Here is a 230686-nt window from a genome sequence, read left to right as displayed (position 1 = left end):
GATATCGGCGTCTATTCTTCAGCTTCTTTTGAAGACTCCTTTACAATCACGGGGGGGGAAAGCGGCACTACCGGAACAATGTCGCTCTTCTATTCATTGGATGGTTCTATAGAAAATACTGGGTTATTTTATGATGGTTGGTCTGTTGAAGGCGCCGCAAACGGCACCGCTGCTCTGCGATTAATAGAAACAGACAGCTACACAAATGAATCGGGAACCACATTTACTAGTACGGTTGAATCGGACACAGTAACACTTTTATCTGAAGGTGATTATGATGGTCTGTATGAACTCACACTAGATTTTATTTTCGGAGAAGAATTTGATCTCACACTATTCTTAACTTCTACAACATATATTGATTTGGCCGAATATGGCTTACCAACTGAAATGGAATTCGACTCCTACCAGATAATTTCCGATTTCTTCAATACTGCTACCTTCGAAGAAATACTAATTGTCGACAGTAACGGCTTAGTCGTCAATAACTATGGACTTGAATCATCTTCTGACTTTGAAGTTTTCGAGCAAGACCTAGACAGCTCACCAGGTTCAAGTGTCGATGTTCCAGAACCTTCACTAGGTATTTTTATGATCATTTTGTTTGCCACCTTACTGCTTAGACGCAAAAAAATATAGTTAATGGGGTTCCCCGGTGATCCAGCCGGGGACACATCAATTTCAGCAGCTATTAGAATCTTACCGAAACAATAAATTTAAAATCCCAATATCAACGGCTCTATCTGTAGGTGGTTGTTGTTGCCTAATACATTGCCTTTTAACTTCCATCCATTTCGCAGCAACAAACTCAAACGTGTTTTCGAGCTCGGCTTTTTCAGACATGATGGTTTCGGCTCTGTGCTCCTGGGGATCAATACCTTTGGCGAGTAACTCACGTGCTTCTGCTGCTTCTTTTCTTGCAGTAGCGAGTGTTACGTCGGGATAGCTACCTAAGCTCAGGTTTGCGCGCTTTTTTGTGTAAGGGCGAGAATAGTTAAATAACCAGAGTTTAGCGCCGTTGGGGCGTACTCGTAACTGTAAACCACCGCCGTCTGCAAGGTTGTACTCTTTGTCTTTAGGACGCGCTTTTTTTATTTCTGTATCACTTAAGGGGCGGGTGGTTCTGGCCATTGTAACACTGTCTCCGTACACATGATTTTGTGTTACTAATAGTGTTACTAAAAAGCGTGGATTTTACAATATGTCCTCGGACTTCCTGGGACTAAAGTGGGGATAAGTTGCTGAATTTAGATAATAAAAAAGACGTCCTAGGACGTCTTTGTATTTGAAAGTGGTGGAGCTGGCGGGATTTGAACCCGCGTCCAGAAAATGTCTACCTTTGGTACTACATGCTTAGTTTGTCTTTTATTTAACTACTTTGGACCCCGACAAACAGGGTTCCTGGTAGCTGTCCTGATACTATTTCGCGGTTCAACCTCAGGAGAGTTTCCCTCGCTAGTTTGCTTTAATGACCTTCCAAAATCCTGGCTAGCAGACAAAGCTTAGGGGGAAGGGCCTATGCCGGTTATTAAGCGGCTAGTGCGTAGTTTTCGTCGTTTGCGACTATTTAAATGCGGCTTTTTAAGAGGCAAACCGCTCCTCTGCATGCACCTCCAGCTTCCTAGATCCTGTCGAATCCTAATCAGCCCCGGCGATCGCCTGTTTCCAGGTCATTCAATAACCTTAAAACAATATGTTACTGAATATTGGGTGGAGTCTAGCTTATTCAAGTGTACGCCACAAATTAATTCAACATTAGTACGTCTGTTTGCTCAAAAAGTTTACGATATAGCAGAAAACGGCCGGCATGCTGCCGGCCATATCCTGAGTATTACCTGTAAGTACTTACCACAAATATTCTGGCAGTACGGCTACTGATTCAGGGGCTGTGAATGAAACGCTGTAATCCGGTGCCATGTCACCGCTTGCGGCATTCATAATGTCATCGAATCGCAGGATCATACCGTTGGATTTTTCTGCCACGTATACATTGCCGTTGCTGAGCATAATATCTACCGGATTACCCAGCATGCTTGAGGGGCCGGCAATATTAACAGTCATATCTGTGAGGCCTTCTGCCATGCCGGCATCAGGAATGACATACAATTTACCGTCTGTGGCACTGTCGGCACTGCCCACATCAGAAATGACCAGCGCATCACTTTGAGCATCATAGTCAATGCCGTGAATATTGGTGGGTGCAGCAATCGCCTCACCATTCATGGCCGGTATGAGCAGGCGGTCTTCACCCGTAATTTCGCTGGTGCCGCTCATCATCTTGCGGGTAACTTCATCAAACACTGCAACAGTGCCATTGGTCAGGGCGAGGAAAGCGCGGTCAGTTTCAGCGTCGTAATCCACATCCCACGGGCGCGCACCGTCAGAAGCTGTCAGTGTCATCACAGGCATTACATTGCCTGCGGCGCAGCCCGAAAACACGCGGACGGCGGGTGTAGCTTCATTGACATCTGCTACGAACACCAGAGCGTGCTCACTGTTTACGTCCAGTCCTTTTGGCGCAACCAGACCTGTCATGTCCCCCATGATTTCGCGGTCCTGAGACAGGCTGAACATGCCGTCATCGCGCATGGATGCCATCCGGTTCACTACCAATAATCCGCCCATGGCTGTTTCCGGGTCATCATACGTAACGAAGCCGTCACCATTGACTGAGTAAGCAACGCTTTCGATACTCATGCCAGTATCGAACATAGCAGTCTGACTACCGAGAGAGGCATCAAACTGCACTACCATGCCTGTTGTATCGCCGGCAGTAGCAGGGTTACTGCTGGCACTGACACCGCCGATGGTCACATCTGCAAGGGCCTGGTCAGAAAAATCTGCCATTTCAGGCATATCTGTCATTTCTGCGAGGGATTCGGGTTTTACTGAAGACGAGGAAAGGGTCGGGGCAATATCGCCACTGTCACCACTAAATATATTTGTATAAACAAGAATCGCGTCGTTGGATTTTTCCGCGACACGCAGTGTGGTGCCCGACAGAATAATGTCTACAGGGTTACCCAGCATCGTTGACGGGCCTGCGATGGTGCGCGCCGGTTCCACGGCACCGTCAGCGGTGGAAGCATTGTCGATCACAAAGATCTGCCCGTCATCGGCAACACTTGCATCACCCACATCGGAAACCACCAGACGGTCCGAGTCTGCGTCGTAGACAATGCCGTGACTGTTTTCGGAAATCTGTGTGCCACTGGCATCTGACGGTACAATAATACGCATCACTGACGGCGCGAAATCCGAAGCCATGACATTGTCATACACCGCGATGGTGCCGTCGGTAAGTGCCACGTACATCCGGTCAGCGTTTTCATCTACGGCCACATCCCAGGGCTGTGCCGGCAACATGATCTCAGCAACCGGCGCTACATCACCTGCTGCAGCACTGCCAAATACAGCAATTCGCATTGCATTAAAGTCGGCCACATAAATCATACCGCTGTCATCAGCCAGTGCTATACCTTTAGGATTGGTGAGACCGGTGTTTGCTCCCATAATCTGAGAATCGACAGACGACATCATCATTCCGTCTTCCCGGCCTGCAATATGGCAAAATGCGCCGAGCATGGGTTCTCCGCTGTCTCCTGCCTGATAAAGTGTGCCTGAAGAGGACAACACAATACCTTCATTGGCACCGGTTTCGAAACTGCTCAGTATGCCCCCGTCCTGATCAATCCAGTCCACCGTGCCCCGGTTTTCGTCGCCATTGTTTGCCCGCAGAAACGTTCCAGTGGTCAGGGCCGGCGTACCATCCTGGCCGTCAGCACCATCCATACCATCCATACCATCCATACCGTCGTCGCCATCACTGCCGCTGCAGCCAGCCAGTGAAACAGCCAGTAACGTTGCGAGAAGAGAATATTTGAATGGTGCATTTTTCGTCTGTGTATTCAGCATTGTTGTCTCCGTATATGACATGCATTTTCAAAGACGCGCCTGCTTTTCTGCGTCCGTATAACAAGCCAAACGACTCAAAGATGAAACCGGATGCAAAAAAATATATATTTTTTTAAATTTTTTATTTTTCGGGATTTAACGGGATAAATGAAAAGGGATAAAACGGGCGTGGCGCAGTACGTTGTCGTGCTGCGCCAGTAGCCGTGTTATGAGGGCTTTAAACAGAAAATATGTTGGTGTGGTAAAGCACGTCAGTGGGTGAACCGTTTGGCGAGCCCCCGGGTGGCTCCATGCTGACAGCCAGTACCGTAACGTTTTTGTCCAGCAACATGGAGGGCGGAATACGGGTGATATCTCCACTTTTGGGAAGCAGTCCCAGGGAGACTGGTGCACCGCCACCGGCCGGCGCCATCCACAATTGATAGTCCTTGTCAGTTCTGGCAGCAAGTGCGCCGGTAACTCTTACATTCAGGGAGTCACCGGAAATTTCGATGATCCATAAAGGCTGATTATTGGTGTCATTAAATATTGCCACCCGCTCAACAGGGGCGGTGACAGGTTCCGTCATGGAAACGAGTAACACGGCCATCATAAGCGCGGCAGCGGCGGCCACGCCGGAAAACAGACGCCACTGCTTTCGTCGTTTACGTTCGAATGCGATAATGTTACCGGACGCATCTGTCCGTTCTTCAGGATTAATGCGTTTCTGGATGGCCTGCCATACGCGCGGAGGCGGAGTGACCGGCGGCAACCTGTGGTTCAGTCCGTCGAGATATTGTTCCCATAAGGCGGTCGTTTCAGCAATAAGCTGATATTGCATCATCAGCTTCTGATAACGCACTCTGGCTTTTCCCCGCAACGTACCCAGCACATATTCAGCAGCGAGGGCGTTTCTCCGTGCTTCAGTAAGATAATTCATAGTGACAGACACCTCTGCAAACTTTGTAATCCGCGACGGATCCAACTTTTGATAGTGCCCAGCGGAGACGCCATGTGACTTTCCACTTCGTGATGAGATAAACCGTTAATGTAAGCGAGATGGATAGCCTGCCGCTGGGCAGGTTCAAGTTCATCCATACAGGCTTCAAGCTTCTTCTGCTCCGCATCAGACAAATTGGATTCGTCCGGGGAAACAGGTAAATGTGTATCTTCAGACAAGTCCACTTCATTGCGCACTTTATGATAGCGCATCAAATCCAGTGCACGGTAGCGGGCTATACTGAGCATCCAGGTAAACACAGTGCCTTTGCCACGCTGATATTGACCCGCATTGTGCCAGATTTTGACATAAGCATCCTGAATGGCTTCATCCGCCAGTTCAGGCCTTTTCAACATCTTCAGTGCGACTGCATACATTTGACCGCTGGTCAGTTTATACAATTCTGAAAACGCTTCTTTGTTGCCGTTTGCCGTTTCACACAAGAGTGGAAACAATGTTTCGTGTTCCATGAAATCTCAGTTTCCGCTGTCTGCTGTCACTATTTACACATTATTAACGATTATTCCGTTTACTATCAAGTTGAACCTACCTGAACCAAACGACTGAACGCTCAGATCGGATGCAAAGAAATGCATATTAGTGAAAAGGTAATAGTGGCTTGTCAATGTTGACGAAGCCACATCACGCCCCGGAGTCATGTTTTTAGTCATATCAATGATTTAAAGCCGGCAAAGACACGCTTGATAGTGCGGCATGTGATTGTTGATAGTAAAACGTGTTCAGCCGGTTTACGGGCAGTGACAGGGCGCCGGAAAGAAAACGGATAAGGTACGGGTTAATGGATTAACGACAAAAAGTCTCAACATAGAGCGCTTCCACTTTGGCCCTGGCCCAGGGAGTACGGCGCAGAAATTTCAGTGACGACTTCACCGATGGCTCGTTGTAAAAGCAGTTCAGATGAATGCGTTCATCCAGTCCGTCCCACCCATAATGATCATGCAGCTGCACGATTATCTTTTCTAACGTCAGACTGTGTAAGGGATTATTAGGCTGTTGCTGGCTCATGGCAGGGCTTCCGGTAATACAAACCGCCGTAGTGTAACAGATAACCAGTCCGGTGGGTCAGTTCCTGTCTGTCGATCTGTATCATTTACGTAACGGCAAAATAAAAAATAACGCACATGAAGCATGAAAGCGCCGGGCATTTCCTATAAAGTAGTCGCGCTTAAGCTTCAGACACGGAATCATGCAGCAAAATCAAATATCAATGGCGACACCGGTAACGTTGCCATGCGGGCAGGTTGTTAAAAACAGGATTGTTAAAGCCGCGATGGAAGAAAACATGGCGGATAAGCAACTTCAGCCGGATCATGCGCTTTATGCACTTTACCGGTACTGGGCACATGGCGGTGCCGGAATGATCATTACCGGTAATGTGATGATTGATGCAACTGCTATGACCGGCCCTGGCGGTGTGGTTATGCCGCTGGAAGGCGACTTAAAAGCCTTTGAAAAGTGGGCGGCAGTGATCAAATCCGGTGGCGCAAAAGCCATTATGCAACTTAACCATCCGGGCAGACAGATGCCCCGTGAGATTGGTGAAGTGGCATGGGCACCCTCAGACGTTCCACTTTCTCTGGGACGATACACTAAACGTTTTGCTAAACCACAGGCGATGTCCTGTGAGCAAATCCATCAAATCACCCATCAGTTTGCCCAGGCGGCGAGACGTGCAAAAGAAGCCGGTTTCGACGGTGTGCAAATTCATGCTGCCCATGGCTACCTGTTAAGTCAGTTTTTGTCTCCGCTGGCAAACCGCCGGGAAGACGAGTGGGGCGGTTCTCTGAAGAACCGTGCCCGTCTGTTGCTGAACATTGTTTGTCAGGTAAGGGCATATTGCGGTAATCATTTTATTGTGATGGTGAAACTGAATACGGCAGATTTTCAGCGTGGTGGTTTTACTGCGCAGGAGGCAACTGAAGTAGCACAGTGGCTGGCAGGATTGAATGTGGATGTAGTGGAACTGTCCGGCGGAAACTATGAATCTCCGGCTATGCAGGGAACTGCGCAGGAGGTTTTTGCCGTATCCCGTAAAGACGCTTACTTCGCAGATGTGGCAAAGCAGATTTCTGAACAGGCTGACGTACCGCTGATGACCACCGGCGGTATTGTCCGGCAGGAAACTGTGCAACAAGTTTTAGACAACGGATGTACGTTCGCGGGTATGGCAAGCGCCCTGGCATTTACACCGGACCTGATGAAAAAATGGCAGCAAAAGCCAGATTATGCGGGGATTAAACCTGAGTGTGACTGGCAGGATAAAACACTGGCATCACTGGTGAAAATGGCAAAAGTACGCCGGCAGCTGAGACGTTTAGGCAACGATCTGACCACAATGCATAACCCGACGGGTTTCTGGAGCTTGTTTCTGGATATTCTGCACCGCAGAAAGATGACGATGGTATACAAAGCGTATATCAGCGCAAAGATCAAAGAGACCATTGCGCCGATGCAACCTGAGGTTACACGCTGTGTTTCATCACCCGTTGTTTCTGACGTTCCCAGTCGCGATCTTTAACGGCATCACGCTTATCGTGTTCCTGTTTACCTTTCGCCAGGTAAATCTCGAGCTTCACCCAGCACTTTTTCCAGTACATGGCTGTGGCAACTATGGAGTATCCCTGACGCTCGCGGCCGCCGATAAGCCGGTCGATTTCTTTTTTATTCAGCAGTAATTTGCGGGCCCGTTCGGGTTCGCAAATCACGTGGGTAGAGGCCTGATTCAGCGGCGTAATGCGCGCACCTACCAGCCAGGCTTCGCCATTTTGTAAAATAACGTACGTGTCAGTAATGTTCACTTTACCTTCACGGATACTCTTTAATTCCCAGCCTTGCAGCGACACGCCTGCTTCGAATTTGTCCTGCAGATGATAGTCGTGACGCGCCTTCTTGTTCAGCGCGATGGTGCCGGTTGAGTTTTGATTGGATTTGTTCTTTTTCATGCCCGCCATTATACCGATTGCAAACAGAATGTCTTTTCATTTCCATGGTATATGGGGGCGATAGCGCGCGCTTAAAGGGTAGGTGACAATAAACAGTCGTGGTAGACTTACCAGATTATCAGAAATAAAAAAGTGAGTTTATGCCAAGTATCCAACGCAGTGCGTTAGTGGCATACAGTGCCGGGGCCATGTTTGATTTGGTCAATGATGTAGCTGCCTATCCACAATTTTTACCGGGCTGTGCCGACAGTCAGGTTCTGGACCACAGTGAAAGCCACATGAAGGCGTCGTTACTGGTATCGAAAGCCGGTATTAAGCAATGGTTCACAACACTCAATACTCTGGAGCCGGCAAGGCGTATAGATATGCGTCTGGTCGATGGTCCGTTTAAGCAGTTATCTGGCGGGTGGACGTTTTCCCCGTTATCTGATGACGCCTGTAAAATTGCGCTTAATCTGGATTTTGAATTCAGTAACCGTTTAACTGAAATGGCTTTCGGTAAGGTATTCAGCGGGCTGGCCACCAGCATGGTGAATGCATTTACGGAACGGGCACGGAGCGTGTACTGATGAGTGACGAAATAACGGTAGAAGTTGCCTACGCACTGCCACAAAAGCAATCGCTGGTGGAAATTTCGGTGCCGGCAGACAGCACTATCGAAAGCATTATTGTTGCTTCCGGTTTATGTGAACTTCATCCTGAAATCGATTTGAAGAAAACGAAAGTGGGCGTATGGAGCCGTGTGGCCAAAATGCGCGACACGGTTAATGATGGTGACCGGATTGAAATATACCGTCCGTTGATTGCCGATCCGAAAGAGATCCGTAAACGCCGTGCTGAAAAAGCCGTTGAAGAAGGTCGGGCAGATAAAGTGACCGGTGGCCGTCCGAATCCGCTGAAAGCAAAAGAATGACAAGTGAAGGTTAAGTGACATCCGGCGGGTTAATACCGGAAACAGACCCCCTTAAAGAGAAGCCACGGCAAACACCGTGGCTTTTTTTATTTGTCCCGCAGTGAACCCACTTCCAGAAACGGTGAGGCATCAATATCTTCAGCGTCCATCATGGAAGCTATACGTTGCATCGTTGCAACCATCTGGCTTTGTTCCCAGTCCTTCATATTATTGAACCGGTCGATGAAGTGTTCCTGTAAAGGGCGGGGCGCGTTTTCCAGCGACGCTTCACCTTTGTCCGTCAGATACACGCCTACTTTTCGCTTATCGGTGGTGCTGCGGATGCGGGTAACCAGTTCACGGGCTTCAATGCGATCAAGAATATTGGTAATGGTAGCAGGACTCAGATTAATGCTTTCCGCAATTTCCCGCACCATGATGCCGGGGCGTTCCTGAATATTTTGCATTACCAGCAACTGCGGGCCGGTCAGACCCACATCTTTACTCAGTTGCTTACTGCGTAAATCAACCGCGCGGATGACCTTACGCAGGGCAACCAATAATTCTTCTTCTTTTCTCATAAATAAGCCCGTCCTGTGAACTGCTGATTTCACACTAACCGGTGTAAAAAGTGCTGGTGTTTGTGGTACTGATCGATGACATCGTTGATAACAGCAAGTGTCGACCAGCCCATAATATCGTATCCCTGTCCACCTTCACTCAGGTGAACTTCGGCGCGATAGTACGTGTCATCACTATCTATGTCCAGCGTACCGTTTAAATCCGGTTGTACTGTGGATGTAGGATAAACCGCATAGATAAAATCAGGCTGCTCGTTGAGTTTCACCGTCAGCATCATGAACTCATCTGTCTGCTCAATTTCCACATCAAAATTCAGTTTACCAAATTCCTCTTTTACATCATTAAATGCCGGCAGTACCGTTTTATCCAGAAAGCGATTTACGGCTTTTTTGTTCGGGAAAGACACGATGTTTTCCAGCCTCGAACGCCAGTTTTTGTCACTGTCACCGGTACTGGTCTGAAAACCACTTATTTGCATACTTTCCCGCTTGTAATCTTCCACCCGCAGGGCCTTCATCAGGCCGAAGAGTGCAACAAGCAATATCACCGAAAAAGGCAGTGCTGCGACTATCGTCATGGTTTGCAACGCGCCCAGCCCGCCGGCGTAGAGCAGGATGGCAGCCACCACACCCACGCTGACAGCCCAGTAAATGCGTTGCCATAAAGGCGTATCGTTACGACCGTTAGAGCACAGCATGTCGACAACCATGGCGCCTGAGTCACAGGAGGTCACAAAGAAAATCACTACCATCAGTACTGCCAGTAAAGTCAGTACACTGCTGAACGGGAAGTTTTCTAAAAAGACAAACAGGGCGACTGAGGTATCTTCGTTTACCATTGAAGCCAGCGCGTCTTTGCCCTGTACAAGTACCATATCGATAGCGGTATTGCCGAACACGGTCATCCACAACAAGGTAAATGCAGTCGGGATAAGCAGTACACCCATGACGAATTCACGGATGGTGCGGCCATAAGAGATACGAGCGATGAACAATCCGACAAAAGGTGCCCAGGCTAACCACCATCCCCAATAGAAAATTGTCCAGCCGCCAATCCAGTCTGTTTTGGCGTAGGCAAACAGGTTGAGGGTATTCCGCACGATGTCGGAAGCATACGCTCCCATGTTTTGCAGGTAAGCCTGCAGCAGAAATACCGTGGGGCCAAGCACCAGTACGAAAACCAGTAATGCCACTGCAAGTAACATATTTGCTTCGGATAAGCGGCGGATCCCTTTATCAAGACCGGTGGTCACGGAAATGATGGCAATACCCACAACACCTGCCATCAGGCCAATTTGTACACCTGTTGTGCTTGGAATACCGAACACGTAAGACAAACCGGCATTAATTTGTGCTGCACCGAAACCCAGTGACGTGGACACACCGAAGATAGTGGACGTAACAGCAAATATATCCACCAGGTGGCCGGGCCAGCCGTAGATACGCTCACCAATTAAAGGATAGAGTGCCGAACGTAATGTCAGCGGCAGCTGGTGACGGTAAGCAAAGTAGCCCAGCACCAGCGCAACCGCGGCATAAATTGCCCACGGATGCACGCCCCAGTGGAAAAAGGTGGTTTTCATGGCTTCTTTCACTGCGGCAATACTGTTCGGGTCGGCAGTGGGTGGCGCGAGGAAGTGCATGACCGGCTCGGCAACACCGAAGAACATCAATCCTATCCCCATACCGGCGGCAAATAACATAGATAACCATGTCAGCTTGCTGAACTCAGGCGTGGCGTGATCAGGCCCGAGACGGATATCGCCATACCGGGAAAATCCGAGGATCACCACGCTAAGAAGAATAATGGCTACCGTGAGGATGTAAAACCACCCGCCATTTTGCGCCACTGTGTCCTGCAGTGACTGGAAGAATGCATTGGCCTGGTCAGGGTTGCTGGCTGCATAAATCAGCAAAACAAGAATGGCCAGAGAAGAGGTAAAAAATACCGGTTTATTTAACATTGCACCCGGTTTACTGGTTTCTGTCACTACGGCTTCCTTTGTCTTAATAGATATTAATTATGAATGAATACGATAATTTTGGCGTTTCGTTTAAGGCTCATTCATATTTGCCATAAGTATAATAATTAGTGTTCAACTTGATTTTGTTGTCTCCAAAAGGGATCATAGACAATTTTTTTGACTTATCTGCTATAATTAGAGGGTTTATAACGCTATCACCGCGATTACGTATGAACTAAATTGTTAGCGAATAAGTATATCTGCTTGCGATTGCTAAATAAATGATAAGCAAATAGCGCGACATAAAATATTTACTCATCTAAGTAAAACGAAGAACCAGAGGAACACACATGCACAAAACACGTCTAAGCTGTGCCATCGTTGCAGCGCTGGCGGCATCTCCGGTGCACGCCCAGGAAACACAAAGCAAAGCGAAGATCGAAACCATTGAGGTAACGGCAACCAAACGTAGTGAATCTATACAGGACGTACCGGTCGCGGTCAGTGCGCTTGATGGAAAAGCATTGGAAAACCTTGGCATTGACAGCTTCCAGGATTACGTTGAATTCTTACCTAATGTGGTATTCCAGGGTACAGGCCCGGGTCAGAATGAAATTTATATCCGTGGTGCTGCAACCACACAATCAAATATCATGTTGTCATCTGTTCAGGCACTGCAACCTTCAGTTGCTTTTTACCTGGACGAACAGCCGGTATCTATGGCCGGCCGTAACCTCGACATTTACGCAACTGACATCCAGCGCGTAGAAGTACTGCCCGGTCCTCAGGGAACACTGTTCGGCGCAAGCTCGCAGGCAGGTACGGTGAGAATGATCACCGCGAAACCTGATCACTCAGGTTTTTCTGCCGGTGTTGATACGAATATCGGTTTCACCAAGGGCGGTGAGATGAGCAATGCGGTTGAAGCTTACTTCAACATGCCTCTGACTGATGACCTGGCTGTTCGTGTTGCTGCATATAACGACAGACAGGGCGGTTGGATTGACAACGTGCTGAATGATCCGGGTAACGGTGGCTACATCGGCAGTGCACAGGTAATCAGCCGTATTTCCGGTGGTGTATTAACCAACCCCGCAGGCATGGATGCAAACCGCATTACTAATCCTGAGATCACGTCTCCGGTAGATGCTGACGTAGTGTCACCGCGAAATGATTCGCTGGTTGAAGACGATTTCAACGATGCAGTTTATGCCGGTGCCCGTTTTGGTCTGTCATACCACATCAATGATGACTGGGATCTGCTGGTGCAGCACACACAGCAAACGTTAGAAACAGAAGGTGTGTTTGCATACGATCCGAATCTGGAAGGTGAAAGCTCCACTAACCGTTTCCAGCCTGAAGAAAACCAGGATGAATTCGGCCTGACGACGTGGACACTGGAAGGCCGTCTGCAAAAACTGGATGTGGTTTATACCGGTGGTTACCTCGACCGTGAAATCGATACCCTTGCAGACTACACCGGTTACACTAATGGCGGTTTATTCTCAGCGTACTATGTATGTAGTTATGACAGCTCTGATGCAAACAGCGAAGACCGCTGCCTTGACCCTACCAAGTTCTACCGTGAAGACACCACTTCAACCCGTATGACCCATGAGCTGCGTTTCAATACCACCATGGATGAGCCATGGCGTGTGACTGCCGGTCTGTTCTATGACGATCAGGAAGTGGCGACTGTTGGTCAGTTTAACATTGCCAGTACTGAGTTATTCCCGGATATGGCAAGGAATCTGGTAGGTAATGAAGGCATTAACAGTGATGGCGGCCCGTTCCCGGCTGATATCAGCTTCGTTAACGACATCACTCATACCATTGAGCAGGTAGCAGTGTTCGGTCAGTTTGAATACGATATTACTGATACCCTGACCGCCAGTGTGGGCGCCCGCTGGTACCAGATTGACGACGAGTACAAAGGCTCTACAACCACCGTAGATGTTTCACGCCGTATCCGTGCATTCGGCACAATGGACGATGCTGAATTAGCCGCAGTGGGACTGGATCCTGCTTTGGTTAATGAAGCTATTCAAAGCGGTCAGCTGGAAGTGGATCTGCTGGATTCTGACGGCGTACTTACCGTTGATGACACTATCTGGAAATTCTCACTGGACTGGAAAGTGACAGACGGCATCTTACTGTTTGCTAACTATTCAGAAGGTTTCCGTCCGCCGGTAACTAACCGTGTTGGTGGTGGTCTGGCATCTAATCAGTCCGGTAAGTTCGAGAACTTCCGTATTCCTGTTTACTCTACAACGGATACGCTGGATAACTATGAACTTGGTCTGAAAGGGGATTTCTTTGACGGACTGGTACGTGTGAATGCAACTGCGTACTATTCTGAAATCACCGATCTGCAAACTTCACGTTTCGATCCGACCAATATCTCGTTCCTGGTATTCACCGACAACGTGGGTGATGCTGAGATCCGTGGTCTTGATGCCGATATTACCTGGCTTGCCGGTGATGACCTGATCATCAGCAGTGCATTCAGCTTACTGGATACTGAGCTGACCCGCGTAAACTCTGAACTTGTAGGTATTTCTGCCGGTGTCGGTTCTGAACTGCCTTACTCTGCGAAGTTCTCAGGAAACGTGAACGCCCGTTATTTCTTTGAATTACAGGGTGACAAGCGCGGTTACGTGAATGCTTCTGTGAGCTACACCGGTGACAGACTTGCCGGTATGGTGATGGATGCTTACGTAATGGAAGATGCCACGCAACTTATTTACGGCACGGGCTCAGGTCTCAAAATCGAAGATGAAGCCGCAGTGTATGAAGGTGTAACCTATGCAGACAGCAACGGCGGGACGTTCCGTGGCGGCCGTTATGTACAGGAAGCCTATGTACTGACAAATCTTGCGGTGGGTGTGACTAATGATGAGTGGAAAGCTGAATTGTATATAGACAATGTATTTGATGAGAATGCTATTTTGAACATTGATACTCAGCAATTCACGCCGAAAGTGGTAACTAACCGTCCGCGTACCATTGGCGTGCGTTTGTCATATGATTACTATTAAGTTATCCGTTGCGTAATTAATTACGTTAATATTGAAACGGCAAGCCTTTGCGGGCTTGCCGTTTTTTCGTTGTTTAATGCAGGATTAACATGACCCGTTCCGTTCAGTCTCGTCTAAATGAAGCTAAAAAAGCCCTGATGCAGTCTCAGTCCGCGCAGGCAGTGTCGTTATGCAAAGAATGTTTGTCGGGAAATGACAATACCCTGACAGACCGTGAATGCCTGTATCTGATGGCTGTGGCTTTACGAATGGCAAAAGAGCCGGCGCAGGCCCTTCCTGTACTGGACAGATTACTGAAAGCTTTTCCGGATTATGGCCGGGGATATCAGGAGCAGGGGTATTGTTTTAAAGCGCTGCAGAAAGGCCGGGAGATGGCCGCTGCGTTTTACCGTGCTACACGATTTAATCCGGCTCTGCTGACTGCCTGGCGGGAGCTGGAACAGGTATACCGCCAGACCGGTAACACAGACGCACTGATGCTGGCAGGACAACACATTCAGTCTTTGTCGTCACTGCCAAAACCACTGCTGGGGGCCATGGATTTACTCCATGAAGGGCAGTTACAAAAAGCAGAACAAATTTGCAGGGACTTTCTGAAACAACATAAACATCATCCCGATGCCATGATGTTACTTGCGGAAGCCGGCATGCAACTGAAGGTCTATCATGATGCAGAATTCCTGCTGGAAAGTTGTGCAGAACTGTATCCGGATAATGAAGCTGCAGCAACTGCGTATCAAAGTGTACTGGGTAAGCTGGGTAAGTTTCCCCGTGCGGCTGAATTTGCCCGCGGGCGTCTGGCACGTCAGCCGGATAATTTTCAGGCAGCCGTCGCCCTTGCCCATGCTTTCACCGGCACCGGGGAGGTAGATGAGGCACTGACTTTATACCGCACACTGCTTGATAAAAACAGCAGGCGACCGGCGTTATGGGTACAGTATGGCCATGCGCTGAAGGCCGCAGGCGACGCCGCTGCTGCTGTGGCCGCCTACGAAAAAGCAGCAGAGATAGCGCCTGATTTTGGTGATGCTTACTGGAGCTTGGCGAATACCAAAACGTATAGCTTTCCAGCTTCGCTGACTGACGGGATGAAAACGGCAGCAGAGAATGAAAATACTGCGCTGGAAGATAAAATTCATCTGTATTTTGCGCTGGGTAAAGCCAGTGAAGACGATAAAGCGTTTGATGATGCTTTCCGTTACTACGACAACGGTAACCGGCTGAAGCGCCAGACACTCCGTTTCGATATTTCCCGTACTGAACAGGCGATGGCGTCACAGCAGTCCGCCTGCAATGCGGCTTTGTTTGAGCACGCAAAAGGCTGTGATGCTCCCGATCCGATTTTCATCGTGGGTTTACCCCGTGCCGGTTCTACACTACTGGAACAAATTCTGGCCTCTCACTCTATGGTCGACGGTACGATGGAACTGCATGATATTCTGGGGATCGCATCAGGGCTCAGCCATCAGGCGGTGCCTTATCCGCAAAACTTGTCATCCCTCACAGATGAGCAATGCAAAAAGCTGGGAGAGCAGTATATTGCTCAAACCCGTGCATACCGCCGTGGTGCCCCATTTTTTATTGATAAAATGCCCAACAATTTTATTCATACCGGACTTATCAAACGCATTCTGCCCAATGCCAAAATCATTGATGCCAGACGGGATGCTGTGGCTTGCTGTTTCAGCGGGTTTAAGCAGCTTTTCGGCGAAGGACAGGAGTTCAGTTATTCACTGAATGACATCGGACGCTATTACAATGCTTACCGGAAGCTGATGGACCACTGGCATGAAGTGTTGCCTGGACAAATCCTGACGGTGCAGCACGAAGATGTGATTGACGATCTTGAAGGGCAGGTCAGACGCATGCTGGACTTTTGCGGATTACCTTTTGAAGAAGCCTGTTTGAACTTCCATGAAACGAAGCGGGTGATTAAAACGCCCAGCTCAGAGCAGGTAAGACAACCGATTTACCGTTCCGGCATGACGCAATGGAAAGGCTTTGAACCTTACCTTGCGCCACTGTTTTCGGTACTGGACGGGGAGCCTGAAGCTTAGTATTTCTTCCGTTGCAGGCCGGTTTCAGCAAGAATTTTCGCGGAAATTTCTTCTACGGAATAGCGGGTTGAATTCAAAAACGGAATGCGCTCGCGACGATAAAGGTTTTCTACTTCCCGAAGTTCCATACGACACTGCTGCAGTGACGCGTAGCGGCTGTTAGCCCTGCGCTCAGAACGGATCTGACTGAGCCTTTCTGGATGGATAGTAAGGCCGAACAGCTTCTGTTTATAACGGCGCAGTGCGGGGGGCATTTTCAGCATGTCCCCCATGTCTTCCTCAGTGAAGGGATAATTGGCCGCTTTAATGCCGTATTGAAGCGCCAGATACAGGCTGGTGGGTGTTTTACCGGAACGGGAAACACCCACTAATATAATGTCTGCTTCTTCGTAGTTTTTGATGTTGGAACCATCATCATTGGCCAGTGCATAGTTCACTGCTTCAATGCGAATATCGTAGGTTTTTTCGTGAATACTGTGGGTACGGTGTTTTTCCGGTTTTGACGGTACACCGAGCACTTTTTCGACAGGCGCAACGAATTGATCGAGAAAATTATAATTAATACCCACTGAACGGGAGATAATTTTACGCACATCGACATTCACAATTGTATAAAAAACGAGCGGCCTTTCTCCCGTATCTTGAAAACTTTCAGAAATTTTCTCCAGTACCTTGTAGGCCTGTTCCTCGGTTTCAACGAAGGGAATCGTGGTGTGATTAAACTGTATAGGGAACAGAGACAGTAAGGCGTGGCCGAAGACCTCAGCAGTGATGGCTGTACCATCTGAAATGTAGTATGCGGTACGCAAAACAAATCCTTAACATTGTTGTAATTTTATTACGGAATACAGAAAGATTTTACTTTCGATTTTTCACCATTCTAAGATGAAACCGTCGAAAAGCCAGCATGCTATGAACAGGTTGGCACTAACCTCGGCGAATATCGCAAAGTTTCGTGATAAACATTTCGTAACACAGGTTGCGTAAATTAGCGGAACTGACAAGTTTAATAAAGCTGGAGGCTTTGGCCGTGCAAGAATACGTACTTTGGTACCAGGAATTGGGGATGCATGATGTAGGTCGCGTTGGCGGCAAGAATGCATCTTTAGGTGAAATGATTTCTAATTTGGCAAATGCAGGTGTGCAGGTGCCGGGCGGTTTTGCTACAACTGCAGATGCATTTAACGAGTTTCTTGAGCAAAGTGGTCTTGAAGCACGGATCCATGATGTACTGGATACCCTAGATGTTGACGATGTAACAGCACTGGCTGAAGCAGGTAAAAACATCCGTCAGTGGATCATCGACACGCCGTTCCAGCCCGCGCTGGAAACTGCGATTCAGGAAGCATTTGCAACGTTACAGGGCGATGCCGGTGATGAGGCGTCGTTCGCAGTCCGCTCTTCCGCAACAGCAGAAGATATGCCTGATGCGTCTTTCGCAGGGCAGCAGGAAACTTTCCTTAACGTGAAAGGTTACGATGCGGTGCTGGTGGCTATCAAGCACGTATTTGCCTCACTGTTTAACGACCGTGCCATTTCCTATCGTGTTCACCAGGGTTACGACCATAAAGGGGTTGCACTCTCTGCCGGTGTACAACGCATGGTACGAAGCGACATCGCGTCTTCCGGTGTTATGTTCACCATTGACACAGAATCAGGCTTCGATGATGTGGTATTTGTGACCAGTTCATTTGGTCTGGGTGAGATGGTGGTGCAGGGTGCTGTTAACCCTGACGAATTCTATGTACACAAGCCTACGCTGGCCAATGGCAATCCCGCTATCCTGCGCCGTAATCTGGGCAGCAAGCTGACAAAAATGATTTATTCTGCTGATGAGTCTCATGGCAAGCAGGTATCTATTGTTGATATCGACAAAGCCGACAGTCTGCGCTTCTCTCTGACTGACGATGAAGTACAGGAACTGGCTAAGCAGGCTGTAATCATTGAAAAGCACTATCAGCGTCCTATGGACATTGAATGGGCTAAAGACGGTACAGACGGCAAGTTGTACATTGTTCAGGCCCGTCCTGAAACGGTGCGCAGCCGCGAAGACAGTCAGACAATTGAACGTTTCCACCTCAAAGACAAGAGCAGCATCGTTTGTGAAGGCCGTGCTATCGGTCACAAGATTGGTGCCGGTGAAGCGAAAGTGCTTGGCTCAATTGAAGAGATGGACAAGATTCAGCCTGGTGATGTGCTGGTTACTGACATGACGGATCCTGACTGGGAACCCATCATGAAAAAAGCCTCTGCCATTGTGACTAACCGTGGTGGCCGTACTTGTCACGCCGCAATCATTGCCCGTGAATTAGGTATTCCGGCAGTGGTAGGGTGTGGTAATGCCACAGATTCTATCGCCACCGGCGACAAAATCACGGTTTCCTGTGCGGAAGGTGATACAGGTTATATCTACAATTCTGAGCTGGAATTTGATGTGGTGACTTCCCGCATTGATGCCATGCCGGATTTGTCACTGAAAGTGATGATGAACGTAGGTAACCCTGACCGTGCATTTGATTTCGCCCGCCTGCCAAGTGCCGGTGTGGGTCTGGCCCGTCTTGAATTCATTATCAACCGCATGATCGGGGTTCACCCTAAAGCCTTGCTGAATTTTGACAGCCAGCCTGAAGAGCTGAAAGAAGAAATCAGTGAAATGATTGCCGGTTACGAGTCACCCCGTGAATTCTACATCCAGAAACTGGTAGAAGGCATTGCCAGCATTGGTGCTGCATTCTCGCCGAAGAAAGTAATTGTTCGTATGTCTGACTTCAAGTCGAACGAATACTTCAACCTGGTCGGTGGTTACCAGTACGAGCCGGATGAAGAAAACCCGATGCTGGGCTTCCGGGGTGCCAGCCGTTACATCTCAGACGATTTCCGTGACTGCTTTGCGCTGGAGTGTGAAGCCATCAAGCGCGTTCGTAATGTAATGGGACTGACCAACGTTGAAATCATGATCCCCTTCGTCCGTACACTGGAAGAAGGCCGTCAGGTTATCGAAATTCTGGCTGAAAATGGTCTTAAGCAGGGCGACAATGGTCTGCGGGTTATCATGATGTGTGAACTGCCGTCCAACGCATTGCTGGCTGACCAGTTCCTGGATATCTTCGACGGTTTCTCCATCGGTTCCAACGACATGACACAGCTTGCGCTGGGTCTTGACCGCGACTCAGGCCTGATTGCTCACCTGTTCGACGAGCGTGACCCTGCCGTGAAGGCGTTGCTCTCTATGGCAATCCGTGCCGCAAAAGCCCGTGGCAAATACGTTGGTATTTGTGGTCAGGGACCATCGGATCATGACGATTTCGCTGCATGGCTGGTGGAAGAAGGTATCGATTCTGTGTCACTGAACCCGGATACTGTGGTAGAAACCTGGTTATACCTGGCAGAAAATCACGGATAAGCTATAGTTAGCTTGTAGTTTAAGGAAAGCGGGCCCATCCCAACCAGCCCGCTCAGACTCAAAAGCCGCTTAAAGCGGCTTTTTTATTGGCTGTTCTTCAGCGTGATTTACGGGCCAGCTTGCGGGAAAGCAGGAATGTATCGAGTTTACGGGCACCCCGCTGCATGCTGCCCTGAACCACCTTAAGCCACACACGGGCCTTTGGTATGTCGTAACTGAGTACAACCAGACCGGCCAGGATCAGCAGTGTTGAACCGGGAATAATGGTCAGTACAACGCCGGCAACGGCGAGCAGGGCACCAAGTGTAATTCGGATTGCTTTTATCATCATAAGTCCGGTTTTTCTCCAATGCTGACAGACTACTTTATTTATAGCAAAAACCAAGAGAATTGATGTAAGTAAGTGTAAACGCCCCTGCTGATAGCGATAGTGATAACTATCAAGCCGGGAATAATGACGAAAAATGGCGTTTGTGGTAGTTTACGAAACAGGAAAGCATTAAAAACACCATTAAAAAAGAAGTGAAGTATGACAGAGCAAACAACGCCGCAAATCACAGAACAACAACGTCAGCAGTGGCTGAATGAGCAATTTAAAAAAGCAACGAAATATCTGGCAGAAAACGGAGTTGTGGTATCCACCGTTGATGATGCAGCCAGCCGGTATCTTTATCCGTTATGGGCAGTTCTGAAAGTGAAAGCGATGGACGGTGCAGCATTCTGGGTACTGAGTGGTGACTTACCGGTAGATTTTATTTCTGCAGATAATGCAGCGAACGGTCGTGATGCATTACGCCACTTTGTTATGAGCTGGCAGCTAAAAGCAGAAAACATTCAGCGCTCGGGGATCACAGATCAGACTCAGCTACAGTTTGCAGCCATTATGCAAAACCGTGCAGAGCAACTGTATAAGTTTGTTGAGAAAGATGAAATTTGGGGTTCTGTCTGAGCTGCCGGGTATTGAGTAAGACGGAGACTTTTAAGGTTTAAAGTCTCCGCTCAATGGCATTCCTGCACGTCCGGTAGCCTGAAACGGTTGATCGGGCAAAACATACGTTGACGGGGAATGCCCGCTTCCATGAATACCGGGCCTTCCGGTGTGTAACCTCTGGCTTTATGCTCATCCACACTGGCCAGATTACAAACCACTTTCACCTGATCCACTCTGGCTGTTTTGCCCAGTTTAATTAAAGAACGGAACAAAATTTTATACACATCCAGCGTGCGGTAAGCATGCAGCACGGCGATCCGGCCAATTTCACCGTCTCTGGTAATTCTGCCGGTGGCAACCGGCTGATGATTTTCGTCTGAAACAAGGATGTGCAGGGCATCAGGGTCCCTGTCGTCGAATTCTGCCTGTCGCGGAATACGCCACTCCACAACAAATACCTGTTCGCGAAGTTCTGTAAGTCGATTTTTACCGCTCATCCAATCAACATTTTCGATTTGAAAACGCATGATTCAAACTCTGAGTTCCCTGTACGCTGCGGGACTTTCTTCATGAAAAACGCAGCGAGCCAAAAGGACTAGTTCCTTAGTTCCCAGTAACCTTTATTGATCAGTATAGACAAAAGTTGAATCATCGCAATGTCATCTGCGTCAGCAACAGGGTGTTCCGGCGGATACGGCTGGCCTGCGAGAACGGGCAGTAATAACGGTTTTAGTGAGGACGCAGCACTGAATCTTTCACCATTAACATAAAACGCAAACTCTTCATCTGCCTGATTTTCACTGTATACCGGCTTGCATCCGGGCGCACGGAAAACAGCACATCCTGCTTCAACCGCTTCAGTGATTTCAGCAAGGGTATAGGGCTCTCCCGGCACGTTTTCCGGCAGGTGCTGAGCGCTCAAAATACTGAGCAATCCATCCTGACCCTGGTCAGATTGCAGGTAATCAATCATTAGCTGTTGTAAACCTGATAACGCATCATTGCTTACCATGGAGGGATGTTCCTGCGGCAACAGGTGCGGGTCGCTGTATCGTCGTGGTGTAACACCGGCTACTGACGGCGCTGCCGCAAGATGGTCTGCCAGTTGTTGCAGTAAATCGTTCTGGTCAGGTGCACGGAAGCCAATGGAATAAGTGAGGCAGTCTTCCAGTGCAGTACCTTCGTGGGCCCAGCCCGGAGGGATATAAAGAATATCACCGGGCTTTAGTACCACATCGATGTCGGGGTTAAAAGAGGCAACCTGTTGTAAATCTTTGTGCGGGCGGCACACTTCAGCATTGTCAGGAGGCGCAACGCGCCAGCGGCGGGAACCTTTACCCTGAATAAGGAAAACATCGTACTGATCGGTATGTGCACCCACGCCGGCCCCTTCTACGGCGAAACTTATCATTACGTCATCCATTCGCCAGTAGGGGATAAAGCTGAACAACGACATTAATTCGTCCACCTCATCACTGTAACGGTCTGTCGCCTGTACGAGCAACGACCATTTGCCGTTGCATACCTGGTCGAAATCTTTAAACGGGCCGTGGGCAACGTCCCACTTATCACCGGTCCGGCTGACGATGCGGCTGTCGATGTCAGCTTCCATCGCCATGCCGGCGAGGTCATGTTCATCCAGGGGATCATCGAAATCAATAATGCCGCTGCGTATAACTAACGGGGCTTTTTGCCAGTAACTGGCGAGAAACTGATCAGGATGAAAATCAGTATTTAAGGTGTACATAAATAGTTAGTCTTTTTGTAATCGCAATGAATGGGCAACCACGTTATCGCCGACGACAAAGCTGTTAGAAAATTCAAATTGAGAGGCACCGGCATCGACGAGTTGTCCCCGGGTTCGGGCGCACACGGTGATTGTGCCGGGCTGACTGGCCTGTTCAAGCCTAGCTGCGCGGTTTACCGTTTTTCCCCAGATATCAAAATGGGGTTTATGGGCACCGATTATCCCCCCCGTGACAGAGCCGGTTGCGATCCCTATCCGGATATTACAGCCAAGGTCTTTTTCTTTTGCCAGTTCATGAAAGCTATCTAAAATTGCGCTGGCAAAGGTACACAGTGTCACCGCAGTATTTTGCTGAATATATTCAGGTACAGTAATGGTGGAGGGGATACCGGTAGCGGCCATGTATTCATCGCCGTTGGTTTTTACCTTTTCAATGCCCAGGCGCAGGGCGTGGGCATCGAACAGACGATAGAGATCGTCCAGAATCGCAACAATGCCAATGTCATCGTATTTTTCGCTGAGCTTGGTATAACCCTGAAGGTCTGCGAAAAGCACTGAGACATTGGTGATTTTTTCTGTGTGCCCTAAGGGCCAGTGTTTACTTTTATCGTCCGGCGCAGCCGGCAACATGCTTTTCAGCAAGGTTGTGTTGCGGCGTTCCGACAACAATAAGGCTTCTGCCTGTTTTTCAATTTTATCTCTGACCAGCCTGAGCATGACAAGCCCACCGGAAACCAGAATGATGGCATTAGACAGGCGCAATGTGGCCCAGGTATGGGTTTCACTGAATACAATTACGCCTTCCACGATGATGTACAACAGGCCGTAAGTATATTCAGCAAAGCGGCGTTGTTGCTGTTCGCTGCGGGGAAAAATAAAGCCGCTGGTGATCATACCGACCAGCAGGAGCTGTTGTAATCCCGTGTCTTTTTCCCACATCAGTGATAGTAGCGTGATGAGGGTCATACAACTGGTGACAAAAATAAACCGCGCGCGATCTGCGGCATCCGGTTGATTACGGTAAGTCAGCGCAAGGGTGCTGCTGAACAGGAGTGCATGGGTGGCGATAAGCAACAGAATCGACACTGAATAGTCTTCAAGAATAAAAACAACAATCAGTGTATAGGCAGCCAGACCGGCTAAAACCGCAAGTGATAATGTCCGTACCAGTGAAAGCATTGAAACACTGGTTTTGCTAGCATGTGAATTCACAAGTATCCTGAAAAGAAGAAGGGCTGCACAGCAGCCCTAATATTCATACCGGTGACTAAATAGTATACCGTGACATTTATTCCGGCAACTGATCAACAAGGCGAATTGCATCACCGATGTAGTTAGCAGGAGACAAGGTTTTCAGTTCTGCTTTCACTGCGTCAGGCAGAGCCAGCCCGTCGATGAATTCAGCCATCACTTCTGCATTGACTTTCTTACCACGGGTCAGCTCTTTGAGCTTCTCGTAAGGCTTTTCAATGCCGTAACGACGCATAACGGTTTGTACCGGCTCAGCCAGCAGTTCCCAGTTGTTGTCCAGTTCAGCAAGCAGGCTGGCTTCGTTAACTTCCAGTTTGCTGATCCCCTTCAGGGTCGCCTGATAAGCAATAACCGCATATCCCACACCAACACCCAGATTACGCAGAACTGTAGAGTCTGTCAGGTCGCGCTGCCAGCGTGATACAGGCAGTTTGGCGGCCAGGTGGTCGAAAATTGCGTTTGCCAGACCCAGATTACCTTCTGAGTTTTCAAAGTCGATTGGATTGACTTTGTGCGGCATGGTAGAAGAACCGATCTCACCGGCAATGGTTTTTTGCTTGAAGTGACCGAGCGCAATGTAGCCCCAGACGTCACGGTCAAAATCCAGTACGATGGTGTTGAAACGGGCCACTGCATCAAACAGCTCAGCAATGTAATCGTGAGGTTCGATTTGTGTGGTGTACGGGTTCCATGTCAGGCCCAGGCTGGTAACAAATTTTTCTGACAAGGCGTGCCAGTCAGTATCTGCATACGCAGACAGGTGAGCATTATAGTTGCCCACTGCACCGTTGATTTTACCCAGCAGAGTGACCGCAGCAATCTGGTCGCGCTGACGGCGTAAACGCATGGCGACGTTCGCCATTTCTTTACCCATAGTAGTAGGCGATGCAGGCTGGCCGTGAGTACGGGCCATCATCGGAATGGTTTTGTATTCCTTCGCCAGACGGGTAAGTTCACTGATCAGCTTATCGCAATAAGGCAGAAGCACGGTGTCACGGGCTTCAGTCAACATCAGGCCGTGAGACAGGTTGTTGATGTCTTCTGAGGTACACGCAAAGTGAATGAATTCACTGATCGCGTTTAATTCGCTGTTGCCTTCTACCTTTTCTTTTAAGAAGTACTCAACCGCCTTCACATCGTGATTCGTTGTGCGCTCAATCTCTTTAATGCGCATTGCATCATCAACAGAAAAAGAAGCAACAATGTCGTTCAGCAGTGCGTGAGATTCATCGCTAAAAGCAGGGACTTCAGTAATTGAAGCCTGTTCAGACAGCATTTGTAACCATCTTACTTCTACCTGAACACGGTATTTCAATAAGCCGTATTCACTGAAAATGCTGCGCAGCTCTGCACTTTTACTTGCATAGCGGCCATCGACAGGGGAAATTGCGGTTAACTGAGTCAGTTCCACCTTTAGCTCCTAAACTAATTGATTAATCTCAGTGCAAGAGTTGCACTGTGTAAAATTTGTTTGCGGTTAAAGAGTATCTGGCGGCGCCGGCCGCCCATTTGCCGCCACATGACGGCAGCACGCACACCCGCTAACAGCAGGGCACGGACCCGCTGCTGGTTAAGGGGACGGCTCAAATGTTCTGTATTGCCGGCTACCTGAATTTTCGGCGCCAGCGGGCTGATAATATCACTGTAAATACTGGCCAGGGAGGCAATGATCTGACTGTTGTCAAAATCTACATGTGCCAGCTGTCGCTGAACGTGGGAAATACGCTGGCTCAATTCATTCAGGGCTGCCGGTTTGGCGCTGAGTTTTCTTTCCAGGCCAAGCAGGCTGGCAACATAACGGGTGAGTTCGGCATCTTTATGACTGCTGCGGCCGGAGAGCTGGGAGACAATGCTCTGATAACCCATCTTCAAATTGCTTAACTGCCCGAAAACATGTTGTGGTGATTCCGGGTCGGTCACCAGGATACTCGACAGGCTGGCCTCACAGGCTTCTGTATCTACAGTGCCTGCGCGCGCGACTTTTTGTACCAGTGCTGCGGCCTGACAAACGCCTGCCAGCGCAATATGTTGCTCTATTTTAGGATCCAGCATCACCGTATGTAACTCTCAATGATTCCGCCACCCAGACAGACTTCTTCCTTATAAAACACCGCAGACTGGCCAGGCGTCACCGCTTTTTGCGGCTCATCGAAGAGCACTTCTATCAAATCATCATTAAGCGGACGAATAGTGCAGGGGATGTCTGTCTGACGGTAACGGGTTTTAACAACAGCACGCACCGTTTCAGTTACAGGGGTTCTGTCTACCCAGTGCAGTTGCCGGGCGATCAGTCCTTTGGAATACAGACGGGGATGATCAGCACCCTGACCGACGATGAGCACATTACGTTCAACGTCTTTGTCTACCACGTACCACGGATCGTCACCATGGGCCGCGAGGCCTCCAATGTGTAACCCTTTTCTCTGACCCAGCGTGTGATACATCAGGCCTTCGTGTTCGCCGATAACTTCGCCTTCAGCGGTTTCGATAACACCCGGCTGTGCAGGAAGATATTTAGACAGGAAGTCTTTGAATTTACGCTCACCGATAAAACAAATGCCGGTGGAGTCCTTTTTGTCAGCCGTTACCAGTCCCTGTTCTTCAGCGATTTCACGGACACGGGGCTTTTCCAGTTCGCCAACAGGGAACAATGTTTTAGCGACATGTTCTTCGCCCAGCGTATAAAGAAAGTAACTCTGATCTTTATTACCATCCAGGCCACGTAACATTTGCCAGCGACCGTCTTTCTCACGGCGGCGTACATAATGGCCGGTAGCAATGTAATCTGCACCTAAGTCTTCAGCTGCAAATTCCAGGAAGGCTTTAAACTTAATTTCTTTATTACACATGATGTCCGGGTTAGGCGTTCTGCCGGCTTTGTATTCTTCCAGGAAGTATTCAAATACATTATCCCAGTACTCAGCGGCGAAATTGATCGTGTGTAATTCAATGCCCAGTTTATCAGCCACGGCCTGTGCATCAGCTAAATCTTCTGCAGCTGCACAATATTCGTCGTTGTCATCTTCTTCCCAGTTTTTCATGAAAAGCCCTTCTACCTGGTAACCCTGCTGCTGCAAGAGATACGCAGAAACAGAAGAATCTACACCGCCGGACATACCGACAATGACTTTTTGAGATGCAGGTGAAGGTGTTGAATTTGATGACATATTAACTCTTAGTGGATTTCCAATTTATCTGGCTGACTCAGGGTCGCGGATTCTACCAGAATTATCTGGCTATGGCACGGCAGTAACCCGGCAATTCAGCTATAACTTGTGCCTTTTTGTAAAAAGTATAGAAGCCTGCTGCCATTGCACAATTGCCGGTACGGATTTTCCTCAGGCTCTGTCAGGGAAAATTACTGGATTTGCAGGTATTCGCCGTTAGCAATGCCATCAATGGTCCAGTTGCCGATACGGTACCGGATCAGTCTGAGCGTCGGGAATCCCACGTGGGCTGTCATCCTTCTGACCTGACGGTTTTTGCCTTCGGTAAGGGTCACCGATAACCAGCTGGTGGGAATGTGCTGCCGGAACCTCACTGGCGGATTGCGCGGCCACAGTGCCGGTTCATCCATGCGGTGTACTTTTGCCGGCCGCGTAAGGCCGTCTTTCAGTTCCACACCATCACACAGCTGTTGTATGGCCTCATCTGTGGGCTCTCCCTCGACCTGCACCCAGTAGGTTTTACTGGTTTTGGCTTTAGGATTTGCCAGACGGTGCTGCAGTTTGCCATCGTCTGTGAGTACCAGTAACCCTTCGGAATCTCTGTCGAGCCTGCCGGCTGCATACACGCCGGGAACGGGAATGAAGTCTTTCAGGGTTTGTCTGCCTTCCTGATCGGTAAACTGTGTCAGTACGTTGAATGGCTTATTGAACAGCAGAATTTTGCCCGCCGGCATTTGTCACTCCCGGAAAATAGTCAGAACCGGTGCGCATGCTACCGCAAAAATGCCGGCGGGGCGGACTGTCTGTGTCACTTTTTTGAAGAAAAAAAACGAAATTGCAAAAAAAGATCAGGAAATTGACAAAAATTAGATTGATCTTCACGCTTAAGACAATGGTATGACTTGTAACTCCTACGTTCGACCCTATACTATTGAGCGCGGTAATTTCGGCAGGACAGGGTGCGTCTGCAAGGCGGGCCCGCAAAAATGACGAATTGGGTGTAGTGTTCGTGGGCGAGAGGACATTACACAGTGATCTGTAAACTACAGATATAGACCAGACTGAAAGGTTATTTCAGTAATCGTGATCAGAATCTTACGATATTACCGGAATGCCCTGCATATTATAGCGATTCCACGCGGGGTTAATGGAATAAATCAGGTAGCTCTTTACCGACAACTTTGAGGTATATAATGACCAAAGCTAAGTCGACTATCATCTACACAAAAACAGATGAAGCGCCAATGCTGGCGACTTACTCTTTACTGCCAATCATTGAGAAATTTGCTAAATCTGCTGACATCGACATCGAGTTAAGCGATATTTCACTGGCTGCGCGTATTCTCGCCAACTTCCCGGATTACCTGAACGACGATCAAAAAGTGCCTGACGCACTGACTGACCTGGGTGAAAAAACGCAGGATCCAGAAGCAAACATCATTAAACTGCCTAACATCAGTGCATCTATTCCCCAATTGCGTGCAGCAATCAAAGAATTAAACGCCAAAGGCTATAGCGTTCCTCCGTTCCCTGAAGATCCTAAAACGGACGAAGAAAAAGACATCCGTGAACGTTACGGAAAAGTACTGGGTTCTGCTGTTAACCCGGTTCTGCGTGAAGGTAACTCAGACCGCCGTGCACCTACAGCGGTTAAAAACTTCGCGAAGAAACACCCGCATTCAATGGGTGAGTGGAGCCAGGCTTCACGCTCTCACGTTGCGCACATGCGCGGCGGCGATTTCTACTCAAGTGAGAAGTCCACTACTGTTGAGAAAGATGGCTACGTAAGCATCGAATTTACCGGTAAAGACGGTAGCAAGAAAACCCTGAAGCCACGTGTAGATCTGCTGGCGGGTGAAGTTATCGACGGTATGTTCATGAGCAAGAAAGCCCTGTGCAAATTCTTCGAAGAACAAATCGAAGATGCGAAGCAAACCGGCATTCTGTTCTCACTACACGTGAAAGCGACCATGATGAAGGTGTCTCACCCCATCGTATTCGGTCACTGCGTAAAAGTGTTTTATAAAGAACTGTTCGACAAGCACGGCGATCTGTTTAAAGAACTGGGTGTTAACCCTAACAATGGTTTAGGCAGCGTTTACGACAAAATCGCTTCTCTGCCGGAATCACAGCGTTCTGAAATCGAAAAAGACATCAACGCCTGTTACGCTGACCGTCCGCCTATGGCAATGGTTAACTCAGACAAAGGTATTTCTAACCTGCACGTACCTTCAGACGTTATCGTTGATGCGTCTATGCCTGCAATGATCCGTAACAGCGGTCAGATGTGGGGACCGGATGGTAAGGCGCACGATACTAAAGCGGTTATCCCCGAGTCTACTTATGCGACTATCTATCAGGAAGTGATTAACTTCTGTAAGACCCACGGTGCATTTGATCCTACTACCATGGGTACAGTGCCTAACGTTGGTCTGATGGCGCAGAAAGCGGAAGAGTACGGTTCACACGATAAGACATTTGAACTGGAAGCTGACGGTACTGTACAAATCATCGATCAGGACGGAAATGTGCTGATTGAGCACAATGTTGAAGAAGGCGATATCTGGCGTATGTGTCAGGCGAAAGACGCGCCGATTCAGGATTGGGTTAAACTGGCCGTTACCCGTGCACGTAACTCTGGTATGCCGGCAGTATTCTGGCTGGACGATGAGCGTGCCCACGATGCACAGCTTATCAAGAAAGTTGAGAAGTACCTGAAAGACCACGACACGAATGGTCTGGAAATCCACATCATGTCACCTGTACGTGCGATTCGTTTCTCTATGGAACGTGCAATCCGCGGCCTGGATACTATCTCCGTAACAGGTAACGTTCTGCGTGACTATCTGACTGACCTGTTCCCGATTCTGGAACTGGGTACCAGTGCGAAGATGCTGTCTATCGTGCCTCTGATGGCCGGTGGTGGTCTGTACGAGACTGGTGCGGGTGGTTCTGCACCTAAGCACATTCAGCAGTTCGTTGAAGAAGGTCACTTACGCTGGGATTCACTGGGTGAATTCCTGGCACTGGCAGTGTCTCTTGAAGAGTTGGCTATCAAGCACAGCAACTCTAAAGCGAAAGCACTGGCGGTTGCCCTTGATAAGGCGACTGAGAAGCTGCTGAACACCGGTAAGTCACCTGAGCGTAAAGTGGGTCAGCTGGATAACCGCGGCAGCCATGTATGGCTGGCGCTGTACTGGGCTGAAGCACTCACTGAGCAGACTGAAGATAAAGAGCTGGCTGAACTGTTCAAGCCAACTCTGGAAGCGATGACTGCGAACATCGACAAAATCATCGAAGAAATCGATGCGTCTCAGGGGCAGCCACAGGATATCGGCGGTTACTACTTCCCTGACGAAGACAAGCTGTATGCAGCGATGTCTCCAAGCAAAACGCTGCAGGAGTCCCTGTCTAAGTAAGCGTTTAAGCAAGAACCAAAAAACCCGGCTTTCGCCGGGTTTTTTATTTGGTAGCGGTAAATTTGAAGACACCGCTGAAAATGGCGCATAAAAAAGGCCTTCTACCGACTGCCGAATCGCAGTAAAAAGCCCTTTGAGATGCTTTTTTGAATTTTAACGTTCAGGTTCTTCGACAACACCAATGTTTTCTGCGTGAAGGCCCTTAGGACCCTGCTGTACATCAAACGTTACTTCCTGGCCTGCCTTGAGAGAACGGTATCCATCCATCTGAATGGTGGAGTAGTGGGCAAAAATGTCCTCTCCGCCGTCCTCAGGAACGATAAATCCAAATCCTTTAGCATTGTTAAACCATTTAACTTTACCAACCGCCATACATCGACTTCCTCTTAATCCTTGAACTCATAATACTATGCCCCCACAATAGAAATATGAGGAGCACGATGGCTATGCGCGTCACTCGCATGGCCATAGTTAAAACTGTAGATATTTTAACCATTGAATGTCAAGCGTAAATTAAAGATTATTTATTTACAAAAAAATCGGCTAATCTGCGCTAAGGCACTATTATTGTACTATGAGTAAAGACAACGCGATCAGTATAGACAGAGAAAAAGAGAGGCTTGCGGAGCGACAGAAGACGCAGCCGCCGCCAATGTATAAAGTGTTGTTGAACAACGACGATTACACGCCGATGGACTTCGTGGTCGAAGTACTCATGCATTTTTTTAATATGGATGCTGAGAAGGCCAATCAGACTATGCTCACCGTACATTATCAGGGACGTGCTGTGTGTGGCATATTTACTGCAGAGATTGCAGAAACCAAAGTGATGCAGGTCAATCAGTATGCGCGTAAGCATCAACACCCGCTTATGTGCACCATGGAACAGGCATAGGTCTATTAACAGAGGGCGAGCGATATGTTGAATAAAGAGTTAGAGCAAACGCTGAACGAAGCTTTCGTGTTTGCCAGAGAACATCGTCACGAATTCATGACGGTAGAGCATCTGTTGCTGGCGCTGATGGATAATTCTGCCGCCCGGGACGCACTTAAAGCGTGTGGTGCCAATATCGAGCAAATCAAAAGCGAACTTATCGAGTTTGTTAAAGATACCACGCCACTCATTATGGATGAGCAGGCAAATGACCGTGAGACGCAGCCAACTTTAGGTTTCCAGCGTGTACTTCAGCGCGCGGTTTTTCATGTGCAATCATCAGGCAAAGACGAGGTAACCGGTGCGAACGTGCTGGTGGCTATTTTCTCCGAGCAGGAATCTCAGGCGGTTTATATTCTCAAACGTGCTGACGTCACCCGTCTTGATGTGGTGAATTACATCAGTCACGGTGTCAGTAAAAATGAAGATGAAAGTCCTGCCGGTGCTGAAAGTCAGGAAGAGACAGCAGAGGGCGAAGAGTCCGGTTCTGCACTGAGCAAATATTCTACTGATCTGAACCGTCAGGCGAAGGACGGTAAAATTGACCCGTTAATCGGACGTGATGCGGAAGTAGAGCGTACGATTCAAATTCTGTGTCGTCGCCGTAAAAACAACCCGCTGCTGGTGGGTGAAGCCGGCGTAGGTAAAACGGCTATTGCCGAAGGTTTAGCTTACCGCATCGTTAACGATGACGTGCCGGACGTGATTGCCGACAGTACGGTGTATTCTCTGGACTTAGGCGGCTTGCTGGCCGGTACCAAGTATCGCGGTGACTTTGAAAAACGGTTAAAAGCCATTCTTAAAGAACTCAGCAAAGACGAAAACGCCATTTTATTTATTGATGAAATTCATACGATCATCGGTGCCGGTGCGGCATCCGGTGGTGTGATGGATGCATCTAATTTGCTGAAGCCAAAACTGAGTTCCGGTGAATTGCGTTGCATCGGTTCTACCACCTATCAGGAATACCAGGGCATTTTTGAAAAAGACAGGGCACTTGCCCGTCGCTTCCAGAAAGTCGACGTGGTGGAGCCCTCAGTGAGCGATACGACCAAGATCCTGCTGGGTCTGAAGTCCCGTTACGAAGAGCACCATAGCGTTCGTTTTACCCAGAAAGCACTTCAGGCTGCTGCAGAGCTGTCTGCCAAGTACATCAACGAACGCCATTTGCCGGACAAAGCCATTGACGTCATGGACGAAGCAGGCGCCAGTCAGCGTTTGCTGCCGGTGTCCCGCCGTAAGAAAACCATCAATGTGGCTGATATCGAGCAAATCATCGCTAAGATGGCCCGGATCCCTGAGAAGTCCGTGTCTGCCTCCGACCGTCAGGCGCTGAAACATCTTGGCCGTGACCTGAAAATGGTGGTATTTGGTCAGGACAAAGCCATTGAGACGCTGACAGACGCGATTCACTTATCCCGTGCCGGTCTGGGCAGTGAAGAGAAGCCTATCGGCAGTTTCCTGTTCGCCGGTCCTACCGGTGTAGGTAAGACGGAAGTCACACAGCAACTGGCAAAAATCATGGGTGTGGAGCTTATCCGTTTCGATATGTCGGAATACATGGAGCGCCACGCGGTAAGCCGTTTAATCGGTGCGCCTCCGGGATATGTCGGTTTCGATCAGGGCGGTCTGCTTACCGATGCGGTCATTAAAAACCCGTATTCGGTAGTGCTGCTGGATGAAATCGAAAAAGCCCACAGTGATATTTACAATATTCTGCTGCAGGTCATGGATCACGGTACGCTGACGGATAACAACGGCCGTAAGGTTGACTTCCGTAATGTGGTCCTGGTCATGACCACTAATGCCGGCGTGCAGGAAACCGTTCGTAAATCTATCGGCTTCCAGCAACAGGATCACAGTCATGATGCCATGTCGGAAATCAACAAGGTGTTTACCCCTGAGTTCCGTAACCGTCTTGACGGTATTATCTGGTTCAATCACCTTGGCACCGACGTTATTCTGCAAGTGGTCGATAAGTTCCTGGTGGAACTGGAAGCACAGCTGGATACCAAAGGTGTTACCTTTGAAGTCACGCCGGCTGCAAGGGCGTATCTTGCTGAGAAAGGTTACGATAAATCTATGGGCGCACGGCCTATGTCACGCCTTATAAAAGAGGAAGTGAAGAAAGAGCTGGCTAACGAACTGTTGTTCGGAGAGTTGAGCAAAGGTGGCAGTGTGAAAGTCGATTTGGGTGAAAACAAACTGGAGTTCTCTTTCTCCGGTGCGGAAACTCGGAATGAAGAGGCGGAATCCAACTAAGGATTTCGCGCTCAACCCGACTTAAAAACAAAAAGCCCGGTGATATCACCGGGCTTTTTTTTAAGATTCTACAGACTACTGAGTATTATCTTGCACGATAAACGATGCGACCTTTAGTCAGATCGTACGGCGTCATCTCTACGGTTACCTTGTCACCAGTAAGAATGCGGATATAGTTCTTACGCATTTTGCCGGAGATGTGTGCAGTCACAACGTGACCGTTCTCAAGTTCAACGCGGAATTGTGTGCTTGGAAGTGTGTCAACCACGGTTCCTTCCATTTCGATAGAATCTTCTTTTGCCATGAAAAGCAGTTACCTCAGTAAGTCAAAATTTTGCCGCGCAGACATTAACCAATAAACGCCCGTGTGTAAAGGGTTCAGGCTTTATTTGAGCTGAATTTTTGCCAATTCATGTCAAATAAACGTTCATGGGGCAAAAATTTCGTTTTGTAATTCATTTTATTGCACTCGTCTATCTGATAACCGAGATACAAAAAATTGCGGGCATCGGATTTAGCATGGGCGATTTGCTGTAATATCATCCACGTGCCCATTGACGAGGACGATAACTCAGGCGCAAAAAACGTATACAGCGCTGAGAAAGAAGCTGTACCGTCACAATGACGGATGTCATCGGTAACGGCCACTGCAACCAGCTCATCTCCGTCCCGCGCTTCAATAAATACGGGGGGATTCCAGTTGCAGATAATGAAACTGTTATACTGGTCTCTGTTAGCCGGATACATGCTGCCGTCGGTATGGCGCTCATTAATGTACCGCTCGTAAAGAGGGTAGTATTCGTCTTTCGGTGTTGATGACAGCGTAGTGGTGAGGTGACTGTTGCGCTTCAGCACACGTCGCTGACTTCTTGAGGGCGAAAACTGTGCCACAGGAATACGTACCGACTGGCAGGCTTCGCAGGTAGGGCAGTGGGGCCGGTAAATTTGATCGCCACTGCGACGGAATCCGGCCTGAATCAGCTGTCCGTAACGATAGCGGAGATCCTGTTCAGTTTCTGCAAATACCAGTAACTGTTCATTCTTATCCGGTAAATAACTGCAGGCGAAAGACTGCGTAAGCCCAAACTTCATGGCGTTATATTTCCACCTTGCCAACTACTACGATATGAGGCAGTTATTCTGCCGTTTTCGTCTATTGTAGCATTATGTTGACGTAAGCGGTCAATAAATGTGCTTCTGGGAATGGTTTGCGCCCCGAGGGACTGCAAATGTTCCGTAGGTAACTGGCAGTCAATAAATGCAAGATTATGGTTTTGCATGTGTTTTACCAGCGCCAGCATGGCCAGCTTGGATGTATTCGGTTCTTTGTGGAACATGGATTCACCACAAAAAACACCACCTACTGCCACACCGTACAAGCCGCCGGCCAGTTGATTGTCTTCATTCCATACTTCAACAGAGTGGGCAATGCCGGCTCGGTGTAGTCTTTCGTATGCGGTAATCATGTCACCGGTGATCCAGGTATCCGACGACAGTTCATTACTGTCAGGCCGGTAGCGGGGAATGGATGAGCAAGCACGGATAACCGCGTAGAAATCTTCATTCAGCGTGACGCGGTACTGTTTTCGTTTTGCCAGTTTTTTCAGACTTTTAGATACGTGAAAGCCATCCAGCTCAATGATTGCTCTTGGATCCGGCGACCACCAGAGTACCGGCTCATCATCGCTGAACCAGGGGAAAATGCCGTTGGAGTAAGCCTGAAATAATCGGGGGGCATCCAGTGTTGCGCCGTAAGCCAGCAGGCCGTCAGGTTCTTTCAGTGCAGTTGAAACAGGCGGAAAAGGCGTATCAACATTCAGGTAAGGAAGTTCAATCATGGAATCACGGGGCAGGGAAGCTGCCCCGTACCTCAGTTATCAGCCTTGTTCCGGGCGGAAACCGTCGAGGAATTTTTCTGCATCCAGTGCAGCCATACAACCGGTACCGGCTGAGGTAATTGCCTGACGATAAATATGATCGCTCACATCACCGGCAGCAAAAATACCTTCCACCGAGGTTTGTGTGGCATTACCCTGCAGACCGCTCTGAACAACAATATAGCCGTCTTTCATTTCAAGCTGACCTTCAAAAATATCCGTGTTCGGCTTGTGGCCAATGGCAATAAACAGGCCCATTACATCGATTTCTTCTTTGGCATCGGACTGCGTGTCAGCGATACGGACTTTGGTTACGCCCATTTCATCGCCCAGCACTTCGTCCAGCGTTTTATTCAGGTGCAGAACCACGTTACCGTTTTCTGCTTTGTCCAGCAGACGCTGCTCAAGAATTTTTTCACTGCGGAAAGTGTCACGACGGTGAATAACGTGAACTTCAGACGCGATGTTCGACAGATACAGTGCTTCTTCCACGGCAGTATTACCGCCGCCCACAACCGCTACTTTCTGGTTACGGTAGAAGAATCCGTCACAGGTTGCGCAGGCAGAGACCCCTTTACCTTTGAACGCTTCTTCAGATTCCAGACCCAGGTATTTCGCAGAAGCACCGGTTGCGATGATCAGTGCATCACAGGTATAAGTGCCTGAATCACCGTAAAGGGTGAACGGGCGCTTACTGAAATCAGTTTTGTTGATGTGGTCAAAAATGATTTCTGTATTGAATTTCTCTGCGTGTTTTTGCATGCGTACCATCAGATCAGGACCTGTCAGTCCTTCAGGGTCGCCCGGCCAGTTTTCAACTTCTGTGGTTGTTGTTAACTGTCCACCCTGCTGAATACCTGTTAACAGTACAGGTTCAAGGTTTGCTCTGGCCGCATAGACTGCTGCGGAATATCCTGCCGGGCCAGAGCCGAGAATAAGTAGACGGACGTGTCTGCTTTCTGCCATTTCTATCTCCAATGCTTTCACTCATCGCCGCTGACAACGAGCCTTTAAATGATGGTATCTTTATGTGGGTCAATATCGCATATTCAACCTGAATTGAGTATGACTTTTCATTACAATATATGTCAGTAATGTAACCTGAGCCGTTAACCGGGCTATAATAAACCAAACCGCAGTATATTTAGTATAGAATGCTGAATACATCCGGGATTATTTGTAGTTTAATAAAATAAAATCCAGACGTTGACCGGGGTCAGCACCGGCAGGAGAGCAGGCATGTCACAATCAGTAATTACGCTTCTGCGTGACGGACAAGACTATATGAATACCTGGCCGGTAAAACGGGAGCTTTATGCTTTCTTTCCGGAGTGCCGTGTCGTCAGTGCTACAAAGCTGGCTATCAAAGCCATGCCGCCTCTGGCCATTGTGGCCGCGGGAATGATGTTAAATGTGCTGGGAAGTGCATACCTGCCGCAGGCGATGGCAATTGGGTTGTTCTTCATCAGCCTGCCATTACAGGGCTTACTCTGGTTGGGGCACCGCTCGAATCAGACTCTGCCGCCGCAAATTAAAAGCTGGTATCAGGAAGTTCACCGTAAAATGGCAGCAGAAGGTTGTGAATTGCAGGCAATGCGTTCTCAGCCTAAATATCGTGAACTGGCGGCTACGCTGAAAACAGCATTCAGTGAACTCGACCGCGTTTTCACGCAAAAATGGTTTAACTGAAACCCGTTCCTGCTACCGGTGACGTGTTACTGCGTCACCTGACTGCCAGGTTTTTAAACCTTCTTATCTTTTCAGTCAGCTTACGTTGCTTCGCTGTTCTTAACGAATACCAGATTTTCCCCGCATCGTCTGCAGCGATAAGTCATGCCCTTTTTCACATTATTATGCCTTCTCACCGACAATTCTATAGTCTGGCAGCCACAGCGGTAGTTAAAGGTTGTCAGGCCCAGTACGGATAAGTCGAAGTCATGTGTCGTTGAAGGGGATACGCCGTAAACATGTTGCATGACAGTCTGCCATTCCGGACCGTGAGGTTTCACTCTGCGTCGTTTGCCTGCTGTATGCCACGTTATCAGATGACTGACTTCATGTGGGATCACATCACTGAAAAATGCCGCTTTGTTTGCAGCCAGTAATACAGGATGAAAGTTAACCCTGTTCTGCTGTAAAAAGGCGGTGCCGGCGTTTTTACCGCTGCGCCTGAAAGACACATCGGGCAAAGGGAAAGGGCGGTTAAAATAACGTTCTGCAACAGCAAAGAGGCGGTGAACTTCACGGATCACCGCCTCTTTTTCAGAGTGATTAAGTGTCACCGGGTCTTAGTCCACCTTACACTGAAGGCACAGGGTGTATACACCGCGTGGATCATTCAGGTTGGTTACCGTGCCGGTTTCTGCTAACAGGTTCTTCACCATTTTCATCAGGTGACTGTCGTTATCAGCGAATTGCATTTTTGCACCCCACACCAGCGCCTGGCCGAAAAACTCTTTCCAGAATTGTTCCTGAGGAGACAGGATACGCTCTACGTACTGGGTGTCCCAGGTTTCCAGACCGGCAATTTCAGCAGCGGATGCGACGGCATCATCAAGGTCGCCCAGTTCGTCTACCAAACCCAGTTCCAGTGCCTGACTACCAATCCATACACGGCCCTGGGCAATTTTATCAACCGCTTCAGGGCTCATACCGCGGGATTCACCCACCATGGTGATGAACTGGCGATAAGCACTTTCCACATTGCGCTGGAGGATTTCACCAAAGCGGGGATCCAGCTTGCGCAGTGCTGACATACCGGCAATTTCGGTAGATGCAACACCGTCGGTGTTAATGCCAAGGTATTCCAGTGAATCCTCGAAGGTAAGAAACATACCAAACACACCGATGGAGCCAGTGATAGTGCTGGGAGAAGCAATGATTTTATCTGCCGGTGCAGAAATCCAGTAACCGCCGGACGCTGCATAGGTGCTCATAGACACAACGACAGGTTTACCGGCGCTTTGCAGTTCCAGCACTTCCTGACGGATAATTTCGGATGCAAATGAACTGCCTCCCGGTGAATCGACCTGCAGAACGACAGCTTTCACCGTATCATCCAGACGGGCCTGTCGTAATAAGCGTGCTGTGCTGTCCCCACCGATTGTGCCGGCGGGCTGATTACCGTCGAGGATTTCGCCTTTGGCTACCACAATTGCGACTTTATCCTTCGTGTTACCAATTTTGGGTAACGGCGGATTAACGGCTTTCAGGTAAGTATTAAAAGGGGTAACGTTGACACCCAGTTTGTTTTCATCCGTTCCGACTAAAGCAACCAGTTCCTGACGGACTTCTTCCCGGGTTTTAAGGGCATCCACCCAGCCGTTGTTCAGTGCATATTTAGCGAAATCTGCACCGGCTTCTTCAAACTTGTTCAGCAGAACGTCCAGTTCTTCATCGAAGTTACTGACATCAATACCACGGGCAGCAGCCACATCAGCTTTGTATTGTGACCAGTAAGTGTCGAGCCACAACTTGTTTGCTTCTTTTGCCGCGTCAGACATGTCATTACGGATAAACGGCTCTACGGCAGATTTGTACGTACCAACACGGAAGATATGTGTCGTAATGCGTAATTTCTCCAGCATGTCTTTAAAGTACATGCCAAAGCGGCCGTAACCTTCAAACATCACACCGCCCATTGGATTCAGGTAAATATGATCAGCACGTGCTGCAAGGTAATATTGATTCTGGCTGTAGTAGTCGCCGATAGCGTAGACCGGTTTTTCGGTCTTAAAGTCATCGATGGCAGCGGCTACGGTGCGGAGTTTATCCAGTCCGCCGCCCTGTAACCCGGACAAATCCAGAATGAGCGCTTTTATGCGGGAGTCCTGCCTGGCGTTATTCAGTACCTTAACCACATCACGTACCAGCACTTCCGGGTTATCCGGTTCTTCACCAAACGCTTCCTGCATGAATTGTGAAAACGGGTCGACCTGCTCTTTTTCAATGACCAGGTTACCGTTCAGCTGCAATAATAATGCACTGTCAGGTTTTACCGAGATGGGATCTTCACTGCTACTGATGGCAATAATGACGCCAATAACAAGAACCAGAAAAATAAGATTAAATACGAGTTTTCTGGCGAAATTCAGTACTGTCCATAGTCCTGTGAATAATGCTTTCGTCCAGCTTCCTTTTGCTGCCATATTGCTTTGTACCTCAGACGGATGTTTAGTTCATAGTAACGGAACCACGAAGGATAGCTAACTTAAATTGTAATGAATTGTGATAGCGGTAAACAAGCGCTACAGGCCTGATTTACTGTGAATATACATCATTGAGGGATAAGTTTGGTAAAAGCTGTTTCATCTGCACCACGCCGCTGATACATTGTGCTTTCATCAATGTATTTCCCGATGTGTATAAGGAGAACCGCAATTGGAAGCTCTTGACCTGCTGTTAAACCGTCGTTCCCAACCCAGACTCAAAGCCCCTGCGCCGGAGGGCGATGCCCTGGAAAATATTTTTCAGGCCGCTTTACGTGCGCCGGACCATGCGGCGCTTACGCCATGGCGTTTTATTGTGTGTGAAGGGCAGGGGCTGGTAAAACTCGGTTCTGTGTTTGAGCAGTCTGCTATTGAAAACGACAAATCCGCCAAAGAAATAGAACGTGCCCCGCAGTTGCCACTGCGTGCTCCCATGGTGATTGTGGCCATCACGACATATAAAGAGCATGAAAAAGTGCCCCGCGTGGAGCAGGTCGCGTCCACAGCCTGTGCGGTAATGGCCATGCAAATGGCTGCTCAGGCGCAAGGATTTAACGGAATATGGCGGACTGGCGCATATGCCCATTGTGAGCTGGTGAGAAAGGCACTGTCGTTAAATGAAGAAGATGAAATAGCCGGATTTTTATATTTAGGCACACCGGCAATCGATACGCCGCCGGTAATACGTCCGGACAGCACGCCGTTTTTCACTTACTGGCGCTGATCGTTTCAATCCTGACCGGCGTTGACCGCATCGGTGATAAGCACAAAGCAAAAGGCCGGCAACACTGCCGGCCTTCCTGTATCCGTTGAACGGACATTAAATTGAGTCAGTATTAATCTACCTGAACAATTTTCAGCGCGTTGGTCGCACCGATTTTTTCCATTTCATCGCCGTAAGTCATGATCACACTGTCACCTTCTTTCACCAGACCGATGGCTTTCAGTGCTGCCATGGTGTCGTGTTTCAGCTGACCCGGTTCACTGTCGCGGGAATCAAAGAATACCGGCTTCACACCACGGTAAAGTGCCATTGCATTAAGCGTGGCTTCGTGACGTGACATAGCTATGATAGGTAAACCGGTGGTAATACGTGACATCAGCTTAGGCGTATTACCACTTTCAGTTAATGCAACAATAGCTTTGATGCTTGGCAGGTGGTTAGCAGCATAAACTGCAGACAACGCCACTGTTTCACTGACCGTAGAGAACACTGTATCCATTCTGTGCTTGGACAGTTTAACGCTGGGGTGTGTTTCTGCACCTTCACAAACCCGTGCCATGGCTCTCACTGTTTCAACAGGGTAATTACCGGCAGCAGTTTCCGCCGATAACATCACTGCATCCGTACCGTCCAGTACGGCGTTCGCCACGTCCATCACTTCTGCACGGGTTGGCATCGGGCTGGTGATCATTGATTCCATCATCTGCGTGGCAGTAATGACAACTTTATTCAGTTGACGAGAGCGGGCAATCAGTTTCTTCTGAACACCTACCAGCTCTGCATCACCGATCTCCACACCCAGGTCACCACGGGCAACCATAACGGCGTCAGATGCACTGATAATATCGTCAATGGCTTCATCGGTAGCAACGGCTTCGGCACGTTCTACTTTGGCACAGATTAGTGCTTCACAACCGGCTTCGCGGGCCAGCTCGCGGGCGTAGTTCAGATCTGCACCTGAACGGGGGAAGGACACTGCCAGATAATCAACGCCGATTTTAGCGGCAGTTTTAATATCTTCTTTGTCTTTCGCAGTCAGAGCTTCGGCCGACAGACCACCGCCCTGACGGTTGATGCCTTTATTGTTAGACAGTTTTCCGCCTACGGTTACTTTTGTATGCACTTTACGACCGGCTACTTCAGTAACTTCCAGTTGAATACGGCCATCGTCGAGTAGCAGAATGTCGCCGGTGTTTACGTCGTCAGGCAGCGCTTTATAGTCGATGCCTACTGCATTCACGTCACCGTCATCTTTTGCCATTTCAGCATCAAGGGTAAAAGGTGCGCCTACATCAAGATTTACTGCGCCTTCTTTAAACCGGGCTACACGAATTTTAGGGCCCTGCAAATCACCGAGAATGGCTACATATTTATTTAAGTTCTTTGCTGCCTGACGTACTTTCTTCGCACGCTCAATGTGATCTTCAGCCTGACCGTGAGAGAAGTTCATCCGCACTGTGTTTGCACCTGCTGCGATGATGGCTTCAATGCGTTCGATTGTGTCTGTTGCTGGTCCTAATGTGGCAAGTATCTTTGTTCTTCTGGTCATATGATTCGTCGCTTGTTCTTCGTCGTTAACAGGGAGGCTTCTACACACGTTACTTACATTGACAATAATGTCGAAAAAATGTTCGATTTATGTTGCTGTAATGCTTTTACGTAATTTTATTACAGAATAGTAGAGCAATCTGACAAAAATGTGAATGCAAAGAACTTTTTTCCTCACTGGCCTTACCAGTGAGGTGTGAACTAATCTGAACGCAGGAAGAAGAAAAAATGGTTAAAAAAAGACCGCTGGTAAAAGCGGTCTTCAATAAATCAGCTGGAATGAACTGTTATAAGTCGCGTTTGTCAAAACGGGAACCACGAAGGGTGTCTTTGACCCGCTTGAGATTTTCTCTGAATTTATTGCCACGACGCAGGGTGAAGCCGGTGGCCAGTACATCAATTAAGGTAAGCTGGGCAATACGGCTCGCCATGGGCATGTACATGTCAGTGTCTTCCGGCACTTCCAGAGACAATACGTAACTGCATTCACGTGATAAAGGGCTGTCTGCAGAGGTGATACCAACGACAGTGGCATCGTTACTGCGGGCAATCTGGGCAATCTCGACCAGGCTTTTGGTTCTGCCGGTGTGGGAAATCAATACAACCACATCGCCGTCTGTGCAGTTCATGCAACTCATGCGTTGCATCAGAATATCTTCAAAGTAAACCACGGGCACATTGAAGCGGAAAAACTTATTCAGCGCGTCATGGGCTACAGAGGCCGAAGCGCCGAGGCCAAAAAATGAAATTTTTTGTGCCTGAGTCAACAGATCAACAACACGGTTAACAACATTGACGTCAATGGACTGCCGCGCAACTTCGAGGGATGCCATGGTGCTTTCGAAAATTTTGTTGGTGTATTCACCCGGGCCGTCACTTTCATCTACATGACGGTTAACATATGGCGTGCCATTCGCTAAGCTTTGTGCCAGATGCAATTTAAAATCCGGGAAGCCTTTGGTGTCCAGGCGGCGGCAAAAACGGTTTACTGTCGGCTCACTGACATCAGACATTTTAGCGAGCGTTGCTATACTCGAATGAATTGCCGTTTGCGGGTTGGCCAATATTATTTCGGCAACTTTGCGCTCAGACTTGCTGAAAGCGGCTTTATTTTGCGTAATTTTCTCAAGAATATTCATACGGATATAGCGAAAAGTAAGGTAAAGTTATAGTCATTCCAGCTTTCTATACTACCCAAAGTGACTCGGGTGACAAGAAAAATGTAATTTTTTGACAATCGAAGCAACAGAATGGCGGGTATTCAGCGAATAAATACCTCTTTAACGTGTCATAGATGACTCAAGTTGTAATTTTACTACATTTGGTGTTAACTATGTGCTAACAACGACGAGACAGTTCATCTGCGTTGCCTGACAGTATCGAACTGTTATCTGGATTATCATTAAGAAGGTCGACAAAATATGGTAATGGATAATTCCTTTGAACCCTGTGATTTTGTGCTGTTTGGCACGTTAGGGGATCTCTCACGACGGAAACTATTGCCGTCCTTATATCAGCTGGAAAAAGCTGAGCTCATTCACCCTGATACCAAAATTATTGGTGTAGCGCGTCAGGACCTGAGCACTGAGGACTACAAGAAAGAAGTCCGTAACAACATCGAAAAATTTGGTTCTAAACAAGTTTGCGAAGATACCTGGGCCCGCCTTGAAGCCCGTCTGCAATATGCTTGTGTGGATATGAAGAATACTGAAAGCTACCGCGTTTTTGATTCAGTAGTAGATGCAGACCGCATTATGGTTTGCTATCTGGCGACTCCGCCGGCTATCTACGGTGACATCTGCCGTGGTCTGCACAGCTGCGATATTATCGACAGCTCCGTACGTGTAGTGCTGGAAAAACCAATCGGTCACGATCTTGAATCTTCTAAAGTCATTAATGACCAGGTTTCAGAATACTTTAAAGAATCGCAAATCTACCGCATTGACCACTATCTGGGTAAAGAAACCGTTCTTAACCTGATTGCCCTGCGTTTTGCTAACTCCATATTTGCTACCAACTGGGACCACAACTCCATTGACCACGTACAGATTACTGTTGCTGAGTCGGTAGGGATTGAAGGCCGTTGGGGCTATTTTGATGACGCTGGTCAAATGCGTGACATGGTGCAGAACCACCTGTTGCAAATTCTCAGTCTGATTGCCATGGAACCGCCGGCAAACCTGAATGCCGACAGTATCCGTGATGAAAAACTGAAAGTACTGAAAGCCTTACGTCCGATTAACCTGAGCAATATCAATGAATCAACAGTTCGTGGTCAGTACACGTCTGGTTTCGTTAAGGGTGAAGAAGTACCTGGCTATCTGGAAGAAGAGGGTGCCAACACCCGCAGCCGTACTGAAAGCTTCGTTGCCATTAAAGCCGACATCGACAACTGGCGCTGGGCCGGCGTGCCATTTTATTTAAGAACAGGTAAGCGTTTGCCGACCAAAGTGTCTGAAGTTGTGATTTACTTCAAACGCCAGCCACACAACCTGTTCGGTGACAGCTTCCAAAATCTGCCGCCTAATAAACTGGTTATCCGTCTGCAGCCTGACGAAGGTGTTGAAATCACCGTAATGAACAAGGTACCGGGTCTGACCAGCTCAGGTTCAATGGACCTGCAAAAGTCAAAACTCGACCTGAGTTTCTCGGATGCATTCGGCGACGACCGCATTCCTGATGCTTATGAAAAGCTGTTACTTGAAGTGATGCTGGGCAACCAGGCTCTGTTCGTTCGCCGTGATGAAATTGAACAGGCGTGGAACTGGGTTGATTCAATTCTTGAAGCGTGGAAGCAAACTAATGAGCCACCGGAGCCTTATCAGGCTGGTACGTGGGGACCGGTAGATTCTATCGGGTTATTAGCCCGCGCTAACCGTAGTTGGTATGAAAGCAAAACAACACGGAAGAAGAAATAAGATGGCTTTGACAATTAATGCTTTTGACAATGCAGATGCACTGACCAGTGCATTTGCAGACACGCTTATTTCACTGCTGGAAAAAGGCATTGCTGAACGTGGCCGCGCCAGTCTGGTAGTGAGCGGGGGCAGAACACCTCTGGCTCTGTTCAAACAGCTTAGCCAGACTGACCTTGCCTGGGATAAAGTTGACATTACGCTGGCTGATGAGCGTTGGGTTGATGAAAATGACGACGCCAGCAATACAAAGCTGGTGCGTGAAAACCTGATTCAGAACAAAGCGGCAGCCGCTAATTTTGTCACTTTGAAAACGGATGATGCAGATGCCAATGATGGTATCGCCGAGGCGGAAAACCGCCTGTCCAGTTTCAGCCAGCCTTTCGACGCGCTTATTCTCGGTATGGGCGAAGATGGCCACACAGCATCACTGTTTCCGTGTTCGGAGCAGGTTGCGGATGGTCTGGATCTGGCGAGTGGTAAAATTTGTATCGCTACCCAACCCACCACGGCCCCTCACCAACGTATTTCACTGACACTGCCTGCGCTGTTAAACAGTCGCAATATCTTTATTCACCTCACCGGTGAAAAGAAAAAAGCGGTTTTAGAAGACGCCATTGCTAATGCAACTGAGCTGGAAAAACCCGTTACCGCAGTTGTCAACCGTGCTGATGTCACGCTGATGTGGGCACCCTAGGAGCAGATCATGAATTCTCAAATTGCTGAAGTAACACAGCGAATTATTGAACGCAGTAAAGCAACCCGTAAGGCCTATCTGGAAAAAATTGAGAAGGCCCGTCGTCAGGGACCGCACCGTGGTGTGCTGTCATGTGGTAACCTGGCTCACGGCTTCGCCGCTTGTGGCAGCGATGACAAAGCCGATTTGCGTTCAATGACGAAAGCCAATATCGCAATTATCTCTTCTTACAACGATATGCTATCGGCTCACCAGCCGTACGAAGCATATCCGGCAATCATTAAAGAAGCCATCCGTCAGGTGGGCAGCGTAGCGCAGTTCGCCGGTGGTGTACCGGCCATGTGTGATGGTGTTACTCAGGGTAACCCAGGCATGGATCTGAGCCTGATGAGCCGTGACATTATTGCCCAGGCGACGGCAGTGGGTCTGTCTCACAACATGTTCGACGGCGCTCTGATGCTGGGGATCTGTGACAAAATTGTCCCAGGATTACTGATGGGGTCACTGGCCTTTGGTCACTTACCGACTGTATTCATTCCTGCTGGACCAATGCCTTCAGGTCTGCCAAACAAAGAAAAAGCCCGTGTCCGTCAGGAATTTGCACAGGGTAAAGTCGGGCGCGACAAATTACTTGAAGCAGAATCTCAGTCTTACCACTCTGCCGGTACCTGCACTTTCTACGGTACAGCGAACTCTAACCAGCTGGTTGTTGAGACTATGGGTCTGCATCTGCCGGGTTCATCGTTTGTTAATCCGGGCACGCCACTACGTGATGCACTGACAAAAGCAGCATCCGTTCAGGCAACCCGTATCACTGACCTGGGCGACAACTACACGCCGATTGGTCATATTGTTGACGAGAAAGCCATTGTTAACGGTATCGTTGCATTACTGGCGACCGGTGGTTCAACTAACCACACCATGCACCTTGTGGCGATTGCCCGTGCAGCCGGTATTCTGGTTAACTGGGACGACTTCTCAGATCTGTCTGATGCCACACCGTTAATTACCCGTATCTATCCGAATGGTCACGCTGACATTAACCATTTTGTCGCTGCCGGTGGTATGTCGCTGTTGTTCAAACAGCTGCTGGATGCAGGTCTGCTGCACAATGACGTTAAGACAATTTGTGGTGACGGTCTGGATTTATACACCAAAGAGCCGGTTCTGAAAGACGGTGAACTTGAATGGCGTGACGGTCCGGTTGAATCTCTTGATAAAGAGGTAGTGGCCACTATTGAGAAACCCTTTAAGCCTGACGGTGGTGTTTGCGTACTTCGCGGTAACCTGGGTCGTGGCGTTATCAAAACGTCTGCGCTTAAGTCGCCGGTTTGCCACATTAAAGCACCTGCTGTGGTGTTCGAAGATCAGTTCGAACTGGATGCGGCGTTTAAGTCCGGTGATCTGGACAAAGACTGCATTATCGTTGTGCGCTTCCAGGGCCCGTCAGCGATTGGTATGCCTGAACTGCACCGCTTAACACCACCTCTGGGGGTGTTACAGGACCGCGGATTCAAAGTTGCGCTGGTAACAGACGGACGTATGTCCGGTGCATCAGGTAAAGTACCTGCGGCTATCCATGTTACTCCGGAAGCTTATAAAGGCGGCATGCTGGCGAAAGTGGAATCCGGCGACCTCATCGAACTGAATACAGAAACCGGTGAACTGACATTGCTGGTGGATGACGAAACTCTGGCTGCACGTACCGCAAAAGAAGCGGACCTGGCGCATCATCAGGAAGGTATGGGACGTGAACTGTTCTCCGGTTACAGAAATATTCTGTCCGGTGCTGAAGAAGGTGCGTGTTCATTGTTTGTAACTCAGGAGCAGGCGCTATGACGGCACTTTTTGTTGCAGATGTCGGCGGGACTAACATTCGTCTTGCCCGTGTAACTGATACCGGTGTAGACAATATCATCAAATACCAGTGCAGAGATTTTGCCAGTATTGATTTGGCTATTGGTCAGTATTTCGCAGATTTACCTCAGTTCACCTTTACGTCAGGTTGTATTGCTATTGCCTGTCCGGTACTGGGTGACCAGGTAGAGATGACGAACCACAGCTGGGCATTCTCACAAACTGCATTACGTAGTCAGCTGAAGCTGGACAATCTTTTTGTGATCAATGATTTCACAGCCGTGGCGCATTCATTACCGGTATTAGGTGATGATCAGGTGGTGCAAATCGGAACCGGCACGGCGAAAACCAACGGCAATATCGCTGTATTTGGTCCGGGCACCGGGTTAGGTGTAGAACACATCACCATGACGTCTTCAGGCTGGCAAACTCTGGACGGCGAGGGTGGTCATGTTGATTTCGCCCCTGTTGATGAAACAGATGTGGTGATCTGGCGCTACCTGCAAAATGAACACGGTCGCGCATCTGCCGAAGAGGTGATGTCTGGTCGCGGACTGATGAACATCTACAAGGCGCTGGCATTACACAATAACGTACCGGTAACACACACAGAACCGTCTCAGGTTACTGAACGTGCGTTGTCCGGCGAATGCGATGTGTGCGTACAAACTCTGACTCAGTTCTGCCGTATCATGGGCAGTTTTGCCGGTAACCTGGCACTGAACATGGCTACCACCGGTGGTATTTTCATCGGCGGCGGTATTGCGAACCGTTTTGCAGAATTCTTAAAAGAGAGTGACTTCCGTGCCCGCTTCGAGGCCAAAGGCCAGATGAAGCATTACGTGAAAGACATTCCAACTTATCTGATTGCAGAGCCCGACCACGGATTATTAGGTGCATCTGCATACCTGAAACAACATACAGCGAGTGAACTATGACAACGAACGCTAACTATACACCGGCAGACATTTTTGCTGCTGGCCCGGTAGTCCCGGTACTGGTAATTAAGGACCTGGACAAAGCTGTGCCACTGGCAAAAGCACTGATTGCAGGTGGCATTAAGGTGCTGGAAGTCACACTGCGTACACCTGTTGCTCTGGATGTGATTGAGAAAATCGCAGACGAAGTACCTGAAGCGATTATCGGTGCGGGTACTGTTACCAATGCACAGCAGCTTAAACAGGTTGTTGAAGCAGGAGCGAAATTTGCTATCAGCCCGGGTCTGACTGAAGCACTGCTTGAAGCCGGTAAAGGTTACGATATTCCGTTAATTCCGGGTATTTCTTCAATTTCTGATCTGATGACAGCGAAGGATGCGGGTTATGACCACCTGAAATTCTTCCCTGCTGAAGCATCAGGTGGCGTGAAGGCGCTTAAATCTATCGGCGGTCCTTTCCCTGATGTGACATTCTGTCCTACAGGCGGTATCGGTCCGGCTAACTACAACGACTACCTGGCTCTGTCTAACGTCCGTTGTGTTGGTGGTTCATGGGTTGCACCTGATGATGCCATTGAAAGCGGCGACTGGGACAAGATCACCCAACTGGCAAAAGAAGCCTGTGACGGTGCCAAAGCCTGAGTACAAATTCTCTGATTTTGCTCAGAAACCGGATGTTGTATAACATCCGGTTTTTTTATGTCTGCAGGCATGCTTATGCCTGATGGTGTGTTTTTCCCGCTTGTGACAATAGCTGACTAAAGGGGGGAAACAATTTGCGTGACGCTGCGGCTTTCGCCGGGTGCTAATGTGCATCCATTGGTCACGGCAGTCTCAATACATAACATATGTCTGAAACCAAACGCGTCCATGTCAGCGATAGAAGCAGCCCCTTGCCAGGGATTCCAGACCACCAGAGAATCGTGTCCCATAGATGTTACGCGGGTAAATGGCTTCTCTTCCACATAAACGGTTACGTCAGGAGCAGCATGCTGATGAATGCGGTCTGTTTCACCACTGAAAGTATACGGAGACGGGGCAGGCTTTAATGCCCAGTTTTCCAGTTTGTCTTTGTACTCGCCTTCAATACCTGTAATTTTGGTATGCGCGATATCTGCCACTGAAAAATAGGTGTGCATTGCTGCATTGAATGAAAACGGCACGATACCGGTGTTTTCTGTTTTCAGTGTAATCGACAGGGTTTTACCCACCAGAATTTCGTAGCTGACTTTGCAATCATATTCAAAGCCTTCACCACGGCTGAATGTGGGGGTAAGAACAATGCGTGTGCCGTCTCCGGTGTCTTCAGAAGACTGAATCTGCCAGCTTTGGGTGCGCAAAAAACCATGAGAGGGGAGTTCACCTTTCTCACGGCTATGGTCATCACTGAACCAGGGCCAGCACAGAGGAATTCCACCACGAATCGGGCGCTCACCGTTTAAGAACGCATGAGGACTGAGCCATAAACGGTCACGATCATCAGATTTTGGTATGAATGACAGTACATGCGCGCCAAATAAGCTGATACGGCTGCTGGCAAACTGATTGTCTACGTTTAAAAAGGTGATCCCTGAAGATTCTTCAACAGTTACAGAGTCGGGAATACTCATGTGACATCTCCTTGCCAAAATAAAGTCCGGTTAATATTGTGCATCTAAAAACAAAAAGGTGCGATAGCAAATCGCACCTTTTTTACATTTTTATCTTGCTTATCACCCGGTTAGGGCGTGTTCGCATTATTTTGAAATATGCTGAACTAAATCAAGTACTTTATTTGAGTAACCCCATTCGTTGTCGTACCAGGATACAACTTTAACGAACGTGTCAGTCAGAGCGATACCTGCATCTGCATCGAAGATTGAAGTGCGTGCGTCACCCAGGAAGTCATTAGACACAACAGCATCTTCGGTGTAACCCAGAATGCCTTTCAGTTCACCTTCAGACGCTTCCTTCATTGCTTCACAGATAGCTTCATAAGTGGTTGGCTTTGCCAGATTTACTGTCAGGTCAACAACTGAAACATTCGGAGTAGGCACACGGAATGCCATGCCGGTTAATTTACCGTTCAGTGCTGGGATAACTTTACCAACGGCTTTCGCAGCACCGGTAGAAGATGGAATGATGTTCTGGCTCGCACCACGACCACCGCGCCAGTCTTTGTGAGAAGGACCGTCAACAGTTTTCTGTGTTGCTGTCGTCGCGTGAACAGTCGTCATCAGACCGTCAACAATACCGAATTTGTCGTTCAGTACTTTCGCCAGAGGCGCAAGACAGTTTGTGGTGCACGACGCATTAGAAACGATAGTCTGGCCATCGTATTCACCGTGGTTAACACCCATAACGAACATAGGCGTGTCGTCTTTAGATGGTGCAGACATCACCACTTTCTTTGCGCCGGCTTCAAGGTGAGCTGAAGCAGTATCTATTGTCAGGAACAAACCTGTAGATTCAACAACAACGTCAACGTTTACATCGTTCCATGCCAGGTCAGCAGGGTTTCTTTCTGATGTAACACGGATAGTTTTACCATTTACTATCAGCTGGTTATTGTCTACCTTTATTTCACCATCAAAAACGCCATGGGTTGAATCATATTTCAGCATGTAAGCGATGTAATCTGTGTCCAGCAGATCGTTGATAGCAACAACTTCGATGTCGTCACGCTTTTGTGCAGCGCGCATTACCAAACGACCAATGCGTCCAAAACCATTGATACCGATGCGAATAGTCATGTCATACCTCTAATTGTATTTTGGTACAAGTGAAAAAAAATTACGTAAAGTATGGATCAAAATGGCATAATTGGCAAAGTAAAAAGCAAAAAATGTTGCAAAATTACAACTATGAACTATGCAAACGTATTCAGTTTCGTTGTATCGGGTCTTTAACTGATAATGCTCAAAATAATGTGTTGATGAGAATGCGCGGCCGTTGCCTTAACATTATCAACACGGGAAACAGGAATAGATAAAATGACAAATCCCGTTTTACAACAGCTGGTTGAGATGCGCGGCATAGAGACCCACTATGTTGATGCGTGGGGCAAACCTGCCACGATTTCAGAATCAAGCCAGACCAAATTACTTAATGCACTGGGTTACGACACCAGCAATGAAGCTGCTATAGAACAACAGCTTTCAGAAGAAGCCAGAAAAATCTGGCAGACTCCGCTCAACCCGGTACAGGTTTTACGCCAATCAGACACCGTTCCGTTTTCTGTACGGTTACCGATAGAGCTGGTAACCGATGAGTATACTGTAGCGCTCTCTTTTGAAGATGGACAGACATTCGTCCACACTTTTGCACCGGTTGACGAAACACTGGTAAATGTCGCCCAGCTGGAAGACGTGGAATATCACGAATACGCTGTCACACTGCCGGTTCAGGCGCCCACGGGGTATCATACACTGAGCTTATCGGTGGAAGGGGATGATGAACCGCTTTGCAGTATGCGGGTTATTATTGCACCTTCAGCCTGCTTCATCCCTGAATCCATTGCTGCCGGTAAAAAGATTTGGGGCCTGAGTGTGCAACTCTACTGTGTACGCAGTCAGAAAAACTGGGGTATGGGCGACTTCTCAGATCTGGCTTTATTAACCGAAAAGGCCGCTGCCACCGGAGCAGAGTTTATCGGGTTGAACCCTATTCATGCGCTGTATCCGGCGAACCCTGATGCCTGCAGCCCTTACGGACCGTCTTCACGTCGCTGGCTGAATTATTTATACCTCGATGTGACAGCCATGCCCTGTTTTGACGACGCCAGTGTGCAGACCATTGTGAATGATGCGGCTTTTCAGGAAAAACTTGCAGCAGCAAGAGCGGCTGACCTGGTTGACTATGCTGCCGTTGCGTCACTTAAACTGCCTGCACTCTCCGCATTGTTCGACGTGTACTACAACAAGTACCTGACTAAAAATACAAAACAGAACAAAGCATTTAAAGCGTTCGTGGAAGCCGGTGGTGAAAGCCTTGATATGCTGGCGGTGTACGATACGTTGCAGGAAAAGCTGGCTGAAGAAGGTAAGCCTTCCTGGGGCTGGCCGGTATTTCCTGAGGAATTCCGTGAATACCACAAACCTGATGTAGCGGTATTCAGAGAACAGAATAAAAAGCGGGTTTCTTTTTACCTGTTCCTGCAATGGCAGGCTGCGTTGCAATTACAGGCCGCCAGTGATGTGGCAACTAATGCCGGCATGGCTATCGGTTTATACCGTGATCTCGCCGTAGGTGTCAGTGAAGGCAGTGCAGAAATCTGGGGTAACAAAGACTTGTACTGTACCGGTGCCTCTGTGGGGGCGCCGCCGGATATTTTAGGGCCACTCGGACAAAACTGGGGGCTGCCGCCTATGGACCCTTACAAGCTTTACGAACAGGCCTATCAGCCAATCATAGACTTGTTTGCTTCCAACATGGCCGGTTCCGGTGCTTTGCGAATTGACCATGTTATGGCACTGCTTCGTCTGTGGTGGGTGACTAAAGGTGACCATGCAAAAGACGGTGGCTACGTTTATTATCCTGTCGACGATCTGCTGGCCATTCTGGCGCTGGAAAGCCACCGTAACCAGAGTCTGGTGATCGGTGAAGACTTGGGTACGGTCCCGGAAGAAATCCGTGAAAAACTGGCGGATAACGGTGTCCATTCGTACCGTGTATTCTTCTTTGAGCAGGCTAAAGACGGCGGCTTTTATTCACCGGCCCATTACCCCGTGCAATCTATGTCGACACTGACAACCCACGATATGCCAACTTTGACCGGCTTCTGGCATTGCCTGGATCTTGAGCTGGGTAAAGAGCTTGGTTTGTATCCTACTGATGAAATATTGTCTGTGTTGTATCACGACAGGCATAAGAATAAACAGGCGATACTGGATACCTTGCACGGTCACCATTCCATCAGTGACAACATTAGTCGTGATGTGAATGTGACGGGAATGACTACAGAACTTAACCGCGGTATGCAATTGCATATGGCGGCAGGTTCCAGTGCGTTACTCAGTCTGCAACTTGAAGACTGGTTGGAAATGGATAAGCCTGTTAATGTACCGGGTACGTTTAACGAATATCCTAACTGGCGCAGGAAGTTATCTCAGCCTTTAGAGACTATTTTTGAAAATCAGGACATCACTAACCTGGCTGCTAAGCTGACCGCTGTCAGAAAGCAGGCCAGCACAGATTAGGGATGTTCTGCAGTCTGCCGTATTGTGCGGCAGACTTTGCAGGAGTAACAAATGGTAGTAGAGCAGCAACTGGCACAAGCGCGGTGCAGTCAGCCTTTTTCCGTACTTGGTAATCAGCAAAGCGAAGATGGCGTAACGGTTACCGCCTATATCCCGGAAGCCAAAACAGTGTCAGTCCGCTGTTTAAAAACCCGCAAAGAAATCATCAAACTCAAAAAACAGGGCGACTCAGCTCTGTTTTCTGCATTATCAAAAAAGTTAAAGCCTGCGCAGCGTTACGAACTGCAGGTGACAACGGCAGACAGCGAATACAGCTTCACCGACCCTTACCAGTTCCGTGAAGAAGCATTTCATGCTGTGCACTTTATCGACCATCAGCCTGAAAATCTTTACCGGCAGGGCGGGGCACAACTGCTAACCACAGATGGCATTACCGGAACACGTTTTGCTGTTTATGCCCCTAACGCATCTGCGGTTTCCGTCATCGGTGATTTTAACCGCTGGGATGGCCGTACTCATCCCATGCAACAAACTGACATGGGCTACTGGGTACTCTTCATTCCGGGACTCGTTGCCGGCGAGCGCTATAAATATCAGTTAAAAGATGCCTGGGGTAACGATTTACCTCACAAGGCTGACCCGTTAGGCTTTGCTGCTGAGCAGTATCCATCTCACGCTTCAAAAGTGTTCGATCACAATGCCTATGAGTGGAATGACAGTGCCTGGATGGAGAAGCGGCAGGCAGACAAATACGCAAACCCCATGAGCGTATATGAAGTGCATCCGGGTTCATGGCGCCGGCCTTCTGAAGAGAGCGGGAAACGCTATCTCAGTTATCATGAACTGGCAGATTCGCTGATCCCCTACGTGAAAGAGATGGGGTATACCCATATAGAATTGTTACCCGTATCAGAGTTTCCTTTCGACGGTTCCTGGGGGTATCAGCCGGTGGGGCTTTACGCACCGACAAGCCGCTTCGGTTCACCTGACGATTTTAAATACTTTGTTGATCAGTGCCACCAGGCAGATATCGGCATCATCATTGACTGGGTACCGGCGCACTTCCCGGAAGATGCCCATGGCCTTGCGCGGTTCGATGGCAGTCATGTGTACGAATATGACGATCCCCGCCGTGGCTGGCATCCGGACTGGAATTCATGCATTTACGATTTCGGTAAAGATACTGTTCGCCAGTTTCTGGTTGCCAACGCACTTTTCTGGTTGGATAAATTTCACATTGACGGCTTGCGGGTGGATGCAGTGGCGTCCATGTTGTACCTGGATTATTCCCGTAATGAAGGGGAGTGGATCCCCAACGTGCACGGGGGCAATGAAAACTACGAAGCTATCAGTCTGCTGAAATGGATGAATGAAGAGGTTTACCGGCACTTCCCGGGTGCAATGACTATTGCTGAGGAGTCCACTTCATTCCCGGGTGTATCCAGACCGGTGAGCGAAGGCGGTCTCGGATTCGGCTTTAAGTGGAATATGGGCTGGATGCACGATTCATTGCATTACATCAGTAAAGATCCGGCGTATCGCCGCTATCATCACGGAGAAATCACCTTTTCCATGGTGTATGCCTTCGATGAAAACTTTGTATTGCCGATTTCCCACGATGAAGTCGTACACGGAAAAGGCAGTCTGATTGGTAAAATGCCGGGAGATGAATGGCAGCAGGCGGCAAACCTGCGTTGCTATGCCGGTTTCATGTATGGTCATCCGGGCAAAAAACTGAATTTCATGGGTAATGAAATTGCCCAGTCAAGGGAATGGAATCACGATGGTGAGCTTGACTGGTGGTTGCTGGAGTTCGACAAGCATAAAGGCATGCAGGCACTTTACCGAAAGCTTAACCATCTGTACCGGACTATGCCTGCACTGTATGAGCAGGATCATAATTATGAAGGTTTCAGCTGGATAGACCATAATTATGCTGAATTAAGTATGTTGTCCTTCGTAAGAAAAGCCAAAGACGACAAGCAAAAAGTCTATGTGGTGAATAACTTTACGCCTTCTCCCCGTGAGAAGTTCCGCATTGGCGTGGAAGACCCGGGCACTTACTCACTGGTACTGAATACCGACAGCGGTGAGTTCTGGGGCAGTGATTACCCTGCACCTGAAATTGTTACTGCTGACGCGGTGGAATGGAACAATCAGCCGTATTCTATTGAAATCACTTTACCGCCACTGGCAACACTTTACTGGGTTTATGAATAACAGGAGAACCGGCAAAGGTGAAGCAAGACTCACTTGTAAACTATAACGTTAAGGCTGGCGTGCCGTATCCGCCGGGGGCGACTGTCACCGGCGACGGCTGCAATTTTGCTGTTGAATCGCCGGACGCCAGAGCCGTCGTGCTGTGCCTTTTCCAAAGTGATACAGAGGAACCGGTTGCAGAGATTGTGATGCCGGCCAAAACCGGTTCAGTCTGGCATTGTGAAGTAGAAGGTGCCGGCGAGAATCAGCATTATGCATACAGGGTGGAGCGTGGTGAAGAATCCCTTCATCATGTGCCGACAGACAAGCTGTTAATCGACCCTTATGCCCATAAACTCAGCCGGCCACTGCACTGGAATGCCAGACACTATGAACATGACTCACAGTTTATGGTGCCGAAATGTGTCGTGGTGCGTCATGATAATCATGACCGGCCGCCGAAGCCTGCCTTTCAGCCACATCAGCGGATTATTTACGAAGCCCATGTGAAAGGGCTGACTATGCTGCACCCGGCTGTACCCGACGAAGATAAAGGTAAATATACAGGGGCGGCCCATCCGGATGTCATAAAACATCTGGTTGATCTCGGTGTGACCACTGTGCAGTTTATGCCTTTGTCAGCGTTCATGCCGGAACCTTACATTACTGAAAAGGGCATGACCAACTACTGGGGTTACAATCCGGTAAACTACTTTGCACCAGAGCCCCGGTACGGAAAAGCGGATGCTGTCCGTGAACTGAAAGCCATGGTGGATGCCTATCACGGAGCCGGCCTGGAAGTCATCATTGATGTGGTTTACAACCATACCGCTGAGGGCGGAGATGGCGGACCGGTATTGTCTTTCAAAGGCTTCTTCCCCCACCAGGCTTATTTGTACGAACAGACCAAAACCGGTGAGATTGTTTACAGCAATCACTCAGGATGCGGAAATACAGTAAATACTGCCAGTCCGGTCATGACGACGATGATTATGGATGCCATGCGTTACTGGGTTGAGGTTATCGGTGTAGACGGATTCCGTTTCGATCTCGCCGTATGTCTTGGCAGAGATCCGCAACAGTTTTCGCCTCACTCCGGTTTGCTTAAATCAATATCACAGGACCCGGTGTTGAAACAGGCTGTACTGGTGGCGGAACCCTGGGACATTGGCCCAGGCGGTTATCAGTTAGGCGCTTTTGCGTATCCGTGGCTGGAAGTGAACGACCGTTACCGTGACACCTTAAGAGCATTCTGGCGGGGTGATCACGCTATTACCGCGGAGTTTGCAACACGGCTGATGGGGTCACGGGATATTTTCCATAAGGGATTCCGGCCTGTTTATACATCGGTAAACAATGTGACCTACCATGACGGCTTTACCCTTCACGATTTGGTGAGCTACACCGAACGCCACAATGAGGCGAATGGTGAAAATAACCGCGACGGGCATGGTCACAATTTATCAGCCAATTATGGTGTGGAAGGACCCACTCAGGACGAGAAAATTCTCCAGCTTCGTGAGCGTCAGAAACGAAATATGTTTTTGTCGATGATGCTGTCACAGGGGATCCCTCATGTGCTGGGCGGTGATGAGCTGAGTAAAACCCAGAACGGAAACAACAACGCCTATTGTCAGGACAATGCCCTTAACTGGTATGACTGGGAGCTGAATAAACGGGAGTCTGATTTTCTGCATTTCTGTCAGCACGTGATTCAACTGCGTCGAAGCAGCGAGTTGCTGAGTCATTTACTGCTCGAAGACGATTTATTTCAGCTTGATACGAATGTAGCGGTGATCCGCTGGTATAAACCTGACGGACAGGATAAAGAATCAGAAGACTGGCAGTCACCGGACAGTCAGTCCTTTGGCGTTGAAATCCGCGGTACAACCAAAGATGAAAACGACCCTGAACACTGGTTCCTGTGTTTTAATGCCAGCCTGCAGGACAAGCGTTTTAATCTGCCAGGGATCTCGCCTCAGTGTGCCTGGCAACTGATGGTCGATACCCGGTACGGTTCTTTACCGGAACAACCGGATATTTGTATTCAGAGAGTGTTTTTGCAGGCGGGCAGAAGCGTAGCCGTGTTTAAACAAAGCCAGATAGTGCCGTAAAGGGTTTACTGCTGCACGGCAAGTAAGCAATCAGTCATGATTTGAGCATAATTCGCAGAAAATCAGTCATAAGTTAGTGTTCGCACTATTATCGGGTGGTATGATCCGCAGCCATCTGTAACTTGAGGTGACACCCAATGCAAAAAGAAGATGGAAAGCACACTGAAACTAAGTGTGATATCGGTTTTATTGGTTTAGGCGTAATGGGCGCCAACCTGACGCTTAACCTGGTCGATCATGGTTATCGCGTAGCCTGTTTCGACCTTGATCAAACCAAAGTCGATGCAATTATTGCTAAAGATGCTGAAGAGCGTGGCGACGCGGCTGCCCGTGTAGAAGGCTGCAGCTCATACACCGAATTACTCAGCAAATTGAAGTCACCTCACATGGTTATTCTGTCGGTGCCTGCCGGCGAACCTGTAGACCATGTTTGTTCTCACCTGATTGACGCCGGCATCCAGGCGGATGACATTGTTGTGGATACCGGAAACAGCTTGTGGACGGATTCTGTCGAACGGGAAGAAAAGTACAAAAGTAAGTTTATCTTCTTCTCTACTGCGGTTTCCGGCGGTGAAGTGGGCGCACGTTTCGGCCCTTCTCTGATGCCTTCAGGCAACCCGTATGCGTGGACACGCCTTGAGCCGGTACTGAAAGCTATTGCAGCAAAAGTCGATGCTGAGACAGGTCTGCCGATTGAATCTTTCACCCCGGGTAAGCCGGTGCTGGAAGGGGAAGCCTGTGCCACGTACATTGGTCCTGTGGGTGCCGGTCACTACGTTAAAATGGTGCATAACGGTATTGAGTATGCCGACATGCAACTTATCTGCGAAACCTATCAGGTCATGCGTACCGCTTTACACATGTCTGCTGCTGAGATTGCAGAGGTTTTCCGTCGCTGGAATAAAGGCAAGCTGAACAGTTACCTGATGGAAATCAGTGCAGAAGTGCTGGAGCAGCTGGATCCTGAAACCGGTGTACCACTGGTAGATGTCATTCTTGATAAGGCTGGTCAGAAAGGCACGGGTCTCTGGACCGCCGTCAGCGCGCTGCAAGTGGGAAGTCCTGCCCAGACGATTACTTCTGCGGTATTTGCCCGCAGTCTGTCCAGCCTCAAAGACGAGCGTGTCGCAGCCAGCAAAGTTCTGCAGGGACCGGAAGTCAAAGTCCTTTCTGACGAAGAGAAGTTTGCGGCTATCGACAAGCTGGAATATGCGCTTTATTGCTCAAAGATTTGTGCATACGCGCAGGGTTTCCAGTTGATGGCTGTTGCTTCTAAAGAGCACGGTTGGGAACTGGACTTCGGTGGTATTGCGAAAATCTGGCGTGCCGGCTGTATTATCCGTGCGGTTTTCCTGCAATCTATTTCCAAAGCCTACGAAAACAACGAAGATCTGGCGAACCTGCTGCTTGATCCTTTCTTTGCTGATCAAATCACCCAATATCAGTCTGACTGGCGGGAATCACTGGCACAGGCTGCTCTGGCAGGTATTCCCTGTCCGGCAATGATGTCAGCGTTAAGTTATTACGATTCTTACCGCACCGCAGTACTGCCGGCCAACCTGCTTCAGGGCCAGCGTGACTACTTTGGCGCACACACGTATCAGCGTGTAGATAAACCGTCGGGTAAGAAGTTTCACCTTGACTGGAGTGATCCGGCGCGTCCTCAGATTGCTATCAAAAAGTAATCGTGTAAACGAACACAGGAGCAAACATGGCTGTCGATAAAGACTGGAAAGCAACGCTGTCACCTGACGAATATCGTGTCACCCGTCAGGCTGGTACAGAGCGTCCTTACACGGGTGTATTACTGGACGAGAAGCGTCCGGGAACCTATATATGCAAGTGTTGTGGTGCGCCGCTTTTCAGTTCGGATGCTAAGTTTGATTCCGGTTGTGGCTGGCCTTCATTTGATCAGCAAACAGATGACGGTAATGTGTTGTACCGTGAAGACAATAGTCACGGCATGCGCAGAACGGAAATTATCTGTAAATCCTGTGACGCCCATCTGGGCCATGTTTTCCCTGACGGACCCACAGAGACCGGCCAGCGGTATTGTGTAAATTCGTTATCACTGAATTTGAAAACTGCTGAGGATGAAGTCGTCCGCGGCTGACATGTTCACTTCTGGTTAAAAAATAAACACCGCTTTGTTGTAAAGCGGTGTTTTTGTTTGTGACTTCGTCATAACGGGTGGAAATACTGAAATTTCCTGTGAAAGTGACTTACAGGATCCGTTGAAAAAAGCGACCCCGGTCAATGCTGAAGTCTGACGGTTACAGTTTGGTAAGCCCCAGCGCCTTTGCATCGAATTCACCGTCTTCCAGTGCGCCGGTTATTTCATCTGCTACGTTATTCATCAGTGACGCCGGTAACTGAAACTTTGTTGCCATTGCTTCCAGTTGATGCGTATTGATTGAGTCGGAGTAGTGACTGGCGACTTTTGACCAGATCCAGGCAAGTTTGTATTTCTTCTGTTCCATGCTGATGGTTGTCAGCGTATGAAATACTGAGACATCGACATTTTCATCATCTTTGTAGAGACTCAACGCACGGTACAGGGTGTCACGGGTGCGGTTCATGTCATCTTGCGCCTGTATTGACGCCAGGGCGATCAGTTGTTCCGGCGTGTTAAGGTGACCGGCACTGGCAGCAGACATAAACCGTTTCAATGCGTCTTCATCACCGGAACGGGACCAGTGATACCAGGCGAGAAGGGGCTCACTGCTATTGCGGGTTTTACGGTTGAGACGATCGAGTTCTTTGCGTGCTGTCAGCACACCTTTCATCCGGTCTGCTTCTTTGTCCCGGTATTTTTTGTGGGTCAGGCCGGAGGCGTTAACAATACAACGCTGGTAGTCTTCAAACATCAGCATCAGGCGATAAATGTCTTCACCTTCACCGTCGTCAGGGTGGCGGTAGCGTTGCTTGATAATTTCTGCTTTTTCCCCGCGGCACCATTCATCGCTGTTGAGATCGTTACACATTTGCGGATTATCCTGACAAATTGTGGCGACTTTAGGCGCAAACATATCACCGCAACCGGGCAATACCACTGTCCCAATCAGTAACGGCAGGCACTTCGCCAGTTGTGTTGGAAAATTACTAAAGGATCGGGGTGTTTGTAGCTTAAATGATGAAATACTGAAAATTTTCAACAGTTTGGTCTTCCTTGATGGTTTTCTTAGAATAAGTCCGTTCCACGCAGACAACGACTTTTACACCTTAGTGTACCCTACAATTATGAAGCTTTCTGCGTGGACTGTCCGGTTAATTTCAAATGGTTAAGGCAAAGGCATGAATCAACAGTTTGAACAGGAATTGCAAAGTAGCTGGCAGGAACGTCAGGAATACGCGGAAATGATGATGCCGCTCATCGGTAAGCTCTACAGAAATCATTCAGTAGAAGTGTCTGTGTATGGCCGTTCGTTACTGGGTGCCAGTGTCATCGATATCGTTAAAGCACACCGCAAAGTGCGTTTACATGAAGGCATTAAACTGCGTTTACGGGAGAGCTTTCCTGTACTTGAAGCGTTAACAGCAATGCCCCTCGCACCGGCACAAATTGATATTGGTAAACTGGCTTTTGATTTCCATTATGGTAGTGCCGTCGATCAGACCGATTTGAATGCTTATTTGCAGGAAAAGCTGGCTGATGTAGCCGGTAAAGACGATGAGCAGACGCCTCAGGATGTGGTACTTTACGGCTTTGGCCGTATCGGCCGCTTACTTGCCCGTCTGCTGATAGAAAGACAGGGTAAAGCGAACAAGTTGCGCTTGCGTGCAATTGTTGTGCGCGGCGGCAAAGACGGCGACCTGGAAAAGCGCGCAAGCTTACTTCGTCGTGATTCGGTACATGGTCCGTTCAATGGCAGTATCACAATTGATCACGAGCGCCAGGCCATTAAAGCTAATGGTTCTTTTATTCAAATCATCTATGCAAACAGCCCGGATGAAGTGGACTACACCAAATACGGTATCGATAATGCTATCGTCGTTGACAATACCGGCATGTGGCGCGACCGCGACGGTTTGGGTCTGCATCTTAAAGCCAAAGGTGCTGCGAAGGCATTACTGACTGCTCCGGGTAAAGGTGACATTAAAAACATCGTTCACGGCGTTAATCATGAAGACATTCTGGCAGAAGACACAATCCTGTCAGCCGCCAGTTGTACAACGAATGCAATCACGCCTGTGCTGAAAGCGCTGGATGAAGAGTATGGTATTGATTCCGGTCACGTGGAAACCGTACACAGTTTTACCAACGACCAGAACCTCATTGATAACTACCACAAAGCTGACCGTCGTGGCCGCAGTGCACCGCTTAATATGGTTATCACTGAAACCGGCGCTGCGAAAGCAGTAGCAAAAGCCTATCCTAAACTGGCCGGAAAGCTGACTGGTAACGCGATTCGTGTGCCTACACCAAACGTGTCTATGGCTATTCTGAACCTTAACCTGAAAACTTCCACCGAGAAGCTGGCGGTGAATGAGTTCCTGCGGGATACGGCTCTGTTCTCATCGCTGCAGCATCAGATTGACTATACGGCCAGTAAAGAAATCGTTTCAACTGACCTGGTGGGTTCACGTGCTGCGAGTGTGGTGGATTCACAGGCAACAATCGTCGCTGATAACCGTCTGACGCTGTATGTGTGGTATGACAATGAATTCGGATACAGCTGCCAGGTGATGCGTGTAGTGCGCGACATGGCCGGGATCACTTTCCCAACGTTACCTGCATAATTGTTAGCGCAGGCGTTATTACCGGTATCGCTTCGGCGTTACCGGTTTTTTTTGTCTGCAGAAATGTAAACCTTCATGCTGTTCATTTCCCGGGCATAACCACCGGACGGATGTGTTAAACATGGTATTTACATTCCCGACTATGCTAAATTAGCGGCAAAAATAGAAGGACACGACAGATCCATGCATATCTCAGCACAGTTTGACAGCGGAAATATCCGTGTCATCGAAGCCGCCTCTCCGCAAAAAATCGTTCTTGGCATCAACAAAGACAATCAGTCGGATTTTTATCAGTGGTTCCATTTCCGTTTATTCGGGGAAGTATTCGAAACCCATCACATCACGCTCACTGATTTGGCTAAATCTGCGTATCCCGATGGCTGGAAAGATTACAATGTACTGGCTTCTTATGACCGCCAGAACTGGTTTCGCGTAGACAGCGAATTTGACGGTGATAATCTATCATTCAGCTTCACACCGGAACAGCCAGCCGTCTATTTTGCCTATTTCATCCCTTACAGCTATGAACGGCATCTGGATCTGGTTCACGATGCACAAATGTCTCTGCGCTGTGAACACCGCTTGTTAGGCGAAACGCTGGATGGTCGTGACATTAACCTGTTAGTTATCGGTGACGAAGAGCCGGCTAAAAAGAAAATCTGGATCACAGCCAGACAACACCCCGGCGAAACCATGGCCGAATGGTGTGCAGAAGGACTGCTTTACCGCCTGCTGGATGAACAGGACGGTCTGTCCAGACAATTACTGGACGACGCTGTTTTCTATATTGTGCCGAACATGAATCCGGATGGCGCTGCACGGGGCCATTTGCGTACGAACGCGACGGGTACTAACCTGAACCGTGAGTGGGCAGAGCCCAGCGCAGAGAAAAGCCCGGAAGTCTTGCATGTGTTAAATGCCATGACAGACACCGGTGTAGACATGTATCTTGATATTCACGGTGACGAAGCATTACCGTACAATTTTGTCGCAGGCAGCGAGGGGATCCCTTGTTATTCTGCACGCCTGAAAGATCTGGAGGACACGTTTAAAGCAGCATTACTGTCTGCTACGCCGGAATTTCAGGACGAATATGGCTATCCAAAAGACAAGCCGGGTGAAGCAAACCTGACCGTGGCATCCAATGCTGTTGGTCAGAAATTTGATTGCCTTGCCTACACGCTGGAAATGCCGTTCAAAGATAATAATAATTTACCTGATCCTGTGTATGGATGGTCAGTGCAACGCTGCCGCCAGCTGGGAGAAGACCTTTTGATTGCCGTGCGTGCGGTAGTGTCAAAACTACGATAATAAAAACACGCAAAATAACAACAAAGTATTGAGGGGAACTCGTCTTGGAAGGCTTGTATAATTTTCTTGTGTCAATAGATGGCATGCTCGGGGGAGCACCTTGGTTCCCCTTCGTTCTGCTGGGTGTCGGTTTGTTCTTTACCGTGTACCTTAAATTTCCGCAAATCCGCTTCTTTAAGCATGCCTGGCTGGTCGTCACCGGCAAGTATGATAAAGAAGGCGAGGAAGGGGATACCACTCACTTCCGCGCGTTAACCACTGCACTTTCCGGCACAGTGGGTACAGGTAATATCAGTGGTGTTGCTTTCGCAATCTTTCTTGGCGGTCCTGCGGCGTTATTCTGGATGTGGGCAACAGCCTTTCTGGGTATGACCACTAAATTTGTAGAAGTGACACTTTCCCACAAGTACCGTGTGAAAACGGAAGACGGCACCATGGCCGGTGGTCCCATGTATTACATGGACCGTCGTTTGAACATGAAATGGTTAGCCGTAGCTTTTGCTATTGCGACGGTAATCAGTTCATTCGGTACCGGAAACCTGCCACAAAGTAATGGTATTGCACAGAGTATTGAAGCCACTTTTGGTATTGATCCGGTTATCGTCGGTAGCGTGCTGGGTATCCTGCTGGCACTGGTTATCTTAGGCGGTATTCAACGTATTGCAGCATTTACAGCCAGAATTGTTCCCATTATGGCGATGGTGTATCTGATTGGTGCGCTGGCGGTAATTTTTGCTAACCTGGAAAATATCGGGCCGTCATTCGCTGCTGTTATCGGAGATGCATTTACCGGTTCCGCTGCTGCAGGCGGATTCCTTGGTGCATCACTGGCTTATGCATTTAACCGTGGTGTAAACCGGGGACTGTTCTCTAACGAAGCTGGTCAGGGTTCAGCACCAATTGCTCACGCCGCTGCGAAAACCAGTGAACCGGCATCTGAGGGCATGGTATCTCTGCTTGAACCTTTCATCGACACCATTTTGATTTGTACAGTAACCGGTCTGGTTATCCTGTCTTCAGGTGTATGGAAAGAAAAGCATGAAAACGTGTTTGACCGCGCAGATATGTATTTCGTACAGGGCGTCTATTCTGATGAACAGCCGCAGGATCGTGAAGCACTTTACAAATACTTAAACGGTGTCGACGGCAGTGGCGTTGAGGCTTATACCGGCCCGGTTTCAGTGGTTAACGGTACGGCAGTCAGTGAGGGCTTCACCCTGATTAACTCCCGTTCTATTGCGGAAGACGTAACCTATTCACTGGGTGACGACGACGCTTACACCGGCACGCTGCAAATTAAGAATGGTAAACCGGTTAAAGACAACCTGGAAGTGCAGGGCAAGTCGCTGGTGCATTCTGCCGCACTGACTACCATTGCTTTCACCCGTGGGTATTTCGGTGACTTCGGGCAGTACATTGTATCTATTGGTCTGATGTTATTCGCTTTCTCCACCGCTATTGCCTGGTCGTATTACGGTGACAGGGCAATGACCTATTTGTTAGGTCCCCGTTCTGTTATGCCTTACCGGGTGATTTACGTGGCTGGTTTTATCTGGGCTTCGTTTTCAGATACCACGCTGGTGTGGGCTTTATCGGCGGTCGCAATAGTTGTTATGACACTGCCTAACCTGTTTGGTATTATGATGCTGAGCAAGGAAATGAAGCAGACGGTGAACGAGTACTGGGCCAAAGTCCGGGACGATAAGTAAACCGTCAGCGTATTCCGGCTGACACTTATGTCAGCCGTCGAATTGAAAAGGACACATTGGTGTCCTTTTTTGTATAAGCGGGCCACACGCAGGGTTCCGCAATGAAACTTATTTAAGTACCAGTAAAACAGTCCGGGAGCAATAATGGCATTAACAGATTGTCCGTCATGTAATAAAAAAATATCCGATAAGTCTGAAGAGTGCCCCCATTGCCAGTTCAGAGTGGGTGATGCTTCAGCTGAAGATGTGTTGAGAAAGCAGAGTTTGCAGCGCTACAAGAAAAAACAAAGTATACAAAATCAGTCACTGCTGGCAGTGCTGTTGTTTGTTGCCGGATTCGGCTTTATGTACTGGGGCGGCACAAAGCCCGGTGATATTCAGCATAACCTGGCGATTTTAGCCGCTGTGGCCGGCTTTATGTGGTATGTTGTGAACCGTGTCAGATTAGTCATTATTAAACGTTTTTCCTCATGAATATAGATGCATTACTTGCCGCTATGACGCCCGATGTGTACGCACGTCTGCGTCAGGCAGTTGAAACCGGCAAATGGCCTGATGGCACTGTACTGTCTGAAGAGCAGCGGGACAGTTGCATGCAGGCGGTATTGTTGTACCAGTCAAAAATCGAAAAATCCTCCGAGCACATGACAATAAATGCGCAGGGAGAGATCGTGCAAAAAAGTAAAAGAGAATTCCGTGATGCGTTGCAGGCGGAACAGGATGAAAACACCATAGCGCGGTTCAAACAGGATGATATTTAGTCGACTTTTTTCCCCGGCGCACACCAGTTCAGACCCGCAAAAACGACTTCAGGCCATTGCCGGATTATCGGTAAGTAAACCAGCAGAACGCTCGGCGTTGCATGAACTGGCTTTCAACGACAGCAACAGCGATGTGAGTCTGGCCGCACTGGAAAAACTGGATTCCTTTCCTCTGTGGATGAAAATGTCACAGACAGCCCGTGATGACAAAATCCGGCGCCGTGCGGTTGCACGGGTTGAATCCGCCATTATTGATGCTGACAGTGCTGATATTTCTGCTGACGACCAGTATGAGTATGTGCTGAAGCAGGCCCCTGCTGAACTGGCACGCAAGTTAGTGGAATCTCCCCGCCGGGAAACCCTGACGGACGCTCAGATTTTTGCGTTGCTGGAAAAAATCGGCCGCAGTGACTACACACGGGAATTCTTTGGAGCATTTGCATCTGTGTCGCTGCAAATGCGTATCGCAGAACAATGCGATGATGCAGTATTGCTGGGCCGTTTAATAAAAAAGGCGGGCGATACGCAGGTACAAACGTTTATTCAAGATAAGCTGATCGCCTTACAGGAAGCGGCAGAGAAGCCGGCCAGAACTGAGCAGGCTTATACGCTGGTGTTGTCAAAGCTGCAGGCAGTCACTGACCGTTTTGATTATGAAGATGTGGATGCACGTTTGCAGGCCTGTGCTGAAGAGTTAGATGCGCTGTCAGCGGATTTACCCGTTCTCGCTGAAAATGTTGTTGCAACGATCACTGAAAAGCAAACCCGTTTACTTGCACGCGCGAAGCAACACCGTGATCGTCTGAAGGTCGACTGGGATGCGCAACAAGCAGAAAGGGCATTGCAGCAGGAGTGGTTGTTATTCAAGGCTGCATTGTCTGCAGCGGAAGAAAAGGTTGCCTGGCTGTTTAATGAGCGTTTGTCAGAAGCAACACTCTCTGATGTCGAATCTGTCAATGATGCGGTAAGGGAACTGGAAGGCAAAGCTGACAGCTTCGCACAGTTAAAGCCTGCCGGGGAACGACAGGCACTGGCAGATACAATTAATGACCTTGCCGGTAAACTGGATGCATTCTCAGCACAACAGCAGATCGCCATACGGCTCAATGCGGTGCTCAGTGATGCTGAACGTGCCGCTGCTGATGCCGGTGGCGCAGAAAACATTGACGATGAAGTGTGGCGTGCGCTGGCAGGCCGCTGGGCAGAACACAAAGACTTATTGTTCCCTGTAGCGGATGCGTTAAAGCAACGCTGGAGTGTACTGTCGAAAGCGAAGAAGCGTGAACAGACTCAGCGTCGTGTGGCTCAGAACAATACGCTGAAGCAGGTCCGGAGATTATCATCTGTAGTCAGTAATCTTATTGAAACCGGACGTTTCAGAGCTGCCATGACGCGGTTCACTGAACTTCAGACTTTATATGATGCACTCGATGAGAGCAACCGGCTCTCCGTTGAGCGCAAATACGGGCAGCTCACTGAAGAGATAGCCCGCCTTGAGGGCTGGCAAACATATCTGGCTGCGCCGCGCAAACCGGCCATGCTGGAAGAAGCACGACAGCTCGTTGCAACAGCTCCTGCTGATATTGCTGCCAGAGCGGCAGCTATCAAACAACTGCGTAAACAATGGCAGTCACTGGCAACCTCTCAGGATAAGGATGAAGCAGATATCGCCTTTGACGAAGCGCTGGAACAGGCTTTTGCGCCATGTCGTGCCCATTATGCTGAACAGGAACAGCAGCGACTCGCTGCGCAGCAAAAACGGGAAGGGTTGATCAGTGAGTTATCATCACTCACACCGGCTTGTGATGACCCCGCGTCACTGGCTAAACAGCTGGATAAATTGCGTCAGCGCTGGCGCGATGCCGGTGCTGTAGATAAACCCGTGTATGAGGCGCTTAAGAAACGTTGGGATACTGCGCTGGCGCCACTCAGTGACAGCGTCAATCAGTGGTTTAATGACAACCGTGTGCGCAAGCAGGCCATTATTGAACAAGCCCGATCTCTGGCGTCTCAGGAAGACAGTGCTTCTGTGTCTGAACAGGCTAAAGCACTGCAAGTGGAATGGAAAAATACCGGTCATGCCGGCAAGCGTCATGAAAGTCGTATGTGGCAAACCTTTAAGAGCATCAATGATGAGCTGTTCGCCCGGGTGAAAGAGCTGCGGAATGCCGTTGCAGAGGAAGAAAATGCACAGCTGAATACGCTGCTTGAACAGGTTAAAGTAGTTGGCAAATCAGTGAAACAACATCCGGAAGAAATGGATGCGGCACTGGTACCTGTGGTCGAAGCGATGCAGACCCTTGACGCAAAGAAACAGGCGGTGGTGCAGCAGCGTATTGACCGGCTTCGCAAAAACGCGCAGCAGCAGGTTCAGGAGCAGGCGCTGGATGATCGTAAAACAGCCATGTTATCATTGCATGATGTGCTGAAAAGCTGGCTGGCGAATGATGCTTTACCGGTGGATAGTGATGCCTGGGCTTCACTACCGAAAGCATGGCGTAATGCACTGACAGGTCAGTCTGCTGCAGATAAATCCCGCGACTGGTACACCCATGTGCTTGAGCTTAAAATAAATATTGATGCAGCACCGTCTTTGCAGGCGGAGCGTCGTAGCGTGCAGCTTGCGCTGATGACAGCGAAGCTGGAAAAGGGCGATGATATCAGTTTCAGTGAGGCCCTTTGTGCATGGCTTGGTCACGGAAAACCCGGTGATGCTGAGTTCCGGCGGTTACTGAATGTCATCGGTCAGGTGCAGGAAAATGCCGTGTTACTGAAAGAGGTCGTGTAGTGCAGGTGCAACTGGAATTTGTGTTTGATACGGAACCGGACGCTTACCGTTTCTTAAATACAGCGAAGCATTTTGTTGCAAAAGATCTCATCGTTAAACGGGGCAGGACTTCACAGCATGTGTTGATCCGCTACCGTTATGCTGACGGAGAATTTGATGATACGGCAGCAAAGCTTGACGATCTGGCCCGTGAAATGGGTGGCGAAGAGTTTTCCGGCTGATAAAGCGACCGGATAAGACAGGGAGCCGGCTTTTCCGGCTCCCTTTTTATCTTAATGCGTTTTCTTACCTGCCAGCTTGCCGGCAAGCATTAAAAAGATAATGTTGCCCGGTAACCCGCGTATTTGCGGATGTTTATGACCCTGTCATCATCGAGCATAAGATACTGGCCCTTAATGCCATGCAGCGTGCCCGTGAATGCAGGGGTTTTGTCCAGATTAATTGATTTGATTTTTACCGGATAGTTATCCACCGGATAGTGGATAGAGACCGCTTCTGCGGTGGTTTCGCTTACCGCATCAAGCCCGTGTTCACGGCGTATATCTTCCAGACCGTCAGCGATTTTCTCCATCAGACTGGCTTTCAGAGCCGGTAAATCTGCCGCTTCCGCTTCGCCTTTCAGCATTGTCCGCCAGTTGGTTTTATCCCCGATGTGGGCTTTACATAAGGTTTCCACCAGACCACTGGTCAGGCGGTCTTTGACACGAAGAAAAACCATAGCCTGACTGGCGCCCTGGTCCATCCAGCGGCTGGACACCTGATCAGATACATGACGGGTAATGCCAACCTTCAGGTTGCCGGTATTCGCCAGATAAACAAAGTGGTCACTCAGACAATGGGTTTCTCCCCATTCCGGCTCCCTGCAGGTGCCTTCTTTGTAATGGCAAAGTTCCGGTTTGATAATACAACTGTCGCATTGAGCCAGGGTGATCAGGCAACGGTAGCAGTAACCCTGATTGAAACTTTTTTTGGTTTTCGCATCACAATGAACACAGCGGATTTCACCTTCTGTGGTCAGCGTAATTTCTTTCCCGATGAGACTGTTCATATCTACCGTCTCATCACCCAGCGGTAATGTGTAGTGGACAAGATGACTGGTATTAACGGTTACCTTCATCTTGCCAAGTGCGCCTGTAAATGATTGCATGTTTACTCTTTTTTTATTCGCTTAGCTCACCACGTAAACTGGTCGTCAGCTTTGATTTAATCTCTTCATAATTTAATGACTGGCTGAGCAGATAGTGCAATTTGGCAAGGGCTGCTTCCGGCGTCATGTCACTGCCGGACAGTACGCCGGCTTCTTTTAAACTGTTACCCGTTGCATAGCCACCCATATTCACCCGGCCCCGGAGACATTGTGTGCAGTTGAGTACAACGATTTCTCTGTCTGCCGCGTACTTGAGTTGTTGTAACAGAGCAGGCTGTTGTGGTGCGTTGCCTACACCGTAACTTAACAGAATGAGTGCATTAACCGGCTGCTGTAACGTGTTTTTAATTACCTCCGGTGAAATCCCGGGGTATAAGCTCACCAGACCGATGGGTTGTGATTTAACACGGCAGACTTTCAGTGGTGTTGCTGCCGGTTTGGCTAGTTCTCCGGCTTTGACACGGATATTAATACCGGCTTCCAGTAACGGCGGGAAGTTCGGTGAGTCAAACGCATTAAAACCGTCAGCATCGACTTTACGGCTCCGGTTTCCTCTCAGAAGGCGGTTGTTGAAGAACAGGCTGACTTCTGCAATGGGATAGTTCGCCGCGACGTAAAGGGCATTGAGCAGATTAACCTGACCGTCAGAGCGCAGTTCTGCCAGCGGAATTTGTGAGCCGGTAACGATAACAGGTTTACTCAGGTCCTCCAGCATAAAGCTGAGGGCAGATGCCGTGTAAGCCATGGTATCCGTACCGTGGAGAATAATGAATCCGTCATATTTATCATAATTATCTGCGATATCATCAGCGATACGCTGCCAGTCTGACGGATTCATATCAGAAGAATCAATCAGGTTGTCATACTCATGCAGAGTATATAAAGGCATTTCAGGACGATGAAACTCAGGCATGTTGGCGAGGGTGTTGCCAAGGAATCCCGCTGCGGGCACATAGCCTTGTCTGGAGGGTTTCATCCCGATAGTACCGCCGGTATAGGCAATGTAAATATGTTTTCTCATAGGGACTCCTGTTTTTAGCGGCGTATTGTAGCAGGCTGGCAGGGCAAGTCATCATGTGCCGCTGCGAATAGAGGCGGGTAGGGTGATTGATTTGCCTCACATGTCTGATTAATAAAGGTAAGACGGACATAATTCATGCTTGCTCCGCAAAATTATCAGGGCATAATTAGAATAGATCGCTCAGACAATATACAGCCTTTAACAGGCTGGTCTGAAACCGTTTATAAAATCATAAAAAATACAGCAGTACGGTTATTACTATGCAAAGTAACACAGGAAGTTTGGTCTGCGTGGGGCCGGGAATGACCCTTGGTGCTCATATGCCGCTGCGCTGCCGCAGTCACATCGAAAACGCTGATGTGGTCTTTACCAATTGTCATCCTCTGATGGAGCAATGGGTAAGCACCATGAACAAAGATACCCGTTCTTTACAGCCACTTTATGCGGAAGGTAAAGATCGCCGTGATACTTATCGCGAAATGGTCGCAGCGATAATGGCGGAAGTGACATCGGGCAAACGGGTGTGCGGTGTATTCTACGGGCATCCGGGTGTATTTGCTCAGGTGCCTCACACGGCTATTGCTCAGGCAAAGCAGGCTGGCTTTCGTGCGCATATGGAGCCGGGCATTTCTGCTGAAGACTGCCTGTATGCTGATATGGGCATCGACCCCGGCGCCTATGGCAGTCAACATTTTGAAACCACACAATTCATGATGTTCTCACGTAATATCGATACTACCGCGTATCTCTTCCTCTGGCAGGTCGGTCTGGCAGGGGACTTATCCATAACAAAAAAATCAACGTCGGTGGCTCAGCGTAAAGTACTTACTGATCTGTTAATTGATGATTATGGCTATCCGCCGGAGCACCGTGTTGCGTTGTATGAATGCCCCGTGGTGATAACGGATAAAACCAGAATTGAATGGCTGCCTTTGAATACGTTACACGAAGCAGCGTTATCCTTGATCACCACCCTAGTGATACCACCATGCAAGCGATTAATTAAAAACGAAAAAATACTAAATAAACTCAACTCACTCTCATCTGACAAGGAAGCAACATCATGAATAAGACTATTGAAATACTCGCTGCACTGGCAGAGGATGTCACCCGTTCGGTCGATCAGTTATCACCGCAAGAAATGGCAGATATCGCACGTTTGAAAGCAGAAACTGTTAGAATGAACCCGCTGATGGCTATCGTGGAGCCTAATGATCCCGACGAGCCTTCACGGGAACCGGAGCGTGAGCCCGACAGAAACCCGATTGTGGCGTAACTGCTGCAACGGATAGTTGTTTAATACTGAGATTGCTGAATGCGCTGTTTTCTTTTCATTTTGGTGTTTATTCCTTTCGTCTGCACGGCAGCGGATGATCATGAAAGACTGCAGCGCATTGAATCCCTCGCTTTGTCTGACTGGGACACGGCAAAAATCCTCCTGAAAGAAGTTAACCCGGAGGTGCTTGCACCGGCAGATAAACATTTTTACCGCTATTTATCCATTTACCTTTCTACGAAAGATACGCCTCTTGAAACTGTTGTCGGTCAGTATAAAGGGCTTTACCGCACGCTGCCGGATGAGGCGGTGAAAGTTAAAGTTGCTAAATCTCTGCTGGCACTGGAAGCTTATCTGAACGAATGGGACCATGCGTTCGGCCTGGCAAAAGAACTTGAAGCGCAAATCGCCCGGCTGAATGACGTACAGAGTAATTTATCCGCCTGGAAAGGCATGGTGGTATTTTACAGCCAGGCCGGTTTGTATGACATGGCGTCTGATATGGTGGGAAAAATCCTTGCAACAAAAGAGGCAGGGGATGATTTGCGCTGTTTCGCACTCTCTCTGGGTGAAGAAATAAACCTCCATAACAACACGGCGTCTGAAAAAGGTTTTAATCATGCGATTGATGTCTGCAGACGGGCAGGGCAAAACTACTACATCGCTTTCAATTACGTCCATCTGCTTGATTTATATGTAAATGAAGAGGCTTTCAACAAAGCACGCATTATCGAGAAGGAGGCTACCTGGCGGGTAAACGAGAGTCAGTTTCATCATTTGATGGCCGGATTCAGTTTATCGCTGGCTGAGATGCGCCTCAGCGAAGGAAAAGTAGAAGATGCTGAAGCACTGGCACTGGGTGTGATTCAAAAGGATATCCGTGAGGAATTTAAAGAGGCCCTGCGCGATGCATACCGTATCCTGGTCGGGATAGCCGTTGAAAAGCAGCAATATCATAAGGCGTTTGATTACATCAGCAATAAACAACGCATGGAAGATGCGCTGCATTCAGAACAAAGCATAAAAGAACTCGCATTTCAGAAAGCCATGTTTGATGTATCCAGTAAAGAAAATGAAATTCTCCTGCTGGACAAACAAAACAAGTTACTTCAGGCAGAAGCAAAATACAGCAGCCAGAAAATGAAGACCACGGTGCTGGCCCTCTCGCTGGTGTCAGTAATGGGTGTTGCTTTGCTATTGTGGAGCTACCGCAGCCGCAGGCTTGCCAGACGCCTGCGCTACCTGGCAACCCGCGACAGTCTGACAGGTGTTTATAACCGGGGTTACTTTACCGACCTTGCCGCAGAAATACTTAAACGCTGCCAGAAAAATGAAACGTCTGTGGTGATGTTACTGCTGGATCTGGATTTGTTTAAAGGTCTTAACGACACCTATGGTCATCAGGTGGGAGACTGGGTTTTGCGGGAAGTGGCCCGTGTTCTTAAAAATTGCTGTCCGGAGAAAGGTCTGGTCACCCGCATGGGCGGAGAAGAATTTGGAATTCTGGCCGAAGGAATGACAACAGAGCAGGGATTCGAACTGGCGGAACGCTGCAGGCAGGCCATTGAAGAAATTGATTCCGGGATATCCGGTCATAAGTTTACTGTATCAGCCAGTTTCGGAGTCAGCAGTTCATCGCAGGTAGGATATGGTCTGGATAACCTGTTTTCGGCTTCGGATCTTGCGCTTTATCAGTCTAAACGCTTCGGCCGCAATCAGGTTTATGAGTACAGTCATTCAATGAATTAAAAAACCCGGCATTTGCCGGGTTTTTTATAATACTTAGCTGAGAGTTACTTCACTTCTTTACCGGCTGCCTGCTGGTCTGCATGATAGCTTGAGCGAACCATTGGACCGCATGCCGCGTGCACGAAGCCGATATCTTTCGCGTAATCGCCAAGCGCATCAAATTCGTTCGGGTGCACATAACGTTTCACCGGGTAATGGTGACGGGACGGTTGCAGGTATTGACCCAGAGTCAGCATGTCGACATCGTGAGCACGTAAATCACGCAGTACACCTTCAATCTCTTCGTTCTCTTCACCCATGCCCATCATCAGGCCGGACTTGGTTTTCACGTCAGGGTGCTGAGCTTTAAACTTCTTCAGCAGATCCAGAGACCACTGATAGTTCGCGCCCGGGCGGCATTCCCGGTAAAGGCGAGGAATGGTTTCAAGGTTATGGTTGAATACATCCGGAACACCGCTTTTGAAAATCTCCAGTGCACGATCCATACGGCCACGGAAATCCGGTACCAGTACTTCAATGGTGGTTGACGGACTGTGTTCACGTATTGCATTAATACAATCAACAAAGTGCTGAGCACCACCGTCTCTGAGATCATCACGGTCTACTGAAGTAATCACCACGTATTTCAACTTCATTTCCGCAATGGTCTTAGCCAGTTTTTCCGGTTCTTCGGCACTGGGCGGTAATGGTTTTCCGTGAGCGACATCGCAGAAAGGACAACGACGGGTACAAATATCACCTAAAATCATGAAGGTGGCAGTTCCGTGGTTAAAACACTCAGCCAGGTTAGGGCAGGAGGCTTCTTCACATACGGAATGCAGTTTGTTTTTACGCAGCGTCTGTTTGATTTCGTCAATACGATCAGTTGTACGTGGAAGCTTAATCTTGATCCATGACGGTTTACGAAGCATCTCCTCTTTTTCGGTAGGGACGATCGTAATCGGAATATGTTTTACTTTCTCATCATCGCGGAGTTTTACCCCGGCTTTAGGACGTGCGTTACTCATCAAAACCTTCTTTGTTTATGACTTCCTGAATATTTAGAATATTCAGAAGGTGTTGCGTGAGAGCCGGGCCTGCAATTTCCAGCGAATCAGGCCCTGCTAACCGCGCAGTATCAATCATTTCCATGCCGGCATAGCCGCAGGGATTAATCCGGTTGAACGGAGCTAAGTCCATATTAACATTGAGTGCGAGTCCATGGAATGAACAACCTTTACGGATCCGTAATCCTAAGGAACACACTTTCCGTTCATCAACGTACACACCGGGAGCATCTTTCTTAGCGCGGGCTTCTACACCGTAGTCTGCCAGTAATGCAACCACTGCATCTTCCATCGCCGTCACCAGCTCCCGCACACCCAGTTTTCGACGCTTAATATTCAGCATCAGGTAAATAACCTGCTGGCCGGGACCATGGTAGGTAACCTGACCGCCACGGTCTACGTTGACTACAGGAATATCTCCCGGCATCAATATGTGTTCGGCTTTACCCGCCTGACCCTGGGTAAACACAGCGTCATGCTCTACCAGCCAGATTTCATCGGTTGTGTCTGCGTCACGCTCATCTGTGAACGACTGCATTTTTTGCCACACCGGCAAATAATACTGACGGGCTAACTGACGGACAATTACAGGATGATGTGTTGCGGTCACTTACAATACAACCCTGACCAGTTCAATTTTAGCCAGCTCGGTATAAATGGTTTCCATGTGCTCTTTACTGGTCACACGGACACTCACCGACACAGAATGGTAGTTACCTTTAGCACTGGGCTTAACGGTAGGAGAGTAATCTCCCGGCGAATGCTTCTGCAGACAGGTAATCACCTGCTGCGGTAATTCTTCATGGGCTACACCCATTACTTTAAACGTCTGGAAACAGGGAAAATCCAGCAACTCATCGAAACGGGTATCCATTACGATATCCTTACTTCTTTATATAAACAAAACGGCCAGATTATAACAATCTGGCCGCTGATCAACTAGCACTACTGACCGGTTATTCGTCCCAGCCAAGCTGCAGCATGACATAATCAACCATACGATCTAAGAAACCACCTTCATTCACTTCCTGCAAAGCAACAAGGGGATAGTTGGCAACGTCTTCGCCGTCCAGTTGCAGGTAAAGTGTGCCAACCACCTGGCCTTTTGCCAGCGGCGCTTCCAGTTTCTTATCTAACTCAAAACTGGCTTCAAGGTTACCTGCCTGGCCACGGGGAATGGTAATGGGGGTAGATTGATTAATTCCAAGGTCTACAGTTTCGCGGTCACCCATATAAATGCGGTGAGCAACGAAGCTTTCACCGGCTTTATAAGGGGTTACAGTTTCATAGAAACGAAAACCGTAACGCAATAATTTTTTGTTTTCTTCTTTTCGGGCGCGTTCACTGTCTGTGCCCATCACAACAGAAATTAAACGCATATCACCCTGTTTAGCCGAGGTGATGAGGCTGTAGCCTGCATCAGAAGTGTGACCGGTTTTAATGCCATCCACATTCAGGCTCTGATCCCACAGCAAGCTGTTACGGTTGTACTGTTTGATACCGTTGTAGGTGTACTCTTTTTCGCTGTAAATCGCGTAGATTTCCGGCGTCTCAGCGACCAGCGCCTGAGACAACAGCGCCATATCCCGCGGCGTTACGTAGTGATCGGGGTCGTGCAGGCCGTGGCTGTTCACAAAATGTGAAGAAGACATACCCAGCGCCTGCGCGTGGGCATTCATCATGCTGGCAAAGGCACTTTCAGAACCGGCGATATGTTCAGCCATAGCAACACAGGCATCGTTACCGGACTGAATAATAATACCGCGAACCAGGTCGGCCACTTTTACCTGTGTACCCACCTCAATGAACATTTTTGATGATTCCGGAAAATTCTTCGCCCATGCATTTTCAGAAATGGTTACTTCATCGTCCATGCTGATATTGCCGGCTTCCAGCTCTTTTCCGATGACATACGTCGTCATCATTTTAGTCAGACTTGCAGGCGGCAACTGCATGTCTGCATTTTTCTCTGCGATAACCTGGCCCGTTTCGTTATCCATCAGCACGAAGCCTTCAGCGGCAACACTTGGCGGCGGCGGGATCACGACGTTGGCGTGGACTTTGGCAACATAAGACATGCACATCATGATAAACATGGTGAGCATGAAAGACGGTTTAGCGCGATTTATAATTTTATGCATGGGAATATCAATTACCGTTTTTTATTTAAGACAAACTGTTTTGAATTTTAACGTAAGCAACAAGCCTGGACCAGAGTCAGTGCAGCTTTGTTCCTTATATAAAGAGCAAAGTGATTCAGATGCTGATTTGTACCTTAAAAGTCTACCGGATTACAGTGTTGCTGACCGATTTACCCGGCAAATCCACAAGTTCGGCAGATGAATGCCATATTTACAGGTTGCCGCCCACGGTATAAGCACCGGGATAGCCATTTTTCTGCAAATCATCCAGTAGCATTTTTGCCTGAAAGCGGTCAGCCAGCGGGCCCAGCCGTAATTTGTAGATATTATTAATTAGCGGTATTTCAGCAGGCACCTGATAAAGTTGGGACAGGACGGTAGATACTGATTTGGCACGTTCAGGATCACTCACTGCGGCGACCTGAATGTAAAGCCCGTCGTCAGCAGCAGAAACCGGCTCAGCTTCCGGCTCTTCAGGCAGCGGAACAATGCCGGCATATTGTTCATAGCTGACAGTAGGCTGATTGCCCACAGTCACCTGATTGTTCTCATCAAAATGAATCACTTCCAGCTTCACCTTTGCCGTGCCGTGCTGCTGGTAATCCAGTTTTTTCGCTGCGGCATAAGACAAGTCGATAATCCGGCTGGAATGAAAGGGGCCACGATCATTTACCCGCACAATGGCTGTCTTGCCATTACTCAGGTTAGTCACTTTAACAAATGAGGGCAGCGGCAAGGTTTTATGTGCCGCTGTCATTGCAAACATATTGTAGGTTTCACCGTTAGAAGTGAGGTGTCCGTGAAATTTCTGGCCGTACCAGGAAGCCAGCCCGGTTTCCACAAAACCTTTACCGGATTGCAACGGATAATATCGTTTACCCAACACTTCGTAGGGGCGGCTGTTCCATTCACGGTAAGGTTCGTATTGCGGGTCTGCGTCAGTGTAATCCGGTTCGTCATACACAAACGTGGGGGCTGAATCGCTGTGCTGGGCATAGCGACCTGAAGACTGGCAGCCGCATAACACGACTGCACATAAAAGTAAGATACAGTATTTAGCGCACATAACCGGTTATCGGGATAAGAATCTTTTTTGTGTTCCGATTGCCATCAGAATGCCAAAACCTGCCATCAATGTCACCATTGACGTACCGCCAAAACTAACCAGTGGCAGTGGCACTCCTACTACGGGCAGTAAGCCTGACACCATACCCATATTTACAAACACGTAAACAAAGAAGGTCAGGGTTATCGAACCCGCCAGTAACTTACTGTAGGCGTCCTGAGCACGGTTGGCAATGATCAGGCCGCGAATAATGATAAACAGGTAAATTGCGAGTAATCCGATGACGCCGGTCAGACCGAATTCTTCACTGAAAACCGCAAAGATAAAATCGGTGTGACGTTCCGGCAGAAACTCAAGCTGTGACTGGGTTCCCTGCAACCAGCCTTTGCCCTGAAGGCCGCCGGAACCAATGGCAATTTTAGACTGGATAATATGATATCCGGCGCCCAGAGGATCGGATTCAGGATTTAAAAATGTGATTACCCGCTGTTTCTGATATTCCTGCATCAGAAAAAACCACATTACCGGTGCAAACGCACCGCCCATGGCGGCAACAATGCCAATAAGACGCCAGCTCATGCCTGCCAGAAAAATAGCAAAAATTCCCGAACTGGCAATAAGTAGCGACGTCCCTAAATCCGGCTGTTTAGCGATGAGGATTGTGGGTACGATAACCAGAGTGAAGCCAATGCCTATCTGAATAAGACGGGGGGGCAGGGTAAACTTACTGATATACCAGGCCACCATCATGGGCACCGCAAGCTTCATCAGTTCCGATGGCTGAAAACGAACAAATTTAAGATCAAGCCAGCGCTGGGCACCTTTACCCACGTCGCCGAATAAAAGTACAGCAATCAGCATCAGCAAGCCGGCAATGTAAGCATAAGTGGATAACCGCCGGTAGGCCATAGGTGGTACCTGCGCCATGACGCACATTACACCCATGGCAATACCGAGACGGGCGAACTGCCGTTCCATCTGGCCGGGATCCTGACCGGAGGCCGAATAAAGGGTATACAGGCCGACCACCATTAAAACCAGCAATCCCAGCAACAGCCAGCCGTCAATATGAAGCCGTTCGAGCAGAGTAGACTGATTTTGTTTTATCGTTGTACGTTTCATTCAGCCTGTTCCTTTGATGCTTGCTCCGGCGGCACATAATCAGGCTGCATAAAGTCCCTTTCGCGGAAGAAAAAATCCATAACCTGACGGGCTACCGGCGCGGCATTGGAACTGCCGCCTCCGGCATTTTCAACCACAACCGCCACAGAGACTTCAGGTTGCTCATAAGGGGCGAAGGCTACATACATGGCATTATCACGAAGATGTTCAGACACCTCTTCTTCGTTGTAGGACTCGTTCTGGCCTACTGAAAAAAGTTGTGCAGTACCGGATTTACCCCCGGACTGGTAAGGGGCATCAGAGAATGACTTGCGGCCGGTACCTTCATCGGAATGATTAACATCGTGCATGGCACTGAGCATTAAATCCCAGTTTTTCCTTTCTTTCACCATAATCGGACGCATGGTTTTTAAAGGCTCCTGTGAGACCTCGCCGTTTTCACTCATGAATCCCATCATAATTTGAGGAACAAACCGTTCGCCGTGGTTTATCAGTGTATTTATTGCCTGATTCAATTGGATCGGTGTCGCTGTCCAGTAACTCTGGCCAATACCCACAGGAATCGTATCGCCGATGTACCAGGGCTGATTGAAACGGGCACGTTTCCAGCCGCGGCTTGGCATATTGGCGTCAGATTCTTCGTATAAGTCTACGCCGGTGTAATCACCGAAACCGAATTCAGACATCGCATCACTGATCCGATCGATACCGAGCTTGTAGGCAAGGTCATAGTAGAAAGTATCGCAGGACATCATAATGGCCCGTTCAACATTCACTTTCCCGTGCCCCCATTTTTTCCAGTCACGCCACACATGGCTGACGTTGGGGAGCTTGTAACGTCCGGTGTCATTGATAGTGGTCTTTGGTGTAATGACACCGTCCTCAAGGCCTACCAGACCAAGCAGAGGCTTGATAGTGGAAGCCGGCGGATACTGTCCCTGCGTAGCGCGGTTGATCAGAGGCCGGTCAGGGGAATTCAGTAAGGCACTGTAGTTTTTGCTGCTGATCCCGTGGACAAACAGGTTAGGGTCGTAACTCGGGCTGGAATACATGGCCAGTACACCGCCGGTATCAGGCGCCGAAACGACCACCGTACCCCGCTTACCATCCAGCGCTTTTTTTGCAGCCAGCTGCAGGGCAAGATCAATATTCAGCACAATGTCTTTACCGGGCACCGGCGGATCAACACTCAACGTACGGATTATCCGTCCCTGACTGTTAACTTCTACCTGCTGATAACCGACCTGGCCGTGTAATTCTTCTTCATGGTATTTTTCGATACCCAGTTTACCGATGTCGTAGGTAGCTGCGTAGTTATCTTCCTGACCGGCTTCCTGCAATTTCTGTAAATCTTTCTTATTAATTTTTGCTACGTAACCAAGTACGTGAGTAAGCGTTTCACCGTAGGGATAGTAGCGCGAAAGACGGGCTTCTACAGAAACACCCGGAAAACGGTGTTGCTGGGCAGAAAACAATGCCACTTCTTCTTCATTTAGCTGGGTACGCAGAGCAATGGGCTTAAACCGTCGTTGCCCGCGGTATATTTTTAGAAAATTGTCCCTTTCTTCCTGCGTGATCCCCATGAGTGCAGACAGGCTGTCAAGGGTGTCGTCCAGACTGTCGACTTCTTCAGGAATGACTTCCAGGCTGAATACCGGCCGGTTTTCAGCCAGCAAAATACCGTTGCGGTCGTAAATCAATCCCCGGTTGGGCGCAATGGGCAGAACCTTTATGCGGTTACCGTTGGAGCGGGTCTGATAAGCATCGTGCTGTTCCACTTGCAGTACGTAGAGGTTACTCACCACGATACCGAGCATGGCAAACACAATAAGCAGTGAAACAGCGGCGCGGCGGGCAAACAGGTTCGCTTCCGCTGTATGGTCACGAATCGCCTGACGTTTACGGGCCATGACTATTCCCGGTGATACGGATGGTTCTGGGTAACAGACCAGGCGCGATACAAGCTTTCCGCCACAATGATGCGCACCAGAGGGTGGGGTAATGTCAGATTGGAAAGTGACCAGCGCTGTTCCGATGCGGCAATACACTCAGGAGCGAGTCCTTCCGGGCCTCCGATGAGTAAACTTACGTCACGCCCGTCCATCTTCCAGGCATCGAGTTGTCTGGCAAGTTGAGGGGTATCCCATGGCTTACCGGTGACTTCCAGTGTGACGATGCGGTTTCCCTTCGGGATTGCCGCCAGCGTTGCTTCTCCTTCCTTATGAAGGATGCGCGGGATATCTGCATTTTTACCACGCTTTCCCGCGGCAATTTCAGTAAAGCTGACAGGCATGTCAGCGGGAAAACGGCGCACAAACTCATCAACACCTCTGGCAACCCAGTCAGGCATTTTAGTTCCTACCGCAACGATTTGAATTTTCACCGTTTTACAACTTCCCGGTTGAGCGATTTGAAGTGATAAGTCTTGCCGGAACGCCGCTGACAGTCAACGCCGTGGCATACTGATGGCTGATGTTCAGCCCCAGAGCTTTTCAAGCTGGTAGAAATCTCTCGCTTCATCCTGCATGACGTGCACGATGATGTCACCGAGATCAACAAGAACCCATTCACCGGTCTCTTTGCCTTCAATGCTCAGAGGCGGATGTCCGGCCTGTTTCATTTCTACATGCAGATTATCCGCGATAGACACCACGTGTCGCTTGGAATTACCCGAGCAGATAATCATCAGGTCAGTAATTGTCGACTTACCTTTTACGTCCAGTTGAATGACATCACGGGCTTTCATGTCGTCGATTTTATCTAACACGAATTGTTTGAACTGGTTACTGTCCAAAAGTTCTCCTCAAATACACAAAAAATTAACGTACAACATTTTAACTATAGCGAATTTTACCGCAATTCCCACACCGGTGTCAGTGCAGGTCCGGCATCAAAGTTAATCCGTTAAGCTCTATGCCCATGAACAACATACAAAGGTGTGCAAGCTTGATAAAAGGCCTTTCCACTGTATTTTGTTTAAAAGCAAAGTCGGCCTGTTCCAGCGCCTCTCTGATATGGTCAAGGTGGGCAGCGCTCAGCCGGTTCAGTGCCGACTGATAACAGCCCTGACGATTTTTCCAGATCCCGAATTTCATCCACTGGACAGGTTGTCCGGACGATCTGACTTCGTGTAACTGGCTTAAGGTCTGCCATTCACGAATAAATGCCCAGATCAGGATATTAGGTTCAATGCCCTCACTTTCCAGACGGTACAACATGCGGATACAGCGCTGCCGGTCTCCGTTCAGCATGACATCTACCAGCTGAAATACATTGAATCTGGATTGATCGACAATGGCCGCTTCTACCTGTTCAGGTGTAATGGCCTGTCCGGCATAAACCAGCGATAACTTCTGGATTTCCTGATGAGCGGCCAGCATATTGCCCTCACACATATCTGCAATCATGCGGACACAGGCTGCATCGCCGTTAAGTCCGGCTTTTTGCATAGTCTGCTGGATCCATGTGTGAAGATTATTACCTTCCAGTGCATAGCAAATGGAATGAATGCCGGTATCGTCAAGAACCTTGAACCATTTGGCTTTTTGTACATCTTTGCCAATACGGGGACCGTGGATCAGTAACAGAATGTCGTTACCCAGATTCGCTGCTACTGATTGCAGGGTCTGACTACCCTCAGTACCGGGTTTTCCGGTAGGTAGCTCCAGTTCAATAATCTGTTGCGAAGCAAATAAAGACAAAGATTGAGTGGCCTCAATTAACTGACTCCAGTTAAAACCGCTGTCGGCAACAAATACTGTCCGCTCAGTGAAGCCCTGAGCTCTGGCTTTTTCCCGCACCGCTTCGATCATGGAAAATTTTTGCTGTGGCTCATCACCAAACAGCAAATAACAAGGCTTGAGGCCTTTATCTAGTTCCGCTTCAAAACGGTTTGGATAGATTTGCATGGCAGTTGTTTATTCCGCCACTGCCTGAGAAGACTGGCTGGCTATACGACGGATAATTTTGTCTGCCGCTTCATCCCGCATTTCGCTGAGAACCAGTTCCAGCTCCCGCGATTTTGCCAGCACCTGTTCAGGATCATCCTGGTAATCCCGCAATACTTCAAAATACGCGGGCAGGGGAGCCTTGTCAGGGAAGGTCACTGTATAACGGACACCGTAAATCAGCTCGTATTCAGCTACCTGACCGGTAGAAAACACGGACAATAAACGCCGTTCCAGTTGCTCCGGCTGAATGTTGATCAGAACCGACATGTCCGGAGACGGGCTGTCTGCCAGTGTACCGCCGTGGAGGTCATACACTGCCAGTTTTTTCTTCAACGCTCTGGCCAGTGGCGCATGGGCCTGCGCAGACGTTACCGCAACGTAATTAACTGATGGCGGCAACGCTTCATTACCGCGCAGATGAAAGCCGCAACCGGTAAGCACCAGTGCGGCTGCGCCTGCTGTTAACAGCCGGAAGAACGTCTTCATCAGTTAGCTACAATGTTAACCAGCTTACCGGGTACTACGATGATTTTGCGCACCGTTTTACCTTCGATAAACTGTTGAACATTGGCCTGGGCAAGGGCATCTGCTTCGACGGCTTCTTTTGCCGCATCTGCTGCCACGGTCATTTTAGCGCGCACTTTACCGTTAACTTGCACTACAATCAGCTTCTCATCTTCTACCAGGGCAGCAGGATCAGCTACCGGCCAGCCGGCATATTCTACAGGTGTATCATGGCCAAGTGCCTGCCACAGGTGATGACAGATATGCGGCGTGATGGGGTTTAGCAAACGCAGCACGCCTTCGACTGCTTCACGCATAATAGCGTGGTCAGTTTCAGACTCCTGAGGTGCCTTTTGCAAATGATTCAGTAATTCCATTACCGCAGCTACGGCAGTGTTGAAGGTCTGACGACGACCCAGGTCATCACTGACCTTGGCAATTGTCTTATGCACTTCACGACGTAACGCTTGCTGATCTTTATTCAGTGCTTTTGCATCAACCTTGCCCGGTGTGCCGGAAACTTCAATGTGCTCACTGACCAGTTTCCAGATACGTTTCAGGAAGCGGTTTGCCCCTTCCACGCCGGAATCAACCCATTCAAGGGTTTGCTCAGGTGGCGCGGCGAACATTGTAAACAGGCGTACAGTATCTGCACCGTACTGATCGATAACCGCCTGAGGATCGATACCATTATTTTTCGACTTTGACATTTTAGTCATGCCGCCGTGTTCTACCGGCGTACCGTCGCTGGTCAGCCAGGCTTTCGTGATTCGGCCTTTATCATCTTTCTCGGTGGAAACAGCCAGCGGCGAATACCAGGTTTTCTTACCGTTTTCATCTTCACTGAAATAGGAATCTGCCAGCACCATACCCTGACATAACAGGCGCTTAAACGGCTCATCTGACTCTACCAGACCTTCATCACGCAGCAGTTTGTGGAAGAAGCGGGAGTAGAGCAGGTGAAGAATGGCGTGTTCAATACCGCCGATGTACTGATCTACCGGCAGCCAGTAATTCGCCTGAGTTGGATCAAGCATGGCATCGCCATTTTGTGCGCAGCTGTAACGGGCATAATACCAGGATGATTCCATAAAGGTATCGAAGGTGTCGGTCTCACGCAGGGCCGGTTCACCGTTAAAGGTCGTTTTTGCCCATTCAGGATCAGCTTTGATTGGCGAAGTTACACCATTCATTTCTACGTCTTCCGGTAACACCACCGGTAATTCACTGGCGGGAACCGGCACAGACTCGCCGTTTTCCAGATTCAGCATTGGAATAGGAGCGCCCCAGTAACGCTGACGGCTTACGCCCCAGTCACGAAGACGGTAATTAACTTTCTTAGTACCCACACCTGCGGCAGATAATTTTTCTGCTATTGCATTGAAGGCGGCGTCGAAGGTTAAGCCATCAAACTCACCGGAATTAATTAAGGTGCCTTTTTCAGTGTACGCAGACGCAGTTAAGTCACAGGTTTCACTGTTACTATCTGCAGGTGTAATGACCTGTTTAACCGGCAGATTGTATTTGGTAGCAAATTCCCAGTCACGCTGGTCATGGCCGGGAACGGCCATCACAGCACCGGAGCCATAGCCCATCAATACGAAATTGGCAGCCCAAACCGGTACTTCCTCGCCGGTGAGCGGGTGAATCGCTGTTAATCCGGTATCACACCCTTTCTTTTCCATGGTGGCCAGTTCTGCTTCAGCCACTTTCGTGTTCTTACATTCTTCGATAAAGGTTGCAAGAGCAGGGTTATGTGTGGCAGCAAATTCTGCCACAGGATGCTGGGCAGCAACGCCCAGGTATGTAACACCAAAGAATGTATCAGGGCGTGTGGTGTAAACGGTCAGGGTTTCCACTTCACCGGCAGGTGTTTTCAGTTTGAAGGTAATATCTACACCTTCTGAACGGCCAATCCAGTTTGCCTGCATGGCGCGAACCTGATCAGGCCAGTCTTCCAGCTGATCCAGGTCAGATAATAATTCTTCAGCGTAGTCAGTAATTTTAATAAACCACTGAGGGATTTCTTTTTGTTCTACCAGAGCACCTGAACGCCAGCCACGACCGTCGATAACCTGTTCGTTGGCCAGTACTGTCTGGTCCACCGGATCCCAGTTAACGGTGGCGTTTTTCTTATAAACCAGCCCTTTTTCGTACAGGCGGGTGAAAAACCACTGCTCCCAGCGATAATAGTCAGGTTTACAGGTAGCGACTTCGCGATCCCAGTCATAACCGAAACCCAGCGACTTCAACTGGCCTTTCATATATTCAATGTTTGAATAGGTCCAGTTTGCCGGAGCCGTATTGTTATTGATGGCTGCGTTCTCAGCAGGTAACCCGAATGCGTCCCAACCCATTGGCTGCAGAACATTTTTACCCTGCATGCGCTGAAAACGGCTGATTACGTCACCGATGGTGTAGTTACGTACGTGTCCCATATGGAGACGGCCGCTGGGGTAAGGGAACATTGAAAGGCAGTAGAATTTTTCTTTAGACGCGTCTTCTTCTGCTTTGAAAGACTGATTGGATTCCCAGTACTGCTGGACATCCTGCTCGATTTGTTTCGGGTTGTACTGATTTTCGGCCATCGTGAATAAGGCTTCCGCGTTGGTATTAATTACTTCGTGATTAGCCGCATAGAATACCCCGGCGCGCAGTGCACTCACAATAGGCGGGGGCTACTTTTATCCTTATCTGACGGGATTTTAGTCAGTTTTGGCAGTGGTTAAAAAATCTGCCAGCGCTTTAAGTTGTAATCCCTGGACATGGTCGACAACAGGCGCGAGGTCTTTGTATCCGCTTTCGCTGTATCCCTGAACGTGATACCGAAGCGAGATTGTTGTATCTGCGCCGGTTTGTTCCAGTTGCCAGTTCAGAGCGCCGGTCACGCCCATAGCTTGCAACGGCCCCAGTCCGCCGGTCATTACCAGCTGCTTTGCAGGGTCAACAAAACTTATCCGCATGTGTTCAGCACTTCGTTCACCGGCACGTTCGCAAAAACAACCGCCGGCACGGGCATCAATACTGAAGGTGCCCGTCCACCATGAGTGATCTTTGGGCCACCACCGGTCGACATCGTTTACCAGCGCTTGCCAGACAGTGTCAGCCGCTGCGTTCACCGAAACGGTATTAAGAACAATAAAGCCGCCGTTACCACTGCTTTCCACTTTGGCGGAGGCGTTAAAGGATAAAATTAAACTCAGGAGGGCGAGTGCAGCTGTGGTTTTAGTCATGGACGCTCATAATCCTTAAAATTTTGCTGGCAATACGGTTAATAATGCCCATTAAACCGTAATGTGGTGCTTTTTGATACAATTTGTCAAAACAAGTGGAGAAAAATGGCTGATACAGCCTTTTTATGGTTTGACAGTGGGAATTTTTCGCGTTTCACTTGATCTTATCTCCACAAAATCAAACCTGCCGGCTAACGGAGCAGTTTGATGATATAAGGTAAACAGGCAGTTATGACCGACCTTTCCGTTCTGCGCGCTAAATATGCTTTATCTCCCGCAGCACTGACACCGTCGCTGAACCGGCGGCAGATAAACCAGGCTTTAAAAGACGAAGAAGCCGTTAATGCAACCTTTATTGGCCAGGAGCGTGCCCGCGAAGCACTGTCATTCGGCCTTGGCGTACGCAACCGCGGATATAACCTCTATGTGATGGGGGAGCCGGCCACCGGACGGTTCTCGCTGGTGAAGGATTACATTGAGCGTCAGGTGGCATCATTGCCTTCACCGGAAGACTGGGTCTATCTGAATAACTTTGATGAAGAACGTGAACCCTTTGTTCTGCGCATGGCGCCGGGTGAAGGCAAAGATCTGGTTAAAGATATAAACGGTCTGATTGATGATTTGCTTGATACATTTCCGGCAGCTTTTGACAACCCGGGTTATCAGCGTCAGAAATCAGCCATTTCCAGAGAATTTGAGCGCCGTTATGATGAAGCCATTGATGCAGTGGAACGCTACGCGCAGGCTCATGATGTAGCCCTTTATGACGAATCTAACGCCATTACCTTCGCCCCGATAGTAAGCGGTAAACCCGTTACCGATGAAGAATTTGCCGTACTCGATGATGACAAGCGTCAGTATTTTTATGACTTGATTGCTGAACTTGAAAACCGTCTCAGTGAAAGTTTACTCGGGTTGCCGGTATGGAAACGTGAAAGTTCTGAGCGTATCAGGCAACTGAATAAGAAAACCGCAGAGCAGGGGATCAGACCCTTACTCAAAGTACTGGAACATAAATATGCCGGCCATCTCGGCGTATTGAAAACGCTGCGGCGCATGCGTTCCCATCTGGTAGACACCATCGTGTCACTGCTGGCAGAGGAGTCAAAAGAGGATAAGCCCGACGAACTCGACAGACGGCTTTATCTGGAAGAACTTTATTTGCCTAATGTGCTGGTGGGTCATCAGTTACAGGACGGCGCGCCGGTGGTGTATGAGCCGAACCCTACCTATCAGAACCTGTTTGGTAAAATTGAGTACACCAACCTGCATGGCAGTGTGTATACCAATTACAGAATGATAAGAGCAGGGGCTTTGCACCGTGCTAACGGTGGCTATCTGTTACTGGATGTTGATCAGGTCATAGAGCAGCCCTTCGTGTGGGATGCACTGAAACTGGCGATAAAATCCGGTTCATTGAAAATGGATCTTCCCCAGCAGGATGTGGGTATGGTGAACGCCATCACATTGAACCCGCAACCGGTAGACCTTGATGTGAAAGTGATACTGCTGGGCTCACGTGATCTCTATTATACCTTGCAGGATTATGATGATGAATTTGACGAACTGTTCAGAGTGCTGGTGGATTTTGATTATGAAATACCGGTAACCCGTCAGTCTACTTTTGATTTTACGGGTAAGGTGCGTCATCACCTCAGTGAATGCGGCCTGAGCGGGATTTCCTCTAAAGCCATGCAGCGGCTGGTGGAATATTCCCTGCGTATGGCAGAACATCAGCAAAAATTCTCAGCCCATTTTGCCGAAGTCATAGAGCTTATCAATGAGGCCCGGTATTTTGCGGCTCAGCAGCAAAGCACTCACCTTGAACTGGAGCACATTGAAATTGCTCTCAGTGCGAAAAAACGCCGCACCGGCCGGGTGAGTCATGCACTGCTAAACGACATTAAAGAAGGTCATGTCCTAATCGCTACCGAAGGTAAGTCAGTAGGTACCGTTAATGGCCTGACCGTACTGGAAGTCGGGGGGACAGCATTCGGTACGCCGGCCCGCATTACCTCTACGGTGTATGCCGGTGCCAATGGCGTTGTGGATATCGAACGGGAAGTGGAACTGGGGCAACCCATTCACTCTAAAGGGGTTATGCTGTTAACCGGTTATCTTGGAAACAAATATGCCCAGCATTTCCCGTTGACCTTGTCAGCCAATATAGCGCTGGAACAATCCTACGGACACATTGATGGTGACAGTGCCTCGCTGGCAGAACTTATTGCACTGATATCTGCATTGACGGAGATACCAGCTACCCAGTCTCTGGCAGTAACCGGCTCGATTAACCAGTACGGTGAGGTACAGGCAGTAGGCGGCGTGAACGAAAAAATTGAAGGCTTTTTCGATTTATGCCAGCACCGCGGGCTTACCGGTAGTCAGGGGGTGATTATCCCTAAATCCAATGCCATTAACCTGGTACTGGATAAAGCAGTTATTGATGCAGTAAAAAAAGGGCTTTTCCATATTTACACTGCTGAAACCGTGGATGATGCCATTTCACTGTTGATGGAAAAAGAAGCCGGCAATATGACGTCCCGCGGGCGTTATCCGAAAAATTCGGTGAACTATCATGCCGTGAACCGCCTTTATAACATTGCACTGATTGTTAACGGAGGCGACGATGAATAAACACATAATAAAAAACGTCAGAAGGTGGCAGGAAAGATGAAAAAGTTATCTACGGGGAGTTTATTTGCGGGGAGTATAATTACCGGAATGGTAACGGGTAGAAAACTAACAGCTTTAGTTGCCCTGACGCTCTTCAGCACGGGCGCATTCAGTGCACCTGAAACTCCGGAGTTATCTCTGCAGGAAGCTGAGCGGTTGTCAGAGATGCCGCTGCATTGTGTAACAACAGAGTACCCGAACAAGTTAAATCAAACATTATCCGGTCCACAGGACTTGCAGGGACCGGCTGCACTGCACCCCGCCTTTTACGGGTGTTTTGACTGGCACTCCAGCGTACACGGTCACTGGATGCTGGTAAATCTGCTCCGCCATTTTCCTGATCTTGCCAAAGCGACAGAAATTAAAGCAAAGCTTAAGGAAAACCTGACCGCAGATAAAATTCTTCAGGAAGTGGCATATTTTGAAAAACCACAAAATGCCAGTTTTGAGCGCACTTATGGCTGGGCCTGGTTACTGGCTCTGGCCGCAGAACTGAAACTTTGGGATGACACCGGGGCTGCTGAACTGAGTCAGAACCTGTCTCCCCTGACTGAACTGATTGTTGGCAAATATCATCAGTTCTTACCAAAGCTGGTGTATCCGGTCCGCACCGGCGAGCATCCGAATACGGCTTTCGGAATGTCGATGGCACTGGATTATGCCCTGATTGCTGATGACAAAGCATTGCAGAGGCTCATTACAGAGCGGGCTGTGCACTGGTTTGGCGGCGATAAACAGTGTCCGCTCTCATGGGAGCCAAACGGCTTCGATTTTCTTTCCCCTTGTTTTGAAGAACTGGATCTGATGCGAAAAGTGATGGATAAGAAGTCCTTCATGAACTGGGCGGAAGGTTTTCTGCCGGCGTTAGATCATGCTGACTTTCACATTGATGTGGCACGGGTAAGTGACCGGACTGACGGTAAACTGGTGCATCTGGACGGGCTTAATTTCAGCCGTGCCTGGGTGATGTATGGCCTTGCAGCAGAATATCCCGATGAATTTGGTCATCTGCGGGCGCTGGCAGACACGCACGTGGCCCATTCATTGCCCGCCATCGTTGATGAAAATTATGAAGGTACACACTGGCTGGGCAGCTTTGCTGTTTATGCGTTACAACAACGTGCCCGCGCCACAGAGTAAATCATTTATTTAGGCGGCATACGGAGTGCGCCATCAAGACGGATGGTCTCACCGTTTATATAGGTGTTAAGTGCAATATGCGCCACCAGTGCTGCAAATTCCTGTGGCAGACCAAGCCGTTTAGGGAAGGGCACATTGGCGCTCAATGCTGCCTGAACGTGCTCCGGCATGGCCAGTAACATGGGAGTGCCCATTACGCCGGGCGCAATTGCATTAACACGGATCCCCACAGCGGCCAGGTCCCTGGCCATGGGCAGTGTCATACCGATAATGCCCGCCTTACTGGCCGCGTAGGCGGTCTGTCCGGTCTGCCCCTCGTAGCCGGCAATGGATGCAGTATTAATGATGACACCCCGTTCACCGTTTTCATCTGCTTCCTGTGCGGCCATGGTCTGAGCAGCAAGCCGGCTCACGTTGAAGGTACCGTTAAGATTGATATCGGTTACTTTACGGAACTGATCAAAAGAGGCAGCATTGCCTGTTTTATCAAGCGTTCTCGCAGCCGGTGCGATTCCAGCGCAGGAAACACAAAGGTTAATACGTCCGGCTTTCTCCCGGAAAGCTTGCAATGCGTCAGAAACCTCGTCTTCACTGCAAACATCGACGGGGTAGAAATGTGCATTTCCACCTGCCTCACGGACAGCCTTTTCCCCTTTTTCACGGTCTATATCAAAAAGAGCAACGGTCGCGCCACGCTGCAACAGATGCTGCGCGGTAGCAAAACCCAGTCCTGAACTGCCACCGGTAATGACGGCTGTGATGGAGGAAAGCGGAAGTGTGGTTTGTTCTGACATCATTCTCTGCCCGTTATCAGGTTTACGTTAACGTAAGTGTAACGTGGCAGAGTTTGTTAACAAAGTGATTACATAATAGAAGATGTAAAAAGACTTTATTGTTTTGGCAACTGAATTTTACGCTCTTCGGAAGGGCGGAAGATAATCAGTGTGTGTCCGATGGACTGTACTTTTACAGATTCGGTTTCCCGCACAATAGCATCCATGATAAGTGTTTTTTCTTCACGATCATCGGTAGGCACCTTCACTTTAATCAGTTCGTGGTGTGCCAGTGCGCTGTCAATTTCAGATACAACACCCTCTGTGAGGCCGTTAGCACCTAATTGCACAACGGGTTTCAAAGAGTGAGCCAGGCCCTTAAGGAATTGTTTCTGTTTATTGGAAAGTTTCATTTCGTCGTTTTTCTTTACTATTGATAAATTTGTTTAACCTAAACGCCGGGCCACGTGGTCACTGACTGAACGTAAAACCATTTATTTTAAGTTAATGCCTTGAAATGCCATATTCTAACGCCATCTTCGTTACAATCCTAACGACATTATGTGTGAATGACAAAAAAGTCGCATAATGCCACCAATTATATAAGCAATACTGAACAGAACTGCACACTTGCACGTAAAACGTTACAAGGCGTTAATTTACGTGGTAACGGGAACGTGTATTGGTGGCTACGGTCTATAATTTGTAGTAGGCTGTAATTTGACGAAGTAAGGATCGCATTTCGTACGGAAACAATGGGAGCGGAGCATGTTCCGGACGCCGGTTTCACCATAGTGATCGGTAAATGAACATGTTGGCAGTAAATTGTCATCAATCCCGGATGTTCCGGTATTTTTAGAGGTTAGTAGCTTGAGCGATATGGCAAAAAATTTAATCTTATGGTTGGTTATCGCCGTTGTGTTGATGTCGGTGTTCCAGAGCTTTTCACCTGGTGAATCGACACGTGCACAAACGGATTACACAACATTCCTGAAAGAAGCGAATCAGGGCAATGTCCGCGAAGTTCGCATTGACAGTGAGTCCCGCGAAATCCGCGGCACGAAACGTAACGGCGAAACATTCGTTACCTATATTCCCTATTTTGATGATCAGCTCATTTCAGATTTGGTGAAGAAGGATGTACGTGTATTAGGTGAGCCGCCTGAGAAGCCGTCTATCCTGACGTCTATCTTCATTTCATGGTTCCCCATGCTGCTGTTAATTGCAGTCTGGATTTTCTTCATGCGTCAAATGCAGGGTGGCGGTGGCCGCGGAGCCATGTCTTTCGGCAAAAGCAAAGCCCGTTTGCTGGGTGAAGATCAGATTAAAACCACTTTCGCCGACGTTGCCGGTTGTGACGAAGCGAAAGAGGACGTAGTAGAACTGGTAGACTTCCTGCGCGATCCTTCAAAGTTCCAGAAGCTTGGCGGTAAGATTCCTAAAGGCGTTCTGATGGTGGGTCCGCCGGGTACAGGTAAAACATTGCTGGCTAAAGCCATTGCCGGTGAAGCAAAAGTACCGTTCTTTACTATTTCAGGTTCCGACTTTGTTGAAATGTTTGTGGGTGTGGGTGCATCCCGTGTCCGTGACATGTTCGAGCAAGCCAAAAAGGCTGCGCCTTGCATTATCTTTATCGATGAGATCGATGCAGTAGGTCGTCAGCGTGGTGCTGGTCTTGGCGGTGGTCACGATGAACGTGAACAGACGCTTAACCAGATGCTGGTAGAAATGGATGGTTTTGAAGGTCACGAAGGTATTATCGTTATCGCAGCGACTAACCGTCCAGATGTCCTTGACCCGGCACTGTTACGTCCCGGCCGTTTCGACCGTCAGGTTATTGTAGGTCTGCCTGATATCCGTGGCCGTGAGCAAATCCTGAAAGTCCACATGCGCAAAGTACCGGTTGGTGACAACGTGGAAGCCTCTGTAATTGCCCGTGGTACGCCCGGCTTCTCCGGTGCTGACCTTGCGAACCTGGTTAACGAAGCTGCTCTGTTCGCCGCCCGAGCTAACAAGCGCCTTGTGTCGATGGAAGAGTTCGATAAAGCCAAAGACAAGATCATGATGGGTGCTGAGCGTAAGTCTATGGTGATGTCGGAAAACGAGAAAGCCATGACAGCGTATCACGAGGCCGGTCACGCAATCGTTGGCCGTCTTGTTCCTGAACATGATCCGGTTTACAAAGTATCGATCATTCCCCGTGGTCGTGCACTGGGTGTTACCATGTATCTGCCGGAGCAGGATCGTGTGAGCCATTCCAAGCAACATCTTGAAAGTATGATTTCAAGTCTGTTTGGTGGCCGTATTGCTGAACAAATCATTTACGGCGACGACATGGTGACCACCGGCGCGTCTAATGACATTGAACGAGCAACTGAGATCGCCCGTAAGATGGTCACGCAGTGGGGCCTGTCGAGTAAAATGGGTCCGATGTTGTACGCAGAAGACGAAGGTGAAGTGTTCCTGGGCAAATCCATGTCTAAAGCTTCGCACATGTCTGACGATACTGCCCGCGCCATCGATGCCGAGATTAAATCTTTTATCGATGCAAACTATGATCGTGCTTATAAAATTCTTGAAGAGAATATTGATATTCTGCATTCGATGAAAGATGCTCTGATGAAGTACGAGACCATTGATGCGAAGCAAATTGATGATCTGATGGCACGCCGTGATGTGCGTCCGCCTGCGGACTGGGACGATCGTGCGCCGAAAGGTGGAGACAATCCTCCCGGCGGCAAGCCGGCCCGTGAGGGCGAAATTACCGACGATGGTTTGGATAAGCCACCGGTAGGTAAACCCGGCGACCTTCCGGGCTAAAATCTCCAGGCGCCAGTTTCAACTGGCGCTTTTTGTTTGTGCTTTATAAAGCCAGCTTTCCTCTCCATATTCATAAAGACAGATATACGTTATGCATTTCAAACATACCGAAATCGACCTCAATCAGGCCCGCGTTATGGGTATACTCAATGTCACACCGGATTCCTTCTCAGACGGTGGAGCCCACAATACGGTAGTTAAAGCCGTTGAACATGCCATGCGGATGGTAGAGGCCGGCGCGACATTTATTGACATAGGCGGTGAATCGACACGTCCGGGGGCGCCGGAAGTGTCTGAACAGGAAGAGTTAGACCGCGTGGTGCCGGTGGTAGAGAAACTGGCCGGTCTGAAAGGCGTAGTACTCTCTGTGGACACCAGTAAGGCCACTGTAATGCGGGAAAGCGTGAAGGCCGGAGCGGGTTTAATTAATGATGTCCGCGCCTTGCAGGAACCGGGGGCACTGGAGGCCGCAGCAGAAGCAAAGATACCTGTGTGTCTGATGCACATGAAAGGTCAGCCGCGAACCATGCAAGCGAGCCCTGAGTATGATGATGTGGCAGACGAAGTGATTAATTTTTTGCTGTCACGCATAGATGCCTGTAAGCATGCCGGTATTGATGACAGCAGCATTCTTCTGGATCCGGGCTTTGGTTTTGGAAAGAGCCTCGACCACAATTATCAACTGCTGGTTGAAATGGGAAGGGTGCAACATCTCGGCTATCCGCTACTGGTCGGTATGTCGAGAAAATCTATGATTGGCCAGCTTCTGGATAAACCTGTATCAGAGCGGCTGGCGGGCAGCATTGCCCTTGCCACTATTGCGGCGCAAATGGGCGCAAAAGTGATCCGTGTTCACGATGTGGCAGAAACAATGGATGCGATGAAAATCGTGAATAAGATTCAACAAATAAAAGACAATATTCAAGGAGCCTGAAATGGGTCAGCGCAAGTATTTTGGTACAGACGGCATCAGAGGGAAAGTAGGTGAAAGCGCTATTAATCCCGAGTTTGTCACCAAGTTGGGCTGGGCAGCCGGTAAAGTGCTGGCAGGCCATGGTACAAATAAAGTACTGATAGGGAAAGATACGCGGATTTCAGGTTATATGCTTGAGTCTGCGCTGGAAGCAGGCTTGTCTGCAGCTGGTATTAATATCGGTTTGTTAGGTCCGATGCCCACACCGGCGATTGCTTATCTTACTAAAACATTTCGCTCAGAAGCCGGTATTGTGATTTCTGCGTCTCATAATCCTTATTATGATAATGGCATTAAGTTCTTTTCATCCGATGGTTTCAAACTGGATGACGATATCGAAATTGCCATTGAGTCCATGCTTGATAAGCCAATGACATGCGTTGCTTCCAATAAGTTGGGTAAGGCAACCCGTATCAACGACGCAGCCGGACGTTACATTGAGTTCTGTAAAGGCACGTTCCCGTCAGATCTGTCGTTAAAAGGCATGAAGATTGTTGTCGACTGTGCCCACGGGGCGACGTATCACATAGCACCGAATGTGTTGTCAGAACTTGGTGCAGAAGTTATCGAAATCGGTACTAAGCCGGACGGCCTGAACATTAACGACAAAGTCGGTGCTACTTCAATGAACGCCATCGTGGAAAAAGTGCTTGAGACAGGCGCTGACATGGGGTTTGCTCTGGACGGTGACGGCGACCGAATTATGCTGGTTGATCACCTGGGTAACGTGCTGGATGGTGATCAGATTTTATATATTATCGCCCGCGATGCGCTTAAATCCGGTCGTTTATCCGGTGGTGTAGTGGGTACACTCATGAGCAATCTGGGTCTGGAAGTGGCTTTGGGCAAATTATCCATTCCGTTCGCCCGCAGTGCTGTAGGTGACCGTTACGTAATGGAGTTACTGCAGCAGAAAGGCTGGGCTATCGGTGGTGAAAATAGTGGTCACGTGCTGAACTTAAATGTGGCATCTACCGGAGACGGTATTGTCGCCGGTCTTCAGGTCATCACTGCCATGTTACGTTCGGGTATGGATTTGCACGATTTAAGCGGCGGGTTTGATAAATTTCCGCAAAAACTGATTAATGTCCGTTATGATGAGTCCTCAGATAATCCGTTGGCCATGTCTGCTGTTACAGATGCAGTGAAAGAAGCTGAAAGTTCACTGGGTAAAACAGGGCGGGTATTGCTGCGTAAAAGCGGTACAGAACCGTTGATCCGGGTGATGGTAGAATCCGACGATGAAATGCAGTCTCTGAAATGGGCTGAGTTTATCGCCGATGCTGTACGCAAAGTGGCCAATTGATTGATTCGTCATAAATATTATCATTTTTAGGCTTGTATAATAGGGCGGATATCGTTAATATCACGCCCGCTTCAGGTCAGGGATAAATTGTGGATACAGTGAGTCGTAAGCTTCTGGTTGCCGGAAACTGGAAGATGAACGGAAGTCGTTCATTGGTAGAAGAATTTGCAGCGTCTTTTGACAGGACTGCAGTAGAAAATATTGATGTTGTGATTTGTCCGCCATCAATTCTTATTCCAGCTTTCTCAGGTAAAGGTATCGCCACCGGTGCTCAGGATGTGAGTGCATGTGATAATGGTGCACATACCGGCGATTTATCCGTCACAATGCTGAAAGAGTTTGACTGCAAATATTGTATTGTCGGGCATTCAGAGCGTCGTGATGACCATGGTGAATCCAGTCAACTGGTTGCTGAAAAAGCCCTGAAGCTGATTGAAGCAGGAATTACACCGGTAATTTGTTGTGGCGAACCTCTTTCAGTAAGAGAAGCCGGACAAGTTAACGAGTTTGTTGAAGCACAGTTGAAAGCCGTATTCGATTTGATTCCGGTCTCTTCACTGAAAAATGCCGTTATAGCTTATGAGCCAATCTGGGCAATCGGTACGGGTGTTACAGCGTCGCCGCAGGAAGCTCAGGATGTTCACAAATTCATTCGTGAGTTCATTGCTTCATATGACGGTTCACTTGCTGCTTCAATGCAGATATTATACGGCGGCAGTGTGAAGCCGGATAACGCAAAAGAATTGTTCGGCCAGCCTGATATTGATGGCGGCTTAATTGGCGGAGCAAGTCTTAAAGCGTCAGATTTTAACGCAATCTGCCAGGCGGCAAATTGACGAGGTAATTATGTTATACGAAGTGCTTTTAGTCGCTTATTTGATTGTAGCGTTGATGCTTATTGGTTTTGTACTTATCCAGCAGGGTAAAGGTGCAAACATGGGCGCTTCGTTTGGTAGCGGTGGTTCTAATACCGTATTCGGTTCTTCGGGTTCTGGTAATTTTATGACCAAAACCACGTCTGTACTGGCTACCTTATTTTTTGTATTGAGTTTATTCTTAGGTAACATCACAGCGAACACAGAAAAAGCCGAAGACGGCTGGCAGGATCTTGAAGTTCCTGTAGAGCAACAGGAATTACCTGCTGCTGATGATGTTCCTGCTGCAGATGCATCTGATGTTCCGGTTTCTGACGTACCGGCAACAGATTCAGCAGAAGGTGATATTCCTAACTAAAAGTTTTGCGGAAGTGGTGGAATTGGTAGACACGCCATCTTGAGGGGGTGGTGACTTCGGTCGTGCGGGTTCAAGTCCCGCTTTCCGCACCAAACTGAAAGCCCCGGCTTAAATGCCGGGGCTTTTTTTATGTCTGTAATATTTGTCCTTCTTTGCGGTTAGCCGGAGGTAACACTCAGCGGACAGTGCGGCTTTTCATATTTGCCATTAACATTCTGGCATCATTCTGGCTTCATCCCTTGTAACCGTATTTATTAGTCAACAGAAAGGGAAAACTATGGATATTCTTCGCATATTACTGTCAATTTTACTGCCTCCGCTGGGTGTATTTTTACAGGTTGGCATCGGGGTGCAGTTCTGGATTAATATTCTGCTGACGTTACTGGGCTACATCCCCGGAATCGTTCACGCAGTGTATATCATCGCAACCCGTTAAGTTCAGACTGTTGCGGCTGCATTCACGGCAGCCGCAACATCTTTCCTGTCTTTTTCGCAATGCAGATGTGGGTTTGCAAGGTCATCGACAGCCTCAACCTGCTTTTGAATTGTCCCTTTGTATTCTTCCGGCAACTTTTCTTTCAATGTTTTGAGACAGCCAAGAAGATGCAACATTACATCTACATGAGTTGAGCCCGCCTGCCTTATCTGGTCAAACGCAGTGTTAAGAACAGATTCAAAGGTGTAAGTCCTTCGTTGCATCCACACATCGACATCACTGTTCATCACCGTGTCACAGGGGAATTCACATCCGGACATCAGTAAGCAAACGGCTGTGAGACTGTCTGCACAGGTCATTGCTGTTATCGGATCATTGATGCCGGGTGACAGTGCTCTGAGTGCTACTTCCACAAGTTGCGTTAATGAAAACTCCGGGTCCTGCAATGATGTTCTGCGCTTACCCGGCACAAAACACGAAAGATAAAAATCACGGCTGTCGTTGCTAAGCTTTTCACTGCTGTGCACAGTGATAATCGTTTCTCCCGGCACCACATAATCACCGGCACGAACATACACTTTCACGCCGTCAATACCGTCACCGGACAACAAACTGAGATAGTCTATGGTTTGAATATACCCGGCTTTGTCCAGCGAGAGATGCGTAGTGACAGGACTATCGTTGATCAGGGCCGGTGCAAGGCGATGGTGGCCCTTCTCCTCGTCGGTCAGTGCAAATAAATTTTTCAGATTGTCAGTGCACTCGCGGTAACAGCGGTTAATGATTTCATCCACCTGAATAAATCTGGCGATATGGTGAATGTAATAAATTAATACCAGAGTGTCAGCAATACCGATGGCAAGGACAATCAGCGAGAGTACTGAAGATATAACCAAATCGGTGTCACTGACACTGATGCGGTGGAGTGCGCTTAAGCAAAAGATAAAGGTGGAGGTGAGGATCCCCAGTACGCACTGGGTACCGCGGTCGTCCATAAATGTCTGCAGCAGTCTGGGCCCGAACTGAGAAGATGCCATGGTCAGAGCGACCAGTGTCATTGAGAACGCTATGCTCGTGGCAGTAATGATAGACGTTGCAATTGCAGAGATAAGATCACTGGCTTCTTCGGCAGGTACCGGAGGGATAAGGTTTTTGAATACCGCTTCAGACACTACCTCCGGCGTATAGTAAATCAGAGTGTAACCCAGCAAAAATGCAGTAAACATCATGCATACTGGTATAAACCAGTAACTGGCACGTATTCCTTGCCATCTTGCTCTGGCAAAGCTGGTGACAGGTTTTATCATAGTCAGGCGTTCCCTTTTCCTGTTTGAACTAATCGCGGGCAGTCAGTACGGTGAGGTTGCCGGGTATCGCTTGTACTTCCAGCTTATCTGCTTCACGTATTTCTCCGTCGATGGCATAACTTGCCTGCTCAGGAAGGGTGACGGTGATACTTTTTACCTGTCTGTGTTTTATTCGCCCTGAATTTTGCTTACTGGTTTTAGTCGTGAAGATAAGTTCGGCCAGCGATAGAAACTGTGTTTCACTGTCCTCCTGTGAGGTCAGCCAGGTAATGTCCAGTTTTCCGTCGGTTACGTCCGGTTCGTCGCCGCCCTGAGCCAGTGCTGTGGTCACCGGTGCAGCATTCGCTATAACGAAGCTCGGAGTAGTAATGGTCTCAGTTTCATTATTGTCAAAACTGACCTCCAGTTTCATGTCGGTGTTTGCAGATATTGCCTGCCATAAACCGCGCAAGTAAGCCATCTGTCCGCCTTCGTTCTTCTCTTCACGGTCAGCAGACGCAATCATTTCCTGTTCAAAGCCTACGGCTGCAACCAGTAACATCAGTTCTCCGTTGCACATTGCAGTATCAACGGCCCGTGTGTGTCCGTCGATAATGACATCACAGGCCGTCTGAATGGGCATGAGTTTGCTGATGTAACCATGGAATACTTGACTGAGGGCATTTGCCGTGCCAAGAGGAATAACACCCAGCACCGCACGGTTGTCTATGCTTACACTGGCAACTTCTGTGACTGTTCCGTCACCGCCACAGGCGACAATGATATCCGTACCCTGATTGAGCGCCTTCTCAGCAAGCTCCGTTGCTGAGCATTCCGGGGTGGTTTCACTTACCGTTACCCTGAAATGAGGGTTTAGTTCTGAAAGAATATGTTCTTTTTCCTGCTCCCATTTACCGCCACCGGCGACCGGATTGGCAATGAGGCACAATGTACGTGTCAATTTGAGGCGGCCACCGGATTTAACACTCTTAAGTGCCGCCAGTTGCTTTTTGTTTAACCTGGCCGTTTGTCTGACAGACTGGATTTGATTCATGGCATCCATCACTGAGAGCGTCTGATCTTTTGCCAGTAACCAGGCTGCAACTGTCAGTACTGAACGTCCCCGTCCCAGTGCACAATGTACAACGACTTTTTTTCCTGCTGACGTTTGCTGCTGGATCCAGTTTATGGCAGTGGTAAGTTGTTCCGGTGTCGGACTGGTATGATCAAGAACAGGGATATTCAGATAAGCACAGTCATACTGGTACGCAGACCAGTCAAGGCCATCAAATTCAGCCGTGACATCAAGAATGGCATCCACGCCTTCTTCTTTCAGCGCCGCGACATCACTACCTGACAATCTGCAGGCAAGATACAACTGAGGCTCAATTCTTTGGATAGGAGGTACTTTGTCGTATTTTCTAGCCCATGCATTATAGGCTCCCGTACCGAGTAAAAAAGGGATGAATATCCACCTGATGTAGAAGGGGATAGAGCCGTCTTCACGTTTACGAAAAAGAGCAGGGTAGTTTACGATGTACGCCAGTGAAACGGCTGCCAGTGAAAATCCGCTCCACCAAAAAACAACAACTGCAGGCCACCAGGGAATAAGAAAACCCAGTGCAAATGCTAATATCGCGCCGGCCAGATAATACTTCACCATTTTCACAAAGTGTCTCCTTTCCTGTATTGAACTATGCTGCTGTCATTACGTAATGAAATACTAAAACGGTTAAAAATCCTGTTAGCAACAGGAGAAATATATTCGCTGTTGTCACTTTCATTTTATCTTTAACCTGATTACCTGAAGGAAACCTATGCCGGCCTCTGCGATAAGAAAAGTGTTGTACTTTGTCTGGTTTCAGACTATCTGGTTTCTGGCTATTCTTTACACCTCGGAGCATGTCGCCATTATCGGGCTACTTATTGCTGCGTTTTTCATCCTGTCTCCCCGTAAAAAAACGGACCTGATAATGGCTGCAGGGATTGCCATTTATGGCTGTGTCATTGATGGCGCGTTGCTCTGGTCAGGATTTTTTGCATTCAGTGACTATGAAGGTTGGCTGATACCTATATGGCTTATTTCGTTGTGGATTGCCTTTGGTTTAATGTTGCGTGTCAGCCTCGATTACTTACAGGGCAGATATGCTCTTGCTGCAGTGTTGGGCGCCGTGTCAGGTCCGCTGAGCTATTACGCCGGTGCACAGGCAGGTGCCGTTGTATTTCCGGCTGATACGGTATTAACCCTCGGCATACTCAGTGCACTATGGGCCGTTACGGTTCCGCTTTGTCTCTACGCAGATGCCTTTCTCAACGGCCGGGAAGGCAAAACCGCTGCTGGGAGCTGATTGCAGCCGGGACGACAGGGTGGTCAGACCAGACATCCGACAGCTCAGTCATCCGTACTACTGAATTGCTTCAGTGACCTTGTGTCCCCGCGAACCCAGCAACGTTTTTATGTTGTTAACTTGTTGACCCTTTTTCAGGTTCACAACAAGTGCGTACTTCTTGCGCTTTATGGCCGATCTGACAGTTTCTATAATTTCGTGCCGGTCAGGACGTAATCCTGTCAGTCCTGCGATGAACAGCCCGATAAACAGTCCCGGACTGATTAGCGCGATGTACGTGAATAAGGGATTGTTTTTAGTGAGTGCCGGTCCGAACTGGACGAGCAGAGCCGCGACAATTAAGCCGGCAACAAGCCCGGCAAAGCCCAGCTTCAGGTGAGACGACCATAATGTTTTGCCTATTTTACTACTGGCTCTTTCCAGTTTCTCACTGAAATGAGGGTCCATAGGGTTTATCAAAGTAATCTGATCTTTTTCAACTGCGGTTTCAGCGATAACAGACTCTATCGAATTAAGCGCATCCTGCTGTGAATCATAGACAGCAGCTACCTGAATGTGTTCAGCATGTACAATCGCATGAATGTCAGTCAATGTAGCTTTGTTACTCATATTTCTTACCTTTACGTTCCTTTCAGAGCGGGATTAAGACAACACGTGTCACGCTTAAACTATTTCTTAACACCGGACCTGATTAATATATTCAAATACTCATGGTCATACAGATATATTCAAACTTTATTCCTTTTTGCAGGTTCTTGTTTTTATTGTAGTTACTTAAGTGCTAGAGAGGTGAATATAAGATTTTCATGGTTTCGTCTGAATAATTTTCGTAACTACTGAAAATTATTCAGACTCATCAACCAGTGATTCCGGCGACAAAAAAACGTACGCCAGCGACATGAGTTGCCTGCAAGCATCACGAAGGGGTCTGGCTTTTTATTTGCTTAGGGTTGTTAAAGGGCGCAGCAGAGCATCCATCTTTAATTAGACCGGACTGTAACATGGAAAAAAGTGAATTAAATATTGTGCGTCAGCGCAGAGGTAAGGGCTTCAGTTATTGCTACGAGAGTGGCAGGCAACTGCAGGATAAGCGCAAGCTTAATCGCATCCGTAAAATGGTGATTCCTCCCAACTGGCGTGATGTACACATTGCGGGTGACGCTTCCGCACCTCTGCAGGCAACCGGTATCGATGCAAAGGGTCGCAAACAATATATTTATCACGACAACTGGCATAAACAACGTCAGCAGGAAAAATTTTCGAAACTCAGCGACTTTGCAGACGCTTTACCGGAATTCCGGCAATTCTGCTGGCGTGCTGTAGACACTAAAGGATGGTCCCGCGAAAAGAGTCTGGCCCTTGTTTGCCTGATGTTAGACCACACGGGTTTGAGGGCAGGTAATAAGGTCTATTCTGAGCAAAACAGTACCTTCGGATTAACCACATTACGCAGGCAGCATCTTGAGAAAGAGGGTAAAGCGGTGTCGCTGAGTTTTACCGGAAAGCACGGAAAGGAGCGTCATGTAGATATCTCAAATCCGAAATTAGCCAGCCTGGTGTGTGACAGTGCGCAGGCGCAGGGTTACGCAATTTTTCGTTACACCGGTGATGATGGCCGCTGGCAGGACGTTGACAGTGGTGACGTGAATGCCTTTATTCACTCCCGTCTTGGCGATGATTTTTCCTGCAAAGATTTCAGAACTTGGGGGGCATCCCGTTTCGGTCTTTTGTCACTGCCGGATGTGGAGAATTTGTATCTGCAAAACCAGCGCCGGCGCTGGGATACGACTTTTGTTAAGCACATTGCTTCCATGCTCGGCAATACGCCCTCAGTGTGCCGGCAATATTACATTCACCCGAAACTAATTTCTCTGTGTGAAGAGGAAGAAAATCGTCAGCAGACTCTGATGGAGATCGAAGGGATATTGGAAAAGAATAAACCAGGCAACAAGCTCACTTCGGCGATTGAACAGCGTCTTGCTCAAATTATTGTGTCATAAAACTGTCAACTTGCTGAACAGGGTAGTTTTAATCTGAAAAACAATTTTTAGCGTATAACTGGCATGAATTGCTGTGTCTGATAGCTAAGCTAATTTATTTTTCTGTTGCTTATATGTTCTAAAACAATGATTTGCATTTTCTTTTATTGTTGGAGTGTTGCTGAATCCGGTAATGAAGAAATTGGCAGCAAGAAGCCGTAAAGTCAGTGTTTCAAATAATTAGACTTGAAGGTAATTGCGTTTTTTTGCTATAGTTAGAACTCAAATTAATTGGTCAGGTAAACAAAACGGCGCATGCGGCGCCTTTTTCTTTATCTGTTTAAAGTAAGGAGCTGAATACCGGTTATGCAATTTGAAGGCTACATCTCTTTAGCCCTGTATTTTCTGGCAATGCTGGGAATTGGTTTATTTGCGTACAGGCAATCTACCAGCGATATCTCAGGATATATTCTCGGCGGCCGGCAGGTCAGCCCTCAGGTTACAGCGTTATCAGCAGGCGCCTCAGACATGAGCGGCTGGATGTTAATGGGATTACCGGGAGCGATGTATTTATCGGGATTTGATGCGCTTTACATTGCTATCGGTCTGGTTGCCGGTGCACTGGCTAATTACCTGTTGGTGGCACCCAAACTGAGGGTTTACACAGAAGTAGCAGATGACTCACTGACTGTGCCCGAATTTTTCGCGAAACGGTTCGGTAAATCCGACGCAAGAGTACGAATTGTTTCTGCTGCCATCATCGTGATGTTTTTCACGCTTTATACGTCTGCTGGTCTGGTGGCCGGGGGCAAGCTGTTTGAGAGTGCTTTCGACGTACAGTACCAGTGGGGATTATTAATCACGCTGGGCGTGGTTGTATCCTATACTCTACTTGGTGGTTTTTTAGCCGTCAGCATGACCGATTTCGTTCAGGGATGCATTATGTTTGTCGCTCTGGTACTCGTACCGGTTGTTGCATTCACAGAGTTTGACAGTATTGCACAAATGAATAATGCAGCTCATGAGTCGATACCTGGCCTGGTCGCATCCTGGGAAGGCGTCACTTTGATTGGACTGGTGTCCAGTTTGGCGTGGGGGCTGGGATATTTTGGCCAGCCGCACATTATTGTACGGTTCATGGCAATCCGGTCAGTAAAGGCAATTTCTACTGCCCGGAATATTGGTATGTCGTGGATGCTGGTAACAATCACAGGTGCACTGGGAACGGGGTTTGTCGGTATTGCTTATGCTAATCAGTTTGGCCTTGCGATTGATGATCCGGAAACAATATTTATTGTGTTTTCTCAATTATTGTTTCATCCGTTAATCAGCGGTTTTTTGATGGCAGCAATTCTCGCTGCGATCATGAGTACGATTTCATCGCAGTTACTGGTATCGGCGAGTTCACTGACTGAAGACATTTATCGTGTGGTCAGTAAGAAACAGGTGAGTGAATCAGACACCGTGAAAATTGGACGTTTTGGTGTAGCAGGGGTTGCGATAGCAGCGTTGCTACTGGCACTGGACTCGTCGAATACAATTTTGTCTCTGGTGAGCAATGCATGGGCAGGTTTTGGTGCAGCCTTCGGACCACTTGTACTGTTTTGTTTGTATAAACGTGACCTGACACACAATGCAGCGCTGGCAGGTATTATCAGTGGTGCCGCAACGGTATTGTTCTGGATTTATGTTCCTGTCCTGGAAGACGGGAAAACACTGAGTAGTGCTATTTACGAAATTATCCCCGGGTTTGCTGTAAGTACAGTAACACTGTGGTTGTTCTCCGCTATGGGCAAGGCCCCGTCGTCTGAAGTATCGGCGATGTTCAGCGAAGCGAACCGGGAACTGGCGAATCAACAATCTTAAGGTAAATTGATATTATGATACGTAAAAATTGGAATCGCATTGTCATTAAAGTCGGTAGTGCTTTAATTTCACCGAACCGCAAAGGCTGCAGCAGTCACTATCTGCTCAGTATTGCACAGTTCATTGTGAAATGCCGTGCGATGGGAACACAGGTTGTGCTGGTATCTTCAGGCTCAGTAGCTGCAGGTGCACATCAGTTCCCTGATGGAGAACGTACCGATATTACTGTGAAGAAGGCGATGGCCGCAGCGGGTCAGACTGAAATGATGGCTACCTGGGACCGGTTATTTGACTTTCCTTCGGCACAGATGTTGCTAACACATGCTGATTTACGTGACCGTGAGCGTTACGTGAGCATCAGGGACACGATTTTCAGTCTGCTTGATCACAACATTCTTCCTATCGTAAATGAAAACGATACGGTAACAACAGACAAGTTGAAAGTTGGCGATAATGATAACTTATCTGCGATGGTAGCAGCAGCTGCTGATGCGGATGCATTAATTATTTGTTCTGATGTGGATGGTCTTTATGATAAAAATCCGCATACCAATGATGATGCATCTTTACTGTCGGAAGTTGAGCATATCGACCAGCAAATTTATGACATGGCTGGTGGGGCTGTTGAAGGTGGTGTGGGTACCGGCGGCATGCGCACGAAAATTGAAGCAGCAGAGAAAGCGGTATCGCATGGTATAGATACTTTCATTATTAATGGTTTTACCGAGCTTTCGTTTAATATGCTGCTGGACGGAAAAAATCCGGGTACTCACTTCATTGCTCATGAGAAGCCGATGGCAGAAAACGAGCACTGGATGAGACACACAACCCGCGCGCAGGGTGAGGTGATCGTAGAAAGTGAATTTGCGCCGATCCTGTCTGAAGATGCAGAATCGCTGACCAGCAAAGAAATTGTGGACGTTAAAGGTGAGTTCTCGGTGGGAGACACCATCATCGTCAGAAAAGATGACGGGACCAAACTGGTGAAGGCACGCTCGAATTACAGCAGTTGCCTGCTTAACTTTATCGCCAATCAGGAAAATGATGAGTTTGCGTCGGAGTTTGAAGAAAAAACCGGCCCCATCATTTCGAAAAAGAACTTAGCAAATCTGGAGAAAGAATGAGTTTAATTACGACATTAGCAAAAAATGCCAAACAAGCCGCACAGAAATTAGCGGTACTGGATGAAAGCACGAAGAATGCCGTGCTTAAAGACATGGCAGCGGCTCTCCGTGCTAATACAGCGTCAATTAAACAGGTCAACACCGAAGAAGTTGCCCGGGCTAAAGAGAATGGTTTGGATGCAGCTATGATTGACCGTCTGACGCTGAATGATGAACGCATTGAAGCTATGGCGGAAGGCATCGAAGTGATTATTTCGCTGGACGATCCTGTCGGGCAGGAACGTGTCATCGGTACCCGTCCGAATGGCATTGAAATTAGGAAAATGCGTATCCCGTTAGGCGTCGTGTGCATGATTTATGAAGCGCGACCTAATGTGACGGCTGATGCCGGTGCACTGTGTTTTAAATCCGGTAACGGCGTTATCCTGCGTGGCGGTAAAGAAGCGCTGGATACCAGTCTGGCAATTGCCGGTCTGTTGCAGGATGTACTTGAAAAGCACGGGTTACCGAAAGAGCTGATCAGTGTAGTTCCTGATCCGGACCGTGCGTTAATGCAGGAGTTGATGGAGCAGCGTGATTATATTGATGTCATTATCCCGCGCGGTGGTGAAGGGCTCATCAATTACGTTACAGACAATTCTAAAGTGCCGGTAATCCAGCACTTTAAAGGCGTGTGTCACTTATACGTAGATAAAGATGCTGATCTGGATAAAGCCATGGCGCTGCTGCTGAACGGTAAAACACAGCGTACTGGTGTGTGTAATGCACTGGAAGGTCTGGTGGTGCATCAGGCTGTTGCCGGTGACTTTTTACCTCAGGTAGCGAAAGCCTTTGAAGAGCACAATGTGAAAGTGCATGTAAATGACAAAGGTGCGCAGTACTTCAATAATGCAGATGTTATTGCTGATGATGCTTTTGGTGAAGAGTACCTTGGACTGGAAATCGCCGTACGTGTGGTTGAAGACTTCGATGCCGCTATTCAGCATATTGCTGATTTCGGCAGTAACCACACCGAAGTTATTTGTACCGAAAACGCTGATGCAGCGAACTACTTCCAGCGTGCTGTCGACGCCTCAGTTGTGATGGTAAACGCTTCGTCACGTTTTTCTGACGGCAGTCAGCTCGGGCTGGGAGCAGAAATTGGTATCGCAACCACTAAATTGCATGCCTATGGCCCGATGGGTCTGGAATCGCTCACCGCTGAGAAATTCCTCGTTAACGGAACAGGGCAGGTGAGATCGTAACTTTTCACTGGTCCGCATTGTACTTATAGTACTGAATTGCGATAATCCAAAGCACCGGGCAACAGCCCGGTGTTTTTTTATGTTAATCCGGTTCTTACGTAGGTTTTATGATAGACATCAGCGTTGATTTTCAAGCCTGGTGGCAACAGGTTGCCGATTTTTCCCAGTCCCACAAACTGCCGGCGTCTGCAGTCCTGATCATTGTTTTTTTGCTGACTAAACGTGCCATTTTACGTTTGCTTAAAAAACGCAGTAAAAAAACCGGCGAAGACAGACGTCATTCCATCAACATCATTGAACAGTTGGGTAACGCAACCTTACTGGTGCTGTTGATCATGGTATGGTCCACCGAAATCCAGAACCTCGCAATCTCCATTGCTGCTTTTATGGTGGCCATTGTTTTTGCTACCCGTGAATTCATTCAGTGTTTTATGGGATTTATTTATTACCTCGGCGCCCGGCCGTTTCGCGTGGGTGACTGGATTGAGATGAATAATATTCGTGGTGAAGTGGTGGAAATGGACTGGGCTAAAACCGCGCTGCTGGAAGTCGATCCCGAATCCCATACCTACACCGGTAAGCATTTGTATATTCCGAACAGCCAGCTGGTTACCCAGCCAATCAGAAATCTTAACTTCCTGCGACGCTACACCCTGCACAGTTTTACTCTGGTCATGGAGCCGGAGACGAATCCCTATGCAATTCTGCCTGCTTTTAAAACCCGGACGCTGAAGCATTGCGAACATTTCCGTGAAGTCGCCGGACGTTATAAAAGTTTAATCGAACGCCATATGGAAGCGGAGTTTATTGATATCGATCCGGATATCGCAATTGAAACCAATCAGTTTGCTAAATTGCGCATCACCGTGTCTTTGTTCTGCCCCATTGATGAAGCCCATACGTTGCAGCAAAAAATATCAGAAGACTGGATGGCGCTGTGGCACAGTGAAATTGCCACAGCCAATCGCCCGTCCGGCAAAACGGTAGCAGAGGAATAGCGCTATACGCCTTCCTGCCAGTTACGCTGTCGTGAAAAGTGACTGCTCAGAAAAGCCATCTGGTCAGCCAGAATACGCCGGTTCATCAGGTAGAAACGTTCATAAAGATTTGGCCTGAAAGGAACGGCAAGTAACGGCATGTTAGCTTCTTCCGGTGTACGGGCTCCCTTGGCGTGATTACAGCGCCCGCAGGCTGTGGCGACATTCGTCCATTTATCCTGACCACCACGGGATCGTGGAATGATATGGTCGCGGGTGAGCTGGCCGGGGCTGAAGCGCTGACCGCAATACAGGCATAAATGATCATCCCGGCGGAAAAGATAACGGTTACATAACGCAATCTTTCCGCTTACATCAGTCACTTTTCCGTCGCAGGCAATAATGCTGGATAACGTCAGTTCGCTCCGGATTCCGGCATTATTCCAGCCACCGTGCAGGGTACAGGCGGTCGCACCAAGTTCGAACAACACTTTGTCCTGACAATAAAGCCTTGCAGCCTCTTCAGGCAAAACCCATTCCTGTGGCATACCCGCTTTGTTGAGTCTTAATACCAGCATCAGGGACATCTCCTCATGTGTGACTCTTATAGCATACTGCTTTATATTTCAATATGATGAAAAAGTAATCAATTGCCAAGTTTTTTTGTTGTTTAATTCGCCTGCAAACAGCAAATCAAAAAATCTTTGCAGTTTAAGGAGATAAATCCGGCAGTCAGCGGCTTTCAGGCATTTGATAATGGCATTAGGTAATTATCGCGGCTATACTATGCGCCGCGTTCAAAAGCGAATATATATATTAAAGAAAATAAAGGACAAATAGTGACTCCTATTACTCATTCTTTTCAGTATGGTCAGCATACTGTAACTCTGGAAACTGGCGTTATCGCGCGTCAGGCAACTGCAGCCGTCATCGCCAGCATGGACGATACCTCTGTGATGGTAACTGTAGTTGGTAAAAAAGAAGCGAAAGCCGATCAGGATTTCTTCCCGTTAACGGTTAACTATCAGGAAAAAGCTTACGCTGCCGGTAAAATCCCGGGTGGCTTTTTCAAACGTGAAGGCCGTCCTTCAGAAGGCGAAACACTGACAGCCCGTCTGATTGACCGTCCAATCCGTCCACTGTTCCCGGAAGGTTTTTTCAATGAAGTACAGGTTGTTGTTACCGTACTTTCTGCGAACCCTGAAATCCCGACTGACATCATTTCACTGATTGGTACGTCTGCGGCACTGGCTATCTCCGGTATTCCTTTCAACGGTCCTGTTGGTGCAGCCCGTGTTGGTTACAAAGATGGTGAGTACATCCTGAATACACGTTTCTCTGAGCAGCCTGAAAGCCAGCTTGACCTGGTGGTTGCCGGTACTGAAAGTGCTGTTCTGATGGTTGAATCTGAAGCCAGCGTACTGTCTGAAGACGTCATGCTGGGTGCGGTAATGTTCGGTCACGAACAGTCGCAAGCGGTTGTTGAAGCTGTTAAGTCTTTTGCTGCTGAAGTAAATACTCCGGCATGGGACTGGGCGCCTAAAGCTGAAAACACCGAACTGAAAGCGAAAGTAAAAGAACTGGCTGAAAGCGGCATGACTGCGGCTTACCAGATATCTGACAAGCTTGAGCGTAAAGATGCGGTAACTAAGGTTACTGAAGAAGCGCTGGCTCAAATTCTTGAAGCGAATCCTGAACAGGACGCGAAAGAAGCCTCCGATCTGCTGCACGACCTGGAAAGTGACGTAGTACGTTCACGCATCCTGGCCGGTGAGCCACGTATTGACGGTCGTGATCCTGCTATGGTTCGCGCCCTTGACGTTGCGACTGGCGTACTGCCACGTACTCACGGTTCTGCTGTTTTCACTCGTGGTGAAACGCAGGCACTGGTTGTTGCCACTTTAGGTACAGAACGTGACGCACAGATGATTGACGAACTGCAGGGCAAGCGTGACAGCAAGTTCATGCTGCACTACAACTTCCCTCCATACTGTGTAGGTGAGACCGGCATGATCGGTTCTCCTAAGCGTCGTGAAATCGGCCACGGCCGTCTGGCGAAGCGCGGCATTCAGGCGGTTATGCCTTCTGAAGAAGAATTCCCGTATGTAGTACGTGTGGTTTCTGAAATCACTGAATCTAACGGGTCATCTTCAATGGCGTCTGTATGTGGTACGTCTCTGGCCCTGATGGATGCCGGTGTACCAATTAAAGCGTCTGTTGCGGGTATCGCAATGGGTCTGGTTAAGAGCGACGAAAACTTCGTAGTTCTGTCTGACATTTTGGGTGACGAAGATCACCTGGGTGACATGGACTTTAAAGTAGCCGGTACTAACGACGGTATCACTGCGCTGCAGATGGATATCAAGATCGAAGGTATCACCAAAGAAATTATGCAGATTGCACTTAAACAGGCAAAAGAAGCCCGTTTACACATTCTAAGCGTAATGGATAAGGCGATCACCGGTCACCGTGAAGAGCTGAGCGAATTTGCTCCGCGCATCTACACCATGAAGATTGATCAGGACAAGATCCGTGACGTAATCGGTAAAGGTGGTGCGATGATTCGTTCTATCACTGAAGCGTCTGATACCAACATCGAAATCGAAGATGACGGTACTATCAAGATCTTCGCCACTGAGCGTGCTAAAGCAGATATCGCGATCGGCATGATTGAAGGCGTAACGGCTGAAATCGAAGTAGGCAAAACCTACAACGGTAAGATCACCCGTATCGTAGACTTCGGTGCATTCGTAGAAGTACTGCCTGGTAAGGAAGGCCTGGTTCACATTTCACAAATCGCTCACGAGCGTGTGAACAAAGTGACCGACTACCTGAAAGAAGGCGAAATGGTTGACGTGAAAGTCATGGAAATTGACCGTCAGAACCGTGTACGTCTGAGCATCAAAGAGCTGCTTGAAAAGCCGGCTCCTGCAGAAGCAAAAGAAGATAAAGGCGAATAAGCTTTTATTTTCACCTTGTTGAAAAGGGCGCTTCTGGCGCCCTTTTTTTTACCTGTCCGTTGCCGGCTCGCCGGTGCACACGGATAATGATCAGGAGTGGAATATGACCAGCGATGAACAGACCAGAATTGAAGCAGCAACCTTCCGCCGGTTACTGAAACATCTGGATGATAATAAACAGGTGCAGAATATTGACCTGATGATCCTTGCGGATTTCTGTCGTAACTGTCTGGCTAAATGGTACAGCAAGGCAGCGGCAGATGAAGGTGTTGACGTAGACTACGAAGCGGCCAGGGAAGCGGTTTACGGTATGCCTTACAGCGAGTGGAAGGAAAAACACCAGTTGCCGGCTACCGCTGAGCAGCTCGCAGTCATGGAAGCGAAGAAAAAATAGAAAACGGCCGGCAGGCCGTTTTTTATGCGTGTTCTTTATCAGCCTGTAAATTACTGAAACGAAAAGCATGGGGCAGTAAATCGCCAACAGTATAGGTTTCTGTTTTACCGTCGTCAGTCACCAGAATCACCGGTGTGTCATCACCTGCAAACTCAGCTATTTTTTGCCTGCATCCGCCGCAAGGGAAGCAGAAGCTGTCATTGGGACTGGCTATTACAATGGCCTTAATTTGTCGGGCGCCTCCTGCAATCATTGCTCCGATGGCTGTGGCTTCTGCACACTGACCAAGCGGATAAGCCGCGTTCTCTACATTGCAGCCGGCAAAGATACTGTCACCGGTGGTGAGCACGGCGGCACCTACATGAAAACCGGAGTAGGGGGCATGGGCATGTTGCTTTGCTGCCTGGGCTGTTTCTTTCAGTTGTGTTATTCTTTTATTTTTCATTACATCTCTCTGGTGGCTCAGGCTTTACTTTTTTTACCAAATCGGCGATGGTGTCAGCCATCGGATGACTGTCAGGAAGACAGTTTGCCCGCGCCACGTCATTTTCATAGCGAGTGAATCCATTTTTAACATGCGTAAAGTCATTAGTCTCATCTTTTTTTCTTATCTGGTGGTCTCTGTGTCAGGCTGTGCCAGTTCACAACAAGCGCAACCCAAAGGAGAAATGGGGAATCTGTTACTCGCAGAACCAGCGCCGGTTAATCCACGCTCTCAAATGGCAATTGCGCGGTACAATCAGGTACTGGCGAATGCGACTATTCCCGACGGGGATCGTGCTGAGTTACTTTATCAGCGCGGTATGTTGTACGACAGTGTCGGCCTGGCAGGTCTGGCGCAGTATGATTACACGCAGGCTTTGCAACTGAAGCCGGACATGGCGGAAGCGTATAATTCAATCGGTATTCATTTTGTGCAGCAGCTGGATTTTATTCAGGCATACGAAGCATTTGATTCGACCCTTGATATCGATCCGGAATACGACTTCGCATTTTTAAACCGTGGTATTGCACTGTACTACGGCGGTCGCGCTGATTTGGCCATCGACGATCTCACCACTTTTCAGACCAAAGACGAAACAGACCCTTTCAGAGTGTTGTGGACATTCTTTGCCAAACACGATATCGATCCGGTTGATGCCAGGGCCTGGCTGGTCGCCGTGCGGCCGGAGCTTAATCCCGGACACTGGGCGGTGAAACTGGTTGATTTGTTTTTAGGCACATCCAGTGAAACGGCGTTACTCAATTCTCTTATCGAAGGCATCTCCAGCCAGAAAGAGCTGACAGATCGTCTTTGTGAGGCTTATTTCTATCTCGGTAAATACCATAGCGCGCTGGGAAACAAGGGGATCGCTTCAAATTATTTCAAGCTGGCTCTCAGTACCAATGTGTATGATTATGTGGAGCACCGTTATGCCAGAATTGAGTTGAACCGTTTGCGCCATCCCGCTGACGATACTGAATAACCCGAATCCTGTATGCGTGGATTTATCGTAGCACTGCTGGCTATATTGCTGGTAGGGTCTGACTCAGGTCGTGATACCCGTCAACTCCTTCACAATGCAGAGTCCGCATCGAACCCTGCTTCACTGTTATGGCTGGCAGCCTCAAACGGCAGCGGTGTAGCAGAAGACCGCCTTGTGGCCTGGGCCACTATGCAGGGTTCAGCGTTCTGGCTTAATAAGCTGGTTGCTCTGGATAACGCCGATGCGGCCTGGGCACTGTATCAACTGGTCGGCGATGATGCGAAAAGTGACCGGTTGATGAGTCTGGCAGCTATCGGCAATGTGCCCGAAGCTCAGCTGGCCTTCGCCATGACAACGGATGACCCGGTAAAACGGGAAACCTGGCTCAAACGGGCTGCCGGACAAGGTTATTTGCCTGGTCAGGCGGCACTTGCCGACTGGTACTTATTGCATGCCCAACCGGAAGAAGCGAGACCGTGGCTTCGTGTAACCGCTAATGATTATCCGCAAAGTGCCTTTCAGTATGGCAGATTGCTGTGGGCAGACGGTAAACGTAAGGCTGCCGGTAAATGGATTGCTCAGGCAGCTGACAGCGGTCATGAAATGGCGGGGAAGGTCAGACGTATTCTGTCAACCTATTCGCCCTACAGCGCAGCCTCAGTGCCGGCTAAAGCCAGAAAGGATGAAAATTGCAGCCAGAAAATAGGTCTGTTTGCTACTTCGTTATCGACCATCGTAAAAGCCGATGAAATCGTAACAGAATTCCGCAAAGACAAACGCCTGCAGTCACTGGCAATTTGTCTGGATGCGCCGGTGTGGCTAACGGATGACAGTCTGAACTGTGGTGGCGACTGGAAAGGACAGGGACGCCTCGGCTGTGATGTAAGGCCTCTTGCCAATGCGGTGGAAAAGCGGGGATTAACCCATGCTGTGATTATTGCAGAGCAGGGTAAAGCCAACGTAAATAACGGTGTAATGTTTCTCGACCTGATTGACTCCTATGCGGTTTTTGTTCATGAGCTGGCGCACTTTGCCGGATTTGTTGATGAGTATGCGCTGGGGAAAAATGCCGCCAAACGGTACTGCGGCAGTGAGGATGCACCAAATCTGATTTTCGACGGCAAAATTACCTATTCACCTCTCTCCACACTGGATAACTGGCAGGCATTGCAACCCGGTGTCGGGATCTGGCCGGCACAAAGTTGCGCCCGTTCCGATATCCGTGCCTATAAACCTTCCGGGCATATTACCTTTCTTGAACACCATGACAGCGGTGATATTCCACCAATCTACATGGCTTTGTGGCGTCAGCAACTTTCACGCCCTCAAGCCCAGCGTCCGGTATTCATGAATTTGTTTCAGTCTTTTCAAAAGGCAGGGCAAACCCGCAAGGCCGGAAAATGGCTGGATAAATACAATGCGTTTCTGGGAGCAGGAAAGGGAGACCCGGAAGAAATGGTTCCTGAAGAAGACGACGAGGAACCGCTACCGTTTTAAAACTGCTTTCAGCGGCTTTGTAAATCGGGCTTCAGACGTTCAACCCACATGGCTGTGGCACCACAAATAGCCACCGGCATGACGATAAAGTTCACCAGCGGGATAAGGGAAAATAAGCTCACGCCCACGCCGAACGAGAAACACAGTGTCTTATGTTTTCCCAGGTGCGCCCGCATCACCTTAAACGGTACTTTATGGTTGTCGTAGGGATAGTCACAATACTGAATGGCCATCATCCACGCATTGAACATAAACCATAACACCTGGCCGATGACAGGGATAAGAAGAAACAGGATTAAAAACACAATGGCTCTGGGGATGTACCAGATTAGCTTGGCGAATTCTCTTCCCAGCATCCGTGGTACATCTTTAATTAAGTCCAGCAGACCATCATCGCCGATTGACTGACCAGTGAGGTGACGCTCAACTTTTTCGGCCAGAATGCCGTTAAAAGGAGCCGCTATCCAGTTAGCCAGGGTACCGAAAACCAATGCAAATATCAGCAGCACTGACAAGACTGCAAGAGGCCACAGGAAAAAGCTGATCACACCACGAAGCCAGTCCAGCCATTGCGGGATTAAGCTCATCAGCCAGCTAATGCCTTCTCCTATTTCGCCGAACAGAAAGTAAAATGCCACAGAAAAAAGCAGCAAATTAACCGTCAGCGGGATGAATACAAACCGTTTCAGGCCCTTTGTTTTAATCAGTGAAAAGCCGGTCATAAAATAACTGAGTCCGCTTTTATTTTGCATTACGTCTCCTGAAGCTGCGCTTGAAAATGGGTTCTGAACCGGATTCAAATTGCCGGGCCAGTATGCACATGCAGTATACCTGTATCCGCATGCGGTGAGAAAACCCAATTGTTACAGCGTGTGAGTTTTGATAGAGTCAGCGGATAAGAATAATTTTCCTATGCGCTGATCACCGGTAACCCGTTATTTATGCTGCAATTTCAGGCATTCTTCAGCTTGGCTGATGGCAACTTGAATCTCCGTTTTCCTGAGAGGTTTTTGTGCGCCTGAAAAAAATTAAGCTGGCCGGGTTTAAGTCTTTTGTCGATCCTACCACCATTCCTTTTCCCGGCGATATGACAGCGATAGTCGGGCCGAACGGCTGCGGTAAATCCAACGTGATTGATGCGGTACGCTGGGTGCTGGGGGAAAGTTCAGCAAAAAATCTCCGTGGCGACGCCATGACGGATGTCATATTCAACGGCTCCTCAGCGCGAAAACCTGTCGGTCAGTGTTCAGTTGAACTGGTTTTCGATAACAGCAGCGGTCGAATTGGTGGTGAATTCGCTCAGTATAATGAACTGGCCGTGAAACGGCTGGTAACCCGCGATGCCCAGTCTCTGTATTTTCTTAACGGCACCCGTTGCCGCCGCCGGGATGTAACCGATTTGTTTCTGGGAACCGGTCTCGGCCCCCGCAGTTATGCCATTATCGAACAGGGCATGATTTCCCGTTTGATTGAGTCAAAGCCGCAGGAGTTGCGGGTATTTATTGAAGAAGCTGCCAGCATTTCAAAATACAAAGAGCGCCGCAGGGAGACTGAAAACCGCATCCGGCACACACAGGACAATCTTGAGCGTCTGGAAGACGTGCGGGGTGAACTTGGCCGGCAACTGGAAAAGTTGCAACGTCAGGCGGCTGCCGCTCAACGCTATAAGGCCCTGAAGGCCAGTGAACGGAAATTGAAAGGTGAGCTGTCTGCCATCCGCTGGCTTAAACACACGCAGCATATTGAAAAGATCGAAGGTGAACTGGCAAAAGAACAAAATGAGCTGGATGCACTGATTGCACAGCAGCGTGGAGATGAGGCCGGTATCGAGAAATACCGCACGCAGTCGGAAGACATTAAGACGGCACTGGATGACGTGCAGCAGGCTGTGTTCACCATTTCCACGCAAATTACCCGCATTGAACAGAACACCCTTCACAGTCAGCAGCGTGACAATCAGATTTCAGCTGAACTGGAAGAGCTTCATCAGCGCCGTGAACTGTTAGTGGCGTCGCTTCAGGAAGCTGAGCAGGCACTTGAGAAGGCAGATATGTCTCTTGAACAGTCTGAGCCTGAACTGCTGATGTTAGAAGAAACGATCTTCCAGGCTGAAGAGCGGGCTGAATCTGCGGAATCTGCGTTAAGGGAGTACAACCGCAAGCGCCGTGAACAGGAACAACACTATCATTCACTTAAGCAAAAGGTGCAGGGTTTACACAGCCAGATCCAGTCGGTGACCAGTATGCAACTGCGCACGACACAGCGCATCGGTGAATTGAATGATGAGCTGGCGGCACTGGATGATGACACGTTGAGTCAGCGTCTCGAAGAAGCGCAGGCTGAGCAGGAACTGGCCGCAGAAAAATCCGCTATTGCTGAAGATGAAGTGATTATCAGTAAAGATGCGCTTAATGCCGCATCAGAACAATATCAGACGGCAACCGCTGCTCAGGCAGGTTGTCAGCGGGAACTGGACCAGGCGGCTTCACGTTTTGCAGCCCTTGAAGCGTTGCAGGAACTGGCGGAAGCTGAAGCAGGCGAACTCCCTGAGGGTGTTGCATTACTGTGGAAAAGTATCAGCGTAAAGCCGGGGTTTGAGGCGCTGATTGAAAAAGTCACTGTGTGGTTAAACGACCCGCTGGTGGCAGCAGAGTATCCAGTAGAAACCCTCATCGCCTCAGCAGAACATTTTCCCCGGGGGCACAGGATCCTGCCACTTCATACAGACAGACCACCTGCAGAGGGCACACTGGCGTCATGTTTGAATGACGGCTATACCCCGTCATTGTTTTACCGTATCCGCCTTGTCGCTGATTTGGCGGCAGCACGGACGTTATTGCCGGCTCTGGCTGCCGGTGAATCGGTAGTCACTGAAACCGGAGAATGGTTATCTGCAGACTGGTTGTTAAGAGGGACCGTACAGGAAGACAGTGCAGGCGCACTGCAACGTCATGGGCAAATGGCGAAATTGCAGAGCGAAATTGACAGCCTGAGTGAACAGCTTGCAGAACTTCAGTTTCAGGCAGACAGTGCCGCAGAAGAAAAAATACGGGCGGAAGATCATCTCGAAATCACCAGGCAGGCACAGGTGCGCTCTGCTCAGCAACAACAGCAGGCTGCGCACCAGGTAGCCATGCTGAAGCAAGAAGTTGCCCAGTTAGCCTTACGGCAGCAAAAAATCCGCGATGAACTCACCCGTCAACAGCAGACTCTGGCCGGAGATGATGAGCAACTTGATACATTGACGGCTCAGCTCGAAGTGCTGGAAATGCAGCTGATGGATGCGGAAGAAGAGGAGCAGAATGCGTCGTCAGAACGGGAAGGATTCGAACACGAACAGCAGGATGCGAGGCAGTCTGCAGAGCAGCAGAAATCCCGTAAACATCAGCTTGAACTGTCTGTACAGCAGCAGCGAAATCAGCAGCAATTATACCGCGAACAGGTAACGCGTAACCAAACGCAGCTGGCTGAATACCGTCAACGTGAAGACGCGTTAACAAAGGAAAAACAGTCGCTTAGTCAGCCTATGGCGATGCATGAAGCACAACTTGCGCAATTACTCGAAGACCGGGAAGTGCAGGAAGCGTTGCGCATAGAAAAGCAGAATGCGTTAAGCGATGTGGAAACCCTGCTGAGGGAAGCGCAGCAAGGGCATCATGGCGTTGCTGTGAAAATTCAGCAACGGAACACTGTTATAGACGGGTTAAAAATTGATATCGAAGGCGCCCGTGTAAGGGCCATGTCGGTACTCGAATTATTGCAGGAAACCGGCCAGTCTCTGAAAGAAATTTTACCGGAACTGGATGACACTGCTGATGAAAAGAGCTGGCAGCAGGAACTGGAAAAAACCACCGCAGCGGTTTCCCGTCTGGGGGCGGTGAATCTGGCGGCCGTGGAAGAATATGAGACGCAGGCGGAACGAAAGCAGCATCTCGATACGCAGTTTGATGACCTGGTATCTGCGCTGGATACGCTGCAAAGTGCTATCCGTAAAATAGACAAAGAAACCAAAACCCGTTTTTCAGCAACCTTTGAACAGGTAAATGAGGATCTGAAACAACTCTTTCCCAAAGTATTTGGCGGCGGCTCTGCCTATCTGGCATTGACGGATGATGATCTGCTTGAGACCGGTGTGACAATTATGGCCCGGCCGCCCGGTAAGAAAAATAGTACAATTCACCTTTTAAGCGGTGGAGAAAAAGCGTTAACCGCTTTATCATTGGTGTTTGCAATTTTCCGGTTGAATCCGGCGCCCTTCTGTTTACTTGACGAAGTGGATGCGCCGCTGGACGATGCCAACGTGGGGCGTTTCTGTAAACTGGTATCAGAAATGTCAAAGTCGGTGCAATTTATCTATATCACCCACAATAAGATTGCGATGGAAATGGCAACGCACCTCACAGGTGTCACTATGGCAGAGCCAGGGGTTTCCCGCATGGTTGCCGTAGATGTTGATGAAGCCATGGCCTTCGTCGAAGCATAACAAAGGGCGAACGAATTAAATGGATGAACTACGTTTATCACTCCTTATCCTGGGTACCTGTTTTATTATTGGCGTGCTCGCCCATGGTATCTGGAAGATCAGAAAAAATAACAATGCGACAAAGAAAGAGCGTATTGAACCCGGCCAGTGGCAGGATGACAATTCAGAAGAACAGGACGACTGGTCTGCAGAGCAGGGCGACGATCATAAAGGTTATGATGATTTAGGCCTGGGAGCGGTAAGAGTGGTTTCTTCTGCTAAACCTGTAGCAGACACCTGCGACGATGAAGAATCTGAGCCGTCAGTCTCCCGTCCCGTTAATGAAGATGCGGCCGTAAAGACGGTTTCGAAGCCGGAGCCTCAGGCGCAGGCAACCAAGCTGTATGGTTCAGTGGTGACCAACCCCAAACCTCATATGCAGGGTAGCCGGCATGTTCCGCCGGAGCAGGCAGATGACGATCCCATCCCGGATCCGCCTGAGTTTCTTATCCGTAAAGAGCAAAAAGCCGTCGCAGATGAACCGCAGGCTGATGATTTTACGCTGGATGCCCAGCAAGCTGAGCCGGCAGTTAAAGGCAATGTGTCTGACGAACAGAGCTCAGACCATGACATCGATACTGACAGTAAGAAAGTTGCTAAGAAACGGGGCTTGCTGCGTCGTCGTCAGGAACCGAATTTCGCTGATGATCAGATGAGAATTGATTTCGACGACAGTCAGAGCCAGCCAGCTGCAGAGTCCGGCGCTGCTCCTTCAGAGGATGTGGAGCAGGAGGTGCTCGTTGTTAACGTGCGGGCTCAGGACGACACACCCATTTCAGGTGCCGCATTATTGCCTTTATTACTCACATTAGGGTTTAAGTTCGGTGATCAGGATATTTTCCACCGCCATGTGAATTCAAATGGTAAGGGACCTGTACTCTTCAGTCTGGCCAATATGTTCAAGCCGGGGGTTTTCGATATTGATAACCTGGAGAACTTTACCACTCAGGGTGTGTCATTATTCATGATCCTGCCCATCGACGGGGTTGATGCCCATCAGGTATTTAACATGATGCATAATGCAGCCCGGAAAATTGCTGACGAATTCAATGCGCAAATTCTGGACGGTCGCCGCAGTGTACTGACCAAACAGGGATTGCAGCAATACATGGAAAAAATCCGCGAATTTGAACGCAAGCGAATGATTACCCGCCACTGATCCATCAGCGCTGTTACCCTGCTGTAGCAGCGCTTTGCAAGAGACACTTTATGTCAACAGATAAAGCCTCCGTTGCCAGTCGTATAGAGACACTGCGCGACACTATCACCCGTTATAATACCCAGTACTATGTGGAAGATGCTCCTTCTGTACCTGATGCTGAATACGACCGGCTCATGCAGGAGTTAAAATCGCTGGAAGCCGCCCATCCTGATCTGCTGACAGCGGATTCGCCGTCACAGAAAGTAGGTGGTGCGCCTCTTGCCGCCTTTGAGCAGGTTACCCACGAAGTTCCTATGTTATCGCTGGACAATGCCTTCGATGAAGCTTCACTGAACGCCTTTGAAAAACGTATTGGTGACCGCCTGAAAGACCATTCTACTTTAATGTTCAGTTGTGAGCCTAAACTGGACGGTCTGGCTGTCAGTATTCTGTATGAAGACGGTGTGCTTGTGCAGGCTGCAACACGGGGTGACGGGCAGACAGGGGAAAATATCACGCAAAACGTCAAGACCATCGGCAATGTGCCCCTTCGCCTTAAAGGTAACGATTTACCCGCCCGTATCGAAGTGCGTGGTGAAGTGTTTATGCCAAAGGCCGGCTTTGATGCCCTTAATGAACGGCAACGTGAAAAGGGCGATAAAGTCTTTGCCAATCCCCGCAACGCCGCTGCTGGCAGTCTGAGGCAACTGGACAGCCGTATTACTGCAAAACGGCCACTGGTGTTTTACGCCTACTCACTGGGTGTCGTTTCACCACAGGAATTCGGACTGGAAGATACTCACAGTGCACGGCTTAAAACACTGGGTAGCTGGGGCCTGCCGTTGTGCCCTGAGGTTGATGTGGCTGAAGGTGCGAAAGGTTGTCTGGCTTATTATCAGCGTATTCTTGAGCAGCGTGAGCAGTTACCTTACGACATTGATGGTGTGGTATTCAAGGTTGACCGTATAGACCTGCAGCAAACACTGGGTTTTGTGGCCCGCGCTCCCCGCTGGGCAATCGCACAGAAGTTTCCTGCACAGGAAGAGATGACCCGCTTACTGGATGTGGAGTTTCAGGTTGGCCGCACCGGTGCCATAACACCTGTGGCACGACTGGAACCTGTGTTCGTGGGCGGTGTTACGGTATCTAACGCCACGCTCCATAATCAGGATGAGATACAGCGTCTGGGTGTCAAAGTGGGTGATGTTGTGGTTATCCGCAGAGCCGGTGATGTGATACCACAGGTTGTTTCTGTGGTTGAGGCAAAGCGGCCTGAGGATGCTACGGATATTATATTCCCTGCCAATTGCCCCGTGTGTGATTCTCATGTTGAGAAAGCTGAGGGCGAAGCCGTAGCAAGATGTACCGGAGGACTGGTATGTGCTGCACAACGCAAACAGGCACTTAAACATTTTGCTTCACGCAAAGCCTTCGATATTGACGGCCTGGGCGTTAAGCTGGTTGATCAACTGGTGGATGCCGGCCTGGTGAAAAGTCCTGCTGAATTCTTTCATTTGTCGTTAGGCGATTTGGTCAGTCTTGAACGGATGGCAGAAAAGTCGGCTTCGAATTTACTTACTTCACTGGAAAAGGCTAAAACCACCACCTTGCCCAGATTTCTTTATGCTCTGGGGATCAGGGAAGTAGGCGAAGCGACAGCGTCGAATCTCGCCACACACTTTAAAGATCTGGATGCGTTGTTTGCCGCAGACATTGAAGCCCTTAAAGAAGTGCCGGATGTGGGTGAAGTGGTGGCGACACACATTTATCATTTTGTGCACGAAGAGCATAACCGTGCCATTATCGATGATCTTGTTGCTGCAGGTGTGAACTGGCCGGATATTCAGGTTGCAGATGCCGGGGACTTGCCTCTGGAGGGCCAGACCTGCGTACTGACCGGTACCATGACGGCCATGGGACGTAATGAGGCAAAAGCATTGCTGCAGCAGCTGGGGGCGAAAGTTGCCGGCTCAGTGTCAGCGAAAACACACTTCCTCGTAGCCGGAGAAAAAGCCGGCTCAAAACTGACCAAAGCGCAGGATTTAGGCGTTGATGTGTGGGATGAAGAAAAGCTGCTCAGTTTTCTTCGCGAACATAATCTTTCCGGCGAATAAATTAAAATCTGCCATCAGTTTGCCGGTGTTGTGATACCGGCAAACTTTTTGTGCGGACCTGATTTGCTGAAATATTTTGCCAAAAGATCAGTGAAGACTGTTAATTCCGATTTATGCTTTTGAAGCCCGTTGTTTGCGGGCTTCTTTACGTGCACTCCATGATTTTCTCACAGAAAAACGCCATATCCAGTTGAGTCCGAAATACCCCAGTAAACCAAAAATGACGGAACAGATCCCGCAGCCGACAAGGAAGGCAGGGCCGATGGTGCTGATACTTTCAATTATCCATTTCCAGCTGAACTGTAATTCAAAGTGTCTGGGCTCTGTGCCCAGTACCGTTGTTCCTACCTTATAAGCACCGTAAAAAATTGGCGGCATGGTAAACGGGTTCGTGATCCACACAGTTGCTACAGAGAGGGGGAGATTGGCGCGGAATGGAATAGCAGTGGCGGCAGATAACCACATTTGAAACGGAACAGGCCAGAAAGCGAAAAACAAACCTATACCAAACGCGTTAGCTGCTGAACGACGGTTCAGATGCCACAGGTTCGGCTCATGCAAAACTGTGCCGAAGATCCGTAGCGCACGATTGTGCTTTATCGTTTGATGGTCTGGTAAAAATCGTCGTATAAATTTTTTTGGCATAAACCGTATTTCATTTCATCCGAAGTAACCAATCCATGCATCAACACGCTGCGCTATGGCTGCTGGCATTCTGCCTGACTTCGCTGTCTGCGAGGTTCTGGCCGGTGTTGCCGGGAAAAATCTGGATTGTACTTCTTGCCTGTATCGTCTCCATTATCCACACACACAATGTCAAAATGCACATCCGCACCGTCCTGAAAGCAGGGGGTCGTTTATGTGGTGTTACAAACTGGTACGTGCGCAGTAAAAAACAGTTTAGTGTACTGCCGTATTTACTCAGCGGGATAATGTCCGGATTGATTTGGATGGCAAGTGTAGGGCATTGCTACCTGACTTGGCAACTCCCTGCCGGCAAAATTCAACAAGATGTCATAGTTACGGGGCAGGTAACGTTTACGCAGAGAAATGACAATGGTCAGTGGTTGCACGTTGCTCTTTCGACACTGGATGACAGGCATTATTTCTTCCGTCCGGTCATCGGTGTTCACTTGCCGCAAAATATGGGGGAGCTGGCTATTCATCAACAGGTGAAGTTAACGGTTAATCTGAAGCCGGCTTCGCCGTTAATGAACCCGGGCGGCGACAGCCGGGCAAAAATGGTCAGCATGAAAATGATTGCCACGGGTTCAGTCAAAGCGTTCGGTAACGGTTCTCTTGTTTCTCCGGCTGAAAGTCTGCATTACCGTGCAAGTCAACGTTTGCAGAAAGCAGGTTATTCCCGCTGGATGGTGGCTTTAATGACTGGAGACCGTTCTTTGCTGACAGACAAAGACTGGCAGTTGCTTCAAAAAACCGGAACAGGCCACCTGTTTTCAATTTCGGGTCTGCATGCAGGTATGGTGGCTTTATGGTCTGCGTTGCTGAGCAGTGCTGTGATCAGTTGTTTTGCCCGTCTTATTAATGCCGGGCACAACGGTATGAATATACGGCTTACAGTTGCTGTGGCAACACTCCTCATGACAGCCCTCTATGCGGCGCTGGCCAACTGGCAGGTACCGGTAACCCGCGCGTGGCTGCTTATTTTATTGTTCACATTGCTGCTTACTTTTAAAGTCTGCTGGAGCTGGCGGCACCGGCTGCTGGTGATGGTGTTTCTGTGTATTCTGGTTTCTCCCTTCAGTGTATTCAGTAACAGCTTTTATCTGAGTGCCGGTGCGGTGTGTGTTTTAATATTCATTGGCTGGCGGTGGAAACCTGCATCGTATTCATACTTTCACCGCATCATGTTTGTTATTCGCGCCCAGTGTCTGATTTCATTATTGTTGATGCCGTTTACGCTGATATTTTTCGGTTCAGTGTCTTTGCTGACGGCAGGCGTTAATCTCATCGCAATTCCTGTGATCACACTGCTGATGCCCGCCGGTTTGGCAGGGCTGGTACTGAACTATAACGATGGTCTCACAAATACGTTGCTGGATTTGGCTGATACCATCCTGCTATGGATGACGCAGCAACTCAGCGTGATTTCCCCGTATATGGCGGCCTTTGATAATACAGGCGTCAGCGGTCAGGCTGCATTCTGTCTGCTCCTGTCGATGCTGTTGTTGGCATTGCCGGTGTTTCGCTACCGGAAGCGCAGTGCCATGATGCTGGCGGTGCCGGCGATCAGTTTCTGGTTCCCGTTCAGTACAGATGCCTGGCAACTGCATATACTTGATGTGGGCCAGGGCACGGCACTGGCAGTTTCCAGGGGAAACCGTGCAGTCATCATTGATACCGGTCCCTCATGGGAAACAGGCAACGCACTGACAAGTACAGTACTGCCGGCGCTGAAGGCGGCCGGTATTCATCACGTTGATCAACTGATTGTTTCTCACGGCGATGATGACCATGCCGGCGGTGTTCCTGCATGGTTAGATCGCAGGGCTGATCATTCGCTGGAGCTCAACCGGAGTTTGTTGTCAAATACAAATGGCTGTCAGAGCGGAAAACGATGGCGGTGGCAGGGATTACAGTTTCGTGCCATGTGGCCGGAAAACGGCAACACGGAAGACAGCAACCGGTTATCCTGTGTTTTGCTGTTATCCGGCAATGGTTATTCAGTGTTGCTTCCGGGCGATATAAACCGCAGTGCCGAATACGCACTTTTGTATAACAATGCCGCCCTAAACGCTGACATATTACTGGCCCCCCATCATGGCAGCAGCACTTCATCATCAAAAGCTTTCATAAAAGCAGTATCACCTTCGTTCACCGTATTTACATCCGGCTTTTATCATCGCTGGAAATTACCTGAAGACGTCGTTGAATCACGTTACCGGGAAGCCGGTTCCGTTATTCTGCTGACTGCCCTGAACGGCTACATACGATTCACCCTGGCTGATGAGGGGATCGGCGTGAAGCGCTACAACAGAGATATCAGCCGCCGCTGGTACGACTTACGGACACAGGTATCTCTGCCTGAGCATTGAAAATACAGGCGTTAATGACCATAACAAAGGCCGGCATTAACACCGCGCATTGGGAATTTAGCCGATTCCAGTTACAATGGGCCGGTTATTCGAATAAGTGATGAAAATAAATGCAAAATTCCGACCCGGCGGCCAGTAACCAGCGCCGCTTTTTTACGTATCTGCGAAACTATAAACTCGCTTTTTTCGTGGCCGTAATCGGTATGATTGGGTATTCCGCGCTGGATACCTACGTAATATCCAATCTTAAACCTCTGATAGATGACTCCCTTGGTAACGGTGACAGCGACTTTCTGCGTATAGCGGCTATTGCCATCGTACCACTGTTTATCCTTCGCGGTATTTTCAATTTTATGGGTACCTACACCCTCAGCTGGATTGGCTCACAGGTTGTAATGACCATGCGCCAGCAGTTGTTCGAAAAGTACATGCATTTACCGGTCTCATTTCATGATCAGCAGGCTGTCGGGGCACTCATCAGTAAAGTGACCTACGACACTGAACAGGTGGCTAGTGCGGCCAGCAAGGCGCTGCTGACCATTGTTCGTGAGGGGGCGCTGGTTATTGGTCTGTTAGTCGTCATGCTGTATCAGTCCTGGCAGTTGTCTCTTATTTTTCTCATTATCGGCCCGCTGGTGGCAATCATTGTTGCAGTGGTCAGCAAACGGTTCAGGAAGGTCAGCCGCAATATACAACAGTCAATGGGAAGTGTGACGGCGTCGGTTGAGCAGGCGGTAAAAGGCCATAAAGTTATCCTGATGTTCGGGGGCCAGGACTTCGAACGTAACCGCTTTGCACAGAAAAATAACCACAACCGTCAGCAAACGATGAAGCTGGCGGTGACGCAAATTTTAAGTGTGTCGTCTATCCAGATCATTGCCTCCGTCGCACTGGCTGTGGTGTTGTTCATGGCAAGTCTGCCGGGTATTATGGCAAATCTGACTGCAGGCACGTTTATCAGCGTTGTGTTCTACATGGTGATGTTGCTTAAGCCACTTAAACAACTGACCACTGTGAATAATGAATACCAGCGCGGCATGGCAGCCTGTAACAGTATTTTTGAAATACTGGATGAAGAGATTGAAGTGAATACCGGCACTAAAAAGTTGGAACGTGCGCAAGGTAACATCGCGTTTAATCATGTGACTTTCACCTATCCCGGCAAAGAACGTCCGGCCCTGACCGACATCAGTTTTTCAGCCAGACCGGGGGAAACCATTGCGCTGGTCGGTAAGTCCGGCAGCGGTAAATCTACCATTTCTTCTCTTCTCACCCGCTTTTACCTGCCTCAGCAGGGGGAAGTGCAGTTGGACGGTATGAACATTAATGACATTGAGCTGCGTTCGCTGCGCAAACAGTTTGCCACTGTTTCCCAGCATGTCACCTTGTTCAATGATTCCATCGCCAACAACATTGCATACGGCGTAATGGATAAAGTATCGCGGGAAGATATCGAAAAAGCGGCAAAGATGGCCCATGTTACCGAGTTTGTGGATCAGCTTGACGAAGGCCTGGATACTGTCGTCGGTGAAAATGGTCTGATGCTCTCGGGTGGTCAGCGTCAGCGTATTGCCATTGCCCGTGCAATTCTCGCCAGAGCGCCGGTACTGATTTTAGATGAAGCTACATCGGCGCTGGATACGGAATCAGAAAAACTGATTCAGGATGCACTGGAACAGCTGCAAAAGTCCTGTACATCCCTGGTGGTGGCCCACCGCCTGTCAACAATTGAAAAGGCAGACCAGATCATCGTCATCGATCAGGGGCGTATCCTTGAGCAGGGACGTCACAGCGAATTGCTGGCGAAAAAAGGCCATTATGCTCAGTTGCATGCATTACAGTTTGGTGAAACTCACTGAGCATGGATATCAACAAGCTGTGGTACCAGAAATCAAAGCGGGTATGGCTGTTGTGGCCCCTGGCGTTGTTATTTGCCTTTGTGAGTGCCTGCCGGCGATGGTTATTTAAGACCGGTTTAAAAAAGCGTTCTCATCCCGGTGCGTTTGTTATTGTTGTGGGCAACATTTCGGTTGGCGGAAATGGCAAAACGCCGGTGGTGCTTGCCATCACAGAACATTTTAAAAGAAAAGGATTGAAACCCGGTGTACTCAGCCGTGGTTATGGCGGCACGATGCAGCATCATCCGTATCGTGTTATGCCCGGTGACGATGCTGCCGTTTGCGGTGATGAACCTGCGTTAATTGCCGGACGTACCGGCGTACCGGTTGTTATAGACCCGGTACGTGCACGCGGGGCTAAAATGCTGGCGGAAGAATTACACTGTGATGTCATTATCTGCGATGACGGGCTGCAACATTATGCGTTGGAACGGGATCTTGAGCTGGTAGTCATGGACAGCCGGGGAACCGGAAACGGTCATTTGCTGCCCATGGGCCCGCTGCGGGAGAAGCCATGGCGCCTGACGTCTGTGGACGGAATAATATTGAATGGCAACGCTGATCTAACGGCTTTGCCACAACAAATCACTTTACCGCCTGCATTTAATCTGACTCTTGAGGGGCGTTACTTTTGTAATGTCCGGGAGCCCGGACGCAAGACGGGTATTCAGGATTTTTGCGCAAAATCCGGTATTCATGCCCTGGCGGGGATTGGTCATCCTGAACGTTTCTTCCGTCAGTTAGAGATGTACGGAATGACGTTATCATCAACACAACCGCTTCCCGATCATCATCATTTCTCCGCCGCAGATATTCCCCCGGGCACGGTGGTCATGACTGAGAAAGACGCTGTGAAAGCAAGAGCGTTTGCCCATGAAGATTGTTGGTATTTGCCGGTGGATGCCGTATTACCTGAAGAATTTTATGACTTACTGGATACCCGGTTTGAAGCCGGAAGAAGGATAAACAATGAGCTTTGACATTAAATTATTGGATGTACTTGCATGCCCTGTATGCAAAGGTAAATTGATCCTGTCACAGGATAAGCAGGCCTTGTTGTGTCGTTTTGACCGCCTCAGCTATCCGGTGAAAGACGGTATTCCCGTGTTAATGGAAGTGAACGCCACAAAATTATCAGTAGACGACATGGATGCGGCCCGCTGATGGACTTTACCGTTATCATTCCTGCCAGATACGGCTCTTCCCGGTTTCCGGGTAAACCTCTTGCTGATATCAATGGAAAGCCAATGATTCAGCATGTGACCGAGAGGGCGGCAGAAGCGGGCGCATCGGCTGTGATTGTCGCTACCGACGATAGCCGTATAGCGACTGTAGCGGAGGGCTTCGCACGGGTGGTGATGACGTCGGACAAACACGAATCCGGCACTGAACGTCTTGCGGAAGTCATTCAGAAAGAGAACCTTGCTGATGATACCCTTATCGTAAACGTGCAGGGCGATGAGCCTTTCGTACCTGCTGCCAACATCCGTCAGGTTGTGGAAAACCTGTCACAGCGCTCTGATGTGGCCATGACCACACTGGGCACTGAAATGCACAGCGCAGATGATGTGCTTAACCCGAACATGGTGAAAGTTGTACGAAACGCAAAAGGTGAAGCGCTCTATTTTTCCCGTTCGGCGATCCCTTTTGAGCGTAGCAGCATGATGACCGATCCGGGCAGAACTGATCCCTCCCTTTATCTTCGCCATATTGGTTTATATGCTTACCGTGCAGGTTATGTGAATCAGTATGTCAGTTACACACCTAGTGCGCTGGAACATACAGAGTCACTGGAGCAGTTACGGGCATTGTGGTACGGCGATAAAATCCATGTTGACGTGGCATCCGAACCACCGCCTGTGGGCATTGATACACCGCATGATCTGACACGACTTCTGGCACTGCTGAATGACGGAGAATGATTTATGAATGTGGTAATTACCGGTGGTAACCGCGGGATTGGACTGGCGCTGACCAAAGCGTGTCTTGCCAGAGGAGATAACGTTTATGTTGCCTGCCGTAACAGTTCTGACGCGCTGAATGCTTCCGGAGCAACGGTGTTGACCGGCGTGGATGTCTCTAACCCGGATGCGTTACCGGCAGCACTTGCACCTCTGCGCGATATTCACATTGACCTTCTCATCAATAATGCCGGCGTACTGGCCAGGGAAACGCTGGATGAACAGGAACCGCATACTATTGATTATCAGTTCAGAGTTAATGCTCTCGGGCCTTTGCTGGTATCGCAAATCCTGCTCCCGGCCATGGGTGAAGGCGGTAAAATCGGTCTTGTGACCAGCCGGATGGGCTCTATGGCGGATAACACATCAGGTGGATATTACGGTTACCGGATGTCAAAAGCAGCATTGAACGCTGCCGGTGTATCCATGGCCAACGATTTGCGTACCAGAGGCATCGCAGTGGCTTTACTGCATCCGGGCTTTGTGCAGACGGAAATGGTAAACAATGCCGGTGATGTTGATGCAGATACAGCCGCAGCCGGTTTGCTGAAGCAACTTGATAGTCTTTCAATGGAGAATACCGGTAGCTTTGTTCATGCAAACGGGGAGTCACTTCCTTGGTGATTCGCCGCTCTGCAGCAGTTGCACTCCTTTTTTGCGCAGGCAATGCCGCCGCAGCCAGTAACTATCACTGGCAACACGGCCCTTCATTGCCTGCACCGGTGCAGGAAATTTACCCCGCAGTACACAAAGAGAGTATTTATGTGGCTGGTGGCCTGACATCCGGAACCCCGAATTTCACGGTATCAGACCAGGTTTTTCGTTTTCAGCAGGGCAGTAAAAACTGGCAAACACTGCCGCCTTTTCCTGTTGCTGTGCATCACGCTATGCTTGTGTCTGCGGGTGAAAAATTATGGTCCTTCGGTGGTTTCACAGAAAACGAAAACGGGCAGTGGATTAATTCCTCTGCGGTTTGGGAATTTAATGAAAGCGACGGCAGCTGGATAAAGCGTAATCCCATGCCGGTTAAATTGTCTGAAAGCATTTCTGCCGTCATAAACGGAAAAGTGCACCTCGCCGGCGGACGGACCACGACAAAAGATAACTATCACTGGCAGCATCATATGGACTCAGACTGGCACGGCGTGTTTGATCCGGAAACGTCGGTGTGGCAGTCAGCAACGCCCATTCCAACCCCGCGCAACAGTGCATGCAGTGTGGTGTATGACGATAAGTGGCATGTGATTGGTGGCCGCACAGTGGTCAATGGCAACACTGCTGTGCATGAAGTATTTGATGCAGCAAAAGACATCTGGATAACCGAAAAGCCTATGCCGGAAGCAGAAGCGGGGATTGGTTGCGCGGTGCTTCACGGCAGTATTTATGTTTTTGGCGGCGAATATTTTGACGATGCCGGAGGTGGTGTATTCCACAAGGTCTGGCGATACGAAATTAATCGTAAGCGCTGGTCTGAAGCCACAGTCATGCCAGTGCCGCGACACGGGCTGGGCGTGGTGAGCTTTGAGGATGCCATCTGGTTAATTGGCGGGGCAGGTGAGGCAGGTGCGAAAGACACCCGCCATATCGTCAGTCAGTTTACGGTTGCCACTGACTGATTATGACGGCCTGTGGATCAGGCCGTTTCCAGCTCTTCGTCATCGTCAGGGCTCAAAACGCCCCAGACATCGTGCTCGTCAGCATGAATGATTTCTGCCCAAACACGTTCACCCGGTTTCACATCGTGCACACCATTGAGGTGAACGACGCCGTCGACTTCCGGGGCATCGGCATAGGTACGGCCAACGGCACCTTCGGCGTCAACACTGTCAATGACCACCAGATATTCTTTACCGATACGTGACTTCAGGCGTTGTGCACTGATTTCGCTTTGTACTGCCATAAAGCGTGCAAGCCGGTCCTGCTTAACGTCTTCCGGCACCGGGTCAGGCAAATCATTGGCCTTTGCGCCTTCAACCGGACTGTAAGCAAAGCAGCCAACGCGGTCCAGCTGTGCTTCGCGAAGGAAAGTCAGCAATTCTTCAAATTCTTCTTCCGTTTCTCCCGGGAATCCAACAATAAAAGTTGAGCGGATAATGAGCTCAGGACAAGCTTCACGCCAGGCTTTGACCCGCTCGATGGTGCGTTCTGCACTGCCGGGACGCTTCATCAGACGCAGGATACGTTTGCTGGCATGCTGAAAAGGGATATCAAGATACGGCAGAATACGACCTTCATTCATCAGCGGAATAAGATCATCCACATGAGGGTAGGGATAAACGTAGTGCAGACGCACCCACATATCCAGTTCACCGAGTTGTTCACACAACTGCTGCATATGTGCCTTAACCGGCATACCGTTCCAGAAACCTGTGCGGTGTTTTACATCTACACCGTATGCACTGGTGTCCTGGGAAATGACCAGTAATTCGCTGACACCTGCTGATTTCAGGCGCTTTGCTTCATCAAGTATTTCACCCACCGGACGGCTGACCAGGTCTCCCCGCATAGATGGAATAATGCAGAATGTACAGCGGTGGTTACAGCCCTCGGAGATTTTGAGATAGGCGTAATGTCTCGGAGTCAGTTTAATGCCATGATCCGGTACAAGGTGCTCGAACGGATTGTGAACCGGCTTCGGCAGATGACTGTGAACCTGTTCCACCACGCTTTCATAAGCATGGGGGCCGGTGATAGCGAGCACATTCGGATGCACCTCGCGGATTTCATCTTCTTTGATCCCAAGACAACCGGTCACAATCACTTTCCCGTTTTCTGTCAGTGCTTCACCAATCGTATCTAATGATTCCTGCACAGCAGAATCGATAAAACCGCAGGTGTTGACGATGACGAGATCGGCATCGTTGTAAGTAGGGACAACGTCGTACCCTTCGGTGCGAAGCTGGGTGAGAATCCTTTCGGAATCCACGAGGTTTTTCGGGCAGCCTAAACTGACAAAACCAATTTTCGCAATGGGATTTTCCACGGTGGATGCCGGGCTGTCGCTACGCTGTGACTCAAGTACTTTGACCGGAGTACTGAGTGTGGTGGTCGCGTTCGGGGTGTATTTCTCTACGGACATGAATTTCTACTGTTAACACATTATCGGCACATTATATCAGGCTTATTGCAGAGTAATAAGATTAGCCTTCGTTCCGGCAGCGATTTCCTCTTTTTTCATTCACCTGTTAGACTGCCGCACCTGAATAATCCTGTGTGTCCGGGTGTTACCCGGAGGAAAGCGTTCACTCCTCATGTTATTGCCGTTACATTGCTATGATGAAGCCGGTCGCGTCAAACCGCCACTCTGGCTTTACTGGATGCTGTTAATACTTTGCAGTGACTGGATTGCATTAGTCTTTTCTCTGGTCACGTTTGGCCAGACATCAGAATTACTTTCCGTACTTTATCCTGATAAAACAGTACTTGGCTGGCGCTTGCTTGCCACCTGGCCTTTTTTAACAGTCATTTTGCTGATGGGTAACCGGGAGCGGTTGTGGAATAAGGAATTGACCGGCTGGCGACTGGGGATCATGCCGCTTATCTGGACGGGAAATATCGTCAGTATCGCAGCACAAATGCAGACCGTGCTGCACGACCAGTGGGATTTCCACTGGACGCCGGCTTGTTTTATTCTGGTCAATGTTCTGGTATTCGTCACTGTCATGCGCAGCCGGCATATACGGTTGATGGTCAGTGACTGGCGTGATCCGGCCACCGGAGACAGTGGCGGCACAGAAGATAAAAAAATTACTGACGCTGGCGTGACAAAGCCTGGTCAAAATACATCGCCACACTGACATTGCTGTCGTTTACCAGGCGCTCATAACAAATACCGGCAAACGCGTAAGAGTACTCTCCGGCGTCCAGTACAACAAAGGGCGCTTCGGGATTTGAATCGTCATATCGCCAGTCGCCGCCAGCAATCTTTCTGTAGGTCTCACCAAGATACGCACCGTAGACGTTACAAATGGTAAAGACGGCGGAGTCTTCCAGCGCTTTGTCGTGGTACTTGTCCAGAAAAGATAGCAGTATGTCGTCAACGCTCTTTGTGCTTTCAGGGCTGTAATCCAGTTCAATAGCGAATTCATCATGAGCCGCCCGGACAGCGTCGGCAGAGCATTCTTCCATTAATTTTTCGAGTTCAGCTTGTTGCATCGTGTTCTCCTTTTGCTTTTATTGTGCGCGTTGTAGCCCGATGTGTCTATTTCGCCGTGATTTTATTAATCACACTAGCCGCTGCAAACATGCCAAATGTTGCGGTTACCGTTACCACTGCACCAAAACCGCCGGCGCAATCGAGTCGCGTACCGCCTTCAAGTGCAGATTTACTGTGACACACTGAACCGTCCGGTTGGGGGTAGCGTAACTGTTCCGTCGAATAGATGCACTCCACGCCAAACCGGCGTTTCGGATTTTTCGTGAAGTTATAAAAGCGTCTTAATTCACTGCGAACCTTTGCCGCCAGCGGATCCTGAATAGTTCTGGCGAGGTCGCCCCGTGTTATCTGCGTGGGATCAATTTGACCGCCGGCACCGCCAACGGTTACAACATGACGCTTGTTACGCTTGCACCAGGCAATGATAGCCGCTTTGGCCTTCACACTGTCGGTGGCCTCAATCACGCTGTCCATATCAGTATGCAACACTTCACGGACATTCTCAGGTGTCACAAAGTCTTCTACCGTAATTACCCTGCAGGCCGGATTAATTAACTTAATACGTTCAGCCAGCACGTCGACTTTAGCCTGACCTACCGTGTTGTCCAACGCATGGATCTGACGGTTGATGTTGGTCGTACACACATCATCAAGGTCAATCAGAGTAATCGTACCCACACCGCTGCGTGCCAGCGCTTCAGCACTCCACGCGCCAACGCCCCCTACACCTGTTACACAAACGTGGGCTGCTGCCAGTTTTTCAGTGCCATCAACGCCGTACAGCCGGCTTATTCCGCCAAATCGTTGTTTTTCGCCCATAGTTCCTGCTGATTTAATGTAAAGCTGCGTCGCTGACGGTAATTCAGGCGACCGGCAGTATTTTACAGGTAATTTCTTGTTAATGCAGTGCGCAGTGCGGATTTGACGGGGATTATTCTAATTATCCGGATAATCAATCCTTGAATTGTCAAAATACGTTAAACGAAAGGTGTGATTAAATTTCAAAATCCAATTTAACAGGAGCTTTTCATGGGACTACTGGTAGACGGTAAATGGCAGGACAAATGGTACGATACTGACGGCAACGGCGGGAAATTCAAACGGGAACAGTCTGTGTTCCGTCATCATGTTGAGAATGCAGATAACGCGAAATTCCCTCCTGAAAGCGGGCGATATCACCTTTATGTGTCGCTTGCCTGTCCGTGGGCACACAGAACCCTGATTTTCCGGAAAATTAAAGGACTGGAACCGCACATCAGTGTTTCCGTTGTATCGCCGGATATGCTGGATAATGGCTGGACCTTTGATAAATCCGCAGGTAGCAGTGGCGATGATCTTTATGATTTTGATTTCATGCATCAGCTATACACCAAAGCTGAGCCGTGCGTAACAACACGGGTTACGGTACCTGTGCTCTGGGATAAGAAAACCGCATCTATTGTCAGTAACGAATCGGCGGATATTATCAGAATGTTCAATACGGCATTCAATGACATAACCGGTGATACGACGGACTATTATCCTCCGGCGTTACGGGAAGAAATCGATAATATCAATGAACTGGTTTATCACAACATCAACAACGGTGTGTATAAATGTGGTTTTGCTACTACCCAGAATGCTTACGAAGAGGCATTTGAAGCCCTGGTTAACGCCATGAACTCTGTCGAATCCAGATTGAGTCATCAACGATACTTGTGCGGTGACAAACTTACTGAAGCAGACTGGCGTTTGTTTACCACGCTTATCCGCTTTGATCCTGTCTATCACGGTCATTTTAAATGTAATCATAAACGGGTCACTGATTATCCCAATTTGTACGATTATATGCGGGAGCTGTATCAATTTCCCGGTGTGGCTGACACAGTGGATTTTGCTCATATCAAACGCCATTACTACTACAGTCATACCATGATTAATCCGACACAGGTTGTGCCGGCGGGTCCGGCACAGCAACTGGATGTGCCCCATACCAGAGAGAACAAATAATGAGCACTAAAACTGTATTGTCACTTCATCAGGGAAAACCCACACAAGATGGTGCGGGCGTGTCGCTGACCCGCATAATAGGACAGCCGTCGCTTCCCCGTCTTGATCCCTTTCTGATGCTGGATTTTTTCGGTTCTGATAATCCGGGTGAATACATCGCCGGTTTTCCTCCTCATCCCCACAGGGGATTTCAAACGGTGACTTATATGCTGGCAGGTAAAATGCGTCACCGGGATTCCGTAGGCAATGAAGGTGTCATCGAGGCAGGTGGCATCCAGTGGATGAACGCGGGCAGGGGACTCATTCATGAAGAAATGCCGGAACAGGAATCGGGGTTGTTGCAAGGCTTTCAATTGTGGGTGAATTTACCGGCAAAAGAAAAAATGTCAGCGCCGGGATATGAAGATATCCATCCTGATGCCGTGCCGGATGTTGCTATAGGGCAACAGATCAGGGTGAAAATACTGGCTGGTGAATTTAATGGCGTCAGTGGTCCGGTTAAAAGTCATTCTGTCGATCCGCTGTTTATTGACGTACAAAGCGCTGCTGAAGAGGAAGTGACGTTGCCGCTGGCGGATGAACACAATACATTTGTTTACTGCTACGAAGGTGGCCTGCAAATTGCTGAACAACCGGTAAGTCATGGAAAGTTGGCTGTACTCAGTAAAGGAACAGAATTAACGATGTCAATGCAGGCCGGCACAAAATGCATTATTGTCAGCGGTGCGCCTATTCAGGAACCTGTGGTGCAGTACGGACCATTTGTTATGAACACCGAAGCTGAAATTCATCAGGCCATTAAAGACTATCAGAACGGGCGTTTTGCTGGTTAAACAGGCATTTTTAAGCTGGTTTGTGTCGAAATTGTTAAAATTGCATGGTTTTGACGACTTTCCACTGACAAACAATTGAACCAAAGCAGCCACTCGCTTAGTATTCAGTGAGGCAGGAAAAAGAATTAGCCGTACTTATAAAACAGGAAAGTCAATGAAACCAGTTATCTTAGCCGGTGGGACAGGGAGTCGATTATGGCCCAAATCCCGCGCAGCACTTCCAAAGCAGTTTCTCGCGCTCACGTCAGAACAAACTATGTTGCAGGAGACGGTTACCCGTCTGAAAGGGACCGATTCCGAAAGCCCCATTTTTATTTGTAATGACGCCCATCGTTTTCTGGTTGCAGAACAGTTACGCATACAGAACATTGCCCATGACGGAATTTTGCTTGAGCCGGTAGGGCGCAACACTGCCCCTGCGATTGCACTGGCTGCGTTGCATGCAACCAAAAATGGTGAAGATCCTATTCTACTGGTGCTGGCAGCTGACCATCTGATTAAAGATACGCCGGCTTTCCATCTTGCCATCGAAAAGGCGGAGACCCTGGCACGAACAGGTAAGCTGGTAACCTTTGGGATTGTGCCGGACCAGCCGCATACCGGTTACGGTTACATCAAAGCCGGAGACGGAATTGATAACGGATTTGTGGTTGATGAATTCGTAGAAAAGCCGGATCTTGCCACTGCGGAAGGTTATGTGTCTTCCGGTAAGTATTTCTGGAACAGCGGCATGTTCATGTTTAAAGCAAGCCGTTATCTGGAAGAGTTAGAAAAATTCAATCCAGACATTCTGTCAGTTTGCCGTGATGCCATCGATACTGAGTCTGCTGATCTGGACTTCATCCGCGTTGACGCAGATGTATTTGCATCCTGCCCGGACGATTCAATCGATTATGCGGTGATGGAAAAAACCGACAGTGCGGCAATGGTGCCACTCGACGCTGGCTGGTCTGATGTTGGCAGCTGGTCATCCTTATGGGAAACCGCAGAGAAAGACACCCGTGGCAATGTTATAGTTGGTGATGCCATCCTTGAAGGCGTTAACAACAGTTATATTAATGCCGAACAGCGTTTGATTTCTGTTATCGGACTGGATGATGTTGTTGTTGTTGAAACAAAAGACGCCATCATGGTTGCGCACAAAGATAAAGTGCAAAACATCAAAAATGTGGTAAACCGTCTGAAAGCTGAAAAACGCCCGGAATTCGAATTCCACCGTGAAGTATTCAGACCCTGGGGCAGTTACGATTCCATTGATAACGGTGCCCGTTTCCAGGTGAAGCGTATTACGGTTAAACCGGGTGAAAAATTATCTGTACAAATGCACCATCACAGAGCTGAGCACTGGATCGTAGTAAGCGGCACAGCCAATGTTACCATCGGAGAAAAAACGCAGTTGGTGACAGAGAACGAGTCGACCTATATTCCAATCGGTGAAGTTCATGCGCTGGAAAATCCGGGCAAGATCCCGCTGGAGCTGATTGAAGTGCAATCCGGTGGCTACCTGGGTGAAGATGATATCATCCGTTTCTCTGACCGTTATGGCAGAACAGAAAAAAAGGATGGTAAAGCGTGAGTCAGCCAATTACCTGTTTTAAAGCCTATGACATCCGCGGAGAGCTGAACAAGCAGCTCTCCGAGGAAGTGGCTTACCGTATAGGCCGCGCTTTTGCTGAAGAACTGAAAGCGAAAACTGTAGTTGTTGGTGGTGATGTGCGCCTTACTTCTACACCATTGAAACTGGCTTTGTCAGCGGGCCTGATTGATGGCGGTGCAAAGGTTTATGACTTAGGTGATACCGGCACTGAAGAGATATATTTTGCCACTAAGCACCTGGGTGTTGACGGTGGTATTGAAGTAACTGCCAGCCATAACCCGATTAACTACAACGGTATGAAGCTGGTTAAAGCCGGTTCTGTTCCTATCAGTGGTGATACCGGGTTAAATGCGATTAAAGCGCTTGCTGAGACGTACGGTGACGAAGCGGTTGCAAGCCGTCTGGCATTTTATTGCAATGATGCCAGCATTGATGCTGAAGCGTTCTTCAACGGCCACAGTCATATTGATATTGCGAAGCTTAAGGCTTCCGGAGCCTACGAAGAAAAAGACTGCCTCACAGATTATGCACGCCACGTTGTCTCGTACATTGATACAGCTAACCTGACGCCTCTGAAAATTGTCGCGAATGCGGGTAATGGTGCAGCCGGTAAGGCGCTGGATGCCATTGAAGCGATATTTGCTGAAACTGGCGTGCCGGTGGAGTTCATCAAAGTTCACCATCAGCCTGACGGTACATTCCCTAACGGGATCCCCAATCCGCTGCTGCCTGAAAACCGTGCGGATACTGCAAAAACGGTTATTGCCCATAACGCTGATTTCGGCATCGCCTGGGACGGTGATTTTGACCGCTGTTTCCTGTTTGATGCGAAAGGGGAGTTTATTGAAGGCTATTATATTGTAGGTTTGCTTGCTCAGGCGTTCATCGACAAGGAAGATAAAGCCAAAATTATCTACGATCCCCGCGTATTCTGGAACACAGAAGACATTGTGAAAACATCTGGCGGCACGCCGGTTAAATCCAAAACCGGTCATGCGTTCATCAAAGAGCGTATGCGTAAAGAAGACGCTGTGTACGGCGGCGAAATGAGTGCTCACCACTATTTCCGCGACTTTGCTTATTGCGATTCAGGTATGATCCCCTGGTTGCTGGTGGCAGAACTGCTCTGCACAAAGCAAACATCGCTGGCTGATATGGTGGCAGCACGGATTGAAGCTTTTCCGTCCTCAGGGGAAATTAACAGCGTGCTGAAAGATGCTGATGCTGCGCTGGCGCGGGTTAAAGCAAAATATGAAGCAGACGCTGAAGTTATCGACGATACTGACGGCATCGGTTATGAATTTGCTGAGTGGCGCTTTAATTTGCGTAAATCGAATACGGAGCCGGTAATACGCCTGAACGTTGAGTCCCGCGGTAACATTCCGTTGATGGAAGAAAAAACACAAGAATTAATTACGCTTATTCGATCTGAATAATAGTCATTCCTTAAATGTCTAAAGCCTCGTTTTAACGAGGCTTTTTCGTTTGTATAACCTGATTCAGAACAGGAAAATCAACCAGGCATGTGACAACACAACTACTGTTGTTAAAGCCATCCGCAAGGTGATATAGCTGACAATCGCTGATTTATCTAATGCGAGTACCTGCTTGTCATAAAATAATACTGCCAGATAAGCCACCGACAGCACACCCAGCGTAGACAGGTTGCCTGCAAATACGAGACATAGCCAGCCAGTAATCGTCGGCAGCATGGCAATCACAGGTTGCGGACCATACGCTTTTTTATTCAGGGCATCCCACCAGTAAATACCACCAAAAAATGAAAGCAGAACGGCAGAATACTGGGTGAAATAACGGGCACTTTCATGCAACGGCAGCAGGTTAAGGACCACTGCAAGAGGCAAAAATAAAAAAGGGATCAGTCCGGCAACCCCTAATAGCACAACCTGATAGGGCATATTCACTCCTTAAAACAAAAATAGCGCCATAAGGCGCTATTTTAACTCATCGGGAAAAAATTACTTTTTCAGCGGTGAGAATTTACGTTGGTTGTAACCTGTATACATCTGACGTGGACGACCGATTTTTTGCTTTGGATCGCTCATCATTTCATGCCAGTGTGAAATCCAGCCAACTGTACGGGACAGAGCAAAGATACACGTGAACATGTTGGTAGGAATACCAATCGCTTTTAAGATAATGCCTGAGTAGAAATCAACGTTCGGGAACAGTTTCTTCTCAGCGAAGTACGGGTCGTTAAGGGCGATTTTTTCCAGTTCCATTGCTACATCGAGTAATGGATCCTGTACATTCAGCTCTTTCAGTACTTCGTGACAGCTTTCACGCATTACTGTGGCGCGCGGGTCGTGGTTTTTGTAAACACGGTGACCGAAGCCCATCAGACGGAAAGGATCGCTCTTATCTTTCGCGCGTGCGATATACTCAGGAATACGGTCCACGCTGCCGATTTCTTCCAGCATTGTCAGACATGCTTCGTTTGCACCACCGTGCGCAGGGCCCCACAGAGATGCGACACCGGCAGCGATACACGCATAAGGGTTAGCACCTGAAGAACCTGCCAGACGGACAGTAGACGTAGAAGCGTTTTGTTCGTGGTCAGCGTGAAGCGTGAAAATACGGTCCATAGCCAGTTCAACGGCAGGACTGATTTTGTATTCTTCAGCAGGGACTGAGAACATCATATTCAGGAAGTTTGCAGCGTAGCTTAAGTCGTTACGCGGGTAAACAAACGGCTGACCGATGTTGTACTTGTAACACATAGCTACCAGCGTAGGCATTTTCGCGATTAAGCGGTGTGCACTGCGCATACGCTCTTCAGGGTTAGAAACGTCCAGGTCACTGTGGTAGAAAGAAGACATCGCACCTACAGTGCCGCAAAGCATGGCCATCGGGTGGGCATCATTACGGAAACCGTGGAAGAACATGTTGATTTGTTCATGAACCATTGTGTGACGGGTAATTGTCGCACGGAAATCTTCATATTCTTCTTTAGTTGGTGCTTCGCCGTTTAACAGCATGTAGCACACTTCGAGGTAGGACGCATCACGTGCCAGCTCTTCGATAGGGTAACCACGGTGCAGTAATACACCAGCCGCGCCATCGATATACGTAATTGCAGACTCGCAAGAGCCTGTCGCCATGAAACCGGGGTCGAACGTGAAATATCCGTGTGCACCCAGTGAACGTACATCAATTACATCTTGACCCTCGGTGCCGGACAAAATCGGTAGTTCGATCTCTTTATCACCGGCTTTCAGAATGGCCTTCTGATCTGCCATAAATGCTCTCCTCAGAATGGTTCTTTGGCAACGTTCTCGCTTAAAAACTAAACGAGTTAGTTGGAAAAAGTGGCGTAGTTTTACTTTATTATGCAGCTAAAAGTCAATTTAATTGCAAAATTGTATAATAAATATTCCAAGTTATTAAAAGTTATATCGAAACTGTATTACAACTTATGTTTATTTTATTTACGCACTAAAAAATAAGTTGTAATTGAAGTGAAAAGAAATGGTTTCTTCATGACAGATTAACAATCATGTGAAATTTCCATGGATTACATCTGTTTCATCTAAATGCATAGAATTTCAGGTGTGTTATATTAATACGCGACGCCATAGGTGTTGAGTGTAGATTGCCTGCTGCACTTGCGCTTGCTTCGATAAGCAAAAGTAACGCTCTCATCATACACCCCGCCATCCGGTGTTCAGAAGTTATACGACTAAAGTCCTAATAGGGTACAAAAAATTGTAATTGTACAATGCGCTGGATATACTCAGGCGTGCTTGAAACGAGGCACTACTGCCTTGTTAATAAAGCAATAAATACTTCACAAATTGTTAACAACTCATTGGACGAGACTATTAACAGGTAAACAACCGAATTACTCTGTCAGGACATAAAAACAGCGGGTAATTCATATCCCTACGGATTAAACAGGCATAAATTGTGAAAAAGCAAAGACCAGTAAATTTAGACCTCAAGACAATTAAATTTCCTCCCTCTGCTGTTTCTTCAATTCTCCACCGCGTCACCGGCGTAGCCATGTTTTTCGCACTTTTATTTGTTATCTGGGCATGGGCAGTTTCTGTTTCATCACCAGACGGCTTTGCTAACGTGCAAACAATCATGGACGGAGTAATTGGAAAACTGATTGCTATCGGTACAGCTTCCGCACTTACGTATCACATTCTTGGCGGTATCCGTCACGTTATTATGGATATGGGTCACTGGGAAGAATTAGAGTCAGGTAATAACAGCGCCCGTGCAATCATCGCACTGTGGGTTGTTCTTACTGTCGTTTTGGGAGTCGCACTATGGTAACTAACCAGGCAAGCATTAAGCGCGACGGTGTACAAGATTACGTTACACTGCGCACAACCGCCGCAATCATCACCGCATTTTCATTTTTCATGGTGTGGTTCTTCATCACCACCGATGAACTCAGCTATGAAATATGGCGTGGTCTGTTTACTGGCTTAGGCATGAAGGTCTTCACATTTGCAACACTGGTTGCTGTTATGTTTCACGTTCGTGTTGGTCTGTGGCAAGTTCTTACCGATTACGTTAAAGCGCCCGGCCTGCGTGCTGTTATCCAGTTCGTATTGAACCTGATTGCGTTTGTATACGTTCTTGTTGGCCTGTTTGTTTTGTGGAGTATCTGATATGAATCTACCAGTACATGAATTTGACGCCGTTGTAATCGGCGCAGGCGGTGCGGGTATGCGTGCCGCATTGCAAATTTCTCAGTCAGGTAAATCCTGCGCCTTATTATCTAAGGTTTTTCCTACCCGTTCTCACACCGTATCTGCGCAGGGTGGTATCACCGTAGCGCTGGGTAACTCCCATGAAGATAACTGGGAATGGCACATGTATGACACGGTAAAAGGTTCCGATTATATCGGTGACCAGGACGCCATTGAATATATGTGTAAAACCGGTCCTGAAGCCATTATTGAAATGGAAAACATGGGTCTGCCTTTCTCACGTTTCGAGAATGGTAAAATTTATCAGCGTCCTTTCGGTGGTCAGTCGAAAAACTTCGGTGGCGAGCAGGGCGCACGTACGGCGGCTGCTGCCGACCGTACTGGTCACGCGCTGCTTCACCTTCTGTATCAACAGAACGTGAAAAACAAAACGAAAGTATTTTCTGAGTGGTACGCACTGGATCTGGTTAAGAACCAGGACGGCGATGTAGTAGGTTGTACTGCTATCGACATTGAAACCGGTGAAGTGGTTTACTTTAAGTCACGTGCTGTTGTACTGGCTACCGGTGGTGCTGGTCGTATTTACGCTTCTACTACTAATGCTCACATCAATACCGGTGACGGTGTTGGTATGGCACTGCGTGCCGGTGTTTCCGTACAGGATATGGAAATGTGGCAGTTCCACCCGACAGGTATTGCCGGTGCCGGTACGCTGGTAACCGAAGGTTGTCGTGGTGAAGGTGGTTACCTGCTTAATAAAGACGGCGAACGTTTCATGGAACGTTATGCTCCTAACGCGAAAGACCTTGCCGGTCGTGACGTTGTTGCCCGTTCAATGATGACTGAAATCCGTGAAGGTCGTGGTTGCGAAGGCCCCTGGGGTACTCACATTAAATTGAAGCTTGACCACCTGGGTAAAGACGTACTTGAGTCACGACTGCCAGGTATCCTTGAGCTGTCACGTACATTTGCTCACGTTGATCCGGTCAAAGAACCAATTCCGGTAATCCCGACTTGTCACTATATGATGGGTGGTATTCCAACCAACGTTCATGGCCAGTGTCTGACTGTTGATGAAAACGGTAACGACTCCGTAGTAAATGGTTTATTCGCCTGTGGTGAGATTGCTTGTGTATCTGTACACGGTGCAAACCGCCTGGGTGGTAACTCACTGCTTGATCTCGTGGTGTTCGGTCGTGCGACCGGTCTGCACCTGGGTGAAAAACTGTCTGAAATCGCGCCTGCCCGTGATGCTTCTCAATCTGATCTTGATGCGGCTATGGCCCGCTTCAATCGATGGGAGTCTTCTGAAAAAGGCAAGGGTGAAGATCCGGTTCAAATTAAAAAGGACCTGCAGCAATGTATGCAACTTAACTTCTCGGTATTCCGTGAAGGTGATGCAATGGCTGAAGGTTTACAACAACTTAAAGAAATCAGAGAACGCCTGCAACACGCCCGTCTTGATGATAAGAGTTCTGACTTTAATACCCAGCGTATTGAGTGTCTTGAGCTTGATAACCTCATGGAGACAGCATACAGCACTGCAGTGGCTGCGAACTTCCGTACGGAAAGTCGTGGTGCACACAGCCGTTTCGACTTCCCGGACCGTGACGATGAGAACTGGTTATGCCACAGCATCTATCGGCCGCAAACCGAGTCTATGTTGAAACGTGACGTCAATATGGCGCCAAAGTTACGGGAAGCATTCCCGCCTAAAGTGCGTTCGTATTAAGAGAGGCAAGTATCATGCAATTACATTTTTCAGTTTATCGCTACAACCCTGACGTAGACGACGCACCTAAGATGCAAGACTACAAAATGGAAGTGGAAGAAGGCCAGGATATGATGGTGCTGGATGCACTGCTGCTTCTTAAAGAACAGGATCCTACGCTGTCTTTCCGCCGCTCATGCCGTGAAGGTGTATGTGGTTCAGATGGTATGAACATGAATGGCAAGAATGGCCTGGCATGTATCACACCATTATCTGCTCTGGGTAAAGGTAAAATTGTTATCCGCCCACTGCCAGGTTTGCCGGTAGTGCGTGACCTGGTTGTTGACATGACGCAGTTCTACAACCAGTACGAGAAAATTAAACCGTTCCTGATTAACGACAGTAAGCAGCCGCCTGCACGTGAACATCTGCAGTCGCCTGAAGACCGCGCAAAACTGGATGGCCTGTACGAGTGTATTCTATGTGCTTGTTGTTCAACGTCTTGTCCGTCGTTCTGGTGGAACCCTGACAAGTTCATCGGCCCTGCTGGTCTGCTTCATGCTTATCGTTTCTTAATCGATAGCCGTGACACCGCTACCGAAGAGCGACTCAACGACCTGGATGATGCATTCAGCGTCTTCCGCTGCCACGGTATCATGAACTGTGTCAGTGTATGTCCGAAAGGATTGAACCCGACAAAAGCTATCGGCCAGATTAAGTCGATGCTTTTACAACGGGCTGTTTAGTACAAATTTCTGTCACTTTTTTAGTTTCAGATTGTAATTAGCTAAATGGCCATCCATCGAGGATGGCTATTTTTTTATATATACGGCATAAACGGTTGGTTTTTATTCACAATATGATCATAACTATTGGTTCTTATGAAAATAACCGTCATAATATAACACCGTGTTAAAGAATATTTCCTAAACGTAGCAAGGCACAATAATGCAAGAAAGCGTGATGAAAGCGTGGTGGGATTCCTCGCATATGGCGGGCGCCAATGCTGCCTATGTGGAAGAGCTGTACGAAATGTACATCGACAATCCACAAAGCGTTTCAGATACATGGCGTCAAGTGTTCGATACCCTACCGAAAGTTGACGGCGTAGAACTGGAAAGCAACCATACGTCAATTCGTAATCAATTCAGGCAGCTCGCTGCCCTTGGACCAACAGCCAGGATGTCTTCATCTGCCAGTCAGGAAGGCTCCGCTCCTTCAGATGACCGTCAGGTTAAAGTTCTTCAGCTGATTAACGCGTATCGTTTTCGTGGTCACCAGAATGCAAATCTCGACCCGCTTGGACTTTGGAAACAAACTAAAGCCCGCGATTTGGATCTCTCTCATCACTCTCTGACAGATGCAGACCTCGACGTTAACTTTAATGTCGGTTCGTATGCTATCGGTCAGGACAGCATGTCGCTACGTGACCTGTTTAAATCTCTTAACCGCACTTACTGCGAATCTATCGGTGCAGAATACATGCACATTACCGATACTGAGCAGAAGCGCTGGTTACAACAACGCATAGAATCTGTAGAAGCCAGCCCGCAAATCTCTAAAGAAGAGAAGCTTGCTATCCTTAAAGGGCTGACAGCTGCTGATGGTATGGAAAAATACCTGGGTGCAAAATTCCCGGGTGCCAAGCGCTTCTCACTGGAAGGTGGTGATGCACTGGTTCCTATGCTTAAAGGCCTTATTACTGAAGCCGGAACCGTTGGCACTAAAGAAGTGGTAATCGGTATGGCTCACCGTGGCCGTCTGAACGTACTTATTAATGTGCTGGGTAAAAACCCGTCTGTTTTGTTCGACGAGTTCTCCGGAAAACATGACAACACGTTGGGTTCCGGTGACGTTAAGTATCACGCAGGTTTCTCTTCAGACTTCGCAACGCCCGGCGGTAATGTTCACCTGGCGCTGGCGTTTAACCCGTCTCACCTTGAAATTGTTAACCCGGTAGTTATGGGCTCTGTACGTGCACGTATTGACCGCCGCAATGACGATTTCAATAAAGTGCTGCCAATTACCATTCACGGTGACTCTGCGATTGCCGGTCAGGGTGTTGTGCAGGAAACCTTTAACATGTCTCAGACACGTGGTTTCGCTGTGGGCGGTACAGTGCGTATCGTAATCAACAACCAGGTTGGTTTCACAACGTCCAAGACTGAAGATACCCGTTCGACTCAGTATTGTACTGACATTGCGAAGATGGTTCAGGCGCCTATTTTCCACGTGAATTCTGACGATCCTGAAGCGGTGATGTTTGTGACTAAACTGGCCCTTGAGTATCGTAATAAATTCAAAAAAGACGTGGTTATCGATCTGGTTTGTTACCGTCGTCATGGTCACAATGAGTCTGATGAGCCGAACGCGACTCAGCCATTGATGTATCAAAAAATTAAAAAGCATCCTGTTCCCCGTCAGATCTATGCTGACCAATTAATTGCTGAGGGTACAATTGAAAGTCGTGATGCTGAACGTTTCATTGAAGAATACCGTGCAGCATTAGATCATGGTGCTTGTGTGGTAGAAGAATGGCGTCCGATGACAGAGCATTCTGTAGACTGGACTCCGTATATTGGTCACGATTGGGATGCACCTTACGATGGCAGTTTGTCTATCGAAAAACTGAAGTCTCTTGCTGAAAGCATCAGTAGTTATCCGGAAGACTTCAAACTGCATTCACGTGTAAATAAGGTCTATCAGGACCGTAAGGCCATGGCATCCGGTGAGAAACCTCTTGACTGGGGGATGGCTGAAAACCTGGCGTACGCATCGATTGTTGACGATGGTAGCAGCATCCGTATGACCGGTCAGGACTCAGGTCGTGGTACCTTCTTCCACCGTCATGCTGTTCTGCACAACCAAACTGATGCTTCAACCTTTATGCCTTTACAGAATATCCGTGAAGGTCAGGGTGAAATCGAAATCTTCGATTCTGTATTATCAGAAGAAGCTGTTATGGCGTTCGAATACGGCTTTGCTACCGCGGAACCCGGTACGCTGACTATCTGGGAAGCGCAGTTCGGTGACTTTGCTAACGGCGCTCAGGTTGTCTTTGACCAGTTCTTAAGTTCAGGTGAAGCGAAGTGGGGCCGTCTGTGTGGTCTGACTGTGTTACTTCCACACGGTTACGAAGGGCAGGGGCCGGAACATAGTTCTGCACGTCTCGAACGTTTCCTGCAATTGTGTGCTGACCACAACTGGCAGGTATGTATCCCTTCTACGCCGGCTCAGGTGTTCAATATGATTCGTCGTCAGGTTGTACGTCCAATGCGTAAGCCTCTGATTGTCATGTCACCTAAGTCATTACTGCGTCACCCGCTGGCTATCTCTTCTTTAGAAGAACTGTCTGAAGGCGTGTTTAAGAACGTTATCGGTGAGATTGATGATATCGATCCGGCTGGCGTGAAACGCGTGGTGATGTGTTCAGGTAAAGTGTACTACGATCTGCTTGACCAGCGTCGTAAGAATGAACAGACCGATGTGGCTATCATCCGTCTTGAACAGTTGTATCCGTTCCCTCAGGAAGAAGCAGCAAAAATTGTTGCAGAATACAGCCATGTTAAAGATTGGGTATGGTGTCAGGAAGAGCCTCAAAATCAGGGCGCCTGGTACAGCAGCCAGCATCACTTCTGGCAAGCCATCCCTGATGGTGCAAAATTATCATATGCGGGACGTGAAGCATCGGCTTCTCCTGCCGTAGGCTATCTATCCGTTCACAACCAGCAACAGAAAGCCCTGGTTGAAGACGCACTCACGATTAAATAAAGGAACAGTGATGACAATTGATATAAAAGTTCCGGTTCTGCCTGAATCAGTTGCCGATGCGACCATTGCAACTTGGCATGTTAAAGCCGGTGATGCAGTTAAGCGCGATCAAAACCTGGTTGATATTGAGACCGATAAAGTGGTTCTGGAAGTAGTAGCACCTGCTGACGGTGTTATTGGAGAAATCCTGAACGAAGAAGGCGCGACTGTATTAGGTGAGCAAGTGATTGCGAAGCTGAGCGAAGGCGGTGAAGCACCGGCTAAATCAGAAAGCAAATCTTCTGAAGCTAAAGCTGAATCTAAAGAAGCCGCACCAGCAGCTTCCGGCAAAACCAGCGATGTAACAGTACCGGTACTGCCTGAATCAGTTGCTGATGCAACCATTGCTACATGGCATGTTGCTGTGGGTGAAGCAGTTAGTCGCGACCAGAACCTGGTTGACATCGAAACCGATAAAGTGGTTCTTGAAGTTGTTGCACCTGCAGATGGTTCTCTGGCAGAAATTCTGGCAGAAGAAGGTGCTACAGTAACGGCTGAAGAAGTGATTGCTAAGTTTGTTGAAGGTGCAGCTTCCGGTAAAGCGTCTCCTGCAGCGACTGAAGAAGCTGACGACAGCGATGAGGGCGATGCGTTAAGCCCGTCTGTTCGTCGTTTACTTGCTGAAAAAGGCGTTGATGCGTCTAAAGTAAAAGGTACCGGCAAAAACGGTCGTATCACCAAAGAAGACGTTGAACAGTATCTGAAAGGCGGTAGTGCAGCACCTAAAGCAGCAGCTACAGCGGCTGAACCGGCAGCTAACCTGCCTGTTGGTGACCGCAGCGAAAAACGTGTTCCTATGACACGTCTTCGTAAAACAATCGCTACCCGTCTGCTGGAAGCGAAAAACTCGACTGCGATGCTGACAACCTTCAACGAAGTGAACATGAAGCCAATCATGGATCTGCGTAAGCAGTATCAGGACAGCTTCGAGAAGCGTCACGGCATTCGTCTTGGTTTCATGTCTTTCTACGTGAAAGCAGTCACTGAAGCGTTGAAACGTTTCCCTGAAGTAAATGCATCTCTTGACGGTGATGACATTTGCTACCACAACTATTTTGATATCTCTATCGCGGTTTCAACCCCGCGTGGTCTGGTAACGCCAGTGCTGAAAGACACTGACAATCTGGGCATGGCAGGTATTGAAAAAGGCATCAAAGATCTGGCTCTGAAAGGTCGTGACGGTAAACTGTCAATGGCTGATCTGCAGGGCGGTAACTTCACCATTACTAACGGTGGTGTGTTCGGTTCTCTGTTGTCTACGCCAATCATTAACCCGCCACAAAGCGCGATTCTGGGTATGCACAAGATCCAGGAACGTCCAATGGCAGTGAATGGCAAAGTAGAAATTCTTCCTATGATGTACCTGGCCCTGTCTTATGACCACCGCATTATCGATGGTAAAGAGTCAGTTGGCTTCCTGGTTACTGTGAAGGAAATGCTTGAAGATCCAACACGTCTGTTACTGGACGTATAAGTTTTCAGGTAGTCATTGTGTGCAGGCAGTAACCCGTTGCTGCCTGTCACAGCGCTGGTTTCGAAGAATGAGGCCGGTCATACTAATCAAGTCGCATAAGCGACTTTTGTCTTACTAAAAATCGGATAGAAACACCATGAATTTGCATGAATACCAAGGTAAGCAGCTATTCAAAGAATACGGTTTACCTGTTTCTGAAGGATACGCATCAGACACACCAGAAGGTGCTGTAGAAGCGGCCGACCGCATCGGCGGTGACGAGTGGGTTGTGAAATGTCAGGTACATGCCGGTGGTCGCGGTAAAGCGGGCGGCGTTAAACTTGTAAAAGATAAAGAAGACATTCGCGCATTTGCAGAGAAGTGGCTTGGCAAGAACCTGGTAACTTTCCAAACTGATGAGAAAGGTCAGCCAGTAAGCAAAATCTTAGTTGAATCTTGCACTGATATCGCAAACGAATTGTACTTAGGTGCGGTTGTTGACCGTGGTACACGTCGCGTTGTTTTCATGGCATCTACTGAAGGCGGTGTTGAAATCGAGACCGTTGCAGAAGAAACGCCTGAAAAAATCCTGAAAGCTGAAATCGACCCAATCGTTGGTCCTCAGCCTTATCAGGCACGTGAAATGGCATTCAAACTGGGTCTGGAAGGCGTACAAGTAAAACAATTTACGCAAATCTTCCTGGGTCTGGCGAAAATGTTCGAAGACCTTGACCTGGCGCTGATCGAAATCAACCCGCTGGTAATCAAAACTGACGGTAACCTGCACTGCCTTGACGCCAAACTGGGTGTAGACGGTAACGCACTGTATCGTCAGAAGAAAGTGAAAGAAATGCACGATCCTTCACAGGAAGATGCCCGTGAAGCACACGCTGCGTCTTTCGAGCTGAACTATGTTGCACTTGACGGTAACGTTGGCTGTATGGTTAACGGTGCAGGTCTGGCCATGGGTACCATGGACATCGTAAACCTGCACGGCGGTAAGCCTGCAAACTTCCTGGATGTTGGTGGTGGCGCGACGAAAGAGCGTGTTGCTGAAGCATTCAAAATCATTCTGTCTGACAGCAATGTTAAAGCAGTACTGGTTAACATCTTCGGTGGTATCGTGCGTTGTGACATGATCGCTGAAGGTATCATCGGCGCAGTAAAAGAAGTAGGCGTTGAAGTACCGGTTGTTGTACGTCTTGAAGGTACAAATGCTGATCTTGGCCGTGACGTTCTGGCGAACTCAGGTCTGGATATCATCGCTGCTGAATCGCTGACTGATGCAGCAGAAAAAGTTGTTGCTGCAGCGGAGGGCAAATAATGTCAGTTTTAATTAATAAAGATACCAAAGTAATCTGTCAGGGTTTCACTGGTGGTCAGGGTACTTTCCACTCTGAACAGGCAATCGCTTACGGTACGCAAATGGTTGGCGGTGTAACGCCAGGCAAAGGTGGTACTGAGCACTTAGGTCTGCCAGTATTCAACACTGTACGTGACGCGGTAGAAGCGACAGGCGCAACGGCATCTGTTATCTACGTACCAGCACCTTTCTGTAAAGATTCAATCGTTGAAGCGGCTGATGCTGGCATTGAGCTGATCGTTTGTATCACTGAAGGTATTCCTACGCTGGACATGCTTTACGTTAAAGAATACGTAAATGCGAAAGGCGTTCGCATGATCGGTCCTAACTGTCCGGGTGTTATCACTCCGGGTGAGTGTAAGATTGGTATCATGCCTGGTCACATCCACAAGCCTGGTAAAGTAGGTATTGTTTCCCGCTCTGGTACGCTGACGTACGAAGCGGTTAAACAAACTACTGACGAAGGTTTCGGCCAGTCTACCTGTGTTGGTATCGGTGGTGACCCAATCCCGGGTTCTAACTTCATCGACATTTTGAAAATGTTCCAGGATGATCCACAGACTGAAGCGATTGTTATGATCGGTGAAATCGGTGGTACTGCTGAAGAAGAAGCTGCTGCGTTTATCAAAGAAAACGTAACTAAGCCGGTTGTTTCTTACATCGCAGGTGTTACTGCTCCTCCGGGTAAGCGCATGGGCCACGCTGGTGCAATTATCGCAGGTGGTAAAGGTACCGCAGACGATAAATTCGCAGCCCTTGAAGCAGCAGGCGTTAAGACTGTTCGTTCACTGGCTGACATCGGTAAAGCACTGCGCGAGCAGACTGGCTGGTAAGCCTTGCTTTTAGATGATTATAAAGCCCGCTGATAGCGGGCTTTTTTAATATAAATCAATGGTTACTCTTTCTGATCCTGTATCGTGAACTATAGTTATCGCTATATCCAGCCTGTTCATGATGAATTGAGGGAAGCCTATGTTTTTTGGAAAGAAGAAAACCACCACTACTCAGGTTACATCGTCAGTACTGACCCGTTCTAAAAGTCTGCAAAGTAATCAAATTTCTGAATCATTTCTCAGAGAGCTGGCATTCGATGAAGGCACGGCGCTGATTATTGCTTTTGTCTCTCCCCACCTTGATTTTGCATCTGTAAGCAGACAGATAACCCAATCCGCCAGCTTCTGTAAACATGTCATCACAATCATGACTTCAGGTGAGTTAGGTGGCGGTACGACACTTTACCATCCTGCTCCGGCGCGGTGGGACAACATTGTTATACATAGTTTTTCTTCTGCGCTGATTAGTCAAATCAGTATTCACAGCGTTCCTCTATACAGTGATGATATTAAAAAGGGTAAGCCGGTAATGCCACCTGCTGAGCGGGTTAAACGCATCGCTTCAGAGTTAGCCAAAGTAAATGTACCTTTTGATATAGGTAGCAGGGACACCTTTGCCTTGACCTATTTTGACGGCATAACAGCCAGTGAGGATTTTTTCACTCAGGCTTTGTACAAAGTGAAGCGGTTCCCCTGTTTCTTCATAGGGGGTAGTGCAGGGGGAAAGCTGGATTTTAAACAGGCTGACATTGCCCTTAACGGAGAAATAAAATCAAATCAAGTTTTACTCACATTTTGTAAGTTATCCCGAAATTACCGTTACGGGATCATGAAAAGCCATAATTTTGTAACTACAGGTACGGGTTTTACTGTAGCTAAATTTGACCCGCTAACCCGAACCCTGCATTCAGTACTTGATAAAGATATGTCGCTGCGCACACCAGTTGATGCATTAGCACGGCATTTTAAATGTACTGCCGGAGAACTGGACAGCAAACTGACCAGTCACTCATTCGGTATTGATATCGACAAGAGTATTTATATTCGCTCAGTAGCTTCAATCAACGATGATGGCAGCATCCGTTTCTTCAGCGACATGGGGTTTGGCGAATACTTACAACTGGTTAAGGCCACAGATTTTAAACAATCTTTGCAGCGGGACTTTGATAATTTTCTGAGAGGAAAAAACGGAAAACCTGTGGCGCTGATTGCCAATGACTGTATTTTAAGGCGGTTAAACAATCCGGATAATTTAAGCGGGATTGGTACTTTTGATCAGGTGGTTGTGTCAGGTTTTTCCACATTTGGTGAATATCTGGGCTTACACCAGAATCAGACGGTAACCGCCATCGGTTTCTTCAAACATGATGAGCAACAGTCCTATTTTGATGAATATGTTACCAATTTCCCGTTTCACCTGGCCGCATTTTCAAATTATCACATGCAGGCAAAACTTATCAGTATGAGCAATATCAATATGTTGCAGAGCAAGTTAATTGAGCAGACTGAGAAATTTCATCCCTTACTCAAAGAATCAACCGGACAGTTAAAGTTTGTTGCATCTCAGGCCAGTGATTCAGCTAACCGTCAGTTAGATCTTGGAAAACAATTTGATTTCTTCATGCAACAAATTGCCCGTCAGGAGCATGAACGATCTGAATTATCTGGTGGTATGGACAGGCTCCGTGAAAGTGCAGAGAAGATTGTAAACATTATTCAGTCTATCAGCGGTATTGCTGAACAAACTAACTTGCTGGCGTTAAATGCTGCGATTGAGGCTGCACGTGCAGGTGAAGCAGGGCGTGGTTTTGCCGTTGTGGCTGACGAAGTCAGGGCGCTCAGTCAGCGTACCCAGTCGAGTCTCAAAGAAACCGGCGATACGATCAACGAAGTCTCTGCGTCTATAGACGGGATATCCTCTGCTATCGACAGTATTAACGGATTGCTACAGGAAATTGAGTCTGGATCGGTAAGTTTAAGCAGCGAATTAGCAGCCTTATCGGATTCTTCTTCCGGTGCAAGTCAACGTGCTGAGGAAGGGATCAAGCGGGCAGATGCGGCATACAGTCAGATGCAGGAAATTGAAGCCGAAACCCAACTGATAGATAAACTGAATCAACTTGCTAAATCTCAATAGAATAAATGGCCGGTGAATCGAATTTGCCGGCTGTTCCTCTTACAGGCATACCGTTTTTACATCTATTAAAACAAGTCCTCTCAGATATCACATTCGCGTCAATAAACTTAATCGATACAGTCCTCTATTTTAAAAGGTTTTGAGAGACAGCCGGTCAACCTGTTGCCTCTCCACCGGCATTACTACAATGTTAAGTTATTGTTTTAATTGTTTTATGAATACGTATGCAGATGATTGAGCAATTTTTATCTTCCCGATAGGATGCACGCGACACAAAGAATTGTCATTTAACGGTAATAAAAATAACTAATGGCGTTCTCAGGAACTGTTTCGCGGCGGGCCCCAACCAGCGTACCGGCAGCCCATTCTGGCGGTATGTTACCGCCGCGATAACAGATTGCCCGCATAACCTTAGGGAAAGATTGATGACACAATTTAAACCAAATTTAATTCAAATGGCGATGATCGCCACCGGATTATCCCTTACCTCTGTACCCGTATTCGCACAATCTGACGACACACAGGCGGAAGATAATGTAGAAGTTATCCAGGTTTCAGGGATCCGCGGAAGCCTTCAGCGTGCTCAGGCTATCAAGATGGACAGCACCTCTATCGTTGAAGCGTTGTCAGCAGAAGATATCGGTAAACTGCCTGACACCAGTATTGCAGAATCATTGTCCCGTTTGCCCGGTCTTGCGGGTGAACGTCGTAACGGACGTACCAGCGGTATTTCAGTCCGCGGTTTTAACGAGAACTATGTAGGTACATCTCTCAACGGTCGTGAATTGTTAGGTATGGGTGACAACCGTGGTGTTGAATTCGACCTTTATCCGACAGAAATCATTTCTAACATTCTGGTGTATAAAACACCTGAAGCCGGCATGACTACGCAAAACATTGGCGGTTCTATTGATTTGCAAACCGTTAAGCCGTTATCTGCAGAAAGTACTGTTACCCTCAACGGTACATTAGAAAAGAACAAAGAAGATGCTGCGAACCCTGATTTTGATAATCAGGGACACCGTTTGTCTTTTAACTTCGTTGATCAATTTCTTGATAATACGTTAGGTGTTGCGCTTACGGTTGCGACCATGGAATCTCCACGCCAGGAACAACAGTTCCGTGGCTGGGGTTATGCTGATGCGAATCCGGATAAAGCGGCCAGCGGTGTTGATGTGCCGGAAGGCACACTGGTTCTTGGCGGTCATGACTCCTTTGCCCGTTCTGCCATGATGAACCGTGATTCTGTCGCTGCTGTAATTCAATGGGCTCCGCAGGATCAATTAAATATTCAGTTCGACGCACTGTATATCGACTTCCTCGAAGATGATGCCCGTCGCGGTGTTGAAGAAGGTGGCGCAGAGTGGGGAACCGGTGACTACACGATTACTGGCGTTGAAGATGGCCTGGTGTCTTCGGGCTATTACGATGGGTTCTACAGTGTGGTACGCAATGATGTACGCCGGCAGGAAGCTGAGCTGAAAACCTTTGGTTTGAATGTCGAGTACATGCTCAATAATGACTGGAGTATCACTGCAGACATTTCAACCGGCAGTGTCGATAAAACCATTACTGACGTAGAAAGTTACTCCGGTGTGGGCCGTACCGGTACTGACGGACGTCCCATGACAGCACGTTCGTGGGAAATGACATCCACTGGCGTAATGTATTCAGATCATCCTGAAATCGCGCCTGTTGATTTAACCGACGCAAGCCTGATCACACTGGCAGGACCGCAAACATGGGGTGCTCCCATTGTTGGTGGTGACGCCCAGGATGGTTTTGTGAACCAGCCTGTATTTGAAGAGAGCCTTGATTCTTTCCGCCTTTCTACTGAAGGTTTTGTGGAGTGGGGAATTTTCTCCGGTCTGGAAGTCGGCGTGGTGTATTCTGACCGTGAAAAATCTAAGGTAAATAACGGCGCTTATCTGACTGCTCCGTCTTATCCTGGTGACGCAGCTATTCCTGAAGTACTTGGTGTTGTCTCCCTTGATTTCATAGGCATCAATGGTGTGCTGGCGTACGATTCTATTGGCTTGTATGACAGCGGATATTATATTGCTACAGACGCAAAACTGGTTGATGCCGGTCGTCTGGGTGATACATACACCGTGAATGAAAAACTCACCACATTGTACGGTAAACTGGATATTGATACCTCTGTAGACGATATCTACATACGCGGTAATGTGGGTGTTCAGGTTGTGCGTGCCGATCAAAGTTCTCTGGGCTTCAGTACTTCTGTTAATCAGGATGGTCTGGTGGAAGCTGTGCCTGTTACGGGTGGAACCGATTACACCGATGTATTGCCGACTCTGAACCTCAGCGCAGAATTTGCCGAAGGTCAATTTTTGAGAATGGGATTAAGTAAGGTTCTGACCCGTCCGCGTATGGATGATATGCGTCCGAATACTCAGGTGACTTTCTCTTATAACAACACCAATATTCTTTCCAATAATGTTGAGAACGGACCATGGGGTGGCAGCTCCGGAAACCCTGAGTTGCGTCCTTACGAAGCAAATCAGTTCGACTTGTCCTACGAGAATTATTTTGCTGATACAGGTTACGTAGCCTTGTCGTATTTCTTTAAAGACATTAAAAACTGGCATCGTGAGAACGGATTATTGTCTGACTTTACTCAGGACTACATTCCGGAAATTCACCATACCCAGGATGAAGCTGCATTAGCTCCGGTGTTGTTCGAAGGCTATAAAACCAAGCCTCAGGACGGCTTTGAAGGTCTGGTCCGCGGTTATGAGATCCAGATGAGTCTACCGGGTGATCTTATTGCTGATGCACTGTCCGGTTTTGGTGTGTTTGCCAGTGCCACATTCATGGACGGCCATGCTGACGCCGCCGGTGAGGGTGGTGAAACACGGATCCCGGGATTATCCGATGAAAACTACAGCCTGACTGTTTTCTATGAAAACAGCGGTTTCGAAGTGCGGGTTGCCGGTACCAAACGGTCTGATTATCTTACAGAAGCCCGTGGTCTGAGTCTGGCATTGTCTGATACCACCAATCAGGGTGGTACCTTCATCGACGCACAGATAGGCTATGACTTCAGTGAGTCTGGTATTGAATCGCTGGAAGGCCTGCGTGTCACATTACAGGCTCAAAACCTGACCGACGAAGACGATATTCAGACATCGGGAACTGACAGCCGTCAGGTCCTGCTGTATCAGGCCTATGGTGCTAACTACCTGTTAGGTTTCAACTACACCTTCTGATCGCTTTTTAGCCGATAACCGGTGAATAAGCCGTCTGTACGTCAGTGCAGACGGTTTTTTTAATTACAGCCATCGATTTTTCCCGTCTGCAATATTTACTCTGCCCGGATAATATTTCCCTGATATCGGGGAAACATCACAAACTGGTGCACATCCCGCTAGTGTTTTAGTCTGCAGTTTTCCTGTTAAGCTTTTGTTTTATTTGTTCATTTCATTAGACATGGAATCTCTGCACGATTGGTACAATATATGCTGGTCATACCAGATAGAGAGTGAAAGACAGGAATAAAAAAATGAGCGGGATTAAATCAGCACTGGTAGTCGAAGGCGGGGCAATGCGCGGAATCTTTGCCGCGGGTGTGCTCGACAAATTCATGGAAGAAAAACACTACGGATTTGATTTCGCCATCGGTGTTTCTGCAGGTGCAACAAATCTTTCTACCTATGTGTCCGGTGCACAGGGTCTGAGTAAGAAAATCATTACTGAGTTTGCAACGAAAGCCGAATTTTTCAGTCCCCTTCGTTTTATAAAGGGGGGGCACATGACAGATGTCCACTGGTTATGGCATCACGCGAAAACGGTTTTAGGTATACCTGTACCAGGTGAACAAAGTGCAATTCCTCTCTACGTAGGTGTGACAAATACACAAACCGGCAAATGTGAATATCACCTGGCCACACCGGACACCGTTGACACACTGATGGTAGCATCATGTGCAATACCTACAGCGTTCAGGGAACAACCGGTTATCGATGGCGTACCTTACGTAGACGGTGGAGTAGGGGATTCAATACCGGTTAAACATGCCTACGGGATGGGAGCCAGAGACATTACCGTGGTGCTGTCACAGCCTGCGGGATTTTCCAAGCCTGAAGTGAAAAACGCCTGGCTACTGACAAAGCTCTACGGTCATCAGCCTGCTTTGCTCGAAACCATGCTTCAAAGGGCGCGCATGTATAATGAGACGCTGGCCTTTCTGAATAATCCTCCTGACGATTGTAAAATCACCGTAATTGCACCGGATGCCGGGTTTTGTGTAAAACGTCTCACGATGGATAAGCGTAAATTACTACTTGGCTATGCGCAGGGAAGAAGGATGGCCAGACGGCTATTATCCTCCCGTAAAATGCTCGCAGCATAACGGTAAATATTTTTTCTTTGCCTGCTGGTTAAGCGGATTGCTTTTTGCGATACTGCCGCGGTTTTTCCAGCGGGGTACTTAATGTCATCATCAAAACTTTCATATATCGGTCTGGTTAATCCGAAAAGTCCGGTGAATGTGGCTTCAGTGCTCCGTGGCGCGGGTTGTTTTAATGCCAGCGCAGTGTATTACACTGGTGAACGGTATACCCGGGCCAGAGAGTTCTATGCGGACACCAAAGACGTTCATAAACAAATACCCGTTGAGGCTGTTCCTGATTTGCAACAGGTCATTCCCGAAGGCGCAAAGGTTGTTGTAATTGAACTGGTTGAAGGAGCAATTCCGCTACCAGAATATCAGCACCCGGCTAACGCATTTTATATATTCGGGCCCGAGGACGGTTCCGTGCCTGCCAGTCTGGTCGCGCGGGCCGATGATGTTGTTTATGTGCCAACGACAGGTTGTATGAATCTGGCTGCGACAGCGAATGTCGTGCTTTATGACCGGCTTGCAAAAAGTCGTTATCAGCATGGTGACGAGCTAATAAGAGCTTCGCGGGACCGTAATAACCAGTTACGGACTGGGAAATACTGAGGTCTAGTAAAAGGGTGTTTCCATATGGCTACACCCTGGTAGCCATATCTTTGAAAGTGTCAGAGTTTTTTACGATCTTACGCTCAGATCCGGATCTTGTGACACGGGATCTAAAAATATCTCACCTTCCACTAAATTAATTTATGCTTATGAATTTGCCTGAGATGAATGAAATTTCGGCAGGTTTTTCATAGGTTTAGATTCGCCAGTTACAATTAATAACAAATTAAATCATAGAGTTATAAAATTAGTTTTCATTTTGCGTAAAAAAACTGAAGTTTAAGTCTTACTTAAAAATGTTATTAATACTCTTTGGTAGTATTGCAGGTTCACAACTATTTTCGATGATCCTGATAAAGTGGTCTGAAACTTGTTTAAGAAAGTACGCAATGGGTTTATACAAAAAATACAAAAACCTATAAAAGTTGACGCTGTTAGTATGCATTTGAGTTGTGGCATTAATAATTATAATCCGTTATTCAACTGATCTCACAGGGTGACTCTCACACCTCACGGGTGTGGTTTGTTTGGTTAGTCACGGAAGCACCAAGTAAGACTCATTAATAGAATAAAAAATCCTCTTTCGAATCGTTGGGAGTCAGAGTGAAACGTCGCTTGTTAAACGCTTTTAAAAAAGTGCATCAAGTACCAGGTGTCAAACATATGGTAAAGCCTCTTGTCAGGCGCCAGATGAACAAAGCCATAGATGCAGCCGCCAATCACTTCTTTGAGCACTTTACCCTTGTTGTGGCAAATGAAGAAAAAGATCAGAGAGCCTGTTTTCGTACACGCCATCAGGTGTACTGCGAGGAAATGGGGTTTGAGGAAGTGCGTCAAACCAAAATGGAGTTTGACGAATTCGATGAATATGCGATCAGTTGTTATATACAGCACAAGGCCACCGGAGATTGCGCCGGTACTATCCGCGTGGTTATGCCTCAGCACAGCGGACAGGTACTGCCAATAGAGCAAAATTGCGCAGATGCCATCCGGATGGATGAGAACAGTCCGACCCGCTTGCCGCGCCACTCGGTGTGTGAAATTTCCCGCCTGGCCATTCCAAAACGCTTTCGCCGTCGCGAAACCGATACAAATCTTTCTCCGGTGACGGGTAAGTCACTCGACAAAGGTTTCAAAAGAACCAAACCCGATCGAAATTTCCCTTATCTCACACTGGCACTGTATTTCTTTGCAGCAACAATTTGTGTGCTGAGGGATGTAGAAAATGTATACGTTATGATGGAGCCGAAACTGGCCAGAAGTCTGCGTATGCTGGGCATCGAGTTCAATCAGCTTGGTCAGGTTATTGAATATCATGGTAAGCGTGCAGCGTACCGCTTATCTCCTGAAGAGTTTTTCCATCAAATCTCACCGTCGCTGCATCGTTTCTACCGAAAAATTATGAAAGAGCTGGAAGATGTTCCGAACTTTGGTTCAATCCACAAACCAGTACCTTCCACATTGACAGGAAAAGAGCAAAAAACACGCGCTGCTTAATTATGAATACGTATGTTTGTTGCTGAAAAAGACCGGGTCGTTATGCTCGGTTTTTTTATGCATGGAGTTTGCTGTCGTGTCAGCCACTTTACTTTCCTTCAGGCTTCCCGCCATACTAATATGTGTTATTACTTCCAGTTTATTTGTTGTTGCCTGTCACACAGACCCTGAGGCCCCGATGACAACAACCCGGTTAAAGCCCAACGATACAAAAAAGGATACCGCTGAAAAGCTGGTAATTTATCAGGTGTTCACCCGTTTGTTCGGTAACACCAACACGACCAACAAGCCCTGGGGAACCATCGAAGAAAACGGGTCAGGTAAATTCAGTGACTTTTCAGAAAAGGCCCTGGATGAAATCAGCGCGCTTGGCGCAAACTGGATCTGGTATACCGGTGTTCCCCATCACGCTTCAGTAACGGATTATTCTGCTTACGGCATTGCAGGGGACGATCCGGATGTAGTTAAAGGACGAGCCGGTTCGCCTTACGCAGTGCGGGATTATTACAATGTGGACCCGGATCTTGCAGATGATCCGGCGAGCCGGCTTGAGGAGTTTGAAGCACTGATCTCCCGTACTCACGCAGCCGGCCTCAAGGTCATGATTGACATTGTGCCTAACCATGTTGCCAGACAGTACTATTCAGTAGTGAGACCACAAAGCAGCTTTGGCGCCCGCGACGACACATCGGTCACCTACAGTAAAAATAATAATTTTTACTATATCCCGGGAGAACCTTTTGAGGTACCGGATTTCACCCCCGCAACAAAACCGTTAGGTGGTGCTGCACATCCTCTGGCAGACGGTCATTTTGATGAATCACCGGCCCGCTGGACAGGTAATGGTTCCCGTAATGCTAAACCTGATGTCAACGACTGGTATGAAACCGTTAAAATTAACTACGGTGTTACGCCGTCGGGTGACCATGAATTCCCTGATGTACCGGAAGAACTGCGTTTTGCGCCGGCTCGGGCTCACTATCTGTACTGGTCTGATAAAGTCGTACCGGATTCGTGGGTAAAGTTTAAAGATATCACACAGTACTGGCTGGATAAGGGCGTAGACGGGTTTCGCTATGATATGGCTGAAATGGTGCCGGTGGCGTTCTGGTCATATTTAAACAGTCACATTAAGCACACTTCTGCGGATGCGGTATTGCTTGCTGAAGTCTATCAGCCAGCGCTTTACCGTGACTATTTGCAGTTGGGTAAAATGGATTACCTGTATGACAAGGTGGATTTTTATGACTCACTTAAAGATGTTATGCAGGATAATGGCGATGTCGCAAAACTGACTGATATTCAGGAACAATACGGAGATATCCGTCAGCATCTTCTTCATTTTCTTGAAAACCATGATGAACAACGAATAGCCAGTCCTGAGTTTGCCGGAAATGCTGAGTCAGGAAAACCTGCTCTGGTTGTGTCTGCGCTTATCAGTGAGTCTCCGGTTTTGATTTACTTTGGTCAGGAAAATGGCGAAGACGGTAGTGAAGTCGCGGGATTCGGCCAGCCGTCCAGAACGTCTATTTTCGATTACATCGGGGTGCCGGCTCACCAGCGTTGGATGAACAACGGCAAATTTGATGGTGGACAATCAACCAAAGCAGAGCAGGCACTGCGCGATTATTATAAAACCGTACTGAATATTGCCGTTTCAACCCCGGCAGTGATATCCGGTAACTACCAGTCTTTACACCAGTCGTTAAAGGTAAACGGCCAGCTTTCCGACGCAAAAGTATTTGCTTTTGCGCGCTGGAACAATGATGACATTTTGATAAGTGTCAGTAATTTTTACAGTGAAAAAGAGGTGCAGGCAGAACTGGATTTGTCTGAATTGCCCGCAGATTTTTCTGACTTGAGTGAGTTAGAAGATAAGTTGACCGGGGCCAGAGTGAAATCTGAAGGTAAGGACGGCGAACCAAGCATATCCTTTAAATTATCACCGAATCAATCGGTTATATTGACCATATAAAGGTTATGCGTAACCTTTTTCTGGCCGGTACATGGCGGACTGCCTCCTCAGCCGCCATGTTTTCATGCCATCTCAGCGCATGTCGGGAAGAATGGTCACAAAGGAACAAACTGGAGTGCTGCACCACCGCCGGGCGCAAGGTTCAGTTGTAATGTGTCTCCGCCTTTCAACAGTCTTTAGTATAGTGAGCTTTTAACTGCCGGGGATCTACGTGCAACCTCTTTAAGATACGCAGTGTGATCGGGGAAATTTAACAGACAACCTTTAAAGAATGCCTCAGTATCATTGTCTTTGTAGAGATCACCCCGTCCGGGCTGCTGTTTAGCCAGCGGGGGAAAAATGCCGTATCCGGCGAGCAGGCAATGCCATGATGTAATGCCAAAGTGAGACTGAATGTTCTGCCGTTGAATTTCTGCCGGAAAATCGCCTTTCCGGTACCAGACATCCAGAAGTTGCAACAGGGATTCAGATAAAGCCATATTATTACGGTTATCCCGCCAGTATGCCGAATCGTCACGGGTATTGAGTTTGTAATGGGCGACGATGTAATCCCTTACTCTGGAAAACCTTTCAGTGACGTCTTTATTAAACTTGTCCTGTAAAGCGGGACTGAAGTTACCCTGTTCATAATCTTCCATGAAAAATTCGACGGACAGTTGCACCAGATGCAGCGCTGTGGCTTCAAGCGGTTCAATAAAACCCTGCGCCAGCCCCAGCGCCAAACAATTCTTGTGCCAGTGCTTTTCAACCTGACCAACACGCATAGACATGAAACGCACATCACCTTCATTGTCCTGCACGGAAAGATGACGGCGAAGTTCAGCCTCTGCTTTATCGTCTGAGAGATGAGCTGAAGAAAAGACATAACCGTTTCCGGTACGGCTACTCAAAGGGATAGACCACGCCCAGCCATTGCTGAGCGCCGTGGACGTTGTTTCCACCGGCAGTTGTGCCTGCGCCGGTGTCGCCAGTACCGCAGCCCTGTCGTTAAACAGGTTTTCACTGAACGGATTAAAGCGGATATCCAGTGTCTGCTGTAACAACAAAGAACGGAATCCCGTACAGTCGATGAAAAAGTCACCTTCAACCATCTCGCCGGAGTGTAATTTCAGCGACGTAATATGGCCCGAAAGACTGGTAATGACATCGTCTATTTTCCCTTCAATGTGATTTACACCCAGGCTGACGGCATGGCGTTTCAGATACCGGCCCAGTAAGGCAGAATCAAAATGGTAACCATATTCGATACGAAAAGGGAACGAGGGTGGCGTCACCGGGGCTTTACCTGCCCCGGCCAGCCACCCGTTCAGCAGAAAGTTTTCCGGGGTAACGTTCACGTCCAGACCCAGCCGGCGGTTGTGGCAATTCACATGAAAGGGGCGCTCGGTGAAAGCATCCGGTTGTGAAATGAACGGGTGACTGTAACTGGCAGGCCCGTTTTGGGGACTCCAGCCTTTAAACCGGATATTCACCTTATAAGTGGCGTTGCAGGCTGGCATCCAGTCACTTTCCGCAATGTTCAGATCGCTGAAGAAGCGTTTCAATGTAGGGGTTGAACCTTCTCCCACGCCCACGGTGGCAATATCAGCTGATTCCACCAGCGTAATGCTCACCGGCTTATCACGCCAGTGGTGCGCCATGAGGCAGGCAGCAATCCAGCCGGCGGTGCCGCCACCGGCGATAACAATACGATGAGGCGCTGACATTATTGAGTAAACCGTTTGAGAAATTCATCATGGGGAAGCATCTGTGTAAGAGGCTGCTGTTTTGCCTGTAATACTTTTCCCATGACATCGAGTAATTGGGGGACGGTTTGTGTATTGGCTGCAGGATGATGATCCCGTGGCATGATCCCCTGGCCTGCCATGACCTGAAGCCAGGAAGCATCACGGAAGATATCGTTCTGTTCGTTAAAAATGGTGGCTGTATCTTTAAACGCGTTGATTTTCTGCTCCAGTCTCGCAGGAATGGACATGGTTTGCATATCCCGCCAGAATTCAGAGTCATCACGTTCATTTACCACATAATGCAAAATGATAAAGTCGCGGATGGTTTCAAATTCTTCCTTCGATTCCGCGTTATACATGGTTTCCATCGACGGATTAATTTCCCTGTGCGGAAACATCTTCAGTAACCTCACCAGACCGCTTTGGATAAGATGAATGCTGGTCGATTCCAGAGGTTCAAGGAACCCGCTGGACAAACCGATCCCGATCACATTTTTTGACCATTGCTTTACGGTCCGGCCAGTGCGGAAACTGATTTTCCGGGGTTCATCCAGTGCCGGCGTATCCAGGTTTGTCATCAGCAACTCCCTGGCTTTGTCATCGTCCATATATTTTGAACTGTACACCAGTCCATTACCGTTACGATGGGTGAGGGGGATACGCCATTGCCAGCCCGTTGAACGGGCGATGCTGCGGGTGAACGGAGCGGTATGCTCATGCCTTTGTGACGGCACTGCCCATGCTCTGTCAGCACATAACCAATGAGACCAGTCCTCGTATTCTGTACCCAGCGTCTTTTGTAAAAGGAGGCCGCGCATGCCGGTGCAATCCAGAAATAAATCGCCGGCAATCTGCTCACCACTTTTTAACTGCAGTGCTTCCACAAAGCCCGTGGTTTCATTCTGCTTCACATGTTCAATCGTGCCTGCTGTGCGTTTTACGCCGGCTTTTTCTGCCATGCGTCTTAAGAACTGACCATACAGGGTGGCATCGAAATGATAAGCATAAGGCAATTGATACACCGGATTATCAGTCTGAATTTTATTAAATTTTCCTTCCAGACAAGCCAGGTAATTCAGATCGAAATCCCACAATGACTGTGTCAGCCCGTTTTGTGCCGCCCGTAACCAGTAGTGCTGGAAGCCGACAAAGCCCAGCGTGGCGCCCGGTGCGCCGAATGTGTGGTAATAGCTGCTGCCTTCCTGCTTCCAGTTTTCAAAGCGGATAGCCAGCTTTATGCTGGCGTGCGTTTCTTTAAGAAACGCTTTTTCATCCAGACCAAGATATTGATTAAAGGTTTGAATAGGGGGAATAGTTGCTTCACCGACACCGATGATGCCAATATCTTCTGATTCAATCAGCTCTACTTCGATGTTGTCTGCGAGGACTTTCTTAAACAGAGCGGCTGCCATCCAGCCGGCGGTGCCTCCGCCGGCAATGACTAATTTGCGCACACCTGAGGTCATTCAGTAATCCGTTGATGCTATTGATATTAAATTTACTATAAACACTTTCGTAACCGTTTTTGTAGTAAAAGCTGCTACGAAAATATTTAAAAAGAAGGGCGGCAGTAAAGCTGCCGCCCGGATTGATTAATAGAAGGAGTAGTTGAAGTTCAGCATATAAGAAGGTCCGAACTCCCGTCTCAGGGTGACGAAACCATTCGAATCGCGGGTCTCCTCTTTTTCATCGGTCAGGTTCGTACCCTGCAAAGATATACGCAATCCTTCAAGGTATTCAATACCACTGCCCTCGAAGTCATAGCTGATTTGCGCATCCACCTGGGTAACCGCATCCCGTGTCGCACCTTCAATTTTGTTTGAACCGCCGCGCTGATAGGTGAAGAATTCACCCCGGTCTGTCGCAGCAACACGCACTTCAAAGCCATTCATTTCGTAATAGGCAGTCAAAGACGTAACTCTTTCTGACTGACCGGGCACCGGTGAGTCATCTTCCAGAGTCGCATCAATGTATGTATAAGAAGCAGCGATACCAAAACCGTCCAGTACGTCACTCACCATACGCAGGGGTATCTGAGCGGTAACCTCAGCACCTTTTACGCTGCCGGTCAGACCATCTTCGAAGAATGAAAATGTACCTGTATCCGGTGGAGTGATGTAAGTGCCGGGCGCATAGACCGTGCCGTCCGGACCTACCAGCCCGTCGGCACCCACGGTTCTGTCATGGAATCCGGGAATGAAGTAATCTGCGCCATCATTGGTGGGGTCGTTGGTGAAATCTATAGTCAGGTTACCGTCACGTGTCCAGTTGACCAGGTCTTTATAGAATAACGCCACAGACACATAACCTTCATCTTCAAAGTAGTTCTCGAAAGACAGGTCATAGTTATTTGCTTCCAGAGGACGAAGACGGGGGTTACCCTGGAACTTGGACCATGGTGTGCCGTACTCGTCTACTGCCGCTTGTGTATTCGGAATTGCGATAAGGTTAATGTTCTGGTCGAATTTCACAAAGCCCGATGCTTTCATTTGATCGATACGGGCACGGCTGATGGTTTTATTGGCCGCAAAGCGAACAAACTGATTATCGCCCACTTCAACAGAAACGTTCAGGCTGGGCAGGAAGTGATTGTAATCGTCAGAAATATCCTGCTCACAATCTGCGTCGATCACGCCGTTATCATCGCCGTCACACACTTTGAAGTTTGCGCCAACGACGCCGATATAGCCAGTCGAGCGCTGATCGGTCTGAACGTACTGCGCACCGAAATTACCGGTGACAGGGAAATCACCGATTTCTGTTTCAAAATCAAATTTGGCAAACAGTGTGGTGACTTCTTCATACACTTTGTAGGTGTCGCCTAAACGGTCCGGCTCGAGCAGACCGGCATCATTTAATTCATACTCGCCGTCGTTATATGGCGCAAAACCGTCGTACGCTACTACATAGCCCATGCCAGCCCAGGTCAGATCTGCCAGACCGTTGTACAGGTATGAAGACGGAATTGATTCTGAATTCGGATAGCTTGAAGCAGTAGCAAAGAAACCTTTGTTATCTTTTGACTTATAACGGTCGCTGTATGCAACACCCACATTAATCTGGTTCACAATGCCCCAGTCAACATAACCTTCTGTTTCAAGACGAACTGTTGTCAGCTCTTCTTCAAAATCTGCATAGTTCAGGAAGCCATCCTGCGCGTTGATGAAGGTATATGGTGTGCCGTCTGCACGAAGGACGTCAGTATCGAACTGATCGGCAAGCGCCGCCATACCGCCACCCCATTGCTGCGGGCCGGTAAGTTGTAACAGGTTAGGATCAGAGAATGCATCCAGGCCGGTTGAGCCGGTAAAGTAAATCCCGTCAGGTCCCATCACAAAATCACGGGTACGCTGATCGCCGGCAGCAATTTCAGCTCCGCTACGGGCAAGACCGGCGTAAGATTCACCGCGCAGGTCACGCTTACTGGAGCTGCTGTCAGCAACATCCAGTTTCACCGACCATTCATCATTCAGTTGATAATCAATGTTCAGGCCCACCGTCGTCAGTTCACCGTCTTTCTGTGCAGGGTCAGTACGCAAAACCGGATTCGCGTTTGTCTGGGTACCTGTAGAATTTGCACCACTGCCATTTAAAGAGCTGGCATCCAATTCGAATGGTTCGATGAAACCGCGGATCACACCGGAATCAGAGTAATCGATGCTAAGTACGTCTACCACAATGTCCAGATTGTCTGTGGGGCGCCACTGGAAGATTGCAGAAACGGTATCACGTTCCAGCACGCGGCTGATTGCCTGACTGTCAAGACCGAAGGGCAGGGAAGCACCGTTGTTATCACCGTAACCCCACACTCCGTATTTTCTCTCGTTACGGGGAGACTCTGTGGTGGCCAGCGCGACAGCAATACCGACCGTGTCATCGGCGAATTTTTCTACAAAAGACAAGGCATAGCGTTTGCCCGTATTGTCGAATTCAGGGTTATCAGAGTCATTGCCACCCATTTCATACACACCGGTGAAGGTGAGTGTTTCCTGTGCAGCCAGCGGTCTGACTGTTTGCAGGTCAACAGTACCACCAATACCCTGGACCAGAAGGGATGCATCGGTGGTTTTATAAATCGTGGCACCGGTCATAATTTCTGAAGGATACAAATCATATTCAACACCACGGTTGTCACCGATGCCGATAAGCTCACGGCCGTTTAATGATGTACCGACAAAGTCTTCTTTGAAACCACGGACTGAAATACCTGATGTACGGCCACCTACACGTTCACCGGCCATACCGGGTAATCTTGCCAGCGATTCTGCAATGGATGAATCAGGCAGCTTACCAATGTCTTCAGCAGAAATAGCTTCCACAATAGACGAGTTGTCCATTTTAATGGCCTGCGCCCGCATCAGAGAGCCGCGAATACCTTTTACCGCGATAACCTCAACATCCTTAGCTTCTTCATTATCTGTTTGTTGTGCCTGGATGACACCGGGGAAAAGTGCAGAGCTGACTGCCAGGGTCAGTAGTGCAGGTTTAAATAACTGTTTTTTGGTCATTTTTGTGTGCCCTTTCTCATTAACATGAATGTGCGCTTATGCAACATTAAATTAACAATAGTTTGGTTTTTACAGAACATCAAGTGAAAAACACAAAAGCACTTAATCAATTAAGATTGGTGAGGCTTAACAAAATTCTGTTATCCGGTCCGGAATGTAAAACCCGCTTAATTGATTCAGCGAAGCGCCGGATGCTGAAATCTCAACAATGCCGCCGCCTGCAACGACAATGCAGCGTTCTGATATTCTGAAAGGTAACCGCGCTTTCAAAAGCATAGACGCTTTTAGTGAAATGCGCTGAATACGTATGCAGAACATTGGCGCAGTCCGGGCATCCGGTTACTATCCCAAAAAGTTTAACGAAACATTAACAGCGCTTGTTAAAAAGCCGGAAGTATTACAATGAAAAAAGCAGCAACGGTGTGCGGAGCCGTCCTGGCAGCAAACTTACTCTGTGTACCTGCTTATGGTGTATCAGTGTCACCACCGGACTGGTGGGTGAACATGGCCGACTCCCGTTTACAATTGATGATCCGGGATAAAGATCTGGGCAAAGCAAATGTAAAAACCAGTTACCCGGGCGTTCACATTGATGAAGTCCACCGGCCTTCAAATGCAGATTATATTTTTGTCGATCTCACGTTGTCAGACAACGTAAAACCGGGCGTCATTCCGTTTGAAATCACCAAAGAAAACGGCGGACGGGTGTCCTTCTCCTACGTGTTGCATGAACGTAAAAAAGGTTCAGCACAACGACAGGGCTATTCCGGAAAAGACACGATCTATCTGCTCACTCCTGACCGGTTCGCTAACGGCGACGAATCCAATGATTCTCTTGAAAACTACACAGATAAACTAAACCGTGAAGAAGCGGGGGGCAGGCACGGTGGAGATATTCAGGGAATTATTGACCACCTCGATTATCTGTCAGATATGGGGTTTACGCAGATATGGAGTATGCCATTGCTGGAAAATGCCATGGACAGTTATTCTTATCATGGCTATGCCATCACTGACTACTATCAGATAGACCCGCGATACGGTTCAAATGACCTTTATAAGTCATTGAGCGAGCGTGCAGCAGAGCAGGGGATCGGTGTGATCATGGATATGGTGTTGAATCATATTGGCAGCGGACACCCCTGGACAACCTCGCCCCCTGATAAAGATTGGATCCACCACGACGGCAATTTTTCTGCCACCACGCATATCCGTGAAACTCTGCATGATCCTCACGGTGCAGAAGCCGACAGACTGGCATTCAGTGACGGCTGGTTCGTTCCGTCAATGCCGGACTTAAATCAGCAGAATCCCTTTCTCGCTAATTATCTGATTCAAAATGCTGTCTGGTGGGTGGAGTATGCCGGTTTAAGCGGTATTCGCGTGGACACTTATTCCTATTCCGATAAGGACTTCCTGTCTGCATGGACAGCGAGGCTGATGAAGGAATATCCGTCGCTGAATATTGTCGGGGAAGAATGGTCGGTGAATCCGGTAATTACCTCTTACTGGCAGTCCGGCACCCTGAGACAGGACGGTTATGAATCTTCGCTACCGTCAGTGATGGATTTTCCTCTGCAACACACCCTTGTCTCTGCCCTGAAAGAAGAAGAGTCGTGGGGAAGCGGGCTGAAAAAATTGTACGAGTTACTCGCCGGGGATTTCATCTACGGTGATGCCGGTAATCTGGTGATATTTGCAGATAACCATGATATGAGCCGGATTTACACACAACTGGACCAGGATATGGCGCTATGGAAAATGGCCATGACAGTGGTGCTGACTACGCGGGGTATTCCGCAGGTATTCTACGGCACTGAAATTCTGATGGATAATGCGGGCACAGAAGATCATGGCATGATTCGCAGTGATTTCCCGGGCGGCTGGCCGGGAGATGAGTCAGCGGCATTTTCTTATGAAAGTAACAGTACCCGCTCTGTGGAAGCACAGCAATTTATCCGTCAGCTTTTACACATCAGAAAGCAATATCCGTTACTTTTCGAAGGACAACTCACGCAGTACGTGCCGGAAGACGGCACTTACGTTTATTTCCGGCATAACAGGAAAGCGGATACGCAAATTATGGTGGTAATTAACAAAAACGGTAAAAAGGACGTAAACTTACAGCGTTTCAGTGAGCGCATGGCTGGTGTAAAAACGTTACAGCAGGCCGGTGACGATGAAATAATGGCAGCCGGAAACTCCTTGTCAGTGCCTGAGCACAGTGCAACGGTGTGGATCCTGAATCAATAATAATAACGGACAGAATATGAATAACAAACAGCCTGTATTACCGTTCTGGCAAGTCTGGAATGTCAGTTTTGGCTTTCTAGGCGTACAGTTTGGTTTCGCTTTGCAAAATGCCAACGTCAGCCGCATTTTATCTGATCTCGGTGCAGACCTTCATTCGCTGGCATTGTTCTGGCTGGTGGCGCCGGTGATGGGGTTGATTATTCAGCCCGTGGTCGGCAGTGCGTCTGACCGTACATGGAATCGCCTTGGCCGCCGCCGTCCATATATTCTCGCCGGTGCCTTTGCCGCCGGCCTGGGCATGATCCTGATGCCGAATGCACCGTTATTTGTCACCATCATGGCGCCCATGTTGTTCGGTGCATTGATGCTGGCATTGATGGATGCTTCCTTTAATGTTTGCTTTCAGCCATTCCGTTCTCTGGTATCGGATATGGTGCCAGCCAGCCAGCGCAACCTGGGTTATTCGGTGCAGTCATTACTGATCAACATTGGCGCAGTTATCGGCTCAATTCTTCCATTCGTTCTGACCAATGTGGCGGGTCTTAATAATACCGCGTCGCCAGGACAGGTGGCTCCGTCGGTGATTTGGGCATTCTATATTGGTGCTACCGTATTGCTTGGCTCAGTACTCTGGACGGTGTTTCGCACTAAAGAATACGCGCCGTCAGATTACGCCCGCTATAAAGGATTGCAGACAGATTCTGAAAACAAAACGGAGAAAACCGGATTCTTCAAACTTGTGGCAACCATGCCCGCCACGATGAAACAACTTGCAGTGGTGCAGTTTTTCTCCTGGTTTGCGTTGTACATCATGTGGGTTTACACCATGCCGGCTATCACCCAGCATATCTGGGGAGTGGATAAACAGTGGTTTGATCCTGCATTTATTGCTGCTGCGGGTAGTGTGCCTGCTGATGTCATTGCTGCGAAAGGTGCTGCCGGTGACTGGGTAGGTATTCTTTTTGCCGCATACAGTGTGTTTGCCGCCGTATTTTCCGTGTTTCTTGCCCGCCTGGCAGATACATTTGGCCGCAAAACCGTTTATGCCTCTTCACTGGTTTTAGGGGGACTGGGTTATATCTGTTTCCTGATATCCGGAGACATCAGTCCGGTACACGTGAATTTAGTCATTACAGAAGTCACGGTACCACAGGGCGCTGTCAATCTGGTGTTTCCCATGATTGGAGTAGGAATTGCCTGGGCTGCTATTCTGGCTATGCCTTATGCCATGCTGGCCGGCGCACTTCCTGCAGATAAAACCGGTGTGTATATGGGCATATTTAACTTCACAGTAGCCATTCCGCAGATCGTTGCAGGACTCACTGCAGGCTGGATACTGAGCAGGGTATTTGAAAACACCGCCATCAATATCATTGTGGTGGCCGGTGTTTCCATGCTTTGCGCAGCAGTGGCGGTATTTTTTGTTAAAGAAAAAGAAATCCATGCCGTCGCCTCACAGAATACGGCAGGAGAATTACAATGAGAATAAGCCACACAATGTATGCGATTGCCAGCGTATTAACCCTCAGCGGGTGTGAAAATACGCCAGATTCTTCCCTGCCAGATGGGATGCCGGAAAGTACAAACACACCCTTTATAAGGGGTACTGCAGAGCCGTTCAGTGCTGAAGCCGTTTACTTCATTATGACTGACCGTTTTGTCGACGGTGATAAACAAAACAATTATGAAACTCAGGGCGGTGATCACCCCAGCTGGAATTTGCCTCTTAATGGTCCCGACGGTGCAACAGCTAACGTAGGCTACATGGGCGGTGACTTGCAGGGTGTGGTCAACAATATTGATTTCATCAAAGATATGGGTTTTACCGCGGTGTGGTTAACACCGGTAGTCGATAACCCGGATCAGGCATTTACCGGCAGTGAACCTATTACGTTTGGCGGCCAGTTTAAAGATGGGGGTAAAACCGGTTACCACGGCTATTGGGCGACAAATTTCTATCAGCCCGACGAACATCTGATCAGTGCCAGCTTGTCGGTCAAAGACTATACCACTGCCATGCATGATGCCGGCCTCAAGACCGTGTTTGATATTGTCGCCAATCACGGCTCTCCCAGTTTTTCCATGCCACAGGATCAACCGGGGTTCGGTGAAATTTATGATGCACAGGGAAAGCTGGTGGCCGATCATAGTAATACTCCGCCTTCTCAACTGGATACCAATCAGCCTTTGCAGGCATTTTTCCATGACTACCCGGATCTGGTAGAGCTGTCTAATCTCGATGAGTCAAATCCGGACGTTCAGGATTACCTGATTAATTCTTATCTTTACTGGATAGAGCAGGGCGCTGATGCATTCCGGATTGATACTATCCGGCATGTGCCTCATCATTTCTGGCGCACGATGTCTGACCGCATACGTGCAGAACATCCCGGTTTCTTTATGTTCGGGGAGAGTTTTCAGTATGATGCGAACTTTATTGCCCAGCATACGCTGCCCAAAAACGGCAATATCAGCGTGCTGGATTTCCCCATGCAAAAGGCTATGGTCAGCGTATTCGGGACTGAAAATGCAGGATTCGAAACGTTAAGCGGCGCACTGCATCTTACCCACGGGCCTTATCATAATCCCTATGATCTGACGACTTTTTACGATAATCACGATATGCCGCGGATGAATGCTTCGGATGACGGCTTTATTGATGCCCATAACTGGCTGTTTACTTCACGGGGTATACCGGTGGTTTATCAGGGCTCAGAGACCGGCTTTATGCGCGGCACAGCAGAGCACAGCGGAAACCGTAACTATTACGGACAAGACAATGTGGATAAGGCGCCGCAGCACCGTATCTATCAGTCTCTGTCTGCTATTGCTCATGTTCGTAAAGCCACACCGGCATTACAGCGTGGCTTACAAACCATGCTCGAACTGAATGGTGAAAAGGCCGCCTTCTACCGCGTTGTACAGGATGACAGCGCAAAACAGACAGCCCTTGTACTGTTGAATAAAGGTGATACACCAGTTTCTTTTGAGATAGCAGAGTACATGCAAAACGGACGCTGGAGTGAACAATTAAGTGGCAGTGAAAAGGCAGTGAACAACCGCGTTTTAACCAGCGAAGTCAGAGCCCACAGTGTACAGGTCTGGTTGCGGGACGGTCCGCTCAGTGATGACAATTTTGTTCACCATCTGCATGAGCAGATAGCGAATCAGTGATGACACAGGGGGTTGCAAAAGCAACCCCCTTTTCTTTTTGATTTTCAGTATTTTTTGCCGCCACAGGACTCGCGGATGATGAGCTCTGCAGACATCAGAAAATCACTGACGATTTGTTTATTAATCGCCTTAAGCAGGCTGGTAACCAGCAATTCGCCGGCCAGCCGGGTATCCTGTTGCACGGTGGTCAGGGCCGGCGTAGTAAAAGCGGAGATACTGATGTTGTCGTAGCCGGTGACGGCGATGTCCTGCGGTACCCTGTATGGCGTTTCTTTCAGTGCCTGTAACACACCGGTGGCAATCAGGTCAGATGCACACACCACAGCGTCAGGCTTTTGTTCAGAATGAAGGATTTTACGGATAGCCTGCGCTCCGGCCTCTTCAGTAGAGTTCGCATCAATACGGATAAAGTCACCGGCATCAATACCGGCGTCGTTTAATGCCTGTGTGTAACCCTGATAGCGGGCCAGAAATTCCGGCGCATGTCCGCCGGCATCACCGATAAACGCAAACCGCCGGTGTTCATTTTTCACCAGGTGGGTGGTGAGATCATATCCGCCCTGAAAGTTATCACAGCCGATGCTGATACCGGGATGATCTGCATCTTTAGCCCCCCAGCGCACAAAATGGGTGCCCTGATTTTCCAGCTGGGCCAGTTTGTCCCGCCAGGCGGTGTAGTCTCCGTAACCGAGCAGAATGATACCGTCAGCTTTTTTCGAGTCTTCAAACTCAGCGTGCCAGTCATCGTCCAGATTCTGAAAAGACACCAGCAAATCGTAACCGGCGGCAGAACTCGCCCTTGTTATGCTTCCCAGCATGTTCAGGAAAAACGGGTTTATCATTGAGTCGTCAGACGTAGGATCTTCAAACAGCAGTAAAGCAATTGTATTGCTTTTCTGTTTACGCAGGTTGCTGGCGTTTTTGTCTACTTTGTAGTTCAGTTCTTTGGCAATACGATGCACCCGCTCGCGGGTTTCTTTATTTACCAGCGGGCTGTTACTGAGCGCCCTTGAGACCGTGGACTGCGATACGCCGGCCAGGTGAGCAATATCAAAAGACGTGGCTTTTTCTTTCATGCCTGTTACTGAAAGGGTTTAAAGTGGCTTATGTTACCATACTTAACGCTGATAAGTGTCTGAGTTAATTGCCCGGACAGCGGTTTTCGTTGTAAATTTAGCCGTTCGGGCAGGGCGATTTCAATTAATCATAGTGACCCGCCGGGCAACCGGTTATACTCGGCGATTATTATGTCAGAACAGATTTTCATTTAAGGGGAAAGGGCGAATGGCGGAAACGGAACATCATCCGACCAATTTTATCCGGCAGATTATTGAAAAAGATCTTGCTGCAGGTGTTCATGATTCTATAAAAACACGTTTCCCACCGGAACCGAACGGTTTTTTACACATTGGACATGCTAAGTCTATTTGTCTGAATTTTGGTGTAGCCAGTGATTACAACGGTACGTGTAATCTGCGCTTTGATGACACCAACCCTGCCAAAGAAGATATCGCTTACGTCAATTCCATCAAGGAAGACGTAAACTGGTTGGGTTTCCAGTGGAATGGTGATGCCCGTTATTCATCGGATTACTTCGATTTGCTGCATGGCTATGCGATGGAGCTTATTGATAAAGGTCTGGCTTATGTGGATTTCTCCAGCCAGGAAACCATGCGTGAACTGCGCGGGACACTGACAGAACCCGGTAAAAACAGTCCTTACCGTGATACCGATCCTGCGACCAACCGTGCAGAATTTGAGAAAATGACTGCCGGTGAGTATGCGGAAGGCCAGTGTTCACTGCGTGCAAAAATTGACATGACATCCCCGTTCATGTGTATGCGGGATCCGGTGATCTACCGGGTGAAATTCGCACACCATCACCAGACCGGTGAGAAATGGTGCGTTTATCCCATGTACGATTTCACCCACTGTATCTCAGACGCCATCGAGGGGATCACCCACTCTCTGTGTACACTGGAATTCCAGGATAACCGCAGACTCTATGACTGGGTGATTGAGAATATTTCAATCGAATGCACACCCCGTCAGTATGAATTCTCCCGGCTGAATCTGGAATACACGGTGTTGAGTAAACGCCGTCTTATTCAACTGGTAGAAGAAAATCACGTGAGCGGCTGGGATGATCCCAGAATGCCTACCATAGCCGGTTTGCGCCGCAGAGGCTATACGCCTGCGTCTGTGCGTGAATTTTGTAAGCGTATCGGCGTAACCAAAATGGATAACATGGTGGAAATGGGCATGCTGGAAGCCTGTATCCGCGATGATCTGAACGTCAACGCTCCCCGTGCAATGGCCGTTCTTGACCCGGTTAAACTGGTTATTGAAAATTACCCTGAAGGTGAGTCTGAATCATTGCAGGCACCTAATCATCCGAATGATGAATCTATGGGCAGCCGCACAATTCCTTTCAGCCGCGAAGTGTGGATTGAAGCGGAAGACTTCCGTGAAGAAGCGAATAAAAAGTTTAAGCGTCTGGTACTCGGCAAAGAAGTGCGTTTACGAAATGCTTATGTGGTAAAAGCTGAACGTGTCGAAAAAGATGCGGATGGTAATATCACTACCATTTTCTGCACTTATGACGATGAAACCCTGGGTAAAGATCCTGCTGATGGCCGCAAGGTTAAAGGTGTGATCCACTGGGTTGATGCCAATGCCGGTGTGAAAGCAGAATTCCGCTTGTATGACCGTCTGTTTAACGTACCGAATCCGGCAGCGGAAGAGAATTTTACGGATGCCATAAATCCTGCTTCTCTTGAAGTGAAATCCGGTTTCGTTGAACCGGGATTAACGGAGAATCCGGTAGCCGGAGGCTGGCAGTTTGAGCGCACCGGTTACTTCTGTCTGGATAAAGATTCATCCGATAGCCTCAGTGTGTTTAACCGCACAGTGGGACTGCGGGATTCCTGGGCAAAGATTGCTGACTAGTCCTGTTAAAGTTTCTTATTTAAAACCGCAGTTTATCTGCGGTTTTTTTATGCGTATTTCTCATTGATGCTGGCCGTAGTGTTGCGTAATCTGTAAAAAACAGTTCATAACAGGGATCATCATGAAACGGGGAATTCTGGCACTCACTTCACTTTTGTCTTTCTCAGCTATGCCGGCAACCTTTCCGGTGTACTTTCTCGGCGGACAATCCAATATGCAGGGATACGGCGTCAGTAAAGATCTTGAACCTCTTTACAGTAAACCTGCTGACAATATTTATATGTTTGCCGGCAATGCGGTTTCAGATGATGACCTTTCAGGCGGTAAAGGTGTCTGGGCACCGCTGCAGCCCGGTACGGGTAAGGGTTTTAAATCTAATGGCCGGGTGAGCCTGTACAGTGACAAGTTCGGTCCGGAAGTTTCATTTGGTCATCAACTCTATTCACTGAACAATAACCATCCCTTTGCCATTATAAAGTACGCCAAAGGAGGTTCGGCGATTGCTGAAGGGATTGGCCACGGCAGCTGGTATCCTTTCTATAAGAAGAACACCGGCGTTAACCAGTTCGACCACTTCCTCACGACTATCCGCAATGCATTTTCTCCTGTTGATATCGATCTTGACGGTGAAGTTGATAACCTGGTACCGGCTGGTATTGTGTGGATGCAGGGTGAGTCTGATGCGGCAGAAACGAAAGAGATTGCAGAGGCGTATCAGGCAAATTTAAAAGAGTTGATGGCACTGATAAGAGCGGCCTTACGGGATGATGATTTACCTGTCGTGATTGGAAAAATTACCGATTCGGGTATGGATGAAGCAGACGGCATGAGGATGAATTATCATAAAATTGTTCAGCAGGGACAGAAGGCTTTTGTGGAAAATGATGTGTGTGCGGCGTATGTGACAACTCTGGAAAAAGAAACGCATCTGGATGACGGTTGGCACTATCAAAGTGAAGGATATGTGCATCTGGGTGAGGAATTCGCAGCTGCCATGCTTAAATTGCAGCAAACCTGTGGTCAACGTTAAACGATGGATGGCGCATGGAAAACGGGGAGCCTAACGCTCCCCGTTTTATATTTATAGGCAATAAACCTTACTTCGGCTGACAGTCAATTGACTGGCCATTCACATTCAGACTGTCATCACCCATCAGATACAGATATGCCGGCATCAAATCAGCCGGTGTTTTTAATGTGTCAGGATTTTCTGCGGGGTAAGCACTGGCGCGCATGGCGGTGCGGGTAGCGCCCGGGTTAATGCAATTAAATCGCAGGCCACGGTTTTCAAATTCGGATGCCAGCACCTGCATCATACCTTCGGTAGCAAATTTAGAGACGGCATAGGTGCCCCAGAACGCACGGCCTTTTTTCCCGACGCCTGAGCTGGTAAAAATAACCGAAGCAGAAGGCGCTTTACGCAGTACGGGGATCAGCGCCTGCGTCATCAGCGCAGCACTGTTTACGTTAACCTGCATAACATCCATCCATTCCTGCTCAGGAATATCGCCGAAGGCACTTAAGTGGCCAAGCATTGATGCATTGTGCAGTACACCATCAAGTTTTCCGAACTGGTCAGTAATGGTTTGCGCCATGTCCTGATAGTTTTTCAGTGTTGCACCCTTCAAATCAAGAGGGACAATGGCGGGCTGTGGTCCGCCATTTTCTACTATACGGTCGTAGACCTGTTCCAGCTTTGAGACGGTTTTACCTAACAAAATACAGGTAGCCCCGTAAGCCGCAAACGTCGTGGCAGCTTCTGCACCAATTCCGGCGCCGGCACCGGTGATGAGTATGGTTTTTTCTTCGAGAAGTCCGGCAGGTGCCTGGTAGAGATTCGGCATAGGGTCTAACCTTGATCTGTTAACTGTGGGCAATGTGAGGCTTGATGATACTCAGCTCCCGGTGGTTGTAAATATCTAGCCCTATAATTCTCAACAGATTTTAGTGGCGTAAAATTAATTTACGAAAAGTTAACAAACCTTTGCAAAATTCGGGTAATGACCATAATATTAAGCTACAACCAACTGGTCATACTTGTTTGAAATGTGTGTTTCCACTTGTCATCAGGTGGATTGAAACAAGCATTTACATTGCCTTGACTGTAAAACAGACAATAACAACAAAGCCTTTTATTAGGGAGAAAAAATGAGAAAACTCTTTATCAGTACCAGTGTTGCTCTGGCACTGGGTTTAACGGGTTGCGGTGGCTCCAACGAAACGCTGGAGGACATTGAGTCCGGAACGCCCGTTCAGAAGCCTTTCTCTCGTGTCGTTTTTGATCCGTCTAACGGCGTGCTTAACATACCTAACGATCTGCTCATGCTGCCGGGTGATGACGGCTTCTTCGACTATACACTGAACATTCCGGTAGATGACCCGACAGATTTTACTGATCCGCAAAACGCACTCAACGTGCTGGACGGCTGGTCAACCCAACATCCTTTTGTTATCGACGTGACAACACCGTCAGGGGTAACACTGGATGAGTCAACATTATCTGCTGGTGTCATGCTGTACGAAGCAACGCTGGGGCTTGACCAGAGTGATCCTGATTGTGCGGGGGCCGCAATACCGTCCTCCGGTTGTAAAGTCGGTAACCAGTTACAGTACGGCACTGATTTTGTGCTTTCGCTGGTGGACGGCGATACTATTTCCGTTGTTCCCCTGAAGCCATTGAAACCGGCACACGGCTATATGCTGGTGATGACAACAGATTTGAAAGACAGTGAGGGGAACGGCGTAATGGGTTCCACATCATGGGAACTGGCTCGTCAGGACATCAATACATTACCGCTTTCTTCCGACGCTCAGTTGCAGTTGCAAACGCTGGTCAACTCGCTGGTCGATCCCCTGATTGAAATGGGCTATGACCGTGAAGACATTTCCTATGTCTCTGCTTTCACAACCCAGAGCACAGATATCGCCCTGCAATCATTGAAAAAAGTGATGGTGGCTGAATTTGCTGCCCGTTTTGCCGCAGGTGACCCTACAGCGGCTACCGCGCTGCCGGTTATTACTGTAAACGATCCCGAAGGTGCCACCAATGCGATGGAAGCTTTGGATCTGGTTGATGATGCAACCCTTGCCGGAGCGGTTCAACTGGGCATCAATGCCTTACCGGAGTCCGCCGCAGCATTCATTCCAACTATTGAAGCCACACTGGATGCCGGAGGTTTCGCACCGTTACAAACCTGCGCCGGATTGCTGGGTACTGTGTCAGGTCAGCTGTCCGCTACCTGGGGCGGATTAAATGATTTCGCCGTGGGTGTCTCTACCGGCATTCTTGCTCAGGCAGGCCCGTTCTGTGCCGCGTCTCATTATGAAGGCTCTGTGTCATTGCCGTATTATCTGCCTGTACCTTCGGCCGAAAACCCGCTGGCACCGACTACCGGTTTCTGGGAAGCGGCCTGTGACAGCGGTATTGTACTGGCGGGTGCACCTGATGAGGTACTTGCTTCGGCTACGCCAGGTCCGAACTTTACATTGTGTGATCAGCTAGGCCTTGCTGATTTACGCATCGGTGAAGCGATGCTGGACTCAGCCCGCAATATCACAAAATTCAACCCTGTACCGCAAACTCAGGACGTTCCTTCACTGGATGTGCAGGTAACCGTGCCCAATGCTACCGTAGCCGGAGCGTTAGGTTTCCCCATCGCTCAGCCTGAAGCCGGCTGGCCTGTGGCTATTTTGATGCACGGTATCACCAGTAAAAAAGAAGATATGCTGGCGATTACCGGGGCGCTGTCACTGGCGGGAATAGCCACCGTCGCCATTGACCACCCGCTTCATGGTAGTCGTGGTTTTGACGTGAATGGTGACGGTACCGACGACATCAATGCGACTACGGTCAGCGCGACTCATTACATGAATCTGCAATCACTGCCAACTGCACGGGATAACGTCCGTCAGAGTGTTTCTGATATGCTGGGATTACGTCTTGGTCTGAACGCAGTGAACGATCAGACAACCGGCGGTGCAGCATCGTTTGACTTAAGCCGTGTTTACTTCATGGGCGTGTCTTTAGGTGCGATTACCGGGGCTGAATTTGCCGCAGTAACTAACAGCACAATGGGTGACGAACTGGCAGCGCTGGACGGCATGTATAGCGTGCAGGCAGCATCCCTGGAGTCTCCCGGAGGCGGTCTGGCTCAGTTCCTGATTGAGTCGCCAACCTTTGGTCCTCTGATCCAGGGGCTGTTGTTATCTCAGTCTTCTGAAGAGTTTCAGGCGTTGTTAGTGCAATTGTACGAAACAACTGATGTCACTCAGGCGCAGCTTGTTGCCGCGGTGGAAGTGTTCCTTGCGAACCTCACTGATGCACAGATGGCGGAAGTGCAGTCTGTACTGAATCAATTCGCGTTCGCCGCGCAGACGGTTCTGGATGCAGGTGATGCAAACAACTATGCCGCTACACTGGCGTCAAACACGCCGGTACATATGATGACTGTGGTGGGTGACGGTGCGGATAATTTACCGGATCAGGTGATTCCGGTATCTACAGCGCTGCCACTGGCTGGTCAGCTGCCATTTTCAGCCTTAGCCGGACTGGAGCAGGTTAGCAGCACTGCCACCGGCGATCCGGTAAGCGGTATTGTACTGTTCACAGAAGGTGCTCATGCATCCAGCCTGAGCCCGGAAGCCAGTGCTGCGGCTACCACTGAAATGCAAAAAGAAGTGGCCGGTTACATGTCTACGGGTGCAACAGTACTGCCCGTTACCGATACTTCAGTGGTGCAAAACTAACTTCACAGCGACGTAATCGTCGGCTGTCAGCAAAGACCCCCTGCGGAAGAAGTTTCCACAGGGGGTCTTTTTATATAGTTTTATCTTAGTTAACTGGTTTGATTAAGAACAAGACTATGAGAGATGCGCAGACGATAATTCCTTTAAGTCCCAATGGTATTGGCAATAACCCTGAAATCGCTGCAATGGCCCCGACTGCGCAAACCTGGAAAAAGGCTCTATGCGTTTTCATGTAATATTTCCTATTTTTTCTTATCACCAGGGTTCATTGCCTGAAAAGGCAGATTAACCTGTAGGAGAATAAAATAAAGCTGATCTGAAGACGGTAAATAATGCTAAACCCGGGCCGGTACAGGTATAGCATATCGATATTTGTAAACAGTTTAATCAGCACAAATGCATTAATTTTCGTATCGCACGGGCCAGATGAATCCAGCTGTCGTCAGCGTGCGTAAACGCTGCTACACTATGCCGCTGTTTAACGGGCATTTTTTATCATATGTCCTGGTCTGGCATGACGATACTTGCCGCACAGAATAATAATCAGGAGAACATGTTGGAGTTTTTGTACGAATACGGATTATTTCTGGCTAAAGCCGTGACGCTGGTAGTAGCCATAGTGGTAGTACTTATTGCTATCGTCGCCAGTGCCAGCCGGCAGAAGCCCGGAAAAGGGCACCTTGAAATCGTGTCCCTGACAGAGCAACTGAACGATATTAAACACTACGCCCGTTCTGTTCTGCTGGATAAAGCCGCTATGAAAAAACTGGCGAAAGAACAGAAAAAAGAAGGCAAAAAGGCTAGATCAGAGAAAGATAAAAAAGAGGAAGAAGAGGCTTCACGTCTTTTTGTTATCGATTTTACCGGTTCCATGGATGCCCACGAAGTTGAGCGTCTTCGTGAAGAAGTGACTGCTGTACTGTGTGTGGCACAAAAGCAGGATGAAGTGCTGGTCAGGCTGGAAAGTGGCGGTGGCGTTGTTCATGGTTATGGTCTGGCAGCGTCACAATTGCAGCGCATTAAAGAGAAAGGGATCAAGCTGACGGTAGCAGTCGATAAAGTAGCGGCCAGCGGTGGCTACATGATGGCCTGTGTGGCAGATACGTTACTCTCAGCCCGGTTCGCTTATATCGGTTCAATTGGTGTGCTGGCGCAAATCCCTAATGTGAACAAACTGCTCAAAAAACATGATATTGAATTCGAGCAGCACACTGCCGGTGATTACAAACGTACGTTAACGGTGTTTGGCGAAAACACTGAAGAAGGCCGTGAGAAATTCAGAAAAGATCTGGAAAACATCCATGTTCAGTTTAAAGACTGGGTGAAGTCTCAGCGTGAAACACTGGATATTGAAAAAGTGGCTACCGGTGAAGTATGGCTGGGTAGTGAAGCGAAGGAGATGGGACTGGTGGATGACATCATAACGTCTGATGACTATATTCTTTCTCACCATCCGGCCCGTGAAATCTTTGCAGTGAAGTATGCGACAAAGAAAAGCATGGCAGAGAAATTAGGGATCTCGGTATCCGCGGCGGCGGAAAGCACTGTGATGCGCCTGTTGTCCAAATCTCGCCACTGGTTCTGATCTGCTGATTTCACATGGCGAAAGACACTAAAAAACGTATTCTGGATGCAGCTGAAACCCTGTTTGCTGAACAGGGTTATGCACAAACTTCCATGCGTGCAATTACCGCCCGCGCAGATGTGAATCTGGCGTCGGTAAATTATCATTTTGGCAGTAAAAAAAATCTGATTCAGGCAGTATTGAAGCGCTATTTTGATGTATTGATGCCACAGATTGATGATGTTCTGAACAGCACCGGCACAGAGACCGGTGCGGACGGTGTGGAAAGTCTTTTGCTTTCCCTGGTTCCACCCATGATGACGTTGTCGGATATTCGCCCTGAAGGTACTGCACTGTTTGTCCAGCTACTGGGCAGGGGCTACAACGAAACTCAGGGACACCTTCGCCGTTTCATTATGCATGACTACGGCAGTACGGTAGCTAAACTGATGATGGCCTTACATGCCTGTTTACCCCACGTAGAGGATGATGAACTGTTCTGGCGTCTGCATTTCGCCATCGGCAGCTTTGTTTTTTCCATGGCATCCAGCCGGGCACTGACAGAAATCGCGGAAGCAGATTTTAACCAGAAAGTGGATATTAAAGCCGTGATCCTTCATCTTGTTCCCTTCGTTTCACAAGGTATCGCCGGCCGTCAGGCCTGAGTTACACCGCTTATTTCAGGAGAAAGATATGGCAATCAGCAGACATGAGCTGGTCTGTGCGCTGGACACGTTATTACGTCCTCAGGATGTTCAGGACTATTGTCCTAACGGCTTGCAGGTAGAGGGTTCTGACCGGATCCGTAAAGTCATTACCGGTGTAACTGCCTCACAGGCACTGATTGATGAAGCTGTCCGGCGGGAAGCAGACGCTATTCTTGTGCATCACGGTTATTTCTGGAAAGGGGAAGACCCCGTAATCACCGGCATGAAGGGAAGGCGTATCCGTACATTGCTCGCCAATAACATCAATCTTATCGCGTATCATCTGCCGGTAGATATTCACGCCAGTTGCGGCAATAACGTACAACTTGGCAGTGTCATGGGACTCAGCAATCTGGCTCCTGCGAAGGGCGTGAAGCCTGAGGGGATCATCTATACCGGTGAGAGCAGCGAACCTGTTCTGGCTTCAGAATTTAAAGCCCGTCTTGAAAATAAGCTCGGCAGATCTGTACTGCATGAAGGAGACGCCGGTGACCGGCTGGAAACCTTCGCATGGTGTACGGGCGGAGGTCAGGGATATATCGAAAAGGCGGCTGCAATGGGCGCAGATGCGTTTATTACCGGTGAGGTCTCTGAACAGACCATACATGTTGCCCGTGAACTCGGCATTCACTTTTTTGCTGCCGGTCATCATGCTACAGAGCGCTACGGTATTAAAGCGGTGGGAGAGTGGTTGTCTTCCTCTTTCGACATTACCGTTGATTTCATCGATATTGATAATCCTGCCTGATCCCCGGCGCAAAGAAACGACTTATGAAATCCACCGACCAGTATTTTGATGGTATCGCAGATAAATTCGCGAGTAACATCTACGGCACGACCAAGGGCCGTCTGCGGCATCTTTTGTTACTTGATATCCTTAAACCTCTCCTTGAGAAGATGCCGGTCAGCAAAGTAATTGATCTGGGCGGCGGGACGGGCATCATGACCCGTGAAGTTGCGCAGATGGGTCATGATGTCACGTTGGTGGATGCGTCTGCAGATGTACTTGCGCTGGCTCAGGAATATCTGGCCGGTGTGGAAAATGTGGCGTTCAGAAAAGGCACTATTCAGTCTGAAACTGATCTTCAGCGCTACGATGTGGTAATCTGTCATGCTGTTCTTGAATGGCTCGCCAGTCCTTTAGAAACCCTGTCGGAAATCTGTCTTAACATGCGGCCGGGGGCGCTGCTGAGTCTGACCTTTTTTAACCGCGATGCGGCGTTATTTGGTAATGCTGTATATGGAAATTTTGATTACATTGCCAAAGGCATGAAAGTCAAAAATCAGGTCAGACTGAATCCGCAGAATCCGCTTGTCCCTGCAGACGTTATCCGCTGTGTTGAAGAAGCCGGCATGGAAGTAAAGTCGTTAAGCGGTATCCGCTGTTTTCATGACTATATGAGAGAGAGACATCTCAGCGACAGTCAGTTTGAAGAGCTTGTTGCACTGGAAAGACAATATATGAATACCGAGCCGTTTTGCCGGCTCGGCAAGTACATGCATTTGCTGATCAGCAAGCCGGCTTAACCAGAAAGGTTGTGGTATCCATGGTGCCGTTTGCACAGGCTGCCACATTGCTCAGCGTGGTTTGTGCAATCTGTCCCAGTGCTTCCTGAGTAAAAAAGCCCTGATGGCCGGTGATCAGAACGTTGTGAAACGTGGATAAACGCTCAAATACATCGTCCTGGATGATTTCACAGGAATGATCTTTGAAGAACAGCTCAGATTCCATTTCATAGACATCAAGTCCCAGATAACCAATCTTATGCGATTTTAACCCGTTAATTAACGCCTGCGTATCGGCCAGACCACCCCTTGAGGTGTTGATCAGCATCACACCATCACGCATTTTACTGATGCTTTCTTCATTGATCATATGATAACTGTGCTGGTTCAGAGGACAATGCAAACTGATGATATGAGCGCGGGACAAGAGTTCATCCAGGGGGACAAATCGCGCCCCGGCATCCTGTAACTGACGGTCAGGAGCCGGGTCGTAGCACAATACTTCACAGCCGAAACCCAATAAGATTCGTGCAGTGGCACGGCCTATATGACCGGTGCCGATAATGCCTGTGGTTTTTCCGGCCATGTTGAAGCCCAGCAACCCGTTTAAGTCAAAATTACCTTCTTTGACCCGGTTGTACGCTTTGTGCATGCGCCGGTTTAATGTCAGCATCAGCGCTACTGCATGTTCTGCAACCGCTTCAGGCGCGTAAGCCGGCACATGCGACACCGCGAGCCCTAAACGTTTTGCCGCCTCCAAATCCACATTGTTATATCCCGCACAGCGCAGAGCAATATGACTCACGCCTGACGCTTTTAATTTCTCCAATACAACGGCATTTACAGTGTCATTCACAAATACGCAAACAGCGTCGAGACCGTCGCACAGGGGCACGGTGTTCTCATCCAGACGGGCAGGGAAGCAGTGCAGATGGACATCCCCGCCGGCCAGTTTGCTGATTGATGCTTCATCGTAGGGCTGGCAACTGAATATACCCATTTGTATGGTCATGAATATTATGCTCCGACTATTCCCGTATGATCGGGTCAATAATTTTTTGCAGTGCGTCGGGTTTGGTTACCGGCGCATAGCGTCCACGAACCTTACCGTCACGATCAACAACAAACTTGGTAAAATTCCATTTAATTGCCTTTGAGCCAAGCACACCCCTGGCTTCATTTTTCAGATAAGTAAACAAAGGATCTTCGTCCGGTCCGTTCACGTCTATCTTAGCCGAGATGGGAAAGGATACACCGTAGTTGAGTTCGCAAAACTGTTTAATATCGTCATCACTGCCGGGTTCCTGGCTACCGAACTGATTACAGGGAAAACCGATAATCATTAAATCGTGAGGCTCATACCGGAGAAAGAGCTTTTCGAGACCTTCATACTGAGGCGTAAATCCGCACCGGCTTGCCGTGTTAACAAAGACAATGACAAATCCTTTCAATTTACTGAGCGCCAGCGTTTCGCCGGTGTTTAATGTGACGGTATAATCATAAATTGAAGACATAGAGTTAATCCTTTACGGCAAGTGAAACGCGGTCAAAAGCTACTTTTAGCATGAAATTTGTTATTATTCAGCCGGTTTCGGTACAGTCGGTTTCTTTAACCGGCTTGTTATCACTTTTGCAGCCACACGGAGAATAGGTAACCGGTGAAAAAATTAACGTTTCTTGGACTTGGTGTCATGGGCTACCCCATGGCAGGGCATCTGCAAAAAGCAGGATTTGACGTAACAGTTTACAACCGCACTACTGCTAAGGCAGAGGCCTGGGTGAAAGAGTATGGCGGGTCTTTTGAGCCTGCTGTAGCGGCTGCTGTTCGTGGTGCTGAAATCGTATTTATGTGCGTCGGTAATGACAATGACGTTATGGACGTGGCCGGTCAGGCAACAGAGTCGATGGATGCCGGTGCCATTCTGGTAGACCATACAACGGCGTCAGCAGATGTGGCGCGCACCTTGTGGGAAACCTGCAAAGCGAAACAACTGGGTTTTCTTGATGCCCCGGTATCCGGTGGTCAGGCCGGCGCTGAAAACGGCCAGCTAACTATTATGACCGGCGGCGATGAAGCTGTGTTTGATGTGGTAAAGCCTGTCATGGACAACTATGCAAGACACAGCCAGTTACTGGGAAAGGCTGGTAGCGGACAGCTGGCCAAAATGATGAATCAGATTTGTATTGCCGGCATTGTTCAGGGGCTGGCTGAGGCGCTGCACTTTGGTCAGCAGGCAGGGCTCGATTGTGCAGCCGTGGTTGACGTTATTTCAAAAGGTGCAGCACAGTCATGGCAAATGGAAAATCGTGCAGCGACCATGCTGGATGGCAAATATGACTATGGTTTCGCCGTAGACTGGATGCGTAAAGATCTCGCCATTGCACTGGATGAGGCGCGCAGGAACGGTTCTACGCTGGCACTGACTGCGCTGGTCGATCAATATTACGCTGATGTACAAAAATCCGGTGGTGGTCGCTGGGATACTTCCAGCCTGCTGACCCGTTTAGCCGCTAAATAACTGCTAGCCGGCAGAGGCTTGTGTGTCGTCTGCCGGTGTTACCGGTGTCGCTGTCAGAAAGTAAGCCGCGTCAGCTTCGGCAACTTTTCTCAACCTGAGCAAGCGTTGTCTGTTGGCATTATTCAGCGCACCGGTATCAATTTTGTCCAGTAATGTGGCGACGGTGTAATTACGGTAACTGTGGTGACGGGATTCCAGCATACATTGCAGCAGGTTGAGTCCGAATGCCTGCGTTGCAGGCATCATCTGATAGGCCTGATAGAAGTAATACATTGCACGGACATAATCTTTACCAATAAACATCCGCATGCCCGTTTCATTCAGCTCCAGCGCTCTTTCACTGGCCAGCCCCATACTTTTTTCAGCCCGGGTCAGTACGCTTTCGTTTAATGTCTGCGCAGATAAATCATCGTCCAGATGATTTCTCTGGTGTGCCATAGCCAGTAAGTCTTTGGCTTTCTCTGTATTGCCTAGAGCATTATTGATTTTGGCGGCCACGATGAGGGTGGCGGGATCAGTGCGCACAAACATGTCCATGTGTTCGTGAGTCAGATATTGCTCTGCTTTTGCCGGGTCATCCTCCAGCACTGCAGCGAAGGCAAGAAGATAGTCTTTCTTCTGAAGTTGTTGCTGATCGTTCTGATTACGTCCTGCAATTCCTACCAGCCGGCGGGCCTGAGTCAGGCTTTCGTCCCGGTTAGATTTTGGCTGCTCTTCCGCGATAGAAAGATAAAATTCAGCCAGTTCAAAGGTAAATTCGTTAAACCTGTCCCGGGTACTGCGGTTGTAATCACGTTTCTTCTGCAGCAGTTCGATCCCTTCCAGTACTTTGTCCTGCTTTTGATAAGTTAACGACTTCAATCGTGTTGCCGGCACACTTAAGTCACTGGTTTTGATGTGGTTCAGATAGAACTCTGCCTGCGACCAGGCCTCCTGTTCAAAACACAGACAGGCGAGCCACTCAAATGCCTTATCCCGTGCCAGTGAATTGGTCATCAGATCGGACAATTCTTCTTTACAGTCTGCCCAGTTACCCGCCAGGTACTCGCATTTTATTTTTCCCCACTGGGCCCAGAGCACACGTTCTGAGCGCGCCAGCACAGACTCATACAAGGCTTTAGCCGCCAGTAACTGACCATTCTGAAACAGGATCCTGGCGTGAAGTTTCAGCACATCGTTTTTGAGCTTTGCCGGTGTTTTCTGATTATTCAGTTTTGCCACAATTTGCAGCGCGCCGGCGGGATCGTTATTGTCCAGTGCGTTCAGTGCCTGTTTGACATAATTCCGGTAACTGAGGTAGTGACTGAGACCACGTGAAAGGGTGGCAATGTTGTAGGGCTTGATGATCAGCAAATCCGGCTGTGCATCGATGATCTGGCCCACCGTTTGTGGCAGCCGGTCTGCCGTAATAAACACGATACCGGTACTGGGCCGGATAAACTGGCTTTGCCGGAGTTGATGTACCCATTCCACACCGTTTTTACCTTGCCCGAGATGAAAGTCCATCAGAATAATTTCAAAGTGTTGCCGGCGCAGGGCTGACTTGAGCTCTGCGCCGTTACTGAAACTGCTGATGTCGAATTCGCCCACAGGCAAAAGGTGGCTTCTTATTGCTGAACGCGCAGTGGCATTGTCTTCGATAATCGCCAGACGGTAAGGCATGAAGGGCACCAGTAATGTAATGAAAGTACGAACTTTGTCATACCGGAATTTAATAAATATATCAGCGCTTTGACGGTTCGTCATCTATACGAAAAGATAATAGTCCCGGGAGCAGGCATATTTGCCGGTATACCGGTAGTCTGGTTTGTCGTCCCGAACACTCTTTATGTCACAATATATTTACAAAATAGTTTTATTTGTTTTACGTTAACGTTTACGTAAACCTGTGTGATTGTTTAAGGTAACAGGGTATTCACTAACAAGAGAACCTTATGCAACAGGTGCCGATGCTGATAAACGGGGAATGGGTTAACGGACAGTCAGAAGACAGGATTGTCGTTACCAACCCCGCCACCAATGAACCCATTGCACAAATTTGCAGTGCATCACAAAACGACATGGATGCAGCCGTTGCCAGTGCTGCAAAAGCGTTTAAAAGCTGGCGTGATGTGCCGGTGACCGAACGGGCCCGACTGATGATGCGTTACCAGGCGTTACTGAAAGCGCACCATGACGAACTGGCGACATTGCTTGCCAGAGAGACCGGCAAGACATTTGACGATGCCAAAGGTGATGTATGGCGCGGTATTGAAGTGGTTGAACAGGCGATGAACGTGCCGTCCCTAATGATGGGCGAAACGGTTGAAAACGTTGCCCGTAACATCGATACCGCCAGCTATATTCAGCCGCTGGGAGTATGCGCCGGCATCACACCGTTTAATTTTCCGGCTATGATCCCGCTGTGGATGTTTCCGCTGGCCATTGCCTGCGGCAATACCTTTGTACTGAAGCCTTCTGAGCAGGATCCGCTGACGCCTAACCGCCTGGCAGAGTTGTTTATGCAAGCCGGTGCGCCGGCAGGCGTGCTGAACGTGGTGCACGGCGGTAAAGAGCAGGTTGATGTTCTGCTTCATCATGAAGACATTAAAGCCGTGTCATTTGTGGGGTCTGTTCCCGTTGGTCAGTACATTTATAAAACTGCCACCGCCAACCTCAAACGTGCCCAGTGCTTCGCAGGCGCGAAGAACCATACGGTGATCATGCCCGATGCTAACAAAGAACATGTTCTGAATAACCTGGTGGGTGCATCGGTCGGGGCAGCCGGGCAGCGTTGTATGGCAATTTCTGCTGCGGTGTTTGTGGGCGGGTCTGAAAAGTGGATCCCTGAACTGGCAAAACGTATCAGTGAAATTAAACCGGGCCTGTGGAACGACCACGAAGCCGGTTTTGGTCCGCTGATCTCTGCAGCAGCAAAACAACGTGTGTTATCGCTGATAAAAGCCGGTAAAGAAGAAGGCGCAGAATGTCTGGCAGACGGATCTGACTTTACTGTTCCGGGATGTGAAAAGGGTAACTGGGTAGGTCCGGTGGTGTTTGACCGGGTAACGCCGGACATGACCATCTACAAAGAAGAGATATTCGGTCCCGTCTTGTCCTGTATGCGGGCAGAGTCTCTGGAGGATGCATTGAAGCTGGTAAACAATAATCCTTACGGCAACGGCACCAGCATATTCACTAACAGCGGTGCAGCGGCCAGAAAGTACCAGCGTGAAGTCACCGTGGGCCAGGTGGGTATTAATGTGCCGATCCCTGTGCCGCTGCCATTCTTTTCCTTTACCGGCTGGAAAAATTCGTTTTACGGCGATTTACATGCTTACGGTAAACAGGCAATCCGCTTTTATACCGAAACCAAAACAGTAACCAGTCGCTGGCTGGATGATGATATTCCGGGTGGTCCGAATCTGACTATTTCGATGGATTAGAGGAGACGACGATGGATTTTTCATTAAATGAAGAGCAACTGGCATTCGCAGACACTGCGCGACAGTTTGCCAGGCAGGAATTTGCACCGTTTGCCGCGCAGTGGGACAGAGAGCATCACTTTCCGGTTGAGGCCATTAAAAAAGCCGGCGAACTCGGTTTCTGCGGGTTATACACCCCCGAAGACGCTGGCGGTCTGGGCTTATCCAGGCTCGACTCTTCGTTGATTTTTGAGCAACTGGCTATGGGATGCACCACCACCACAGCCATGCTGACAATCCACAATATGGCAACATGGATGATTGCATCCTATGGCACAGAGGAGATAAAAAGCCGCTGGTGTGACTCACTGGTGAGCGGAGAAAAACTGGCGTCGTATTGCCTTACCGAACCGGGCGCCGGTTCTGATGCGGCTTCACTTAAAACTAAAGCGGAACGCACCCCTGACGGGTTTTGTCTGAACGGCGCAAAGGTGTTTATTTCCGGCGCCGGCGCGACAAATGTGCTGGTGGTCATGGCCCGTACCGGCGGGCCGGGTCCGTCGGGTATATCGGCCTTCGTGGTTCCGGCGAACGCTGAAGGAGTGGTATACGGCAAAGCCGAAGAAAAAATGGGCTGGAATGCACAGCCCACCCGCATGATCACATTCGATAATGTGATGGTGGATGAAAGCAGTTTATTGGGCGAAGAAGGTGAAGGGTTTCGTCTGGCGATGCAGGGGCTGGATGGCGGCCGGGTGAACATTGCCACCTGTTCTGTGGGCACGGCGCAGCAGGCACTGGAAACCGCGGCAACCTATATTCAGGAGCGTGAGCAGTTCGGAAAGCCGGTGGGGGCGTTTCAGGCTATTCAGTTCAAAATGGCAGATATGGCCACAGAGCTGGTGGCAGCCAGGCAACTGGTGAGGCTGGCGGCCTGGAAGCTTGACTGCAATGACAAAGACAAAACCACCTATTGCGCAATGGCCAAACGTTTTGCCACAGACACCGGTTTTATGGTGTGCAACGAGGCGCTGCAGGTACACGGCGGGTATGGCTATATTAAAGAATACCCGCTGGAGCGGCACGTAAGAGATGTGAGAGTGCATCAGATCCTGGAAGGCACTAATGAAATCATGCGTGTGATCATTGGCCGCCGTCTGATGGGTGAAATGAATGACATTCTCTGACACAGTAACGGGCATCATCAGCACTTTCAAAGGACAGGTCATGTCTGCAGAACAACGCATTATTATTAAAGAACACCGCACCGGTTGTGGCCGGATCGCCGGGCACATTACATTAAATAAGCCGGCGTCGCTGAATGCGCTGGATCTTGATATGGCATCAGCCATGCAGAACCAACTGAATGTATGGGCGCAGCAGGAAGACGTACTGTTTATCATTATTGACGGTGCCGGTGAGAAGGCCTTTTGTGCCGGTGGCGATATTGTTTCCATGTATCATGCAATGAAATCCGCGCCCGGAACGATTCCGCCGTTTATCCGTGATTTCTTTACCGTGGAATACAAACTTGATTACACCCTGCATATTTACCCAAAACCTGTTGTGGTGTGGGGAGATGGCATTGTGATGGGGGGCGGTATGGGTTTGTTGCAGGGCGCTTCTCACCGTGTGGTGACAGATAAAAGCCGCCTTGCCATGCCCGAAGTGACGATTGGCTTATTCCCTGATGTGGGAGGCAGTTACTTTCTTCCCCGCTTAACCGGACAACTCGGCCTGTTCCTCGGCCTGACCGCAGCGCAGGTAAATGGTGCTGAAGCGGTAAAGTATGGTCTGGCCGACCATTTGTGTGCCCGCAGTGATCTGGCAGATCTTATTACGCAATGGAAAAGCACTGAGTGGAAATCAGGCTGCCGTGAGGATGTAACCAGTATACTGGCGGAGAGCCTGAATGCCGGTACAGCAGATGCGTCAATTGAAGGCAGTCAGCCCGATGACCGGATTGCGCCATGGCTTGAGCGTATCAATGCAGCCTGCTCATTTCCGTCTGTACGGGAAGTCGTTGCTGCCATTACAGCTATCGATGCCGGTGGTGACAAATGGATGTTAAAAGCTCAACAGGCGCTGGCAACCGGCTCATCACTCACGGCTGCGCTGTTTTACCGCCAGTTTCAGAAAGGTAAAACACAGACACTGGCAGACAGTTTCAGGATGGAACTGAATATGGCCTGCCATTGTGCACAATACGGTGAATTACAGGAAGGGATCCGGGCGTTGCTGATAGATAAAGACGGCAAGCCGGGCTGGCGGTTTAACTCCGTGGCCGGGATCCCTGATTCGGACATTGATCCGTTCTTCTCATCCCCCTGGCAGTCAGGTCACCCGCTGGCCGGACTGGGAGAATCAATATGAAAAACATTACTTTTATAGGTCTCGGCAATATGGGCTCGCCCATGGCGGCGAACCTGATTAAAGCCGGATATAACGTGACGGTTTTTGATTTGGTAGAAAGTGCCATGGATGCGCTGTGTGACAAAGGAGCCCGTAAAGCGGCAAGTGTGTCTGATGCCGTGTCGCAAGCTGAAGCGGTGATTACCATGTTGCCGGCTGCGGCTCATGTACGCAGCTTATATTGCGGTGAAGCAGGCATACTGGCTTCACTGAACACATCCTGTTTGCTTATCGACAGCAGTACCATTGATGCAGACACTGCCAGAGAAACCGGCCATACAGCGGAGCAAGCGGGTCATCGCTTTATCGATGCGCCGGTTTCCGGCGGCGTTGCCGGCGCCACAGCCGGTACCCTTACTTTCATTGCGGGAGGCAAAGCAGAAGTGGTGGAGCAGGCATCGCCTCTGCTGAATGTCATGGGGCAAAACCTGTTTCATGCAGGGGATACCGGTGCCGGTCAGGTTGCCAAAATTTGCAATAATATGTTGCTGGCTGTACTGATGGCCGGGACTTCAGAAGCACTGCAACTTGCCATCGATAACGGGCTGGATCCAAAAGTCATGTCTGACATTATGTTACAGAGCTCCGGTTGCAACTGGACCCTGCAGAAATACAATCCGTGTCCCGGGGTGATGGAGTCTGTACCGTCATCCAATGCTTATCAGGGGGGCTTTATGGTCAAACTGATGAATAAAGATCTTGGCCTGGCGATGGACACCGGCGCTAAAACAGGTAGTTTACTGCCCATGGGGTCAGCGGCACAACAGCTTTACCGGATGCATCAGCGTAAAGGGAACAGTGAGCTGGATTTCTCCAGTATATTCACGCTTTTCAGTAAAGATACTATCTGATCAAAGTACTACCTTCCTTAAGAAAAGCCGTCTTGTCCCGTTGATGTTATTTCACAGGTAACATTAACGGGCAGGCGGCTTAGTCTTTTTGAACCTTGCAGTTCCTCCTCATTCTGTTACATTCCCTGCGTTTTCACAGGCAGAACAGGTTCAAATCATGTGGCAATGCCCTCTTTGTCAGTCTCCGCTGGTGTGCGGTGACACATGGCGCTGTAACAACAATCATAGTTTTGATGTGTCCAGACGGGGATACGTTAACCTCTTGCCTGTACATAAAAAAAGCAGCAAGGATCCCGGCGACAATAAAGCCATGCTCGGCGCCAGAAAGACCTTCCATCAATACCGCATTTATCAGCCGTTGATGGACAAGATGGCTGACGTGATAATAAAAAGCGATGTGATGTCTGCGTCAGGAGCCGTTGTACTTTATGATGCAGGGTGCGGTGAAGGCACGTATTTACATGTGATTAGATCTGCGCTGGAAGCGGCCGGAAAGTCTGTGGTGGCCAGTGGCAGTGACATTTCCAAAAGCGCAGTGGATTTAGCAGCCAGAAAGCCAGTGGATGCGCAGTTTGTTGTGGCCAGCAGTTTTGATTTACCGGTTCAGGACAGTCAGGTTGATCTGATGCTTCAGGTTTTTGCCCCGGGCAGTGACGACGGGTTTGCCCGCGTTCTCAAACCTCAGGGTTTATTACTTCATGTTACACCGGGCCCGGCACATTTGATGGCACTGAAAAAAGCTGCTTATAAAACCCCCCGTGAACATGAATTGCCCGCTGATGAAAGACGCGGTTTTATTTTACTGAGCCGGCAGCGGATTCACTGGCAGGCCACTCTTGAAAATGATTCGCAACGGAAGGCGCTGCTTCAGATGACACCGTTTGCCTGGCGTCTGGATGAAAGTACTCAGGCTTCGTTGTGCCGGTCACTGACAGAGGTTGAAGCGGATTTTTATGTTTCCTTATGGCAGGCGAAGCAAAAATAGAAAGCGAAATAAAAACGCTGCCGGAGAAGGCAGCGTTTCTGAATTTCCCATTCCCATCATTCAGGAAAGGTGAAATTAATACCGTAACGACTCTACCGTGAAAAATGGGTCAGGTGCTTGATGGCTCGGCTGAGTAAATCCACATTTAACGGGTCGTTGCTTCGCTCACGGCTGTCAATATCCGATATTTCAAAGCTGCCGTTACTCAGCACTTCAATCATTTGTTGATTATGCAGCACCACCACTTTTTCACCGGAAGTACTCACCAGCCAGTTACGTTGTGGTTGCAACAAATTTTGTCCGGTGGAGTAGAACTGGACCGGCGCTGCACAGCCTAATGCATTCAATACCGTAGGCGCTAAATCTTCGGTGCTGGCAATACTGCCTTTCACATCCAGCGTCGTAAGCAGTTTTCCACGGCGGGTACCGCCATCTTCAGAGAAGCCGGTGGCAATGATCACATCACTTTGCGCAAACACATCGTCGCTCAGCATATCTGCAATTTTGTCACCCGACAGGAAGGCGATGTGCAATCCGGCATGATTATTACTGACAGGCTGACGGTAACCGTCAAGCATACTGGCAGGCAGTGCTTCGTCGACGTGAATAGACACAGGCATGCCCAGACCCACGGGTAAGGCCAGCAGAACCGGTCTTTTCTGTTCCAGTGTATCGCGGTAAATTTCCGGCACACCGAACAGGGTTGTCAGGATCAAGCCGTCCAGTGACGAAGCTGTAGAGAAATAGTTGTTCATTTCTCTGAGATCAAACTGTGGCATGTCCGGCAACGGTGTATCGTCTGTTTGCACGACCAGCGCCAGGGTACGGTCAGCTTCAATATTGCAGTAAACCGGTTCCGTGGGGTAGGTCACCTGATGGATTTGCGGATCAAACTGCAGCTGTTTGCGTTCCTTGTAGCGTTCCAGATCCAGCAGGCCATAGCGGGACATGGTGGTTTTTGCCGTAGCCGGATAGGACAACGGAAACATATTGTCCTGCTTCACGATAGGCTGATATAACTCTGCATCAGCCCACACGTGAATCGCATGGCTGGCGACAAAACAGGTAAGGAAAAAGCCGGTTACCGGCGTACCGATTTTGTGATGCTGTAATCGCTCCACACGTTTCCATAACGCATTGGCCAGCACAAGCTGAAAACCGAGCCAGACCACAAACAGCAGTAATAAGTACATCCACTGTTGTAAACCAAACTGACTGATTTGATTTTGTGCTTCGTTGCGCAGTAGATCGGCAGAACTGAAGCTTAAATGAAAGCCGGTGCGGTTGAACAGCAGGGCGTCAAACGCCATCAATGCCAGCCCGGTTGCCGCGATGGCGGATGCCGCAAACTTGATAATTCTCGGATTCGTCGCCAGGTAGCACAACGGCAGAATGAATATGACAAAACCGGAGAAGGTCATAAAACCAATATGACCGAACCAGTTAAATACCAGATACAAGGCACCTAAGGCCGTATCCGGTGAAGGAGAGGAAAATATAAATACTGAGGCGATGATCATGGCGATGGCTATATTAGCCAGCGCGAACCAGTGGCCCCAGTTTACCAGGCGTGTGACCCGCTGACGGCGAGGTGACTCCGCTAAAATCATTATTCAGCCCTGTTAGTTAACACTTTTCTGTAATACCGAAGCGAATTGTTCCGCCATGGCTTTGCGGTTAGCAGCGGGAACCTGTGTATTAAGAATGTGCGTGATGACATTACCCAATACCATGAGCTGTAAATCACGACTGGCCTCATTTTCCTCGAGTGTGAGGATGACTTTATTCATTAGCGCTTCAAAATCCGAATCGGAATAACGGCTTTGCTGGGGCATTGTGACGCCTCTTTTACTGTTTTCTTTACTAAAAAAGAATGGAATTTAATTTTAAATGATTATAATCGTTGTCTGAGTGATAACAATCATTCATTCGTAAATCCCGCGAATTCCACTGTAAATTCTCAACTAAACAGGATCCCAGATAGTCTATGAGTGCACTGATTCATCATTTTGTTGTTCACCGGTTAGTCGTCAGCGGCGAAGACAAGCTGTCCATCATTCCACGGGACAAGTGTCTTGCGGTGACGCCGGAAATCGAATCACTGGCTCATCAGATCAATCACAGCTTTAACAGCAAGCCCGGAAAAGGTGTGGGCCATTTCACTGAAGAAGCTGCAGGCGGTGAAGATACCATTCCTTTTAAAACGTCACTGGCAGAATTCATGCACGCGCAAAAAGAGCGCGTGGACAACCTGGAAGATATCTTCCATGCCTTTACGCTGACTTCCGGTGACAAGCTGATTAAAGCCCTGACCGATACCGGTACAGTGCAAACAGGCTTTCTGATTTTCTGTCAGTATGAGTTTCTGGCAACACAGTATCTGATGATCACGTTACTGAATACCCGTTCCCACGTGGAAATCAATCAGGCACTGGAGCTGAATGCCCGCGAGCACCTTGATTTGGCGAAGATGCAACTGGCAGTACGCATTGACCTTACTCAACTTGAGATCCAGCCGGAGCAAAAACGCTACGTAAGCTTTATTAAAGGACTCATGGGCCGCAAGGTGTCTGATTTCTTCATGGATTTTATTGGTTGCGAAGAGCTGGTGGACATTAAGCAGCAGAACAAACAACTGATTTCTTCGGTAGATGCTTATCTGGCCAGTGAGAATCTTGACCGTGAAGAGCAGCAACAGCACCGTGATGAAGTGAAGTCTTATTTCAAAGAAAAGATAGACAGTGGTGAAAGTCTGTCGATCAAAGAGTTATCCGGACGGTTATCGCCGGACAGTGACAGCGAACACAGTTTTGAGGCGTTCACGCAAACGCTTGAGGCACCGCTGGAAGAGAATATTCAACCTGATCCTGCTGCGCTGCGTCAGCTGGCTAAATTTACCGGACAGGGCGGCGGTATTTCCCTTAGCTTTGAACGTAAACTACTGGGTGACAAAATCATCTACGACCCGGTGTCAGACACACTGACCATTAAAGGTATTCCGCCAAATTTAAAAGACCAGTTGACCAGACAGTCAAAAAATTAGGTACAATAGCCGTTATTCACCCGTAACAGTAACCAAATGCGGGCCAACGTTCGTAAGCAGGCAGGTGAAACCTGCCTGCTTTGTTTAATTTATCGTATAATGCCGGCAGTTTAAGTTCCGGCAACAAGGTTTTACATGCAATTATTTGTCAACGACCTCACCGTCATGGATTTTTCTTACCTGTGCCCTGAGCGGGGAATGGTGGGAGAAAGCTGGATCGTGGATGTGATCCTGTCCGGCGATCTTAACGATGAGAGTATGATTCAGGACTTCGGTAAGGTGAAAAAAAACCTGAAGCGACTGATTGATGATTATGTCGACCATAAATTGCTGGTACCTGCTGACTACGCCAACGTGGCGATTGTGCATGAAGACAACAGCGAACATGTGGATGTACGGTTTACCTGCAACGACGGCAGGGTGATTCAGCTATATTGTCCGGCAGAGGCTTACGCATTCATCTACGGTGAAACGGTTACTAAGGACTCCACCGGCAGCTACCTTCGCGAAGTGATTGCTACTCATCTGCCGGAAAACGTAGATAACCTTGAGCTGATTCTGCGTACCGAAGTGATCTCAACGCCTTTCTATCACTACACTCATGGCCTGAAAAAACACGATGGCAATTGCCAGCGTATAGCCCATGGTCACCGTTCTAAAATCGACGTGTTTGTAAACGGTGAAAATAGTCTTGAGAGTCAGCAATACTGGGCATCACGCTGGGAAGATATATATATTGCATCGGAAGAAGACAGGCTGGCTTTTTCAGCCCGTCAGGCATCAGGCATTGTGCCGGCAGACAGAGAGTATTGCTGTTTTGCCTATGAATCATCGCAAGGCTACTTTGAGATTTTGTTGCCTGAATCTGATTGTGAAGTCATTACCACTGATTCCACCGTGGAATGCCTGGCCCAGTTTATTTTTGATGAAGAAAAAGCCCGTCAGAACGGTGGCTCTGTGAAAGTGCTGGCTTACGAAGGCGTAGGAAAAGGAGCACTGGTGTGCGACTGATCCCGCTGGCTCTCATTGCGCTGATTTCTCTGTCTGTTCTTTCCGTGCGGCAGAGCCTTGCTGCCAGTGAAGCCTCTGAAGCCGGTGCGCTGGTTCTGAATGGTAAATTTACGCAGGGCAGTCTGTTTCGTGGACAGTTGCCGCCCGGAAGTCAGGTTACATTGAATGGCGAGGCACTCAAGCTAAATGCGCAGGGTAAATTTGTATTTGGTTTCGCCCGTGAATCAGCACTTAATCATACTTTATCCTGGACGCTGCCTGACGGCACAACAGGTTCAAGAGACATTGAACTGGAAAAGCGGCAGTACAACATTCAGCGTATTGACGGTTTGAAGTCTTCCATGGTTTCGCCGCCGGAAGAAACACTTAAACGTATTCGAAGAGACAGTACTGTGGTAGCCAATGCCCGCGGGAATATTTCTGATCTGGATGCTGTATTTACCGGTTTTATCTGGCCGGCAGAAGGCCCGGTAACCGGCGTATACGGTAGCCAGCGGGTACTTAACGGTATTCCTAAAGCGCCGCATTATGGTGTTGACGTTGGCGCACCAACCGGTACACCTGTTATCGCTCCCGCAGCGGGTGTGGTGAAGTTATCAGATGACTTGTATTACAGCGGTAATACGGTGATCCTCGATCACGGTATGGGTGTGTTCTCTACCTTTCTGCATCTTGATTCTTCGAAGGTGAAAGCCGGGGATGTGGTCGCGCAGGGTGACGCTATCGGCACCATCGGTGCGACCGGCAGAGCAACAGGTCCCCATCTTGACTGGCGGCTTAACCTGGGTAAAACCAGGCTGGATCCAGCGTTACTGGTACCGCCCCGCCACTAATAACTTATTTTCAGTTAACCCTGTAAAAGCAATCAGCCCCTGTACGGGGCTGAATCATTTATGCTGTAGCCAGCCATGCTGCCAGCTTTTCCTTATCTTCAATGGTGAAGTAACAGGCTTCCTGCCGCTCTTCAAGCACAGGCAGTGATAACGTCAGCAAACGGCCATCACGTACTACCGTCAGCGGCAAGGCAGATTCACCGGTTTGATTCAGCAGACGCTGCAGCAGAATGTCATTCACTACGTAGCCATCCAGTGCAATGATCTTGTCGTTGACCTGTAGTCCTGCCCGGCAAGCTGCACCGTCTTCAAATACAACCTGAACCGTTACGCCGGTTTCTGCATTTTTAATAGCAGCCCCTAAATGATGTTTCTGGTAAGCCGGTAAGGGCGGCACACCACCGCGGTCAGATGCTGAGTTTTTCGGGCGGGTATGCAGCGTTACGCCAATATCAGCCAGCCACTGATTAAGGGGCACGTCTTCTTTGCCGTAAACAACAGCCTGAAGATACTCTGATACATCAATATTGAAAGTTTCACGGCAAACTGTCTCAATCACGTCATCAGGGGTGCCGGTTTCCTCCGCGCCGAATTGCTGCCACAGTGCCTGCATTAAACTGTCCAGCGACACGTTACCCTGCGACTTTCTGCGTAACAATAAATCGAGTCCAAAGGCAATGATGCCGCCCTTTACATAGTAACTTACAATATTGTTGGGAGCTGATGCATCCTGTTTGTAGAACTTGGTCCATGCATCAAAACTGGACTCTGCCACTGACTGTTTGAAACGTCCCGCTGTCACCTGTAAACGGGTAAGGTTCTGACCAACAATTTCCAGATATTTTTCAGGGCTGATAAGGCCCGTTCTCGCCAGCGTCACATCGTCATAAAAACTGGTAAAGCCCTCATAAATCCAAAGCTGGGGAGTATAGACTTCTGCGCTTAAATCCGGTTTCAGGAAAACGGAAGGACGCAGGCGCTTAACATGCCAGGTGTGAAACAATTCATGACAGCAGAGGCTCAGAAAGGTGACGTACTGATCAGTTTTGCCGCCGCCTTCACGTTCCAGCGGTAAGTCAAACCGTGGGTAGAGCAGGGCCGTAGAACTGCGGTGCTCAAGGCCGCCAAAGCCACTGTCGCTCAGCAATGTCATGAACACATAGCGGTCCACGGGCGAGGGCTGACCGAACAAATTAAGGTGATGCTCACAAACCGGCACCATGTCTTCACATATTCTCTTCGTGTTTACCGGCGTTTTGCCACTAAAGAGGAATACAAATTCCACGCCCTGAACCGTTACACTGTCGAGCACACACTCACCCATGAATACAGGGTGATCAATGAGCTCCGCGTAATCTTCGCAGATAAAATGCGTACCGTTTGTGTCATCAGGCTGCATGCTGGTTTCTACATGCCAGTGGCTTAAGGACTCAGGTAAAGATACCGTCACTTCACAGGACGCTGCGGGGAGGTCGTTGACCTGCAAGAAGACACTGGTGCCGTTGATAAAGCCGTATTCGTCGTTCAGGTAAGCTGCACGTACGGAGAGATCAAAGGCATAAACGGTGTATTCAACAGTGACTGGCTGTTTACCCGCTTTAATTTGCCAGGTCTGTTTATCTGTTTTAATAACAGGTAAAACATTTTCTGCGTTGTCTGTCGCTGTCAGTGTGATGATGTGTCTGGCGAAATCCCGCACCATATAGCTGCCGGGGATCCACGCCGGTAAGCTCAACGTCAGTATATCAGTGTCGCAGGCGGGAATTGTGAGGGTTACTGCGAAAAGATGTTGAGAGCGGGAGCGGACGGAAAGATCGTATCGCAAAGAAGTCATGTAAATATCCGTGAAAAGTCATGCAGAGTGCTATCATGCATCACACCGGACTTTTTGTCAGCATCAGCGAAAAGGGAGTATGATAATGTCACTGACTGAAAAGGAGTACAGCCTGCTGTGAGTAAAGCCGAAACCACCTCTTTAAGTAAAGATGACATGACTGCATTGAAAAGCCTGGCGCCCGGCACCGTTGTCGATTTACAGATAGAGACACCCACTGCACCGCAACGCCTTAAAACGCACTATGTGGGTATGGATATTCCTAACGCATTTATTTTCCAGGTACCAAATACCCATAAATGGGCCAACATCCGTGATTATCTTGTTGCCGGCAATGAAGTGGTCGTAAGGTTTGTGATCGAAGGTGGGCTGGGGCAGGTTATTGCCTTCAAAACTACAATTTTAAAGTGCTTCAGCAAACCGGTCAGTATTCTTATCACCGGTTTTCCGTCTAAGCTGCAAACCATGGGGCTACGCAGCGACCGGCGTTCCCAGCCGGGCATTCCTGTCAGTGTCTATTTAGATCAGGAAGAGCAGGAGAGAGTCCGGGGCCTGATCATTGATGTATCGAAAACAGGCTGCAAACTGGCCATAAAAGCGGGTTCAGAGGATAGTAAGCTTGAAGTTAACAAAAAAATAACATTGGGCTGTAAATTGGATGGTGAAACCATTAGGATAGACAGCAACGTGCGGAACGTTGCCGAAGTAAAAGGATACTATTATTACGGTATTCAGTTTACCCGTGAGCAAAAGGCGGTCGAAACCTTAATTGAACGCTATATTCTGGCGCTATAGCAGAAAAAGCTCAGGCTTACCGTTACCGCCGGCGGATGCATTTACGGAGCGTTATTAAAATGCGACAAATTGATAAGTTGTTATTGCAATACTCGGAAAGCCACCAGAATAAAACGAATGTGTTAATCCACGCCGTCGCGGTACCGTCTATTTACCTCGTTACCCTGGGTTTAATATGGAGTATTCCGCTCCCCGGCTTTCTGCAGCAAACCGATCTCACCTGGGCCCACCTGCTGGTGCTGCCGGTCCTGTACTACTATTTCCGCCTGTCCGGTCCGGTAGGCGCGGCTATGACGCTACTGACAATTATCAGTTTCGGTGTCATCAATCTGATTGATGGCAGTCCTGTGGCTGTATGGGAATTTTGTCTTATCTTGTTTGTTGTTATGTGGATCCTGCAGTTTGCCGGTCACAAAATCGAAGGCAGGAAGCCGTCGTTTTTCGATGATATCCGTTTTTTACTCATTGGCCCGGCCTGGTGGTGGACTCACTGGTTTAAGCGCTTAAATATAAGTTATTAAGCAAAATCCACTGCGACAAGGTGCCGGGGAAGCACGACCAAGATTGCCATGAACCCGTTTAATATGCGTATAATTGAAATTACTATTTGATTTTACGGTAATAAAGTGAGTCGTTGGCAACAGTTATTCGAAAGTAACGAACGCTTATTCTGGACCTTGCACAGCGTGGGCTGGGCGGGTTTTGCGTTAATTTATTATATTGGTTCGTTTCTTCATGATGTCCGGCCTATCTGGGTCTTTATCATTTTGCTCAATGCTTATGCCGGCTGGTTACTGACCATTCCGTTACGGTATGTGTTTCGTTGGGCCAGAAAACTGTCTCCTTTGAAAATGATCAGTACCGTCATTCTCGCCTGTTATGTGGTGGCGCTGGTATGGGCAGTAGTAAAGAACGTCAACTACTGGGAAATCTATAAGCACGGCTACCGGCCTGATGCCTGGTATCTGTACTTTACCAATACGATCAATTCTCTGATCATGGTGGGCTGCTGGACGGGTACCTATTTTGGTATCAAGAACTTCCAGATGCTGCAAAAAGAAAAGCAGAATGCATTAAAAGCCAGTACCATGGCGCATCAGGCGCACATTAAAATGTTGCGCTATCAGCTTAACCCTCACTTCCTGTTTAATACACTGAACGCCATTTCCACGCTGATCCTGCTGAAAGAAAATGATATTGCAGAAGCCATGGTGTCACGGTTATCAGACTTTTTACGCTATTCTCTGGATAATGATCCCATTAAGCGGGTTACTTTGGGTGAAGAAATCAAAGTACTGCGTTTGTACCTTGAAATAGAAAAAGTACGATTTGATGACAGATTAGATGTAGTATGGGATATTGAACCTGATTGTGAGTCTGCCCTGGTGCCGGGGATGATTTTGCAACCGCTTATTGAAAATGCAATTAAACACGCCATATCCACTATGGAGAACGGCGGTCAAATTTCTATTTCTGCACGTACCTTTGGTAACGACCTGTTAATGGATGTCGCTGATAACGGGCCCGGTGCGGAAATAAAGGATGGTCAGCTGCATCGTGAAAACGGTGTGGGGTTAGTGAATATAAAGGAACGTCTGCAGTCTTTATATCAGCGTAATTTTGCTTTTTCGGTTGAACATAATCAGCCGTCAGGCATACGTGTGAGACTGCGGATCCCTTACGAAGTATAAGACGTAAAGCATGAGTGATCGTAAAATAAAAACTGTCGTAGTAGACGACGAGCCGTTGGCAAGGAAAGGGTTACGCACACGTCTGGAACGTCACGCTGATGTAGAAGTGGTGGCGGAATGCCAGAATGGTCTGGATGCGGTAAGCGTAATTTCTAAAAACCGGCCTGATTTGGTTTTTCTGGATATCCAGATGCCGGGGCTGAACGGGTTTCAGGTCATTCACAAACTCCGTGAACTGAACCAGCCAATTCCGATGATTGTATTTGTCACCGCTTATGACAGCTATGCTATTAAAGCGTTCGATATTCATGCAGTTGATTATTTACTGAAACCGGCTGACGATGCCAGATTGTCAGATGCGTTGATGAAAGTAAGAGAGTATTTCACTACCCGTGACCAGGATGAGCAGTCCCGCAAGCTGGTAAATCTGGTGGCTGAGCTTACCGGTGATGATACCAACGAAATTCTCCGTAAACTTGCCAGCGGCGAGTCTATCGACACCAATCCTTATCCTGAAGTACTGGCCATTAAAGACGGCTCTGAAGTGACCCGGGTTGCCGTGCAGGACATCCAGTGGATTGACGCTGCCGGTGATTACATGTGTGTTCATGCGCTGGATGGTATGCATATCATGCGTAAAACCATGAAGGAACTGGAACAGGAACTGAACCCTCAGTGGTTCGTGAGAGTTCACCGTTCTGCCATTGCCAATATCCGCTTCGTCAAGAAGTTGGTGAGTCATATCAGTGGCGAGTATCACCTTATTCTGCAGAATGACACCGAGCTGAAAGTCAGCCGCAGTCACCGCGATAAAGTCAAAGCCGCGATGAAGATGTAGAAAAACGGAGCATTATGCTCCGTTTTTTAATTTATCCGCCCGGTAACAGGTTACGCATAACGATTGTTCATAAGTAGTTTCATGGTATCAACTGACAGGTCATCCAGCGGTTTACGTTGCTTCCAGGTGTCTTCCAGAGGAACCTGAACCGGTTTACCATGTTGTTCTCCAATCATCACGCCGGTTACAGCACTGCCCGTCAAAGTTGCCGCATAGGCACCCAGTTTAAGTGCCAGCAACCTGTCCTGAGAGACCGGCGAGCCGCCCCGCTGCACGTGCCCGAGAATAACAGGACGCACTTCTGTTTCAGTAAGCGATTTCTCCAGTCGAGAAGCTAAATCAGCAATCCCGCCGGGCCAGAGGTTTTCCGCCAGCACGATGATGTAACTCACGTTACCGCGCTGTTCCCGGCGTTCATTGAGCTGAGTCAGGATGTCTTTTAATGTCTTTTCTTCGCTTTCAAACAGCTCCGGCAAAATGACATAGTCTGACGCTGAAGCAATTGCGCCGTTCAGACCGAGGAAACCGGCATGTCTGCCCATCACTTCTACCAGAAAAACACGCTCAAATGCATCAGCAGTATCCCGTACTTTATCCACGGACTGGACAGCGGTTTCAATTGCGGTGAAATAGCCGATAGTGGCGTCAGTGCCGTTAATGTCGTTATCAATGGTACCCGGTAAACCAATGATCTGACCCTGCCAGAATTTTCCGAGATGTGCTGCGCCGCGAAAAGAGCCGTCACCCCCAATGACAAAGAGGGTATCTATACCGAGCGCAGTAAGATTAGCTGCAGCAAGCTTTCCGGACTCATTTGTCTTGAAAGGCTTGCAGCGGGCACTATGTAAAATCGTGCCCCCGCGCTGGGCGAGGTTATGTACCTGGCGGCTGTCCAGCGTCATGTATTCCTGTGACAGCAAACCGTTATAACCATGCAAATAACCGACGATGTCATGGCCGGCCCGTTCACAAACCAGCACGATGGCACGGATACAGGCATTCATGCCGGGAGCATCTCCTCCCGAGGTGAGTATGGCTACTTTACTGTTCACGTTCCGTCCTTATTGAATCCGAGCCGGCAAAGTATGCCAGCGGGTTGAACTGCAAGTGTTGATACGAATCATATAAGCCACAGAGAGACAGAATTGTTACTAAAAATTAAATAGTATTTACTGTGATTTTCAGGGCTTTATAGTGATAGCACATCACCGTGAAGCATAGAGGTGAGCGTATCATTGTTCAATGGTTTCAGGCAGGAACAGTCATGAAAAAATGGGTAACGGTTATATTTGTCTTATTGCTGGGCGGATGCAGCAGTAAACTGGCATACAACAATCTGGACTGGCTGGTTTACTGGTACATGGATGATTACATCGAGCTGAATAATCGCCAGGAAGCCATGTTTGATAAGCAACTGGACCAGTGGATTGACTGGCATCGCAGTAAAGAATTGCCCGCCTACATCAATCATCTGAAACTGGTGAAAGAGGATTTGGCAGAGAACCGGCTGACAGAACAGCGCCTGTTGTCTCATTACACCAAAGCCACGGAGCACTGGCAGCGTTTGCGGGAGGAAATCACTCCGCCTCTGGCATCAATGGCGGGCGAGTTGTCTGACGAGCAGGTGATCAGACTGTTTGCTGCACTGGAAAAGGACAACAAGGAAACAGAGGAAAAGATAGAAGAAACCAATGAGTGGTCAGAAACGGAACGCATGGAAGACCGTGTAGAAAGCCTGGAAGAGGATATGGAAGAAAGGATCGGCAGGCTTACAGAGGAACAAAAACAGTTAATTCAGGATATGGCGCCCGGCTTCATGCCGTCACGGGAATTATGGCTGGCATACCGTCGTGATTTGCAGCAGCGGGCGAGGGTGTTATTCGCCGGCCGTAAGAGTAATCCTGATTTTACTGAGCAACTGACTGCACTGATGCTCAATCCTGAACAGTACCGGTCTGAAGCATTTCTTCAAGTCTGGCGAAACAATCGACAGCAACATGCCAGACTGGCGTCATCTGTCGCAAGTTCTCTGACAGCGAAGCAAAAAAGCAAGCTGGAGGATGAGATCAACGATATGATTGCCAGCCTCGAAGATTTGCTGGACGAATAACTGCTTGGAATCCCAACTCAGACCGGTCTACGGTTTTTTACTTTCACTGCTGACCGCTTTTTTGTGGGGCGTGCTGCCGGTAGCGTTAACCCTTTGCCTTAAGGTAATGGACAGCCCGACAATTACTTTTTACCGCTTCCTGACGGCAGGGCTGGTGGTATTTTTTATTCTAAAAATACGTCGTAGCCTGCCTGTTGCCGCATCGTTGACCCGCAATGGCTGGTTGCTGGCGGCCCTCGCTACGGTGATGCTGGTGACAAACTATGTCACTAACGTTATGGGGTTAAATTACCTCAGTGCGTCCAGTGCCCAGGTGCTCATGCAAATTGCACCGTTTGTGCTGATGACCGGGGGGGTGTTGTTGTACAAAGAGTCGTTTACCAAAGTGCAGTTTGCCGGCGCGGGCCTTTTGATCCTCGGGCTGGGATTGTTTTTCAATCAGCGGTTGCCTCAGATATTCGCCTCAGAAACAGAAAGTATTGCCGGCCTGTTCATCATCGCCGGTTCAGCTGTCGCATGGGCTATTTATGCACTGGCGCAAAAACCATTGTTACGCATTTTATCAGCCAGACAACTCACACTCATCATGTATGCCACAGGTGGCATGTTACTAATCCCGCTGAGTACCCCGACAGAGCTGATGTCCATGGACGGTCTGCAAATGGCTGCACTGGTGTTTTGCTGCCTGAATACACTGGTTGCCTATGGTGCTTTCACCGAGGCGATGCGTGTCTGGTATGCGTCGAAGGTATCCGCCGTGCTGGCAGTACAACCCGTGTTTACTTTTATCAGTATGACTTTAGCTGAGAAAATTATGCCTGATACCTTCCATCAGCCGGAACTGGACACGGTTGCTTATGGCGGGGCATTGCTTGTGGTCACCGGCTCGATGATGGCCGCGCTGGGAAGGAAAAAACCTGTTAACGTGTTATCAGGCAGCCTTTCCGGTAAGTCCTGATAATTCTGCTCTCAGTTCCTCAAACTTTTGCAGGAACTGAGGTTTCATGAACATACCATCCAGTAGTTTCAGCAACCGCTTGCTGTCTGTTAATAAAGCCGGCTGCTCTTTAGTATCGGTGTTCAGCAGTTTAATCACGCATTGCAGCAGGTTGAGGGCAACCCCGGTATTCACCGGTGCAAACTGCAGGGCTTTGGTGAAAGACGTGCGTGCCGCTTTAAAATCGCCTTGCTGATAATGTTCAATGCCTTCTTTGTTATGCATAGAGTAAAGCTGTTGTTTTTCAGCAGCGTTTTGCTTGTCGGTGTCCAGCATCTGTTTTACAGAATCGTGCAGGTTACCTGAGCGAATTACATTCACCAGAGCCTCTGCTTCATCATATTCGCCGATGGCATACATCACTTTTAAACTGTCCGGCGCATAGGTTTGCGGATAAGACTCGTATTTGTGCTGAATCGCTTCCTGACCACTGTTCAAAGCCCGCTTAGCTTCAATGAGCTTTCCTTCAATACTGTGAAGCCGGGCTGTGAATATTTGTTCATAGATCACGAAATCGAATTCGTCGTTATTACGGCTGAGGTAGTCGTCAAACTTGCCCCGCTGTACGGCAAGATGGGCTTCCTGCTGATAGCGGTTACGGGTTTTCTTATCTTCAGCGTTTTCCGCTACTTCCAGAATACTGCGAATGTAGCTGCACCAGATATCCGCATGCTCTTTCACCGTTTTACGGGACAACAACCAGATTGCCTGCGCACTTTCACTGGCCAGCACAAAATCTTTGTGTTGACGGGCGATATGACATGCAATGTGATGACGCTCTGTGCAGTAAGGGGAAATTTTGATGGCATGACGTATGGTTTCTGCAGCCCGCTCAGTGTCGTTATTGAGTAACTGGCATTCTGCCACCACGTCATAAGCTTCGGCACTGAAACGGTTACGTTGCAGAACGCTTTGTGCCATAGAAAGGGCCTTGTCCCGCTTATTCATTTTTAACCAGTTTTTAGCCAGTGCCAGTTGCAACCAGGGCACCGGTCTGTCTGTATCAAAATCGCTCAGTACGTTCAGAGCACCGGCGAAATCTTTCTGTTGCCAGCAAATGCCGGTGAGCAGTTGTGCAACCGAACCACGGTAAGGCCGGTTAGTAGCAAGTAATTTTTCCGCCTGCTTTCGGGCAAGGGCAGTATCGCCTTCATGGAGCGCATGATAAACGGGCAGCAGGGCCTGGCGTTTTTTCCAGGCCCGTTCAAGGCGGGTTTTCAGCTGGTTTTGGGAAAAGGGTTTTATCAGGTAGTCGTCAGGTCCGCGATCAATAGAGCCCAGTACGAAGGGGCGGGTGCTGTCAGCACTGATCAACATCACAATGGCTGAGGGTTTTGCCAGTTTCTGACTACGCAGCTCTTCGATAAACTCAAAACCGTTTTTTTTGTCAGAACCCAGATGAAGGTCGCTGATGATGATATCAAACTTGCGTTTCCGGCACAGGGATAACGCCTGCTCAGCAGAGGGCTTGGTGACAACTTCGGTTGCACCCATCGAATGCAGCAGTCCCCGCAAAACCAGCAGAAAAGGGCGCTGATCTTCTATAATCAGTACACGTTTATCTGCGTAATTCATCTACCTGTTACCCTGAAATCAGACTTTAGTATAATGATCGGACCATTACGCCTAAAGTTCAAGTATGTAAATTTGTACGGATCTGTCTTTAGTTATCCCGGTCAATGCCGATAAGCACAGTATGAGTACACCTGATTTGCCCTTTGACTATGGCCGGCTACCGGCACTGATCCCTGATCGTGAATGGAACGGGGAGCTTGCCCGCGCGGCAGGTAAAGGCGCGCAGTTCTCCCTGTTCCTTGCCATGCATTGTCAGCCCGGTGCTGAGCACTTTTCACTGTTGCCTGCTGAGGCAGAAGGGGTTACCGGCGATCCTCATTTTCCCGAGCGTCTGAATCACTATAAACGGCCACCGCTTAAGCCCTCTGATGCAGATTATATGGCGCTCAATACTACGGCAAAGATGGCGAATTCAGGCTCAGCAGCAGCCTTTTCATTATGGCAGTCTATGCATCCTGATCCGTTAAGTGCCCATGACAATGCCACGCTCATCCCTCCCGAAGTTAAGGAAAATTGCAGTCTGGCAACCCGTATGCGGTTGCAGCATATTTCTCGCGCGCCGGAACCTGTAGATGAAACTATGCTGGAAGAGGTGATAAGTGGTTCTTCCTCATTGCTGACTGCCTGAAAAAAGCTTATTTTTTTAGATCCTGAGCTGATTTGGAAAATCGCACACGTTCTGGTATATTTCGCGCCGCAATTTGCACTGGTCTTACGCTCCAATCAGCAAAGGTAAATATAAAATGACTCAATATATCGTTTGCGCGATGTACAAATTCGTTGCGCTTGAAAACTACGAAGCTATGCGCCAACCGCTCCTCGAAAAGATGGAAGAGCAGGGTATCAAAGGCACATTATTGCTTGCCAGCGAAGGCATTAACGGCACAGTTTCCGGTCCCCGGGAAGGGATTGATAACTTACTCGCATATCTGAACAGCGACCCGCGAATCAACCCTATCTCTTACAAAGAATCCCTGCATGAAGAGCAGCCGTTCTACCGCACCAAGGTAAAACTGAAAAAAGAGATTGTGACAATGGGTGTGGAAGGTATTGATCCCCGCCATACGGTGGGTACATACGTTAAACCCAAAGACTGGAACGACCTTATTAGTGATCCTGACGTGCTGGTTATTGATACCCGCAACGATTACGAGATTGAAATCGGTACTTTCAAACATGCCGTCGATCCAAAAACAAAGACCTTCCGTGAATTTCCTGACTATGTGAAAGATAACATGGACCCGGAAAAACATAAGAAGGTGGCCATGTTCTGTACCGGCGGTATCCGCTGTGAGAAATCCACGGCTTACCTGAAAGAGAAGGGATTTGACGAGGTTTATCACCTGGAAGGCGGTATTCTGCAATATCTGGAAGATGTACCGGCAGAAGAGTCTTTATGGGAAGGTGACTGCTTTGTATTTGATAACCGTGTTGCGGTAAATCATGATTTACAGAAAAGTCAGTATGATGCCTGTTATGCCTGTCGTTTGCCGATTACTGAAGAAGACAAACAGTCTGATAAGTACGAGCCGGGTGTGAGTTGCCCCCATTGTTACGGTACACACAGTGACGACCAGATTGCCCGCTTCCGCGAGCGTGAGAAACAGGTTCAGCTGGCGAAAGCACGCAGCGAAGAGCACGTGGGTTCTGATGCCAGACTGGCAATGGAAAAACGTCGTCAGGAAAAAGCAGAAGAGCAGCGTCAACGTGCGCTGGCAGCAAAACAGGCACAGGTTAAGTAGACAGCCGGGAAGTTGGGTTGTACACTTTGTTCATAAGTCGTAATTAATCAGGACATTAAGTGAGCACCCAACTTACAGAAGAAAAAATCGCAGAAATCAAAAGTGATTTCAGCTTCTTTGATAAAGACGGTAACGGTCAAATCGATCTGCCTGAATTTATTGAACTGCTGACCGTATTGTCGCCGAAAACGAAAATGAGCCATGTGGAAGAAGGGTTCAAAATTATTGACGACAATGATGACGGCTACATCGATTTTGAAGAGTTTCTTGCCTGGTGGCAGGAAGGCTGGTGGGAATATTAATCCTGCATAGTTTTAAAAAAACGGGCTTATTCAGCCCGTTTTTTTGTGTCATTCTTCTTCGTCATCGTCGATGACATCATTGCGTTTTTTCTTCATCACCGGCATGTGACCGGCTTCATCGCCTTTCATGGTATTCACCCGCCTTTTCACCGGAGGCTTTTGACCGGCAGAGCCGGTTTTACTGCGATTGCGCTCATCCTGTCCTTTTGTATTCTTCGGCTTCATCTGCTTTTTACCGCTGAACTTCGCCGGTAACAGGGGATGCGTGGTGCAGTCAACATCATAGCTGACATGATCTTTAATTGTCAGGTAGCTTCCCCAGTCCCTCGGGCCCACAAATGAAATGGCAACACCTTTGTCTCCGGCCCGGCCTGTGCGGCCAATCCGGTGGATATATTCATCAGACTGTTTCGGCAGGTCAAAATTGACCACTAAGCCTACTTTGCGCAAATCCAGGCCCCGGGAAGCAAGATCCGTGGTAACCAGCACACTGTTCTGACCACGACTGAAATTACTCATGATAGCAGCACGCTGGTTTTGCGGCAGATCACCCCGTAAAGCAACAGCTTCAAGGTGCTGTTCATTTAAAATGGCAGCAATGCGGTCTGTGTCTTCTCTGGTTGCTGTAAAGACTACCGCCTGATTGTATGCCTGCTCTTTAAGTACTGTGAGCAGCAGGTTATCTTTGTGTCCCACGTCATCGGCAAAATACAAAGTCTGGTCGATATCCTGATGGGCAGCAGTCGACTCACCAACAGCCACACGCACAGGGGCTTTTAATAAGTCGCGGGTTAAATGATTCAGGGCAATATTGTCCAGCGTGGCAGAAAACAACATTGTCTGACGCTTACGGTGATCCGCGAAGCGGTTGATCAGGTTAAGTTGCTCCGCAAAGCCTAAATCCATCATACGGTCTGCTTCATCGAAAATAAGCAGTTCCAGCCCGTTAATAAAAAATGATTTGTCTTCCAGGTGGTCTGCAATCCGGCCAGCGGTGCCCACAATGACATGAGGGTTGCGGCGTAGCACTTTGGTTTGATCGTTATAATTTTCACCACCAACAATCAGTGCACTTTGCAGGCCGACGCCGTTGGCAAGGCTGCGTAATTCAGAGAACACCTGTTTGGCCAGCTCGCGGGTAGGGGCAAGAATAAGTGCGCGGGGATCCTGCTTGCTGAGAGCCTTATTGGTCATTAACCGGTGAACAAGAGGGATCAGAAAAGCAAAGGTTTTACCGGATCCGGTTTTTGACGATGCCATGATGTCCTTGCCCTGCAGAGCCGGCAGAATAGTTTGTTCCTGCACTTCAGTGAGGCTTTCCAGGCCTTTTTCCTGCAAACGTTTGACAATTTTATGGTGAACCGGAAGATCGGCAATTAACAAGCTCAAGTGAATACCCCGTATAAAACAATGGCGGTATTATCCACGAAAGGCTTTGTCAGATAAAGGCGGGAAGCAAAGTAAAAAGGTGCGGTAAGGCACCTCTTTACTTTATGTCAGGAAGATTAAAGTTGCATTTCCGGTACATCATCAGCGGCAATCAGTTTGCCGGCTGTTTTTTCACGGATTTCGTCCACGGAAACACCGGGCGCCCGTTCACACAGATGAAAAGCACCGTCTGCAACTTCAAGTACGGCCAGATCTGTGATGATGCGTGTAATGCAGTTCACGCCGGTAAGGGGCAGGGTGCAGGCCTCTAACAGTTTTGAATTACCGTGTTTGTCAGCGTGAGTCATGGTAACAATGATGTTCTTCGCACCGGCCACCAGGTCCATGGCACCACCCATGCCCTTAATGAGTTTGCCGGGAATCATCCAGCTGGCGATATTACCGTTTACATCGACCTCAAATGCGCCCAGCACAGTGAAATCAACGTGCCCGCCACGGATCATGGCGAAGCTGTCGGCGGAACTGAAAATAGAAGCGCCGGTGATAGCCGTAACAGTTTCTTTACCGGCGTTGATCATGTCTGCGTCAATTTCGTCTTCATCAGGATAGCGGCCCATGCCTAAAAGACCATTTTCTGATTGCAGCATAACCTCTATGCCTTCGGGTACATAGTTAGCGGCCAGAGTAGGAATACCGATACCGAGGTTTACGTAACTGCCGTCCTGAAATTCCTGCGCCACACGCATTGCGATTTGATCTCTGGTTAATGCCATGATTACGCCTCCTTCTTCGCGGTAACGCGACGCTCAATACGTTTTTCGAATGTACCTTTAATCACGCGGTCTACGAAAATACCCGGGGTGTGAATTTGAGAGGGCTCAAGTTCACCGGGCTCTACAATTTCTTCAACTTCAACCACAGTGATTTTACCTGCGGTGGCTGCCATGGGATTAAAGTTCTGCGCGGTGTGACGGTAAACGCAATTTCCGTAGCGGTCTGCTTTCCAGGCTTTGACAATAGCAAAGTCACCGGTAATCGATTCTTCAAGAATATAAGGCCGGCCGTTAAACTCTTTGACTTCTTTGCCTTCACCGACAGGTGTGCCGTAGCCTGTTGCCGTGTAGAACGCGGGAATACCGGCGCCACCGGCACGCAGTTTTTCAGCCAGCGTACCTTGCGGAGTCAGTTCGACCTCAAGTTCGCCGTCGAGCAACTGTTTTTCAAACAGGGCATTTTCACCAACATAGGAAGACACCATTTTTTTGATCTGGCGGTCTTCAAGCAAAATACCGAGACCAAAGCCGTCGACACCGCAGTTATTTGATACCACAGTCAGTCCTTTAACACCTGCTGTTTTGATTTGTGCAATTAACCCTTCCGGAATACCACACAGTCCAAAGCCGCCGGCCACAACGGTCATGTTGTCAGACAGACCTTCCAGTGCTGCTTCATAACTGGTAACGACTTTATCGAAACCTGACATATGAATCTCCTGTTGATGAATAATGAATCAATTAAAGTATCCGTGACTGATAAAATTTTGTAAAATTGATTTTATATCAATATTAATAAAATATTTTTATCAATATGAGCATATCGTACCGTAACATGCTGGCGTTCATCCGTGTGGCCGAATCTTCCACTTTCGCTGAGGCAGCGGAAAAACTCCATCTGACGCAGCCTGCTTTGTCGTCTGCCATTAAAAAAATGGAAGAGCAGCTGGGCGGCAAACTGTTCAGCCGCAGTACCAGACGCGTCTCACTGACCCCTGAAGGGCAAACCCTGTTACCCAATGCGAAGCGTCTGGTAAATGAATGGGATGAAACTTTCCATGACATGCAAAACCTGTTTGCCATGCAGCAGGGTAAACTTACCATTGCTGCAATGCCGTCTTTTGCCGAGAGTAAACTTCCCGCGTTACTGAATGATTACCACCGCAAGTTTAATAATATCCGTCTCCGGGTGCTGGACGTGGTCATGGAAGCAACGATTGATAATGTTTTACAGGGTAACGCAGAAATCGGGTTTACTTTTGAGCCCGAAATAGCAGATGGTCTGATTTTTAAGCCTTTGTTTACCGATGAATTTATCGCAGTGATGTATCCGGGTCATCCTCTGGCAATGCAGGATGCCGTTCCCTGGCATGAATTGCTGTCCCATCCGTTTATCGCCATGAACCGGGGCTCTGCAGTGCGCCGCTGGACTGAGCAGGCGGCGCAGGGGCCCGGCCAGCTGAACATCATCGCGGAAACCGGTCAGCTTGGGTCAGTCGGTCAGTTTATCGCGCAGGGCATGGGCATTTCTGTGGTGCCGGCTATTTGCCGGCAACAAATGGAAAGTCGCGGGCTGGTGTGCTGTGCCATCAAAGATAATCCGCTTAAGAAACCCGTGGGTATGATCCGTAGTCAGCGGGGGGGATTGTCGGTTGCGGCAGGCGAATTCTGGCAATTATGTGAGCGTGCCTACACCCGGTCAGGGAACAACTCTCAATGAAACATCGTGGTTATTAATCACATGCATTAAGAGTGGTGACTGCCAGTGAGCGATTCTCAGGAGGTGTATCTGACAGATGTACCATGCCGTTTTCGTCTTGCCAGCGATACAGGGTTTTGCCTCCTGTGATTTGACCTGAGCCGGTGCTGCCACAGATTTTGCCCGCCTTGGATTTGGTTGCCTGGCGGTTGCTGTTCTCATCGTCAGCAGAACCTGTCAGTGAAGGTAATTCAATGGATGTTAATTCAGGCAAGTCCGGAAGTTCCGGTAGCGGGATGCCGGGCATGTTAAGTGACGGCATCGCATTGGTGATCTTTTGAATGGCCGGATTGTCTTGCTGTGTAAGCAGTTCCGTCATTGGTTCGCGGACAAGCCAGAGCACGATGCATGCGTTAATGATAAACGCACAGAGTACGAAAAATACCTTTTTCTTCATCAGCCCGGAACAGTTAGGTATTCACTACCATTTTTTCTTCGGTGCAAATAATTCATCAAGTTCGTCCCGCTCTGCTTCACGGCGACGCTCGCGGTCTTCAGCATTGGCGTTTTTAAGATCGTCCTGAATGGCTGTGAGCCATTCTTTCAGTGTGGCAGTGCGGGATAAGATGTATTCATCCGGCTGGCTTTGACTTTCCAGGGCCTTGATGGCTTTTTCAAAATACTGTCTTGCAGAGCCCAGCATATTGGATTGCATGGCACCACGACCGCGTTTGATTAAGGTTTCGATATTCACTTTTAGCTGCAAACGTTCCAGGCTTTTATCTTCTTCAGCAAAAATACGGCTTTCTATTTTTCCTTTGGAATGCTCAGAACGGAGCAAAATACGGAGTTTTTTCACTGCCTGAATATACTGAATAATCAGTTTGTCGTTATCCGGCAGGGAAAAGTCTGCCGTTGCAGGAGAGTCTAGCGACATAGCACTGTTTTTAGAATTCTCAGCGTCTGATATACGCTGTTTAATATCAGGCGTGCCTGCACCGAGTTCCGCCATAGCTTTTAACGCATTGTGCACGCGGGCATGAAGGATCCCCATTAAACGCTGGGATACCGGCATGTTTGAGCAGGCCATGATCACATTTTCAGTTTCATCAATAATTTTACGGTGCTTGGATGCCTCATTACGGCGGTCGGCTTCCTGTTTAGCACGGTGTTGTTGAAACGCATTGATCATAATGGCAGCAATGACCAGTACAACAATGAGTATTATTATTATTGTGAAAAACATGAGTATATATCCATTAAAAATGTCTCAATTGCCTGTGTCGCCGGGACTTCACTGATCAACGTCCTATCCAGTTAAAGTTTAAGGCAATTTTACTTCAAAAACACTACCACCCAGAGTACCACCGTTGTTTAGTGAAATCTCCCCGCAATGGTTGTTATTTACATGGGCATTGGCAATCAGCCGGGCGAAAAAGAGGCCCAACCCGGTCCGGCCCTGACTCAGATCGAATCCGGCGAGGTCGGCTGTGCTTTTTTCCAGCATGGAAGAGGGATAGCCGGGCCCGTCATCTTCTACCGTAATCACAAGCGCTTTGTCACGGACCGCCGCATTCAAAATAATTTGTGATGTGCCATAGCGCATAGCGTTAATCAATACGTCGTTGATTAACATGAATATGAGTTCGCGGTCGAGATACCAGCTGATGTCATTTTCCACGTTAATGGTAACAAGCAGATTTTTTTGTTCCATATAAATGCGGACGGAAGACATGACATCTTCAAACAAATCGTCGATAAAGCATTCATCAATGGTTACAGGCAACTGATTGAGTTCGGCGCGGTATAAGGACAGGATCTGCACAAGATTGGTATTGAGCCGAGTTGCCTCATAATGCACGCTGGCAACTTTCTCATTTGCCTGACTGTTTTCAGGAGGCAGGTTCTCCGCCAGCGATTCGATGGACTGAATAAGCAGGCACAGTGAATTTTTCATATCGTGTACGGCTGCTGCCAGTACGGACGAAAAATCGATGGTCTGTAACGGAGATTTTTCCGACATAAATCCTCTGAATGTGCGCGTCTTATGTTATGAAACAACGGTGTAGAGCAATTGTAAAGGATGCCCAGGGCGCATTGAGTATAGCTTACTATTCGTTTATCGGTGATTTTCAGAGAAACTAAATACCTGAACACTAAGTGATTAACGATTATTTGCATTTATAGTACTTTCTTCGGTTATAACCAAATCGACTATAGCAATCGCCTGCGGTTTTAGTTATAACGGTAATCAGAACCAATACGTTCCAGCCGGTGAGGGACACACAACATGAAATTACAGCAGCTTCGCTACATAGTAGAAGTGCAGAACAACAATCTCAACGTATCCGCAACAGCAGAAAGTCTTTACACCTCACAACCCGGCATCAGTAAGCAAGTCAGGATGCTGGAAGATGAACTTGGTGTGCAAATCTTCGGTCGCAGCGGCAAACATCTGACTCACGTAACAGACGCGGGCAACGATGTGATTAACATTGCCAGAGAAATACTGGCCAAAGTTGAGAGTATAAAGTCTGTAGCCCGGGAGCATACGCTGCCTGATCAGGGCAAGCTGAATATCGCCACCACTCATACTCAGGCCCGTTACGCGTTACCTGATGTGATTAAAGGCTTCATGAACAAATACCCTAAGGTGTCGTTACATATGCACCAGGGAACGCCGTCGCAAATTTCTGACCTTGCAGCGAAAGGCGAAGCGGATTTTGCCATCGCTACCGAAGCGCTTCACCTGTACAACGATCTGGTGATGCTGCCTTGTTATCACTGGAACCGCAGCGTGATAGTCAATAAAGACCATCCGTTATCGAAAAAGGGTTCAATTGATATCGCTGATATCGCCAAGTATCCGCTGGTCACTTATGTGTTTGGTTTTACCGGCCGCTCGGAACTTGACCAGGCATTTGAACGTGCCGGCCTGACGCCGAAGATAGTGTTTACTGCCACCGATGCAGACGTCATTAAAACCTACGTGCGCTTAGGTGTGGGGATCGGTGTAATTGCTTCAATGGCGGTGAGTGAAGAGCTGGATGATGATCTCGTGAAAATCGATGCGTCTCATCTGTTCGACTACAGCACCACAAAAATCGGATTCCGCAAAGGCTCGTTCTTACGTACTTACATGTATGACTTCATTGAGCGTTTCGCGCCGCATCTGACCAAAGACAAAGTCGAAAAAGCCATGATGCTGAAAAATAACGATGAAGTAGAGAAGATGTTCAGAGGCATTACGCTGCCGGTGAAATAACACCTTTGTGAAACAAAACAGGCCGGATTGTTCCGGCCTGTGTTTTATCAGCATTCGATAATATTAACCGCAAGACCGCCTCTGGCAGTTTCTTTGTATTTGGTCTTCATGTCATTACCGGTATCACGCATGGTTTTTATCACCTTATCCAGTGATACTTTATGCTCACCGGAACCGCGAAGCGCCAGACGGCTGGCATTGATAGCCTTGATGGCGCCCATAGCATTACGTTCAATACACGGCACCTGAACTAGTCCGCCGACCGGATCGCAGGTCAGCCCCAGGTTATGTTCCATACCAATTTCTGCGGCATTTTCCACAGCGGCTACAGTGCCACCCATAATTTCAGCCAGTGCACCGGCTGCCATTGAACAGGCAACGCCCACTTCACCCTGACAACCAACTTCTGCGCCGGATATAGAGGCATTTTCTTTATATAAAATACCGATAGCACCGGCGGTTAGCAGGAACCGGGCAGCCGTTTCTTCATCAACAGGACGGATGAATTTATCAAAATATGCCAGTACAGCCGGAATGATGCCGGCCGCGCCATTGGTTGGTGCTGTAACTACACGGCCTCCGGCAGCATTTTCTTCGTTCACTGCCAGCGCAAACAGATTTACCCAGTCCATGGTTTGCATGGGATCGGCAGAGCGCTCAGATTGCAAACGGCGGTAGAGACCCGGTGCCCGGCGTACTACTTTCAGGCCACCCGGCAATATACCTTCATTATCAATACCGCGGTCAATACAGCCTTTCATGACCAGCCAGATATCGAACAGCATGCGTTTTACTTCTGCGGCCGGGCGCAATACGCTTTCGTTTTTCAGCATCAGAGAACTGATGCGTAAACCGTTGGCGTTGCACTGCTGGCACAGTTGTTCTGACGTTTTAAACGGGTAGGGCACAGACGCCTGCGTAGCAATAGCAAGGGTTTTGGCTGCGTCAAAGTCTTCATCTTTAATGATAAAGCCGCCGCCAATACTGTAATAAGTCTGGCTTTTAACCAGTTCACCATTGTCATCGTAAGCAAAGAATGTGAGGGCGTTAGCATGCTTCGGCAGTGTTTTACGGCGATGAAAAATTACCGCGTCTTTATTCGGGAAGCTGACACTGCGGGTACCGTTAAGCATCAGTTTTCCGGCATGGTGAATGGTATCCAGCATGCTGTCGATGGCATCAACGTTAATTGACTCCGGTAATTCGCCGAGTAACCCCAGGATTACCGCTTTACCGGTACCGTGGCCTTTGCCTGTTTGCCCCAGCGAACCGAATAATTCCACCCGTACAGACGCGACGGACTCCAGGCGGTTTTCACCTGCAAGTTCTGAGGCGAATTCCGCACCCGCCCGCATCGGGCCGACAGTATGGGAACTGGAAGGTCCGATACCGACACTGAACATGTCAAAAACACTGATCATACTTAACCGTTTCTCACTTTATTTTAATTATAGTTAATGATCATGCATCTGAACCGGATCAACTACAATACAGAAATCCTAATGCAGAAATAAGTAAACCTAATGGGATGTAAAGAAATGTTGATGGTCAGTCGTCACACAGGTGGGAAGACAGGTTTCTGAGTATGGCGGCGGTTGCACCCCAGATAAGGCGGTTTTGCCACGGCATAAAGTACACCGGATAACGTTGTTGTTTACGCTCAATAAAGTGGGCGAAGTGATTCCGCCGGTCCATAAGAAATGCTAACGGTACTTCAAAAGCATCAGCAACTTCGTTACGGTCGATGGTCAAAACTGGGCAGGGCTTCACAAAACCGATAACCGGCGTCATGGCGTAACCACTGATTGTGCGGTATTCAGGCAGAGCGCCGATGACGTCGACCTCAGAACGGAGTAAGCCAACTTCTTCTTCGGCTTCCCTGAGGGCAGTATCTGCCAGTGTATTGTCCTGTGGTTCTGCGCCGCCGCCCGGGAAACTGATTTGACCGGGATGATGGCGTAAGTGATGCGCTCGTTCTGTCAGCAATACCGTCAGGCCGTCAGGATGATCGATCAGCGGGATGAGCACACCCGCTGCGCGCCCGGTTTTGCGCAGCGGATAATCGGCTTCGTAATCAATTTGCCGTAAATGATGATAACGCTGTAAAAACTCACTGCGGTTCACGCTTTGTCTCCAGTACCGGTAATATTTTCGAGACTTTATCCAGCGTTTCCTGATATTCATCCCCGGCAACGGAGTCGGCAACGATGCCACCGCCAGCCCAGCAATGCAGCCGGCCGTTTTCTGCCAGCAATGTGCGGATAAGAATACTCGAGTCCATATCTTGTCTGTGTCCGACATAAAAAATACTGCCGCAATACACATTACGCCGGTCGGGCTCTAATTCATCGATAATTTCCATGGCGCGGATTTTCGGCGCACCGGTGATAGAGCCGCCGGGAAAGGCACCAGCCAGCAAATCAAGAGGGCTTGCACCTGTATTCAACTTTCCGGTGACCGTACTGACCATATGGTGCACAGCTTCATAACTTTCAAGGGCAAATAGTGCCGGTACCTTCACAGAGCCGGGCCGGCAATGTTTACTCAGATCGTTTCTTAACAAATCCACGATCATGAGATTTTCAGCACGGTCTTTTTCAGCCGATAACAAATCTTCTGCGCTGGCACGGTCTTTTTCCTTATCGGCAAAGCGTGGACGTGTGCCTTTAATGGGTTTGGTTTCTACACAACCGTCTTTCACCGATAAAAAACGCTCAGGAGAAATACTCAGGATGGCGGCATTGTCTAGGCGGATAAAAGCGGAAAACGGCGCTTTGTTTGCGGTACGAAGGGTTTTGTAAGCGTCCCATTCGTTACCGTTATATGTCGCCGTAAAGCGCTGGGCCATGTTGACCTGATAGCAGTCACCGGCGAGCAGATACTCATTAACAGTACCAAGAGCACTGATGTATTCCGGCTCTGACAGGTTAGACTGCCAGGCGCCTGTTAAAGAAAACGGTCCGGTTTTTGCCAGATTATCTTCCCGCGTAATGAAGTCAGGCTGTGAAGGTTTGTTATTCAGCCTGCAATAATATAATTTTCCGGTTTCGTTATCTTCAATCAGCGACTGGGAGTACAGTCCGGCAGCAAGATCGGGACAACGGTAATCATTGCGGGCTTTTGAAGGTAAGGTTTCATAACTGCGTCCCAAATCATAACCTGCCAGCCCCACCGTACCTGTTTGAAAAGGTAACTGTTCAAGTATTTCTTGCGGTACATCACTCACTGTTTGTAACGCAGAAAAGTAATGGCGCTGAACGGTATCAAGAACTGCCAGAGGTTTACCGTTGACTTCAAAGGAGTCATCAGAACCGGGACGGGATACTGTAGTGATGTTATTGCGGGTTATTACGGTGATATCCGGTTCCCACACCATAATATTGAACCGGCCAAAGCGCTTGTCGCTGCCGGCAGTGTCCAGCAGCATGGCATAAGGCTGGTGCTGCACGCTTTCAAAAAGGCTTGTCAGAGGCGGATAGCCACTTATCTCTGATATTAACAGGGTAGTCGACGGCGGGGTGTACAGATGTTCACTCATGGAAGAAACTAGCTTACTAACCTATATAAATAAAACGCATAACCGACACCAAAGTCGCACGTGTAAAGCGTGGTGCAGGTTGTCAAGATGCGCTAGTATACGCTTTTTCCTTTCCCTAACACCACAAAGGCTATAAGAAAAGAGGACGCCATGACCGTTATCCGTCAACAAGACTTCATCGATAGTATTGAAGATGCGCTTCAATTTATTTCCTACTATCACCCGCTGGATTATGTCAAAGCCGTAGAACAGGCCTACCTAAAAGAGCAAAGCCAGGCCGCAAAAGATGCCATGGCGCAAATTCTTATCAACTCCCGTATGTCTGCCGAAGGTAAACGTCCTCTGTGTCAGGATACCGGTATTGTTACGTGTTTCGTTAAAATTGGTATGGGTGTCACCTGGGATAAAACCGACCTGACGGTTCAGCAAATGGTTGATGAAGGCACACGCCGTGCGTATACCAATCCGGATAACCCGCTGCGGGCATCTATTGTTGCAGACCCGGCCGGTGCACGTAAAAACACCAAAGACAACACGCCGTCTGTAGTGCATATCGATATGGTGCCCGGTGAGAAAATCGAAGTGATGATTGCCGCAAAAGGTGGTGGCTCTGAGAACAAATCTAAAATGGTCATGCTGAACCCATCTGACGACATTGTGGAATGGGTTGTAAAAACTCTGCCTACCATGGGTGCAGGCTGGTGTCCGCCAGGTATGCTGGGTCTGGGTATTGGCGGTACGGCTGAGAAAGCCGCAGTCCTGGCAAAAGAAAGTTTAATGGACCCTGTAGACATTCAGGAACTCATCGAACGCGGTCCTGAAACCACTGACGAGAAACTGCGTGTTGATATTTTCAATGCAGTGAACAAGTTAGGTATCGGCGCACAGGGCCTCGGCGGTTTAACCACGGTTGTTGATGTGAAAATCAAATCAGTAGCCACCCACGCCGCCTCTAAGCCGGTTGCCATGATCCCTAACTGTGCCGCTACCCGTCACGCGCACTTCTACCTTGATGGCAGCGGTCCTGCAGATCTCAAAGCACCTAAGCTGGAAGAGTGGCCGGAAGTGACCTGGGAAGTGGGTGAGAATACCCGCCGTGTGAACATGGATGAAGTCACCAAAGAAGACATTCAGGAATGGAAAGTTGGTGAGACTGTTCTGTTGTCAGGCAAAATGCTGACAGGCCGTGATGCGGCGCACAAGCGCATTCAAACCATGCTCGAGAACGGTGAAGGTTTACCGGAAGGCGTTGATTTAAATGGTAAGTTCATTTATTACGTAGGTCCGGTTGATGCGGTAGGTGATGAAGTAGTAGGCCCTGCCGGCCCGACTACCGCTACCCGTATGGATAAATTTACCGATATGATGCTGGAAAAAACCGGTATTGCCGGCATGATTGGTAAAGCTGAGCGTGGCCCTGCAACTGTAGACTCCATTGCCAAACATAAGTCAGTGTATCTGATGGCTGTTGGCGGCGCGGCATACCTGGTTTCTAAAGCTATTAAGAAAGCCCGTGTTGTTGCTTTCGAAGACCTGGGGATGGAAGCGATTTACGAATTTGAAGTTGAAGATATGCCGGTTACCGTTGCTGTAGACAGCACCGGTGCAAACGCGCACAAAACGGGTCCGGCGATCTGGAAAGCGAAGATTGAAGAGCTGGACAAAGAACTGGCTAAATAAACAGTATTTTTTACTGTAAACGGGTACCTTCGGGTACCCGTTTTTGTTTGTGAGTGGCACAATAGACATTCAATAAAAATGAGAATGACACTATGGACGCGCTACTTTCCTCAACCTACTTCCCCGTTTTTACTGCCGTAATCGCTGCGGGTATTACCTGGCTCCTGGCGGCAATGCGCTCAAACCAGCACCGGTTACAGGATGATCTTCAGATCAAGCAACTGCAGGACAAACTGGATGAAAAGCAGCAACAGTGTGAGCAACTTGATGACGAGCTGGCTGAATACCGTGAAAGGCTGTTTAATAATCAGGCGCAACTGGGGGAGCTTAGTCAGAAGGCAGCACTGCTGGCACCTTTAAGAGATGAAATTAGTGAACTTAAGTTGCAGTGCCGTGAAGAACAGCGAACCAATGCCGCGCTGACCGCGCAATTGCAATCACAACAGGCACAGTTTGATGAGGCCAGTAAAGCCAGTACGGAAAAATTAGCTTTAATGGAAGCGGCAGAGAAAAGACTGCAGGCGCAATTCGAAAATTTAGCCAACCGTATCTTCGAACAAAAAAGTGAGCGTTTTACGCAAATTAACCAGACCGGCATGAATGCGTTACTGGAACCTCTGAAGCAGCAAATCGATACGTTCCGCAAGCAAATGGGCGAACAGCACAGCCGTGAAGGGCAGGAGAGAGCATCCCTTAAAACTGAAATTCTCACACTGAAAGAACTGAACAAGCGCATTACCGAAGAAGCGGCAGCATTGACCAAGGCGCTGAAAGGTGACAACAAGCAGCAGGGAAACTGGGGTGAGGTGGTACTGGAACGTATTTTAAAAGAATCCGGTTTACGTGAGGGCCATGAGTTTGAAACTCAGGTGTCGGCAAAGGATGCGAATGGCAAATTGCAGCAGCCGGATGTTGTGGTGCATTTACCGAATGAAAAAGATGTCATCATCGATTCAAAAGTGAGCCTGCGCGCTTACGAACAATTTTTCAACTGCGATGACGAAGTACTGCGGGCCCGCTTTCTTTCTGAACACGTAAATTCATTAAAGTCTCACATTAAAGGCCTCGGCAATAAACGCTACCAGGATTTAAAGTCGTTGCGCACGCTGGATTACGTGCTCATGTTTATTCCTGTTGAGCCTGCTTTTTTACTTGCCGTTCAGGAAGACCCGTCACTGGTGTCGCTGGCACTGGACAACAACATACTATTAGTCAGCCCCACCAATCTGCTGGTGGCGCTGCGGACTATCAATAACATCTGGCAATACGAATACCAGCATCAGAATGCTCAGCACATTGCAGAACACGCAGGTAAGTTGTACGACAAATTCGTCGGCTTTACAGGTGACTTGGAAAAAATTGGTAAAAGTGTGGAGGGCACCCAAAAGGCCTATGAATCAGCGATGAATAAACTCACTGAAGGGCGGGGCAATCTGGTACGTCAGGTAGAATACTTCAGAGAACTCGGCGTACAGCCTCAGAAGAAGCTGTCTGCCGGATTAATGGCTGATGGTGAAAGTGAGTAATTTTTTTATTTTCTGCTTTTGAGCAGTGATATTGGCGCGTGAAATACACCATTTTTGAGACCGGGCTGTATTGTCGCTTTTTATCCACGCTCAGAAACCCGGATAACGACTAACAGATGGATTTGGTTGAATTTTTGGCTTAGTCTTGGTGTTATAGAACGCAGAAAATACCCCAAACTGGTGTGTTTAAAACAGACTGTTTGGGATCTAAATAGTAGTTAGATCCTGTTTAGTTCTCTAGTTTTTCTGTTTGATTCTTTGTGCGCCTAGCCGCGCTAGGTTGTTTCTTCTGGGGCTAATTAAGCGTTTAACGGCATCGGTTTTGTCAGCGACAAGCCAACAATCGTCGTTTCAGAAATCGCAAAGCCAGCAGCCAGGCATTTTGCATTTCTCAGCATCGCTATGTTGTTTCGGCACGAACATCGGCGCTCTTTTGGTTTCAGGCTTTACAAGCGTTGCACTAATCGGCATCAGCGAAAACGCAGCAAAAATATTGGATGTCGTTTATAAATCGCCTTTTCTCCGGCAACTTTTTCACATCTGGCTTTTCGTATTGGGTTGTTTTAAAGTCAGTTTATGTTTTGAGCTGGCCGCATTTTCAAACTAGCGGTGGCAGCAAAGCTGCGAACGTTGGTCTCTGCGGTATCTAACAATCGCATTAAATCGCTCGCAAGCTCGCTGGGACGCTAACACGTGGGCTGCGTCACTTCGTTCCTAATTTTAGCCCACGTGTTATCGCCCGTTATGCGGGTGTTATGTGCCAAAGGGAATGAAATGTCTAAGGAAGTTCTAAAAAAGAGCAATCTACTAGCTTCCGCAGTGGCGGGAGCATTTTCTGCATCATTAGCTTTTATAACGATGAAGCTTTTGGGCTTATCTGATTCAGCCGAAGACACAATGCCGACTTTAGTTCAGGCCCTGCTTTATGGCTGTTTATTTTCAGTATATAACCTCTTTATATTACGCCTGAGCAAATGGCTTTATTCTTAATCCGGCGGGCAAAAAGGTTTAAAAAGCAATGTCACATAACAATCAAATTAAGCCACTCGCTTCGCTCGCTGGGACACAAACATGGCGGCTGGGTCACTTCGTTCCGATTATAGCCGCCATGTTTGCGCCCCTTATTTGGGTGTTAGATCCTGTCTAGTCTTTCGTTTTTTGTTTGGTTCTTTGTGCTCCTAGCTGCGCAAGGTTGTTTCTTCTGGGGGTCATTGCGTGTCAGGCGGCATCGGTTTTGTCAGCGACCTGACAACAATTGTCGTTTCAGAAATCGTAAAGCCAGTAGCCAGACATTCCGCATTTCTCAGCATCGCCGTGTTGTTTCGGCACGAACATCAGTGCTCTTTTGGTATCAGGCTTTAGAAACGTTGCACTGTTTGGCAGCAGTTGAAGAAATAACAGCCATCGGTTTTCAGGTGTATCAGCACCGCCTCCTCTTAGGCAACTTTTTCACATCTGGCATTTCGTACGGGGTTGTTTTAAAGTCAGTTTATGTTTTGAGCTGGCCGCATTTGCAAACTAGCGGTGGCAGCAAAGCTGCGAACGTTAGTCTCTGCGGTATCTAACAATCGCATTAAATCGCTCGCAAGCTCGCTGGGACGCTAACACGTGGGCTGCGTCACTTCGTTCCTAATTTTAGCCCACGTGTTATCGCCCTTTATGCGGGTGTTAGATCCTGTTTAGTTCTTTTGTTTTTCTGTTTGATTCTTTGTGCGTCTAGCCGCGCAAGGTTGTTTCTTCTGGGGCTAATTGCGAATTAGGCTGTAGCGGCTGTAACAGCGGAAAGTTAGCATAAGTTGTTTCCTGCATCACAAAGCCAACAACCAGGCAATTTGCAGTTCTCAGCATCGCGGTGTTGTTTCGGCACGAACATCAGCGCTCTTTTGGTTTCAGGCTTTATAAGCGTTACGCTGTTCAGCTGCATTTAAAAAGAAACAGCCAACGTTTTGCAGGTGTATCAGCACCGCCTTTTTTCCAGAAACTTTTTCACATCTGGCTTTTCGTATTAGGTTGTTTTAAAGTCAGTTATTGCTTCGAGTTCGCAGCGTTTTCATACCAGCGGTGGCAGCAAAGCTGCGGGCGTTTATCTCTGCGGTATCTAACAATCTGCTGTAGTCGCTCGCAGGCTCGCTGGGACACAAACACGGCGGCTGTGTCACTTCGTTCCGATTGTAGCCGCCGTGTTTGCGCCCCTAAGCAGGGTGTTATATGCCAACGGATAGCAGCCTTCACAGAGATTTTTTGGAAAGCACGTTCATTCTGGCGGTCAAAAATTGGCTAAATATGGTTCTATAGAAAGTGCTGACAAAACGTAAATTACTAGTTCAATATCTTCTCTTGTATCCGATTTATACAGTTATTGCCTTAGCCGCTCTTTGTGGTCTTCTAGCTATTGCCTTTGACTGGTCATTTATTTATGCAAAATCCTTTTTCTTGGTTTCTTCTATTTTTCTTGTCATATTGTTTTATGTGATGAATTTCAGAGCAATTCTTCAAGCGTTATTAGCAAAGTGAATGAGCATTTATTGGGCATGGCATATAACAAGTCAATTAACGCACTCACTTCGTTCGCTGGGACGCATACAAGCAGGGCGGCTTCGCCATTCTGCCCTACGTGCCTGCGCCCGTTATTGAAAAGTTAGGCATTTGAGATTTAACATGGTGAGTTTTAAAGTACTTAATTCCGTGACATCAGTCATAGCATTAATATTATTTGTCAATTTTCTAATCTACCCGGAATTGCTGTTCTTTATTTTTGGCATTGATGGCTCTGGCAGCTCATATTTTATTGCAAGGCGGCTAGCCATATTATTTTTAGGCATTTCAGTATTAACTTGGTTAAGCCGTAGTGTGGAGCATTCTGAGGCGCGACAAGCAATATGCACCAGTATTTGTGTATCCATGTTTTCAATGTCAACCCTTGGTTTATTCGAATATTTTCGGGGTGCTGCACATGCCGGAATACTAATTGCGGTACTTACAGAAATGACAATTGGGTACCTTTATTTTGTAAAATGGAACATCGGTAAAATGCCTAACAAAACGCTATAGTCGCTCGCAGGCTCGCTGGGACACAAACACGTGGGCTGTGTCACTTCGTTCCGATTTTTGCCCACGTATTTGTGCCCCTAAGCTGGGTGTTGGTATGACTCCCTTTGTCAACCCCGAACGAGCGCTTCCCTGACACTCTTGCAGTCCATAATCAGTTGTATTTCTCATTAAAAT

The 230686-nt window shown here is 48.6% G+C and carries 194 protein-coding genes, 1 tRNA gene and 1 other RNA gene (1 of these 196 cut by a window edge); 115 read left to right on the top strand and 81 right to left on the bottom strand.

Annotation, left to right across the window (positions count from 1 at the left end):
* A protein-coding gene (locus ACXAG2_RS14010) for a hypothetical protein (protein ID WP_474867897.1) crosses the window boundary here: on the top strand, window positions 1–639 show its 3' portion. Its footprint begins 459 nt before the window's first position; the window shows 639 of its 1098 coding nt (coding positions 460–1098); the start codon falls outside the window, past its left edge; its stop codon occupies window positions 637–639.
* A 60-nt stretch (window positions 640–699) separates the two neighbouring features.
* Here the strand turns inward: ACXAG2_RS14010 and ACXAG2_RS14005 are convergent, their stop codons facing one another.
* The 6 genes from ACXAG2_RS14005 to ACXAG2_RS13980 form a co-directional block, all read right to left on the bottom strand.
* Complete coding sequence (locus ACXAG2_RS14005; RefSeq protein ID WP_474867895.1) at window positions 700–1131, bottom strand: integrase arm-type DNA-binding domain-containing protein; 432 nt, start codon at window positions 1129–1131, stop codon at window positions 700–702.
* Between the two features lie 161 nt (window positions 1132–1292).
* Window positions 1293–1650: a transfer-messenger RNA gene (ssrA, locus tag ACXAG2_RS14000) on the bottom strand.
* Between the two features lie 195 nt (window positions 1651–1845).
* Window positions 1846–3915: a hypothetical protein gene (locus tag ACXAG2_RS13995; protein WP_474867892.1), complete on the bottom strand. Its 2070-nt coding sequence runs from the start codon at window positions 3913–3915 to the stop codon at window positions 1846–1848.
* A 217-nt stretch (window positions 3916–4132) separates the two neighbouring features.
* Window positions 4133–4834, bottom strand: a complete 702-nt coding sequence (locus ACXAG2_RS13990) for an anti-sigma factor (RefSeq protein ID WP_474867890.1) — start codon at window positions 4832–4834, stop codon at window positions 4133–4135.
* On the bottom strand, window positions 4831–5364 hold the full coding sequence (locus tag ACXAG2_RS13985; protein ID WP_119501056.1) for an RNA polymerase sigma factor: 534 nt from the start codon (window positions 5362–5364) through the stop codon (window positions 4831–4833). The genes ACXAG2_RS13990 and ACXAG2_RS13985 overlap by 4 nt, the downstream gene beginning before the upstream one ends.
* Window positions 5365–5698: 334 nt before the next feature.
* Window positions 5699–5920, bottom strand: coding sequence for a VF530 family protein (locus ACXAG2_RS13980; RefSeq protein WP_474867887.1), 222 nt, complete (start codon window positions 5918–5920; stop codon window positions 5699–5701).
* A 181-nt stretch (window positions 5921–6101) separates the two neighbouring features.
* Between ACXAG2_RS13980 and ACXAG2_RS13975 the strand changes: the two genes are divergently transcribed.
* On the top strand, window positions 6102–7433 hold the full coding sequence (locus tag ACXAG2_RS13975; RefSeq protein ID WP_474867885.1) for an NADH:flavin oxidoreductase/NADH oxidase family protein: 1332 nt from the start codon (window positions 6102–6104) through the stop codon (window positions 7431–7433).
* On the opposite strand, the gene smpB is transcribed toward ACXAG2_RS13975, so the two are convergent.
* The gene (smpB, locus tag ACXAG2_RS13970; protein ID WP_303574297.1) at window positions 7378–7857 is read right to left on the bottom strand and encodes an SsrA-binding protein SmpB; all 480 of its coding nucleotides are present in this window, start codon (window positions 7855–7857) and stop codon (window positions 7378–7380) included. The genes ACXAG2_RS13975 and smpB overlap by 56 nt on opposite strands.
* 140 nt (window positions 7858–7997) lie before the next feature.
* On the opposite strand from smpB, the gene ACXAG2_RS13965 reads away from it, so the two are divergent.
* Window positions 7998–8426, top strand: a complete 429-nt coding sequence (locus tag ACXAG2_RS13965) for a type II toxin-antitoxin system RatA family toxin (protein WP_119501059.1) — start codon at window positions 7998–8000, stop codon at window positions 8424–8426.
* Complete coding sequence (locus ACXAG2_RS13960) at window positions 8426–8770, top strand: RnfH family protein (protein WP_119501060.1); 345 nt, start codon at window positions 8426–8428, stop codon at window positions 8768–8770. The genes ACXAG2_RS13965 and ACXAG2_RS13960 overlap by 1 nt, the downstream gene beginning before the upstream one ends.
* 86 nt (window positions 8771–8856) lie before the next feature.
* On the opposite strand, the gene ACXAG2_RS13955 is transcribed toward ACXAG2_RS13960, so the two are convergent.
* Together ACXAG2_RS13955 and ACXAG2_RS13950 are read right to left on the bottom strand one after the other, a co-directional pair.
* On the bottom strand, window positions 8857–9330 hold the full coding sequence (locus ACXAG2_RS13955) for a MarR family winged helix-turn-helix transcriptional regulator (RefSeq protein ID WP_119501061.1): 474 nt from the start codon (window positions 9328–9330) through the stop codon (window positions 8857–8859).
* Window positions 9331–9359: 29 nt separating this feature from the next.
* Window positions 9360–11294 carry a BCCT family transporter gene (locus ACXAG2_RS13950; protein ID WP_474867914.1) on the bottom strand — a complete coding sequence of 645 codons (1935 nt, stop codon included), beginning with the start codon at window positions 11292–11294 and terminating at the stop codon, window positions 9360–9362.
* Between the two features lie 350 nt (window positions 11295–11644).
* On the opposite strand from ACXAG2_RS13950, the gene ACXAG2_RS13945 reads away from it, so the two are divergent.
* Both ACXAG2_RS13945 and ACXAG2_RS13940 read left to right on the top strand, forming a co-directional pair.
* On the top strand, window positions 11645–14332 hold the full coding sequence (locus ACXAG2_RS13945; RefSeq protein ID WP_474867883.1) for a TonB-dependent receptor: 2688 nt from the start codon (window positions 11645–11647) through the stop codon (window positions 14330–14332).
* 89 nt (window positions 14333–14421) lie between these two features.
* Window positions 14422–16389 carry a tetratricopeptide repeat-containing sulfotransferase family protein gene (locus ACXAG2_RS13940; RefSeq protein ID WP_474867881.1) on the top strand — a complete coding sequence of 656 codons (1968 nt, stop codon included), beginning with the start codon at window positions 14422–14424 and terminating at the stop codon, window positions 16387–16389.
* On the opposite strand, the gene ppsR is transcribed toward ACXAG2_RS13940, so the two are convergent.
* The gene (gene ppsR / locus ACXAG2_RS13935; RefSeq protein WP_119501065.1) at window positions 16386–17198 is read right to left on the bottom strand and encodes a posphoenolpyruvate synthetase regulatory kinase/phosphorylase PpsR; all 813 of its coding nucleotides are present in this window, start codon (window positions 17196–17198) and stop codon (window positions 16386–16388) included. The genes ACXAG2_RS13940 and ppsR overlap by 4 nt on opposite strands.
* A 221-nt stretch (window positions 17199–17419) precedes the next feature.
* On the opposite strand from ppsR, the gene ppsA reads away from it, so the two are divergent.
* The gene (ppsA, locus tag ACXAG2_RS13930) at window positions 17420–19792 is read left to right on the top strand and encodes a phosphoenolpyruvate synthase (protein WP_474867879.1); all 2373 of its coding nucleotides are present in this window, start codon (window positions 17420–17422) and stop codon (window positions 19790–19792) included.
* A gap of 97 nt (window positions 19793–19889) precedes the next feature.
* Here the strand turns inward: ppsA and ACXAG2_RS13925 are convergent, their stop codons facing one another.
* Entirely contained in the window at window positions 19890–20123 is a 234-nt protein-coding gene (locus ACXAG2_RS13925; RefSeq protein WP_442858445.1) for a PGPGW domain-containing protein, read from the bottom strand.
* A gap of 198 nt (window positions 20124–20321) precedes the next feature.
* On the opposite strand from ACXAG2_RS13925, the gene ACXAG2_RS13920 reads away from it, so the two are divergent.
* Entirely contained in the window at window positions 20322–20741 is a 420-nt protein-coding gene (locus tag ACXAG2_RS13920) for a DUF4826 family protein (protein WP_474867876.1), read from the top strand.
* A 50-nt stretch (window positions 20742–20791) separates the two neighbouring features.
* Here ACXAG2_RS13920 and ACXAG2_RS13915 read toward each other — a convergent pair whose 3' ends face one another.
* The 7 genes from ACXAG2_RS13915 to ACXAG2_RS13885 form a co-directional block, all read right to left on the bottom strand.
* A complete protein-coding gene (locus ACXAG2_RS13915; RefSeq protein WP_119501068.1) occupies window positions 20792–21250 on the bottom strand; it encodes a GNAT family N-acetyltransferase in 459 nt (152 codons plus the stop codon).
* 68 nt (window positions 21251–21318) lie between these two features.
* Window positions 21319–22470 (bottom strand): cupin domain-containing protein, encoded by a 1152-nt coding sequence (locus ACXAG2_RS13910; RefSeq protein ID WP_474867874.1) that lies wholly within the window; start codon window positions 22468–22470, stop codon window positions 21319–21321.
* A 6-nt stretch (window positions 22471–22476) separates the two neighbouring features.
* Window positions 22477–23682, bottom strand: coding sequence for an adenylate/guanylate cyclase domain-containing protein (locus tag ACXAG2_RS13905; protein ID WP_474867872.1), 1206 nt, complete (start codon window positions 23680–23682; stop codon window positions 22477–22479).
* A 76-nt stretch (window positions 23683–23758) separates the two neighbouring features.
* Complete coding sequence (gene purB / locus ACXAG2_RS13900) at window positions 23759–25132, bottom strand: adenylosuccinate lyase (RefSeq protein ID WP_474867870.1); 1374 nt, start codon at window positions 25130–25132, stop codon at window positions 23759–23761.
* 14 nt (window positions 25133–25146) lie between these two features.
* Window positions 25147–25773 (bottom strand): high frequency lysogenization protein HflD, encoded by a 627-nt coding sequence (hflD, locus tag ACXAG2_RS13895; protein ID WP_119501072.1) that lies wholly within the window; start codon window positions 25771–25773, stop codon window positions 25147–25149.
* The gene (mnmA, locus tag ACXAG2_RS13890) at window positions 25773–26888 is read right to left on the bottom strand and encodes a tRNA 2-thiouridine(34) synthase MnmA (RefSeq protein WP_474867867.1); all 1116 of its coding nucleotides are present in this window, start codon (window positions 26886–26888) and stop codon (window positions 25773–25775) included. Before mnmA ends, hflD begins: the two co-directional genes overlap by 1 nt.
* Window positions 26889–27079: 191 nt before the next feature.
* A complete protein-coding gene (locus ACXAG2_RS13885; RefSeq protein ID WP_119501074.1) occupies window positions 27080–27622 on the bottom strand; it encodes an rRNA large subunit pseudouridine synthase E in 543 nt (180 codons plus the stop codon).
* A 459-nt stretch (window positions 27623–28081) separates the two neighbouring features.
* On the opposite strand from ACXAG2_RS13885, the gene ACXAG2_RS13880 reads away from it, so the two are divergent.
* Window positions 28082–30307 (top strand): NADP-dependent isocitrate dehydrogenase, encoded by a 2226-nt coding sequence (locus ACXAG2_RS13880; protein ID WP_474867864.1) that lies wholly within the window; start codon window positions 28082–28084, stop codon window positions 30305–30307.
* Between the two features lie 153 nt (window positions 30308–30460).
* Here the strand turns inward: ACXAG2_RS13880 and cspD are convergent, their stop codons facing one another.
* The gene (cspD, locus tag ACXAG2_RS13875) at window positions 30461–30679 is read right to left on the bottom strand and encodes a cold shock domain-containing protein CspD (protein ID WP_119501076.1); all 219 of its coding nucleotides are present in this window, start codon (window positions 30677–30679) and stop codon (window positions 30461–30463) included.
* 202 nt (window positions 30680–30881) lie between these two features.
* On the opposite strand from cspD, the gene clpS reads away from it, so the two are divergent.
* Together clpS and clpA are read left to right on the top strand one after the other, a co-directional pair.
* Entirely contained in the window at window positions 30882–31202 is a 321-nt protein-coding gene (gene clpS / locus ACXAG2_RS13870) for an ATP-dependent Clp protease adapter ClpS (RefSeq protein WP_119501077.1), read from the top strand.
* Window positions 31203–31226: 24 nt separating this feature from the next.
* On the top strand, window positions 31227–33503 hold the full coding sequence (gene clpA / locus ACXAG2_RS13865) for an ATP-dependent Clp protease ATP-binding subunit ClpA (protein ID WP_119501078.1): 2277 nt from the start codon (window positions 31227–31229) through the stop codon (window positions 33501–33503).
* An 85-nt stretch (window positions 33504–33588) separates the two neighbouring features.
* Here the strand turns inward: clpA and infA are convergent, their stop codons facing one another.
* The 4 genes from infA to trxB form a co-directional block, all read right to left on the bottom strand.
* A complete protein-coding gene (gene infA / locus ACXAG2_RS13860; protein WP_070124261.1) occupies window positions 33589–33807 on the bottom strand; it encodes a translation initiation factor IF-1 in 219 nt (72 codons plus the stop codon).
* Between the two features lie 74 nt (window positions 33808–33881).
* Complete coding sequence (locus tag ACXAG2_RS13855; protein WP_474867861.1) at window positions 33882–34595, bottom strand: arginyltransferase; 714 nt, start codon at window positions 34593–34595, stop codon at window positions 33882–33884.
* Window positions 34592–35341, bottom strand: a complete 750-nt coding sequence (gene aat / locus ACXAG2_RS13850) for a leucyl/phenylalanyl-tRNA--protein transferase (RefSeq protein ID WP_474867859.1) — start codon at window positions 35339–35341, stop codon at window positions 34592–34594. Before aat ends, ACXAG2_RS13855 begins: the two co-directional genes overlap by 4 nt.
* Window positions 35342–35380: 39 nt before the next feature.
* A complete protein-coding gene (gene trxB, locus ACXAG2_RS13845; protein WP_303574283.1) occupies window positions 35381–36346 on the bottom strand; it encodes a thioredoxin-disulfide reductase in 966 nt (321 codons plus the stop codon).
* Window positions 36347–36619: 273 nt separating this feature from the next.
* On the opposite strand from trxB, the gene yfbV reads away from it, so the two are divergent.
* Entirely contained in the window at window positions 36620–37069 is a 450-nt protein-coding gene (gene yfbV / locus ACXAG2_RS13840; protein ID WP_119501081.1) for a terminus macrodomain insulation protein YfbV, read from the top strand.
* Window positions 37070–37149: 80 nt separating this feature from the next.
* On the opposite strand, the gene ACXAG2_RS13835 is transcribed toward yfbV, so the two are convergent.
* Both ACXAG2_RS13835 and sppA read right to left on the bottom strand, forming a co-directional pair.
* The gene (locus tag ACXAG2_RS13835; RefSeq protein ID WP_474867857.1) at window positions 37150–37662 is read right to left on the bottom strand and encodes a SprT family zinc-dependent metalloprotease; all 513 of its coding nucleotides are present in this window, start codon (window positions 37660–37662) and stop codon (window positions 37150–37152) included.
* A gap of 6 nt (window positions 37663–37668) precedes the next feature.
* Window positions 37669–39528, bottom strand: coding sequence for a signal peptide peptidase SppA (sppA, locus tag ACXAG2_RS13830; protein WP_474867855.1), 1860 nt, complete (start codon window positions 39526–39528; stop codon window positions 37669–37671).
* Window positions 39529–39760: 232 nt separating this feature from the next.
* Here sppA and ACXAG2_RS13825 point away from each other — a divergent pair, with 232 nt between their 5' ends.
* A complete protein-coding gene (locus ACXAG2_RS13825) occupies window positions 39761–40312 on the top strand; it encodes an NAD(P)H nitroreductase (RefSeq protein WP_474845728.1) in 552 nt (183 codons plus the stop codon).
* Window positions 40313–40424: 112 nt separating this feature from the next.
* On the opposite strand, the gene pyk is transcribed toward ACXAG2_RS13825, so the two are convergent.
* Together pyk and ACXAG2_RS13815 are read right to left on the bottom strand one after the other, a co-directional pair.
* Entirely contained in the window at window positions 40425–41861 is a 1437-nt protein-coding gene (gene pyk, locus ACXAG2_RS13820) for a pyruvate kinase (RefSeq protein WP_119501084.1), read from the bottom strand.
* Window positions 41862–42147: 286 nt separating this feature from the next.
* A complete protein-coding gene (locus ACXAG2_RS13815; protein ID WP_119501085.1) occupies window positions 42148–42999 on the bottom strand; it encodes a MurR/RpiR family transcriptional regulator in 852 nt (283 codons plus the stop codon).
* A 282-nt stretch (window positions 43000–43281) separates the two neighbouring features.
* On the opposite strand from ACXAG2_RS13815, the gene zwf reads away from it, so the two are divergent.
* The 5 genes from zwf to ACXAG2_RS13790 are packed head-to-tail and all read left to right on the top strand — an operon-like array spanning window position 43282 to window position 48908.
* On the top strand, window positions 43282–44778 hold the full coding sequence (gene zwf / locus ACXAG2_RS13810) for a glucose-6-phosphate dehydrogenase (RefSeq protein ID WP_119501086.1): 1497 nt from the start codon (window positions 43282–43284) through the stop codon (window positions 44776–44778).
* A 1-nt stretch (window position 44779) separates the two neighbouring features.
* Window positions 44780–45472: a 6-phosphogluconolactonase gene (gene pgl / locus ACXAG2_RS13805; RefSeq protein WP_474867852.1), complete on the top strand. Its 693-nt coding sequence runs from the start codon at window positions 44780–44782 to the stop codon at window positions 45470–45472.
* A 9-nt stretch (window positions 45473–45481) separates the two neighbouring features.
* On the top strand, window positions 45482–47311 hold the full coding sequence (edd, locus tag ACXAG2_RS13800; RefSeq protein ID WP_474867850.1) for a phosphogluconate dehydratase: 1830 nt from the start codon (window positions 45482–45484) through the stop codon (window positions 47309–47311).
* Window positions 47308–48267 carry a glucokinase gene (locus ACXAG2_RS13795; protein WP_474845737.1) on the top strand — a complete coding sequence of 320 codons (960 nt, stop codon included), beginning with the start codon at window positions 47308–47310 and terminating at the stop codon, window positions 48265–48267. The genes edd and ACXAG2_RS13795 overlap by 4 nt, the downstream gene beginning before the upstream one ends.
* Complete coding sequence (locus ACXAG2_RS13790; RefSeq protein WP_474867848.1) at window positions 48264–48908, top strand: bifunctional 4-hydroxy-2-oxoglutarate aldolase/2-dehydro-3-deoxy-phosphogluconate aldolase; 645 nt, start codon at window positions 48264–48266, stop codon at window positions 48906–48908. The genes ACXAG2_RS13795 and ACXAG2_RS13790 overlap by 4 nt, the downstream gene beginning before the upstream one ends.
* Before the next feature lie 116 nt (window positions 48909–49024).
* Here the strand turns inward: ACXAG2_RS13790 and ACXAG2_RS13785 are convergent, their stop codons facing one another.
* Window positions 49025–49876 (bottom strand): D-hexose-6-phosphate mutarotase, encoded by an 852-nt coding sequence (locus ACXAG2_RS13785; RefSeq protein WP_474867846.1) that lies wholly within the window; start codon window positions 49874–49876, stop codon window positions 49025–49027.
* Window positions 49877–50002: 126 nt separating this feature from the next.
* The gene (gap, locus tag ACXAG2_RS13780; protein ID WP_474867844.1) at window positions 50003–50998 is read right to left on the bottom strand and encodes a type I glyceraldehyde-3-phosphate dehydrogenase; all 996 of its coding nucleotides are present in this window, start codon (window positions 50996–50998) and stop codon (window positions 50003–50005) included.
* Window positions 50999–51238: 240 nt separating this feature from the next.
* Between gap and malQ the strand changes: the two genes are divergently transcribed.
* The 5 genes from malQ (at window position 51239) to msrB (ending at window position 59869) form a co-directional block, all read left to right on the top strand.
* Window positions 51239–53443 (top strand): 4-alpha-glucanotransferase, encoded by a 2205-nt coding sequence (gene malQ, locus ACXAG2_RS13775; RefSeq protein ID WP_474867842.1) that lies wholly within the window; start codon window positions 51239–51241, stop codon window positions 53441–53443.
* Window positions 53444–53494: 51 nt separating this feature from the next.
* Window positions 53495–55663, top strand: a complete 2169-nt coding sequence (glgB, locus tag ACXAG2_RS13770) for a 1,4-alpha-glucan branching protein GlgB (RefSeq protein WP_474867840.1) — start codon at window positions 53495–53497, stop codon at window positions 55661–55663.
* 17 nt (window positions 55664–55680) lie between these two features.
* The gene (gene glgX, locus ACXAG2_RS13765) at window positions 55681–57756 is read left to right on the top strand and encodes a glycogen debranching protein GlgX (protein ID WP_474867838.1); all 2076 of its coding nucleotides are present in this window, start codon (window positions 55681–55683) and stop codon (window positions 57754–57756) included.
* Between the two features lie 137 nt (window positions 57757–57893).
* Complete coding sequence (gndA, locus tag ACXAG2_RS13760; RefSeq protein ID WP_474845750.1) at window positions 57894–59441, top strand: NADP-dependent phosphogluconate dehydrogenase; 1548 nt, start codon at window positions 57894–57896, stop codon at window positions 59439–59441.
* 26 nt (window positions 59442–59467) lie between these two features.
* Entirely contained in the window at window positions 59468–59869 is a 402-nt protein-coding gene (gene msrB / locus ACXAG2_RS13755; protein ID WP_474851983.1) for a peptide-methionine (R)-S-oxide reductase MsrB, read from the top strand.
* Window positions 59870–60029: 160 nt separating this feature from the next.
* Here the strand turns inward: msrB and ACXAG2_RS13750 are convergent, their stop codons facing one another.
* Entirely contained in the window at window positions 60030–60809 is a 780-nt protein-coding gene (locus tag ACXAG2_RS13750; RefSeq protein ID WP_474845971.1) for a DUF2989 domain-containing protein, read from the bottom strand.
* A gap of 241 nt (window positions 60810–61050) precedes the next feature.
* On the opposite strand from ACXAG2_RS13750, the gene ACXAG2_RS13745 reads away from it, so the two are divergent.
* The 7 genes from ACXAG2_RS13745 (at window position 61051) to ACXAG2_RS13715 (ending at window position 69286) form a co-directional block, all read left to right on the top strand.
* Window positions 61051–62496, top strand: a complete 1446-nt coding sequence (locus tag ACXAG2_RS13745) for a glyceraldehyde-3-phosphate dehydrogenase (protein ID WP_474845752.1) — start codon at window positions 61051–61053, stop codon at window positions 62494–62496.
* A 183-nt stretch (window positions 62497–62679) separates the two neighbouring features.
* Window positions 62680–63807 (top strand): M14 family metallopeptidase, encoded by a 1128-nt coding sequence (locus ACXAG2_RS13740; RefSeq protein ID WP_474867837.1) that lies wholly within the window; start codon window positions 62680–62682, stop codon window positions 63805–63807.
* Window positions 63808–63851: 44 nt separating this feature from the next.
* The gene (locus ACXAG2_RS13735; RefSeq protein ID WP_474851988.1) at window positions 63852–65516 is read left to right on the top strand and encodes an alanine/glycine:cation symporter family protein; all 1665 of its coding nucleotides are present in this window, start codon (window positions 63852–63854) and stop codon (window positions 65514–65516) included.
* Between the two features lie 144 nt (window positions 65517–65660).
* Window positions 65661–65990 carry a hypothetical protein gene (locus ACXAG2_RS13730; protein ID WP_119501104.1) on the top strand — a complete coding sequence of 110 codons (330 nt, stop codon included), beginning with the start codon at window positions 65661–65663 and terminating at the stop codon, window positions 65988–65990.
* Window positions 65987–66277 carry a YeaC family protein gene (locus ACXAG2_RS13725; RefSeq protein ID WP_119501105.1) on the top strand — a complete coding sequence of 97 codons (291 nt, stop codon included), beginning with the start codon at window positions 65987–65989 and terminating at the stop codon, window positions 66275–66277. The genes ACXAG2_RS13730 and ACXAG2_RS13725 overlap by 4 nt, the downstream gene beginning before the upstream one ends.
* Window positions 66267–69065: a DUF349 domain-containing protein gene (locus tag ACXAG2_RS13720; RefSeq protein ID WP_474867834.1), complete on the top strand. Its 2799-nt coding sequence runs from the start codon at window positions 66267–66269 to the stop codon at window positions 69063–69065. Before ACXAG2_RS13725 ends, ACXAG2_RS13720 begins: the two co-directional genes overlap by 11 nt.
* Entirely contained in the window at window positions 69065–69286 is a 222-nt protein-coding gene (locus ACXAG2_RS13715) for a hypothetical protein (protein WP_474851992.1), read from the top strand. The genes ACXAG2_RS13720 and ACXAG2_RS13715 overlap by 1 nt, the downstream gene beginning before the upstream one ends.
* An 89-nt stretch (window positions 69287–69375) precedes the next feature.
* On the opposite strand, the gene ACXAG2_RS13710 is transcribed toward ACXAG2_RS13715, so the two are convergent.
* Window positions 69376–70212 (bottom strand): DUF2797 domain-containing protein, encoded by an 837-nt coding sequence (locus ACXAG2_RS13710; RefSeq protein ID WP_474867831.1) that lies wholly within the window; start codon window positions 70210–70212, stop codon window positions 69376–69378.
* Window positions 70213–70225: 13 nt separating this feature from the next.
* Window positions 70226–71233 carry an asparaginase gene (ansA, locus tag ACXAG2_RS13705; RefSeq protein WP_474851996.1) on the bottom strand — a complete coding sequence of 336 codons (1008 nt, stop codon included), beginning with the start codon at window positions 71231–71233 and terminating at the stop codon, window positions 70226–70228.
* 260 nt (window positions 71234–71493) lie between these two features.
* On the opposite strand from ansA, the gene ACXAG2_RS13700 reads away from it, so the two are divergent.
* The 3 genes from ACXAG2_RS13700 to ACXAG2_RS13690 are packed head-to-tail and all read left to right on the top strand — an operon-like array spanning window position 71494 to window position 74258.
* Window positions 71494–72300 (top strand): SAM-dependent methyltransferase, encoded by an 807-nt coding sequence (locus ACXAG2_RS13700; protein ID WP_119501110.1) that lies wholly within the window; start codon window positions 71494–71496, stop codon window positions 72298–72300.
* Entirely contained in the window at window positions 72297–72509 is a 213-nt protein-coding gene (locus ACXAG2_RS13695; protein WP_474845765.1) for a hypothetical protein, read from the top strand. Before ACXAG2_RS13700 ends, ACXAG2_RS13695 begins: the two co-directional genes overlap by 4 nt.
* Window positions 72510–72548: 39 nt before the next feature.
* Entirely contained in the window at window positions 72549–74258 is a 1710-nt protein-coding gene (locus tag ACXAG2_RS13690; protein WP_474867829.1) for a GGDEF domain-containing protein, read from the top strand.
* 44 nt (window positions 74259–74302) lie between these two features.
* Here ACXAG2_RS13690 and lipA read toward each other — a convergent pair whose 3' ends face one another.
* The 13 genes from lipA to ACXAG2_RS13625 form a co-directional block, all read right to left on the bottom strand.
* Window positions 74303–75265: a lipoyl synthase gene (gene lipA, locus ACXAG2_RS13685; protein WP_119501113.1), complete on the bottom strand. Its 963-nt coding sequence runs from the start codon at window positions 75263–75265 to the stop codon at window positions 74303–74305.
* The gene (gene lipB / locus ACXAG2_RS13680; protein WP_474845973.1) at window positions 75258–75842 is read right to left on the bottom strand and encodes a lipoyl(octanoyl) transferase LipB; all 585 of its coding nucleotides are present in this window, start codon (window positions 75840–75842) and stop codon (window positions 75258–75260) included. The genes lipA and lipB overlap by 8 nt, the downstream gene beginning before the upstream one ends.
* 72 nt (window positions 75843–75914) lie before the next feature.
* A complete protein-coding gene (gene ybeD / locus ACXAG2_RS13675) occupies window positions 75915–76178 on the bottom strand; it encodes a DUF493 family protein YbeD (protein WP_474845770.1) in 264 nt (87 codons plus the stop codon).
* Between the two features lie 82 nt (window positions 76179–76260).
* Window positions 76261–77409: a serine hydrolase gene (locus ACXAG2_RS13670; protein WP_474867912.1), complete on the bottom strand. Its 1149-nt coding sequence runs from the start codon at window positions 77407–77409 to the stop codon at window positions 76261–76263.
* 247 nt (window positions 77410–77656) lie between these two features.
* A complete protein-coding gene (locus ACXAG2_RS13665; protein ID WP_119501117.1) occupies window positions 77657–78511 on the bottom strand; it encodes a septal ring lytic transglycosylase RlpA family protein in 855 nt (284 codons plus the stop codon).
* A 6-nt stretch (window positions 78512–78517) separates the two neighbouring features.
* The gene (rodA, locus tag ACXAG2_RS13660; RefSeq protein WP_119501118.1) at window positions 78518–79633 is read right to left on the bottom strand and encodes a rod shape-determining protein RodA; all 1116 of its coding nucleotides are present in this window, start codon (window positions 79631–79633) and stop codon (window positions 78518–78520) included.
* Complete coding sequence (gene mrdA, locus ACXAG2_RS13655; protein ID WP_119501119.1) at window positions 79630–81543, bottom strand: penicillin-binding protein 2; 1914 nt, start codon at window positions 81541–81543, stop codon at window positions 79630–79632. The genes rodA and mrdA overlap by 4 nt, the downstream gene beginning before the upstream one ends.
* Before the next feature lie 2 nt (window positions 81544–81545).
* Window positions 81546–82016, bottom strand: coding sequence for a 23S rRNA (pseudouridine(1915)-N(3))-methyltransferase RlmH (gene rlmH, locus ACXAG2_RS13650; protein WP_474852002.1), 471 nt, complete (start codon window positions 82014–82016; stop codon window positions 81546–81548).
* Window positions 82017–82109: 93 nt separating this feature from the next.
* A complete protein-coding gene (rsfS, locus tag ACXAG2_RS13645; protein ID WP_119501121.1) occupies window positions 82110–82427 on the bottom strand; it encodes a ribosome silencing factor in 318 nt (105 codons plus the stop codon).
* A gap of 79 nt (window positions 82428–82506) precedes the next feature.
* Complete coding sequence (holA, locus tag ACXAG2_RS13640; RefSeq protein ID WP_474867826.1) at window positions 82507–83541, bottom strand: DNA polymerase III subunit delta; 1035 nt, start codon at window positions 83539–83541, stop codon at window positions 82507–82509.
* A gap of 9 nt (window positions 83542–83550) precedes the next feature.
* Entirely contained in the window at window positions 83551–84069 is a 519-nt protein-coding gene (locus ACXAG2_RS13635; RefSeq protein ID WP_119501123.1) for an LPS-assembly lipoprotein LptE, read from the bottom strand.
* Window positions 84069–86675, bottom strand: coding sequence for a leucine--tRNA ligase (gene leuS / locus ACXAG2_RS13630; RefSeq protein WP_474852154.1), 2607 nt, complete (start codon window positions 86673–86675; stop codon window positions 84069–84071). The genes ACXAG2_RS13635 and leuS overlap by 1 nt, the downstream gene beginning before the upstream one ends.
* Before the next feature lie 117 nt (window positions 86676–86792).
* Window positions 86793–87320, bottom strand: coding sequence for an SRPBCC family protein (locus tag ACXAG2_RS13625; RefSeq protein WP_474867824.1), 528 nt, complete (start codon window positions 87318–87320; stop codon window positions 86793–86795).
* Window positions 87321–87551: 231 nt separating this feature from the next.
* Between ACXAG2_RS13625 and ACXAG2_RS13620 the strand changes: the two genes are divergently transcribed.
* The gene (locus ACXAG2_RS13620; RefSeq protein WP_474867821.1) at window positions 87552–89957 is read left to right on the top strand and encodes a Lon protease family protein; all 2406 of its coding nucleotides are present in this window, start codon (window positions 87552–87554) and stop codon (window positions 89955–89957) included.
* Window positions 89958–90044: 87 nt separating this feature from the next.
* Window positions 90045–91136, top strand: a complete 1092-nt coding sequence (locus tag ACXAG2_RS13615; RefSeq protein ID WP_474845783.1) for a DUF2891 domain-containing protein — start codon at window positions 90045–90047, stop codon at window positions 91134–91136.
* 5 nt (window positions 91137–91141) lie between these two features.
* On the opposite strand, the gene ACXAG2_RS13610 is transcribed toward ACXAG2_RS13615, so the two are convergent.
* Together ACXAG2_RS13610 and yhbY are read right to left on the bottom strand one after the other, a co-directional pair.
* Window positions 91142–91933, bottom strand: a complete 792-nt coding sequence (locus ACXAG2_RS13610) for a 3-hydroxyacyl-CoA dehydrogenase (protein ID WP_474845785.1) — start codon at window positions 91931–91933, stop codon at window positions 91142–91144.
* A 92-nt stretch (window positions 91934–92025) separates the two neighbouring features.
* Window positions 92026–92322, bottom strand: a complete 297-nt coding sequence (gene yhbY / locus ACXAG2_RS13605; protein ID WP_119501126.1) for a ribosome assembly RNA-binding protein YhbY — start codon at window positions 92320–92322, stop codon at window positions 92026–92028.
* Between the two features lie 457 nt (window positions 92323–92779).
* On the opposite strand from yhbY, the gene ftsH reads away from it, so the two are divergent.
* The 7 genes from ftsH to ACXAG2_RS13570 all read left to right on the top strand — a co-directional run bounded on the left by ftsH (window position 92780) and on the right by ACXAG2_RS13570 (window position 98677).
* Complete coding sequence (ftsH, locus tag ACXAG2_RS13600) at window positions 92780–94729, top strand: ATP-dependent zinc metalloprotease FtsH (protein WP_119501127.1); 1950 nt, start codon at window positions 92780–92782, stop codon at window positions 94727–94729.
* Window positions 94730–94820: 91 nt separating this feature from the next.
* Window positions 94821–95663, top strand: coding sequence for a dihydropteroate synthase (gene folP, locus ACXAG2_RS13595; RefSeq protein ID WP_474867818.1), 843 nt, complete (start codon window positions 94821–94823; stop codon window positions 95661–95663).
* 1 nt (window position 95664) lies between these two features.
* A complete protein-coding gene (gene glmM / locus ACXAG2_RS13590) occupies window positions 95665–97008 on the top strand; it encodes a phosphoglucosamine mutase (RefSeq protein WP_119501129.1) in 1344 nt (447 codons plus the stop codon).
* 89 nt (window positions 97009–97097) lie between these two features.
* Entirely contained in the window at window positions 97098–97844 is a 747-nt protein-coding gene (gene tpiA, locus ACXAG2_RS13585; protein WP_474867816.1) for a triose-phosphate isomerase, read from the top strand.
* 10 nt (window positions 97845–97854) lie between these two features.
* Window positions 97855–98241 carry a preprotein translocase subunit SecG gene (gene secG / locus ACXAG2_RS13580; protein WP_119501131.1) on the top strand — a complete coding sequence of 129 codons (387 nt, stop codon included), beginning with the start codon at window positions 97855–97857 and terminating at the stop codon, window positions 98239–98241.
* A 7-nt stretch (window positions 98242–98248) separates the two neighbouring features.
* Window positions 98249–98333, top strand: a tRNA-Leu gene (locus tag ACXAG2_RS13575).
* 185 nt (window positions 98334–98518) lie between these two features.
* On the top strand, window positions 98519–98677 hold the full coding sequence (locus tag ACXAG2_RS13570) for a YqaE/Pmp3 family membrane protein (protein WP_119501215.1): 159 nt from the start codon (window positions 98519–98521) through the stop codon (window positions 98675–98677).
* A gap of 2 nt (window positions 98678–98679) precedes the next feature.
* Here ACXAG2_RS13570 and ACXAG2_RS13565 read toward each other — a convergent pair whose 3' ends face one another.
* Both ACXAG2_RS13565 and ACXAG2_RS13560 read right to left on the bottom strand, forming a co-directional pair.
* Window positions 98680–99984 carry a DUF2254 domain-containing protein gene (locus tag ACXAG2_RS13565; protein WP_474867814.1) on the bottom strand — a complete coding sequence of 435 codons (1305 nt, stop codon included), beginning with the start codon at window positions 99982–99984 and terminating at the stop codon, window positions 98680–98682.
* Window positions 99985–100012: 28 nt separating this feature from the next.
* On the bottom strand, window positions 100013–101632 hold the full coding sequence (locus ACXAG2_RS13560) for a diacylglycerol kinase family protein (RefSeq protein WP_474867812.1): 1620 nt from the start codon (window positions 101630–101632) through the stop codon (window positions 100013–100015).
* A 148-nt stretch (window positions 101633–101780) separates the two neighbouring features.
* Here ACXAG2_RS13560 and ACXAG2_RS13555 point away from each other — a divergent pair, with 148 nt between their 5' ends.
* Complete coding sequence (locus tag ACXAG2_RS13555) at window positions 101781–102311, top strand: DUF2878 domain-containing protein (protein WP_474867810.1); 531 nt, start codon at window positions 101781–101783, stop codon at window positions 102309–102311.
* Window positions 102312–102368: 57 nt separating this feature from the next.
* Here the strand turns inward: ACXAG2_RS13555 and ACXAG2_RS13550 are convergent, their stop codons facing one another.
* Window positions 102369–102920, bottom strand: a complete 552-nt coding sequence (locus tag ACXAG2_RS13550; RefSeq protein WP_349585998.1) for a hypothetical protein — start codon at window positions 102918–102920, stop codon at window positions 102369–102371.
* A 392-nt stretch (window positions 102921–103312) separates the two neighbouring features.
* Here ACXAG2_RS13550 and ACXAG2_RS13545 point away from each other — a divergent pair, with 392 nt between their 5' ends.
* From ACXAG2_RS13545 to ACXAG2_RS13525, 5 genes are all read left to right on the top strand, one after another.
* Window positions 103313–104311: a DNA topoisomerase IB gene (locus ACXAG2_RS13545; RefSeq protein WP_474867807.1), complete on the top strand. Its 999-nt coding sequence runs from the start codon at window positions 103313–103315 to the stop codon at window positions 104309–104311.
* Between the two features lie 345 nt (window positions 104312–104656).
* A complete protein-coding gene (putP, locus tag ACXAG2_RS13540) occupies window positions 104657–106156 on the top strand; it encodes a sodium/proline symporter PutP (RefSeq protein WP_474867804.1) in 1500 nt (499 codons plus the stop codon).
* A gap of 14 nt (window positions 106157–106170) precedes the next feature.
* On the top strand, window positions 106171–107280 hold the full coding sequence (gene proB, locus ACXAG2_RS13535) for a glutamate 5-kinase (RefSeq protein WP_474845805.1): 1110 nt from the start codon (window positions 106171–106173) through the stop codon (window positions 107278–107280).
* Entirely contained in the window at window positions 107277–108524 is a 1248-nt protein-coding gene (locus ACXAG2_RS13530) for a glutamate-5-semialdehyde dehydrogenase (RefSeq protein ID WP_474867802.1), read from the top strand. Before proB ends, ACXAG2_RS13530 begins: the two co-directional genes overlap by 4 nt.
* Before the next feature lie 110 nt (window positions 108525–108634).
* Entirely contained in the window at window positions 108635–109522 is an 888-nt protein-coding gene (locus ACXAG2_RS13525) for a mechanosensitive ion channel family protein (RefSeq protein WP_442858461.1), read from the top strand.
* Window positions 109523–109524: 2 nt separating this feature from the next.
* On the opposite strand, the gene ACXAG2_RS13520 is transcribed toward ACXAG2_RS13525, so the two are convergent.
* The gene (locus tag ACXAG2_RS13520; RefSeq protein ID WP_303574229.1) at window positions 109525–110079 is read right to left on the bottom strand and encodes an HNH endonuclease; all 555 of its coding nucleotides are present in this window, start codon (window positions 110077–110079) and stop codon (window positions 109525–109527) included.
* A gap of 261 nt (window positions 110080–110340) precedes the next feature.
* Between ACXAG2_RS13520 and pnp the strand changes: the two genes are divergently transcribed.
* Window positions 110341–112461 carry a polyribonucleotide nucleotidyltransferase gene (pnp, locus tag ACXAG2_RS13515; protein WP_474852026.1) on the top strand — a complete coding sequence of 707 codons (2121 nt, stop codon included), beginning with the start codon at window positions 110341–110343 and terminating at the stop codon, window positions 112459–112461.
* A gap of 103 nt (window positions 112462–112564) precedes the next feature.
* Window positions 112565–112855, top strand: coding sequence for a DUF1244 domain-containing protein (locus ACXAG2_RS13510; RefSeq protein ID WP_474867800.1), 291 nt, complete (start codon window positions 112565–112567; stop codon window positions 112853–112855).
* 22 nt (window positions 112856–112877) lie between these two features.
* On the opposite strand, the gene cdd is transcribed toward ACXAG2_RS13510, so the two are convergent.
* Window positions 112878–113321: a cytidine deaminase gene (cdd, locus tag ACXAG2_RS13505; protein WP_474867910.1), complete on the bottom strand. Its 444-nt coding sequence runs from the start codon at window positions 113319–113321 to the stop codon at window positions 112878–112880.
* Window positions 113322–113430: 109 nt separating this feature from the next.
* On the opposite strand from cdd, the gene nlpI reads away from it, so the two are divergent.
* Window positions 113431–114321: a lipoprotein NlpI gene (gene nlpI, locus ACXAG2_RS13500; protein WP_474867798.1), complete on the top strand. Its 891-nt coding sequence runs from the start codon at window positions 113431–113433 to the stop codon at window positions 114319–114321.
* Window positions 114322–114333: 12 nt separating this feature from the next.
* Window positions 114334–115818: an SEL1-like repeat protein gene (locus ACXAG2_RS13495; RefSeq protein WP_474867796.1), complete on the top strand. Its 1485-nt coding sequence runs from the start codon at window positions 114334–114336 to the stop codon at window positions 115816–115818.
* Window positions 115819–115826: 8 nt separating this feature from the next.
* Here the strand turns inward: ACXAG2_RS13495 and cysZ are convergent, their stop codons facing one another.
* Window positions 115827–116570, bottom strand: a complete 744-nt coding sequence (gene cysZ / locus ACXAG2_RS13490) for a sulfate transporter CysZ (RefSeq protein WP_474845814.1) — start codon at window positions 116568–116570, stop codon at window positions 115827–115829.
* A 260-nt stretch (window positions 116571–116830) separates the two neighbouring features.
* Here cysZ and smc point away from each other — a divergent pair, with 260 nt between their 5' ends.
* The 3 genes from smc to ligA are packed head-to-tail and all read left to right on the top strand — an operon-like array spanning window position 116831 to window position 123595.
* The gene (gene smc / locus ACXAG2_RS13485) at window positions 116831–120301 is read left to right on the top strand and encodes a chromosome segregation protein SMC (RefSeq protein WP_474867793.1); all 3471 of its coding nucleotides are present in this window, start codon (window positions 116831–116833) and stop codon (window positions 120299–120301) included.
* Window positions 120302–120320: 19 nt separating this feature from the next.
* A complete protein-coding gene (gene zipA / locus ACXAG2_RS13480) occupies window positions 120321–121499 on the top strand; it encodes a cell division protein ZipA (RefSeq protein WP_474867790.1) in 1179 nt (392 codons plus the stop codon).
* Between the two features lie 50 nt (window positions 121500–121549).
* Complete coding sequence (gene ligA, locus ACXAG2_RS13475) at window positions 121550–123595, top strand: NAD-dependent DNA ligase LigA (RefSeq protein ID WP_474867787.1); 2046 nt, start codon at window positions 121550–121552, stop codon at window positions 123593–123595.
* Between the two features lie 111 nt (window positions 123596–123706).
* Here the strand turns inward: ligA and ACXAG2_RS13470 are convergent, their stop codons facing one another.
* Complete coding sequence (locus tag ACXAG2_RS13470; protein WP_474867784.1) at window positions 123707–124240, bottom strand: DUF2062 domain-containing protein; 534 nt, start codon at window positions 124238–124240, stop codon at window positions 123707–123709.
* Window positions 124241–124275: 35 nt separating this feature from the next.
* Here ACXAG2_RS13470 and ACXAG2_RS13465 point away from each other — a divergent pair, with 35 nt between their 5' ends.
* From ACXAG2_RS13465 to ACXAG2_RS13435, 7 genes are all read left to right on the top strand, one after another.
* On the top strand, window positions 124276–126651 hold the full coding sequence (locus tag ACXAG2_RS13465; protein WP_474867782.1) for a DNA internalization-related competence protein ComEC/Rec2: 2376 nt from the start codon (window positions 124276–124278) through the stop codon (window positions 126649–126651).
* 110 nt (window positions 126652–126761) lie between these two features.
* Window positions 126762–128510: a lipid A export permease/ATP-binding protein MsbA gene (gene msbA / locus ACXAG2_RS13460; protein WP_474867780.1), complete on the top strand. Its 1749-nt coding sequence runs from the start codon at window positions 126762–126764 to the stop codon at window positions 128508–128510.
* A 2-nt stretch (window positions 128511–128512) separates the two neighbouring features.
* Window positions 128513–129529 carry a tetraacyldisaccharide 4'-kinase gene (gene lpxK, locus ACXAG2_RS13455; protein WP_474867778.1) on the top strand — a complete coding sequence of 339 codons (1017 nt, stop codon included), beginning with the start codon at window positions 128513–128515 and terminating at the stop codon, window positions 129527–129529.
* Window positions 129519–129713: a Trm112 family protein gene (locus tag ACXAG2_RS13450; protein ID WP_119501239.1), complete on the top strand. Its 195-nt coding sequence runs from the start codon at window positions 129519–129521 to the stop codon at window positions 129711–129713. The genes lpxK and ACXAG2_RS13450 overlap by 11 nt, the downstream gene beginning before the upstream one ends.
* Entirely contained in the window at window positions 129713–130471 is a 759-nt protein-coding gene (kdsB, locus tag ACXAG2_RS13445) for a 3-deoxy-manno-octulosonate cytidylyltransferase (RefSeq protein ID WP_474867775.1), read from the top strand. Before ACXAG2_RS13450 ends, kdsB begins: the two co-directional genes overlap by 1 nt.
* Before the next feature lie 3 nt (window positions 130472–130474).
* Window positions 130475–131134 carry an SDR family oxidoreductase gene (locus ACXAG2_RS13440; RefSeq protein WP_474867772.1) on the top strand — a complete coding sequence of 220 codons (660 nt, stop codon included), beginning with the start codon at window positions 130475–130477 and terminating at the stop codon, window positions 131132–131134.
* Complete coding sequence (locus tag ACXAG2_RS13435) at window positions 131131–132126, top strand: Kelch repeat-containing protein (RefSeq protein WP_474867907.1); 996 nt, start codon at window positions 131131–131133, stop codon at window positions 132124–132126. The genes ACXAG2_RS13440 and ACXAG2_RS13435 overlap by 4 nt, the downstream gene beginning before the upstream one ends.
* Before the next feature lie 17 nt (window positions 132127–132143).
* Here ACXAG2_RS13435 and rimO read toward each other — a convergent pair whose 3' ends face one another.
* Window positions 132144–133589 (bottom strand): 30S ribosomal protein S12 methylthiotransferase RimO, encoded by a 1446-nt coding sequence (rimO, locus tag ACXAG2_RS13430; protein ID WP_474867769.1) that lies wholly within the window; start codon window positions 133587–133589, stop codon window positions 132144–132146.
* A 172-nt stretch (window positions 133590–133761) separates the two neighbouring features.
* Between rimO and ACXAG2_RS13425 the strand changes: the two genes are divergently transcribed.
* Window positions 133762–134307, top strand: coding sequence for a DUF2919 family protein (locus ACXAG2_RS13425; protein ID WP_474845834.1), 546 nt, complete (start codon window positions 133762–133764; stop codon window positions 134305–134307).
* Here the strand turns inward: ACXAG2_RS13425 and ACXAG2_RS13420 are convergent.
* Window positions 134258–134665 (bottom strand): hypothetical protein, encoded by a 408-nt coding sequence (locus ACXAG2_RS13420; protein ID WP_349586040.1) that lies wholly within the window; start codon window positions 134663–134665, stop codon window positions 134258–134260. The two genes, ACXAG2_RS13425 and ACXAG2_RS13420, sit on opposite strands and share 50 nt — an antisense overlap.
* 46 nt (window positions 134666–134711) lie before the next feature.
* Complete coding sequence (gene tcdA / locus ACXAG2_RS13415) at window positions 134712–135485, bottom strand: tRNA cyclic N6-threonylcarbamoyladenosine(37) synthase TcdA (RefSeq protein ID WP_474867767.1); 774 nt, start codon at window positions 135483–135485, stop codon at window positions 134712–134714.
* Between the two features lie 210 nt (window positions 135486–135695).
* Between tcdA and ACXAG2_RS13410 the strand changes: the two genes are divergently transcribed.
* From ACXAG2_RS13410 to ACXAG2_RS13395, 4 genes are all read left to right on the top strand, one after another.
* A complete protein-coding gene (locus tag ACXAG2_RS13410) occupies window positions 135696–136655 on the top strand; it encodes a glutathione S-transferase family protein (protein ID WP_474867764.1) in 960 nt (319 codons plus the stop codon).
* On the top strand, window positions 136655–137488 hold the full coding sequence (locus ACXAG2_RS13405; protein ID WP_474867761.1) for a pirin family protein: 834 nt from the start codon (window positions 136655–136657) through the stop codon (window positions 137486–137488). The genes ACXAG2_RS13410 and ACXAG2_RS13405 overlap by 1 nt, the downstream gene beginning before the upstream one ends.
* A gap of 154 nt (window positions 137489–137642) precedes the next feature.
* Window positions 137643–139064, top strand: coding sequence for a mannose-1-phosphate guanylyltransferase/mannose-6-phosphate isomerase (locus ACXAG2_RS13400; RefSeq protein ID WP_474867758.1), 1422 nt, complete (start codon window positions 137643–137645; stop codon window positions 139062–139064).
* Entirely contained in the window at window positions 139061–140521 is a 1461-nt protein-coding gene (locus ACXAG2_RS13395; RefSeq protein WP_474867756.1) for a phosphohexomutase domain-containing protein, read from the top strand. The genes ACXAG2_RS13400 and ACXAG2_RS13395 overlap by 4 nt, the downstream gene beginning before the upstream one ends.
* 63 nt (window positions 140522–140584) lie before the next feature.
* On the opposite strand, the gene ACXAG2_RS13390 is transcribed toward ACXAG2_RS13395, so the two are convergent.
* A complete protein-coding gene (locus tag ACXAG2_RS13390) occupies window positions 140585–141004 on the bottom strand; it encodes a DUF3429 domain-containing protein (RefSeq protein ID WP_474867754.1) in 420 nt (139 codons plus the stop codon).
* Window positions 141005–141064: 60 nt separating this feature from the next.
* The gene (locus ACXAG2_RS13385) at window positions 141065–142345 is read right to left on the bottom strand and encodes a citrate synthase (RefSeq protein WP_474867751.1); all 1281 of its coding nucleotides are present in this window, start codon (window positions 142343–142345) and stop codon (window positions 141065–141067) included.
* 667 nt (window positions 142346–143012) lie between these two features.
* Between ACXAG2_RS13385 and sdhC the strand changes: the two genes are divergently transcribed.
* The 14 genes from sdhC to ACXAG2_RS13315 all read left to right on the top strand — a co-directional run bounded on the left by sdhC (window position 143013) and on the right by ACXAG2_RS13315 (window position 163515).
* On the top strand, window positions 143013–143387 hold the full coding sequence (sdhC, locus tag ACXAG2_RS13380) for a succinate dehydrogenase, cytochrome b556 subunit (protein ID WP_119501253.1): 375 nt from the start codon (window positions 143013–143015) through the stop codon (window positions 143385–143387).
* Window positions 143381–143728 carry a succinate dehydrogenase, hydrophobic membrane anchor protein gene (gene sdhD, locus ACXAG2_RS13375; RefSeq protein WP_119501254.1) on the top strand — a complete coding sequence of 116 codons (348 nt, stop codon included), beginning with the start codon at window positions 143381–143383 and terminating at the stop codon, window positions 143726–143728. Before sdhC ends, sdhD begins: the two co-directional genes overlap by 7 nt.
* Before the next feature lies 1 nt (window position 143729).
* Window positions 143730–145502, top strand: a complete 1773-nt coding sequence (gene sdhA / locus ACXAG2_RS13370) for a succinate dehydrogenase flavoprotein subunit (RefSeq protein ID WP_303574205.1) — start codon at window positions 143730–143732, stop codon at window positions 145500–145502.
* A gap of 14 nt (window positions 145503–145516) precedes the next feature.
* Window positions 145517–146227, top strand: coding sequence for a succinate dehydrogenase iron-sulfur subunit (locus tag ACXAG2_RS13365; RefSeq protein WP_119501256.1), 711 nt, complete (start codon window positions 145517–145519; stop codon window positions 146225–146227).
* Between the two features lie 202 nt (window positions 146228–146429).
* Entirely contained in the window at window positions 146430–149252 is a 2823-nt protein-coding gene (locus ACXAG2_RS13360; RefSeq protein WP_474845850.1) for a 2-oxoglutarate dehydrogenase E1 component, read from the top strand.
* A 10-nt stretch (window positions 149253–149262) separates the two neighbouring features.
* Complete coding sequence (gene odhB, locus ACXAG2_RS13355) at window positions 149263–150765, top strand: 2-oxoglutarate dehydrogenase complex dihydrolipoyllysine-residue succinyltransferase (protein ID WP_474867748.1); 1503 nt, start codon at window positions 149263–149265, stop codon at window positions 150763–150765.
* A 136-nt stretch (window positions 150766–150901) separates the two neighbouring features.
* A complete protein-coding gene (gene sucC / locus ACXAG2_RS13350; RefSeq protein ID WP_070124077.1) occupies window positions 150902–152068 on the top strand; it encodes an ADP-forming succinate--CoA ligase subunit beta in 1167 nt (388 codons plus the stop codon).
* Window positions 152068–152940: a succinate--CoA ligase subunit alpha gene (gene sucD / locus ACXAG2_RS13345; protein ID WP_070124076.1), complete on the top strand. Its 873-nt coding sequence runs from the start codon at window positions 152068–152070 to the stop codon at window positions 152938–152940. Before sucC ends, sucD begins: the two co-directional genes overlap by 1 nt.
* 139 nt (window positions 152941–153079) lie before the next feature.
* Window positions 153080–155077 (top strand): methyl-accepting chemotaxis protein, encoded by a 1998-nt coding sequence (locus tag ACXAG2_RS13340; RefSeq protein WP_474867746.1) that lies wholly within the window; start codon window positions 153080–153082, stop codon window positions 155075–155077.
* A 425-nt stretch (window positions 155078–155502) separates the two neighbouring features.
* Entirely contained in the window at window positions 155503–158307 is a 2805-nt protein-coding gene (locus ACXAG2_RS13335) for a TonB-dependent receptor (protein ID WP_474867744.1), read from the top strand.
* Window positions 158308–158609: 302 nt separating this feature from the next.
* Window positions 158610–159449, top strand: coding sequence for a patatin-like phospholipase family protein (locus ACXAG2_RS13330; protein WP_474867905.1), 840 nt, complete (start codon window positions 158610–158612; stop codon window positions 159447–159449).
* Between the two features lie 81 nt (window positions 159450–159530).
* Window positions 159531–160043, top strand: coding sequence for an RNA methyltransferase (locus tag ACXAG2_RS13325; RefSeq protein ID WP_474867742.1), 513 nt, complete (start codon window positions 159531–159533; stop codon window positions 160041–160043).
* Window positions 160044–160706: 663 nt separating this feature from the next.
* Window positions 160707–161540: a PEP-CTERM/exosortase system-associated acyltransferase gene (locus ACXAG2_RS13320; RefSeq protein ID WP_474867740.1), complete on the top strand. Its 834-nt coding sequence runs from the start codon at window positions 160707–160709 to the stop codon at window positions 161538–161540.
* A gap of 178 nt (window positions 161541–161718) precedes the next feature.
* A complete protein-coding gene (locus ACXAG2_RS13315) occupies window positions 161719–163515 on the top strand; it encodes an alpha-amylase family protein (RefSeq protein WP_474867737.1) in 1797 nt (598 codons plus the stop codon).
* Between the two features lie 176 nt (window positions 163516–163691).
* Here the strand turns inward: ACXAG2_RS13315 and ACXAG2_RS13310 are convergent, their stop codons facing one another.
* From ACXAG2_RS13310 to ACXAG2_RS13300, 3 genes are all read right to left on the bottom strand, one after another.
* Complete coding sequence (locus ACXAG2_RS13310) at window positions 163692–165221, bottom strand: tryptophan halogenase family protein (protein WP_474867735.1); 1530 nt, start codon at window positions 165219–165221, stop codon at window positions 163692–163694.
* A complete protein-coding gene (locus ACXAG2_RS13305) occupies window positions 165221–166708 on the bottom strand; it encodes a tryptophan halogenase family protein (protein WP_474867734.1) in 1488 nt (495 codons plus the stop codon). The genes ACXAG2_RS13310 and ACXAG2_RS13305 overlap by 1 nt, the downstream gene beginning before the upstream one ends.
* A gap of 126 nt (window positions 166709–166834) precedes the next feature.
* On the bottom strand, window positions 166835–169750 hold the full coding sequence (locus ACXAG2_RS13300) for a TonB-dependent receptor (protein ID WP_474867730.1): 2916 nt from the start codon (window positions 169748–169750) through the stop codon (window positions 166835–166837).
* A 402-nt stretch (window positions 169751–170152) separates the two neighbouring features.
* Between ACXAG2_RS13300 and ACXAG2_RS13295 the strand changes: the two genes are divergently transcribed.
* From ACXAG2_RS13295 to ACXAG2_RS13285, 3 genes are read left to right on the top strand one after another with little or no spacing between them, the layout of a single operon-like run.
* On the top strand, window positions 170153–172003 hold the full coding sequence (locus ACXAG2_RS13295) for a glycoside hydrolase family 13 protein (RefSeq protein WP_474867727.1): 1851 nt from the start codon (window positions 170153–170155) through the stop codon (window positions 172001–172003).
* A gap of 16 nt (window positions 172004–172019) precedes the next feature.
* A complete protein-coding gene (locus ACXAG2_RS13290; RefSeq protein WP_474867724.1) occupies window positions 172020–173486 on the top strand; it encodes an MFS transporter in 1467 nt (488 codons plus the stop codon).
* A complete protein-coding gene (locus ACXAG2_RS13285) occupies window positions 173483–175177 on the top strand; it encodes an alpha-amylase family glycosyl hydrolase (RefSeq protein WP_474867721.1) in 1695 nt (564 codons plus the stop codon). Before ACXAG2_RS13290 ends, ACXAG2_RS13285 begins: the two co-directional genes overlap by 4 nt.
* 44 nt (window positions 175178–175221) lie before the next feature.
* On the opposite strand, the gene ACXAG2_RS13280 is transcribed toward ACXAG2_RS13285, so the two are convergent.
* A complete protein-coding gene (locus tag ACXAG2_RS13280; RefSeq protein WP_474867719.1) occupies window positions 175222–176253 on the bottom strand; it encodes a LacI family DNA-binding transcriptional regulator in 1032 nt (343 codons plus the stop codon).
* Window positions 176254–176461: 208 nt separating this feature from the next.
* On the opposite strand from ACXAG2_RS13280, the gene glnS reads away from it, so the two are divergent.
* The gene (glnS, locus tag ACXAG2_RS13275) at window positions 176462–178126 is read left to right on the top strand and encodes a glutamine--tRNA ligase (protein WP_474867716.1); all 1665 of its coding nucleotides are present in this window, start codon (window positions 176462–176464) and stop codon (window positions 178124–178126) included.
* Between the two features lie 121 nt (window positions 178127–178247).
* Window positions 178248–179156 carry a sialate O-acetylesterase gene (locus tag ACXAG2_RS13270; protein WP_474867713.1) on the top strand — a complete coding sequence of 303 codons (909 nt, stop codon included), beginning with the start codon at window positions 178248–178250 and terminating at the stop codon, window positions 179154–179156.
* 67 nt (window positions 179157–179223) lie between these two features.
* Here the strand turns inward: ACXAG2_RS13270 and ACXAG2_RS13265 are convergent, their stop codons facing one another.
* Window positions 179224–179970 (bottom strand): YciK family oxidoreductase, encoded by a 747-nt coding sequence (locus ACXAG2_RS13265; RefSeq protein WP_474852080.1) that lies wholly within the window; start codon window positions 179968–179970, stop codon window positions 179224–179226.
* Window positions 179971–180274: 304 nt separating this feature from the next.
* Here ACXAG2_RS13265 and ACXAG2_RS13260 point away from each other — a divergent pair, with 304 nt between their 5' ends.
* The 5 genes from ACXAG2_RS13260 to ACXAG2_RS13240 all read left to right on the top strand — a co-directional run bounded on the left by ACXAG2_RS13260 (window position 180275) and on the right by ACXAG2_RS13240 (window position 186670).
* Window positions 180275–182872: a VolA/Pla-1 family phospholipase gene (locus ACXAG2_RS13260; protein WP_474867711.1), complete on the top strand. Its 2598-nt coding sequence runs from the start codon at window positions 180275–180277 to the stop codon at window positions 182870–182872.
* A gap of 556 nt (window positions 182873–183428) precedes the next feature.
* Window positions 183429–184457 carry a protease SohB gene (sohB, locus tag ACXAG2_RS13255; protein ID WP_474867903.1) on the top strand — a complete coding sequence of 343 codons (1029 nt, stop codon included), beginning with the start codon at window positions 183429–183431 and terminating at the stop codon, window positions 184455–184457.
* A 14-nt stretch (window positions 184458–184471) separates the two neighbouring features.
* Complete coding sequence (locus ACXAG2_RS13250; protein WP_474867708.1) at window positions 184472–185101, top strand: TetR/AcrR family transcriptional regulator; 630 nt, start codon at window positions 184472–184474, stop codon at window positions 185099–185101.
* Window positions 185102–185129: 28 nt separating this feature from the next.
* Window positions 185130–185891 carry a Nif3-like dinuclear metal center hexameric protein gene (locus ACXAG2_RS13245; RefSeq protein ID WP_474867706.1) on the top strand — a complete coding sequence of 254 codons (762 nt, stop codon included), beginning with the start codon at window positions 185130–185132 and terminating at the stop codon, window positions 185889–185891.
* A 23-nt stretch (window positions 185892–185914) separates the two neighbouring features.
* The gene (locus tag ACXAG2_RS13240; protein WP_474867703.1) at window positions 185915–186670 is read left to right on the top strand and encodes a methyltransferase domain-containing protein; all 756 of its coding nucleotides are present in this window, start codon (window positions 185915–185917) and stop codon (window positions 186668–186670) included.
* Here the strand turns inward: ACXAG2_RS13240 and ACXAG2_RS13235 are convergent.
* Together ACXAG2_RS13235 and ACXAG2_RS13230 are read right to left on the bottom strand one after the other, a co-directional pair.
* Window positions 186654–187661 (bottom strand): 2-hydroxyacid dehydrogenase, encoded by a 1008-nt coding sequence (locus tag ACXAG2_RS13235; RefSeq protein WP_474867701.1) that lies wholly within the window; start codon window positions 187659–187661, stop codon window positions 186654–186656. The genes ACXAG2_RS13240 and ACXAG2_RS13235 overlap by 17 nt on opposite strands.
* Before the next feature lie 16 nt (window positions 187662–187677).
* Window positions 187678–188163 (bottom strand): glutathione peroxidase, encoded by a 486-nt coding sequence (locus ACXAG2_RS13230; protein ID WP_119501283.1) that lies wholly within the window; start codon window positions 188161–188163, stop codon window positions 187678–187680.
* A gap of 144 nt (window positions 188164–188307) precedes the next feature.
* On the opposite strand from ACXAG2_RS13230, the gene ACXAG2_RS13225 reads away from it, so the two are divergent.
* The gene (locus tag ACXAG2_RS13225) at window positions 188308–189168 is read left to right on the top strand and encodes an NAD(P)-dependent oxidoreductase (RefSeq protein WP_474867698.1); all 861 of its coding nucleotides are present in this window, start codon (window positions 188308–188310) and stop codon (window positions 189166–189168) included.
* Window positions 189169–189171: 3 nt separating this feature from the next.
* Here the strand turns inward: ACXAG2_RS13225 and ACXAG2_RS13220 are convergent, their stop codons facing one another.
* Complete coding sequence (locus ACXAG2_RS13220; RefSeq protein WP_474867695.1) at window positions 189172–190830, bottom strand: response regulator; 1659 nt, start codon at window positions 190828–190830, stop codon at window positions 189172–189174.
* Between the two features lie 272 nt (window positions 190831–191102).
* Here ACXAG2_RS13220 and ACXAG2_RS13215 point away from each other — a divergent pair, with 272 nt between their 5' ends.
* The 5 genes from ACXAG2_RS13215 to ACXAG2_RS13195 all read left to right on the top strand — a co-directional run bounded on the left by ACXAG2_RS13215 (window position 191103) and on the right by ACXAG2_RS13195 (window position 196820).
* Window positions 191103–192593: a CoA-acylating methylmalonate-semialdehyde dehydrogenase gene (locus ACXAG2_RS13215; RefSeq protein WP_474867692.1), complete on the top strand. Its 1491-nt coding sequence runs from the start codon at window positions 191103–191105 to the stop codon at window positions 192591–192593.
* Between the two features lie 11 nt (window positions 192594–192604).
* Window positions 192605–193759 (top strand): acyl-CoA dehydrogenase family protein, encoded by a 1155-nt coding sequence (locus ACXAG2_RS13210; protein ID WP_474867690.1) that lies wholly within the window; start codon window positions 192605–192607, stop codon window positions 193757–193759.
* Between the two features lie 40 nt (window positions 193760–193799).
* A complete protein-coding gene (locus ACXAG2_RS13205) occupies window positions 193800–194945 on the top strand; it encodes an enoyl-CoA hydratase/isomerase family protein (protein WP_474867687.1) in 1146 nt (381 codons plus the stop codon).
* Window positions 194942–195835, top strand: a complete 894-nt coding sequence (gene mmsB / locus ACXAG2_RS13200; protein ID WP_474867685.1) for a 3-hydroxyisobutyrate dehydrogenase — start codon at window positions 194942–194944, stop codon at window positions 195833–195835. The genes ACXAG2_RS13205 and mmsB overlap by 4 nt, the downstream gene beginning before the upstream one ends.
* A gap of 157 nt (window positions 195836–195992) precedes the next feature.
* Entirely contained in the window at window positions 195993–196820 is an 828-nt protein-coding gene (locus ACXAG2_RS13195) for a putative RNA methyltransferase (RefSeq protein ID WP_474867682.1), read from the top strand.
* A 92-nt stretch (window positions 196821–196912) separates the two neighbouring features.
* Here ACXAG2_RS13195 and ACXAG2_RS13190 read toward each other — a convergent pair whose 3' ends face one another.
* Both ACXAG2_RS13190 and ACXAG2_RS13185 read right to left on the bottom strand, forming a co-directional pair.
* Entirely contained in the window at window positions 196913–198430 is a 1518-nt protein-coding gene (locus ACXAG2_RS13190) for a DUF3413 domain-containing protein (RefSeq protein ID WP_474845910.1), read from the bottom strand.
* Window positions 198431–198442: 12 nt separating this feature from the next.
* A complete protein-coding gene (locus ACXAG2_RS13185) occupies window positions 198443–198655 on the bottom strand; it encodes a YejL family protein (RefSeq protein ID WP_303574171.1) in 213 nt (70 codons plus the stop codon).
* 152 nt (window positions 198656–198807) lie between these two features.
* Here ACXAG2_RS13185 and yejK point away from each other — a divergent pair, with 152 nt between their 5' ends.
* The 3 genes from yejK to ACXAG2_RS13170 all read left to right on the top strand — a co-directional run bounded on the left by yejK (window position 198808) and on the right by ACXAG2_RS13170 (window position 201707).
* Complete coding sequence (gene yejK / locus ACXAG2_RS13180; RefSeq protein WP_119501292.1) at window positions 198808–199863, top strand: nucleoid-associated protein YejK; 1056 nt, start codon at window positions 198808–198810, stop codon at window positions 199861–199863.
* Between the two features lie 135 nt (window positions 199864–199998).
* On the top strand, window positions 199999–200874 hold the full coding sequence (locus ACXAG2_RS13175; RefSeq protein ID WP_474867680.1) for a 6-carboxytetrahydropterin synthase: 876 nt from the start codon (window positions 199999–200001) through the stop codon (window positions 200872–200874).
* A gap of 23 nt (window positions 200875–200897) precedes the next feature.
* Entirely contained in the window at window positions 200898–201707 is an 810-nt protein-coding gene (locus tag ACXAG2_RS13170) for a M23 family metallopeptidase (RefSeq protein ID WP_474867901.1), read from the top strand.
* Between the two features lie 58 nt (window positions 201708–201765).
* On the opposite strand, the gene ACXAG2_RS13165 is transcribed toward ACXAG2_RS13170, so the two are convergent.
* Window positions 201766–203541, bottom strand: coding sequence for a M61 family metallopeptidase (locus ACXAG2_RS13165; protein ID WP_474867677.1), 1776 nt, complete (start codon window positions 203539–203541; stop codon window positions 201766–201768).
* Window positions 203542–203658: 117 nt separating this feature from the next.
* Here ACXAG2_RS13165 and ACXAG2_RS13160 point away from each other — a divergent pair, with 117 nt between their 5' ends.
* The 4 genes from ACXAG2_RS13160 to ACXAG2_RS13145 all read left to right on the top strand — a co-directional run bounded on the left by ACXAG2_RS13160 (window position 203659) and on the right by ACXAG2_RS13145 (window position 206865).
* The gene (locus ACXAG2_RS13160; RefSeq protein ID WP_474867675.1) at window positions 203659–204336 is read left to right on the top strand and encodes a flagellar brake protein; all 678 of its coding nucleotides are present in this window, start codon (window positions 203659–203661) and stop codon (window positions 204334–204336) included.
* 59 nt (window positions 204337–204395) lie between these two features.
* Window positions 204396–204857: an Mpo1 family 2-hydroxy fatty acid dioxygenase gene (locus tag ACXAG2_RS13155; protein WP_303574166.1), complete on the top strand. Its 462-nt coding sequence runs from the start codon at window positions 204396–204398 to the stop codon at window positions 204855–204857.
* Window positions 204858–204962: 105 nt separating this feature from the next.
* Window positions 204963–206027, top strand: a complete 1065-nt coding sequence (locus ACXAG2_RS13150; RefSeq protein WP_474867672.1) for a sensor histidine kinase — start codon at window positions 204963–204965, stop codon at window positions 206025–206027.
* Window positions 206028–206037: 10 nt separating this feature from the next.
* The gene (locus ACXAG2_RS13145; protein WP_474867669.1) at window positions 206038–206865 is read left to right on the top strand and encodes a LytR/AlgR family response regulator transcription factor; all 828 of its coding nucleotides are present in this window, start codon (window positions 206038–206040) and stop codon (window positions 206863–206865) included.
* A gap of 50 nt (window positions 206866–206915) precedes the next feature.
* Here ACXAG2_RS13145 and ACXAG2_RS13140 read toward each other — a convergent pair whose 3' ends face one another.
* Window positions 206916–207917 carry a 6-phosphofructokinase gene (locus tag ACXAG2_RS13140; protein ID WP_474867666.1) on the bottom strand — a complete coding sequence of 334 codons (1002 nt, stop codon included), beginning with the start codon at window positions 207915–207917 and terminating at the stop codon, window positions 206916–206918.
* A 212-nt stretch (window positions 207918–208129) separates the two neighbouring features.
* Here ACXAG2_RS13140 and ACXAG2_RS13135 point away from each other — a divergent pair, with 212 nt between their 5' ends.
* Together ACXAG2_RS13135 and ACXAG2_RS13130 are read left to right on the top strand one after the other, a co-directional pair.
* On the top strand, window positions 208130–208975 hold the full coding sequence (locus ACXAG2_RS13135) for a DUF6279 family lipoprotein (protein WP_474867663.1): 846 nt from the start codon (window positions 208130–208132) through the stop codon (window positions 208973–208975).
* Window positions 208976–208979: 4 nt separating this feature from the next.
* Window positions 208980–209933, top strand: coding sequence for a DMT family transporter (locus ACXAG2_RS13130; RefSeq protein ID WP_474867660.1), 954 nt, complete (start codon window positions 208980–208982; stop codon window positions 209931–209933).
* On the opposite strand, the gene ACXAG2_RS13125 is transcribed toward ACXAG2_RS13130, so the two are convergent.
* The gene (locus tag ACXAG2_RS13125) at window positions 209907–211547 is read right to left on the bottom strand and encodes a response regulator (RefSeq protein WP_474867657.1); all 1641 of its coding nucleotides are present in this window, start codon (window positions 211545–211547) and stop codon (window positions 209907–209909) included. The genes ACXAG2_RS13130 and ACXAG2_RS13125 overlap by 27 nt on opposite strands.
* Before the next feature lie 121 nt (window positions 211548–211668).
* Here ACXAG2_RS13125 and ACXAG2_RS13120 point away from each other — a divergent pair, with 121 nt between their 5' ends.
* The 3 genes from ACXAG2_RS13120 (at window position 211669) to ACXAG2_RS13110 (ending at window position 213591) form a co-directional block, all read left to right on the top strand.
* Complete coding sequence (locus tag ACXAG2_RS13120) at window positions 211669–212175, top strand: VC2046/SO_2500 family protein (RefSeq protein ID WP_474867655.1); 507 nt, start codon at window positions 211669–211671, stop codon at window positions 212173–212175.
* Window positions 212176–212290: 115 nt separating this feature from the next.
* Window positions 212291–213289, top strand: coding sequence for an oxygen-dependent tRNA uridine(34) hydroxylase TrhO (gene trhO, locus ACXAG2_RS13115; RefSeq protein WP_474867652.1), 999 nt, complete (start codon window positions 212291–212293; stop codon window positions 213287–213289).
* Window positions 213290–213348: 59 nt separating this feature from the next.
* Window positions 213349–213591, top strand: coding sequence for an EF-hand domain-containing protein (locus ACXAG2_RS13110; protein ID WP_119501305.1), 243 nt, complete (start codon window positions 213349–213351; stop codon window positions 213589–213591).
* A gap of 48 nt (window positions 213592–213639) precedes the next feature.
* Here ACXAG2_RS13110 and ACXAG2_RS13105 read toward each other — a convergent pair whose 3' ends face one another.
* The 3 genes from ACXAG2_RS13105 to ACXAG2_RS13095 form a co-directional block, all read right to left on the bottom strand.
* Window positions 213640–214974, bottom strand: coding sequence for a DEAD/DEAH box helicase (locus ACXAG2_RS13105; RefSeq protein ID WP_474867899.1), 1335 nt, complete (start codon window positions 214972–214974; stop codon window positions 213640–213642).
* Window positions 214975–215096: 122 nt separating this feature from the next.
* Window positions 215097–215753, bottom strand: a complete 657-nt coding sequence (locus ACXAG2_RS13100; protein ID WP_119501306.1) for a CoA transferase subunit B — start codon at window positions 215751–215753, stop codon at window positions 215097–215099.
* 2 nt (window positions 215754–215755) lie between these two features.
* On the bottom strand, window positions 215756–216463 hold the full coding sequence (locus ACXAG2_RS13095) for a CoA transferase subunit A (protein ID WP_119501307.1): 708 nt from the start codon (window positions 216461–216463) through the stop codon (window positions 215756–215758).
* Between the two features lie 104 nt (window positions 216464–216567).
* Between ACXAG2_RS13095 and ACXAG2_RS13090 the strand changes: the two genes are divergently transcribed.
* A complete protein-coding gene (locus ACXAG2_RS13090) occupies window positions 216568–217473 on the top strand; it encodes a LysR family transcriptional regulator (protein WP_474867649.1) in 906 nt (301 codons plus the stop codon).
* 13 nt (window positions 217474–217486) lie between these two features.
* Here ACXAG2_RS13090 and ACXAG2_RS13085 read toward each other — a convergent pair whose 3' ends face one another.
* The 3 genes from ACXAG2_RS13085 to ACXAG2_RS13075 form a co-directional block, all read right to left on the bottom strand.
* Window positions 217487–217909, bottom strand: coding sequence for a DUF4124 domain-containing protein (locus tag ACXAG2_RS13085; protein ID WP_474867646.1), 423 nt, complete (start codon window positions 217907–217909; stop codon window positions 217487–217489).
* 24 nt (window positions 217910–217933) lie between these two features.
* Window positions 217934–218698, bottom strand: a complete 765-nt coding sequence (locus tag ACXAG2_RS13080) for a hypothetical protein (RefSeq protein WP_474867643.1) — start codon at window positions 218696–218698, stop codon at window positions 217934–217936.
* A 78-nt stretch (window positions 218699–218776) separates the two neighbouring features.
* Window positions 218777–219475 (bottom strand): sensor histidine kinase, encoded by a 699-nt coding sequence (locus ACXAG2_RS13075; RefSeq protein WP_474845936.1) that lies wholly within the window; start codon window positions 219473–219475, stop codon window positions 218777–218779.
* 267 nt (window positions 219476–219742) lie between these two features.
* Between ACXAG2_RS13075 and cysB the strand changes: the two genes are divergently transcribed.
* Entirely contained in the window at window positions 219743–220717 is a 975-nt protein-coding gene (cysB, locus tag ACXAG2_RS13070; RefSeq protein WP_119501312.1) for an HTH-type transcriptional regulator CysB, read from the top strand.
* A 47-nt stretch (window positions 220718–220764) separates the two neighbouring features.
* On the opposite strand, the gene ACXAG2_RS13065 is transcribed toward cysB, so the two are convergent.
* The 3 genes from ACXAG2_RS13065 to pabB form a co-directional block, all read right to left on the bottom strand.
* Complete coding sequence (locus ACXAG2_RS13065) at window positions 220765–222138, bottom strand: L-serine ammonia-lyase (protein WP_474867640.1); 1374 nt, start codon at window positions 222136–222138, stop codon at window positions 220765–220767.
* 127 nt (window positions 222139–222265) lie between these two features.
* The gene (locus ACXAG2_RS13060; RefSeq protein ID WP_474845940.1) at window positions 222266–222841 is read right to left on the bottom strand and encodes a CoA pyrophosphatase; all 576 of its coding nucleotides are present in this window, start codon (window positions 222839–222841) and stop codon (window positions 222266–222268) included.
* Window positions 222828–224255: an aminodeoxychorismate synthase component I gene (gene pabB / locus ACXAG2_RS13055; protein ID WP_474867638.1), complete on the bottom strand. Its 1428-nt coding sequence runs from the start codon at window positions 224253–224255 to the stop codon at window positions 222828–222830. The genes ACXAG2_RS13060 and pabB overlap by 14 nt, the downstream gene beginning before the upstream one ends.
* 150 nt (window positions 224256–224405) lie before the next feature.
* Here pabB and ACXAG2_RS13050 point away from each other — a divergent pair, with 150 nt between their 5' ends.
* From ACXAG2_RS13050 to ACXAG2_RS13035, 4 genes are all read left to right on the top strand, one after another.
* Window positions 224406–225935, top strand: a complete 1530-nt coding sequence (locus ACXAG2_RS13050; RefSeq protein WP_119501316.1) for a fumarate hydratase — start codon at window positions 224406–224408, stop codon at window positions 225933–225935.
* Window positions 225936–226027: 92 nt separating this feature from the next.
* The gene (gene rmuC, locus ACXAG2_RS13045; protein ID WP_474867635.1) at window positions 226028–227461 is read left to right on the top strand and encodes a DNA recombination protein RmuC; all 1434 of its coding nucleotides are present in this window, start codon (window positions 226028–226030) and stop codon (window positions 227459–227461) included.
* A 322-nt stretch (window positions 227462–227783) separates the two neighbouring features.
* The gene (locus ACXAG2_RS13040; protein WP_474867633.1) at window positions 227784–228068 is read left to right on the top strand and encodes a hypothetical protein; all 285 of its coding nucleotides are present in this window, start codon (window positions 227784–227786) and stop codon (window positions 228066–228068) included.
* Window positions 228069–228235: 167 nt separating this feature from the next.
* Entirely contained in the window at window positions 228236–228451 is a 216-nt protein-coding gene (locus ACXAG2_RS13035; RefSeq protein ID WP_474867631.1) for a hypothetical protein, read from the top strand.
* Window positions 228452–230686 lie beyond the last annotated feature (2235 nt).

Source organism: Alteromonas sp. ABH4_456 (assembly GCF_056160645.1).
Note: the sequence above shows the minus strand (reverse complement) of the source record. Positions and strands in the feature narration are given on the sequence as shown.

Bases quoted from the DNA above. Each gene is read 5' to 3' on its own strand.
- ACXAG2_RS13320 (WP_474867740.1), top strand. From the start codon at position 160,707: ATGGTAAAGCCTCTTGTCAGGCGCCAGATGAACAAAGCCATAGATGCA.
- ACXAG2_RS13145 (WP_474867669.1), top strand. From the start codon at position 206,038: ATGAGTGATCGTAAAATAAAAACTGTCGTAGTAGACGACGAGCCGTTG.
- clpS (WP_119501077.1), top strand. From the start codon at position 30,882: ATGAGTAAAGACAACGCGATCAGTATAGACAGAGAAAAAGAGAGGCTT.
- ACXAG2_RS13100 (WP_119501306.1), bottom strand. From the start codon at position 215,753: ATGGCATTAACCAGAGATCAAATCGCAATGCGTGTGGCGCAGGAATTT.
- ACXAG2_RS13565 (WP_474867814.1), bottom strand. From the start codon at position 99,984: ATGATAAAACCTGTCACCAGCTTTGCCAGAGCAAGATGGCAAGGAATA.
- ybeD (WP_474845770.1), bottom strand. From the start codon at position 76,178: ATGGATACCCGTTTCGATGAGTTGCTGGATTTTCCCTGTTTCCAGACG.
- ACXAG2_RS13920 (WP_474867876.1), top strand. From the start codon at position 20,322: ATGACAGAGCAAACAACGCCGCAAATCACAGAACAACAACGTCAGCAG.
- ACXAG2_RS13205 (WP_474867687.1), top strand. From the start codon at position 193,800: ATGTCTGCAGAACAACGCATTATTATTAAAGAACACCGCACCGGTTGT.
- mrdA (WP_119501119.1), bottom strand. From the start codon at position 81,543: ATGGCCCGTAAACGTCAGGCGATTCGTGACCATACAGCGGAAGCGAAC.
- ACXAG2_RS13235 (WP_474867701.1), bottom strand. From the start codon at position 187,661: ATGACCATACAAATGGGTATATTCAGTTGCCAGCCCTACGATGAAGCA.
- ACXAG2_RS13615 (WP_474845783.1), top strand. From the start codon at position 90,045: ATGGTAACGGGTAGAAAACTAACAGCTTTAGTTGCCCTGACGCTCTTC.
- gap (WP_474867844.1), bottom strand. From the start codon at position 50,998: ATGACTATTCGCATCGGTATCAATGGTTTTGGACGCATTGGTCGTTTG.
- ACXAG2_RS13315 (WP_474867737.1), top strand. From the start codon at position 161,719: ATGACAACAACCCGGTTAAAGCCCAACGATACAAAAAAGGATACCGCT.
- glmM (WP_119501129.1), top strand. From the start codon at position 95,665: ATGGGTCAGCGCAAGTATTTTGGTACAGACGGCATCAGAGGGAAAGTA.
- putP (WP_474867804.1), top strand. From the start codon at position 104,657: ATGCAATTTGAAGGCTACATCTCTTTAGCCCTGTATTTTCTGGCAATG.
- trxB (WP_303574283.1), bottom strand. From the start codon at position 36,346: ATGGCAGAAAGCAGACACGTCCGTCTACTTATTCTCGGCTCTGGCCCG.
- cysZ (WP_474845814.1), bottom strand. From the start codon at position 116,570: ATGCAAAATAAAAGCGGACTCAGTTATTTTATGACCGGCTTTTCACTG.
- sucD (WP_070124076.1), top strand. From the start codon at position 152,068: ATGTCAGTTTTAATTAATAAAGATACCAAAGTAATCTGTCAGGGTTTC.
- ACXAG2_RS13080 (WP_474867643.1), bottom strand. From the start codon at position 218,698: ATGTTTTTCACAATAATAATAATACTCATTGTTGTACTGGTCATTGCT.
- ACXAG2_RS13400 (WP_474867758.1), top strand. From the start codon at position 137,643: ATGAAACCAGTTATCTTAGCCGGTGGGACAGGGAGTCGATTATGGCCC.
- ACXAG2_RS13250 (WP_474867708.1), top strand. From the start codon at position 184,472: ATGGCGAAAGACACTAAAAAACGTATTCTGGATGCAGCTGAAACCCTG.
- sdhD (WP_119501254.1), top strand. From the start codon at position 143,381: ATGGTAACTAACCAGGCAAGCATTAAGCGCGACGGTGTACAAGATTAC.
- gndA (WP_474845750.1), top strand. From the start codon at position 57,894: ATGCAAAAAGAAGATGGAAAGCACACTGAAACTAAGTGTGATATCGGT.
- kdsB (WP_474867775.1), top strand. From the start codon at position 129,713: ATGGACTTTACCGTTATCATTCCTGCCAGATACGGCTCTTCCCGGTTT.
- ACXAG2_RS13245 (WP_474867706.1), top strand. From the start codon at position 185,130: ATGGCAATCAGCAGACATGAGCTGGTCTGTGCGCTGGACACGTTATTA.
- ACXAG2_RS13290 (WP_474867724.1), top strand. From the start codon at position 172,020: ATGAATAACAAACAGCCTGTATTACCGTTCTGGCAAGTCTGGAATGTC.
- smpB (WP_303574297.1), bottom strand. From the start codon at position 7,857: ATGAAAAAGAACAAATCCAATCAAAACTCAACCGGCACCATCGCGCTG.
- ACXAG2_RS13440 (WP_474867772.1), top strand. From the start codon at position 130,475: ATGAATGTGGTAATTACCGGTGGTAACCGCGGGATTGGACTGGCGCTG.
- ACXAG2_RS13495 (WP_474867796.1), top strand. From the start codon at position 114,334: ATGCGTGGATTTATCGTAGCACTGCTGGCTATATTGCTGGTAGGGTCT.
- ACXAG2_RS13530 (WP_474867802.1), top strand. From the start codon at position 107,277: ATGAGTTTAATTACGACATTAGCAAAAAATGCCAAACAAGCCGCACAG.
- hflD (WP_119501072.1), bottom strand. From the start codon at position 25,773: ATGCTGGATCCTAAAATAGAGCAACATATTGCGCTGGCAGGCGTTTGT.
- pabB (WP_474867638.1), bottom strand. From the start codon at position 224,255: ATGAGTGAACATCTGTACACCCCGCCGTCGACTACCCTGTTAATATCA.
- ligA (WP_474867787.1), top strand. From the start codon at position 121,550: ATGTCAACAGATAAAGCCTCCGTTGCCAGTCGTATAGAGACACTGCGC.
- holA (WP_474867826.1), bottom strand. From the start codon at position 83,541: ATGCAAATCTATCCAAACCGTTTTGAAGCGGAACTAGATAAAGGCCTC.
- ACXAG2_RS13795 (WP_474845737.1), top strand. From the start codon at position 47,308: ATGACGGCACTTTTTGTTGCAGATGTCGGCGGGACTAACATTCGTCTT.
- ACXAG2_RS13450 (WP_119501239.1), top strand. From the start codon at position 129,519: ATGAGCTTTGACATTAAATTATTGGATGTACTTGCATGCCCTGTATGC.
- ACXAG2_RS13090 (WP_474867649.1), top strand. From the start codon at position 216,568: ATGAGCATATCGTACCGTAACATGCTGGCGTTCATCCGTGTGGCCGAA.
- ACXAG2_RS13420 (WP_349586040.1), bottom strand. From the start codon at position 134,665: ATGCAACAAGCTGAACTCGAAAAATTAATGGAAGAATGCTCTGCCGAC.
- sdhA (WP_303574205.1), top strand. From the start codon at position 143,730: ATGAATCTACCAGTACATGAATTTGACGCCGTTGTAATCGGCGCAGGC.
- secG (WP_119501131.1), top strand. From the start codon at position 97,855: ATGTTATACGAAGTGCTTTTAGTCGCTTATTTGATTGTAGCGTTGATG.
- ACXAG2_RS13885 (WP_119501074.1), bottom strand. From the start codon at position 27,622: ATGCCGGCGGGCAAAATTCTGCTGTTCAATAAGCCATTCAACGTACTG.
- ACXAG2_RS13950 (WP_474867914.1), bottom strand. From the start codon at position 11,294: ATGTTAAATAAACCGGTATTTTTTACCTCTTCTCTGGCCATTCTTGTT.
- ansA (WP_474851996.1), bottom strand. From the start codon at position 71,233: ATGAGAAAACATATTTACATTGCCTATACCGGCGGTACTATCGGGATG.
- ACXAG2_RS13690 (WP_474867829.1), top strand. From the start codon at position 72,549: ATGCGCTGTTTTCTTTTCATTTTGGTGTTTATTCCTTTCGTCTGCACG.
- sppA (WP_474867855.1), bottom strand. From the start codon at position 39,528: ATGGCAGCAAAAGGAAGCTGGACGAAAGCATTATTCACAGGACTATGG.
- proB (WP_474845805.1), top strand. From the start codon at position 106,171: ATGATACGTAAAAATTGGAATCGCATTGTCATTAAAGTCGGTAGTGCT.
- zipA (WP_474867790.1), top strand. From the start codon at position 120,321: ATGGATGAACTACGTTTATCACTCCTTATCCTGGGTACCTGTTTTATT.
- ACXAG2_RS13975 (WP_474867885.1), top strand. From the start codon at position 6,102: ATGCAGCAAAATCAAATATCAATGGCGACACCGGTAACGTTGCCATGC.
- edd (WP_474867850.1), top strand. From the start codon at position 45,482: ATGAATTCTCAAATTGCTGAAGTAACACAGCGAATTATTGAACGCAGT.
- lipB (WP_474845973.1), bottom strand. From the start codon at position 75,842: ATGCAGTCGTTCACAGATGAGCGTGACGCAGACACAACCGATGAAATC.
- ACXAG2_RS13520 (WP_303574229.1), bottom strand. From the start codon at position 110,079: ATGCTGGTATTAAGACTCAACAAAGCGGGTATGCCACAGGAATGGGTT.
- tcdA (WP_474867767.1), bottom strand. From the start codon at position 135,485: ATGGGCGAAAAACAACGATTTGGCGGAATAAGCCGGCTGTACGGCGTT.
- ACXAG2_RS13175 (WP_474867680.1), top strand. From the start codon at position 199,999: ATGCAATTATTTGTCAACGACCTCACCGTCATGGATTTTTCTTACCTG.
- ACXAG2_RS13335 (WP_474867744.1), top strand. From the start codon at position 155,503: ATGACACAATTTAAACCAAATTTAATTCAAATGGCGATGATCGCCACC.
- ACXAG2_RS13965 (WP_119501059.1), top strand. From the start codon at position 7,998: ATGCCAAGTATCCAACGCAGTGCGTTAGTGGCATACAGTGCCGGGGCC.
- ACXAG2_RS13035 (WP_474867631.1), top strand. From the start codon at position 228,236: ATGTCTAAGGAAGTTCTAAAAAAGAGCAATCTACTAGCTTCCGCAGTG.
- malQ (WP_474867842.1), top strand. From the start codon at position 51,239: ATGACAAATCCCGTTTTACAACAGCTGGTTGAGATGCGCGGCATAGAG.
- yhbY (WP_119501126.1), bottom strand. From the start codon at position 92,322: ATGAAACTTTCCAATAAACAGAAACAATTCCTTAAGGGCCTGGCTCAC.
- ACXAG2_RS13410 (WP_474867764.1), top strand. From the start codon at position 135,696: ATGGGACTACTGGTAGACGGTAAATGGCAGGACAAATGGTACGATACT.
- ACXAG2_RS13790 (WP_474867848.1), top strand. From the start codon at position 48,264: ATGACAACGAACGCTAACTATACACCGGCAGACATTTTTGCTGCTGGC.
- pgl (WP_474867852.1), top strand. From the start codon at position 44,780: ATGGCTTTGACAATTAATGCTTTTGACAATGCAGATGCACTGACCAGT.
- ACXAG2_RS13385 (WP_474867751.1), bottom strand. From the start codon at position 142,345: ATGGCAGATCAGAAGGCCATTCTGAAAGCCGGTGATAAAGAGATCGAA.
- ACXAG2_RS13915 (WP_119501068.1), bottom strand. From the start codon at position 21,250: ATGCGTTTTCAAATCGAAAATGTTGATTGGATGAGCGGTAAAAATCGA.
- ACXAG2_RS13940 (WP_474867881.1), top strand. From the start codon at position 14,422: ATGACCCGTTCCGTTCAGTCTCGTCTAAATGAAGCTAAAAAAGCCCTG.
- ACXAG2_RS13215 (WP_474867692.1), top strand. From the start codon at position 191,103: ATGCAACAGGTGCCGATGCTGATAAACGGGGAATGGGTTAACGGACAG.
- ACXAG2_RS13635 (WP_119501123.1), bottom strand. From the start codon at position 84,069: ATGAAGACGTTCTTCCGGCTGTTAACAGCAGGCGCAGCCGCACTGGTG.
- ACXAG2_RS13695 (WP_474845765.1), top strand. From the start codon at position 72,297: ATGAATAAGACTATTGAAATACTCGCTGCACTGGCAGAGGATGTCACC.
- ACXAG2_RS13665 (WP_119501117.1), bottom strand. From the start codon at position 78,511: ATGTGCGCTAAATACTGTATCTTACTTTTATGTGCAGTCGTGTTATGC.
- ACXAG2_RS13310 (WP_474867735.1), bottom strand. From the start codon at position 165,221: ATGTCAGCGCCTCATCGTATTGTTATCGCCGGTGGCGGCACCGCCGGC.
- ACXAG2_RS13265 (WP_474852080.1), bottom strand. From the start codon at position 179,970: ATGCCGAATCTCTACCAGGCACCTGCCGGACTTCTCGAAGAAAAAACC.
- ACXAG2_RS13295 (WP_474867727.1), top strand. From the start codon at position 170,153: ATGAAAAAAGCAGCAACGGTGTGCGGAGCCGTCCTGGCAGCAAACTTA.
- ACXAG2_RS13185 (WP_303574171.1), bottom strand. From the start codon at position 198,655: ATGCCCCAGCAAAGCCGTTATTCCGATTCGGATTTTGAAGCGCTAATG.
- rmuC (WP_474867635.1), top strand. From the start codon at position 226,028: ATGGACGCGCTACTTTCCTCAACCTACTTCCCCGTTTTTACTGCCGTA.
- ACXAG2_RS13125 (WP_474867657.1), bottom strand. From the start codon at position 211,547: ATGAATTACGCAGATAAACGTGTACTGATTATAGAAGATCAGCGCCCT.
- ACXAG2_RS13240 (WP_474867703.1), top strand. From the start codon at position 185,915: ATGAAATCCACCGACCAGTATTTTGATGGTATCGCAGATAAATTCGCG.
- infA (WP_070124261.1), bottom strand. From the start codon at position 33,807: ATGGCAAAAGAAGATTCTATCGAAATGGAAGGAACCGTGGTTGACACA.
- ACXAG2_RS13855 (WP_474867861.1), bottom strand. From the start codon at position 34,595: ATGAAGTTTGGGCTTACGCAGTCTTTCGCCTGCAGTTATTTACCGGAT.
- nlpI (WP_474867798.1), top strand. From the start codon at position 113,431: ATGCGTAAAGTCATTAGTCTCATCTTTTTTTCTTATCTGGTGGTCTCT.
- odhB (WP_474867748.1), top strand. From the start codon at position 149,263: ATGACAATTGATATAAAAGTTCCGGTTCTGCCTGAATCAGTTGCCGAT.
- zwf (WP_119501086.1), top strand. From the start codon at position 43,282: ATGGTAATGGATAATTCCTTTGAACCCTGTGATTTTGTGCTGTTTGGC.
- ACXAG2_RS13720 (WP_474867834.1), top strand. From the start codon at position 66,267: ATGATATTTAGTCGACTTTTTTCCCCGGCGCACACCAGTTCAGACCCG.
- aat (WP_474867859.1), bottom strand. From the start codon at position 35,341: ATGATTGAACTTCCTTACCTGAATGTTGATACGCCTTTTCCGCCTGTT.
- ACXAG2_RS13985 (WP_119501056.1), bottom strand. From the start codon at position 5,364: ATGGAACACGAAACATTGTTTCCACTCTTGTGTGAAACGGCAAACGGC.
- folP (WP_474867818.1), top strand. From the start codon at position 94,821: ATGCATTTCAAACATACCGAAATCGACCTCAATCAGGCCCGCGTTATG.
- ACXAG2_RS13135 (WP_474867663.1), top strand. From the start codon at position 208,130: ATGAAAAAATGGGTAACGGTTATATTTGTCTTATTGCTGGGCGGATGC.
- ACXAG2_RS13555 (WP_474867810.1), top strand. From the start codon at position 101,781: ATGCCGGCCTCTGCGATAAGAAAAGTGTTGTACTTTGTCTGGTTTCAG.
- ACXAG2_RS13155 (WP_303574166.1), top strand. From the start codon at position 204,396: ATGCGACAAATTGATAAGTTGTTATTGCAATACTCGGAAAGCCACCAG.
- yejK (WP_119501292.1), top strand. From the start codon at position 198,808: ATGAGTGCACTGATTCATCATTTTGTTGTTCACCGGTTAGTCGTCAGC.
- ACXAG2_RS13960 (WP_119501060.1), top strand. From the start codon at position 8,426: ATGAGTGACGAAATAACGGTAGAAGTTGCCTACGCACTGCCACAAAAG.
- ACXAG2_RS13095 (WP_119501307.1), bottom strand. From the start codon at position 216,463: ATGTCAGGTTTCGATAAAGTCGTTACCAGTTATGAAGCAGCACTGGAA.
- rimO (WP_474867769.1), bottom strand. From the start codon at position 133,589: ATGTCCGTAGAGAAATACACCCCGAACGCGACCACCACACTCAGTACT.
- ACXAG2_RS13725 (WP_119501105.1), top strand. From the start codon at position 65,987: ATGAATATAGATGCATTACTTGCCGCTATGACGCCCGATGTGTACGCA.
- pyk (WP_119501084.1), bottom strand. From the start codon at position 41,861: ATGACCAGAAGAACAAAGATACTTGCCACATTAGGACCAGCAACAGAC.
- mnmA (WP_474867867.1), bottom strand. From the start codon at position 26,888: ATGTCATCAAATTCAACACCTTCACCTGCATCTCAAAAAGTCATTGTC.
- ACXAG2_RS13670 (WP_474867912.1), bottom strand. From the start codon at position 77,409: ATGCTCACCATGTTTATCATGATGTGCATGTCTTATGTTGCCAAAGTC.
- ACXAG2_RS13280 (WP_474867719.1), bottom strand. From the start codon at position 176,253: ATGAAAGAAAAAGCCACGTCTTTTGATATTGCTCACCTGGCCGGCGTA.
- ACXAG2_RS13120 (WP_474867655.1), top strand. From the start codon at position 211,669: ATGAGTACACCTGATTTGCCCTTTGACTATGGCCGGCTACCGGCACTG.
- ACXAG2_RS13470 (WP_474867784.1), bottom strand. From the start codon at position 124,240: ATGCCAAAAAAATTTATACGACGATTTTTACCAGACCATCAAACGATA.
- ACXAG2_RS13270 (WP_474867713.1), top strand. From the start codon at position 178,248: ATGAAACGGGGAATTCTGGCACTCACTTCACTTTTGTCTTTCTCAGCT.
- ACXAG2_RS13700 (WP_119501110.1), top strand. From the start codon at position 71,494: ATGCAAAGTAACACAGGAAGTTTGGTCTGCGTGGGGCCGGGAATGACC.
- lipA (WP_119501113.1), bottom strand. From the start codon at position 75,265: ATGAGTAACGCACGTCCTAAAGCCGGGGTAAAACTCCGCGATGATGAG.
- ACXAG2_RS13625 (WP_474867824.1), bottom strand. From the start codon at position 87,320: ATGACTAAAACCACAGCTGCACTCGCCCTCCTGAGTTTAATTTTATCC.
- rodA (WP_119501118.1), bottom strand. From the start codon at position 79,633: ATGAAACGTACAACGATAAAACAAAATCAGTCTACTCTGCTCGAACGG.
- ACXAG2_RS13065 (WP_474867640.1), bottom strand. From the start codon at position 222,138: ATGATCAGTGTTTTTGACATGTTCAGTGTCGGTATCGGACCTTCCAGT.
- ACXAG2_RS13710 (WP_474867831.1), bottom strand. From the start codon at position 70,212: ATGCAATCATTTACAGGCGCACTTGGCAAGATGAAGGTAACCGTTAAT.
- ACXAG2_RS13955 (WP_119501061.1), bottom strand. From the start codon at position 9,330: ATGAGAAAAGAAGAAGAATTATTGGTTGCCCTGCGTAAGGTCATCCGC.
- trhO (WP_474867652.1), top strand. From the start codon at position 212,291: ATGACTCAATATATCGTTTGCGCGATGTACAAATTCGTTGCGCTTGAA.
- sucC (WP_070124077.1), top strand. From the start codon at position 150,902: ATGAATTTGCATGAATACCAAGGTAAGCAGCTATTCAAAGAATACGGT.
- cysB (WP_119501312.1), top strand. From the start codon at position 219,743: ATGAAATTACAGCAGCTTCGCTACATAGTAGAAGTGCAGAACAACAAT.
- ACXAG2_RS13260 (WP_474867711.1), top strand. From the start codon at position 180,275: ATGAGAAAACTCTTTATCAGTACCAGTGTTGCTCTGGCACTGGGTTTA.
- ACXAG2_RS13190 (WP_474845910.1), bottom strand. From the start codon at position 198,430: ATGATTTTAGCGGAGTCACCTCGCCGTCAGCGGGTCACACGCCTGGTA.
- ACXAG2_RS13745 (WP_474845752.1), top strand. From the start codon at position 61,051: ATGAATCAACAGTTTGAACAGGAATTGCAAAGTAGCTGGCAGGAACGT.
- ACXAG2_RS13980 (WP_474867887.1), bottom strand. From the start codon at position 5,920: ATGAGCCAGCAACAGCCTAATAATCCCTTACACAGTCTGACGTTAGAA.
- ACXAG2_RS13390 (WP_474867754.1), bottom strand. From the start codon at position 141,004: ATGCCCTATCAGGTTGTGCTATTAGGGGTTGCCGGACTGATCCCTTTT.
- ACXAG2_RS13550 (WP_349585998.1), bottom strand. From the start codon at position 102,920: ATGAGTAACAAAGCTACATTGACTGACATTCATGCGATTGTACATGCT.
- ACXAG2_RS13050 (WP_119501316.1), top strand. From the start codon at position 224,406: ATGACCGTTATCCGTCAACAAGACTTCATCGATAGTATTGAAGATGCG.
- ACXAG2_RS13425 (WP_474845834.1), top strand. From the start codon at position 133,762: ATGTTATTGCCGTTACATTGCTATGATGAAGCCGGTCGCGTCAAACCG.
- ACXAG2_RS13300 (WP_474867730.1), bottom strand. From the start codon at position 169,750: ATGACCAAAAAACAGTTATTTAAACCTGCACTACTGACCCTGGCAGTC.
- ACXAG2_RS13340 (WP_474867746.1), top strand. From the start codon at position 153,080: ATGTTTTTTGGAAAGAAGAAAACCACCACTACTCAGGTTACATCGTCA.
- ACXAG2_RS13730 (WP_119501104.1), top strand. From the start codon at position 65,661: ATGGCATTAACAGATTGTCCGTCATGTAATAAAAAAATATCCGATAAG.
- ACXAG2_RS13165 (WP_474867677.1), bottom strand. From the start codon at position 203,541: ATGACTTCTTTGCGATACGATCTTTCCGTCCGCTCCCGCTCTCAACAT.
- ACXAG2_RS13880 (WP_474867864.1), top strand. From the start codon at position 28,082: ATGACCAAAGCTAAGTCGACTATCATCTACACAAAAACAGATGAAGCG.
- ACXAG2_RS13085 (WP_474867646.1), bottom strand. From the start codon at position 217,909: ATGAAGAAAAAGGTATTTTTCGTACTCTGTGCGTTTATCATTAACGCA.
- msbA (WP_474867780.1), top strand. From the start codon at position 126,762: ATGCAAAATTCCGACCCGGCGGCCAGTAACCAGCGCCGCTTTTTTACG.
- ACXAG2_RS13210 (WP_474867690.1), top strand. From the start codon at position 192,605: ATGGATTTTTCATTAAATGAAGAGCAACTGGCATTCGCAGACACTGCG.
- ACXAG2_RS13570 (WP_119501215.1), top strand. From the start codon at position 98,519: ATGGATATTCTTCGCATATTACTGTCAATTTTACTGCCTCCGCTGGGT.
- ACXAG2_RS13925 (WP_442858445.1), bottom strand. From the start codon at position 20,123: ATGATGATAAAAGCAATCCGAATTACACTTGGTGCCCTGCTCGCCGTT.
- ACXAG2_RS13995 (WP_474867892.1), bottom strand. From the start codon at position 3,915: ATGCTGAATACACAGACGAAAAATGCACCATTCAAATATTCTCTTCTC.
- ACXAG2_RS13945 (WP_474867883.1), top strand. From the start codon at position 11,645: ATGCACAAAACACGTCTAAGCTGTGCCATCGTTGCAGCGCTGGCGGCA.
- ACXAG2_RS13620 (WP_474867821.1), top strand. From the start codon at position 87,552: ATGACCGACCTTTCCGTTCTGCGCGCTAAATATGCTTTATCTCCCGCA.
- ACXAG2_RS13465 (WP_474867782.1), top strand. From the start codon at position 124,276: ATGCATCAACACGCTGCGCTATGGCTGCTGGCATTCTGCCTGACTTCG.
- ACXAG2_RS13360 (WP_474845850.1), top strand. From the start codon at position 146,430: ATGCAAGAAAGCGTGATGAAAGCGTGGTGGGATTCCTCGCATATGGCG.
- msrB (WP_474851983.1), top strand. From the start codon at position 59,468: ATGGCTGTCGATAAAGACTGGAAAGCAACGCTGTCACCTGACGAATAT.
- ACXAG2_RS14005 (WP_474867895.1), bottom strand. From the start codon at position 1,131: ATGGCCAGAACCACCCGCCCCTTAAGTGATACAGAAATAAAAAAAGCG.
- ACXAG2_RS13325 (WP_474867742.1), top strand. From the start codon at position 159,531: ATGTCATCATCAAAACTTTCATATATCGGTCTGGTTAATCCGAAAAGT.
- mmsB (WP_474867685.1), top strand. From the start codon at position 194,942: ATGAAAAACATTACTTTTATAGGTCTCGGCAATATGGGCTCGCCCATG.
- ACXAG2_RS13545 (WP_474867807.1), top strand. From the start codon at position 103,313: ATGGAAAAAAGTGAATTAAATATTGTGCGTCAGCGCAGAGGTAAGGGC.
- lpxK (WP_474867778.1), top strand. From the start codon at position 128,513: ATGGATATCAACAAGCTGTGGTACCAGAAATCAAAGCGGGTATGGCTG.
- leuS (WP_474852154.1), bottom strand. From the start codon at position 86,675: ATGGCCGAAAATCAGTACAACCCGAAACAAATCGAGCAGGATGTCCAG.
- glgB (WP_474867840.1), top strand. From the start codon at position 53,495: ATGGTAGTAGAGCAGCAACTGGCACAAGCGCGGTGCAGTCAGCCTTTT.
- ACXAG2_RS13220 (WP_474867695.1), bottom strand. From the start codon at position 190,830: ATGCCTTACCGTCTGGCGATTATCGAAGACAATGCCACTGCGCGTTCA.
- ACXAG2_RS13405 (WP_474867761.1), top strand. From the start codon at position 136,655: ATGAGCACTAAAACTGTATTGTCACTTCATCAGGGAAAACCCACACAA.
- ACXAG2_RS13740 (WP_474867837.1), top strand. From the start codon at position 62,680: ATGCATATCTCAGCACAGTTTGACAGCGGAAATATCCGTGTCATCGAA.
- yfbV (WP_119501081.1), top strand. From the start codon at position 36,620: ATGTCACAATCAGTAATTACGCTTCTGCGTGACGGACAAGACTATATG.
- cspD (WP_119501076.1), bottom strand. From the start codon at position 30,679: ATGGCGGTTGGTAAAGTTAAATGGTTTAACAATGCTAAAGGATTTGGA.
- ACXAG2_RS13285 (WP_474867721.1), top strand. From the start codon at position 173,483: ATGAGAATAAGCCACACAATGTATGCGATTGCCAGCGTATTAACCCTC.
- glnS (WP_474867716.1), top strand. From the start codon at position 176,462: ATGGCGGAAACGGAACATCATCCGACCAATTTTATCCGGCAGATTATT.
- ACXAG2_RS13510 (WP_474867800.1), top strand. From the start codon at position 112,565: ATGACCAGCGATGAACAGACCAGAATTGAAGCAGCAACCTTCCGCCGG.
- ACXAG2_RS13815 (WP_119501085.1), bottom strand. From the start codon at position 42,999: ATGAATATTCTTGAGAAAATTACGCAAAATAAAGCCGCTTTCAGCAAG.
- ACXAG2_RS13075 (WP_474845936.1), bottom strand. From the start codon at position 219,475: ATGTCGGAAAAATCTCCGTTACAGACCATCGATTTTTCGTCCGTACTG.
- ACXAG2_RS13305 (WP_474867734.1), bottom strand. From the start codon at position 166,708: ATGACCTCAGGTGTGCGCAAATTAGTCATTGCCGGCGGAGGCACCGCC.
- ACXAG2_RS13195 (WP_474867682.1), top strand. From the start codon at position 195,993: ATGTGGCAATGCCCTCTTTGTCAGTCTCCGCTGGTGTGCGGTGACACA.
- ACXAG2_RS13990 (WP_474867890.1), bottom strand. From the start codon at position 4,834: ATGAATTATCTTACTGAAGCACGGAGAAACGCCCTCGCTGCTGAATAT.
- ACXAG2_RS13910 (WP_474867874.1), bottom strand. From the start codon at position 22,470: ATGTACACCTTAAATACTGATTTTCATCCTGATCAGTTTCTCGCCAGT.
- ACXAG2_RS13785 (WP_474867846.1), bottom strand. From the start codon at position 49,876: ATGAGTATTCCCGACTCTGTAACTGTTGAAGAATCTTCAGGGATCACC.
- clpA (WP_119501078.1), top strand. From the start codon at position 31,227: ATGTTGAATAAAGAGTTAGAGCAAACGCTGAACGAAGCTTTCGTGTTT.
- ACXAG2_RS13610 (WP_474845785.1), bottom strand. From the start codon at position 91,933: ATGATGTCAGAACAAACCACACTTCCGCTTTCCTCCATCACAGCCGTC.
- ACXAG2_RS13230 (WP_119501283.1), bottom strand. From the start codon at position 188,163: ATGTCTTCAATTTATGATTATACCGTCACATTAAACACCGGCGAAACG.
- ACXAG2_RS13365 (WP_119501256.1), top strand. From the start codon at position 145,517: ATGCAATTACATTTTTCAGTTTATCGCTACAACCCTGACGTAGACGAC.